205 protein-coding genes, 7 tRNA genes and 1 riboswitch (1 of these 213 cut by a window edge) are annotated in these 230686 nt (G+C 62.2%); of the genes, 144 read left to right on the top strand and 68 right to left on the bottom strand.

Annotated features, from left to right (window positions below; all coding sequences use genetic code 11):
* A protein-coding gene (gene moaA, locus SMD31_RS01060; protein WP_320500987.1) for a GTP 3',8-cyclase MoaA crosses the window boundary here: on the bottom strand, positions 1-76 show its start. The gene continues 917 nt to the left of window position 1, outside the view; only the first 76 of its 993 coding nucleotides appear in the window; its start codon is at positions 74-76; its stop codon lies off the left edge, out of view.
* Positions 77-330: 254 nt separating this feature from the next.
* Between moaA and alaS the strand changes: the two genes are divergently transcribed.
* The 7 genes from alaS (at position 331) to tenA (ending at position 7938) form a co-directional block, all read left to right on the top strand.
* Positions 331-3003 carry an alanine--tRNA ligase gene (gene alaS / locus SMD31_RS01055; protein WP_320498734.1) on the top strand — a complete coding sequence of 891 codons (2673 nt, stop codon included), beginning with the start codon at positions 331-333 and terminating at the stop codon, positions 3001-3003.
* 37 nt (positions 3004-3040) lie between these two features.
* A complete protein-coding gene (locus SMD31_RS01050; RefSeq protein WP_320498732.1) occupies positions 3041-3826 on the top strand; it encodes a PrsW family glutamic-type intramembrane protease in 786 nt (261 codons plus the stop codon).
* Complete coding sequence (locus tag SMD31_RS01045; RefSeq protein WP_320498731.1) at positions 3823-4797, top strand: PrsW family glutamic-type intramembrane protease; 975 nt, start codon at positions 3823-3825, stop codon at positions 4795-4797. Before SMD31_RS01050 ends, SMD31_RS01045 begins: the two co-directional genes overlap by 4 nt.
* Positions 4798-4843: 46 nt before the next feature.
* Positions 4844-4946: riboswitch (TPP riboswitch) on the top strand.
* A 67-nt stretch (positions 4947-5013) separates the two neighbouring features.
* On the top strand, positions 5014-5817 hold the full coding sequence (gene thiM / locus SMD31_RS01040; RefSeq protein ID WP_320498730.1) for a hydroxyethylthiazole kinase: 804 nt from the start codon (positions 5014-5016) through the stop codon (positions 5815-5817).
* A complete protein-coding gene (gene thiE, locus SMD31_RS01035) occupies positions 5814-6449 on the top strand; it encodes a thiamine phosphate synthase (RefSeq protein WP_320498728.1) in 636 nt (211 codons plus the stop codon). The genes thiM and thiE overlap by 4 nt, the downstream gene beginning before the upstream one ends.
* A complete protein-coding gene (thiD, locus tag SMD31_RS01030) occupies positions 6446-7255 on the top strand; it encodes a bifunctional hydroxymethylpyrimidine kinase/phosphomethylpyrimidine kinase (protein WP_320498727.1) in 810 nt (269 codons plus the stop codon). The genes thiE and thiD overlap by 4 nt, the downstream gene beginning before the upstream one ends.
* A gap of 5 nt (positions 7256-7260) precedes the next feature.
* Positions 7261-7938, top strand: coding sequence for a thiaminase II (gene tenA, locus SMD31_RS01025; RefSeq protein ID WP_320498725.1), 678 nt, complete (start codon positions 7261-7263; stop codon positions 7936-7938).
* 60 nt (positions 7939-7998) lie between these two features.
* On the opposite strand, the gene SMD31_RS01020 is transcribed toward tenA, so the two are convergent.
* The 3 genes from SMD31_RS01020 to SMD31_RS01010 form a co-directional block, all read right to left on the bottom strand.
* The gene (locus SMD31_RS01020; protein WP_320498723.1) at positions 7999-8538 is read right to left on the bottom strand and encodes a peptidylprolyl isomerase; all 540 of its coding nucleotides are present in this window, start codon (positions 8536-8538) and stop codon (positions 7999-8001) included.
* A gap of 6 nt (positions 8539-8544) precedes the next feature.
* The gene (locus tag SMD31_RS01015; RefSeq protein ID WP_320498721.1) at positions 8545-9759 is read right to left on the bottom strand and encodes an NADP-dependent isocitrate dehydrogenase; all 1215 of its coding nucleotides are present in this window, start codon (positions 9757-9759) and stop codon (positions 8545-8547) included.
* Positions 9760-9924: 165 nt separating this feature from the next.
* Positions 9925-10509 carry an LOG family protein gene (locus tag SMD31_RS01010; protein ID WP_320498720.1) on the bottom strand — a complete coding sequence of 195 codons (585 nt, stop codon included), beginning with the start codon at positions 10507-10509 and terminating at the stop codon, positions 9925-9927.
* A gap of 280 nt (positions 10510-10789) precedes the next feature.
* Here SMD31_RS01010 and SMD31_RS01005 point away from each other — a divergent pair, with 280 nt between their 5' ends.
* Positions 10790-11920, top strand: coding sequence for a LysM peptidoglycan-binding domain-containing protein (locus tag SMD31_RS01005; protein WP_320498719.1), 1131 nt, complete (start codon positions 10790-10792; stop codon positions 11918-11920).
* Between the two features lie 10 nt (positions 11921-11930).
* Here SMD31_RS01005 and SMD31_RS01000 read toward each other — a convergent pair whose 3' ends face one another.
* Positions 11931-12401 (bottom strand): hypothetical protein, encoded by a 471-nt coding sequence (locus tag SMD31_RS01000; RefSeq protein WP_320498718.1) that lies wholly within the window; start codon positions 12399-12401, stop codon positions 11931-11933.
* A 208-nt stretch (positions 12402-12609) separates the two neighbouring features.
* On the opposite strand from SMD31_RS01000, the gene SMD31_RS00995 reads away from it, so the two are divergent.
* The 3 genes from SMD31_RS00995 to SMD31_RS00985 are packed head-to-tail and all read left to right on the top strand — an operon-like array spanning position 12610 to position 14737.
* Positions 12610-13296, top strand: a complete 687-nt coding sequence (locus SMD31_RS00995) for a phosphatidylserine decarboxylase (protein WP_320498717.1) — start codon at positions 12610-12612, stop codon at positions 13294-13296.
* A 44-nt stretch (positions 13297-13340) separates the two neighbouring features.
* Positions 13341-14132 carry a CDP-diacylglycerol--serine O-phosphatidyltransferase gene (gene pssA, locus SMD31_RS00990; protein ID WP_320498716.1) on the top strand — a complete coding sequence of 264 codons (792 nt, stop codon included), beginning with the start codon at positions 13341-13343 and terminating at the stop codon, positions 14130-14132.
* Complete coding sequence (locus tag SMD31_RS00985) at positions 14132-14737, top strand: CDP-alcohol phosphatidyltransferase family protein (RefSeq protein WP_320498714.1); 606 nt, start codon at positions 14132-14134, stop codon at positions 14735-14737. The genes pssA and SMD31_RS00985 overlap by 1 nt, the downstream gene beginning before the upstream one ends.
* 12 nt (positions 14738-14749) lie before the next feature.
* Here the strand turns inward: SMD31_RS00985 and SMD31_RS00980 are convergent, their stop codons facing one another.
* From SMD31_RS00980 to SMD31_RS00970, 3 genes are all read right to left on the bottom strand, one after another.
* Positions 14750-15472 (bottom strand): Crp/Fnr family transcriptional regulator, encoded by a 723-nt coding sequence (locus SMD31_RS00980; RefSeq protein ID WP_320498712.1) that lies wholly within the window; start codon positions 15470-15472, stop codon positions 14750-14752.
* 106 nt (positions 15473-15578) lie between these two features.
* Positions 15579-16217 carry a DUF1109 domain-containing protein gene (locus SMD31_RS00975; protein WP_320498711.1) on the bottom strand — a complete coding sequence of 213 codons (639 nt, stop codon included), beginning with the start codon at positions 16215-16217 and terminating at the stop codon, positions 15579-15581.
* On the bottom strand, positions 16214-16765 hold the full coding sequence (locus SMD31_RS00970; protein WP_320498710.1) for a sigma-70 family RNA polymerase sigma factor: 552 nt from the start codon (positions 16763-16765) through the stop codon (positions 16214-16216). The genes SMD31_RS00975 and SMD31_RS00970 overlap by 4 nt, the downstream gene beginning before the upstream one ends.
* 189 nt (positions 16766-16954) lie before the next feature.
* Between SMD31_RS00970 and SMD31_RS00965 the strand changes: the two genes are divergently transcribed.
* The 4 genes from SMD31_RS00965 to SMD31_RS00950 are packed head-to-tail and all read left to right on the top strand — an operon-like array spanning position 16955 to position 19316.
* Positions 16955-17245, top strand: a complete 291-nt coding sequence (locus SMD31_RS00965) for a BufA1 family periplasmic bufferin-type metallophore (RefSeq protein ID WP_320498708.1) — start codon at positions 16955-16957, stop codon at positions 17243-17245.
* 4 nt (positions 17246-17249) lie between these two features.
* Positions 17250-18134 carry an MNIO family bufferin maturase gene (gene bufB / locus SMD31_RS00960; RefSeq protein ID WP_320498707.1) on the top strand — a complete coding sequence of 295 codons (885 nt, stop codon included), beginning with the start codon at positions 17250-17252 and terminating at the stop codon, positions 18132-18134.
* Positions 18121-18891 carry an HvfC/BufC N-terminal domain-containing protein gene (locus SMD31_RS00955; protein ID WP_320498705.1) on the top strand — a complete coding sequence of 257 codons (771 nt, stop codon included), beginning with the start codon at positions 18121-18123 and terminating at the stop codon, positions 18889-18891. The genes bufB and SMD31_RS00955 overlap by 14 nt, the downstream gene beginning before the upstream one ends.
* The gene (locus tag SMD31_RS00950; RefSeq protein WP_320498703.1) at positions 18873-19316 is read left to right on the top strand and encodes a DoxX family protein; all 444 of its coding nucleotides are present in this window, start codon (positions 18873-18875) and stop codon (positions 19314-19316) included. Before SMD31_RS00955 ends, SMD31_RS00950 begins: the two co-directional genes overlap by 19 nt.
* Here SMD31_RS00950 and SMD31_RS00945 read toward each other — a convergent pair.
* The 3 genes from SMD31_RS00945 to SMD31_RS00935 form a co-directional block, all read right to left on the bottom strand.
* A complete protein-coding gene (locus tag SMD31_RS00945) occupies positions 19292-20518 on the bottom strand; it encodes an MFS transporter (RefSeq protein ID WP_320498702.1) in 1227 nt (408 codons plus the stop codon). The genes SMD31_RS00950 and SMD31_RS00945 overlap by 25 nt on opposite strands.
* Complete coding sequence (locus SMD31_RS00940) at positions 20515-21411, bottom strand: DMT family transporter (RefSeq protein ID WP_320498700.1); 897 nt, start codon at positions 21409-21411, stop codon at positions 20515-20517. The genes SMD31_RS00945 and SMD31_RS00940 overlap by 4 nt, the downstream gene beginning before the upstream one ends.
* A gap of 85 nt (positions 21412-21496) precedes the next feature.
* Entirely contained in the window at positions 21497-22387 is an 891-nt protein-coding gene (locus SMD31_RS00935; protein WP_320498699.1) for a LysR substrate-binding domain-containing protein, read from the bottom strand.
* A gap of 105 nt (positions 22388-22492) precedes the next feature.
* Between SMD31_RS00935 and SMD31_RS00930 the strand changes: the two genes are divergently transcribed.
* The 6 genes from SMD31_RS00930 (at position 22493) to SMD31_RS00905 (ending at position 28249) form a co-directional block, all read left to right on the top strand.
* Entirely contained in the window at positions 22493-23251 is a 759-nt protein-coding gene (locus tag SMD31_RS00930; RefSeq protein WP_320498697.1) for a TSUP family transporter, read from the top strand.
* A gap of 72 nt (positions 23252-23323) precedes the next feature.
* On the top strand, positions 23324-24691 hold the full coding sequence (locus SMD31_RS00925; RefSeq protein WP_320498696.1) for a lytic murein transglycosylase: 1368 nt from the start codon (positions 23324-23326) through the stop codon (positions 24689-24691).
* 135 nt (positions 24692-24826) lie between these two features.
* Positions 24827-25219 carry a preprotein translocase subunit YajC gene (gene yajC / locus SMD31_RS00920; protein WP_320498695.1) on the top strand — a complete coding sequence of 131 codons (393 nt, stop codon included), beginning with the start codon at positions 24827-24829 and terminating at the stop codon, positions 25217-25219.
* A gap of 84 nt (positions 25220-25303) precedes the next feature.
* Positions 25304-26863, top strand: a complete 1560-nt coding sequence (gene secD / locus SMD31_RS00915) for a protein translocase subunit SecD (protein ID WP_320498694.1) — start codon at positions 25304-25306, stop codon at positions 26861-26863.
* Between the two features lie 15 nt (positions 26864-26878).
* Entirely contained in the window at positions 26879-27838 is a 960-nt protein-coding gene (gene secF / locus SMD31_RS00910) for a protein translocase subunit SecF (RefSeq protein ID WP_320498693.1), read from the top strand.
* 27 nt (positions 27839-27865) lie between these two features.
* Positions 27866-28249: an Mth938-like domain-containing protein gene (locus tag SMD31_RS00905; protein WP_320498692.1), complete on the top strand. Its 384-nt coding sequence runs from the start codon at positions 27866-27868 to the stop codon at positions 28247-28249.
* 157 nt (positions 28250-28406) lie between these two features.
* Here SMD31_RS00905 and sodB read toward each other — a convergent pair whose 3' ends face one another.
* On the bottom strand, positions 28407-28988 hold the full coding sequence (gene sodB / locus SMD31_RS00900) for a superoxide dismutase [Fe] (protein ID WP_320498691.1): 582 nt from the start codon (positions 28986-28988) through the stop codon (positions 28407-28409).
* Between the two features lie 201 nt (positions 28989-29189).
* Complete coding sequence (locus tag SMD31_RS00895) at positions 29190-29774, bottom strand: urate hydroxylase PuuD (RefSeq protein WP_320498690.1); 585 nt, start codon at positions 29772-29774, stop codon at positions 29190-29192.
* A 121-nt stretch (positions 29775-29895) separates the two neighbouring features.
* Here SMD31_RS00895 and SMD31_RS00890 point away from each other — a divergent pair, with 121 nt between their 5' ends.
* Together SMD31_RS00890 and SMD31_RS00885 are read left to right on the top strand one after the other, a co-directional pair.
* Complete coding sequence (locus SMD31_RS00890; RefSeq protein WP_320498689.1) at positions 29896-30720, top strand: squalene/phytoene synthase family protein; 825 nt, start codon at positions 29896-29898, stop codon at positions 30718-30720.
* Between the two features lie 25 nt (positions 30721-30745).
* Positions 30746-31576, top strand: a complete 831-nt coding sequence (locus SMD31_RS00885; protein WP_320498687.1) for a BKACE family enzyme — start codon at positions 30746-30748, stop codon at positions 31574-31576.
* 67 nt (positions 31577-31643) lie between these two features.
* On the opposite strand, the gene rpmG is transcribed toward SMD31_RS00885, so the two are convergent.
* The 5 genes from rpmG to SMD31_RS00860 all read right to left on the bottom strand — a co-directional run bounded on the left by rpmG (position 31644) and on the right by SMD31_RS00860 (position 37206).
* On the bottom strand, positions 31644-31811 hold the full coding sequence (gene rpmG / locus SMD31_RS00880; RefSeq protein ID WP_320498686.1) for a 50S ribosomal protein L33: 168 nt from the start codon (positions 31809-31811) through the stop codon (positions 31644-31646).
* A gap of 74 nt (positions 31812-31885) precedes the next feature.
* Positions 31886-32545 carry an NUDIX hydrolase gene (locus SMD31_RS00875; RefSeq protein ID WP_320498685.1) on the bottom strand — a complete coding sequence of 220 codons (660 nt, stop codon included), beginning with the start codon at positions 32543-32545 and terminating at the stop codon, positions 31886-31888.
* Positions 32542-34119, bottom strand: coding sequence for a S41 family peptidase (locus SMD31_RS00870; protein ID WP_320498684.1), 1578 nt, complete (start codon positions 34117-34119; stop codon positions 32542-32544). The genes SMD31_RS00875 and SMD31_RS00870 overlap by 4 nt, the downstream gene beginning before the upstream one ends.
* Positions 34120-34296: 177 nt before the next feature.
* Positions 34297-36756 carry a ribonuclease R gene (gene rnr, locus SMD31_RS00865; protein WP_320498682.1) on the bottom strand — a complete coding sequence of 820 codons (2460 nt, stop codon included), beginning with the start codon at positions 36754-36756 and terminating at the stop codon, positions 34297-34299.
* 138 nt (positions 36757-36894) lie between these two features.
* On the bottom strand, positions 36895-37206 hold the full coding sequence (locus tag SMD31_RS00860; RefSeq protein WP_320498680.1) for a cupin domain-containing protein: 312 nt from the start codon (positions 37204-37206) through the stop codon (positions 36895-36897).
* Between the two features lie 150 nt (positions 37207-37356).
* Here SMD31_RS00860 and SMD31_RS00855 point away from each other — a divergent pair, with 150 nt between their 5' ends.
* Together SMD31_RS00855 and SMD31_RS00850 are read left to right on the top strand one after the other, a co-directional pair.
* Positions 37357-39687, top strand: a complete 2331-nt coding sequence (locus tag SMD31_RS00855; protein WP_320498679.1) for a Tex family protein — start codon at positions 37357-37359, stop codon at positions 39685-39687.
* Between the two features lie 120 nt (positions 39688-39807).
* Positions 39808-40887 (top strand): hypothetical protein, encoded by a 1080-nt coding sequence (locus SMD31_RS00850; protein WP_320498678.1) that lies wholly within the window; start codon positions 39808-39810, stop codon positions 40885-40887.
* Here SMD31_RS00850 and SMD31_RS00845 read toward each other — a convergent pair.
* Positions 40884-41813, bottom strand: coding sequence for a LysR substrate-binding domain-containing protein (locus SMD31_RS00845; protein WP_320498677.1), 930 nt, complete (start codon positions 41811-41813; stop codon positions 40884-40886). The two genes, SMD31_RS00850 and SMD31_RS00845, sit on opposite strands and share 4 nt — an antisense overlap.
* Positions 41814-41959: 146 nt before the next feature.
* Between SMD31_RS00845 and SMD31_RS00840 the strand changes: the two genes are divergently transcribed.
* From SMD31_RS00840 to SMD31_RS00810, 7 genes are all read left to right on the top strand, one after another.
* The gene (locus SMD31_RS00840) at positions 41960-42166 is read left to right on the top strand and encodes a hypothetical protein (RefSeq protein ID WP_320498676.1); all 207 of its coding nucleotides are present in this window, start codon (positions 41960-41962) and stop codon (positions 42164-42166) included.
* Positions 42167-42426: 260 nt separating this feature from the next.
* Positions 42427-45291 (top strand): DNA gyrase subunit A, encoded by a 2865-nt coding sequence (gene gyrA, locus SMD31_RS00835; protein ID WP_320498674.1) that lies wholly within the window; start codon positions 42427-42429, stop codon positions 45289-45291.
* Complete coding sequence (coaD, locus tag SMD31_RS00830; RefSeq protein WP_320498672.1) at positions 45284-45808, top strand: pantetheine-phosphate adenylyltransferase; 525 nt, start codon at positions 45284-45286, stop codon at positions 45806-45808. The genes gyrA and coaD overlap by 8 nt, the downstream gene beginning before the upstream one ends.
* A gap of 126 nt (positions 45809-45934) precedes the next feature.
* Positions 45935-46009: transfer RNA gene (locus tag SMD31_RS00825), tRNA-Lys, on the top strand.
* Between the two features lie 112 nt (positions 46010-46121).
* Entirely contained in the window at positions 46122-46367 is a 246-nt protein-coding gene (locus SMD31_RS00820) for a hypothetical protein (RefSeq protein ID WP_320498671.1), read from the top strand.
* A 352-nt stretch (positions 46368-46719) separates the two neighbouring features.
* On the top strand, positions 46720-47658 hold the full coding sequence (locus SMD31_RS00815) for an OmpA family protein (RefSeq protein WP_320498670.1): 939 nt from the start codon (positions 46720-46722) through the stop codon (positions 47656-47658).
* A gap of 180 nt (positions 47659-47838) precedes the next feature.
* Positions 47839-48387: a biotin transporter BioY gene (locus tag SMD31_RS00810; RefSeq protein ID WP_320498669.1), complete on the top strand. Its 549-nt coding sequence runs from the start codon at positions 47839-47841 to the stop codon at positions 48385-48387.
* Positions 48388-48414: 27 nt separating this feature from the next.
* Here SMD31_RS00810 and SMD31_RS00805 read toward each other — a convergent pair.
* Positions 48415-48489 (bottom strand) — tRNA-Thr (locus SMD31_RS00805).
* Between the two features lie 310 nt (positions 48490-48799).
* Between SMD31_RS00805 and SMD31_RS00800 the strand changes: the two genes are divergently transcribed.
* Entirely contained in the window at positions 48800-49522 is a 723-nt protein-coding gene (locus tag SMD31_RS00800) for a hypothetical protein (RefSeq protein WP_320498668.1), read from the top strand.
* On the opposite strand, the gene hutC is transcribed toward SMD31_RS00800, so the two are convergent.
* A complete protein-coding gene (gene hutC / locus SMD31_RS00795) occupies positions 49523-50239 on the bottom strand; it encodes a histidine utilization repressor (protein ID WP_320498667.1) in 717 nt (238 codons plus the stop codon). It abuts the gene before it with no gap.
* 91 nt (positions 50240-50330) lie between these two features.
* Here hutC and SMD31_RS00790 point away from each other — a divergent pair, with 91 nt between their 5' ends.
* Both SMD31_RS00790 and SMD31_RS00785 read left to right on the top strand, forming a co-directional pair.
* Positions 50331-51692, top strand: coding sequence for a formimidoylglutamate deiminase (locus SMD31_RS00790; protein WP_320498666.1), 1362 nt, complete (start codon positions 50331-50333; stop codon positions 51690-51692).
* Between the two features lie 42 nt (positions 51693-51734).
* Positions 51735-53150, top strand: coding sequence for a hypothetical protein (locus tag SMD31_RS00785; protein WP_320498665.1), 1416 nt, complete (start codon positions 51735-51737; stop codon positions 53148-53150).
* Here the strand turns inward: SMD31_RS00785 and SMD31_RS00780 are convergent.
* The 6 genes from SMD31_RS00780 to hutU form a co-directional block, all read right to left on the bottom strand.
* Positions 53147-54514 carry a PepSY-associated TM helix domain-containing protein gene (locus tag SMD31_RS00780; protein WP_320498664.1) on the bottom strand — a complete coding sequence of 456 codons (1368 nt, stop codon included), beginning with the start codon at positions 54512-54514 and terminating at the stop codon, positions 53147-53149. The two genes, SMD31_RS00785 and SMD31_RS00780, sit on opposite strands and share 4 nt — an antisense overlap.
* A 70-nt stretch (positions 54515-54584) precedes the next feature.
* Entirely contained in the window at positions 54585-54878 is a 294-nt protein-coding gene (locus SMD31_RS00775) for a hypothetical protein (RefSeq protein ID WP_320498663.1), read from the bottom strand.
* A 166-nt stretch (positions 54879-55044) separates the two neighbouring features.
* Complete coding sequence (gene hutG, locus SMD31_RS00770; protein WP_320498662.1) at positions 55045-55833, bottom strand: N-formylglutamate deformylase; 789 nt, start codon at positions 55831-55833, stop codon at positions 55045-55047.
* Positions 55834-55835: 2 nt separating this feature from the next.
* Entirely contained in the window at positions 55836-56414 is a 579-nt protein-coding gene (locus SMD31_RS00765) for a HutD/Ves family protein (protein WP_320498661.1), read from the bottom strand.
* Positions 56405-57628: an imidazolonepropionase gene (gene hutI / locus SMD31_RS00760; RefSeq protein ID WP_320498659.1), complete on the bottom strand. Its 1224-nt coding sequence runs from the start codon at positions 57626-57628 to the stop codon at positions 56405-56407. Before hutI ends, SMD31_RS00765 begins: the two co-directional genes overlap by 10 nt.
* 13 nt (positions 57629-57641) lie before the next feature.
* Positions 57642-59309 (bottom strand): urocanate hydratase, encoded by a 1668-nt coding sequence (gene hutU / locus SMD31_RS00755; RefSeq protein ID WP_320498657.1) that lies wholly within the window; start codon positions 59307-59309, stop codon positions 57642-57644.
* Between the two features lie 147 nt (positions 59310-59456).
* On the opposite strand from hutU, the gene SMD31_RS00750 reads away from it, so the two are divergent.
* Together SMD31_RS00750 and SMD31_RS00745 are read left to right on the top strand one after the other, a co-directional pair.
* Positions 59457-60350, top strand: a complete 894-nt coding sequence (locus SMD31_RS00750; protein ID WP_320498656.1) for a DMT family transporter — start codon at positions 59457-59459, stop codon at positions 60348-60350.
* Positions 60351-60378: 28 nt separating this feature from the next.
* The gene (locus SMD31_RS00745; protein ID WP_320498654.1) at positions 60379-60855 is read left to right on the top strand and encodes a 2,4'-dihydroxyacetophenone dioxygenase family protein; all 477 of its coding nucleotides are present in this window, start codon (positions 60379-60381) and stop codon (positions 60853-60855) included.
* On the opposite strand, the gene SMD31_RS00740 is transcribed toward SMD31_RS00745, so the two are convergent.
* Positions 60776-63880 carry an efflux RND transporter permease subunit gene (locus SMD31_RS00740; RefSeq protein ID WP_320498652.1) on the bottom strand — a complete coding sequence of 1035 codons (3105 nt, stop codon included), beginning with the start codon at positions 63878-63880 and terminating at the stop codon, positions 60776-60778. The genes SMD31_RS00745 and SMD31_RS00740 overlap by 80 nt on opposite strands.
* Before the next feature lie 14 nt (positions 63881-63894).
* Positions 63895-65007 carry an efflux RND transporter periplasmic adaptor subunit gene (locus tag SMD31_RS00735; RefSeq protein WP_320498650.1) on the bottom strand — a complete coding sequence of 371 codons (1113 nt, stop codon included), beginning with the start codon at positions 65005-65007 and terminating at the stop codon, positions 63895-63897.
* Positions 65008-65348: 341 nt separating this feature from the next.
* On the opposite strand from SMD31_RS00735, the gene SMD31_RS00730 reads away from it, so the two are divergent.
* The 18 genes from SMD31_RS00730 to SMD31_RS00645 all read left to right on the top strand — a co-directional run bounded on the left by SMD31_RS00730 (position 65349) and on the right by SMD31_RS00645 (position 83202).
* A tRNA-Asp gene (locus SMD31_RS00730) sits at positions 65349-65425 on the top strand.
* A 281-nt stretch (positions 65426-65706) separates the two neighbouring features.
* The gene (locus tag SMD31_RS00725; protein ID WP_320498649.1) at positions 65707-66072 is read left to right on the top strand and encodes an NADH-quinone oxidoreductase subunit A; all 366 of its coding nucleotides are present in this window, start codon (positions 65707-65709) and stop codon (positions 66070-66072) included.
* 19 nt (positions 66073-66091) lie between these two features.
* Positions 66092-66640, top strand: coding sequence for a NuoB/complex I 20 kDa subunit family protein (locus SMD31_RS00720; RefSeq protein WP_320498646.1), 549 nt, complete (start codon positions 66092-66094; stop codon positions 66638-66640).
* Between the two features lie 50 nt (positions 66641-66690).
* Positions 66691-67323, top strand: coding sequence for an NADH-quinone oxidoreductase subunit C (locus tag SMD31_RS00715; protein ID WP_320498645.1), 633 nt, complete (start codon positions 66691-66693; stop codon positions 67321-67323).
* Positions 67323-68501, top strand: coding sequence for an NADH-quinone oxidoreductase subunit D (locus tag SMD31_RS00710; RefSeq protein WP_320498643.1), 1179 nt, complete (start codon positions 67323-67325; stop codon positions 68499-68501). Before SMD31_RS00715 ends, SMD31_RS00710 begins: the two co-directional genes overlap by 1 nt.
* The gene (gene nuoE / locus SMD31_RS00705; protein ID WP_320498642.1) at positions 68498-69139 is read left to right on the top strand and encodes an NADH-quinone oxidoreductase subunit NuoE; all 642 of its coding nucleotides are present in this window, start codon (positions 68498-68500) and stop codon (positions 69137-69139) included. The genes SMD31_RS00710 and nuoE overlap by 4 nt, the downstream gene beginning before the upstream one ends.
* A complete protein-coding gene (gene nuoF, locus SMD31_RS00700; RefSeq protein WP_320498641.1) occupies positions 69139-70422 on the top strand; it encodes an NADH-quinone oxidoreductase subunit NuoF in 1284 nt (427 codons plus the stop codon). Before nuoE ends, nuoF begins: the two co-directional genes overlap by 1 nt.
* A 38-nt stretch (positions 70423-70460) precedes the next feature.
* Positions 70461-72527, top strand: coding sequence for an NADH-quinone oxidoreductase subunit NuoG (gene nuoG / locus SMD31_RS00695; RefSeq protein WP_320498640.1), 2067 nt, complete (start codon positions 70461-70463; stop codon positions 72525-72527).
* The gene (gene nuoH / locus SMD31_RS00690) at positions 72520-73596 is read left to right on the top strand and encodes an NADH-quinone oxidoreductase subunit NuoH (RefSeq protein ID WP_320498639.1); all 1077 of its coding nucleotides are present in this window, start codon (positions 72520-72522) and stop codon (positions 73594-73596) included. Before nuoG ends, nuoH begins: the two co-directional genes overlap by 8 nt.
* 12 nt (positions 73597-73608) lie before the next feature.
* Positions 73609-74097 (top strand): NADH-quinone oxidoreductase subunit NuoI, encoded by a 489-nt coding sequence (nuoI, locus tag SMD31_RS00685; protein ID WP_320498637.1) that lies wholly within the window; start codon positions 73609-73611, stop codon positions 74095-74097.
* A gap of 30 nt (positions 74098-74127) precedes the next feature.
* Positions 74128-74745 carry an NADH-quinone oxidoreductase subunit J gene (locus SMD31_RS00680; protein ID WP_320498635.1) on the top strand — a complete coding sequence of 206 codons (618 nt, stop codon included), beginning with the start codon at positions 74128-74130 and terminating at the stop codon, positions 74743-74745.
* Positions 74745-75053: an NADH-quinone oxidoreductase subunit NuoK gene (nuoK, locus tag SMD31_RS00675; RefSeq protein ID WP_320500986.1), complete on the top strand. Its 309-nt coding sequence runs from the start codon at positions 74745-74747 to the stop codon at positions 75051-75053. Before SMD31_RS00680 ends, nuoK begins: the two co-directional genes overlap by 1 nt.
* 1 nt (position 75054) lies before the next feature.
* Entirely contained in the window at positions 75055-77007 is a 1953-nt protein-coding gene (nuoL, locus tag SMD31_RS00670) for an NADH-quinone oxidoreductase subunit L (RefSeq protein ID WP_320498634.1), read from the top strand.
* 8 nt (positions 77008-77015) lie between these two features.
* Complete coding sequence (locus SMD31_RS00665; RefSeq protein WP_320498632.1) at positions 77016-78548, top strand: NADH-quinone oxidoreductase subunit M; 1533 nt, start codon at positions 77016-77018, stop codon at positions 78546-78548.
* Positions 78549-78567: 19 nt separating this feature from the next.
* Positions 78568-80004 (top strand): NADH-quinone oxidoreductase subunit NuoN, encoded by a 1437-nt coding sequence (gene nuoN, locus SMD31_RS00660; protein WP_320498630.1) that lies wholly within the window; start codon positions 78568-78570, stop codon positions 80002-80004.
* A complete protein-coding gene (locus tag SMD31_RS00655; RefSeq protein WP_320498625.1) occupies positions 80001-80747 on the top strand; it encodes a biotin--[acetyl-CoA-carboxylase] ligase in 747 nt (248 codons plus the stop codon). The genes nuoN and SMD31_RS00655 overlap by 4 nt, the downstream gene beginning before the upstream one ends.
* Before the next feature lie 17 nt (positions 80748-80764).
* A complete protein-coding gene (locus tag SMD31_RS00650) occupies positions 80765-81538 on the top strand; it encodes a type III pantothenate kinase (protein ID WP_320498623.1) in 774 nt (257 codons plus the stop codon).
* Positions 81535-83202, top strand: coding sequence for a ribonuclease J (locus tag SMD31_RS00645; protein ID WP_320498622.1), 1668 nt, complete (start codon positions 81535-81537; stop codon positions 83200-83202). The genes SMD31_RS00650 and SMD31_RS00645 overlap by 4 nt, the downstream gene beginning before the upstream one ends.
* Here SMD31_RS00645 and SMD31_RS00640 read toward each other — a convergent pair.
* Positions 83189-84550, bottom strand: a complete 1362-nt coding sequence (locus SMD31_RS00640; protein WP_320498621.1) for a hypothetical protein — start codon at positions 84548-84550, stop codon at positions 83189-83191. The genes SMD31_RS00645 and SMD31_RS00640 overlap by 14 nt on opposite strands.
* A gap of 236 nt (positions 84551-84786) precedes the next feature.
* On the opposite strand from SMD31_RS00640, the gene SMD31_RS00635 reads away from it, so the two are divergent.
* The 8 genes from SMD31_RS00635 to dnaE all read left to right on the top strand — a co-directional run bounded on the left by SMD31_RS00635 (position 84787) and on the right by dnaE (position 97349).
* Positions 84787-85146 (top strand): hypothetical protein, encoded by a 360-nt coding sequence (locus SMD31_RS00635; protein WP_320498620.1) that lies wholly within the window; start codon positions 84787-84789, stop codon positions 85144-85146.
* Between the two features lie 82 nt (positions 85147-85228).
* A complete protein-coding gene (gene proS, locus SMD31_RS00630; RefSeq protein WP_320498618.1) occupies positions 85229-86545 on the top strand; it encodes a proline--tRNA ligase in 1317 nt (438 codons plus the stop codon).
* Complete coding sequence (locus SMD31_RS00625) at positions 86542-87789, top strand: lipoprotein-releasing ABC transporter permease subunit (protein WP_320498616.1); 1248 nt, start codon at positions 86542-86544, stop codon at positions 87787-87789. The genes proS and SMD31_RS00625 overlap by 4 nt, the downstream gene beginning before the upstream one ends.
* Complete coding sequence (locus SMD31_RS00620; RefSeq protein WP_320498614.1) at positions 87782-88483, top strand: ABC transporter ATP-binding protein; 702 nt, start codon at positions 87782-87784, stop codon at positions 88481-88483. Before SMD31_RS00625 ends, SMD31_RS00620 begins: the two co-directional genes overlap by 8 nt.
* A gap of 130 nt (positions 88484-88613) precedes the next feature.
* Complete coding sequence (locus tag SMD31_RS00615; RefSeq protein WP_320498613.1) at positions 88614-90569, top strand: PhoX family protein; 1956 nt, start codon at positions 88614-88616, stop codon at positions 90567-90569.
* A gap of 152 nt (positions 90570-90721) precedes the next feature.
* Complete coding sequence (locus SMD31_RS00610; RefSeq protein ID WP_320498611.1) at positions 90722-92617, top strand: PhoX family protein; 1896 nt, start codon at positions 90722-90724, stop codon at positions 92615-92617.
* 203 nt (positions 92618-92820) lie between these two features.
* Positions 92821-93531 carry a hypothetical protein gene (locus SMD31_RS00605; protein ID WP_320498610.1) on the top strand — a complete coding sequence of 237 codons (711 nt, stop codon included), beginning with the start codon at positions 92821-92823 and terminating at the stop codon, positions 93529-93531.
* Between the two features lie 383 nt (positions 93532-93914).
* Positions 93915-97349 carry a DNA polymerase III subunit alpha gene (gene dnaE / locus SMD31_RS00600; protein ID WP_320498609.1) on the top strand — a complete coding sequence of 1145 codons (3435 nt, stop codon included), beginning with the start codon at positions 93915-93917 and terminating at the stop codon, positions 97347-97349.
* 262 nt (positions 97350-97611) lie between these two features.
* Here dnaE and SMD31_RS00595 read toward each other — a convergent pair whose 3' ends face one another.
* Positions 97612-98139 carry a cytochrome P460 family protein gene (locus SMD31_RS00595; protein ID WP_320498607.1) on the bottom strand — a complete coding sequence of 176 codons (528 nt, stop codon included), beginning with the start codon at positions 98137-98139 and terminating at the stop codon, positions 97612-97614.
* Positions 98140-98479: 340 nt separating this feature from the next.
* Between SMD31_RS00595 and rpsB the strand changes: the two genes are divergently transcribed.
* The 11 genes from rpsB to fabZ all read left to right on the top strand — a co-directional run bounded on the left by rpsB (position 98480) and on the right by fabZ (position 109486).
* Positions 98480-99262, top strand: a complete 783-nt coding sequence (gene rpsB / locus SMD31_RS00590; protein ID WP_320498605.1) for a 30S ribosomal protein S2 — start codon at positions 98480-98482, stop codon at positions 99260-99262.
* A gap of 108 nt (positions 99263-99370) precedes the next feature.
* Positions 99371-100291, top strand: a complete 921-nt coding sequence (gene tsf, locus SMD31_RS00585; protein ID WP_320498603.1) for a translation elongation factor Ts — start codon at positions 99371-99373, stop codon at positions 100289-100291.
* Between the two features lie 169 nt (positions 100292-100460).
* Positions 100461-101273, top strand: a complete 813-nt coding sequence (pyrH, locus tag SMD31_RS00580) for a UMP kinase (protein ID WP_320498601.1) — start codon at positions 100461-100463, stop codon at positions 101271-101273.
* A 31-nt stretch (positions 101274-101304) separates the two neighbouring features.
* The gene (frr, locus tag SMD31_RS00575; RefSeq protein WP_320498599.1) at positions 101305-101862 is read left to right on the top strand and encodes a ribosome recycling factor; all 558 of its coding nucleotides are present in this window, start codon (positions 101305-101307) and stop codon (positions 101860-101862) included.
* 116 nt (positions 101863-101978) lie between these two features.
* Positions 101979-102650: a polyprenyl diphosphate synthase gene (gene uppS, locus SMD31_RS00570; protein ID WP_320500985.1), complete on the top strand. Its 672-nt coding sequence runs from the start codon at positions 101979-101981 to the stop codon at positions 102648-102650.
* A complete protein-coding gene (locus SMD31_RS00565; RefSeq protein WP_320498598.1) occupies positions 102634-103521 on the top strand; it encodes a phosphatidate cytidylyltransferase in 888 nt (295 codons plus the stop codon). Before uppS ends, SMD31_RS00565 begins: the two co-directional genes overlap by 17 nt.
* On the top strand, positions 103518-104723 hold the full coding sequence (locus SMD31_RS00560) for a 1-deoxy-D-xylulose-5-phosphate reductoisomerase (protein WP_456077530.1): 1206 nt from the start codon (positions 103518-103520) through the stop codon (positions 104721-104723). Before SMD31_RS00565 ends, SMD31_RS00560 begins: the two co-directional genes overlap by 4 nt.
* Before the next feature lie 101 nt (positions 104724-104824).
* Positions 104825-105961, top strand: a complete 1137-nt coding sequence (gene rseP, locus SMD31_RS00555; RefSeq protein WP_320498593.1) for an RIP metalloprotease RseP — start codon at positions 104825-104827, stop codon at positions 105959-105961.
* Positions 105962-105977: 16 nt separating this feature from the next.
* Positions 105978-108344: an outer membrane protein assembly factor BamA gene (gene bamA / locus SMD31_RS00550; protein WP_320498592.1), complete on the top strand. Its 2367-nt coding sequence runs from the start codon at positions 105978-105980 to the stop codon at positions 108342-108344.
* A 30-nt stretch (positions 108345-108374) separates the two neighbouring features.
* Complete coding sequence (locus tag SMD31_RS00545) at positions 108375-108935, top strand: OmpH family outer membrane protein (RefSeq protein ID WP_320498590.1); 561 nt, start codon at positions 108375-108377, stop codon at positions 108933-108935.
* 89 nt (positions 108936-109024) lie between these two features.
* Positions 109025-109486 carry a 3-hydroxyacyl-ACP dehydratase FabZ gene (fabZ, locus tag SMD31_RS00540; protein WP_320498588.1) on the top strand — a complete coding sequence of 154 codons (462 nt, stop codon included), beginning with the start codon at positions 109025-109027 and terminating at the stop codon, positions 109484-109486.
* A gap of 110 nt (positions 109487-109596) precedes the next feature.
* On the opposite strand, the gene SMD31_RS00535 is transcribed toward fabZ, so the two are convergent.
* The 3 genes from SMD31_RS00535 to ehuR are packed head-to-tail and all read right to left on the bottom strand — an operon-like array spanning position 109597 to position 112077.
* Complete coding sequence (locus SMD31_RS00535; protein ID WP_320498586.1) at positions 109597-109932, bottom strand: AzlD domain-containing protein; 336 nt, start codon at positions 109930-109932, stop codon at positions 109597-109599.
* Positions 109929-110675 carry an AzlC family ABC transporter permease gene (locus SMD31_RS00530; RefSeq protein ID WP_320498584.1) on the bottom strand — a complete coding sequence of 249 codons (747 nt, stop codon included), beginning with the start codon at positions 110673-110675 and terminating at the stop codon, positions 109929-109931. Before SMD31_RS00530 ends, SMD31_RS00535 begins: the two co-directional genes overlap by 4 nt.
* Before the next feature lie 4 nt (positions 110676-110679).
* On the bottom strand, positions 110680-112077 hold the full coding sequence (gene ehuR, locus SMD31_RS00525) for a MocR-like ectoine utilization transcription factor EhuR (RefSeq protein WP_320498582.1): 1398 nt from the start codon (positions 112075-112077) through the stop codon (positions 110680-110682).
* Between the two features lie 112 nt (positions 112078-112189).
* On the opposite strand from ehuR, the gene SMD31_RS00520 reads away from it, so the two are divergent.
* From SMD31_RS00520 to SMD31_RS00505, 4 genes are all read left to right on the top strand, one after another.
* On the top strand, positions 112190-112417 hold the full coding sequence (locus tag SMD31_RS00520; RefSeq protein WP_320498580.1) for a DUF1127 domain-containing protein: 228 nt from the start codon (positions 112190-112192) through the stop codon (positions 112415-112417).
* Positions 112418-112442: 25 nt separating this feature from the next.
* Positions 112443-113246 carry a PhzF family phenazine biosynthesis protein gene (locus tag SMD31_RS00515; RefSeq protein ID WP_320498578.1) on the top strand — a complete coding sequence of 268 codons (804 nt, stop codon included), beginning with the start codon at positions 112443-112445 and terminating at the stop codon, positions 113244-113246.
* Between the two features lie 173 nt (positions 113247-113419).
* Positions 113420-114559 (top strand): ATP phosphoribosyltransferase regulatory subunit, encoded by a 1140-nt coding sequence (locus tag SMD31_RS00510; RefSeq protein ID WP_320498576.1) that lies wholly within the window; start codon positions 113420-113422, stop codon positions 114557-114559.
* Between the two features lie 20 nt (positions 114560-114579).
* Positions 114580-115875 (top strand): adenylosuccinate synthase, encoded by a 1296-nt coding sequence (locus SMD31_RS00505; protein WP_320498574.1) that lies wholly within the window; start codon positions 114580-114582, stop codon positions 115873-115875.
* Positions 115876-116005: 130 nt separating this feature from the next.
* Here SMD31_RS00505 and SMD31_RS00500 read toward each other — a convergent pair whose 3' ends face one another.
* Positions 116006-117505, bottom strand: coding sequence for a PAS domain-containing sensor histidine kinase (locus SMD31_RS00500; RefSeq protein WP_320498572.1), 1500 nt, complete (start codon positions 117503-117505; stop codon positions 116006-116008).
* A gap of 373 nt (positions 117506-117878) precedes the next feature.
* Between SMD31_RS00500 and SMD31_RS00495 the strand changes: the two genes are divergently transcribed.
* Positions 117879-118562 carry a Crp/Fnr family transcriptional regulator gene (locus SMD31_RS00495; RefSeq protein ID WP_320498570.1) on the top strand — a complete coding sequence of 228 codons (684 nt, stop codon included), beginning with the start codon at positions 117879-117881 and terminating at the stop codon, positions 118560-118562.
* A gap of 19 nt (positions 118563-118581) precedes the next feature.
* Here the strand turns inward: SMD31_RS00495 and SMD31_RS00490 are convergent, their stop codons facing one another.
* From SMD31_RS00490 to SMD31_RS00480, 3 genes are read right to left on the bottom strand one after another with little or no spacing between them, the layout of a single operon-like run.
* Positions 118582-119772 (bottom strand): MFS transporter, encoded by a 1191-nt coding sequence (locus tag SMD31_RS00490; RefSeq protein WP_320498568.1) that lies wholly within the window; start codon positions 119770-119772, stop codon positions 118582-118584.
* A gap of 17 nt (positions 119773-119789) precedes the next feature.
* A complete protein-coding gene (locus tag SMD31_RS00485; RefSeq protein WP_320498567.1) occupies positions 119790-120248 on the bottom strand; it encodes a MaoC family dehydratase in 459 nt (152 codons plus the stop codon).
* The gene (locus tag SMD31_RS00480) at positions 120245-121675 is read right to left on the bottom strand and encodes an aromatic amino acid lyase (RefSeq protein WP_320498565.1); all 1431 of its coding nucleotides are present in this window, start codon (positions 121673-121675) and stop codon (positions 120245-120247) included. Before SMD31_RS00480 ends, SMD31_RS00485 begins: the two co-directional genes overlap by 4 nt.
* Before the next feature lie 178 nt (positions 121676-121853).
* Between SMD31_RS00480 and SMD31_RS00475 the strand changes: the two genes are divergently transcribed.
* From SMD31_RS00475 to SMD31_RS00465, 3 genes are all read left to right on the top strand, one after another.
* Positions 121854-122339 carry a DUF992 domain-containing protein gene (locus tag SMD31_RS00475; RefSeq protein ID WP_320498564.1) on the top strand — a complete coding sequence of 162 codons (486 nt, stop codon included), beginning with the start codon at positions 121854-121856 and terminating at the stop codon, positions 122337-122339.
* Positions 122340-122495: 156 nt separating this feature from the next.
* The gene (locus SMD31_RS00470; RefSeq protein WP_320498563.1) at positions 122496-124529 is read left to right on the top strand and encodes a protein kinase family protein; all 2034 of its coding nucleotides are present in this window, start codon (positions 122496-122498) and stop codon (positions 124527-124529) included.
* 14 nt (positions 124530-124543) lie between these two features.
* Positions 124544-125038 (top strand): hypothetical protein, encoded by a 495-nt coding sequence (locus tag SMD31_RS00465; protein ID WP_320498562.1) that lies wholly within the window; start codon positions 124544-124546, stop codon positions 125036-125038.
* Positions 125039-125217: 179 nt separating this feature from the next.
* Here the strand turns inward: SMD31_RS00465 and ilvD are convergent, their stop codons facing one another.
* The 3 genes from ilvD to SMD31_RS00450 form a co-directional block, all read right to left on the bottom strand.
* Positions 125218-127068: a dihydroxy-acid dehydratase gene (gene ilvD, locus SMD31_RS00460; RefSeq protein ID WP_320498560.1), complete on the bottom strand. Its 1851-nt coding sequence runs from the start codon at positions 127066-127068 to the stop codon at positions 125218-125220.
* A gap of 851 nt (positions 127069-127919) precedes the next feature.
* A complete protein-coding gene (locus tag SMD31_RS00455) occupies positions 127920-128387 on the bottom strand; it encodes a PIN domain-containing protein (protein ID WP_320498559.1) in 468 nt (155 codons plus the stop codon).
* 1 nt (position 128388) lies between these two features.
* Positions 128389-129531: an ImmA/IrrE family metallo-endopeptidase gene (locus SMD31_RS00450; RefSeq protein WP_320498557.1), complete on the bottom strand. Its 1143-nt coding sequence runs from the start codon at positions 129529-129531 to the stop codon at positions 128389-128391.
* 271 nt (positions 129532-129802) lie between these two features.
* Here SMD31_RS00450 and SMD31_RS00445 point away from each other — a divergent pair, with 271 nt between their 5' ends.
* The 3 genes from SMD31_RS00445 to SMD31_RS00435 all read left to right on the top strand — a co-directional run bounded on the left by SMD31_RS00445 (position 129803) and on the right by SMD31_RS00435 (position 132074).
* Positions 129803-130012: a hypothetical protein gene (locus SMD31_RS00445; RefSeq protein ID WP_320498555.1), complete on the top strand. Its 210-nt coding sequence runs from the start codon at positions 129803-129805 to the stop codon at positions 130010-130012.
* On the top strand, positions 130013-130567 hold the full coding sequence (locus SMD31_RS00440) for a pyrroline-5-carboxylate reductase family protein (RefSeq protein WP_320498553.1): 555 nt from the start codon (positions 130013-130015) through the stop codon (positions 130565-130567).
* 499 nt (positions 130568-131066) lie between these two features.
* A complete protein-coding gene (locus SMD31_RS00435; RefSeq protein WP_320498551.1) occupies positions 131067-132074 on the top strand; it encodes a cell envelope integrity protein TolA in 1008 nt (335 codons plus the stop codon).
* A 237-nt stretch (positions 132075-132311) separates the two neighbouring features.
* Here SMD31_RS00435 and rpoH read toward each other — a convergent pair whose 3' ends face one another.
* Positions 132312-133205 (bottom strand): RNA polymerase sigma factor RpoH, encoded by an 894-nt coding sequence (gene rpoH, locus SMD31_RS00430; protein ID WP_320498550.1) that lies wholly within the window; start codon positions 133203-133205, stop codon positions 132312-132314.
* A 180-nt stretch (positions 133206-133385) separates the two neighbouring features.
* Positions 133386-134357, bottom strand: a complete 972-nt coding sequence (locus tag SMD31_RS00425; protein ID WP_320498549.1) for an RluA family pseudouridine synthase — start codon at positions 134355-134357, stop codon at positions 133386-133388.
* A 43-nt stretch (positions 134358-134400) separates the two neighbouring features.
* Between SMD31_RS00425 and SMD31_RS00420 the strand changes: the two genes are divergently transcribed.
* The 4 genes from SMD31_RS00420 (at position 134401) to SMD31_RS00405 (ending at position 145462) form a co-directional block, all read left to right on the top strand.
* The gene (locus tag SMD31_RS00420; RefSeq protein WP_320498548.1) at positions 134401-134679 is read left to right on the top strand and encodes a hypothetical protein; all 279 of its coding nucleotides are present in this window, start codon (positions 134401-134403) and stop codon (positions 134677-134679) included.
* Positions 134676-135716, top strand: coding sequence for a threonine aldolase family protein (locus tag SMD31_RS00415; RefSeq protein WP_320498547.1), 1041 nt, complete (start codon positions 134676-134678; stop codon positions 135714-135716). Before SMD31_RS00420 ends, SMD31_RS00415 begins: the two co-directional genes overlap by 4 nt.
* A gap of 115 nt (positions 135717-135831) precedes the next feature.
* Positions 135832-135907, top strand: a tRNA-Glu gene (locus tag SMD31_RS00410).
* A gap of 351 nt (positions 135908-136258) precedes the next feature.
* On the top strand, positions 136259-145462 hold the full coding sequence (locus tag SMD31_RS00405; RefSeq protein WP_320498545.1) for a M10 family metallopeptidase: 9204 nt from the start codon (positions 136259-136261) through the stop codon (positions 145460-145462).
* A gap of 72 nt (positions 145463-145534) precedes the next feature.
* On the opposite strand, the gene SMD31_RS00400 is transcribed toward SMD31_RS00405, so the two are convergent.
* The 3 genes from SMD31_RS00400 to SMD31_RS00390 form a co-directional block, all read right to left on the bottom strand.
* Positions 145535-146080 carry a PAS domain-containing protein gene (locus tag SMD31_RS00400; RefSeq protein ID WP_320498543.1) on the bottom strand — a complete coding sequence of 182 codons (546 nt, stop codon included), beginning with the start codon at positions 146078-146080 and terminating at the stop codon, positions 145535-145537.
* Position 146081: 1 nt separating this feature from the next.
* On the bottom strand, positions 146082-146600 hold the full coding sequence (locus SMD31_RS00395) for a hypothetical protein (RefSeq protein ID WP_320498541.1): 519 nt from the start codon (positions 146598-146600) through the stop codon (positions 146082-146084).
* A gap of 358 nt (positions 146601-146958) precedes the next feature.
* A complete protein-coding gene (locus tag SMD31_RS00390; protein ID WP_320498539.1) occupies positions 146959-147450 on the bottom strand; it encodes a hypothetical protein in 492 nt (163 codons plus the stop codon).
* A gap of 361 nt (positions 147451-147811) precedes the next feature.
* Between SMD31_RS00390 and SMD31_RS00385 the strand changes: the two genes are divergently transcribed.
* From SMD31_RS00385 to SMD31_RS00360, 6 genes are all read left to right on the top strand, one after another.
* Positions 147812-149869 carry a TonB-dependent hemoglobin/transferrin/lactoferrin family receptor gene (locus SMD31_RS00385; protein WP_320498538.1) on the top strand — a complete coding sequence of 686 codons (2058 nt, stop codon included), beginning with the start codon at positions 147812-147814 and terminating at the stop codon, positions 149867-149869.
* 17 nt (positions 149870-149886) lie between these two features.
* Entirely contained in the window at positions 149887-150984 is a 1098-nt protein-coding gene (locus SMD31_RS00380) for a hemin-degrading factor (RefSeq protein ID WP_320498536.1), read from the top strand.
* A gap of 2 nt (positions 150985-150986) precedes the next feature.
* A complete protein-coding gene (locus SMD31_RS00375) occupies positions 150987-151892 on the top strand; it encodes a heme/hemin ABC transporter substrate-binding protein (RefSeq protein WP_320498535.1) in 906 nt (301 codons plus the stop codon).
* Complete coding sequence (locus tag SMD31_RS00370; protein ID WP_320498533.1) at positions 151889-152962, top strand: FecCD family ABC transporter permease; 1074 nt, start codon at positions 151889-151891, stop codon at positions 152960-152962. Before SMD31_RS00375 ends, SMD31_RS00370 begins: the two co-directional genes overlap by 4 nt.
* Positions 152959-153723 carry an ATP-binding cassette domain-containing protein gene (locus SMD31_RS00365; protein WP_320498531.1) on the top strand — a complete coding sequence of 255 codons (765 nt, stop codon included), beginning with the start codon at positions 152959-152961 and terminating at the stop codon, positions 153721-153723. Before SMD31_RS00370 ends, SMD31_RS00365 begins: the two co-directional genes overlap by 4 nt.
* Before the next feature lie 89 nt (positions 153724-153812).
* Positions 153813-154061: a hypothetical protein gene (locus SMD31_RS00360; protein ID WP_320498529.1), complete on the top strand. Its 249-nt coding sequence runs from the start codon at positions 153813-153815 to the stop codon at positions 154059-154061.
* 58 nt (positions 154062-154119) lie between these two features.
* On the opposite strand, the gene SMD31_RS00355 is transcribed toward SMD31_RS00360, so the two are convergent.
* Both SMD31_RS00355 and SMD31_RS00350 read right to left on the bottom strand, forming a co-directional pair.
* Entirely contained in the window at positions 154120-155448 is a 1329-nt protein-coding gene (locus SMD31_RS00355) for an Nramp family divalent metal transporter (RefSeq protein WP_320498527.1), read from the bottom strand.
* Between the two features lie 55 nt (positions 155449-155503).
* Complete coding sequence (locus tag SMD31_RS00350) at positions 155504-156202, bottom strand: pirin family protein (protein ID WP_320498525.1); 699 nt, start codon at positions 156200-156202, stop codon at positions 155504-155506.
* A gap of 197 nt (positions 156203-156399) precedes the next feature.
* Between SMD31_RS00350 and SMD31_RS00345 the strand changes: the two genes are divergently transcribed.
* The 10 genes from SMD31_RS00345 (at position 156400) to SMD31_RS00300 (ending at position 168748) form a co-directional block, all read left to right on the top strand.
* Positions 156400-158532, top strand: coding sequence for a mechanosensitive ion channel family protein (locus tag SMD31_RS00345; RefSeq protein WP_320498523.1), 2133 nt, complete (start codon positions 156400-156402; stop codon positions 158530-158532).
* Between the two features lie 149 nt (positions 158533-158681).
* Positions 158682-159452 (top strand): FadR/GntR family transcriptional regulator, encoded by a 771-nt coding sequence (locus SMD31_RS00340; protein WP_320498521.1) that lies wholly within the window; start codon positions 158682-158684, stop codon positions 159450-159452.
* A 90-nt stretch (positions 159453-159542) separates the two neighbouring features.
* Positions 159543-160556, top strand: a complete 1014-nt coding sequence (locus SMD31_RS00335; RefSeq protein WP_320498519.1) for an ABC transporter substrate-binding protein — start codon at positions 159543-159545, stop codon at positions 160554-160556.
* Positions 160557-160570: 14 nt separating this feature from the next.
* A complete protein-coding gene (locus SMD31_RS00330; protein ID WP_320498517.1) occupies positions 160571-162031 on the top strand; it encodes a sugar ABC transporter ATP-binding protein in 1461 nt (486 codons plus the stop codon).
* Between the two features lie 2 nt (positions 162032-162033).
* Positions 162034-162987, top strand: a complete 954-nt coding sequence (locus SMD31_RS00325) for an ABC transporter permease (RefSeq protein WP_320500984.1) — start codon at positions 162034-162036, stop codon at positions 162985-162987.
* Positions 162984-163943, top strand: a complete 960-nt coding sequence (locus SMD31_RS00320) for an ABC transporter permease (RefSeq protein WP_320498515.1) — start codon at positions 162984-162986, stop codon at positions 163941-163943. Before SMD31_RS00325 ends, SMD31_RS00320 begins: the two co-directional genes overlap by 4 nt.
* Before the next feature lie 32 nt (positions 163944-163975).
* Positions 163976-165160 (top strand): fumarylacetoacetate hydrolase family protein, encoded by a 1185-nt coding sequence (locus SMD31_RS00315; protein ID WP_320498512.1) that lies wholly within the window; start codon positions 163976-163978, stop codon positions 165158-165160.
* Between the two features lie 23 nt (positions 165161-165183).
* A complete protein-coding gene (locus tag SMD31_RS00310; protein WP_320498510.1) occupies positions 165184-166089 on the top strand; it encodes an NAD(P)-dependent oxidoreductase in 906 nt (301 codons plus the stop codon).
* An 11-nt stretch (positions 166090-166100) separates the two neighbouring features.
* Positions 166101-167714 carry a GMC family oxidoreductase gene (locus tag SMD31_RS00305; protein ID WP_320498508.1) on the top strand — a complete coding sequence of 538 codons (1614 nt, stop codon included), beginning with the start codon at positions 166101-166103 and terminating at the stop codon, positions 167712-167714.
* A 146-nt stretch (positions 167715-167860) separates the two neighbouring features.
* Positions 167861-168748: a ferritin-like domain-containing protein gene (locus SMD31_RS00300; protein ID WP_320498506.1), complete on the top strand. Its 888-nt coding sequence runs from the start codon at positions 167861-167863 to the stop codon at positions 168746-168748.
* Positions 168749-168758: 10 nt separating this feature from the next.
* On the opposite strand, the gene gcvA (SMD31_RS00295) is transcribed toward SMD31_RS00300, so the two are convergent.
* The 3 genes from gcvA (SMD31_RS00295) to gcvA (SMD31_RS00285) all read right to left on the bottom strand — a co-directional run bounded on the left by gcvA (SMD31_RS00295) (position 168759) and on the right by gcvA (SMD31_RS00285) (position 171413).
* Positions 168759-169685 (bottom strand): transcriptional regulator GcvA, encoded by a 927-nt coding sequence (gene gcvA, locus SMD31_RS00295; RefSeq protein WP_320498504.1) that lies wholly within the window; start codon positions 169683-169685, stop codon positions 168759-168761.
* Positions 169686-169891: 206 nt separating this feature from the next.
* Entirely contained in the window at positions 169892-170113 is a 222-nt protein-coding gene (locus SMD31_RS00290; RefSeq protein ID WP_320498502.1) for a hypothetical protein, read from the bottom strand.
* 325 nt (positions 170114-170438) lie between these two features.
* Positions 170439-171413, bottom strand: a complete 975-nt coding sequence (gene gcvA, locus SMD31_RS00285) for a transcriptional regulator GcvA (RefSeq protein WP_320498500.1) — start codon at positions 171411-171413, stop codon at positions 170439-170441.
* A 369-nt stretch (positions 171414-171782) separates the two neighbouring features.
* Here gcvA (SMD31_RS00285) and SMD31_RS00280 point away from each other — a divergent pair, with 369 nt between their 5' ends.
* From SMD31_RS00280 to SMD31_RS00270, 3 genes are all read left to right on the top strand, one after another.
* Positions 171783-173747, top strand: a complete 1965-nt coding sequence (locus SMD31_RS00280) for a methyl-accepting chemotaxis protein (protein WP_320498498.1) — start codon at positions 171783-171785, stop codon at positions 173745-173747.
* A 165-nt stretch (positions 173748-173912) separates the two neighbouring features.
* The gene (locus SMD31_RS00275; RefSeq protein ID WP_320498496.1) at positions 173913-174776 is read left to right on the top strand and encodes a choline/ethanolamine kinase family protein; all 864 of its coding nucleotides are present in this window, start codon (positions 173913-173915) and stop codon (positions 174774-174776) included.
* Positions 174777-174786: 10 nt separating this feature from the next.
* Positions 174787-177246: a GcvT family protein gene (locus tag SMD31_RS00270; protein ID WP_320498495.1), complete on the top strand. Its 2460-nt coding sequence runs from the start codon at positions 174787-174789 to the stop codon at positions 177244-177246.
* Between the two features lie 2 nt (positions 177247-177248).
* On the opposite strand, the gene SMD31_RS00265 is transcribed toward SMD31_RS00270, so the two are convergent.
* Positions 177249-179267, bottom strand: a complete 2019-nt coding sequence (locus tag SMD31_RS00265) for a molybdopterin-containing oxidoreductase family protein (RefSeq protein ID WP_320498493.1) — start codon at positions 179265-179267, stop codon at positions 177249-177251.
* A 115-nt stretch (positions 179268-179382) separates the two neighbouring features.
* Here SMD31_RS00265 and SMD31_RS00260 point away from each other — a divergent pair, with 115 nt between their 5' ends.
* Positions 179383-182784: an acyl-[ACP]--phospholipid O-acyltransferase gene (locus SMD31_RS00260; protein ID WP_320498492.1), complete on the top strand. Its 3402-nt coding sequence runs from the start codon at positions 179383-179385 to the stop codon at positions 182782-182784.
* On the opposite strand, the gene SMD31_RS00255 is transcribed toward SMD31_RS00260, so the two are convergent.
* Together SMD31_RS00255 and SMD31_RS00250 are read right to left on the bottom strand one after the other, a co-directional pair.
* On the bottom strand, positions 182764-183813 hold the full coding sequence (locus SMD31_RS00255) for an AbrB family transcriptional regulator (RefSeq protein ID WP_320498491.1): 1050 nt from the start codon (positions 183811-183813) through the stop codon (positions 182764-182766). The genes SMD31_RS00260 and SMD31_RS00255 overlap by 21 nt on opposite strands.
* Positions 183814-183820: 7 nt before the next feature.
* Positions 183821-185782: an oxidoreductase gene (locus SMD31_RS00250; RefSeq protein ID WP_320498489.1), complete on the bottom strand. Its 1962-nt coding sequence runs from the start codon at positions 185780-185782 to the stop codon at positions 183821-183823.
* A 183-nt stretch (positions 185783-185965) separates the two neighbouring features.
* Between SMD31_RS00250 and purB the strand changes: the two genes are divergently transcribed.
* Entirely contained in the window at positions 185966-187264 is a 1299-nt protein-coding gene (gene purB, locus SMD31_RS00245; RefSeq protein WP_320498487.1) for an adenylosuccinate lyase, read from the top strand.
* Positions 187265-187379: 115 nt separating this feature from the next.
* Positions 187380-188084 carry a GNAT family N-acetyltransferase gene (locus tag SMD31_RS00240; protein ID WP_320498486.1) on the top strand — a complete coding sequence of 235 codons (705 nt, stop codon included), beginning with the start codon at positions 187380-187382 and terminating at the stop codon, positions 188082-188084.
* Between the two features lie 6 nt (positions 188085-188090).
* Here the strand turns inward: SMD31_RS00240 and SMD31_RS00235 are convergent, their stop codons facing one another.
* Positions 188091-188420: a DUF1476 domain-containing protein gene (locus SMD31_RS00235; protein WP_320498485.1), complete on the bottom strand. Its 330-nt coding sequence runs from the start codon at positions 188418-188420 to the stop codon at positions 188091-188093.
* 137 nt (positions 188421-188557) lie between these two features.
* On the opposite strand from SMD31_RS00235, the gene SMD31_RS00230 reads away from it, so the two are divergent.
* The 19 genes from SMD31_RS00230 (at position 188558) to SMD31_RS00140 (ending at position 207860) form a co-directional block, all read left to right on the top strand.
* On the top strand, positions 188558-189307 hold the full coding sequence (locus SMD31_RS00230) for an NRDE family protein (RefSeq protein WP_320498483.1): 750 nt from the start codon (positions 188558-188560) through the stop codon (positions 189305-189307).
* 101 nt (positions 189308-189408) lie between these two features.
* A complete protein-coding gene (locus SMD31_RS00225) occupies positions 189409-190320 on the top strand; it encodes a metal ABC transporter solute-binding protein, Zn/Mn family (RefSeq protein ID WP_320498482.1) in 912 nt (303 codons plus the stop codon).
* Between the two features lie 36 nt (positions 190321-190356).
* Positions 190357-190647, top strand: coding sequence for a hypothetical protein (locus tag SMD31_RS00220; RefSeq protein ID WP_320498480.1), 291 nt, complete (start codon positions 190357-190359; stop codon positions 190645-190647).
* Positions 190647-191237, top strand: a complete 591-nt coding sequence (locus SMD31_RS00215; protein ID WP_320498479.1) for a DUF1007 family protein — start codon at positions 190647-190649, stop codon at positions 191235-191237. Before SMD31_RS00220 ends, SMD31_RS00215 begins: the two co-directional genes overlap by 1 nt.
* Entirely contained in the window at positions 191234-192187 is a 954-nt protein-coding gene (locus tag SMD31_RS00210) for a nickel/cobalt transporter (protein WP_320500983.1), read from the top strand. Before SMD31_RS00215 ends, SMD31_RS00210 begins: the two co-directional genes overlap by 4 nt.
* 160 nt (positions 192188-192347) lie before the next feature.
* Complete coding sequence (purC, locus tag SMD31_RS00205) at positions 192348-193112, top strand: phosphoribosylaminoimidazolesuccinocarboxamide synthase (RefSeq protein WP_320498478.1); 765 nt, start codon at positions 192348-192350, stop codon at positions 193110-193112.
* 87 nt (positions 193113-193199) lie between these two features.
* The gene (purS, locus tag SMD31_RS00200; protein WP_320498477.1) at positions 193200-193442 is read left to right on the top strand and encodes a phosphoribosylformylglycinamidine synthase subunit PurS; all 243 of its coding nucleotides are present in this window, start codon (positions 193200-193202) and stop codon (positions 193440-193442) included.
* A gap of 3 nt (positions 193443-193445) precedes the next feature.
* On the top strand, positions 193446-194135 hold the full coding sequence (gene purQ / locus SMD31_RS00195; RefSeq protein ID WP_320498476.1) for a phosphoribosylformylglycinamidine synthase subunit PurQ: 690 nt from the start codon (positions 193446-193448) through the stop codon (positions 194133-194135).
* Positions 194132-196333, top strand: a complete 2202-nt coding sequence (gene purL / locus SMD31_RS00190) for a phosphoribosylformylglycinamidine synthase subunit PurL (RefSeq protein WP_320498474.1) — start codon at positions 194132-194134, stop codon at positions 196331-196333. The genes purQ and purL overlap by 4 nt, the downstream gene beginning before the upstream one ends.
* A gap of 18 nt (positions 196334-196351) precedes the next feature.
* Complete coding sequence (locus tag SMD31_RS00185; RefSeq protein WP_320498473.1) at positions 196352-196588, top strand: BolA family protein; 237 nt, start codon at positions 196352-196354, stop codon at positions 196586-196588.
* Positions 196589-196611: 23 nt separating this feature from the next.
* Positions 196612-197538, top strand: a complete 927-nt coding sequence (rarD, locus tag SMD31_RS00180; protein WP_320498472.1) for an EamA family transporter RarD — start codon at positions 196612-196614, stop codon at positions 197536-197538.
* A gap of 54 nt (positions 197539-197592) precedes the next feature.
* On the top strand, positions 197593-197934 hold the full coding sequence (gene grxD, locus SMD31_RS00175; RefSeq protein WP_320498471.1) for a Grx4 family monothiol glutaredoxin: 342 nt from the start codon (positions 197593-197595) through the stop codon (positions 197932-197934).
* A 215-nt stretch (positions 197935-198149) separates the two neighbouring features.
* Positions 198150-199112: an ABC transporter substrate-binding protein gene (locus tag SMD31_RS00170; protein ID WP_320498470.1), complete on the top strand. Its 963-nt coding sequence runs from the start codon at positions 198150-198152 to the stop codon at positions 199110-199112.
* A gap of 107 nt (positions 199113-199219) precedes the next feature.
* Positions 199220-200287, top strand: coding sequence for a quaternary amine ABC transporter ATP-binding protein (locus tag SMD31_RS00165; protein ID WP_320498469.1), 1068 nt, complete (start codon positions 199220-199222; stop codon positions 200285-200287).
* The gene (locus SMD31_RS00160) at positions 200284-202272 is read left to right on the top strand and encodes an ABC transporter permease (RefSeq protein WP_320498468.1); all 1989 of its coding nucleotides are present in this window, start codon (positions 200284-200286) and stop codon (positions 202270-202272) included. The genes SMD31_RS00165 and SMD31_RS00160 overlap by 4 nt, the downstream gene beginning before the upstream one ends.
* A 13-nt stretch (positions 202273-202285) precedes the next feature.
* On the top strand, positions 202286-203086 hold the full coding sequence (locus tag SMD31_RS00155; RefSeq protein ID WP_320498467.1) for a DeoR/GlpR family DNA-binding transcription regulator: 801 nt from the start codon (positions 202286-202288) through the stop codon (positions 203084-203086).
* Between the two features lie 43 nt (positions 203087-203129).
* Complete coding sequence (locus SMD31_RS00150) at positions 203130-205550, top strand: GcvT family protein (RefSeq protein ID WP_320498466.1); 2421 nt, start codon at positions 203130-203132, stop codon at positions 205548-205550.
* Between the two features lie 11 nt (positions 205551-205561).
* Positions 205562-206485, top strand: coding sequence for a choline/ethanolamine kinase family protein (locus tag SMD31_RS00145; RefSeq protein WP_320498465.1), 924 nt, complete (start codon positions 205562-205564; stop codon positions 206483-206485).
* 109 nt (positions 206486-206594) lie between these two features.
* Positions 206595-207860: a type III PLP-dependent enzyme domain-containing protein gene (locus tag SMD31_RS00140; RefSeq protein ID WP_320498464.1), complete on the top strand. Its 1266-nt coding sequence runs from the start codon at positions 206595-206597 to the stop codon at positions 207858-207860.
* A 4-nt stretch (positions 207861-207864) separates the two neighbouring features.
* Here SMD31_RS00140 and SMD31_RS00135 read toward each other — a convergent pair whose 3' ends face one another.
* A complete protein-coding gene (locus SMD31_RS00135; protein WP_320498463.1) occupies positions 207865-208296 on the bottom strand; it encodes a hypothetical protein in 432 nt (143 codons plus the stop codon).
* 218 nt (positions 208297-208514) lie between these two features.
* Between SMD31_RS00135 and SMD31_RS00130 the strand changes: the two genes are divergently transcribed.
* Positions 208515-209288 (top strand): class II glutamine amidotransferase, encoded by a 774-nt coding sequence (locus SMD31_RS00130; RefSeq protein ID WP_320498462.1) that lies wholly within the window; start codon positions 208515-208517, stop codon positions 209286-209288.
* 63 nt (positions 209289-209351) lie between these two features.
* On the opposite strand, the gene SMD31_RS00125 is transcribed toward SMD31_RS00130, so the two are convergent.
* A tRNA-Asn gene (locus SMD31_RS00125) sits at positions 209352-209427 on the bottom strand.
* A 252-nt stretch (positions 209428-209679) separates the two neighbouring features.
* Between SMD31_RS00125 and SMD31_RS00120 the strand changes: the two genes are divergently transcribed.
* On the top strand, positions 209680-210405 hold the full coding sequence (locus SMD31_RS00120; RefSeq protein WP_320498461.1) for a phosphocholine cytidylyltransferase family protein: 726 nt from the start codon (positions 209680-209682) through the stop codon (positions 210403-210405).
* A gap of 118 nt (positions 210406-210523) precedes the next feature.
* Here the strand turns inward: SMD31_RS00120 and xth are convergent, their stop codons facing one another.
* Together xth and erpA are read right to left on the bottom strand one after the other, a co-directional pair.
* Positions 210524-211318 carry an exodeoxyribonuclease III gene (gene xth / locus SMD31_RS00115; RefSeq protein WP_320498459.1) on the bottom strand — a complete coding sequence of 265 codons (795 nt, stop codon included), beginning with the start codon at positions 211316-211318 and terminating at the stop codon, positions 210524-210526.
* 13 nt (positions 211319-211331) lie between these two features.
* Complete coding sequence (gene erpA, locus SMD31_RS00110; protein WP_320498457.1) at positions 211332-211682, bottom strand: iron-sulfur cluster insertion protein ErpA; 351 nt, start codon at positions 211680-211682, stop codon at positions 211332-211334.
* A gap of 174 nt (positions 211683-211856) precedes the next feature.
* On the opposite strand from erpA, the gene SMD31_RS00105 reads away from it, so the two are divergent.
* The 7 genes from SMD31_RS00105 (at position 211857) to SMD31_RS00075 (ending at position 218675) form a co-directional block, all read left to right on the top strand.
* Positions 211857-213050 (top strand): deoxyguanosinetriphosphate triphosphohydrolase, encoded by a 1194-nt coding sequence (locus SMD31_RS00105; protein ID WP_320498456.1) that lies wholly within the window; start codon positions 211857-211859, stop codon positions 213048-213050.
* A 131-nt stretch (positions 213051-213181) separates the two neighbouring features.
* The gene (locus tag SMD31_RS00100; protein ID WP_320498455.1) at positions 213182-214360 is read left to right on the top strand and encodes an SPOR domain-containing protein; all 1179 of its coding nucleotides are present in this window, start codon (positions 213182-213184) and stop codon (positions 214358-214360) included.
* Positions 214361-214394: 34 nt separating this feature from the next.
* Positions 214395-215399 (top strand): beta-N-acetylhexosaminidase, encoded by a 1005-nt coding sequence (gene nagZ, locus SMD31_RS00095; RefSeq protein WP_320498454.1) that lies wholly within the window; start codon positions 214395-214397, stop codon positions 215397-215399.
* A 63-nt stretch (positions 215400-215462) separates the two neighbouring features.
* Positions 215463-216161 (top strand): site-2 protease family protein, encoded by a 699-nt coding sequence (locus SMD31_RS00090; protein ID WP_320498453.1) that lies wholly within the window; start codon positions 215463-215465, stop codon positions 216159-216161.
* Positions 216161-217126: a segregation and condensation protein A gene (locus SMD31_RS00085; RefSeq protein ID WP_320498452.1), complete on the top strand. Its 966-nt coding sequence runs from the start codon at positions 216161-216163 to the stop codon at positions 217124-217126. Before SMD31_RS00090 ends, SMD31_RS00085 begins: the two co-directional genes overlap by 1 nt.
* On the top strand, positions 217123-218133 hold the full coding sequence (scpB, locus tag SMD31_RS21565) for an SMC-Scp complex subunit ScpB (RefSeq protein WP_407652062.1): 1011 nt from the start codon (positions 217123-217125) through the stop codon (positions 218131-218133). The genes SMD31_RS00085 and scpB overlap by 4 nt, the downstream gene beginning before the upstream one ends.
* A gap of 110 nt (positions 218134-218243) precedes the next feature.
* Positions 218244-218675, top strand: coding sequence for a CBS domain-containing protein (locus SMD31_RS00075; protein WP_320498451.1), 432 nt, complete (start codon positions 218244-218246; stop codon positions 218673-218675).
* A 35-nt stretch (positions 218676-218710) separates the two neighbouring features.
* Here SMD31_RS00075 and SMD31_RS00070 read toward each other — a convergent pair whose 3' ends face one another.
* Positions 218711-219175 carry a PAS domain-containing protein gene (locus tag SMD31_RS00070; protein ID WP_320498450.1) on the bottom strand — a complete coding sequence of 155 codons (465 nt, stop codon included), beginning with the start codon at positions 219173-219175 and terminating at the stop codon, positions 218711-218713.
* 440 nt (positions 219176-219615) lie between these two features.
* Positions 219616-221175, bottom strand: a complete 1560-nt coding sequence (locus SMD31_RS00065; protein WP_320498449.1) for a PAS domain-containing sensor histidine kinase — start codon at positions 221173-221175, stop codon at positions 219616-219618.
* A 286-nt stretch (positions 221176-221461) separates the two neighbouring features.
* On the opposite strand from SMD31_RS00065, the gene SMD31_RS00060 reads away from it, so the two are divergent.
* Positions 221462-222523 (top strand): transglycosylase SLT domain-containing protein, encoded by a 1062-nt coding sequence (locus SMD31_RS00060; RefSeq protein WP_320498448.1) that lies wholly within the window; start codon positions 221462-221464, stop codon positions 222521-222523.
* A gap of 57 nt (positions 222524-222580) precedes the next feature.
* Here the strand turns inward: SMD31_RS00060 and SMD31_RS00055 are convergent, their stop codons facing one another.
* On the bottom strand, positions 222581-222844 hold the full coding sequence (locus SMD31_RS00055; protein WP_320498447.1) for a hypothetical protein: 264 nt from the start codon (positions 222842-222844) through the stop codon (positions 222581-222583).
* A gap of 85 nt (positions 222845-222929) precedes the next feature.
* Positions 222930-225164 (bottom strand): ATP-binding protein, encoded by a 2235-nt coding sequence (locus SMD31_RS00050; protein WP_320498446.1) that lies wholly within the window; start codon positions 225162-225164, stop codon positions 222930-222932.
* Between the two features lie 219 nt (positions 225165-225383).
* On the opposite strand from SMD31_RS00050, the gene SMD31_RS00045 reads away from it, so the two are divergent.
* Positions 225384-225770: a response regulator gene (locus SMD31_RS00045; protein ID WP_320498445.1), complete on the top strand. Its 387-nt coding sequence runs from the start codon at positions 225384-225386 to the stop codon at positions 225768-225770.
* Between the two features lie 10 nt (positions 225771-225780).
* On the opposite strand, the gene SMD31_RS00040 is transcribed toward SMD31_RS00045, so the two are convergent.
* Positions 225781-226221, bottom strand: coding sequence for a CoA-binding protein (locus tag SMD31_RS00040; RefSeq protein WP_320498444.1), 441 nt, complete (start codon positions 226219-226221; stop codon positions 225781-225783).
* Between the two features lie 26 nt (positions 226222-226247).
* On the bottom strand, positions 226248-227141 hold the full coding sequence (locus SMD31_RS00035; protein ID WP_320498443.1) for a phytanoyl-CoA dioxygenase family protein: 894 nt from the start codon (positions 227139-227141) through the stop codon (positions 226248-226250).
* Between the two features lie 202 nt (positions 227142-227343).
* Here SMD31_RS00035 and SMD31_RS00030 point away from each other — a divergent pair, with 202 nt between their 5' ends.
* A complete protein-coding gene (locus tag SMD31_RS00030) occupies positions 227344-227565 on the top strand; it encodes a hypothetical protein (RefSeq protein ID WP_320498442.1) in 222 nt (73 codons plus the stop codon).
* Positions 227566-227646: 81 nt separating this feature from the next.
* Here SMD31_RS00030 and SMD31_RS00025 read toward each other — a convergent pair whose 3' ends face one another.
* From SMD31_RS00025 to rlmB, 3 genes are all read right to left on the bottom strand, one after another.
* A complete protein-coding gene (locus SMD31_RS00025; RefSeq protein ID WP_320498441.1) occupies positions 227647-228702 on the bottom strand; it encodes a Fe(3+) ABC transporter substrate-binding protein in 1056 nt (351 codons plus the stop codon).
* A gap of 130 nt (positions 228703-228832) precedes the next feature.
* On the bottom strand, positions 228833-229234 hold the full coding sequence (locus SMD31_RS00020) for an EF-hand domain-containing protein (RefSeq protein ID WP_320498440.1): 402 nt from the start codon (positions 229232-229234) through the stop codon (positions 228833-228835).
* A 17-nt stretch (positions 229235-229251) separates the two neighbouring features.
* Positions 229252-230109: a 23S rRNA (guanosine(2251)-2'-O)-methyltransferase RlmB gene (gene rlmB, locus SMD31_RS00015; protein WP_320498439.1), complete on the bottom strand. Its 858-nt coding sequence runs from the start codon at positions 230107-230109 to the stop codon at positions 229252-229254.
* 163 nt (positions 230110-230272) lie between these two features.
* Here rlmB and SMD31_RS00010 point away from each other — a divergent pair.
* Positions 230273-230358, top strand: a tRNA-Tyr gene (locus tag SMD31_RS00010).
* Positions 230359-230434: 76 nt separating this feature from the next.
* Positions 230435-230508, top strand: a tRNA-Gly gene (locus tag SMD31_RS00005).
* Positions 230509-230686 lie beyond the last annotated feature (178 nt).

Genomic DNA, 230686 nt, shown 5'->3' with positions numbered 1-230686 from the left:
AGACACAGCGGAAGTCGCAGCGATCGGTCACCGACACGCGCAAATAGCTGATGCGCCGGCCGAACGGGTCGACCATGGGCTGGGCTGGGGTGGGCGTCAGGGCGTTCATAACGGGTGAATATAAGGCGCCCTGGACCATATTTCCTCCCCAAATCCAACAGGGTTTTCGAGACAAGCCGCCGCTATGCGTCCGGCACCCGGGCAGGCTGCTCTAAAGCGGGGCGCGACGCCGTCAAATACCTTGTTTCCCTTGGAAAAACTCTAAATAATCGCCTTTCGCGCCGCAAAACGGCCCTTAAATCGACCAGGTAGAAGTTTCGGACCCAGAAGATGCAGACCGCCAACGACATTCGCCGCGTTTTCCTCGACTATTTCCGCAAGGAAGGGCACGAAATCGTGCCCTCGTCGCCGCTCGTGCCACGGAACGACCCGACCCTGATGTTCGTGAATTCGGGCATGGTCCAGTTCAAGAACGTCTTCACGGGCCAGGAAAAGCGCGACTACGTCCGGGCCTCGACCGCCCAAAAGTGCGTCCGGGCCGGTGGCAAGCACAACGATCTGGAGAATGTCGGCTATACCGCGCGGCACCATACCTTCTTTGAAATGCTGGGCAATTTCAGCTTCGGCGACTATTTCAAGGAACGCGCGATCGAACTGGCCTGGAACCTCATCACCAAGGAATACGGCTTGCCCAAGGACAAGCTGACCGTCACCGTCTATATCGACGATGACGAGGCGCACGGCCTGTGGAAGCGCATCGCCGGCCTGTCGGATTCCAAGATCATCCGCATCCCGACCTCGGATAATTTCTGGGCCATGGGTGATACCGGCCCCTGCGGTCCCTGCTCGGAAATCTTCTATGACCATGGCGACAAGATCGCTGGTGGTCCCCCCGGCTCGGCCGACGCCGATGGCGACCGCTTCATCGAGATCTGGAATCTCGTCTTCATGCAGTTCGAGCAGGTGACGAAGGCCGAGCGCGTGAACCTGCCGCGCCCATCGATCGACACCGGCATGGGCCTCGAACGCCTGGCGGCGGTCCTCCAGGGCAAGCATGACAATTACGACATCGACCTGATGCGGACGCTCATCGAGGCGTCGGCGCATGCCTCGAACACCGAGGCTGATGGGTCACACAATGTCAGCCACCGCGTCATCGCCGACCATCTGCGCTCCAGCGCATTCCTCATTGCCGACGGCGTCATGCCGTCGAATGAAGGCCGCGGCTACGTGTTGCGCCGGATCATGCGGCGCGCCATGCGGCATGCCCATCTGCTGGGCTGCAAGGACCCGTTGGTGTTCAAGCTGGTGCCGGCCCTGGTCACCGAGATGGGCCAGGCCTATCCGGAACTCGGCCGCGCTGAAGCGGCGATCACGGAAACGCTGAAGCTGGAAGAGTCGCGCTTCAAGCAGACCCTCGATACCGGCCTCAAGGAGCTCGAAGGCGCCATCAGTTCGAAGAGTGGCCTGACCAAGGATGGCAAGCTCTCCGGCAGCGTCGCTTTTGCGCTGTCAGACAGCCGCGGCTTCCCGCTCGACCTCACGCAATCGATCCTGCGTGACAAGGGAATGGAAGTCGATGTCGATGGCTTTAATGCCGAGCTTGAGAAGCAGCGCGAGCGCAGCCGCGCGGCCTGGGCAGGTTCCGGTGAGGCGGCGACAGAAGAGATCTGGTTCGAGATCCGCCAGCGCCTCGGCGCCACCGACTTCCTTGGCTATTCGACTGAAAAGGCCGAAGGCCAGGTGCTGACTATCGTCAAGGCCGGCCAGGAAATCACCGAGGCGAAGGCTGGCGACGAGGTCTCGATCGTCACTAATCAGACGCCGTTCTACGGTGAATCCGGCGGCCAGATGGGCGACGGCGGGAAGCTCGTTTCGGCCAATGGGGCCGAAATCGAGATCCACGACACGCAGAAGAAGCTCGGCGACCTCCACGTCCATATCGGTAAGGTTGTGAAGGGCAGCCTGAAGAATGGTGACGCGGTCGAGATGAAGGTCGACCATGCCCGCCGTTCGGGCCTGCGCGCGCATCATTCGGCGACCCATCTGCTGCACGAGGCCCTGCGACGGCGCCTTGGCAATCATGTGACCCAAAAGGGTTCGCTGGTGGCACCTGATCGACTGCGCTTTGACTTCTCCCACAGCAAAGGCATGTCGGCTGAGGATATGGCTTGGGTGGAGCATGAAGTGAACCGCCGCATCCGCGCCAATGCCGATGTGGCGACCAAGTTGATGACACCTGATGACGCCATCGCCGCCGGCGCCATGGCGCTCTTCGGCGAGAAATACGGCGAAGAAGTGCGCGTCGTCTCGATGGGCGGTCGCGCCGACGAGGAAGTGAAGGAATTCTCGACCGAACTGTGCGGTGGTACCCATGTTCATCGCACCGGCGATATCGGCTTCCTCAAGATCGTGTCCGAGGGTGCGGTCGGCGCCGGTTTGCGCCGCATTGAGGCGGTGACAGGTGCCGCGGCGGAAAAGTTCGTGGCCGACCAGCAGAAGCAGCTCGCCGAAGCCGCGGCGGCAATCAAGGCCCTGCCGCAGGAACTGCCCAGCCGCATCGTCAGTCTGCTGGAAGAACGCAAGAAGTTGGAACGCGAGCTTGCCGAAGCGCGCAAGGCGATTGCGACGGGCGGCAGCGGTGGCGGCAATGACGTCATTGATGTCGGCGGGGTCAAATTCTCGGGCCGCGTGCTGGACGGCGTGCCGGCCAAGGAACTCAAGAGCATGGCGGACGAATTCAAGAAAAAGCTCGGCTCCGGTGTTGTGGCACTCGTTGCCAACAGCGACGGCAAGGCCTCGATCGTCGTCGCTGTGACGGAAGATCTCACTGGCCGCTTCAGTGCCGTGGATTTGGTGAAAGCGGGCTCGATGGCGATCGGTGGGCAAGGCGGGGGTGGCCGCCCCGACATGGCCCAGGCCGGCGGACCCGATGGCGCGCGGGCGCAGGAAGCGGTCGGTGCCATCGAGGCGCTGCTGCGCGACCGCGTCAAAGCAGCCTGAAGCAGATCGATGATGGTCCAGGGGCGACGCTGATCACATGGTGAATACCGTCGCCGCCATTGCCATCGTTGCTGCAATCACGACCGGCTGGGTCGTCGTCGTGCAGTATCTGCTGCCGGTACGCACCAAATGGCGCGTCGTGGCGCTGGCGTTGGGTCTGGGGGCGTTGTCGCCGGTTCCCCTGCTGCTGTTCTTTCACCTCAAGGACAGATTGACCCTGCCGCAGGATCCGGGGCTGGGTGACGCCTTTATGATCAGCCTGACCATGGCCGGCCTGCCGGAAGAGTTTGTGAAATCGGTGGCGGTGCTCGCTGCCTTCTTCGTGCTGCGCCATTTCTCGGTCTTTCATCAGCAGATCGATCGTGCCACGGCATTTCGCCTGCCGGTTCTTTGCGGCCTGGCCTTCGCGGCGGTTGAGAATATCGGCTACAGCGTCAACTCCGCGGTCACAACCATGGTCAACAGCGAGATTGGCAACCCGCTCATCGTCCCGCTCGTGCGGTCGTTGGCAGCAAGCTTCCTGCATGCATCGCTCGGTTGCCTGATGGGCATCTTCTTCGCCCGCCTTGCTGACAGTCCCCGGTTCAACTGGCTGGCGGCCCTGGGCGGATTCCTGACCGCTGTCATTGGCCACACGGCCGTCGATTGGGGCCTGATCGTGCCGGTTCTCACCATGCTGGATCGTGGCCAGGATCTCGAACCCACTGAGATCGACCAGATGCTGCCGCATTTCGCGCTGGCGGCCGTGGCCATCCCCAGCGTCATCCTGGCAGCCATTGCCAGCGTCTTTGTCATGCGGCGCCGTCTGCGGAAAGCGGCATGACGCTGGTTCTCACGCTGTTTGCAGCGATCCTTCCACCGCTGTTCTTGGTCGCCTTCTTCCTCACGCATTTCCGGCATCGCCTGGGTATTGGCCTCGGCGTCAAGGCCGTGATCGGTGGCATGATCTCGGCGCCACTCGCCATCGGCTTCTCGGTCCTGCTCAGCCGTCTCGGCCACCCGCAGGATCCGCTCTGGGAGGCGGCGCGCGACGCCTGGCTGGGGGCGGCCATCCCCGAAGAAGTCGCGAAGTTCCTCATCGTCTGGTTCTACATCCGCCGTCATCCGCAATGCGATTCTGGCGGCGATCTTTTCTGTGGCGCAGCGCTCACCGGCCTCGGCTTCGCGCTGCTCGAAAACATCCTCTATCTGCTCAGCGCCAAGGATTGGATCGTGACCGGCCTGATGCGCGGCGCGATGGCGGTGCCCGGCCACACCATCGACGGCATGATGATGGGTGTCTTCCTGGCCTGGTGGTGGCGCAAGGATATCATGGCCCCGGCGGCCCTCGTTCTGGCCCTCGGCCTGCCGATCGTCGCCCACGGATTCTATGATTTTCCGTTGATGGCGTTTGAGGCCATGCGCAAGGGCGTCTTCGCAAATGCGGATCAATTGCGCGGCCAACTCTTTGCGCTCTACGCCGTGACGATCGGTGTGTCGGCGATGGCCGCGATCTGGGCCGGGCGCATGGAAATGATCGAAGTCTTCCTGCGGGCGCAGCCAGATATCGACCTTTACCCACCGCAGCAAGGCGGGCTCAAGGCTTGGCGCTGGGTCGGGCGCCTGCTCATTGCCGGCGCGATTATCCTCGCGCTGATCGGCGTCAATTCCGCGATGTCCGATGATGTCCTTGAAGGCGGCTGGCTGATCACGATTGCCGCTTTCCCGGCGGCCTTCGGCATCGTCATGGCGCGTAAAGTGCCGGATCAGGCCTACAAGCTGCCCCTCGCCCTGCTCCGCGCGCCACGCCGCTGACAGCGCAGTGATTTGACAGGGCGCGTCGTTTCCGTAGACTGCGATCCGTTGTAACGCGGGGTGTCTGCTCTTTTCGGAGCGGGCTGAGATTATACCCGAGGAACCTGATCTGGATCATGCCAGCGAAGGGATCGTTGCACCGCCCGGCAAGCGGCTGTTCACGTCATCTTGTCTGTTGGTGTTTCTCCCTTCGGCTTTTGAAAGGGAGAGACGTTGATGTCGCCTGCACCTGTCGAAGCCGATTTTGCCGCCGCCTTGTCGGCCATCCGCAATTCGGCTCCGCTTATTCATAACATGACGAATATTGTCGTCGCCAATCTGACGGCCAACGCGCTTCTGGCGCTTGGTGCCTCGCCAGCCATGGTCGAGAACACGGAGGAGGCAGCCGAGTTAGCGGCGATCGCCGGTGCACTGGTCGTCAATCTCGGCACGTTGTCGCCGGATTGGGCCGCGGCGATGCGGCTGGCCACCCTATCGGCCAATGCGGCCAAGCGGCCCTGGTTGCTTGATCCGGTTGCTGTCGGTGCTCTTGGCTATCGCACGCGCCTGGCTGCTGACCTGCTGCGCCATCGGCCAGCAATCATTCGCGGCAATGCCTCCGAGATCTCGGCGCTGGCCGGGTATGCAGCGGGTGGAAAGGGGGTCGACAGCACACTCGCGTCCGACGCCGCCGTCGAAGCCGCGCAACTCCTGGCGCGCAACAGTGGGGCTGTCGTCGTCGTCAGCGGTGCCGTGGATTACGTGACCGATGGCAGCCGCGTTGTCGGCATCGCCAATGGGCATGCCATCATGTCGCGTGTCACCGGCATGGGCTGCACCGCCAGCGCCATCGGTGGCGCCTATCTCGCGGTCATCAAGGACCCGTTCAGGGCGGCCGTGCTGGCAATGGTGACGATGGGCGTGGCGGGTGAGGCCGCCTTTGCCAAGGCCCAGGCGCCAGGGACTTTCCAAACCGCCTTCATCGACGCCCTCTATCAAATCCAAGCCGGCGATCTCGCCGGTGGGATGCGGCTGTCATGACGTCGCTCGACTTGTCGCTTTATTTGGTCGCCGACCAGGAATTCTGCCGTCCCGGCGGAATCGAAAGGATTGTCGCCGCCGCTATCGATGGCGGTGCCAGCATGGTGCAATTGCGCGGGACACGCACCAACCTGCGTCAATTTCTCACTGACGCCTTGGCTTTGCGCGCGCTAACCCGGCGGGCCGGTATACCGCTCATCATCAATGATCACATCGATATTGCGCTTGCAGCGGGCGCTGACGGTGTCCACGTTGGTCAGGCTGACATGCCGGCGCCGTTTGCACGGCAACTATTGGGCAAGGACAAAATCATCGGCCTCTCGGTGACTTGCACCGAGGACATCTCCGAACGCGATCTTGTCTTGGTCGACTACGTCGGCTTGGGTCCCGTCTTTCCCACCCGGTCGAAGACGGATGCTGCGCCGGCACTCGGGCTCCAGCAGTTCGCCATCCTCCGCTCCCGGATCGCTTTGCCCGTCGTAGCGATCGGCGGAATCAATTTGAGCAATGCCGGCAGTGTCATGGCGGCGGGTGCCGATGGGGTTGCCGTGGTTTCCGCCATCTGCAGTGCTCCGAATCCGCGTCAGGCGACCATGTCGCTCCGGCAATGCATCGAGGAGGCATGGCAATGATCGCCAACGTCCTTACCATTGCTGGCAGTGACCCGAGTGGCGGTGCCGGTATTCAGGCCGATCTCAAGACCTTCTCGGCGCTGGGCAGTTATGGTTGCGCCGTTCTGACGGCGCTCACTGCCCAGAATACGCGTGGCGTCGTTGGGGTCGAGGTGGTCGCCCCATCTTTCGTGCGCCAACAGATCGACGCGGTGTTCGATGATCTGCGCATTGATGCTGTGAAGATCGGCATGCTGGCAAATGCCGGCATCGTCGGGGAAGTGGCTGCCTGCCTACAGCACTGGCGCCCAAAATGGATCGTGCTTGATCCGGTCATGGTAGCCAAGAGCGGGCATCATTTGCTGGATACAGCGGCCGTGCAAAGTTTGCGGGACAGGTTGCTGCCTTTGGCAACACTCGCTACGCCGAACCTGCCGGAAGCCGCCACATTGCTGGACGAACCGGTGCCGGCGGATTGGCGCGGCATGGTGCGGCTCGCCGATCTGTGGCGTACCCGTTTCGGCACGGCGTTGCTCCTGAAGGGTGGGCATCTGACCGGCGGTGAGAGTCCCGATCTCCTGGCAACCGGTCTTGATCGGCATCGCTTCGATGCAACGCGCATCGAGACCCGAAGTACCCACGGCACCGGATGCACTCTGTCGGCGGCGATCGCCGCGCTGCTGCCGCAATCACCGGACCTGCCCGCGGCCGTCGCCGCTGCCAAGCGCTATCTGACCGGTGCCATCGCGGCCAGCGACCGGCTGGTCGTCGGACATGGGCATGGTCCGGTGCATCATTTCCATCAGCTTTGGCAAACCAAGGAATGACTTTGATGACGTCTTTTTTGACCACGGCACGCAATCAGAATGCGCGACTGCTGCAAGCGATTCACGAACTGCCCTTCAATCGCGATCTCGCCGCGGGAACGCTGCAACAGGATCGCTTTCGGCATTACCTCGTCCAGGATGGGCTCTATCTGACCGATTATGCCCGCGCGTTGGCGGCGCTGGCGGCCAAGGCACCGAATGCAGAACTGATTGCGCAATTCGCCGCCAATGCAGCCGGGGCCGTGCATTTCGAGCAGGAGATGCAGCACAGCTACCTGTCGAAATTCGGCGTCGATCGCGCGGTGGCACAGTCGACGGAGCGATCACCGACCTGCCTTGGCTACACCAGCTTCCTGCTGGCCGAAGCACAGACGGGATCATATGAGACGTTGCTTGCCGCCCTGTTGCCCTGTTTCAGCGTCTATGCCGAGGTTGGAACCGCCATTGCTCAGCAGAGCGTCCCGAACAATCCCTTTGCACTGTGGATTGAAACTTATGCGTCGGACGAATTTCAGGCTGCGGTTCGTGCCGCAGAGACGGCTGCCGACGCGGCCGCCGAAAAAGCCCATGCTGAACTGCGCCAGCGCATGCTGGCGTTGTTTCGCAAATCGGTGGAGTTCGAATGGATGTTCTGGGACGCGGCCTATCGCCTGGAGGCGTGGCCCACGGCCGCGTGGCGCTAGAAATGAAAAGGGCGATGCAAGCCTGGCCCGCATCGCCCTTTTGACCACCAGCCCGGTCGTTTACTGAACGTCGGCTGCGACCTTCACGGTCTTGATGTGGTCCGGCAGCAGGACGGTGCCGTTGTCCTCTTCCGTGCCAGCCTTGATGCGGTCGACGAATTGCATGCCGTCAACGACGCGGCCCCAGATGGTGTATTTGCCATCCAGGAAGGGGGCCGGTGCGAAGCAGATGAAGAACTGACTGTCGGCGCTGTCGAGTGATGCCGCCCGGGCCATCGACACCGTGCCGCGCTCATGCCGCAGGGTACTGAACTCGGCCTGCAGGTTCTGGCCCGAGCCACCGGTGCCGGTCCCCGTCGGGTCGCCCATCTGGGCCATGAAGCCGGGGATGACGCGGTGGATCGGCGTGCCGTCGAAGAAGCCCTGGCGCGCCAGTTCCTTCATGCGCGCGACCGTCTTCGGTGCCACCTGCGGCAGCAACTCGATGACGACGCGGCCGTTCTTGAGGTCGAGATAGAGGGTGTTTTCCGGATCAAGGGCGAGGGCCGGGGTGCTGGCGCCCACGACGAATGCCAGCACCAGGAGAATGCGCTTCAACATGATCGATCAGCCCATCTTCTTCTTGAGGTTTTCGTCGAGTTTGTCGAGGAACTGGGTCGTCGACAGCCATTTCTGATCCGGGCTGATGAGCAAAGCGAGGTCCTTGGTCATGAAGCCGCTCTCGACCGTGTCGACACACACCTTCTCCAGATCCTCGGCGAACTTCTGCAGTTCCGGCGTGCCGTCGAACTTGCCGCGATACCACAGGCCACGGGTCCAGGCGTAGATCGAGGCGATCGGGTTGGTCGAGGTTTCCTTGCCCTTCTGATGCTCGCGGTAATGGCGTGTCACCGTGCCGTGGGCCGCCTCCGCTTCAACCGTCTTGCCGTCCGGCGAGAGCAAGACCGAGGTCATGAGGCCCAGCGAGCCGAAGCCTTGCGCCACGGTGTCGGACTGCACGTCGCCGTCATAGTTCTTGCAGGCCCAGACGAAACCGCCAGACCATTTCAAGGCGGACGCCACCATGTCGTCGATCAGGCGGTGGTCATAGGTGATGCCGGCCTTGGCGAACTGGTCCTTGAATTCCGTATCGAAGACTTCCTGGAAGATGTCCTTGAACCGGCCGTCATAGGCCTTGAGGATCGTGTTCTTGGTCGAGAGATAGACCGGCCATTTCAGCGTCAGGCCATAGTTGAACGACGAGCGGGCGAAGCCCCGGATCGATTCATCGACGTTGTACATCGCCATGGCGACGCCGCCGCCTGGGAACTGGTACACTTCCTTCTCGATCGGCGCGCTGCCGTCTTCGGGTTCGAATTTGATGGTGAGCTTGCCTTTGCCGGGCACCCGGAAGTCGGTGGCGCGGTACTGGTCGCCGAACGCATGACGGCCGACGACGATCGGCTGCGTCCAGCCCGGCACCAGGCGCGGCACGTTCTTGCAGATGATCGGTTGGCGGAAAACGGTGCCGTCGAGGATGTTGCGGATCGTGCCGTTGGGCGACTTCCACATCTGCTTCAGGTTGAATTCTTTGACGCGCGCCTCATCGGGGGTGATGGTCGCGCATTTGACGCCGACGCCGTATTGCTTGATCGCGTTGGCGGATTCGATCGTGATCTTGTCGTCGGTCTTATCGCGCATCTCGACGCCAAGGTCGTAGTATTTCAGGTCGATGTCGAGATAGGGCAGGATCAGCTTGTTCTTGATGAACGACCAGATGATGCGGGTCATCTCGTCGCCATCAAGCTCGACGACCGGAGTCTTGACCTTAATCTTCGCCATGGGGGCTCAATCCTTCTTCAAACGATGCGCCGGAAAGGCGCTGGAGGGCGCGAAATCGCGCGCAGTCTAGTGGCTGGCTGGGGCGATTTGAAGGAATTTGGCGCCATACCTTAGTCCAAGGCCAGCCAAATCCCTGAAAGCTAGTGTGAAAACCAATTGCCGCTGTCAGATGCGCTCTGGATGGTCGGGTTCTTGGGTTTCAGCCGGGGCCGCCAATAAGTCGAAAAGGCGCCCGATTGAGTTCACGACCGAGAAATACTGCCGGCACGAAGCCTGGGCAAATCCGTCGTCGATGATGCCGTCGATCATGTCGACGAGCCCGTCCCAATAGCCGTCGGCATTGAGCACGATGATCGGCTTGTCGTGCATGCCGAGCTGGCGCCAAGTGACGATCTCGAAAAATTCTTCCAGCGTGCCGAGCCCGCCGGGCAGGACGATGAAGGCGTCCGAAAGCTCGAACATCATGCGCTTGCGGGTATGCATGTTGTCGACCACCTTGAGCTCGGTGAGCCCGCTGTGGCCGATCTCCCGGTCCTGCAGATGTTGCGGAATAATGCCGACAACCTCGCCGCCATGGGCCATGACGCCATCGGCGCAGGCCCCCATCAAGCCGACGCGGCCGCCGCCATAGACGAGGCGGATCTTACGCTCGGCCATTTGCTTGCCGAGATCGCGGGCGAGGGGGACAAAGGCCGGGTTAACACCGCGGGATGACCCGCAATAGACGCAAAGGGATGTAATCGGAGTCATTCCGATGGGTCGCTCCTGTGGTTTGGGGACAATGCGCGGCTGATCGCGGCGATGTCGGGGGAAAAACTGGCTCGAGCCGGATCGCCCAAGCCGAGGGCGGAAGATTGCTTATTCATTAGGCACCAATATGAACCGGCTTCCGGGACAGTTCAATGACCATTGGCGCACAGGATCGAGGCATGGCGATTGCGGCGGGGCAGACATGGGATTAGCTTGACAATAATAGGACCCGGAAAGACGCCTGAGGGGTCGGGCAACAAGGGTGCAACGGGGAAGGTAAATGTCGAGATTGGCTTTGATCGGCGTGACGGGCGCCGCCGTGGTCGTGGTTGCCGCCGGCCTGATCTATTCGATCGGCCAGCAGGAAGGCGACGATTCCGGCGATAATGATACGCCGCCGGTGGCGGAAAATGGCACGGCCACGGTGCCAGCCGCCACGTCGGAGGCAGTACCCAGCGCCGCGTCCCCCGTCGGCACCAGCGCGCAAACCGCCGGCGCCGCGGCGCCCGCGACTGGTACGGCCGTCGTCGCCAATGACGCCGCGCAAGGTGCCGCCGCCGCACCGACAGCGCCCAGCTTTGATGTCGTCCGTGTCAATCCCAACGGCGATGCCGTCATCGCCGGTCGCGCCAAGCCGGGCGCTAGCGTGACGCTGCTGGACGATGGCAAGGTGATCGGCAGCGCCAAGGCGGATGATCGCGGCGAATGGGTGCTGCTGCCCAACAGTTCCATCGCGCCGGGTGAACATAAATTCACCCTGCAGGCGCAAGGCGAGGGCGGCGCGGCGGAACCATCCGAACGCATGGTCATCGTCGTGGTGCCGGCGCCGGCCAAGGATATCGCCGGCAATGCGGTCTCGGCACCCGCCGGTGCCTTGGCCCTGTCCGTACCGCAAAGCGGCGAAGGCCCCAGCGAAATTCTCAACATGCCGAGCACCGGCAGTACCGCAGACCTGCCGAAAGGGCCGGTGCGCGAGCCGACGCTCGACGTCGTCGATTTCGACAAGGAAGGCCGCATGGCGCTGGCGGGCCGGGCGGCGGCGGACAGCAAAGTGGCGCTCTATCTCGATGACAAGCTGATGGGATCGGCAACGGTCGACCCGCAGGGCCGTTGGCGTTTCGTGCCAGCGGACAAACTCAGTATCGGGCGGCATGAACTGCGGGTCGACCAGGTCGATGCGAACAACAAGGTGACGGCCCGCATCGCGCAGCCGATCGAACAGCCGGATTTCGCGGCCCTCACGCCGGGCGATGCGCAGATCGTGGTGCAGCCCGGCAATTCGTTGTGGCGTCTGGCGCGCCGCACCTATGGCGAAGGCTTGCAATATTCGGTGATTTACGAGGCCAATAAGGACCGCGTGCGCGATCCGGATCTTATCTATCCGGGCCAGGTGCTGACGCTTCCGCAATAGTCATGGCGGATCAGATGGCTTCGGCTGCCTTGGGCCAGGTCGGCAGGACTTCGGCCAGCAATTGCAGGAACGGCTTCACTTCGAGCAATACGCTGGCCGCGGCCGAGACGAGATCGACCGGCGTGGCCGGTGTGACGAACGGTGCCTTGCCGACGCAAAGGATCGATTTATGCTTGCTGATGGCCAGGCGCGAATGCAGCAGATCCTGGCTGGCGTCGATGATCGCCATCACCGAACGGCGCATGACCAGGCCTTCGGCGGAATAGGGAAGCGGCGCGATCTCGCCCGAAATCTGGACGATCGGCCCTGACTGCACCTGGCGGGTAGTCGCCAAAAACGGCACATCCATGAATTTGAAGCCGAATTCGACTAACTGGCCGCCGCTGCCAAGTCGTACCGTACCATCGTTCTCGATGTGCATGTGATCCACACCGGGTGGCAGCGTGCTGTTTGCCAGCATCGGCAGGATCGAAATGCTCACTCTGACGAATCCCCTGTTGCGTTCGCGAATGATGCTAGGTCGTCTCGCTTAACGATCTGTAAAAGAGCACCCTGTTTGGTCAGAAAAAAGTGCGTCGCGCGTGATGTATTTTCGCACCGCGGGGGTGGACGATCCATGACAAATCATCATATTAGCCGGAGGAGCGGGCCGAACATCGCCGGCCAAGCCGTTACCAAGAGGCAGTATTTTGAAGCCGAAGTTCTTTAATCCGATCCACCGGGCCGGTTGGCCGTTCCTGGCCATTTTCGCCATCGCCACCGCCATTCTGTGGTGGCTTTGGTACCCGCTGGGCTTCGTCGGCCTTCTGCTTACCTTATGGTGTGGGTATTTTTTCCGTGATCCGGACCGCATCACCCCGACCCGCGCTGGGCTCGTCATCAGCCCGGCCGACGGCGTCGTACAGATGATCCAGCCGGCCGTCCCCCCGGCCGAGTTGGGCCTCGACCAACGCCCGCGCACCCGCATCAGCGTTTTCATGGACGTCCTCTCGGTTCACATCAACCGTTCCCCGGTCGATGCCGAGGTGATCGCCACGGCCTACCGCCCGGGCAAGTTCCTCAATGCTGCCCTCGACAAGGCCAGCGACGAGAACGAGCGCAGCTCCATGCATCTGCGCATGGCCGACGGCCAGGACATTCTGGTGGTGCAGATCGCGGGTCTCGTCGCGCGCCGAATCTTGAGCTGGACCCGCAACGGCCAAAGGCTGCGCGCGGGCGAGCGTTACGGTATGATCCGCTTCGGCAGCCGCGTCGATGTCTATCTGCCCGACGGGGTGCAGCCGCTGGTCGCGGTTGGCCAGTTGGCGGTTGCCGGTGAAACGGTTCTGGCCGATTTCCGGTCGGAAGAAGCGGCCCGCCTCGGCGAGATGCGCTAAAGCCTGCCAGTGTTCGAAGCGTCAGTGACGCGAAGGAGTATGCCATGATCCGACACCGCCGCCTGCGCGATCATTCGATCAATCGGCTGATCCCGAATATGCTGACGATCTTCGCGCTTTGCGCGGGTCTTACCGGCATCCGCTTCGCGTTGCTTGACCGCTGGGAAAACGCGGTCATCGCCATTCTGATCGCAGCCGTCTTCGACGCGCTCGACGGACGCATTGCGCGCCTGCTCGATTCCTCCAGCAAATTCGGTGCGGAGCTCGATTCTCTCAGCGATTTTGTCAGCTTTGGTGTGGCGCCGGCGATGATCATGTTCCTGTGGAGCACGCATGAGGTGAAGGGCATCGGCTGGGCGCTGACGCTGGCCTTCAGCGCCTGCATGGCGTTGCGTCTCGCGCGCTTCAACACCAAGCTCGATAACGCCGATCTACCGGCCTGGACCAGCCGCTTCTTCACCGGCGTGCCCGCACCTGCCGGTGCGGGCCTGGTGCTGATGCCGCTCATCGCCTGGCTGGAATACGGCTTCGAGTTCCTTCGCGCACCGCTCTTCGTGGGCATTTTTCTGGTCGTTGTCGCCGGCCTGCTGGTGAGCCGCCTGCCGACCTTCTCGTTCAAGCGCGTGCGCGTGACGCAGGCCTGGGTGTTGCCCACCATGATTGCAGTCGTCGCCTATGCGTCGCTGCTGGTGAGCCTGCCTTGGGCGACGCTGTTCTTCACGCTGCTCGCTTATCTCTCGACGCTGCCATTCGCCTATCGCAGCCAGCGCCGGCTGCAGGCGCAGCGCCCGATTCCGGAGGCAGCCGCGACGGAAGTCGACGCGGATCACGACTGATGTTCGATCGCGCCCTCAGGCGGCGCATCGATCCATCGCTCGAGCGGTTGGCGCGCAAGGCGCAGGCCGCTGGCCTCACCGCGGATCGCGTCACTTGGATCGGCTTTGGCCTCGGTCTTCTCGCGATCGTTGCCATCGCCAGCGGGGCAGAGTTCTGGGGGCTTGTTCTCCTTGGTGCCAACCGCCTGTGTGACGGCATCGACGGATCGCTGGCGCGACTGACCCGGCCGACAGATCGCGGCGCCTATCTCGATATCGTGCTGGATTTCATTTTCTATGCCGGCTTCGTCTTTGCCTGCGCCGTGGCGCGGCCCGAACATGCCGTGGCGGCGGCCTTCCTGATCTTCAGCTTCGTTGGCACCGGCACGACGTTTCTGGCGCATGCCATCATGGCGGCCAAACGCAATCAATCTGACGAGGTAACTGCCGGGAAAGGCATTGCGTATCTTGGTGGCTTCACGGAAGGGACTGAGACGATTGCCGTCTTCGTCCTGATGCTGCTGTTTCCAGGCGCCTTCAACTGGCTGGCCTGGCTCTTCGGCATCTTGTGCTGGTTGACCACGGCAACCCGGATTGCCGCCACGTTGCGGGCGCTGCCAGCCTGAACGGCCGGCATTCTATTTGTGCGCGTGATGCGCCTGGATGGTCTGCACCAGTTCTTCGAGCTTCACTTTATCCATCAGATAAAGGTTGCGCCCCTTGCGCTTCAGAAGCCCGCTCGGATAGAGCTGGCTGACAGCTCGGTTGACCGTCTCACGCGTCGTGCTGGTGATGCCGGCGATCTCATGCATCGGCGGCAACGGGCGCACGACCCAGAGGCCGGGCACGGCTGGTTCCGGCTGCGCCATGCGCAGCAACTCGGCATAGACGCGCTGTGCCGCCTGCAACGTCGACAGTTCCATAATGCGCAGGCCGCTCTGGCGCACCAGACGCGCCATGCGCTGCAGCAGGCGGAAGGAGACGGCGGCATTGGTGCGCACCAGATCCATGAAGACGTCGGGCGGCATGATGCACAATTCCGACTTCTCGATCGCGGTCACGCTGGCCGAACGCGGCTGATCGTCGATCGCCGCCAACTCGCCGAAGGATTCGCCGGGCTTCACGGTCGCGAGCGTTACTTCCTTGCCGGAGGGCGAGAAGGTGACAACGGCCACGGAACCTTTAAGGACGAAAAACACATCCTTCGATGTGGCGCCCTTGTCCAGAATGGTCTGGCCCTTGTCGCAATTGCGCCACCGGCAGCGCCCTTCGAGCGCTTTCAGGTCGATGTCGGGGATGCCCTCGAGCAGCGCAAAGGCGCGCAAGGTGCGTTCGGTGGTTTGTGTCTGAGTCGTTCCCATGGCCGGCAGCATAATCGAAAGGCGGCGCCCCGCCAACCGGCCGTAACGCTGGAACTCAACAGGAACGATATGCCTCGCATACCTTGGTTTAGCTATCGCCGCGGGGCTACCACCGCAGCACCCTGCGCCCGATCAGAGCCCCGAGGATCGTGACGATGACGATCGCGCCCAGGTACCAGATGGCCACATAGAACGGCGAATCATTGTCGCAGTGGACCGAGTAGATGAAGGCACCGATGCCGCCGGCGGCGAAACCGGCAGCGGCCCCGGCCATCGTCGGCGATTGCGGGGCGCCACGACGCATGGCGTAGAGCCCGGCCGCCAGCGGCGCCAGTGAGATGGCCGGCACCAGGCACAGGCAGTAAAGCGGGTAGAATCCAATCGCGCTGGCGCCCCATTGATCGGTCGGCAGCATCACCATTTCCATGGCGACCGACAGCAGCAGCGGCGCCAAGGCAAGCGGCAGCCAAAGGAAAACGCGGCGAACCGACTGTTCGGGCCGCGCCATTTCAAGCAGCAAGACCAGGCCGAACAAGGCGATGCTGCCGGCGGTCGCGAATTTGAACAGATACCGCCACGTCCCCAATGCGGTCAGAAAATCCGCCCGAATCCGCAGTTCCACGACGAACACCAGCAGCGAAACGATGAGCGCCAACGGTAGTGCGACAGCAAGAATCTGTTGGGCCCGTGCTGGTGGGCGTCCCTGGTCGGCCACGAGGCCGCTGATGAGATCGTCGGTCTTCACTGTTCGCTCCTTTGTGCCGCGCGCGAAAGGGCGGCAAGTCCCCGGTGCAGCGCCACCCGCACGGCGCCCTCGCTCAGGGTCAGTTTCTTGGCAGTCTCGCTGGGACTCAACCCGTCGATGGAAATGGCGCGGACCACTTGCGACTGGCCGGGCGGCAAAGTCGCCAGGTGCCGGTCGAGGGCCTCGGTCGACAGCGTCTCTTCGGGTTCGGGTGCCGCCAACGTCTCCATGATGTCGTCGACCGGCACCATGATGCGGCGGCCGCGCCGGCGCAGATTGTCGATCAACTTGTGCCGGGTGACCGCGCGCAGCCACGGCAGGATGGCCCGGTCAGGGTCCCAGCTCCCGCGCTTCAAATGAATGGCCAGCAATGTCTCTTGCACGATGTCCTCGGCTTCTGCGATCTCGTAGCCCTGGCGCGACAACTCCCGCCTGACCCAGCGGCGCAGCATGTCGGCAAGGGCCGCCAGCAACCGGCGATAGGCCCCGGCGTCCCCCGCCTGGGCCGCCCGCATCAGACTGGCCAGTTCGTCTTCCAAATCCGTCACACCTGCACACCCCGTGTTACGCGGCCCTGGCAACAATTGTTACACCGGCCGGGTGGCGCATCATGATTCATCGTGCTGCGTCGGTAAACTGCATGATTTTGGCCCCATCGCTGTAACACCGAACCGTTCGGACCCGAAACATGCCGCGTAGGGCAGCAAACGGCTGCTCATTTTCAGGAGGAAATGCTTATGAACCGCCGTACCGCGTCGCTGGCTTTGGCCGGCTCGTTGTTGACTGCTCTTGCGATCGCCAGCGCCCCTTCCCGGGCCGACGAGGCAAAGGAAAAGTGCTTTGGTGTGGCGCTCGCCGGCCAAAATGATTGCGCCTCGGCCGGCGGGAATTCCTGCGCCGGCCAGTCAAAGGCCGATTACGACAAGGCCGCCTGGAAACTGGTGCCCAAGGGCTCATGCGAAACCACCATGATCAAGCTGCCGGATGGCACCGAGCGCGCTGGTTCCCTGAAGCCTATCGAATCCTGAGCCTATGACGCTGCAGCCCGACATCGCGGCGGCGCGTGGCCCGGTCCCGGCGAAAGCCGGGATCGGCCTGCGTTCGGCGCATTATGCCGATCTGCTGACCGATCCCCACCGCGTCGCCTGGGTCGAGGTGCATCCCGAGAACTTTATGTGTGCCGGCGGACCGCAGCATCGCGTTCTCGGCAAGGTCCGGGATCATTGTGCGCTGTCCTTTCACGGTGTCGGCCTGTCGCTGGGCGGAACCGCGCGCCCGGACCCGGCCCATCTTGGGCGCCTCGCCGATCTCATGCGGCGCTATGAACCGGCTTGCTTTTCCGAGCATCTCGCCTGGTCCGAGCATGGCGGTCAGTTCTTGAACGACCTGCTGCCGCTCCCCTACACCCACGAGACGCTCGACCGGGTTGTGGCCCATGTCGATGAAGTGCAGGGATGTCTCGGACGCCGGCTGTTGATCGAGAATCCATCGCTCTATCTCAGCTTCGATGGCAACGATATGGCTGAGACAGATCTGCTCTCTGAACTGGTGCGTCGCACCGGCTGCGGCCTGTTGCTCGATATCAACAATGTCTTCGTTTCGGCCAATAATCTTGATTACGACCCGCGCGGGTATCTCGCAGCCTATCCGTTGCAGTGTGTGGGCGAGATCCATCTGGCCGGGTATCGCGCCGAAACGGATGCAGACGGCACCGAGGTCCTGATCGATACCCATGGCTCCCTGGTGGCCGGCCCGGTTTGGGATCTCTATCGCCATGTCGTGGCACAGACCGGCCCGCTGCCGACCTTGATCGAATGGGACCAGGATCTGCCGTCCTGGGATGTGCTGCGCGGCGAAGCCGCGCGGGCGCAAGCGATTCTGAACACCCATGCCGGAAACGCCCATGTTGCCGCGTGACCGACAGGCCGCTTTCGCCGCAGCCATTCTGGACCGGTCGATCGCGATTCCGACCGGCCTGCGGCAGCCCGGACGCTTTGCCATTTATCGGAACAATGTATTTGCCGGTTTGATCGCAACCCTGACATCGCGTTTTCCCGTGACATGCCGCCTGCTCGGTACTGACTGTTTCGAGGGGTGTGCCCTGCGCTTCATTGCTGCACAGCCGCCAACCACACCCGTCATCCATGATTATGGCGCGGGCTTTGCCGATTTCGTGGGGACCTTGTCCGATCTGTCGCAGCTTGCCTATCTGCCCGACGTCGTGCGCCTGGAATGGGCGCGGCACCTAGCCTTGCACGCAGCGGACGCACCGGTCTTGATGCCACAAGCCCTCGTGGATGTTGCGCCGGAACGCGTGGGCGATCTCGTCTTCGAGATCCATCCGGCGGCGCGTTTGCTGCACTCGGCCTATCCCATCCACACGATCTGGCAGACCAATACGTTCGACATCGAAACGGCCGCTATTGCGGCTGATGCCCCGGGCCAATCCGTTCTTGTGTCACGGCACGATGACGAGGTCGTGCTGCTGGCTTTGGCGCCGGCCGCCGCTGCATTCGCGGCGGCACTTTTCACCGGCGCATCCCTGGGCGCTGCTGCCGGCGAAATGAGCGACATGGCGCCCACGCTCGCCGCACTGCTGCAGGCGCGGGCGTTTACCGGCTATGCGTTTTCCCTTGATACGACACAGGATGCACCATGCCTTTCAACCGACTGATCGACTTCTTTTCGCGCGTCCCGATGGATTTGATCGCGCTGCTGGCGCGGCTTGGCATCGCCGTCGTCTTTCTGCGTTCCGGCCTGCTGAAGCTCGATGGCTGGGACAACGGCAATACGCTGGCGCTGTTCCAATATGAATACCAGCTGCCGCTCATCCCGCCGCAGCTCGCGGCGCCCATGGCCATGGCGATGGAACTTGCCATGCCGATGTTCCTCTTCGCGGGTCTCGGCACGCGCTTTGCTGCCTTGGCCTTGCTCTGCATGACGGCGGTGATCGAGATCTTCGTTTACCCCGGTGCTTTCGACACTCATGCCGTCTGGGCGGTGTCGCTGCTGTTCCTCATCAAGAACGGTGCCGGGCATGTCTCGCTCGACCACCTGATCGCGACGCGCACAGGTCAGCGGCCGGCGGTCGCCCGCTGAACCAGCGCATAGCGGCCGGCGGCATACCAGGTGAAAGCCAGTACCTGCAGGCACAGCAAGGTGCCAAGGGCTATGGCGTAGGCGTCGGCCTTGGGCATGCTGAGCGACAGATGGTCGAGTGCCCAGCCGATCGATGACTGGAACAGCGCCGATGCCAGAAACAGCATCAGGTTGGCAGCCGATTGTGCGCGTCCCGCGAGCTGGCGCCCGAAATGCGCGCCGAGCGTCGCATAGCCCAGATTGGCCGCCTGACCGGTGAAGCCATAGACCAGCCAGATCACGGGCAGGGCGATGGGCAGCGCAAAGATCATCGCCAGCTGCGCTGCTGCATAAAGGGCGAAAGCGGCGCCGACGATGAATTTGAGTGCGATGCCACGCCGCTGGGCGGCATCGGCGATGAAGCCTGTCGACAGCGACCCCACGGCAAAGGCCAATCCCAGGATCATCAATTGCTGGCCGGCAGCGTGCCGCTCCAGGCCAGCCACATCGACCATCCAGCGCGTCGCCCATAATGTCTGGACGGCGATGAAGGTGCCCGAGATGGCCGCCACCATCGGTGTCACGCGCCAGAAAATGCCGTCGCGGAAGATATCGGCGTAGCCTTTTAATTGGGCACGGAACGCGAGGGGATGATGGTCGTCATCGCGCTTTGGCACCAGGAAATATATCGTCGCTGTGACCGCCAGTGTGAAGCCAACAAGGATAAAGAACAGGGCGCGCCAGCCGATGAGGTCGGCCGCCAGATTGGCAGGATAGGTGCCAGCCAGGAAGCCGAGCCCACCGAAGGTCACGACCGCCGAATTCCCCAATGCCAGCCGTTCCGGCGGCAGCCACATGGCATTGGCCTTGAAGGCCGACATCAGGCAGCCGCCGAGCCCGACACCGATGAGGAGCCGCGCACCGGCAAGTTCGACGGTGTTGTTGCCCAGTGCAAATAATGCCGCGCCCAAGGCCGCCAGCAGCAGCAGCCCGGTCTGCACCAGCCGCGGACCGAAGCGGTCGAGCAGCAACCCCAACGGCAATTGGAACAGCACGAAGCCGTAGAGATACATCGACGTCATGAGGCCGAGATCGGTGTTGCTGAGCGAGAGCTCTTTCACCAGATCATCCGAGATCGCCGCATTCACGACGCGAAAGAGATAGGAGGTGAAATAGCCGGCGGCGAAGGGCCCCAGTGCGCGGGCAATGAGGGCGCCGTTCATGCGGCGTTGAGTGGCTGCCGCTGCGCGCGGCGCTGGTCATAAAGCGTGTTGCCGGCCACGGCACCCACCACCAGTATCCCGCCATAGAGGGCATAGATGCCGGGATTCTCGCCCAGGAAAACGAACACCCAGAAGGCGCCCAGCACTGTTTCCACGAGCGAGATGAGGGCCGCCTTGGCAGCGGGGATCAAGCGCGCACCGGTAGTGAAAAGGATGAGGCCGATTGCAAGTTGTACCGCGCCGAACAGGAACAGATAGAAGAGGTCGCTGCCCGTCACCTCGAACGCCAGCTCGCCTGCCAAGCTGAAGCCGATGACGCCCATGATCGCGGTGCCAAGGCACGTGGCCGGCGTCATGCGCACATGGGCAAAGCGGCGCGTGAGCACGGTGGCCACCGCAAAGCTCACCGCAATGACGCCGGAGAGCGACATGCCGAGCAAATCGGCATGGCCTTCGGCCTTGGCCACCATCAGCAGAATGCCGCCAAAGGCCACGGCCATGGCGACGATACGCGCAAGTCCCAAACGTTCGCGCATCCAAATCCAGGCGAGGAGCCCGGCAATCAGCGGTGCCGTCGACTGCACCACCAGGATCAGCGCCACGGTCGCGTGTTGCAGCGCGATGACGAAGGAGATCGACGCGGCGGCAAAGCAGATCGCCACACCGATTCCGCCCGCGCCCATATTGCGAAAATGCGTCCAGGTCCCGCGCCCATCGCGGATGAGGAGAAAGATCAGCAATGCCACGGCGGCGATGGCGCCCCGCCAGCCGACCGTCACCCAGGCCTCGGTCTGAATCTGGCGCGCGATGAGTCCACCGAGACTCCAGCAGATGGCTGCTGCTGTCACCAGCAGCGTGCCCTTGGTGCTTTGCGAAGCGGCCCCATCAGACATGCGATGTCGTTCCCCCCTGAATTGACCGCAGCATAAAGACCATGCCCGTGACGGCAAGGGCACCGCCGCTCATGGCTGTTATGCGCTAATCTTCCTTGGCTGCTTCACTGCGCTCCACTTCCGAGAGCAGCCAGTCGCGAAAGGCCACGAAGGCGGGGTCGCTGAGGGCCTCGGCCCGGTAGATGAGGTGCCAGGCACGGCCCGGATCGCTGAGGGCCAGATCGAACAGCCGCACCAGCCTGCCGGCCGCAAGATCGTCCTGCACATAGGGTGCGCGGACCAAGGCGACGCCGAGGCCATCGAGTGCCGCCTGAATCGCGTAGGTCGAATAGTCGAAGGAGAGGCGGCGGCGAAAACGCGCCGGGTCCAGTCCGCTCATCGCCAGCCAGCGCGGCCATTCCTGCGGTGCGTGTGCCACTTCCAGCAGCGTGTTGTGCTGCAGGTCGGCAAGCCGGCCGATGCCCTGTGCGACGACCGGGGCGGCCACTGGAAAGAGCGCCGCGCTGAACAGTTTCTCGGCGATGAAGCCGGGCAGAGGGGCTGTTGAAAGCCTGACTGTTGCCGCCCAATCCTGGCGCAAGGTGACGTGATCGTCGATCGCGGTGACCAGCCGCACCTCGATGCCTGGATGCTGGCGCTGAAAATGCTGCAGGCGTGGGATCAGCCAGCGCATGGCGAAGGTCGGGCCAGCCGCGACCGACAGCCCAGGCAAAGCGGTTCGCCGCACGCTGTCGACCGCTGCCTCCAGCCGCCGAAAGGCGTCGTCGAGCAATGGCGCGAGGCTCCGACCCGCCGGCGTGGGAATGAGGGAATTGGCGTGGCGCTCGAACAGGATCTGCCCGATCTGCCCCTCGACCAGTTTCACCAGCCGGCTGATGGCGGTCTGGGTGACATTGAGTTCCGCTGCCGCAGCCACGAAGCTGCCTAAGCGCAAAGCAGCCTCGACTGCTTTCAATCCTTTGAGAGACGGTGTCATCTAGCAATCTTACCCCAATAAAAACTTGGGCTAGTCTGGCATATTGTCGTTGGCGGCGAAAGTCCGGGCGGCGCATAGGGAGAGACCAATTCGGGGAACATTCGCGTGAGCTTTGCCGCCACCCTTCTTGCCGTGATCGCCGCCGTGCTCGCCACGTCGTTCCTCTCCGGCATTTTCGGCATGCTGGGCGGGCTCATCCTCCTTGGCCTGCTGCTGCTCGTTCTTCCCGTGCCCGCGGCGATGAGCCTCCATGCTGTGACACAGATGACCTCCAACGGCTGGCGCGCTTTGCTGTGGTACCGTCTCATCCTGTGGCGCGTCATGCCGGGCTATATCTTGGGCTCTGGGATCGCCTTTGCGATCTTCACCTGGATCAGTTTCCAGCCGCCCACCGCCTGGGTCTATATCGGCATGGGGGTCGTGCCGATGATCGCCGTGCTGGTGCCAGCCCATATCGCCCCTGACATCCGCCGCCCCTATGCCTCGACCGTCCTCGGCTTCGTGGTGATGAGCGTGCAGCTGATCTCGGGCGTCGCCGGTGTGCTGGTCGACATTTTCTTCTTCCGCACCGATCTCGACCGGCGCCAGATCGTCGCCACCAAGGCGTTCAGCCAGTTGGTCGGCCATGTCTACCGCCTCATCTATTTCACCCTCATCGCCACCCAGGGCGAGGTCGTTTCCGAGGTGCCGCTTTGGGTCTTTGGCGTCGCCATCGTCACCGCCATGGTGGGCGCCACGTTGGCGCGCGTCGTGCTGGACCGCCTCACCAACCGCGCCTTCCTGATGTGGACCCGGGGGCTGGGCGTGGCCATTGGGGCGGTCTACCTCGGCCACGGCATCTACCAGCTGCTCCATTCCGGCTAGTTGGCCCGGCTAAGTAGCGGTGACTTTTTAACAATTGCCCTTTATCTTCAGGTTCGTTGATTCGATAGCGAGATGGGGCAGATCATGGTTTCGGCGGCGGTTCAGGCGCATTGCAGCAGGCAGGGAAAGCGCCTTGTCTCGGCAGCCTTGCTCACCGGCCTGCTGACCGGCTGCGCCGCACAGCCGACGCAACCGCCCGTGGTGACAGCACCAACCGCGCCGGAACCCGCACCAACCCCTGCGGCACCTGCTGCATCTGCCGTCCCCGATTTCACCCAGATTACCCAGACCACCTGCCCGGCCAATGCCGCGAGTTACCAGGAATGGGTGGCGCGTTTTGGCGCCTATGCACTGCATCAGGGCGAACCGGAACCGGTCATCCGCACGGCGTTTGCGGGCGTCACCGAAAACCCGAAGATCCGCGACCGCGCTGGCAAGCAAGCCGAATTTGTGACACCGGTCTGGACCTATCTCGACCGCGCCGTGTCGGCTGAACGCGTCGCCAAGGGCCAGGCGAAACTCCCCGAGGTGCGCGCCATCGCCAGCGATGTCGAGCGCGACTACGGCGTGCCGCCGGCGATCCTCATGGGCATCTGGGGCATTGAGACGGATTTCGGCAACAATTTCGGCGATGTGAATGTCTTCGAAGCGCTCTCGAATGTGGGCTACGGCACCAGCCGCAAGGCGTTCGCCTGCACAGAGCTTCTCTCGGCCTTGAAGATCGTCGATCGCGGCCATGTACAGCCTGCCCAGATGATCGGCTCCTGGGCCGGCGCCATGGGCCACAGCCAGTTCCTGCCCTCGAACTACCTCACCGTCGCGGTTGATCGCGATGGTTCGGGCGCCCCGGATCTCTGGACGTCGATGCCCGACGTCTTTGCCTCGACCGCCAATCACCTGGTGCGCGATGGCTGGCAGCGCGGCCTCACCTGGGGCTTCGAGGTGAAATTGCCGCAAGGCTTCCCCTATCAGGAGGCGGAACTCGACATCGAGAAGCCGGCCGCCCATTGGCAGCAGCGCGGTGTCCGGACGATCGACGGCCAGCCGCTGCCGGCACTCCCCGGCAATACCTCGATCCTGGTGCTGGCGGGCTATAAGGGCCCGGCCTTCCTGGTGACGAAGAACTTCAAGACCATCCTCAAATACAACTACTCGACCTCCTACGCGCTGTCGGTCGCCTATCTCGGCCAGCGCGTCATGGGCGGTCCGGGCGTCAAGGCGACGTGGCCGGTCGATGAGCCGCTGCTGTCGCTCGACGAGCGGGAGGAACTGCAACAACGCCTGATCGATCGCGGTCTTTTGGGTGGCAGTGCCGATGGCGTCATCGGCCTGAAGACCCGCAAGGCGATCCGAGCCTTCCAACTGCAGGTCGGTCTCCCGGCCGATGGATTCGCGACCAAGGCGTTTCTCGAGGAACTGCGCCGGCGCACGTCAAGCTGATTGCCGATATCCTGCTGATCTATAAGGGAAAAGGCCGATTGCATTTCCCTGGCCGATGGTTATAGTCCCGCCTTTCGGGAAGGTTGGGGCGGTTTGCCGGACCCTGACGGCCAATATTCTTCAGGGAGAGATTCCATGTTCATTTCAGAAGCTTACGCACAGGCCGCGGGTGCCGCTCCGGGTGCCAGCGACATGATCACCAGCTTTCTGCCGCTGGTCCTCATCTTCGTTGTCTTCTGGTTCCTGATGATCCGCCCGCAGCAGAAGCGCATGAAGGAACATCGCGCGCTCGTCGCCGCGGCGAAGAAGGGTGACAAGGTTGTCACCAATGGCGGCATCCTCGGTACCATCACGAAGGCCGTCGATGGCGAGAATGATGTCGAAGTCGAGATCGCCGCTGGCGTGAAGGTGCGTGTGCTGCGCTCGGCCATCCAGGATGTGCTCAACCGCACCCTGCCGACGGGCAAAGGCGGCAAAGCCGTCGAAGCCAAGGGCGAAGCGAAGTCCGAAGGCGCCAACGACGCCTGACGAGAAGAGCAGGGCGGGGCGCCCAACAAGCGCTCCGCTCCCTCGGCCAGCTACCAGGTCAAAGCTACTAGGATACCGGGCGATATGCTGCAGTTTTCAAAGTTCAAGATAACGCTGATTTTGGCGGTGCTGCTGGTCGGTCTCTACACGGCCCTGCCCAATGTCTTCGGCGCGGCGCATATCGACAAGCTGCCGGCCTGGCTGCCGGCCCGCACCGTCAGCCTCGGCCTCGATCTGCAGGGCGGTTCGCATCTGTTGTACGAGGTCGATACGGCGGCTCTGGTGCGGGGCAAGCTGGACGCAACCGAGGATGGCATCCGCGCCGCCCTGCGTGAAAAAAAGCTCGGCTACACCGATCTCAGCGTCAAGGCTGACCGGGTGACGCTGAAGCTGCGCGATCTGGGTGCCATCGAAATCGCCCGTGAGGCGCTGGCGAAAGCCACGATCGGCATGCAACTCGATATCGCTGCCGATGGGTCGGTTGCGGCCTACTTCAATGATACTTCCCTGGCCGAGATCAAGAAGCGCGCCGTCGAACAGTCGATCGAGATCATCTCGAAGCGCATCGACCAAACGGGCACCAAAGAACCAACGATCATCCGTCAGGGTGAGGATCGCATTGTCGTACAGGTTCCTGGACTCGGTGATCCGCAGCGATTGAAGGGATTAATCGGCAAGACTGCCAAGATGGAGTTCAAGCTTGTCGACGAGGTAGCGGAATCGACTGGCAATGGTCCGCCGACGTCGATCCAGCTTCCCGTTGTCGAGAAGGATGGAACCCCGGGGCAGAAACTCTGGATCAAGAGACCGGTCATGGTCTCCGGCGAAACCCTCACCGATGCACAGCAGAGCTTTGAAGGTGGCATGCCGGTGGTTTCGTTCAAGTTTGACTCGGTCGGCGCGCGCAAATTCGGCGATGCGACCAAGGCGAATATCGGCAAGCGTTTTGCGATCATTCTCGACAATCAGATTATCAGCGCGCCAAAGATCAATGACGCCATCTTGGGTGGCGCCGGCATCATCAGCGGTAACTTCACCGTCGAAACAGCCCGTGATCTTTCCATCCTGCTGCGCGCCGGCGCCCTGCCGGCGCCCCTCACCGTGCTCGAAGAGCGGACCGTCGGTGCCGATCTGGGTGCCGATTCCATTGAGGCGGGCAAGCGCGCCTGCTTGATCGCCATCGTCTTCATCGCCGTGGCGATGGTCGTGCTCTATGGCCTGTTCGGCATCTTCGCCAATCTCGCCATGGTGCTGAACGGCGTGCTGATGCTTGGTTTCCTCTCGGCCATCGGTGCGACGCTGACCTTCCCCGGCATCGCGGGCATGGTGCTGACACTGGGCATGGCGGTCGACGCCAACGTGCTGATCCTTGAGCGCGTGCGCGAAGAAATGCGCAACGGCCGCTCGCCGGTCAATGCCATGGAAGCGGGCTACCGCGAAGCGCAGGCGACCATCTTCGACGCCAACGTCACCCACGCCATTTCCACCATGTTCCTCTTTGCCTTCGGCTCCGGGCCCATCAAGGGCTTCGCCATCACGCTGCTCATCGGCATCGTCAGCTCGGTCTTCACGGCGGTGGTTGTCACCCGCCTGATGACGTCGATCTGGCTGCGCCGCGCGCGTCCCAAGGCGCTGCCGCTTTAAAGGAGCGAGAAGAAAATGTTCAAGCCGCTTCACCTCGTTCCGCACGGTACCAAGATCAACTTCATGTGGCCGCACAAGATCACGTTCCTGATCTCGGTCCTCATGATCGTCGGTTCCTTCGTGCTGGTCTTCACCAAGGGCCTCAATTTCGGCATCGACTTTGCCGGCGGCGTCATCATGGAAGTGAAGGCACCGACCGCCCAGGCCGATCTCGGCGACATGCGCAATAAACTCGACGGCCTGGAACTGGGCGAGATTGCCCTCCAGGAATTCGGCTCGCCCGACATCGTCCTCATCCGCATCCCGCAACAGGATGCGACCGAGACGGCGACGCAGGAGCAGACGACCCAGGCTGCCGTCACCAAGGTGAAGGAAACGCTGGGCAGCGATTGGCAGTACCGCCGCACGGAAACCGTCGGTCCTAAGGTTGGCGACGAGTTGAAGTCGAGCGCCGTCTGGGCCTCGATCTTCGCCATGCTCGGTATCATGGCCTATATCTGGTTCCGCTATGAATGGCAGTTCGGCATCAACGCGGTGCTGGCGCTGTTCCATGATTGCGTCACCACGGTGGGCTTCTTCGCGCTCACCGGCATGGAGTTCAACCTCACGACCGTCGCTGCCGTGCTGACCATCGCCGGTTATTCGGTCAACGACACGGTCGTCATCTACGACCGCATCCGCTATGACCTGCGGCGCTACAAGACCATGCCCCTGGCACAACTGATCAACCAGGCGCTCAACGAGACGCTGGCGCGTACCACGGTGACGTCCGGGTTGACGCTGCTCTCGGTCCTGGCATTGGCCTTCTGGGGTGGCGAAGCGATGCACGGTTTCTCGGTCGCCATGATCTGGGGCATCGTCATCGGCACCTATTCGACCATCTGCGTCGCCTCGCCGATGCTGCTCTATATGAACCTGCGCAATATCGGTTCGGACAAGGGCAAGGCAGCGACGACGACCGTGCAGAAGGCTTGAGGCTGTCTCAAGTCCAAGGAGTTCTAGATGGATCTTACGCCGCTCATTCCGGCCGGCCGGCAGATCATCGAGAGCTATGGTGATCTGCGCTTTAAAGTGACCGGCACCGCCTATGAAGGGTCGGTTCTCGTCTTTCCGACGCGCACGATCACATGGACCGTCCGCGACATGGCATCCTTGAGCCTCGAGAGCCTCGCCCCCGTGATCGCGGGCGCCGAGGCCGGCGACATCGACTTGCTGCTGCTTGGCTGCGGCCCCCGCCTCGCCATGGTTCCGCGCGATCTGCGCGCCGCCTTACGTGCGCAGAACATTGTCGTCGAACCGATGGACACCGGTGCGGCTGCCAGAACCTTCAATGTGCTGATGGCCGAGGGCCGCCGCATTGCCGCGGCATTGATCGCGGTGGCGTGAAGCGCTTCTAACTGACTTCGTACCAACGACCTCGCTTAGAGCTCCTCCCACCTTTAGGGGGAGGCGGGGAGGGGGCTGGAAGTGACGGCTCTCTCCAAAAGACAAAGCCCTCCCGCCGCGAGGCGAGAGGGCCTGTTCAGATCAAGGGAGCCGAGACTTACGCGAAATTCTTCGCGGCGAAGTCCCAGTTCACCAGCTTCCAGAACGCGCCGAGATAATCGGGGCGCTTGTTGCGGTAGTCGATGTAATAGGCATGCTCCCACACGTCGCAGGTGAGGAGCGGCTTGTCGGCCGTGGTGAGCGGCGTCGCTGCATTGCTGGTGCTGACCAGATCGAGCGAGCCGTCGGCCTTCTTCACCAGCCAACCCCAGCCCGACCCGAAGGTGCCGACCGAGACCTTGGTGAACTCTTCCTTGAACTTCTCGAACGATCCCCACTTCGCCTTGATCGCATCGGCCAAGGCACCGGTTGGCTCGTTGCCGCCCTGGGGCGACAAGCTGTGCCAATAGAAGGTGTGGTTCCAGATCTGTGCGGCGTTGTTGAAGATGCCGCCCGACGACTTCTTCACGATGTCTTCCAGCGACTTGCCTTCGAACTCGGTGCCCTTGATCAGGTTGTTGAGGTTGGTGACATAGGTCTGATGATGCTTGCCGTAATGGAACTCGAGCGTTTCCTTCGAAATATGCGGCTGCAGGGCATCAAGGGCGTAGGGGAGCGGGGGCAGGGTAATCTCAGACATCAGGAATTCCTCATTGCTGCGAAGATCGGCAGCTTGGCGGGCCACGCGATGCGGGGAAAAGCATGTGCGGCACTGGCTGCTAGCAGGGAAAATAACCGCTTCGTTGCGTGGTGGTTCCCCTTTCGTCTGCGGCAACTTAGCGCACAAAAAAATCGGGGTCCCGAAGGACCCCGATTTCATCGGAACGATATGTGGATCGGTTTAGTTGCCGATGCCCTGCTGCTGCGCCACCATGCAATAGAGCATCGGGATCGACAGCATCGTGTTGACGCGCGAGGTCAGCATCGCGGTGCGCGCCGATTTCTTCTTGGTGTCAGCGTCGGCTTCGACCAGGCCAAGTGCACGCTGCTGGTTCGGCCAGATAACGAACCAGACGTTGAAGCCCATGATCAGCGCCAGCCACATGCCGATGCCGATGGTGCGGAAGCCGGGCTGGAAGGTCAGCGCTTCGATGATGTAGCCGTTATGCGCGGCCGTGATCAGGCCGAAGGCGATCGTGCCAAGGGCTGCGTAGCGGAAGAAGTAGAGGGCAGTCGGCGCGATGACCTTGCCGATCGCCGGCTTCTGCTCGTCGGGAATTTTCGGCATCGACGGGATCTGCACGAAGTTGAAGTAGTAAAGCAGACCGATCCACAGGATGCCGAACCAGACATGGATGAAGCGGAACAGGAAAGCGACATACGGCCCCGGGTCGAAGCCGCCCAGATTGACGATCAGAAACACGACGATGGCAAGCACGACGCCGGCGGCCAAAGTCCTGTGCAGGTTTTCGAGAATTTTGCTCATTGCTGTACCCCTCCAAAGCAAAAGCGGTGTGGCTATGGGTCGCATTCTATAGGATGGAATGAGACGGAGAAACTGATTCCCCGTAAATCCATTGGGAAATTATGGGATTGCTGTTGATACCATGAGCGAAGCCGAAACCGAGCTTCGCGTGCTGGAGGAACTGCGCCGGGCAGATCGCGACCGATTCTTGTGCGCGATCGCGGCGCCGGCAGCGCTGCGGCGGGACCTTGCGACCCTCTATGCGTTAAATGCCGAGCTTGCCGGTATCGCCGACAAGGTTTCGGAGAAGATGCTGGGTCTCATTCGCCTGCAATGGTGGCGCGACGCGCTGGACGATGTCGCGGCCGGGAGGGGCCATCGGCATCATCTGGTGCAGGAATTGGCCGATCTCATTGAACGGCGGCACCTGGATGTGGCGCTGCTGCGCTCGCTCATCGACGCGCGCGAGCGCGATGTCGAGGCGGCAACGCCCGCCGATCTTGCGGAACTCGAAGGTTATGCCGCGGCCAGCGCCGGTGCGCTCGCGGAACTGGCACTCTCAGTCTGTACGGGAGCGCCACCGGAAGCGCAGCGTCTGGCGGCACGCCAAGTCGGCACGGCCTATGGCCTTGTCGGAATCGCGCGGGCAACCGTCTATCTGGCACAGCATCGGCGCGTGATGTTGCCGGGTGTCGATCACGACAAGCTGCTCGCGTTGCAGCCTGGTGCCGACGTGGCCGTGGCGGTGGAACTGGTTTGCCACCGCGCATCGGCGCTTCTTGCTGCGGCGCGAAAGGAAAGGCTGCCACGTGCCGCCATCCCCGCGCTCTTTCCCGGACGGTTGGCGGCGGCACAGCTTGAGCGCTTGCGCCGACACGGCTACGATCCGGTCGCGGTGGGCGGCAGGGCGCCTTCCGGCCTCGATATCTGGCGGCTTGTTCTGGCGCGCGGATGGGGGCGAATCTGATCAGCGAGCAAAAAGAAACGAGACCATGAGCACGCCAGCTATCATCACCGTCGCCATCACCGGCAGCCAGCCGACTAAGGCGCAAAATCCGGCCGTTCCCACCCAGCCCGCTGAGCAAATCGAAAGCACGCATGAGGCCTTCGAGGCCGGGGCGAGCCTCGTTCATATCCATGTCCGCGACGATCAGGACAGATCCTGCTCAGACGTCGAGAAGTTCCGCCAAGTGCAGGAGGGCATCGCCAAGCATTGCCCCGGCATGATCATCCAGTTCTCGACCGGTGGGCGTGGGCGTGAAGCCTCCGAGCGCGGCGCCGCCCTGAGCCTCAAGCCCGATATGGGCTCGCTCGCCACCGGCTCGGTCAACTTCGCCACCATCATCTACGAGAACCCGCCGCAGCTCATCGACGAGCTGGCGAACGACATGATCAAGTTCGACGTGAAGCCGGAATGCGAGCTCTTCGATCTCGCCATGCTCTACAACGCCAAGGTGCTGGTCGATCGCGGCCTGCTGAAATCGCCGCCGCATGTGCAGTTTGTCCTCGGCATTCCCGGCGCACTCCCCGCACGCGAGAAGATCGTCGATTTCATGCTCGAGGAGTTGACCGAGTTGATGCCGACTGCCACCTGGACCGCCGCCGCCATCGGCCGGCTGCAGCTCGATGCCAATCACTGGGCGCTGAAGCGCGGCGGCCATGTGCGGACCGGGCTTGAGGACAACATCTATTTCGAAAAGGGGCGCTTGGCGTCGAGCAATGCCGAGCTGGTGAAGCGCGTCGCCGATCTCTGCGGCAAATACGATCGCCATCCGGCCACCGCCGCCGAGGCCCGTTCACTTCTCGGTCTCAAAGCCGCCTGAAATGCGAAAGGGGCGCTTCCCATGAGGAAGCGCCCCTTTCAAATAGGTTCGTGCTGAGTAAGCGCGATTACTTAATCTTCGCTTCCTTGAAGGGCACGTGCTTCTTCACAACCGGGTCGTACTTGTTGAATTCGAACTTCTCGGTCGTCGAGCGCGGGTTCTTCTTGGTGACGTAGTAGTAGCCCGTGTCAGCGGTGCTGACGAGCTTCACAAGGATGGTCGCTGACTTGGCCATGGCCGTCTCTCAAAAAAGTAAAAATGCGTGTCGCCGCAAAAGGATGGCGCAAAATAGCGGGGAACGGCCGAAAGTCAAGGCTTCCGCATGGTCTGCAGGGTGAGAATATCGCTTCGATAATTCAATAGCTTAGCAGGCTCTGCACCGATCGGAATGCCGCTTTCCCAGCGCCGGATCGCGGTTTTGAGCACATATTCGGTCACATCCACCAGATTAAACGCCCCCAAGTGCGGGGTAGGAATCCAGGCCAGATCCTCCAATTCACCGTTTCCGGCGAGGGTGCCCAGGGTTTTGGCGCCGTCGCCCAGGAAGAATCGGGTGTTGAACCGCCGCCGCGAGGTCACCGGCGTGATCGCCCGGCAGAGGTAATCGAGGCTGGCGTAATCCGGCGCCCATTTTTGACCATCATAGGCTCCCCCCAATGATCCGGAATGCGCCGGAACGGTGTTCGAGTCACCTCGACCGTGAAGTAAACCCGTCTCCTCAAACGTCTCGCGCAGTGCCGCGTTCATGAATGCAGCCCAGCGGGGCCCGAGCTGCGCGGCCACGGCCGGATGGGGTTGGCCAGGACCCGGCAGCGCGTCCTCGGGGTCGACCCGCCCGCCGGGGACGACATGGATACCGGGCAGAAAGTCCATCTTGGAGGGGCGCCGGCCGATCAGGATTTCAGGTGGGCCCTTCTTGGCGGCGCGGATCAGGACCAAGCCGGCCGCATCGCGGGGCTTGGCGATCACGGCACGAAGGGGAGGAGTGCCTCGGCTGCGTCATCGACCTGCGCGCCTTCCGGCGGATCGGCGAGGTTGACGGCGCTGCGATAGAGACCTGGCTGCTGCAGCAGCTTGAGGGCCAGTTCAAGATCGACTGGATCCTCGTTCTTCCGTGCCGGGCAGGTCTGGCGCAGCGCATCCAAGGCTTTGGTGTCGTCTGGCTTGGCGGCATTGCGCTGGGCGACCGGTACCTTGGGCAGTTCGCCGAGCTTCAATTCGTTGAGCAACTCGTCCGAATTGTGCTTGCCCGCCGTGCAGACGCTGGGCAGCACGCCGAGATGATGAAGGGTGTAGCCGGACGGCGCATGAAAGCGCGCCCAGGTCAGCTTGATCTCGCCCTGATTGGGCAGTGGCTTGATGTTCTGGACCGTCCCCTTGCCATAGGAGTTGGTGCCGATCAGCACGGCGCGGCCATTGTCCTGCAAGGCGGCGGCGACGATTTCGGCGGCTGAGGCCGAATTGCCATCGATCAGCACCGCCATCGGCTTGCCGTCGGTGAGATCGCCGTCGCTGGCTTCGAAGTATTGGTGGCTGTCGGGATGGCGGCCATGGATCGAGACGATGCGGCCTTCATCGAGGAAAAGGTTCGCAGTCGCCACCGATTGCGGCACATAGCCGCCGGGATTGTTCCTGAGATCGAGCACGTAGCCCTTGATCTTCTTGCCGATCTCTTCCTTGGCGTCCTTGACCTCGCGCTTCAGGCTGTTGGCAGTCTCGGAATTGAAGCTGAAGATGCGGAAATAGGCGATATCGCCTTCGCGCCGATAGCTGACGGTCTCCGGCACGACATGGGCGCGCTTGACGCTGACGTCGAACGGCTCGTCCTTGCCATCGCGCATGAGGGTCAGCACGACATGGCTGTCGACCTCGCCGCGCAGTTGATTGACGACCTGCTGCTGGGTTAGGCCCTCGACCGATTGCCCGTCGATCTTCATGATGACGTCGTCGCGCTTCAGCCCCAGGCGTTCGGCTGGGGTGTAATGCATGATCGCGGTGATGCGCACTTCGCCGTCTTCGACCGAGATGCGTACGCCGATGCCGCCAAAACCATCGCGGGACGCCTTGTCCTCGCGCGCGGCATCTGTCCCCGAATAGCGCGAGAAACCGTCCAACTTGCCGACGATGCCGGTGAAGATCGCTTCGTAGATTCTCTCATTGCCGGCGGCGGCGATCTTGGTGGACTTCGCCCGCGCTTCCTTCAGCAGCTTGGCGGCGGCCTTGCCCCATTGCTTGGCGCTGGCGTCGTCGCCATCGGCAAGTTTTTCAGCCTCAATGAGGTTCTTTTTCTGAAGCAGCTTCAGATCGTCCTTGCCGCCTTCGACCGTGATATCCGGATCGAGGGTGGACAACTGCTGCAACCCAGTGAGGGTGAGCCCGCCGATGTCCTGCTTGGTGATGTAGATCGAATCGATGTCGCCAAGGCCTGTGACCAGCATGTCCCTGTCGAGGGCCGCGGTCGCATCTTCCGGCGATCGGCTGGCGGGACTGGCACAGGCATAAAGGCCAAGCAGCAGCGGCAGAATGACGATCCGGCGTGCCACCTGACTGGCAGGCCACCCGGTCTCAGAACCCACAGGACGAAACGCACTCAAGTCAGCTGATATCCGCTACTTTTCCCAAAGCCGAAACGCTGCCCGCTCGCGCCCGCTAGGGTTACCCTCGTTGCGGGCCAATCTAGCAGAAATCCTGTCGCAGGCTAGGGCCTCGCTTATGCAGAATCAGCGACGCTTCTTCGCCTTTTTAGCGGGCTTTTTGCCATTCCCGCCGGATACCCGACCCTTATCGCCACCAAAACGTATGTTCTTCGGGCGGCCCTGCTTGGGCTTCCCGCCGGGTTTCTTGGCGTTTTGGCGGGAGCTGGTCTGGCGGAAGTCCCGATCTGACCCGCCGGTCAAGGCGCTGGTCGCCAGGGGCTCGGCGGAAAGCAGCTCCAGGGTAATGCCACCCGTCAAGGCATCGGCGCTGACCAACCGGACCGTGACGGATTGGCCCAATTGGAAGGTGCGGCCAGAACGGCGTCCGACCAGGGCATGCCGGCCCTCGTCATGGTCGTAGAAGTCATTGGGCAGGGTCGATATGGGGATGATTCCATCCGCCCCGGTTTCCTTCAGATTGATGAAGAGGCCAAAGCGGGCGACGCCCGAGATGCGGCCATCGAACTCGCCATCGATCTTGTCGGCGAGGAAGGCCGCGACATAGCGGTCGACGGCATCGCGTTCGGCGGCGGCTGCACGCCGCTCCGTGCCGGAGATGTGTACCGCCGTTTCGGCAAACTCCGCCGTCGCCGATCTGTCGAGCGCGCCTTCGCCGAAATCATAGGCACCGATCAACGCCCGATGCACGAGCAGATCGGCGTAGCGGCGGATGGGCGAAGTGAAATGTGCATAGCGCGTGAGCGCCAGACCGAAATGGCCGAGATTTTCCGGCGCATAGACTGCCTGGGCCTGAGAACGCAGGATGAGCGACGAAATCATCTCGGCAAAGGGTGTGTCTTTGGCTTTCACCAGCAGCTGCGTGAAGTGCTTGGGCCGCAAGACCTGACCCCGCGCCAGATTGAAGCCGAGTGAATCGAGGAATTCGCGCAAGGCCTCGACCCGGGTTGCATCCGGCTGGTCGTGGACGCGGTACATGCAGGGCCAGCGCTTCTTCTCCAGGGCCTCGGCCGCCGCCACATTGGCAGCGATCATGAATTCCTCAATGAGGCGGTGGCTGTCGAGGCGCGCGCGCGGCACGATCTGCTCGATCTGGCCGTCCTTGTTGATGAAGACGCGGCGTTCCGGCAAATCGAGTTCCAGGGTGCCGCGCTCCTCGCGCGCCTTGAGGAGCGCATGGAAGGCGCCGTAAAGCGGCTTGATCACCGGCTCGAGCAACGGGCCGGTGAGATCATCAGGATTCCCGTCCATCGCCGCCTGCGCCTTCTCGTAAGTGAGGCGGGCTGCCGAACGCATGAGGCCGCGCAGGAAATGATGGCGCAGCTTGCGGCCATTGGCATCGATGGTCATTTCGACTGCCATCACCGGGCGGTCTTCATGGGGACGGAGCGAGCACCAGCCGTTGGAAAGTTCCTCCGGCAGCATGGGCACGACGCGGTCCGGGAAGTAGACCGAATTGCCGCGGTCGCGCGCCACCCGGTCGAGCGCGTCGTCGGGGCGGACATACCAGGACACGTCGGCGATGGCGACCATGATGCGCCAGCCGCCGGGATTGTCGGCATTGTCGTCGGGTGCCGCCCAGACGGCATCGTCGAAATCGCGGGCGTCGTCGCCATCGATGGTGACGAGCGGAATTTTCCGAAGGTCGGTGCGATTGCCAAGTGGGGCTGCCGTCGCCGCCTCTGCTTGTTCCTGCGCGGCCACAGGGAACTGGAACGGGATGTGATGTTCGGCGATCGAGATCATGCTGACCGCCTTCGCCTCGCCAACGCGGCCGATGCGCTCGACGACGCGTGCGCGCGGCGTGCCCATGCGCTTGGCGGGCTCGACCTCGGCGATCACGATGTCGCCACCACGCGCGCCGCCAAGATCCTTGGCGTCGACGCTGAATTCGGTCTTGATGCGCTTGCTGGTCGGAACAATGCGGCCGGTACCGTGCGGGCCTTTCTCAAGGACACCCACCACGCGCTCGGCCCGCGCCTGCAGTCGGCGGATCGGCCGCGCTTCGTAGACGTCGGAATCCTTGCGCTCGAGGCGCGCCAGCACGCGGTCACCGGGGGCGAGTGGCTTATCGAGCTTCTTGTCCTCGATGACAATGATCTGCGGCTCGGCATCGTCTTCGGGGAAGTCGATCGGCCGCGCCCAGATGTCGCCATCGGCATCGGGACCGATGATCTGGATGACGGCGACTTCGGGGAGTGCCCCCGGCGCTGCGAGGCGACGTGCCTTGCCGCGATCCACCGCACCATCCTTCTCCAATTCCTTCAGGAGCGATTTGAGCGGAATGCGGTCTTGTCCGCGCAGATTGAAGGCGCGGGCGATCTCGCGCTTGCCGACCGGTACCGGCGAGGTGCGGATGAAGTCGAGAACCTGTTCCTTGGTCGGGAAGGGCACGGCTTTGCTTTTTCCGCCCTTTCCGCTCGCCTCAGCGGCAGCGTCGCGCCGTGCGCTGCGGGCATCCTTGCGTGGCCCGCGTGAGGGCTTGGGTTTGCTCGGTTTGTCGCCGGTTGGTTTTGAGTTCGTCATGATCCGCCCCTCACCCCGGCCCCCGCCCCGCTGTCGCGGGGCGAGGGAGTTTCGACCGAGTTCGCTTTAAAGCCCCTCGCCCCGCTTGCGGGGAGAGGGGTTGGGGTGAGGGGCGTCTCGCTCAAACCCCTGCCGCACTTACTGCGGTGTCTTGAATTCAATTTCGACAAAGGCGTACTCGTAATCGCTGGCGTTGATGACATTGTGCTCGACGCCCACGGGGCGATAATAGGATTTGCCGGCGCCCATCTCGACGATGCGCTGTTCCTTGCCGTCGTCGATCTGCAGCTTGCCGTCCAGGAGCGGCACCACGACGTAGTCGTAACCATGACGGTGCCAGGTCGTTTCGGCGCCCGGTGCGAAGCGCCATTCGGTCACGGTGACGCGCTCGTTGTCGACCTGGACGGTCGGCACGGCGGCGGGGCGGGTCGATTTGGCGCTGGCGGTCATGAAGTGATCTTTCCGTAGAATCAAGGAGCTGGCGCGACTAGGCAGGAGATGCGGTAACGTCAAGGCATTGAACCCTAGTCATCGCTCCGCTACAAGGCCCGCCTTTCGCCCAAATTGGGTGCCAGTATCCGAGTCGTTGAGGAGTCGCGCATGAAATCCATCGAAGCAAGAATCGCCGAAGAGCTTGGCGCACGGGATGTGCAGGTCAAAGCCGCGGTCGAATTGCTGGATGGTGGCGCCACGGTTCCCTTCATCGCCCGCTACCGCAAGGAAGTCACCGGTGGCCTCGACGATATTCAGCTGCGCAAGCTCGAAGAGCGCTTGGGCTACCTGCGCGAGCTCGAGGATCGCCGTGCTGCGATCTTCAAGAGTATCGAAGAACAAGGCAAGATGACCGACGAGCTCAGCCGCGAGATTGCCGTTGCCGATACCAAGGCGCGCCTCGAGGATCTCTATCTGCCCTTCAAGCCCAAGCGCCGGACCAAGGCGATGATTGCGCGCGAAGCAGGGCTTGAGCCCTTGGCCGATCTTCTGCTCGGCGATCCGACGAAGAAGCCGCAGGATGAAGCCGCCGCTTACGTCAACGCCGAGAAGGGCGTAGCCGATGTAAAGGCGGCGCTTGAAGGCGCGCGCGACATTCTCTCGGAACGCTTTGCCGAAGATGCCGATCTGCTGGCGCGCCTGCGTGAATTCATGTGGGACAAGGCGAAGCTCGTCTCGAAGGTCATGGACGGCAAGCAGGACAGCGGCGCCAAGTTTTCCGACTACTTCGATGCCGCCGAGCCGATCGCCAAGGTGCCGTCGCACCGGGCGCTGGCCATGTTCCGCGGCCAGAAGGAAGAAATCCTGGCACTCAATCTCGCCATCGATGAGCCGGAGGACCGCAAGGCGCTGAATGAGGCCGAGCGCGTCATCGCCGCGCAGTCCGGCGTGGCCGACCAGGGGCGCGCTGCCGATTCCTGGCTCATCGACGTGGTGCATTGGTGCTGGCGCGTGAAGCTGAAGCTCAGCTTGGAGCTCGATCTGATGGGTCGGCTGCGCCAGGCGGCGGAAGACGAGGCGGTTCGCGTCTTCGCATCGAACCTCAAGGACGTGCTGATGTCGGCCCCGGCCGGCGGCCGGCCGACATTGGGTCTCGACCCCGGCCTGCGCACGGGGTGCAAGGTCGCCGTCATCGCCGCGACCGGCAAGGTGCTGGAATTCGCCACGATCTATCCGCATGAGCCCAAGCGCCAATGGGATGAATCGATTGCGGTCCTCGCGGCCCTCTGTCATCGCCACAGTTTGGAACTGGTCGCCATCGGCAACGGCACGGCAAGCCGCGAGACCGACAAGCTCGCCGATGATCTGATGAAGCGTCACCCCGAGTTGAAGCTCACCAAGGTCATGGTGTCGGAAGCGGGTGCCTCCGTGTACTCGGCCTCGGAATATGCGTCGAAGGAATTGCCGGAACTGGACGTGACCATTCGCGGCGCGGTTTCCATCGCGCGCCGTCTGCAGGACCCGCTCGCCGAATTGGTGAAGATCGATCCGAAATCCATCGGCGTCGGCCAGTACCAGCATGATGTGGCCGAATTCCGCCTCTCCAAGGCACTCGATGCGGTGGTCGAAGATTGCGTGAACGCGGTCGGCGTCGAGGTAAACACCGCCTCGGCCAAGCTCCTGGCCCGCGTGTCCGGCCTGGGAGAGAGCCTCGCCCAAAACATCGTTGCCTTCCGCGATGCCAACGGTCCGTTCAAGTCGCGCCAGCAGCTACTCAGCGTTCCGCGCCTCGGGCCGAAGGCTTTCGAACAGGCGGCGGGCTTCCTGCGCATCCGCGAGGGTGAAGACGCGCTCGACAATTCTTCTGTCCATCCGGAGGCCTATCCGGTTGTGCGCCGCATCCTCGCCGTCACCGGCAAGGAGATGAGCGCCGTCATCGGCGACACGAAGCTGCTTAAAAGCCTGCGGCCGGAAGAATTCACGGACGAGACCTTTGGTGTGCCGACGGTCACCGACATCATCAAGGAATTGGAAAAACCAGGCCGAGATCCACGACCGGAGTTCAAGACGGCGACCTTCAAGGAAGGCGTCGAGGAAATGAAGGATCTGCAGCCGGGCATGATGCTGGAAGGCGTCGTCACCAACGTTGCGGCCTTCGGTGCGTTCGTCGATATCGGTGTGCATCAGGACGGTCTCGTCCACGTCTCAGCCTTGGCCGACCGTTTCGTGAAGGACCCGCGCGAGGTGGTGAAGCCCGGCGACGTGGTGAAGGTCCGCGTGCTGGAAGTCGACATCAAAAGAAAGCGCATTTCGCTGACCATGCGCTCCGGCGAGACGCCGCAGAACCGGCAGAACACGGAGACACCAAAGGACCGGCCGATGGCGCGCAACGAGCGCAAGTTCATGCAGGACAACAAGCCGGCCCAGAATCGCGGCGGCGGTGGCGGCGGTGACAACGCGCTGGCGGCGGCTTTTGCGAAGGCCGGGTTTAAGAAGTGATTTTACGCCGTCATGCCCGGGCTTGACCCGGGCATGACTGCCCATTTCGCGGGGTGAGGGGGTATCGCCAACGCGCGATTCCACCGTTACGCTTGTCCCGATCTTGGAATCGGGGGCCGGTTGAGCAAGCTGTTGCTGATATCGCTGGGCAAACTGGGTGGTGCGGTGCTGGAAGCGGCGGCGCGCGATGGGCGATTCCAGCACATCATTGTGGCGACGCGAAACACCGCCCATGCCCGTGCCAAGGCCAACGCCGCCAAGATCGGCGCCGCTTTGGAAGGCCAATACCCGCGCATCGATGTCGTCGCCTTTGATTTCAATGCCCCCAATGCACCGGAACTGTTGCGCAAGATCCAGCCGGATCTGATGTTCGCAGCCCCGACGATGCTGCCCTGGTGGAAGGTCGCGACGAGCGTCAATGCCGCGAAGTTCAAGAACCTGCCGTTCGGCTTTTGGCTCGCCTGCCATCTGGCGCCGATGCTCAGCCTGCGTGCCGCCTGGGAGAAGTCGGAACTGCATTGCCCGTGGGTCAGCGGCACCTACCCGGATGTGGTCAACGCCATTCTGCATATGACCGGGCAGGGACCGATCATCGGCATCGGCGATATCAGCGAATGCCTGCCCAAGATCCGCTTTCTGGCCAGTGAACAGGCCAAGGCGCCAATCCCCGAACTCGCCGTGAAATTGGTCGGCGGTCACGCCCTGGCGTCGCTGTTCTATCGCGAGGAGGCGGTGAAGGAATTTCCCCCCTTTCTTCTACAGGTGCTGTGGCACGGGCATGACATTTCGCTGGGTGTCAAAGACAAGCTGCGCAGCGTGAAGATGGCGGTCGAACAGACGGACGAGATCAACCGCATCACCGCGTCGGCGGCGCTCGATGTGTTGGCGGCATTGTTGAGCGACGAACCCTATGCACTGCATGCGCCGGCGCCCAACGGACTGGTCGGCGGCTATCCCGTCACCATCAGCCGCAAGGGCGTGGCGGTCGATCTGCCGCGCGAATGGACCCTCGAGCATGCACTCAGTACCAACGCGGCAGCGCTCACCTTCGACGGCATCACGGCGCTGGAGAAGGACGGCACGGTGATCTTCACCGAAAAGACAGCGACGGCGTTCGAAAAGCATCTCGGCGAGAAATGCACGCGGTTGAGACCGGAGGATGCCGCGGCGATGGCGGCAAAGCTGGTGGCACTGATCTAGACCTCCGTCAGCCGCGCCTCTTCCAAGATCCAATCCAGAAAGCCCTTCGCCTCCGGCCGTTTCATCACGTCTGGCGCGTGCACGACGTAATAGGCGAAGGGGGTGAGGATGCTCTTTTCAAAAGGCGCCACCAGACGGCCGTCACTCAGCGCATCTGCGACGACCGCGGTGGTGCCCAATGAGACACCCTGACCCGCCACCGCTGCCTGCAAACACAGCGCGAAATCGGTGAAGTGGATGCCGCGCGTGGTGTCGATGTCAGGGACGCCGGCGACGCGCAGCCAGGCCGGCCAATCGGGCCAGATCACGGCTTGGCCGGTCCAGTCGAGATGCAGCAGGGTGTGATGCGAGAGGTCACGCGGCTCGTTCAACGGATGCTTGGTTAGAAGCCGCGGACTGCAGACGGGGAAGACTTCATCGGCGAAAAGACGGTGGGCAGTCACGTCCTCCCAATCGCCGAGGCCAAAGCGGATGTCGAAATCGAAGGCGTCGGGCTCCATATGCGACCAGCTGGTCGCGGTCTCCAGCACCACGTCGACGCTGTCGGCACGGCTCCGATAGCGCTGCAGGCGGGTGAGGAGCCAGTTTGCGGCCAAGGCTGGATCTTCGATGCGCAAGCGCAGCGACAGGCCCTTGAGGCCCTTGCGCATCCGGTCTGAGACGCGGGCAAGGATGCGGAAGGCGGCGGTGAGGTCGTCCTTCACCTCCTGGCCCATGCGGGTAAGGACAATGCCGGTGCCCTGGCGCTGGACCAGGGCGCCGCCGATTTCGGCCTCCAACGCTTTGACCTGCTGGCTGACGGCCCCTGGGGTGACGTGGAGCTCGGCCGCCGCCTGGCGGACGCTGCCAAGCCGGGCCACCGCTTCGAAGGCGCGGAGGCCGGGCAGGGCGGCAAGTCGCCGCGGATAGGTCTGTGGATTTAGCATAACTAAACATATCCGTTACTAACTATCGCGTGTCAATTGCCTGTTTCGATCCTAGATTCAGTCCATCAAACAGATGCTGCAGAGCGGCATGAACCTCCGGGCGAGGACATGCGACAGAGTGTAGCTAAACGATTGGAGATTTCATCATGCTGACCCGTCTGTTCCTCCGTGGCCGTGTTAAGGCGATCTCGCCGAAGCTCGAGACGGTGCTGGCGGATTACGACGCCCACCTGCTGCAGGATATGGGCCTGCTGCGCGATCCAGCGAACCACCTGATGCGCGCCCCGGCCGAGTTCTACGCCTACGACACCACGAAATTCGCCCATGGTTTCGAGGGTCCCCGGGCCGCCTAAAAGCGTCCTTTCTGGCCCTTTGAAGGGCCTGCGACTCACCTGAAGCCCAGGCGTTCCAGGCCATCCCTACCGTAACATCCCTGCCTTCCGCCCGCCGCCATCTCAGGATCGCGGCGGGCCTTTGTTTTTATTGGGTTTTTTGAGCACCCAGCAGCGCTGCATTTGTTGTGGCGCTGTGGCCGATCTGCTATCTTCCGGACGCGGTTTCGGGGGATCCGGCGCTGCCCAATAAAGTATTGAAGCACAAGGCATAATTTCCAGTGACTGACACGCCCGCCACACCCGGATTCGATATCGCGCCGATCAATATCGAAGAGGAGATGAAGCGCTCCTATCTCGACTACGCGATGAGCGTGATCGTCAGCCGTGCGCTGCCTGACGTGCGCGACGGCCTGAAGCCCGTCCACCGCCGCATCCTCTATGCCATGAGCGAGGGCGGGTTCTCCTCCTCCAGCGGCTTCAAAAAGTCGGCCCGCGCGGTCGGCGACGTGATGGCCAACTACCATCCCCATGGCGACCAGGCGATCTACGACGCCCTGGTGCGCATGGCCCAGGATTTCTCGCTCCGCGTGCTGCTGGTCGACGGCCAGGGCAATTTCGGCTCGATGGACGGTGACCCGCCGGCGGCGATGCGATACACGGAATCGCGCCTCTCCAAGGCAGCCGAGGCCCTGCTCGAAGACATCGACAAGGACACGGTCAACTTCCAGGACAATTACGACGGCCGCGCCCAGGAGCCGGTGGTGCTGCCGGCACGCTTCCCGAACCTCCTGGTCAACGGTGCCGGCGGCATCGCCGTCGGCATGGCGACCAACATCCCGACCCATAATCTTTCCGAAGTCATCGACGCCTGCTGCGCCTATGTCGACGACCCGGCCATCACGATCGACGAGCTGATGCGCCTGGTGCCCGGGCCTGATTTCCCGACCGGCGGCATGATCCTCGGCCGCAATGGCATCCGTGAGGCCTATCATTTCGGCCGTGGCTCGGTCGTCATGCGCGGTCGCACCCATGTCGAGGAAATCCGCAAGGACCGTGAAGCCATCGTCATCACCGAGGTCCCGTACCAGGTGAACAAGGCCCGCATGATCGAGCGCATGGCCGAATGCGTGCGCGAGAAGATCATCGAGGGCATCGCCGATCTGCGCGACGAGAGCGACCGCGATGGCGTCCGCGTCGTCGTCGAGCTGAAGCGCGACGCCATGGCGGATGTGGTCCTCAACCAGCTGTTCCGCTTCACGCCGCTGCAGTCCTCGTTCGGCGTCAACATGCTGGCGCTCAACGGCGGCAAGCCGGAGATGCTGACGCTGAAATCGGTCATCGCTGCCTTTGTCGAGTTCCGCGAGGAAGTGATCACCCGCCGGACCATCTTCGACCTGGGCAAGGCGCGCGAGAGAGCCCATGTGTTGGTGGGCCTTGCCATCGCCGTCGCCAATATCGACGAGGTGATCCAGCTGATCCGGACGGCACCCGATCCGGTGACCGCCAAGGAACGCCTGATGGCGCGCGATTGGCCGGCGGCCGATGTGGCGCCGCTCATCCGCCTCATCGATGATCCGGAACATCCCATCAGCGCGGCCGAGACTTATCGCCTCTCTGAGGCACAGGCCAAGGCCATCCTCGATCTGCGCCTGCAGCGCCTAACGGGCCTCGAGCGCGACAAGATCGCCGAGGAATTGCAGGGTCTTTCCACCGAAATCCTCGACCACCTCGAGACGCTGGAGAGCCGGCCGAAGCGCCTCAATATCCTGCGCAATGAACTCCTCGAAATCAGGGGCCAGTTCGGGACGCCGCGCAAGACGACGATCGAGGATTCGGAATTCGAACACGACATCGAAGACCTGATCCAGCGCGAGGACATGGTCGTTACCGTGACGCATGGCGGCTATATCAAGCGCGTGCCGCTCTCCGCCTACCGGGCGCAGCGCCGCGGCGGCAAGGGCCGTTCCGGCATGTCGACCCGCGACGAGGATTTTGTCAGCCAGGTCTTCGTCACCGACACGCATACGCCGGTGCTGTTCTTCTCGACCAAGGGCATGGTCTACAAGACCAAGGTCTATCGTTTGCCGCTCGGCAACCCGCAGGCGCGCGGCAAGGCGCTGGTCAACATGCTGCCGCTGGGCGATGGCGAGACGATCTCGACCCTGATGCCGCTGCCCGAGGACGAGGCGACCTGGCGCAACAGCCACGTGATGTTCGCGACCGCCAGCGGCTATGTCCGGCGCAACGAACTCAGCGATTTCGTCGATGTGAAGGCCAATGGCAAGATTGCGATGAAGCTGGATGATGGCGACCGCCTGATCGGCGTCGCCGTGTGCACCGACGAGAACGACGTCCTGCTCGCCGCCCGCAGCGGCAAGGCGATCCGTTTCCCGGTCACCGATGTGCGCGTCTTTGCCGGCCGCGATTCGGTGGGCGTCCGCGGCATCAAGATGGAAAGCGGCGATACCGTCGTCTCCATGTCGATCCTCAACCATATCGATGTCGAGACCGAGGAGCGCGACGCCTATCTGCGCTACGCCGCCCAGAAGCGCCGCGAGGGCGCCGAGACGGAAGATGCGGGGGCCGAGACGGCGGTTGAGACCGCCAGCGAAGCCGGTGAGACGGCCGCGGGCGACGCGGTCCAACTGTCACCTGAGCGCCTGGCGGAACTTGAGGCCAAGGACGAACTGATCCTGACCATCACCGCCAAGGGCTTCGGCAAGCGTACTTCGGCCTATGAATACCGTGTTACGGGTCGTGGCGGGCAGGGCATCGCCAATATCGAGACCTCGGCCCGCAACGGCTCGGTCGCGGCGTCCTTCCCCGTGACCGAACGCGACCAGATCATGTTGGTGACCGATGGTGGGCAGCTCATCCGCTGCCCGATCCACGACATCCGTGTGGCGCGCCGCCAGACCCAGGGCGTCACGGTGTTCAAGGTGGCGGGTGACGAGCAGGTCGTGGCCGTAGCCCATCTGCCCGATATCGGCGAGGATGCCGAGGAAGCTGAGGGTGCCGAGGGGACGCCGGAGGCGGCTGCAGCCGAGGCCGCAGCGCCGGACGGCGTAAACGGCCAGGAAAGTGACGGCCCAGGTGATGAAGGCCCGATCAATGACGATGGGGGAGATGGGGGCAATGGCTGAGGCGGTCGGGGCTAAGCGGATCGGGGTCTATCCAGGTACGTTCGACCCCGTCACCAATGGTCACATGGACATCATCCGGCGGGCCTGCCTGCTGGCGGATCGGCTGATCATTGCCGTTTCGACCAATGCCGGGAAGGGGCCGCTGCTCACCATCAACGAGCGCATGTCGCTGATGAAGTCGGAGATCGCCGACCCGCGCAATGGCCTGGACCCGAACAAGATCGAGGTCCGCGCCTTCGACAATTTGCTGATGCATTTCGTCGAGCAGATGGGCGCCCATTTCATCATCCGGGGCCTGCGCGCCGTCTCGGATTTCGAATACGAGTTCCAGATGGCCGGCATGAACGCGCGCCTCGACCCGGAGGTCGAGACCGTCTTCCTCATGGCCTCGGAACGACAGCAATTCATCTCCTCGCGCTTCATCAAGGAGATCGGGCGCCTGGGCGGTCGAATCGACGAATTCGTCTCGCCCCAGGTCGATGAGTATCTGAAGAAGATTTTTAGCAACGGCCGGTAATCATCTGTTTTTAAATCATTAAATTTGGCGACGGGACTGCGCTGCGGGGTGTGCTGCGTCGCCACGAAGCGATGCTTGCTTTTTGCCCCGGATAATGGGATTTCATCGCCGCCGCAGTTGAAGGTGGGGCCGGTAGCTCAGCGGTAGAGCATCTGACTTTTAATCAGAGGGTCGCGGGTTCGAACCCCGCCCGGCTCACCAACGTTGTGGCCAACGATCCAGCCACATGATTTGTGTCCAGTTCAAGACCATCCGCTGGCCGATCCCCAACTGCCCCTCACAAGCCACTGCTTCCAAACCGCGGATAGGTTGCGTGCCCGAAATCGATCACCAGAATTTTGGTATTGCCGGGCTGTTTGGCTCGGCGGCTGTCGCATTTCTCGTCCTGTCACTGATTTACTGGATCTGGGGCCTGTTCGAGCGACCGCCTGCGGCAGAAACGGAAGACGCCGAGTCCGCGCCAAGTCCAAAATCAGTCAGCCCAGGCTGGTTTGCGTTCGGCGCTGCGTTCTGGGCGCTTATGTTCGCGTGCGGAGTGATCTTACGCAGACACCACTAAAAACGACCGCGCGAGGCCTGCACCGGCCAGTGGCGCGGTAAACACCCTGGCTGGCATCTCGCGGCTACCTCTTCATCTTGGCGAGGCAGGCCGGTCGCGCAAATCGCCGCCAGCCTGACCGCTGCATTGGAACAATTGGCGTTTTTCACCGTTATGGAAGCTGAAGCGATGCCTGGCCGTCGGCTGGTGAGCATGCGCCAACACCCATGCATGAGTGTTAGGGGTCGACCTGAGGGGTTATCCGCGAAAGCCTGGCCAACGATGAAACGGCATCTGAGCGTTCTTCCTTGAGATGCAGCCATCCTTTGTCATTCGCGGATCCCTTTGACCCCAGCCTCAGGAGGATCAACCAATGAAACATGTTATCGCCCTATCCCTGACGACGCTGTTGGCGTCGACGGGCCTCGCGACCGCCCAGGATTCCGGGCTTTCCACTGCGCAAAGTGCACAAGCGAACCCCGCTGGCGGGTTTGTTGTCTACTTCGCACTCGACAAGTCGACCTTGAATGCCGAGGCGAGGTCGGTCATCGCCCAGGCCGCCCAGGAGTTTCAGCGGTCTGGTTCAGCCCGCATCTCGGTGCGCGGACATACCGACACATCGGGGAGTTCGGGTTACAACCAGGCGCTGTCCGAACGCCGTGAACAGGCAGTCGCCAATGAACTGATGGCGCTCGGCGTGCCGCAGGCGGCAATCACGGGTGAGGCACTCGGTGAAACCGATCCGGCGGTGCCGACCGGGGACGGTGTCCCGGAAGCCGGTAACCGCCGTGTCGACATCGCCATTGAGCAGCCACCGGCCCCGGTCGCCGAGATGGCACCCGCGCCGACGCCCGCGCCGGTGACAGAGCCGGCGCCACAGCCCGTGCGTGAAAAGCAAATGCCAAAGTGGATATTCAGCGTCGGTCCCTATTACGGATACAATCTCGAAGATGAAGCGGGCCATGACAGCCAGCTCGGCGGCCTCAATTTCGCGGTCGACGTGCCGGTTACGCCTTGGCTGTCGGCGGGTGTCGAGCAGGCGGGCTTCTATCATTTCGATACGCCCAATGACGGCTTTGGTGGGCGAAGTGTCGCCAGTCTTGATTTTACCTTCGGCGACGATGCGTTCCGGGGCCATGCCGGCGGTAATTTCGGCTACCTCTACGGTTCCGGCTTCGACGATGATTTCGTGGCGGGCCCCGAGGTCGGCTTCGCTGCCGGTCGCTTCATCGGCAAGCTCGCCTACGACATCCCGTTCAACCGGGATCTCGACGAGGGCATCATCAACACGACATTTGGCGTCCGTTTCTGACCGACAGCCGCACGTTCGCGCTGAGCGCGGGCGTGCGGTATGGCGTCCCAATACCCCTTCCGATCCAAGGGTGGCATGAGGCTGGGTTTGCCGCTATAAGCGGCTGATCAAGCTGGAGATAAAGGTGCTTAGATGCCCTCTATCTCCTTGTTTAATCTTGCCAATATAGGATCTCTCGCCATGAACGCGACACTTGCCGAAACTTTCTGGTCGGGCCTTGCCGTCAGCCGCGTGCAGCAGGTGCTGGCCGTTCTGGTGGGGACGCTGGCCCTGGCGATTTCGGCGCATATTCAGGTGCCGTTCTGGCCGGTGCCGATGACGATGCAGACTTTTGTCGTGCTGATGATCGGTGCGGCGTTTGGCGCGCGCCTCGGCGCTGCCACCCTCATCACCTATCTGATCGAAGGCACGATCGGCCTGCCGGTCTTTGCCAGCGCCGCCGGCCTTGCCGGCCCGACGGCCGGCTATCTGGTCGGTTTTCTTGTGGCCGCCACACTTGTCGGGTGGCTGGCCGATCGCGGCCATGGCCGCTCGGTCGTGACCACACTTGTCGCCTTTGTGATCGGCGAGGCGGTCATGCTGGGGATGGGTGCGGGTTGGCTGGCCACCAAGGTCGGCCTGGCGCAGGCATTGAGCCTTGGCGTGGTCCCGTTCCTGCCGGCGGAAGGTGTGAAGATCGCCCTGGCTTGCGCGCTGCTGCCGACGCTCTGGCGCGTCGCCCGTCGGTAATGCCGGAAGCTCTAATTCAAGGGGAAATGGTGCCGGCAGAGGGATTTGAACCCCCGACCTTCGGTTTACAAAACCGCTGCACTACCACTGTGCTATGCCGGCCCAAGCTCTAAGGCAGGGCTTCTTTAGCCTCCGGCGGCGGTCGAGGGCAAGGGGACAATAAAGCGGGCGCCCGATGGGGATGGCACCGGACGCCCGCACTCTGAAGCGGAGATGGGGACGGTTGGGTGAACCCCGCTTCATGACCAGAATCTAGGCATGAACCGGCCGGCCGTCTGTGACTGAGGTCACAATGGGTTGGCAGTTTGTCGCGGCGGGCCCAGTAATCGCGGCTTGGCGGCGCGCGGGAATCTGGTTAGGTTCGCCGCCCAATCGAGCCGCTTAGCCGGCTTGTCGCTTCGTGGGGTTATTAGTGGCTCATAAATTCACCGCAAGGCGCTGGTGGCGCACCTTCAGGCGCTATATCGGCTGGCGCATCCGGAATCCCTTTGCACCCTATGAGGATTACTACGTCCACACGGTGATGAAGAAGATCCGTCACGGCGATGGCCATCCCGCCATCGGCTCGGCAGCGCGGCCGGTGCGTGAGCACACGGAACTCCTCGACTTTCTCCGGAAGTACGGGCTGCAACCCAATGATGTTGCGGTAGATTATGGTTGCGGATCGTTGCGGCTGGGTACCGCCGTGATGAACTTCCTGGAACCCGGCAAGTATTGGGGCGTGGACATCACCGACGAGTTCTACAAGCTGGGTCTGGACCGGCTCGACCCCGCCTGGGTTGCCGCCAAGGCGCCCAATCTCGGGGTCATCAATCCGGCAACACTTGCCAAGGTCCGCGCCGACAAGCCGCGCGTGATCGCGTCCTGGCACGTTTGCTCGAAGGTGCCGGAAGCGCGTCTTGATTCTTACATCGGCAGCATCGTCTCGTTGATGTCACCGGGCAGCACCGCCCTGGTGCATTTTCCCGAGACGGCGGAGCGGCGCCAGCTTTCCGGCCTCGCCTGGGCCAGCCCCCGATCGCTCCTGGAAACGGTCGCACTTCGCCACGCGCCCAGCGCGACGATCAGCTTCGATCCACTGACCGAGACGGAAATCGACGGCATCCGCCAGACCCTGCTGGTCATCCGGACCTGATCAGGTCTTTGGGGCGATCCGTCCAGAGAGGCGGTAGCGGCTGCCGGGATAGACCAGTCGCACATGGCTGACCGGCTTGCCTGACGACCAGGTGCGGCGGGTCAGCTGCAGGCATGGCTCGTGGGCATCGATCTTCAACAGCTTGCGCTCGCTGATGCTGGGCAGCACCGCCTCGATGATGTGCTCGGCTTCCGAGATCGGGGCGATGGCCGTGAGGTAAACGTAAGGTGTCTGACGCGTGAAATCCTGATCAAGGTAATCGCGCGCATGACGCGGATCGACATACCTATCCTCGATCTGCACGGGCAGGTCGTTCTCAAGGTGCAGCAAAACGGAGTGGAAGACGCGCTCGCCGTTCTTCAGGCCGAAGGTCCCGGCGATATCCTCGGGTGCCGGCTCCGCCTTCAGCAAGATCACCTCGGCGCGATGTAGGTGGCCCCGCTCGGCGATCTCCTCGGCGATGTTGCGAACTTCAAACAGGGCCGCCTGGGGCTTTACCGTGGCAACGAAGGTGCCGACGCCCTGGACGCGGGTCAGGACGCCCTCGATCGTCAGCTCGCGCAGGGCGCGGTTGATCGTCATGCGGCTGACGCTCAGTTCCTTCACCAGTTCGGCTTCCGATGAAATGCGGTCGCCCGCGCTCCAGGCGCCGGCCGCGATGCGGTCGGCGATCATGCGCTTGACGCGCTGGTAATGCGGCACGATCTCCTGGTTCATTCGCTTCCCGGCAAGGTCATGGCGCGGACTCGACAGAGACCGCAAAATCCAAGATATATATACATGTATAGACAGCTACAGGGAAAGACCCATGCCGAGAATCGTCTTCGCCCCCGTCGCCCTGCTGCCGAATGGCTGGGCAGAGCAGGTTGTCATCGAGTTCGACCGCACCGGCACTGTCATCCGTGTGGAGAGCGGTGCTAGCGCACCAGCGGGTGCCACGCAATGCCAAGGGCCGGTCCTGCCCGGCATGCCGAACCTGCATTCGCATGCCTTCCAGCGTGCGATGGCGGGACTGGCTGAAGTGGCGCTGAATCCCGAAGACAGCTTCTGGACCTGGCGCGACCTCATGTACCGGCTGGTCGGCAAGCTCAGCCCCGACCAGGTCGAGGACATCGCGCGCTATCTCTATATCGACATGCTGAAGGGCGGCTATACCGCCGTCGCCGAGTTTCATTATCTGCACCATGATCTGGACGGACGCAGCTATGCGGATCCTTCGGAAATGTCGCGCCGGGTCTTGCGCGCGGCGGAACGAGCGGGGATCGGCATCACCTTGTTGCCAGTGCTCTATGCCCATGGCGGCTTCGGCGGCAAGCAGCCCAGCGATGGGCAGCGGCGCTTCATCAATTCAGTCGACAGCTATCTCAAGATGCAAGAGAGCCTTGCCAAGGATTGCGCGGCGCCGGGCAAGCGTCTTGGCTTCTGCTTCCATTCCTTACGCGCAGTGACGCGGGACGAGATTCTGGCCGTCATGGGCAGCACGAAGGATGACCGGCCGGTCCATGTCCACATCGCCGAGCAACAGAAGGAAGTCGACGATTGCCTGGCCTGGAGCGGGCGGCGGCCGATACAATGGCTCTATGACAATGTCGCCGTCGACGGGCGCTGGTGCCTCATTCACGCCACCCATGCCGAAGCCGACGAAGTACAGGCGATGGCGAAGAGCCAGGCGGTGGCGGGGCTCTGCCCGACCACGGAGGCCAATCTCGGCGATGGCTTGTTCCCCGCGGTCGACTTCATCAATGCCGGCGGGCGCATCGGCATCGGTTCCGACAGCCATGTGTCGTTGAGCGTGGTTGAGGAATTACGCTGGCTGGAATATGGCCAGCGCCTGAAGCACGAGCGCCGCAACCGCTTGCATGATGCCAATAAGCACGTGGCTGGCTTCCTCTACCGCGCCAATGCGGCGGGCGGCGCACAGGCCTTGGGGCAGAAGATGGGCGCCATCGCCGTCGGCAACCGCGCCGATCTGGTGGTGCTGGATGGCAGCCACCCGCTGCTCGCCCATGTGACGGGTGATGACATTCTGGGCCGCTGGCTATTTGCCGGGCTCAACCGCATGGTGAAGGATGTCATGGTCGGCGGCGATTGGGTGGTGCAGGATGGCCGCCATGGTGACGAGATCGAGGCCGGGCGCGCCTTTGCGGCCGCGGTGAAGGCGGTGATCTGATCTACCCGCCATCTGCGGCGGGCGCATCTGGGGAGGGTGGTCATGCCGTGGGTGCTGGTCCCGATTCTGCCGCTGCTGCTGTACAATTCGCCGCAATTCAACGGCGTCTCGCTCTCGCTTCCCTATCTGTTGATCCCGCTCGGCGCATGGCTGGGCCGGCGCCATGGCGTGCCAGGATTTGTCACATTGGCATTGGGCGGGATCGCGGCGCTGGGGCCGTCTCTGGATCTGAATGGTGGCTATATCGGCGGCGGTGCTGCGCAGTATATCGTCGCACTTTGGGTCTGCCGTGCCGCGTTGTCGGAGCAACTGGTTCAGGCCCTGATAGGGAGCGGAAGTGTGCTGCGCCGGCCCTGGGTACTGGCGATCGTGCTCATCCTGCTGCCATGCAGTTTCGCGCTTGGACGCCATGACCTCGGCAATGATGTTGCCCTCGATTTTTATGTGTCGCTGCTGCCGCTGTTTTTCTTTGTGCTGTTCCTGCTGGGGGCAGCCCGATGCCAGGTCGGTCTTATCATCGGCGGATTGATGGTAGCGACGCTGGCCGGCGTCGCACTCGGCCTCCATTTCCCGGAGGCGAGAGAGATTCGGTATCGTCTGGATAATCTGGCGACGCTGGTGACGGCAGCCGGTTGGTTCCTCGCCGGGCGCTGCGTGACGGAGGGGGGAGATGCCGGCAACCCTTGGCGCTACAGCTGGGCAATGGTTGCCTTCTTCGCCCTCGTCGCTTTGTTGTGGCAATTCACCTGGGCACTGCTGCCGGATCGGCAGACTGTCCCTGAATACATCGGTCTGGGTGGCCGATATGCTGCCCTGCCTCTGGCCGCTCTCATGGCCGGATATCTGCTGGGGTATGCTGGGATCGGCTACTGCTTTTTGATCACCGTAGCGCTGATCGTACTCGGCAATCTGGCCGTGCTTCTGACAGCTCGAGGCGGCTTGGCGATTGATCTCGAGCAGCTGCTGTTTTGCCTCGCCTTCGGCTATCTGGGTTTGCGTCTCAAGGATGCACAGACGGGCCTGCGGACATCGTGGCCAAGCCGGCGCTGGCATCTCTATGGCTGGCTGGTGATCCTGTTCCTGCCGGCGCTCTTTTCCATCGACGAACTCATCAAGACTCTCTGGCCTTTCGTCGTGGCGGTTGCGGCCGCGTTGCTGGCGGCAATCATCGAATGGATCCGCCGCCGCCTTAAACTGCAGAACGTCACGCTGAACGGCGAAGGCTGGCTGAAGCTTGCCGTTGCCGTGCTGGTCGTAGCGGCCGTCGCGGGCAATTTGCCCGGCCTGCTCGACAGCCTCATTTGGGCGGCCGAAGATTACGATATCCCGGTGCAGATCGCGCTGCCGGTGATCCTGGTCCTGCTGCACCTGCCGCTTGCCTATCTGGCGCGCGTGCTGATTGCGGTCGGGCCGAAGATCACCGGCGATTTGCGCAGTATCGCGAGCCTGTGGCGCTAGGCTGCGCTTTTGACCCAATCGCGTGGCGTCATGAAATCGATCACCAGTGCCATGAGGATGGTGAGGCCGGTGAGCGGAAACAGCACGCCCATCAGCGCCAGGATCGCCACGGCACCGCGTGCCACGCGGTAATCGCGCGGATAGCGCGGGGCGCCCAGCGATCCCTTCGGGCGGCGCTGCCACCACATCACAATGGCTGAGACTGACATCAGGACAATCGAGGCGCAGACGGCCAGCAACGCGATCTGATTGAGGCGGCCGAATTGCTGGCCCATGTGGATGCTGACGCCCATCTCAATGGCCTTGCCGGCGATTCCAAGCTCCTTGAAGCCGGCATCGAACAGCACCTTGCCGCTGTATTGGTCCAGATGAATGATGCGTTCGAAATTGATGTCGTCAGGATAGACCGAGGCAGTGTAGACGCCTTCGGCACTCTGCGGCAGATCGATCGCATAGCCTTTGTGGATGCCGAGCTTGTCGAAGATTGTGACCGCCTGGTCGAGGCCGAACGCAGTCGCCCCGGTCGGCGTCGATTCAGGCATCGGCGCGTTTTCCATGGTCCAGTTGACTTGGGTCATGGCGTCCTTCATCGGCACTTTTGAAACCGGCACGTTGTCCCAATAGCCGGTCGGATAGCCAAGTCCCGCCTCGTTGGCATAGGTATTGACCTTGTCACCCCAGAATCCCGACCAGGGTAACCCGCTGAGCGCCAGGAAGAAGATGAACCCGCCGGCATAAAGGCCGGTGACGGCGTGGAGGTCGCGCCAGTAGGGGCGCCGCTTGGCACCGCTTCGAATCTTGAAGGTGCCGAGATTGCGACCGCGCGGCCACCACAGATAAATGCCGGTAACGACCAGTATCATGGCCCAGCCGGCGACGATCTCGATGACGCGGTTGGCGATCCAGCCGAAATAGTCGAGGCTGTGGATCTTGCGGATCGTCAGCATGAAAGGCGTTACCCCAGCACCACTGTCATCGAGCTTGCCGAGGACCTTGCCGTCGTAAGGATTGACGTAGACGCGCTGCTTTCCAGCATCGGTCTTGATTGTAACTGTGGCGCTCGACGTCGTGCTGGGCGCCGGGATGTAGGCGGTGACGGTCCCCGGCAGATATTCGGTGGCGTTGGCTACAAGTGTCGACGCAGGTAAGACCGGCGACGACTGTTCCGTGACGCTGAGATAGTCCTTGTAGAAGACGGCGTTGAGTTCATCCTTCAGCAGATAGAGGCCGCCGGTGACGGCGAGGAGGATCATGAAGGGCAGCACCAGCAGGCCGGCATAGAAATGCCAGCGCCAGACGGCACGATAGAGATAGGAAGGCGCAGCCGCGATCTCGCGCGGCGGCGCTGCATGGTTCAGAGTCATAATGACAGCCTTTTGCATTCGGCCGGCAGCAATGCCGCCGGCGTTCAAACCTGATCGAGTTGAGTGATCTTCAGATCAGGGCAGCAGGCGGGGCCCGCGAGGCGAGGTCAGATTTATAGCGTGCCTGGGATGACGCGGTATCGTCAGTGGCAAGCGGCAGTGCCTGCCATGGGATGGTGGAGGCAACATAGATCGCCGCGGCTTCCGGCGCTGGCAGGGCGGCGACACCGAAGCTGGCCGTGCAGGCGATCTTGCAAGCAAAGCAATCGCCGTCCGGCACCTGTTTCTGCGGCGCCGGTGCATTGGGTGTATTGCTGCCATCGGCGCAGAGGGCCGTGAGGCCCAGGGCCTCGTGCTGCGCCATTGAAAACGCGTGCGCGCCCGCGACTGCCGGACCCAGAATGGACTGGATCAACAGGGCATAAGCCAACACCAAGACCGGCCACAAATGCTTCCGGCGGGGTTGGAGACGGGGTGGGCGCTTGCGCATCCGGCCTATCTACGCGGTGAAGGTGCCTTTCGGCAAGGGGTCAAAGCGGGCGCCACGTCGCCAGCGTTTCGACGAACCGGGCGAGCACGGCCTGCACCCGGGCGGCGGGGCCGGGCTGGTAATCGAAGGGCGGCGCCTCGCGCATATAAGTGCGCTGGGCGAGTTCGAGCTGAACGGCGTGCACATGGTCGTGCGGGTTGCCATAGTGCCGCGTGATGTAGCCACCCTTGAAGCGGCCGTTCACCACATGGGTATAGCCGGGCGCATCGCATGTTTCGGCAAGGCGCGCGGTAAGGCTGGCGTCGCAGCTCTTGCCGTCATTGGTGCCGATGTTGAAGTCGGGCAACTCACCGTCGAAGAGACGCGGCACGAAGCCTTTGATGGAATGCGCGTCGAACAGGACCGCATGGCCGTGTTCGGCCTTGAGACGTTCGAGTTCGGCGGCGAGACGGTTGTGATAGGGCTCCCAGATTTCGCCGAGTGCCAGATCCCGGGTCTCCACGCTGGGTGCCTTGCCGGGGGCAAACAGCGGCTGGCCGTCGAACAATACGTCCGGGTACAGCCCCGTCGTCGCCGTCGCGTAGAGCGGCTTGTCGTCCGAGGGGCGGTTGAGGTCGATGTTGAAGCGCGACCAGCGGGCGATCACCAGCGTAGCGCCGATGCCGCGCGCAAAATCATAGAGGGTCGGCAGGTGCCAGTCGGTGTCGCACAGGCCTTTGGCGGGTTCGGCAAGGCCGGCCTCGATCTCGGGCAACAATTCGGTGCCGACATGCGGCATGGAAATCAGCAAGGGGGAAGTGCCGGGCACGAAGTCGTAGGCATGCAGCATGGTCAGTGCGCCTTCAAGGAAACGACGATCAAGCGGGCATTCGGACTTTGCGGCTGAACGGTGACAAGCTCAGGCGCGGTGCTGTCCAGGCGCAGGGTATCGCCGTCACGCATGTTGGTGCCGGCTGCGTCGACGACACCGCTCAACAGATGGAGAATGACGAGTGGGGCCACTGCAAGCGTAAAGCGCTGGTCCTTCACCAGATCGAAGCCGTTGACGGCGGCGCTGCCCCAGGTACGGCGCACCATGACGTTGAAATCCTGGATGACGCCGTCGATCAGGCGGCAATCGGTCGCCCATTCGCCCTTGAAGCCATGGGGTTTGAGCGGTTTGGAAAGAACGACCGGCGGGGCTTCCTGGCCGAAGCTCAAGACCATGCCATTGCCGTTGACCAGCATGATCTGGCGATCGATACCCTCGAATGTCGAGAAGGGGCCAGCCGATGCCACATCGGCGATGGAGAGGCGCCAGTTGAAGCCACCTGCGGGGAGCGCGTCCTGCAGCAATTCGAGCGTCGAGCCACCGCCATTCTTCCACGGCATGCGTTTGTAGTCGGCGGGGCCGAGGGCGGTTACGCGCATTTTTTTACCCAGGCACCGTTCTGGATGATGCCGCCGCAAGGATTACCGCCGAACCAATAGCTGAGCTCCGCCGGCCGGTCGATGGACCAGATGGCGATATCTGCGTTCATGCCCGTCTGCAATTGGCCATGTGACTTCTGCAAGCCCAGCGCCTTGGCTGCATGTCGCGTGGCGCCGGCCAACACTTCCTCCGGCGTCAGGCGGAAGAACGTGGTCGCCATGCTGAGCATCAGCAGCAGTGAGAGAGTGGGCGAGGTGCCAGGATTATGGTCGGTGGAAATGGCGATGGGCACGCCGGCGCGGCGGAAGGCATCGATCGGCGGCAGCTTGGTTTCTCGCAAGGCATAAAAAGCGCCGGGCAGCAGGACGGCGACCGCGCCTGACTTGGCCATGGCGGTGATACCGGCATCGCTCACATATTCCAGATGGTCGCAGGAGAGCGCGCCGAATTCGCTGGCCAGCTGCGTCCCACCCTGATCGGACAATTGTTCGGCATGGAGCTTCACCGGCAGGCCGAGGCGCCTGGCGGTCTCGAATACTTTCCGCGTCTGCGCTGTCGTGAACGCAATCTTCTCGCAGAAGGCATCGACGGCATCGGCGAGTTTCTCGTGCGCGATCGCGGGCAGGATCTCGGTGCAGACCTTGTCGATATAGCCGTCGCTGTTGCCGGCAAATTCCGGCGGCAGGGCATGGGCCGCAAGGCAGGTGGTGCGGATGGTGACCGGATGCATCTCGCCCAACCGTCGGGCTGCCGCCAGCTGCTTGCGTTCGTTTTCGAGATCGAGGCCATAGCCCGATTTGATCTCGATCGTCGTCACACCTTCCGCAGCGATCTCGGTGAGGCGCTTTGCGGCACTCGCCGCCAGGCTGTCGATGCCGGCCGCACGTGTCGCCTTCACGGTCGAGGCGATGCCGCCGCCGGCCTTGGCGATCTCCTCATAGGTCGCCCCTTTGAGGCGCAGTTCGAATTCCGCCGCCCGGTCGCCGCCATAGACGAGATGGGTGTGGCAATCGATGAGGCCGGGGCTGACCCAACGCCCGCCAAGACGCGCGGTATCCTTGGCGTCACCGGCAGGGAGGTCAGCCCGTGCGCCAACCCAGGCGATCCTGCCGTCCTTGAGTGCCACCGCGGCGTCCTCGATCGCGCCATAGGGCTTGCCGGTCTCCGCCATGGTGGCGGCGCGGCAATCGGTCAGCAGGATATCCCAGGTCATGAACGCAGCCGTTTTACTTGTTCAGCATCGGAAGATTTAGCCCTTGCTCGCGCGCACATTCAATGGCCGTTTCATAGCCCGCATCGGCATGGCGCATGACGCCGGTGCCGGGATCGTTGGTCAGCACATTGCGTAGCCGTTTATCCGCGTCGGCCGACCCATCGCACAACACGACCATGCCGGAATGCTGCGAGAAACCCATACCCACGCCACCACCATGATGGAGGCTGACCCAGGTGGCACCCGAGGCGGTGTTGAGGAGGGCATTGAGCAGCGGCCAATCGGAAACGGCATCCGATCCGTCGCGCATGCCTTCGGTTTCACGGTTTGGGCTAGAGACGGAGCCGGAATCGAGATGGTCGCGGCCGATGACGATGGGCGCCTTCAATTCGCCCTTGCGCACCATCTCGTTGAAGGCAAGTCCTAAGCGCATGCGTTGCCCGAGGCCCACCCAGCAGATGCGGGCGGGGAGACCCTGGAACTTGATGCGGCTGCCGGCCATGTCGAGCCAGTTGTGAAGGTGTTTATCGTCGGGGATCAGTTCCTTCACCTTGGCATCAGTCTTGTAGATGTCTTCCGGATCGCCCGAGAGCGCTACCCAGCGGAACGGACCGACGCCGCGGCAGAAGAGGGGGCGGATATAGGCCGGCACGAAGCCTGGGAAGTCGAAGGCGTTGGCGACACCCACTTCCTTCGCCATTTGGCGGATGTTGTTGCCGTAATCGAAAGTGGGGACACCCATCTTTTGAAAATCGAGCATGGCTCGGACCTGGATCGCCATCGACTCTTTGGCGGCCTTCACGACCGCGGCGGGGTCCTTCTGGCGCATTTCGGCGGCTTTGGCGAGGCTCCAGCCGGCTGGGAGATAGCCGTTCAGCGGGTCATGGGCGCTGGTCTGGTCGGTCACCATGTCGGGACGAATGCCGCGCTTCACAAGTTCGGGGAAGATCTCGGCGGCGTTGCCGAGGAGGCCGATGGAGATCGCCTTGCCGTCCTTCTTCGCCTTCTCGAGAATGGCGAGCGCTTCGTCGAGCGAGTTCGCCTTGACGTCGACATAGCGCGTCTCAAGACGCTTCTCGATGCGCGAGGGTTCGCATTCGACGGCGATCATCGAGGCACCGGCCATGGTGGCGGCCAGCGTCTGCGCACCGCCCATGCCACCCAAGCCCCCGGTCAGGATCCAACGGCCCTTGAGGTCGCCGCCGTAATGCTGGCGCCCGGCCTCGACGAAGGTTTCGTAAGTGCCCTGAACGATGCCCTGGCTGCCGATATAGATCCAGGAACCGGCCGTCATCTGGCCGTACATCATCAGCCCCTTGGCATCCAATTCGCGAAAATGCTCCCAGGTCGCCCAATGCGGCACGAGGTTGGAGTTGGCGAGGAGCACGCGCGGCGCATTCTCATGGGTGCGGAAGACGCCGACCGGCTTGCCAGACTGGATGAGGAGGGTTTCGTCCTGCTCCATCTTCTTCAGCGTCTCGACGATCTTGTCGAAGCAGGCCCAGTTGCGCGCGGCTTTGCCGATGCCGCCATAGACCACCAACTCGCCGGGGTTCTCCGCCACCTCGGGGTCGAGATTGTTCATGAGCATGCGCAACGGCGCTTCGGTCGCCCAGGATTTGGCGTTGAGTTCGGTCCCGCGCGGGGCGCGGATGACGCGCTGGTTGGTGGTGGCAGTCATGATCGGCACCTCATGGCGTTAACTTGTATATACATGTATGGACAATAGCATGCTGCTCTGAGGTCGACAACATCCTTAACGCGGGCGCTGGCGTGCAACCCAAAGCCTCTATAAGCTCAATTGTTAACGGGGACGCGCGGGGGCGAAATGTCTAACGAAATGAAGGGCGTGCTGCTGGCCATCGGCGCCACAGTGGGCTGGAGTCTGAGCGGCGTCTTCATTCGTTTCATCCCTGAGATCGATGCCTGGACCTTCAATGCCTATCGCGGCGCGAGCATGAGCATCGCCCTGCTTTTGTGGATGCTCCTGCGCTATCGCGGCGAGACGATCGGTCATTTCCGGCAGGCGACGCTGGTTCCCCTCATCGCCACCGCCGGCTTCTTCGGCATTGGATCCTCGCTCTATATCCTCGCCATGCAGAAGGCGAGTGTGGCGGCCGTTTCCTGCGTCGCCGCCACATCGCCGCTCTTTGCGGCACTCCTCGCCTGGGTGTGGCTGGGCGAGAAGACGCGGCTGATGGTGTTCATGGCCATTCTGGTGGCCCTTGGCGGCGTCGGCATCGTTGCCTTCGGCGAGAAGGACGCCTCACTGACGGGGTTGGAGGGATCGCTCATCGCCCTTCTGGTGGCCCTGTGCTTTGCCGGGCAAAGCGTCACGCTGCGTCGCTACAACAAGGTCGAGATGGCGCCATCGCTGATCGTCGGCGGTTTCGGCATCTTCATCGTCGTGGCGCTGACCCAGGGACTGGCGCCGATCAGCCTCAACGACTTTCTGGTGCTGGCGACGATGGGCGCGGTGCAACTGGCGTTGCCCCTGGTGCTCTATATGCGCGGTGCGCGCTATGTGCCGGCGGTGCAGATGGTGCTGATCTCGCTCGCCGATGCCTTTCTCAACCCGTTCTGGGTGTGGCTGGTGCATGGCGAAGTGCCAAGTTCCAGCGTGTTCCTGGGCGGCGTGCTGATCCTGGGTGCCATTGCCGTCGTCACCGTCCGCAAGGCGCCGTCCCCGCGCGCCGCGGACATCCCGCCCGTCTTCGACTAGAATGCTTCAAGCCAAGCGAGAGCCAGCCATGAAATTCGCCAGCGTCAATGTCATGTCCGAGATCGTCCAGCATGTGTCGGAGGACGACCCGCTATGGGTGCAACTGACCGATCAGGTGCGCCTGCGGCCCTTGATGTTCGATTGCACCAACGGCGCTTGGTCGAATCTGCTCCGGGTGACGCCGGGCGGCAGCTTGGCCTGCCACTACCACACGGCGCCGGTGCATGCCTTCGTCATCGACGGCGCCTGGCGCTATCTGGAACACGATTGGGTGGCCGAGACCGGCAGCTTCATCTATGAGCCGCCGGGAGAGGTGCATACCCTGGTCGCCGACGAAAAGCGCGGCATGACGACTTTCTTCGTCACACGCGGATCGCTGGTCTACACCGATTCAGATGGGCGACAGATCGGTTTCGAGGATGTGTTCACTCGGCTGGAGCGCTTCCGTGCGCACCTGTCGGAGTCGGGTCTTGATCAGACAATTGCCGATCAATTGATTCGCTGAACTTCGCAGCGATCAGCGTATAGGCGACCGGCACCACGAACAGGGTGAAGAAGCTGCCGAAGGTGAGGCCGCCGACGATCACCCAGCCGATCGCCTGGCGCGCTTCCGCACCGGCACCGGAGGCAAGCGCCAGCGGAATGGTGCCCAGCACCATGGCGCCGGTCGTCATCAGGATCGGCCGCAGGCGCAACACTGCTGCGCCGATCACCGCATCCTTGAGGCTGAGGCCCGCAGCGCGGCGCTGGTTGGCGAATTCGACGATCAGGATGCCGTGCTTGGTGATAAGGCCGATCAAGGTCACCAGGCCGATCTGGCTATAGACGTTGAGCGTGCCGCCGGTGAGCTGCATGGCCAGCAACGCGCCGGTCATGGCGAGCGGCACGGTCAGCATGATGATGAAGGGGTCGCGGAAGCTTTCGAACTGAGCCGAGAGCACGAGATAAATGAAGGCCAGCGCCAGGATGAAGACGGTGACACCGCTCTGGCTCGAGGCGCGCAACTCGCGCGACTGGCCGGCGTAGTCGAGCTGCATCGTCGCCGGCATCAGTTTGGTGGCAATCTCCTGCAGCGCGTTGATGGCGTCACCGGACGTATAGCCGGGTGCCGCATTGGCCGAGATCGTGGCCGCGCGCAGCTGGTTCCAGCGGTTGAGATCCTTGGGCGACACGGTCTCGCGCAGGCTGACCAGATTGGAAAGCGGAATCATGGCGCCGCCCGCCGCGCGCACATAGATGAGTTTTGCCTGGTCGGGGGTGGAGCGGGCGCGGTCGTCGACCTTGACCACCACGTCATACTGCCGCCCGTCGCGCTTGAAGCGGGTGACATCGCGGCCGGCGAGGAGCGATTCGATCGTCGTGCCGATGCGCTCGACCTCAATGCCGAGATCGGCCGCCTTGTCGCGATCGACCGTGAGGCGGATTTCGGGCTTCGACAGCTTCAAGTCGGAATCCGGGTTGAGCAGCCGCGGGTCGTCGCGCGCGGTGTCGAGGATCGCCTGCACGACCTCGTCCAGTTCTTCATAGGTGCCGGTGCTGAGCACCACCAATTCGGCCGCCTTGGTGTTGGGGCTCTGTCCCAGCGACGGCGGCACATTGGCAAAGACATTGACCCCGGGAAGATTTCCAAGGGGCTTGCGCAACGCCGCCGAGATCTCCTTCGACGAGCGCTGCCGTTCTTCCCAGGGCTTGAGGCGCAACGGCGCCATCGCCTGCGATGGGCTCTGATTGCCGGTCACAGTAAAATAGGTACTGAGTTCCGGCACCTTGGCAAAGATCTCCTCCATGCGCCGCACGTAATTTGATGTGTATTCGAGCGTCGCCCCTTCGGGACCGCTGACCGAGGCAAAGAGAATGCCGCGATCCTCGACCGGGGTCAGTTCCTGCTTCAGCCCCAGGAACAGCCAATAGGCGGCGCCGGCAACCACCAGGACCAGCACGACAACCAGCCAACGCACGGCCATGCAGAAGCGCAAGGCGGCCTCGTAACCGTCGTTGAGCTTGTTTAGGAAGAACTCGATGACGCGGTAGATCGGCCCGTGCTTTTCATGTTCCCGGTCGGGCAGGAATTTGCTGCACATCATCGGCGACAAGGTGAGGGCCACGAACCCGGAGACGAGCACGGCACCGGCGAGCGTCAGCGCGAATTCGGTAAAGAGCTTGCCCGTGCGGCCGCTCTGCAAGGCGACCGGCACGTAGACGGCGGCCAAGGTGATGGTCATGGCAAGGACGGCAAAGGCAATCTCGCGGCTGCCGACCAGCGCTGCTCGCAAGGGGCTGGCGCCTTCCTCGATATGGCGGTGGATGTTCTCCAGCATGACGATGGCGTCATCCACCACCAGGCCGATCGCCAGCACGAAGGACAGCATGGTGAGGGTGTTGAGGCTGAAGCCCAGCGCATACATGAGCGCACAGGCGCCGACCAGCGACAACGGGATCGTGACGAGGGGAATGAGCGTCGCCCGCAGCGAACGCAGGAAAAAAATGATGACCAGCAGCACCAGCACCACGGCCTCGAAGATGGCGTGATAGACGTTGTCGATCGAGGTGCGGATGAAGGTCGAGGAATCATAGGCGATGGCGAGATTCATGCCGCTGGGCAGGCTCGCTTGGATGGTCGGCAAGGCCGCACGGATTTCGTCCGAGACGTCGAGCGGGTTGGCGGTCGACTGCTTGATGATGCCGAGCGAGACGCCCGTCTTGCCATCGACGCGCGTCCGCACTGTGTCGTCATAGGCGCCAAGCTCGACATCGGCGACATCGCCGAGGCGCACCAAGGTCTGGCTCGACTTCTTGACGATGATGGCGGCGAATTCCTCGGGGCTCGAAATGCCGGTATCCGACAGAACCGAGAACTCGCGCGCCTGGCTTTCAATGGTGCCCGCCGGCATCTCGACATTCTGCGCCCGCAGCGCGTCCTCGATATCCTGGACCGTCAAGCGATAGGCGGCGAGCCGTTCTGGCTTCAGCCAGATGCGCATCGCCGGCTTGCGTTCGCCGAAGATGCGCACTTCGGAAATGCCGGACAATGTCTGCAGCTTGTTCTTCACGAAGCGGTCGACATAGTCGGAAATCTGCAGCGATGAATCGACCTCGCTGGTGAAGGCCATCCAGATGATGGGCTGGGCGTCAGCCTCGACCTTGGCGATGACGGGCTCCTCGACATCGTCCGGCAGCTTGCCGCGGGCGCGGGAGACACGGTCGCGGACATCGGCCGCCGCCGAATCGATATCGCGGCTGGGGCGGAAGGTGATGCTGATGCGGGACGATTCGGCGCGGCTCGCCGATTTGATGAAGTCGATACCCTCGATGCCGGAGAGGCTTTCCTCCAGCTCCTGCGTTACCTGCAGTTCCATGATCTCGGCCGAGGCGCCGCGGAAGGTGGTCGAGACGCTGACCACCGGCTCGTCGATATCCGGATATTCGCGTACCGTGAGGCGCTGATAGGCGATGATGCCGATCAGCAGGACGACCAGGTTGATGACGGTGGCAAAGACCGGGCGACGGATGCAAAGCTCGGGAAGGCGCATGGAACGTGCCTCCCTTACGGCTGGCCAATGGTGACGTCTGCGCCAGGGCGCAGCTTGATCTGCCCGTCGGTCACGACCGTTTCGCCGATGGAAAGCCCTTCGACGATCTGGACCTTGCCGGCCTGCCGCAACCCGGTCTTCACCGGCTTCATCACCGCCTTGTTGTCTTCGATGGCATAGACAAAGACGCGGTCGCCACGCGCGACCAGCGCCTGCTCGGGGATGACGACGGCATTCTCGATGGTGCCGGCATTGATCTCGACCTCGATGAAGAGGCCGGGTTTCAGCCGCCCATCGGCATTGGCGATTTCGGCGCGAACGGAGACGGCGCGTGCTGCGGCGTCGAGCTTGGGGTCGATCGCCAGGATCTTGCCGCCGAATTGTTCGCCGGGAAACGCGTCGGTATTGATGGCGACGGGCGTGCCTTCGCGCAGAACCGCGAGTTCCGTCTGCGGCACCGAGAAGTCCACATAGAGCGGGTCGATGCGCGACAGCGTGAAAATCGCCTGCCCGGGCGTCAGATATTCGCCGACCGACACCATGCGCAAGCCCAGCGTGCCACCGAAGGGCGCGGTGATGCGGGCTTTGGCGAGATTGGCCTGCGCGAGATTGAGCGCGGCCTCGGCGATGCCGAGTTCCGAGGCGGCTTCGTCGACCGCCTTGGGTGTGCCGGCGCCTTTGGCCATCAGATTGTTGGCGCGTTCGGCATTGGCCTTCCACAGCTTCCGTTTGGCGTCGGCCTCGGCAACCTGGGCCTGATAGATGGTGGTATCGAGTTGCGCCAGCACGTCGCCGCGCGCCACCTCGCCACCCTGGGCGTCGGAGATCGACACAATTCGGCCGGCGATTTCGGGGCTGATGGTGACCGTGTCGGAGGCGGTGAGGCTGCCCACCGACCGCGACTGGCGGACCAGCGTCTCGGCTTCAGCCTTGGCGGCATAGACGGTGACCGGTGGTGCCTTGGCTGCGCCTGGGATGGGTGCGGCGGCCGAGGAGGGCAGGAGGCTTGCCGGCATCAAACCCGCCGGCAGATGGTCACGCCCCCAATACACACCACCCGCCAGCACGATGACAGCAATGAGCGCCAGAATGCGCGGGGTATGGGATCTTTTATGGGGTCTGTTCATAGGGGGCGTCGGTCATCCGAATCGGTTGGCTGGCGTAACGGCGCGAAACGGCGGCGGACAAGGCCGAATTTGCCGCGCGACATCGAGCCTTACACGCTTGCTGCGCCAAAATCCTGCGCAAGGCCCCAGCATAGCCGGAAATGATGTCAGGACCGAACGGCAAAGTGCTGCGTTGCATCATGCCCAGTGCCGCAAATCGCCGGCCTGCCGGGGTGATTTGGGGGTTTCTGGCCGCGCGGACAGAATTTGCTGCCATCTGTGTTGACAGCCCATGCGGGGTTGCAGTACATGCTGCCCCGCCGAACAGACGAGGCCGCCAGCCGGTCCCGATCCTGTCATGCGCGGGTGTAGCTCAGTTGGTTAGAGCGCCGGCCTGTCACGCCGGAGGCCGCGGGTTCAAGTCCCGTCACTCGCGCCACTTCTCTTTCAGAAATCACGAAAAATACAAAGTGTTAACAAGCCCTTAAGGGCTAATTCACGCTGTCTTTGGGTGGTTTTTGCCCTTTCTTGGCCGCATTAACGTCTTTATAGTGAGCCCGGCCCGGAGTCGTAACTTTGTTCGCGATCAGGGTCTTTTGCGCTGCGAAAAAATGGCGTAAAGGACCGCGGCAATCCGGGGTGAATTGCGCTCTCAATCTTCGGCCGCCCGGCCGCGCTGTTGAGGGCTTGTTGGGGTGAAGCGTAGGAAAGCATCACGGGATGGACGACCTACTCAAAGAATACCTGCCGATCCTGATCTTCCTGATCATCGCATCGGCGCTGACCTTGGTGATGGTCACGGCGTCCCTGATCGCCGGCAAGCAGAATCCCGATTCCGAGAAGCTTTCGCCCTATGAATGCGGTTTCGAGGCGTTCGACGACGCCCGCCGGCAGTTCGACGTTCGCTTCTATCTCGTCTCGATCCTTTTCATCATCTTCGACCTTGAAGTGGCGTTCCTGTTTCCCTGGGCGGTTTCGCTGGGCAACATCGGCGTGTTCGGCTTCTGGTCGATGATCATCTTCCTTGGCGTCCTCACCGTAGGGTTCATCTACGAGTGGAAAAAGGGCGCCCTTGAGTGGGAATAAGGGGAGTGGGAGTACGTAAATGAGCCAGCCCCAAACGGTGCCAGCCAGTGGAATTTTGCGACCGGGTCCGGCGCAGGACCAGGTTTTGACGCAAGTCACCGACGAATTGCAGGACAAGGGCTTCGTCATCGCGCAGATGGACAAGCTGGTGAACTGGGCGCGTACCGGGTCGCTGTGGCCGATGACCTTTGGTCTGGCCTGCTGTGCCGTCGAAATGATGCATGCCTACATGGCCCGCTATGATCTCGACCGGTTCGGCGTCGTGCCGCGCGGGAGCCCCCGCCAATCCGACGTCATGATCGTGGCCGGCACGCTCACCAACAAGATGGCGCCCGCCTTGCGCAAGGTCTATGACCAGATGGCCGAGCCGCGCTGGGTCATCTCGATGGGCTCCTGCGCCAATGGCGGCGGCTATTATCACTATTCCTATTCCGTGGTTCGCGGCTGCGACCGCATCGTGCCGGTCGATGTCTACGTCCCGGGCTGCCCGCCGACGGCTGAGGCGCTGGTCTATGGCATCCTGCAACTGCAGAAGAAGATCCGACGTACCTCGACGATCGCGCGCTAAGTCAGCGCCGGTCCAAAAGCGTGCTAGGGAAGGGTAGGGGTAACACCACCATGACGGACGTCTATCGCGAGCTCGGCGACTATATCGCTGCCGCCCTCGGCGACGCGGTGCTGCGCACCGAAATCGCCCTCGGTGAACTGATGATCTATGTGCCGGCGGGTCGCATCGAGCGGGTTCTGGGTTTCCTGCGCGACGATGCCAATTGCCAGTTCAAGATGCTGATCGACCTGTGCGGTGTCGATTACCCGGAGCGCGAAGATCGCTTCGACGTCGTCTACAATCTGCTCAGCATCAGCCTCAATCGCCGCTGCCGCGTGAAAGTGGCGCTGGCCGAGGACGACGCGATCCCCAGCGTGGTCGACATTCATCCGAGTGCCGCCTGGTTCGAGCGCGAAGCCTATGACCTTTACGGCATCTTCTTCGATGGCAACCCGGATCTGCGTCGCCTGCTGACCGATTACGGCTTCGAAGGGCACCCGTTCCGCAAGGATTTCCCGCTCACCGGCTATGTCGAGGTTCGTTACGACGAAACGCAAAAGCGCGTCGTCTATGAACCGGTGAAGCTGACGCAGGAATTCCGATCGTTCGATTTCCTGTCACCGTGGGAAGGCATGCTGCAGCCACGGCCCGTTCTGCCGGGTGACGAGAAAGCCGGGGAAGCCCCGGCTGGGAAGACAAACTGATGGCCGAAACACATATCAAACCGATGACCATGAACTTTGGGCCGCAGCATCCCGCGGCCCACGGTGTGTTGCGCATGGTCATGGAAATGGACGGCGAAATTGTGCGCCGCGTCGATCCGCATGTCGGCCTGCTGCATCGCGGCACCGAGAAGCTGATCGAATACAAGACCTATACCCAGGCCATTCCCTATTTCGACCGCCTCGATTACGTGAGCCCGATGTGCCAGGAGCATGCTTTCGTGCTCGCCGTCGAGAAGCTCCTGGGGTTGGAAGTGCCGATCCGCGGCCAGTACATCCGCGTCATGTTCGATGAAGTGACGCGCATCCTCAATCACCTCCTCAACATCCCGGCCTATGCCATGGATGTGGGCGCCGTGACGCCGTTCCTGTGGGTGTTCGAGCAGCGCGAATTGCTGATGGAATTCTATGAGCGCGTGTCCGGGGCGCGCCTCCATGCCGCCTATTATCGACCGGGTGGCGTGCATCAGGATCTTCCGGCTGGCCTCCTCGAAGACCTCTGGGCGTGGAGCGAGAAGTTCCCCAAGGTCGTCGACGACATGGAAGGCCTGCTTACCAACAACCGCATCTTCAAGCAGCGCCTGGTCGATGTCTGCCCGGTGACGGCGGAAGACGCCATCGCCTGGGGCTTTACCGGCCCCGTGCTGCGCGCCTCCGGCGTGCCGTGGGATTTGCGTAAGTCGCAGCCCTATCTCGTCTACGACAAGATGGATTTCGACATTCCGGTCGGCAAGCACGGCGATTGTTATGATCGCTATCTCGTGCGTGTCGCGGAAATGCGCGAAAGCCTCAAGATCGTGCGCCAGTGCATCAAGGAAATGCCGGGTGGTCCCGCGACATCGGTCGACCACAAGGTGACGCCGCCCAAGCGCGGCGAGATGAAGCATTCGATGGAAGCGCTGATCCATCACTTCAAGCTTTATACCGAGGGCTATCACGTGCCCGCTGGCGAGACCTATACCGCCGTCGAAGCGCCCAAGGGCGAGTTCGGCGTCTATCTGGTTTCGGACGGCACCAACAAGCCGCATCGCTGCAAGATCCGGGCGCCCGGTTTCCCGCATCTCGCCGCCATGGATTTCCTCTGCAAGGGCTACATGCTGGCGGATTCGGTGGCGATCCTCGGCTCCCTCGACATTGTGTTCGGTGAGATCGACAGATGAGTGCAAACGCAAACACCGACGTGGTCCAACCGACCAGCTTCGCCTTCAGCGCGGAGAATCTGGAGAAGGCCCGGAAGATCATCGCGCGCTATCCGGAAGGCCGTCAGCCCTCGGCGGTGATGCCGCTCCTTGATTTGGCGCAGCGCCAGGAAGGCTGGATTTCGCGCGTCGCGATGGATGTCATCGCCGGCATGCTCGATATGGCGCCGATCCGCGTCTACGAGGTCGCAACCTTCTACACCATGTACAATCTGCAGCCGGTCGGTAAGCACCTGATCCAGATCTGCCGCACGACGCCGTGCTGGCTGCGCGGTTCGGACGGCCTCACCGATTACCTGAAGAAGCGGCTCGGCGTCGGCATGAAGGAAGTGACCAAGGACGGTCTCTTCTCGATGATGGAAGTCGAATGCCTGGGCGCCTGCTGCAATGCGCCGATGGTGCAGATCAATGACGACTTCTACGAAGACCTGACGCCGGAAACGCTCGGCAAGGTGCTCGACGAACTGGCTGCCGGGCGCAAGCCCAAAACCGGCCCGCAAAACGGCCGCCGCGGTTCGATGGCCGAGGGCGGCCCGACCACGCTGCAGGAGATTCCCATCTCCTACGACATGTCGCCCGATTTGGCGGGAGGTAAGTGATGCTCCAGGACAAGGACCGCATCTTCAAGAACGTCTACTGCCAGGACGATTGGCGCCTTGCCGGCGCCCGTCGGCGCGGCATCTGGGACAACACCAAGGCGCTGCTGGAAGTGGGCCCCGACAAGATCGTCGACGAGATCAAGGCGTCGGAGCTGCGTGGCCGCGGCGGCGCCGGTTTCCCGACCGGCATGAAGTGGTCCTTCATGCCCAAGCAGTCGGATGGCCGTCCGTCCTATCTCGTCGTCAATGCCGACGAGTCCGAACCCGGCACCTGCAAGGACCGCGAGATTCTGCGCTTTGATCCGCACATGCTGATCGAAGGCTGCCTCATCGCCGGCTTCGCCATGCGCTGCAAGGCTGCCTATATCTACATCCGTGGTGAGTTCTACCAGGAGGCGATGCACGTCCAGGCGGCGATCGACGAAGCCTATGACGCCGGCCTCATCGGCAAGAACGCGTCCGGCTCTGGCTACGATTTCGACGTCTATCTGCATCGCGGTGCCGGCGCCTATATCTGCGGCGAAGAATCCGCCCTCATCGAAAGCCTCGAAGGCAAGAAGGGCCAGCCACGCCTCAAGCCCCCGTTCCCGGCTGCTTGCGGCCTCTATGGCTGCCCGACCACGGTCAACAATGTCGAGACGATCGCCGTGACGCCGACCATCCTGCGTCGCGGCGCGTCGTGGTTCGCGGGTCTAGGCCGGCCGAAGAATGTCGGCACCAAGCTCTTCTGCGTCTCGGGCCATGTGAACAAGCCCTGCAATGTCGAAGAAGAGATGGGCATTCCGCTGCGGGAACTCATCGAAAAGCATTGCGGCGGCGTGCGCGGCGGCTGGGACAATCTGTTGGCGGTCATTCCCGGCGGCTCGTCGGTGCCGATGCTGCCCAAGCATATCTGCGACGACGTCCTCATGGATTTCGACAGCCTGCGTGCGGTCCAGTCGGGCCTCGGCACGGCGGCCGTCATCGTCATGGACAAGTCGACCGACCTCATCGAGGCGATCACGCGCTTTGCGCATTTCTACATGCACGAAAGCTGCGGCCAGTGCACGCCGTGCCGCGAAGGCACCGGCTGGATGTTCCGCATCATGACGCGCTTCGTGAAGGGCGATGCCGATCCTTCCGAGATCGACATGCTGCTGGAGATCTCCAAGCAGATCGAAGGTCACACCATCTGCGCGCTGGGCGACGCGGCGGCGTGGCCCATCCAGGGTCTGATGCGTCATTTCCGTCCGGTGGTCGAGCAGCGCATGCGCGACTTCCGTGGCCGCCAAGCTGCTGAATAAGAGACTGCCGGGTAGGGCAGGGGAATAGGGATTAGATCATGCCGAAGATGACAATCGACGGGGTTGAGATCGAGGTGCCGGCGGGGATTACCGTCCTGCAGGCCTGCGAGCTCGCCGGCAAGGAAATCCCGCGCTTCTGCTATCACGAACGCCTCTCCGTCGCCGGCAATTGCCGCATGTGCCTGGTCGAGCAGGAAAAGGCACCCAAACCGGTCGCCTCCTGCGCGATGCCGGTTGCCGAAGGCATGGTGATCAAGACCGACAGCCCGCTGGTGCAGAAGGCCCGCAAGGGCGTCATGGAATTCCTGCTGATCAACCACCCGCTCGATTGTCCGATTTGTGACCAGGGCGGCGAATGCGACCTGCAGGACCAGGCGATGGCGTTCGGCAAAAGCTTCTCGCGTTATCACGAGGAAAAGCGCGCCGTCACCGACAAGGATTTCGGCCCCCTGGTGAAGACCGAGATGACGCGCTGCATCCAATGCACCCGCTGCATCCGTTTTGCGACCGAAGTGGCCGGCGTCGAAGTGCTGGGCGCCGTCTCGCGCGGCGAACATATGGAAGTCACCACCTATGTCGAGAAGGGCATTGCCTCGGAACTCTCCGGCAATCTCATCGACCTCTGCCCGGTCGGCGCACTGACGTCGAAGCCCTATGCCTTCACGGCGCGCCCCTGGGAACTCGCCAAGACTGAATCGGTCGACGTCGCGGACGCCGTTGGCGTCAATATCCGCATCGACAGCCGTGGCCGCGAAGTCTTGCGCGTGCTGCCGCGCCTCAATGAAGACGTGAACGAGGAATGGCTCGCCGATAAGGGCCGCTTCTGGGTCGACGGCCTGAAGCGCCAGCGCCTCGATCGTCCGTTCATCCGCGAGAACGGCAAGCTGCGCGCGGCTACCTGGAACGAGGCCTTCGGCGCCATCGCCGCAAAGCTCAAAGGCATCGACGGCAAGCGTGTCGCCGCCATCGCCGGCGACCAATGCGATGCCGAAAGCATGTTCGCGCTCAAGGAACTTATGGCGGCGTTGGGTTCCTCGAACCTCGATTGCCGCCAGGACGGTTCGACGGCGGACGCCAATGTCCGCGCCTCTTATCTCTTCAACAGCACCATCGCTGGCATCGACAAGGCCGACGTCATCCTGCTGATCGGCACCAATCCGCGCTGGGAAGCCCCGGTCCTCAATGCCCGTATCCGCAAGCGGCACCTGAAAGGTGGCTTGAAGGTCGCGAGCGTCGGCGGCGTTGGTGAGCTGACCTATCCGGTCGAGATGCTGGGCGCCGGCGGCGAAACGCTGAGCCAACTCGTGAACGGTGGGCACTCCTTCGCCGAAACGCTGAAGAACGCCAAGGCGCCGATGATCATCGTCGGCAATGGCGTGCTGGCCCGCCCCGATGGGTCGGCGGTGCTGGGGCTCGCCAAAAAACTGGCCGATGCGGCCAATGTGGTCCGCGATGGCTGGAACGGCTTCAACGTGCTGCAGACGGCGGCCTCGCGCGTCGCCGGTCTCGAACTCGGTTTCGTGCCGCAATCCGGTGGCCGCGACGTCGCCGGCATCCTCGATGGCGCGCAGAAGGGCGAGATCGAGGTGGTCTATCTGCTGGCGGCCGACGAGATCGACACCAACCGTCTCGGCAAGGCCTTCGTGATCTATCAGGGCCACCATGGCGATCGTGGCGCGCATCGCGCCGACGTGATCTTGCCCGGCGCCGCCTATACCGAAAAAGACGGCACCTATATGAACATTGAGGGGCGCGCCCAGCTCGGCCGTCTCGCCGTGTTCCCGCCGGGCGATGCCAAGGCGGATTGGAGCATCCTGCGCGCGCTCTCCGAAGTGGTCGGCAAGAAGCTCGGCTATGACAGTCTCGAGCAGCTGCGCCGCAAGCTCTATCAGGCGAACCCGCGCTTCCAGCGCTTAGGGGCGATCGAACCCGCGGCCTGGACCGCCTTCGGCGGCCAGGGCGAGATCGGCCGCGATCACTTCCGGTCTGCCATCAGCAATTACTACATGACCGACCCGATCAGCCGTGCCTCGGCGACGATGGCGCAATGCACGGAACGCTTCGTGCCGACGGCTGCCGGCGGAAAGACGGGCACCCATGGCTGAGTTCTTCACAACGACCTTCGGTCCCTATCTTGGCACCACGATCTTCACGGTACTGATGATCCTTGCGATCATCGTGCCGTTGCTGCTGGCCGTTGCCTATCTCACCTTGGCCGAACGCAAGATCATGGCGGCGATGCAGATCCGCCGTGGCCCGAACGTCGTCGGCCCCTTCGGCCTGCTGCAGCCGATCGCCGACGGTGTCAAACTGCTGTTCAAGGAAACGATCATCCCGTCGGGCGCCAACCGTGTCGCCTTCGTCGTGGCACCGATGATCACCTTCATCCTCTCGCTTATCTCCTGGGCGGTCATTCCGTTCGATGACGGGGTGGTACTGGCCGACCTCAATGTCGGCATCCTCTATCTCTTCGCGATCTCGTCGCTGGGCGTCTATGGCATCGTCCTCGCCGGCTGGGCGTCGAACTCGAAATATCCGTTCCTGGGCGCCCTCCGCTCCGCTGCACAGATGGTGTCCTACGAAGTCTCGATCGGCTTCGTGCTGGTGACGGTGCTGCTCTGCGTCGGTTCGCTCAATCTCAACGACATCGTAAAGGCGCAGGCCAATGTCTGGTTCTGCATCCCGCTGCTGCCGATGTTCGTGGTCTTCTATATCTCCGGCCTTGCCGAAACCAACCGTCCGCCTTTCGATCTGCCGGAAGCGGAATCTGAACTGGTCGCCGGCTACTTCTCGGAATATTCGGCCTTCACCTTCGCGCTCTTCTTCCTCGGCGAATACGCCAATATCTGGATGATGAGCGCCATGACCTCGATCCTGTTCCTCGGTGGCTGGCAGGCGCCGTTCAACGTGGCACCCTTTACCTGGGTCCCGGGTTTCGTCTGGTTCGCCCTCAAGGCCAGCTTCATTGCCGCAAGCTTCGTCTGGGTCCGCGCCACCTTCCCGCGCTATCGCTATGACCAGCTGATGCGCCTCGGCTGGAAGGTCTTTTTGCCGCTCTCGTTGATCATGGTGATCCTGACCGCCGGCGTGCTCATCGTCACCGACAGCCTGCCGAAAAAGGGTCACGTCATGCCAGCCCCCGTGGTGGAAGACACCGCGCCGGTCAGCAATTGAGGAATTGGTAACATGTCAGCCATCAGCCGCACGCTTAACAGCTTCCTCCTCAAGGAACTGGTCTCGGGCATGGCGCTCACCTTCTCCTATCTCTTCAAGGAAAAGGTGACGATCAACTATCCTTATGAGAAGGGCCCCATCAGCCCGCGCTTCCGTGGTGAGCATGCGCTGCGCCGATATGCCAATGGCGAGGAACGCTGCATCGCCTGCAAGCTCTGTGAAGCGATCTGCCCGGCCCAGGCCATCACCATCGAGGCCGAGCCGCGTGATGACGGCAGCAGGCGCACGACGCGCTACGATATCGACATGACGAAGTGCATCTATTGCGGCTTCTGCCAGGAAGCCTGCCCAGTGGATGCCATCGTCGAGGGACCGAATTTCGAGTTTGCCACCGAAACCCGCGAGGAGCTGTTCTACAACAAGGACAAGCTGCTGCGGAACGGCGAGCGCTGGGAAGCCGAGATTGCCGGCAATATCGCCGCCGACGCGCCCTATCGTTGATACCGGATAGGGTGGGGGAGAAACTTTAAGATGATCGTCCAGACCATCGCATTTTATGTCTTTGCCGCCGTGGCCGTGGTCGCCGCGCTGCTGGTCGTCGGCAACCGCAATCCGGTCTATTCGGTGCTGTTCCTGATCCTGACCTTCTTCAACGTCGCAGCGCTCTTTGTGCTGATCGGTGCCGAATTCCTGGCGATGATGCTGGTCGTCGTCTATGTCGGCGCCGTCGCCGTGCTGTTCCTCTTCGTCGTCATGATGCTCGACATCAACTTCGTCGAATTGCGCCAGGGCTTCGTGCGCTATCTGCCGATTGGCGCGGTGGTTGGCGTCATCCTGGCGGCCGAACTGATCTTTGTCATGGTTGGCACGGGTCTCGGCACCGCGACGGCCGGGTCGCCGACGCCGCCGATCGACCAGGTGAGCAACACCGAAGCACTCGGCAACATAATGTACACGCAGTATTTCTACCTCTTCCAGGTTGCCGGCCTCGTGCTGCTGGTCGCCATGATGGGCGCCATCGTGCTGACCCATCGCGAACGTGAAGGTGTCCGTCGCCAGCGCATCGCGGCGCAGGTCGACCGGACCAGCGCCTCGGTGCAGCTCACCAAGGTCAAGTCGGGCCAAGGTGCGACTGGAGGTGTCAAATGATGACCATCGGTCTCGAACACTACCTGACGCTGTCGGCGATCCTTTTTACCATCGGTATCTTCGGCATCTTCCTCAACCGCAAGAACGTCATCATCATCCTGATGTCGGTCGAGTTGATGCTGCTCTCGGTCAACGTCAACATGGTCGCCTTCTCGCATTACCTCAACGACATGGTCGGTCAGGTCTTTGCGATGCTGATCCTCACCGTCGCCGCTGCTGAAGCGGCGATCGGTCTTGCCATCCTGGTGGTCTTCTTCCGGACTCGCGGCTCCATCGCCGTCGAGGACGTCAACGTGATGAAGGGCTGACATGAATCTCGACGTCGCCATCGTTGCCCTTCCGCTGCTGGGCGCCCTCATTGCCGGCATCGGCAATCGCCGGATCGGCGATCATGCCGCGCAATACATCACAGCCGGCCTGATGCTGGTCGTCATGGTGATCTCCTGGATCACCTTCTTCGACGTCACCGGCAACGGCAATGTCCGCACCACGGAACTCTTCACCTGGTTCGAGACCGGTGACTTCCGCGCCGCCTGGGCGCTGCGCATCGACCAGCTTTCCGCGGTCATGCTGATCGTCGTCAACACGGTCTCGGCCATGGTGCATGTCTATTCCATCGGCTACATGCATCACGACAAATCGGTCCCTCGCTTTATGGCCTATCTGTCGTTGTTCACCTTCTGCATGCTGATGCTGATCACGGCGGACAATTTCATCCAGATGTTCTTCGGCTGGGAAGGGGTGGGCCTCAGCTCCTACCTCCTCATCGGCTTCTGGTTCGACCGCCCGACGGCCAACGCCGCCGCCATCAAGGCCTTCCTCGTCAACCGCGTCGGCGATTTCGGCTTCGCCCTTGGCATCATGGGCTGCTTCCTGGTCTTCCACACGGTCGAGTTCAAGCCGATCTTCGAGGCTGTCATCGCCGGCCAGACGCCGCCGACCTTCAATTTCCTAGGCTATGAGCTCGACACGCTGACCACCCTCTGCCTGCTGCTGTTCATCGGCGCCATGGGCAAGTCGGCGCAGCTCTTCCTCCACACCTGGCTGCCGGACGCCATGGAAGGTCCGACCCCGGTCTCGGCCCTCATCCATGCCGCGACCATGGTCACCGCCGGCGTGTTCATGGTTTGCCGCCTGTCACCGATGTTCGAATACGCGCCCTATGCCAAGGAAGTCGTGACAGTTGTCGGCGCCTCGACTGCCTTCTTCGCAGCGACCGTGGGCCTGACACAGAACGACATCAAGCGCGTCATCGCCTATTCGACCTGTTCGCAGCTCGGCTACATGTTCTTTGCGGCCGGTGTCGGCGCCTATGGCGCCGCCATGTTCCACCTCTTCACGCACGCTTTCTTCAAGGCGCTGCTGTTCCTTTGCGCCGGTTCGGTCATCCACGCCATGTCGGGTGAACAGGACATGCGCAAGATGGGCGGAATCTACAAGCTGATCCCCACCACCTACACCTTGATGTGGATCGGCAATATCGCCCTCGCCGGTGTTGGTATTCCGGGCGTGTTCGGCTTCGCGGGCTTCTATTCGAAGGACAGCATCCTCGAATCCGCCTTCGCGGCGCATTCGGGCGTTGGCATGTATGCCTTCTGGCTCGGCATCATCGGTGCCGTCATGACCGCCTTCTATTCCTGGCGCCTCATTTACATGACCTTCCACAACGAGCCACGTGCCTCCCATGACGTGATGCACCACGTCCATGAAAGCCCGAAGGTGATGCTGGTGCCGCTCTTCGTGCTGGCGGCGGGCGCGATCTTCGCCGGCTTCATCTGGCATGAAGGCTTCGTCGGTGCCGAGATGGAGCATTTCTGGGGCGAGGCGATTCATTTCGCTGCGACCAACGAAGTGCCGCATCACGCTCACGAGGTTCCGCTCTGGGTGAAGCTGCTGCCGCTGGCTGCCGGCCTCTTCGGCATCGCCTTTGCCAGCTACGCCTATCTCGTGCAGCGTGGCCTGCCTGGCTTCTTTGCCAGCGCGTTCCGGCCGCTCTATTTGATGTCCTACAACAAGTGGTATTTCGACGAGCTCTATGACGCCATCTTCGTCAACCCGGTGAAGGCCCTCGGTCGCTTCCTGTGGAAGAAGGGCGATGGCGCCGTGGTCGACGGTGCGGTCGACGGCTTCGCCTGGCTGACCGGCACCTGGGCGGCCAAGCGCGCCAGCGCGCTCCAATCGGGCTATGTCTACCACTATGCTTTCGTCATGCTGATCGGCATTGTCGCCATGGTCAGCTGGTACATTTTCGCCTTTAAGTGAGAGACGTGATGAGTGCCAGCATGCCCATCCTCAGCCTGACAACGTTCCTGCCGCTCGTGGGCGCGGCGCTCATTCTCATCCTTAGGGGTGAGGAGAAGGCAGTCGCGCGCAACGCCCGCTATATCGCGCTGTGGACCTCGCTCATCGTCTTCGCCATCTCGCTGGTGATCTGGTTCGATTTCGACCGCTCGGTCGTCGGCTTTCAGTTCGAGGAAAAGGCCGATTGGTTGCCGGCGCTCGGCATCAACTATCACATGGGCATCGACGGCATCTCGATGACCTTCGTGCTGCTCTCGACCCTGCTGACGCCGATCTGCATCCTGGCCAGCTGGGAAGCGATCGAAAAGCGCGTCAAGGAATACATGATCGCCTTCCTTGGCCTCGAGACGCTGATGGTCGGCACCTTCTGCGCCCTCGACTTCATCACCTTCTACATCTTCTTCGAAGGCGTCCTTATCCCGATGTACCTCATCATCGGTATCTGGGGCGGCCCGCGCCGCGTCTATGCCTCGATCAAGTTCTTCCTCTTCACGCTCGCCGGTTCGGTCTTGATGCTGCTGGCGATCCTCGCCATGTACAACCTCGCCGGCACGTCCGACATCCCGACGCTGATGACCTTTGGCTTCGATCTCGATGTGCAGAAATGGCTATGGCTGGCGCTCTTTGCCTCCTTCGCCGTGAAGGTGCCGATGTGGCCGGTCCATACCTGGTTGCCGGACGCCCACGTCGAAGCGCCGACCGCGGGTTCGGTCATCCTGGCCGGCGTGCTCTTGAAGATGGGCGCCTACGGTTTCCTGCGCTTCTCGATTCCGATGCTGCCCGAGGCCTCGGCCTTCTTCACGCCGCTGGTCTATTTCATGAGCGTCGTCGCCGTGATCTACACCTCGCTGATCGCGCTGGCGCAGGAGGACATGAAGAAGCTCATCGCTTATTCATCGGTGGCGCATATGGGCTTTGTCACGGCCGGTATCTTCTCGATGACCCAGCAGGGTCTCGAAGGTGCGTTGTTCCAGATGCTCTCGCACGGTGTCGTCTCCGGCGCGCTCTTCCTGTGCGTCGGTGTCATCTACGACCGCCTGCACACCCGCGAGATCGCGCGTTACGGCGGTCTTGTGCACCGCATGCCGAAATATGCCGTCGTGTTCATGATCTTCACCATGGCATCGGTCGGCCTGCCCGGCACCAGCGGCTTCATCGGCGAATTCCTGGTCATGGTCGGCGTCTTCCAGTCCAGCACCTGGGTGGCGCTGCTGATCGCGACCGGCGTTATCCTCGGCGCCGCCTATATGCTGTGGCTCTATCGCCGCATCATCTTCGGCGAATTGGTGAAGGAAGATCTGAAGACCATGCTGGATCTGTCGCTGCGCGAGAAGGTCATCTTCGCGCCGCTCCTGGTCCTGGTTTTCTGGATGGGCATCTACCCCATCAGCTTCACCTCGATCTTCGGCCCGACGGTCACCGATTTCATCCAGGATTACGCGCCGCGCATGGAGGCCCAGATGGCCCCGGCGGCAGCCGCTCCTGCTGAAGCAACGCAGTAAAGGCGAGGGCAGTCCCGTCATGACGTTCACCGACCTCAATCTTGGTCTCGCCACGCCGGAAATCTTCCTGGCCGCCGCCAGCCTCGTGCTCCTCGTCATCGGCGTCTCGCTGGGCGACAAGCACATGCGTCTCATCGCCTGGGCCAGTGCCGCGGCGCTTGCCGTGGCGATCTGCCTGACCATCACCAGCGCCGATAGCGGCCTTGCATTCCAGGGTCTGTTCGTCGCGGACGGTTTCGCGCGCTTTGCCAAGGTGCTGTCCTTCGGTGCCGCGGCGGTCGCCATCATCATGTCGCTGGACTATGCCGAACGCGAGAACATGGCGCGCTTCGAGTTGCCACTCCTCATGCTGCTCGCAAGCCTTGGCATGGCCCTGATGATCTCGGCCAATGACCTCATCTCGCTCTATGTCGGCCTGGAACTGCAGTCGCTGGCCCTCTATGTCGTTGCCGCCATCCGCCGCGACACGGTGAAGTCGACCGAAGCCGGCCTCAAATACTTCGTCCTCGGCGCACTGTCCTCGGGCATGCTGCTCTATGGCTCGTCGCTGATCTATGGGTTTACCGGCTCGACCAATTTCTCGGTTCTCGCCAGCGCGCTCTCGGGCGAGGCGGGCCTCGGACTCATCGTTGGCATCGTCTTCCTGTGTGCGGGGCTTGCCTTCAAGGTCTCGGCCGTACCGTTCCACATGTGGACGCCGGACGTCTACGAAGGGGCACCCACACCGATCACAGCCTTCTTCGCCGCCGCCCCGAAGGTCGCGGCCATCACGCTCTTCACCCGCGTCCTGGTCGGTCCGTTCGGCGATATGGCGGGCCAGTGGCAGCAGATCATCATCCTCATTTCCATCGCCTCGATGGTGTTGGGTGCCATCGCCGCGATCTATCAGACCAACATCAAACGCCTGATGGCCTATTCGTCGATCGGCAATGTCGGCTACGCCCTGGTCGGCCTCGCGACGGGCACGCAGGAGGGCGTCTCTGGCCTCCTCACCTACATGGCGATCTACATCGTCATGACGATCGGTGCCTTTGCGGTCATCCTCGCCATGCGCCGCAAGGGTCGGGCTGTTGAGGAGATCAGCGACCTCGCCGGGCTCTCGCGCTCGCAGCCAGGCCTCGCCTATGCGCTGGCCATCTTCATGTTTTCGATGGCCGGCATTCCGCCCTTCGCCGGCTTCTTCGGCAAGCTCTTCGTCTTCATGGCGGCGATCCAGGCAGGGCTCAATGTCACGGCGGTCATCGGCGTGCTGGCCAGCGTGGTGTCGGCCTTCTATTACATCCGCATCATCAAGGTGATGTTCTTCGACCAGCCGACCGAGGGCTTCGACCGGGTGACGCCGACCTTGCGCGTGGTGCTCGCGGTCACGGTCTTGATCATCACCTTCGGCTTCCTGGCCGGGTCGCCCTTCTTCGACATGACGGCTGATGCGGCGAGTGTGCTCTTCGCCGAATGAGTTTGATCTTCCGCGTCGAGACCTTAGCGGAAATCGACAGCACCAATGACGCGCTGAAGGCGCGGGCCATGCTTGGCGCCGAGGAAGGCATCGTGCTGCGCGCCGACGTACAGACGGCGGGGAAGGGCAGGCGGGGTCGCTTCTGGGTGTCCGAAGCCGGCAATCTCTATACCTCGCTGCTGCTGCGGCCGACGAAGACCCCGGCCGAGGCGGCTACGCTGGGCTTCGTCATGGCCATCGCGCTCGGCCGTCTGCTGCGGGCAGTGCTCAATGTGCCGGTTGAACACAAATGGCCCAACGATGTCCTGGTGGATGGTGCCAAGATCTCCGGCATTCTGCTCGAATCCGGCGGCATCACCGGTGGCAAGGTCGACTGGCTGGTGCTGGGGATTGGCGTCAATCTGCGCCATCACCCGGCCGAAACGCTTTACCCGACAACCGATCTGCTGGCCTCTGGCGGCCCGCCGCTGACGCCAGACCAGGCGCTCGATCTGCTGTTGGCCGAATTCCGTCCGCTTTACGCGGCATGGGTGGCTGGTGGTTTTGCCGCCCTGCGGGCCGATTGGCTGGCGCATTGCCGGGGTCTTGGCGATCCGATCATGGCACGCCTGGAACGGGGGGAGGTTTCCGGCCGTTTCGAGGATATCGATGCCGATGGTACGCTGCTATTAAGGATGGATGACGGCGCGCTGAAGCGCATCGCGGCCGGGGACATCTTCCTGGTGGCGCGGCCAGCTGCCTGACCAGAGGAAATGAGAAGATGCTTCTCGCGATCAATGCCAACAACACCAATGTGAAGTTCGCGCTCTATGACGGCGACAAGGCCGTTGGTGACTGGCGCATCAAGACCGAGGCCGGCCGCACCGCCGATCAATATGTCGTCTGGCTCAACCAGCTTCTCGCCATGAAGGGGCTGACGCTCAAGGCCATCGATGCCGCCATTATTGCGACGGTCGTGCCGCAATCGCTGTTCCACCTCAACCTCCTGTGCGAGAACCATCTTGGCACCAAGCCGATGGTGGTGGGCGATCCGGCGGTAAAGCTCGGCATCGAGGTGAAGATGGACATTCCCATGTCCACGGTCGGCGCCGATCGCCTCGCCAATGCGGTGGGCGGGCATCTCACCTACAAGCGGCCGCTCATCGTGGTCGATTTCGGCACGGCCACCACATTCGATGTCGTCGACCAGGGCGGCAATTACATCGGTGGCGCAATCGCTCCCGGCATCGTCCTCTCGGTCGAGATCCTGCACAGTGCCACCGCCATGCTGCCGCGTATCGTCGTGGAACGCCCTGGCCGCGTCATCGGCAAGAGCACAACCGAGGCAATGCAGTCCGGCATCTTCTGGGGCTATGTCGGCCTGGTCGAAGGCATGGTGAAGCGCATCGCCGAGGAATTCGGTGGCCCGCTCGATGTCGTGGCAACCGGTGGCCTGGCGCCGCTCTTCCACGGCAACACCCCTGTCATCACGCATCTTGATCCCGACATCACCATGCGCGGCCTCGTTGAAATCTATCGCCGTAACCGTTCATGACCGATCCCTTCAAACCCGGCAAAGACGAGTTGCTGTTCCTGCCCTTGGGCGGGTCCGGCGAAATCGGCATGAACCTCAATCTCTACGGCCATGACGGCAAATGGCTGATGCTCGATCTCGGCATCACTTTTGGCGATGACAGCACGCCAAGCATCGACGTCGTCATGCCGAACCCTGAATTCATCGCCGAGCGCGCAGCCGATCTGGTCGGCATCGTCCTCACCCACGCGCATGAAGATCACATCGGTGCCGTGCCTTATCTGTGGGACCGTTTCCGCTGCCCGCTTTATGCGACACCCTTTACCGCCTCGGTCCTGCGCCGCAAGCTGGCGGAAGTGGGTCTCGAAAAAGAGGCCAAGATCACGATTATCCCGATGTCGGGCAGCCGCCAGATCGGCCCCTTCACGGTCGAACTGATCACGCTGACGCATTCGATCCCCGAGCCCAACGCGGTGGTCATACGCACGCGGCACGGCGCCGTACTTCATACCGGTGATTGGAAGCTTGACCCCGAGCCGCTGGTTGGTGAAACGACCGATCTCGCCGCCTTGCGTAAGCTGGGCGACGAAGGCGTCCTCGCCATGGTCTGCGATTCCACCAACGTCTTTGTCTCCGGCACATCCGGCTCAGAGGCCGATGTCCGCGATTCCCTGATGGATGTGGTGGGGCGCCTCAAGAACCGCGTCGCCATCGGCTGTTTCGCCAGCAACCTCGCGCGCGTCGAGACGATTGCCCGTGTGGCGGAAGCACATGGCCGGCATTGCGCACTGGTCGGCCGGTCGCTGTGGCGGATGCTGGAGGCGGCACAGGAAAACGGCTACCTCACTGACCTGCCCAAATTCATCACGGAACATGACGTCGGCTATTTCCCGCGTGAGAACATCGTCATGATCTGCACCGGCAGCCAGGGCGAGCCGCGTTCAGCGCTGACGCGCATCGCCAGGGGCGAGCATCCGCAGGTGTCGCTCGAACCCGGCGACGCCGCCATCTTCTCCTCGCGCGTCATTCCCGGCAACGAGATGTCGATCGGCCGCCTCTTCAATGATCTCACCAGGCGCGGTGTCGAGATCATCACCGACCGTGATGAGAACGTGCATGTCTCCGGCCACCCGGCGCGCGACGAATTGGCCGAGATGTACCAGATGGTGCGACCGCGCATTGCCCTGCCGGTGCATGGCGAGGCGCGGCACATCCAGGAACATGTGGCCTTTGCGCGCGCCTGCCAGGTGCCCGAGGCCCTGGCGCCGGAAAACGGCACGCTCATTCGCTTGGCCCCCGGACCTGCCGAGATCATCGCCCGTGTGCCTGCCGGTCGCCTCGCCCTTGATGGCAAGATGCTGGTATCGGCCGACAGCGAGGCGATCCGCCACCGCCATCGCTTGGGCTTCAACGGTGTCATCATCGCCTCGGTCGTTGCCGATAAATCGGGCAAGCTGCTGGCACCGCCGCAGGTGTCGCTGGAAGGCCTGCTGGATGGCGACGCGGCCACGGCGGCGATTGCCGACATCGGTGCCGCCATTGTCAGTGCCCTGGGCGAACTGCCCAAGGCCAAGCGCGCCGACGACGCCGAGTTTTCGGAAGCAGCACGCCTTGCCGCCCGCCGCTGGTTCAACAAGACCTACGATAAGAAGCCGATCACCAAGATCCACGTCATCCGCGTGTGAAGGACGTGCTGCGACCAAAGAGGTAGACGATCGGCCCAGCCGGCAGCAGCGCCAGCATCTCGGCCAGCAGGAACGGCATGGCAAGCCAGCCGGATGCTGCCAGGAAGCGCAGGGCGGGGCCTTGCGCGAGGCCCGTCACCAGCACCAAAACGTCGATGGCCACCATCGCCACCAGCAGCGTCAGCACGGCGTATTTGCGCACGTCATTGGCGCCGCGCTGAAAGCCGAGGGCCGTCAGCATCAAGGTGGCGATGACGATGACATGGCTGCCCACCAGCACCGCAGTCCGCCCCTCCTGCCACAGCGTGATGGGGAAGGGCGGGCGGAACGGGATCGCGCCGTCCAGCATCGCCCAGTGGCCGGCGAAGGTCTCAGTGCCAGCCCAAATGACCAGCGAAGCGCCCGCCATGATCTGGAAAAAGCGTGCCCGTGCACCGTAATGGCGATAGATCCAGGCCAGCAACACGACCGCCCAGGTCAGGCCCATGGCGCTGTCGAGTGCCGAGAGAACCAACAACAGCGCCAGGGCGAAACCCCAGATCACCAGTTCGGGTGCCGGCGGCTCGGCGCTGGCATCCGCTGCCAATACGAACAGCGGCGCGATGCCGAGCGACAGCACGGCTGCGGCCAGCAGCATCGTGCCATTGGTCAGTCCACTCGGCCCGAAGCCGAGCGAGGGCAGGGTGACGGCGAAGAACAATGCCCCGAGCAATGCCACGATCGAGGTCGTGCTGTGCTCCCGCAAGGTCCTGCCGATCAGCGTGCCAGCCATGGCGAGGCTACCCACCAGGAAGGGAAGGGCCGTCACCAGCAGGATGATGCGCGGGTCGCTCTCGAAACCCGGGCCGTGCAGCGTGCCGACCCACAGGCCAAAGGTATGTTCCATCTCCGGGGGCGCGGCGAAGAGGGCAATGGCGATGCCGGCCAGCGCGATCACCGGCACCCACAGCCACAACAGGTCGATGCCATAGCGGTCGATGCAGGCGACGACATGGTCAACCAGTGCCACAGCCGTCGCGACGGCTGCGATGCCGACGCCGACCCAGCCCAATAATGTCAGCAGCGGGAAGGTGATCAGCGCCCCGATGACGGCTGGCCCAACGAGCAGGTCGCGGCGCGCAATCGCTTTCAATGCCGGCAGTCGGTCGATGATGGTTGCTGGCACCAGCACGGGAAAGGCGAGCGCGAGCCAGGCGATCGCCACGGGCCAGGGCTGGGGACCCAATTCAGGACGAAAAATGGGCAGGCAATCGGCGATCATCACGCCAAGGGCGACCGTCGCCAGGCCGATCTGGCGCAGCCGTGTCATCGTGTCAGCCGCTGGCTCCTCTGAAAAGGCCCCTGCCATCCAGCTATCTCCAGCTTCCCCTGCACCAGCACCCAATCCGCACGTGATCCCGTGCGGCAAGGCCTTCAAATCTACGCATCACCACGGCGTTATTCGCGATCCGGTCCGCAAACTGCTAAACTGAGGCCATGCTAACCATTTTTCAGCCCCGGGCTGATCCCATCCCTGTGATCGCCCAACGCCGAGTCGCGGTTGTTAACGCGCTGTTGGTCATTCTTACCTACTTCGGGGGTGTATTGCCAGCACATGCGGATGTAAGTGTCTCCCGGCGCGATTGCGACCGGCTGGTCAAATACCAGCAGGCACCCGGGGTCGAATATCAGGCGGGTGTCGATGCCCATGGCCGCCCGGTGGCGCCGGCGGATCTTGGCGGCGGCTACAATATCAAACCGCCGGAAACCATCATCATTCCGATCGAAGTCCTGATTCAGGACCGCTTCCACATTCCCAGCAATTCCGCCTTGTGGAACGCCAAGGCACAGGTGGGTGTGGTCACGGTAAAGGGCGACCAAGTTTATTACGAAGGCCAGCTTCTTGGGGAGCAGGAGACCGCGGCCCTCGAACAGCTTTGCCGCGAGCAAATGCCGGCGCAGTAAAGCGGCGCCTGTGGACAGCCACAGGCCCTTTGCCTAAAGTCCCCCGCCAATCAATGACCCTTCCAAGCCAAGGCCTTATCCCATGCGTTCCAGCCAGTTCTTCATGCCGACCCTCCGCGAAAACCCCTCGGAAGCCCAGATCGTCTCGCACCGCCTGATGCTGCGCGCCGGCATGGTACGCCAGGCCAGCGCAGGTATTTATTCCTGGTTGCCGCTCGGCTTCAAGGTGCTGAAGAATATCGAGCGCATCGTTCGCGAGGAGCAGGACCGGGCCGGCTGCCAGGAAGTCCTGATGCCGACCATCCAGTCCGCCGATCTGTGGCGCGAAAGCGGCCGCTATGACGATTACGGCAAGGAGATGCTGCGCATCACCGACCGTCACGACCGCGAGATGCTCTACGGCCCGACCAATGAAGAGCAGATCACCGAGATCTTCCGCAACGCCGCCAAGAGCTACCGCGACGTGCCGAAAATGCTCTATCACATCCAGTGGAAGTTCCGCGACGAGGTGCGTCCCCGTTTCGGCGTGATGCGCGGCCGCGAATTCCTGATGAAGGACGCCTACAGCTTCGATCTCGATCAGGCCGGCGCCAAGCGTGCCTATAACAAGATGTTCGTCTCGTACCTGCGCACCTTCGCACGGATGGGCCTGCGCGCCATCCCGATGGCGGCGGATACCGGGCCGATCGGCGGCGACCTCAGCCACGAATTCATCATTCTCGCCGACACCGGCGAGAGTGCGGTTTTCTGCGACAAGAGCTTCATCGAGCGTGACGTACTGTCGCTCGACATCGATTACGACAGCGATCTCGAGCCGTTGGTGAAGCAATGGACCACCGATTACGCGGCGACCGATGAGAAGCACGACACGGCCAAGTTCGGCGCCTTGCCGAAGGATCGCCAGGTCGAAGCCCGCGGCATCGAAGTCGGCCATATCTTCTATTTCGGCACCAAGTATTCGGAACCACTGCGCGCCCAGGTGCAGAACCCGGAAGGCCAGACCGTTCCGGTCCATATGGGGTCCTACGGCATCGGTGTCTCGCGCCTCGTGGGTGGCATCATCGAGGCCAGCCATGACGACAAGGGCATCATCTGGCCGGAGAGTGTCGCGCCGTTCAAGGTCGGCCTCATCAATCTCAAAGCCGGCGACGCGGTGACCACGCCGATGGCGGACGAACTCTATGCCAAGCTGCGCCGTGCCGGTATCGAGGTCCTCTATGACGACCGCGATGTCCGTGCCGGCGAGAAATTCGCGCAGATGGATCTGATCGGCCTGCCGTACCAGGTTGTGGTGGGTCCGCGCGGTGCCGCGAAAGGCGAGGTCGAGTTCAAACTGCGCAAGACCGGTGCGGTCGAGGAAATCTCTGCCGACGCGGCACTGAAGAAGCTCGGCGCATGATCTTTTCCGCCTTCGAGCGCCTGGTGGCGATGCGCTATTTGCGCGCCCGCCGCCAGGAGAGCTTCGTTTCCGTCATCGCCTTGTTCTCGCTGCTTGGCATTGGACTTGGTGTGGCGACGCTCATCGTCGTCATGTCGGTGATGAACGGATTCCGGGCGGAGCTGCTCGATCGCATCCTTGGCTTCAACGCCCATCTCTCCATCAGCGCCAATGGCGGCCCGCTGGCGGATTACGACAAGATCACCAATATCCTGCGCGCACTTCCCGATGTCGCTTCGGCGACGCCGATCGTCGAAGGCCAAGTCTTTCTGACCGGCACCGACGGCGGCGTCGGTGCCATTTTGCGTGGTGTGCGGCTGGATGACCTCAAGGCCAAGGCCCTGATTGCTGATAGCCTGGTCGCTGGCACCATCGACGGACTGCGCGACCGCGACGGGATCATCATCGGTCAAGCGATGGCCCGGGCCTTGCGCGCCGGTATCGGCGCCGAGGTGACCGCGATCTCGCCCGACATCAATGTCACCATCGGCGGCGCCATACCGCGCATGAAGACGTTCAAGGTGGTCGGCATCTTCAATGTCGGCATGTACCAGTATGACAACACGATTGCTTTCGCGAATCTTGAAATGGCGCAGATCTATTTCAAGGTCAAGCAAGGCGCCACGAACATCGAAGTGATGGCCAAGAACATCAATCGCGTGCCCCAAGTGAAAGATCAGGTCGTGAACGCGATCGGACCTGGCTATCACATCGGCGACTGGCAGGAAGCGAACCGCGACTTCTTCACCGCCGTCGAGGTCGAACGCAACGTCATGTTCCTGATCCTGACCCTCATCATCGTCGTCGCCGCCTTCAACATCATCAGCGGGCAGATCATGATGGTGAAGGACAAGGCGCGGAACATCGCCATCATGCGCACCATGGGGGCGACTCAGGGCATGATTCTGCGCATCTTCCTGCTCTCGGGTGCCAGCATCGGCATCGTCGGCACGGTTTTCGGTTGCCTGCTGGGTGTGGCTTTCGCGGCCAATATCGAAACCATCCGTCGCGGGCTAGAAAGCATTACCGGTACGGATCTCTTCAACGAGACGATCTATTTCCTTTCCAAGCTGCCGGCGATCGTCGATCCACTTGAAGTGGCGCTGATCTCCGCCATGTCGCTGGTCCTTACCTTGCTGGCCTCGATCTATCCCGCCTGGCGCGCGGCCCGTCTCGATCCGGTGGAGGCCCTCCGCTATGAGTAAGGGTCACGCCAACAATGGCGATGTCGTCCTGGAGCTGAAAGGCATCCAGCAGAGCTTCGCCCAAGCCGAAGGTCGGCTTGAGGTCATCCGCCGTGCCGATCTTACTTTGCATCGTGGCGAGATGGTGGCCCTTATCGGCCCGTCAGGTTCCGGCAAGTCGACGCTCCTCCACATCACGGGCATGCTGGAAAAGGCCGTGGCCGGCGAGATCGCCATCGCGGGCAAGACCATGACCGCACTGGGCGACGATGCCAAGACGGCGGCACGGCGCCAGACCATGGGCTTCGTCTACCAGCATCACCATCTGCTGCCCGAGTTCTCGGCCCTCGAGAACGTCATCATCCCGCAGATGATCGCCGGGAAGTCGCGCAAAGAAGCTACGCCGCGTGCGGTCGATCTGCTGACGCGGGTGGGACTTGGGAAGCGCCTCGACCATCGCCCGGGCAAGCTTTCGGGCGGCGAGCAGCAGCGCGTCGCCATCGCGCGTGCCCTGGCAAATGACCCGAAAATTCTTCTGGCGGATGAGCCGACGGGCAATCTCGATCACCACACGTCGGAAGAAGTCTTCGGCATGTTGCGCCATCTGGTGCATGATTTTGGCGTCGCGGCGCTCATTGCCACGCACAATCTGGAAATCGCCCAGCGCATGGACCGCATCGTCACGCTGCGTGACGGAGAATTGGTCGCGGCCTAAGACTTTGGTCGTGGCAGGCTTGTCGTCATGGGGTCGTCATATGACCGACCCTATAATGTCATGCGCCGCCTTTATAGCGCCGTAGTCATTTTTGACATCGGATCGCTTTAGAGATCAGGAGGCTCCCGCGATGACTGACAGTCATTACCGCATGCCGGTAACCATCAATAACGAAGACGACAACAACCCTTCCAATCCCAGCGCCGGTCCGGTGATGACGGACCTGATCGTGCAGCGCATGTCGCGCCGCACGGCCTTGAAAGGTCTGTTGGCGAGTGCTGCGGTGAGCGCTATCGGTGTGGGCACCGGCTTCATCGCTCGCCCGGCAAGTGCGGCGATGAGCCTCTCCTTCGGCGAAATTCCCCACGCCCTTGACGAGAATCTCCACATTCCCGCCGGCTATACCGGCAAGGCGATCCTGCGTTGGGGCGATCCGATCGTCGCCGGCGCGCCGGATTTCGATGCCGAGACGCGCGATGCGGCGGCGCAGGCCCAGCAGTTCGGCTACAACAACGACTTCATCCATTTCTGTCCGCTGCCGGAAGGCTCAGCCGCCAGCGATCACGGCCTGCTCGTGGTCAATCACGAATACACCGATACGCATATGATCTTCCCGGGCTTCAAGGACGCCAAGGAAGCGCTGGCCGGTGCCACGGCCGAGATGGCGGCCTACGAACAGGCAGCGCACGGCCTCTCGGTCGTCGAGATCAAGAAAGAGGGCAACAGCTGGGCCATGGTCCCGGGCTCGAAATACAATCGCCGCATCACGCTGGCGACTGAAATGGAAATCGTTGGTCCGGCTGCGGGTCACGATCGCCTCAAGACTTCGGCCGATGCCAGCGGCAAGAAAGTCTTCGGTACGATGAACAACTGCGCCGGCGGCTGGACGCCCTGGGGCACCATTCTGTCGGCGGAAGAGAACATCCACCAGTATTTCGGTGGCGATCCGGCCGGCACCGCGGAAGCGGCCAATGCCAAGCGCATCGGCATCAAGGGCGAGCCGTCCTATGCGTGGGGCAAGTTCGACGCCCGCTTCGACGTCACCAAGGAGCCCAACGAGCCCAACCGCTTCGGCTGGATCATCGAGGTCGATCCTTATAATCCGGACGCAAAGCCGGTGAAGCACACGGCCCTCGGCCGCTTCAAGCACGAAGCCGCCACCACCGTCATCAACAGCGACGGCCGCCTCGTCGTCTATACCGGCGATGATGAGCGTTTCGAATATGTCTACAAATACGTCAGCAACGGCACTTTCGATCCCGGCAAGGGCCGCAGCAATTCCGATCTGCTCAATGACGGCACGCTCCATGTCGCCAAGTTCGATGCCGAAGGCAACGTCACCTGGATGCCGCTGGTGCACGGGCAAGGCGAGCTCACCGAGGCCAATGGTTTCAAAAGCCAAGCTGACGTGCTGATCGAAGCGCGCCGCGCCGGCGATCTGCTGGGCGCTACCAAGATGGATCGTCCCGAGGATATCGAAACCAGCGACAAGACCGGCAAGGTCTATGTCGTTCTCACCAAGAACGACAAGCGCAAGGCCGACGATCTCAACCCCGTGAATGACCGCGCCGAAAACAAATGGGGCCACATCATCGAGATGGTGCCGCCGATGACCGACGGCAAAGCCGATCACGCCGCCACCACCTTCACCTGGAGCGCCTTCATTAAGGCCGGCAATCCGGGCGATGCGGCGGAAGGTGCCGCCTATGGTGGCCAGGTGACCGATGCCGGCTGGTTCGCCAATCCGGACAACGTCGCCTTCGACGCGTCGGGTCGCTTGTGGATCGCCACCGACGGTTTCCCGGATTTCGGTGTCCATGACGGCCTCTGGGTGACCGAAACGGAAGGTGAGAACCGTGCCGTTACGCGCCACTTCCTCGGTTGCCCGCGCGGTGCCGAGCTGTGCGGCCCGGCCTTCACGCCGGATGGAAAGACGCTCTTCGTCTCCATCCAGCATCCGGGCGAGGAGAAGGGCGCCAATTTCGCCAACCCCTCGACTCGCTGGCCGGATTTCAAGGACGGCGTGCCGGCGCGTCCGTCGGTCGTGGCGGTGACCAAGGATGACGGCGGCGAAATCGGCGCCTGATCTCCTGACCGATTGCGTAAAAGAGAAGCCCGGCCGGGCACTTCCGGCCGGGCTTTTTGCTGTCACATATCCTTCATGATTCGGGCGCGTTATCCGTCATTTGCGAGGTCTACGCAGGGCGCCTTCCCACGCAAAAGGATCAGGAGGCACCGATGGCGGATCATCCGCAGAACGCATCGACACCCACTTACGCGCAATTGGTTTCCGCGCGCTTTTCACGCCGCTCCATGCTTCTGGGCGCGGCCGGCGCCGCGGCCGTTTCGGCCATGTCTTTCCGGCTGCCGGGCGCACAAGCGGCGGCCAGCGCCTCGACGCTGACCTTCCCGGAGCTCACCAAGATCTACGACCAGACCCATCACGTCGCCGAAGGCTATGACGCCGACATTCTGGTGCGCTGGGGCGAGGCGATCTTGCCCGGCGGCACCGAGCTTGATGCGGCCGGCCAAAGCGCTGACGCGCAGGCGAAACAGTTCGGCTACAACTGCGATTTCATCGGCTATCTGCCGCTGCCGCTGGGCTCGACCAACAGCGAGCATGGCCTCCTTTGCGTCAACAACGAATATCCCGATCCGCACATCATGTTCCCTGGCCTTACCGAAGACGATGCCGGCAAGATGATGACGCCGGAACAGATCAAGACGGTGCAGCAGGCCTGGGGCCACTCCATCGTCGAGATCAAGAAAGAGAACGGCAAATGGCAGGTGGTGAAGGACAGCAAGTATAACCGCCGCATCACCGGCACGACCGAAATCGCGATCTCCGGCCCCGCCGCCGGCCACAAGCTGCTGCAGACGGCGGCCGATCCGACGGGCACCCGCGTGTTCGGCACCGGCTACAATTGCTCGGGCGGTGTCACCCCCTGGGGCACGATCCTCACCTGCGAGGAAGGCCTTTCGGATACCTTCGGCGGCGATCCCGCCAAGGGCGGCGATCCGAAGCTGCTTGAGCGCTATCTCTATGACGGCACCGACCTCTACGGCTTCTCGCGCATCGACGACCGCTTCATTCTCGAGAAGACGCCCAACGAGCCAAACCGCTTCGACTGGGTGGTCGAGATCGATCCCTACGCCCCGGACGAACTGCCGGTGAAACGCACGGCCTTGGGCCGCATGGGCCACGAGGCCGCGACGTCGATCGTCAACAAGGACGGCCGTGTCGTCGTCTATACCGGTGACGACGATTACTTCGAACATATCTATCGCTTCGTCAGCGCCGGGAAATTCAACCCGGACGACCGCGCCGCCAACAAGAAGCTGCTCGACGAGGGCACGCTGTCGGCAGCGAAGTTCAACGACGATGGCACACTGACCTGGATCCCGCTGATCCACGGGACAAATGGCCTGACGCCCGAAAACGGCTTTGCCGACCAGGCGGAAGTCTTCATCAAGGCGCGCCTTGCCGGCGACCAGGTGGGCGCCACGAAGATGGACCGACCGGAAGACATGGAGCCCAATCCGGTGACCGGCCGCGTCTATGCTGTCATGACCAAGAACAAGAAGCGCAAGGCCGATGAGATCGACGCCGCCAACCCGCGCGCCGAGAATCTCTATGGTCACATCCTCGAAATGCTGCCGCCGGGCGAGGGCAAGGATGCCGACCACGCCGCCGACAGCTACAAATGGGACGTGTTCCTCCTCGCCGGCAATCCCGCCAAGCCGGAGGAGGGGGCGAAATACAATCCCGGCATCAGCCCCAACGGTTGGTTTGCAGCACCCGACAACATCGCCTTCGACCCCAAGGGCCGCATCTGGATCGCCAGCGACGGTGCCACCGATTTCGACATCGCCGACGGCCTCTATGGTGCCGACACGCTGGGTGACGGCCGCGCCTTGCCGCGCTTCTTCTTCGCCTGCCCGACGGGTGCGGAAATGTGCGGCCCGGCCTTCACGCCGGATGGAAAGACGCTCTTCGTCTCGGTCCAGCATCCGGCGGAGGATTCGGAGAACACCGACAAGCTGACCACGCGCTGGCCCGATTTCGGTGACAGCCTGCCGCGTCCCAGCGTCGTTGCCATCACCAAGCAGGATGGCGGCGAAATCGGCGGCTGATCGGTTTATCGCCTGCTGAACGACCTGACGCCCGGCGGCATCCACCGCCGGGCGTCATTCTTTTGTCATCTCGTTGCAAGAGGCCAGCAATCAGAATCGGCCAGTATCCCTCCCAGAGAGGGTGCCTAGCCCCGGCAAGAGATCTCTGTTGGAGATGTCTTGCCGGGGCCAGGGCATCGCAGGACCCAAAGTGAGGTGCCGCCATGACCGTCCATTCCAGCATCGTCGGTATCGACAGCAAATCGGCCTCTCCTGCCATCGGTCTTTCGCCTGACCTTGCCGAAATCGTTGCCTTGCGCCGCGACCGTTGGCTTGACGGCCCGGACGGAGATGCGCAAATCGGCGTCGATCTTCAGCGCAATTGGACCGAACGCGATACCGACCTCGCCTGGGAGCGCCTGGCGCGCCAGCGCCTGGGCATCGGTACCGCCCTGGTCGACGTCGCCAATGGCCTCGCTTATGCCGTCGATGTCGGCAGCGAGATTTTCCTCTACCGCGTTCTGTCATCGCGCGCCTTGGATCGGCAGCTGAGCTTGGCCGTCTTGATCGAGAGTGGCGAGGTTGCCGCCGCGCGTTTCGTCGCCAATGGCATTCTCGAATGGATCCCCATCGCCGCCGCCCGTGACGTGATCCATGTGCGTGAGACGGCGCTGCGCCTGGGCGCCACGCCTTTACGCCGCATCTTCGCACTCTCGCCGCTCAATACCGTGGGTGGCCTGCGCATGATTTCGGCTGGTGGCGCCGAGCCGCTGACCCTCGATCTGACGCCGCCCAATATCGGCCAGCATCGCTATCCGCAGGCCCGTCGTTTCGCCTGGACCGAGCAGGACGCACCGATGAGCTATGGCTTTGGCGCGCCCGCCGCCGAACAGATGCCGACGGGTCTCGCAGCACTCTTTTCGCAACCCTGGTAAATCCGCGCTTTAGTTCTAAGTCCTCTTTGCCCTTTCCCGTCCCGGCTCACTTTGCCCGGGTCAAGCCGAGATCGTCCCCCGAACGATGGATCTCGGCCTCACTAGAGCCCTCCGTCCTGTCCACGGAGGGCTTTTTCTTTTTCCGTTTGGCGTTGAATGTTCCGAGAGAGCAGTGCGCTTAGCCCCCCCCAACCCCTCCCCCTGAAGGGAGAGGGGCTCATCGCCGGGCTCGCACCGATACCTCGCTCTAAAACCCTCTCCCTTCAGGGGGAGGGTAGGGTGGGGGGCGCAAGTGACAGGTTTCCGCGGACTTGCGATCCTTCCATCGCCCGCCAAATCCCACTAGACTCCGCCATCCCCGCGACTCACAGCCTGATATCCCCATGGCGCATGCCGATTTTGTCCATTTGCGTGTTCATTCCGCCTATTCCCTCTCGGAAGGGGCGATCAAGAACAAGCAACTGGTCGATCTGTGCAAACGCAATTCGATGCCGGCCGTGGCCGTCACCGATACCGGCAATCTCTTCGGCGCCATGGAGTTTTCCGGCCTCGCCAAGGATGCCGGCGTGCAGCCGATCATCGGCTGCCAGCTGGGTCTGGCGCGTGAACGCGACCCGCATCAGATGCAGATCCCGGCACCGGATCAGATCGTCTTGCTGGTGCAGAACGACGCCGGCTATGCCAACCTTACCAAGCTCTCCAGCGACGCCTATCTGCTGGGCGAACCCGGCACTCCGCCGCAGGTCTCGTTGGAGGCGCTCAAAGACCACCACGAGGGGCTGATCGCGCTGACCGGCGGGCCAAAGGGGCTCGTCGGCCGTCTGCTGCTGGAAGGCCAGGACGCCGCCGCCGAAGCCGCGCTGAAGCGCCTCGCCGAGATTTTCCCGGGGCGCCTCTATATCGAACTCATGCGCCACGGTGTGGAGGAGGAGACGCGCATCGAGGAAAGCCTGATCAATCTTGCCTACGCCCTCGACCTGCCGCTGGTCGCCACCAACGACGTCTATTTCAGTGACGAGGGCATGTACCTCGCCCATGACGCGCTGCTCTGCATCGCTGGCGGCACCTATGTCGCCGAAGGCAACCGCCGCAAGGTGACGCGCGAGCATCGGTTCAAATCCGGTGCCGAGATGGCGCAGCTCTTCGCCGATATACCCGAAGCCATCCGGAACACGCTGATCATCGCCCAACGCTGCGCCTACATGCCGCCGGCCCGGAAGCCCATCCTGCCGGCTTTCTCCGATGGCAAGAGCGAAGACGAGGCGCTGAAGGAGATGGCACATGCCGGCCTCGCGCGGCGCTTCGAGACCGATAAGATTGCCGAGGATGCGCGCCAGGCCTATCGCGACCGCCTCGAATTCGAGCTCGGCGTCATCATCCAAATGGGTTTTCCCGGCTACTTCCTCATCGTTGCCGAATTCATCCAATGGGCGAAGAAGGAGAGCATTCCGGTGGGGCCCGGCCGCGGCTCCGGCGCCGGCTCGGTCGTCGCCTGGGCGCTCACCATCACCGATCTCGATCCCCTGCGCTGGGGCCTGCTGTTCGAGCGCTTCCTCAATCCAGAACGCGTCTCGATGCCCGACTTCGACATCGATTTCTGCCAGGACCGGCGCGAAGAAGTGATCCGCCATGTGCAGGAACGCTATGGCCGCGACAAGGTGGGGCAGATCATCACCTTCGGTAAGCTGCAGGCGCGCGCGGCCGTGCGCGATGTCGGCCGCGTGCTGCAGATGCCCTATGGCCAGATCGACCGGCTCTCGAAACTCATCCCCAACAATCCGGCCAATCCCATCACCTTGAAAGAGGCGATCGAGGGCGAGCGGCAACTGCGCGACGCGATGGACGAGGATCCCAGCGTCAAGCGCCTGATGGAAGTCGCGCAGAAACTCGAAGGCCTCTACCGGCACGCCTCGACCCATGCCGCCGGCGTCGTCATCGGCGACCGGCCGCTCGATCAATTGGTGCCCATGTACCGAGACCCGCGCTCGGACATGCCGGTCACCCAGTTCAACATGAAGGACGTCGAAAAAGCTGGTCTGGTGAAGTTCGACTTCCTGGGTTTGAAGACGCTTTCGGTTCTGCGCACAGCCGACAAGCTGCTCCGGAAGCGCGGCATTGAGCTCGACATCGACCATTTGCCGTTGGATGACGAGAACACGTTCACCATGCTGGGCAAGGGCGATGCGACCGGCGTGTTCCAGCTGGAAAGTTCCGGCATGCGTGATGTTCTGCGCAAGCTGAAGCCCGACCGCTTCGAAGACATCATCGCCGTCGTGGCGCTCTATCGCCCCGGCCCGATGGACAACATCCCGAAATACATCAACTGCAAGCACGGCCGCGAGGAGCCTGACTATCTCCACCCCTCGCTAGAAGGAATCCTGAAGGAAACCTTTGGCATCATGATCTATCAGGAACAGGTCATGCAGATTGCCCAGGTGCTGTCAGGCTACAGCCTCGGTGGCGCCGATCTCTTGCGCCGCGCCATGGGCAAGAAGATCAAGGAGGAGATGGAAGCCCAGCGCAAGCTGTTCGTCGACGGCGCCGTTGAGCGCAAGGTGAAAGCCGACAAGGCCGCCGAGATCTTCGACCAGGTCAACAAATTCGCCGGCTACGGTTTCAACAAGAGCCATGCCGCCGCCTATGCCTTCGTCTCCTACCAGACCGCCTGGCTGAAGGCGAATTATCCGGTCGAATTCTTCGCCGCCTCGATGACCTACGACATGGGCAACACCGACAAGCTCAATGTCTTCCGCCAGGAACTGAACCGCATCGGCATCAAGCTGCTGCAGCCCGACGTCAACAAATCGGAACCCACCTTCTCGGTGGAACAGCAAGCCGATGGCACGCTCGCTGTCCGCTATGCGCTGGGGGCGGTGAAGAATGTCGGCATGGGCCCGGTCGAGGCCATCGTCCGCGCGCGTGAGCAAGGTGGGCCGTTCAAGAGCCTCGAGGATTTCTCCGAGCGCGTCGACCCCAAGGGCCTCAACAAGCGCCAGATGGAAAACCTGGTCCTCGCTGGCGCCTTCGACAGCCTCAACAACAATCGCCGCCAGGTCCACGATGCGGTGGAGCAGATGCTGCGCCAGGCGCAGGCGGCACATGAGGCGCGGGGCAGCAACCAGTCCAGCATGTTTGCCGAAACGACCCAGGTGCGCCTCACCTTGTCGCCGTTGCCAGACTGGCTGCCAATGGAGCGGCTGCAGCAGGAATTCGGTGCCATCGGCTTCTACCTCTCGGCGCACCCGCTGGATTCCTACGGCGCCAGCCTGAAGCGCCTCGACGTGGTGGCCTTTGCCGATCTGCCGCAGTGGTTGAAGGCCAAAGGGGCGAGCCGCGCCCGCGTGGCCGGCCTCGTCGTCGGCAAGCAGGAGCGGACCTCGCAGAAGGGCAACCGCTTTGCCTTCATCCAGCTGACCGATGCCAGCGGCATGTATGAAGCGACGATCTTCTCCGAACGCCTCACGGCCGCGCGGGAAATGCTGGAGCCCGGCCGCGCCCTGCTGCTCAATGTCGATTGCCGGCAAGAGGAGGAGGGCGGCCTGCGCCTCATGGTGAACGAGGTCTCGAGTCTCGACCAGGCGGCCGCGGCAACAGCCGCAGGCCTCAAGATATTCCTGAAAGACGCCAGCCCCGTCGAGACGATCAAGCAGATCCTTGGCAAGGCGGGCAGGGGCAAGGGCCGCATCGAACTCGTCGTCGATCTTCCCGAACAAAAACGCGAAGTCGACATCGTGCTGCGCGACCACTTCGCCGTGACCCCAGCCGTCCGCGGCGCCATCCGCGCCATGCAGGGCGTGAACGAGGTGTTGGATACGTAGCGGTTCTCGTCAGTGGCGGCCCCCCTCCCAACCCTCCCCCCTGAAGGTGGGAGGGCTTTTACTCAAACCAGTCGACCAACCTCGCTTTAGAACCTCCCACCTTCAGGGGGGGAGGCAGGAGGGGGGCGCCAAGTGACGGCTCCATCTACCTCAACACGCACGTCAGCAGTGCCGCACCCTCGGCGAACGCCGTCACGGCCAGGACCAATCCCACCAACATGACGCCCGACAGTTTCAGGCCTCTACTCATGGCAATCTCCTCTCACGGCGCATAACGCGTGAAAACGAAGTCGCGCGACGCCGCCGCTTGATGGCACGCAAAGCAGGTTTCGTGAATCTTGGCGTCTGCCGGCTTGCCGTCGTTGAAATGAGCAAAGCCCCAGCCGCCGGTGGCGGCGTATTTCTTCGAATCCTTCACCATGAACTGCACGCCGTTCTTCGGATGCACGGCGACGTAGGATTGCGCCTGGCCGAAGGCGGCCTTGCTCTCGGGCAATGGTTCGTAATCCCAGGCGAGCCGCGCGATGATCGTGCCATCGGGATAAGACTCTTTGCCGGCACGGAAAGCTTCGATCGCCGTGTCGTTACCAAGAATGGCCCTGAGGTCGTTGAGCTTCCCCTCCTCATGCGCCACGGAGATCAATCGCCAGTCGCGATAGCCCTCGGGGATGCTGATGCCAAATATCGGCGCTGCGGCCGCATCCTCGGCCTCACTGAAGGCGGGCGAGAAACAAGCGAGCATTGCTGCGGCAAGACCGAGAACGGCCACCAACCCGACAACCCGTTTCATTGCTGGCTCCTGAATGAATATCGTATCCGCTACAATCGTAAGCGATATATATGGGTGTGCTCGCTCTGGCGTCAAGCCCGGTCAGCGTTTAGCGGCGTGGCTCCCGGCGGAAGGTTAAAAAGCACCGTTAAAACAAGAAACTGGGCTATTCTCCGCGCCGCGCTGGGGAGGGGTCCTTGCCAATCGGGTAAGAACCTAGTATTCCACCGCCGCTAACAAACCGCATGCGGGTTCGCGCGCTGCTCGGGGAGACATCCCGGCAGACTTCGCTCCGGTGTCCTAAGTCATTGATTTGGGACGCAAAATCCGCAGAGGCTTAACCGGAAAAGGACTTAAGATAATGGCGCTGCCAGAATTCAGCATGCGCCAGCTCTTGGAAGCTGGCGTTCACTTTGGTCACCACACCCGTCGTTGGAACCCGCAGATGGCCCCCTATCTGTTCGGCGTGCGCAACGGCGTGCATATCATCAATCTCGAATACACCGCCCCGATGCTCGAGCAGGCGATCAAGACCGTGCGCGACATCGCCGCGGCCGGCGGTCGTGTCCTGTTCGTCGGCACCAAGCGCGCTGCCGCCGACAAGGTCGCGGAAGCTGCCAAGCGTTGCGGCCAGTATTACGTCAACCATCGTTGGCTGGGCGGCATGCTCTCCAACTGGAAGACCATTTCGCAGTCGATTAAGCGCCTCCGGGAAATCGAAGAGAAGCTCTCGACCAACACGGTGGGTCTCACCAAGAAAGAGCTCCTCATGATGACCCGCGACCGCGACAAGCTCGAGCGCGCGCTGGGCGGCATCAAGGACATGGGCGGCCAGCCCGACATCCTCGTCATCATCGACACCAACAAGGAATCGCTGGCAGTCAAGGAAGCCAACAAGCTTGGCATTCCGATCGTCGCCATCCTTGATTCGAACTCCTCGCCGGAAGGCATCAATTTCCCGGTTCCGGGCAATGACGATGCGATCCGCGCCATCTCGCTCTATTGCGATCTCTTCTCGGGCGCCGTGCTCGACGGTCTGCAGCAGGAAGCGATCTCCTCGGGCGCCGATATCGGCGAATCCGAAGAACTGCCGGCTGAACAGCTCCCGGTCGCCGACGGCGCCGAGAACACGGCTTCGGCGTAAAGTCGTTCTGGCATCAAATGGGGTTCGGGGCGGCTTGATTGCCCCGAACCCCATTGCCACATCTAAGCACCCGATTACGTTACCGAATTAAGACGGAAGGATAGAACCATGGCCGAGATTACTGCTGCGCTCGTGAAGGAGCTGCGCGAAACCTCTGGCGCCGGCATGATGGATTGCAAGAAGGCGCTTGCTGAGAACAACGGCAACATCGAACAGGCGGTTGACTGGCTGCGCAAGAAGGGCCTCGCCGCCGCCGCCAAGAAGGCCGGCCGCGTCGCTGCCGAAGGCCTCGTCGGCGCTGCCGCCGAAGGCAAGGTCGGCGCCCTCGTCGAAGTAAATTCCGAAACCGACTTCGTCGCCCGCAACGAGCAGTTCCAGGGCCTCGTCTCGGCGGTGTCGCGTCTGGCGCTCAATCACGACACGGTCGAAGCGCTTGCCAACGCCAAGCACCCGGAAGGCGGAACCGTTGCCGAGAAGGTCACCAATCTGGTGGCAACCATCGGCGAAAACATGAATCTGCGCCGCTCGAAGCGCCTCTCGGTCGAGAACGGCGTGGTGGCGTCCTACGTTCACAATGCCGCCGCCCCGGGCATGGGCAAGATCGGCGTGCTGGTGGCTCTTGAGTCCACCGGCGACGTCGCAAAGCTCCAGGCGCTGGGCAAGCAGATCGCCATGCATGTGGCCGCTGCCAACCCCCAATCGCTCGACATCAGCAGCGTCGACCCGGCCGCCCTTGAGCGCGAGCGCGCGGTTTTGACCGAGCAGGCCCGCGCCTCCGGCAAGCCGGAAGAGATCATCGGCAAGATGGTCGAAGGCCGCGTCCGCAAGTTCTACGAGGAAGTCGTCCTCCTCGAGCAGGTCTACGTCATCGACGGCGAAAGCCGCGTGAAGCAGGTGGTGGAAAAGGCCGCCAAGGAAATCGGCGCCCCGGTGAAGCTGGTTGGCTTTGCCCGCATGGCCTTGGGCGAGGGCATCGAGAAGGAAGAAAAGGACTTCGCGTCCGAAGTCGCGGCTCAGCTCCGCGCCTAAAAGTCGCGCTTCGGCGGGTGCTTCCTGCGCCGCCGAATCGGGGTATAGTTCGGCGGGCAACGGTCGGAAATCGGCCGTTGCCCGCCAGCCGCCCGAAACCCTGGCGGCTCACCTGGTTGCCACCCCGAACCGGGTCCAAGAACGAGAAATGACGCAGGGAGATATGCGTATGTCCAAGGCTGGTGCATCGTCGACGGTCGCTGACGACGAAGATACGACTGTCGCCCATGCCCCATCCGCACCGCCGCCCGGTCTGCTTTACAAGCGGGTGCTGCTGAAAATCTCTGGCGAGGCCCTCATGGGCCAGCGCGATTACGGCCTGGAGCCGGCGACGGTCAACCGCGTCGCCAAGGAAGTCAAAACCGTCCACGAACTCGGCGTCGAATGCTGCCTCGTCATCGGCGGCGGCAACATCTTCCGCGGCATCGCCGGTGCCTCGGAAGGGATGCAGCGCGCCTCGGCCGATTACATGGGCATGCTGGCGACCGTGATGAACGCGCTCGCCATGCAGAACGCGCTGGAGCAGCTCGGTGTCGATACCCGCGTGCTTTCCGCCATCCCGATGCAGACGGTGTGCGAACCCTATATTCGCCGCCGCGCCGTGCGGCATCTGGAGAAGGGCCGCGTCGTGATCTTCGCTGCCGGCACCGGCAACCCGTATTTCACCACCGATACCGCGGCCGCCTTGCGTGCCTCGGAAATGGGCTGCGAAGCGCTCCTCAAGGGGACCAAGGTCGACGGCGTCTACAGTGCCGACCCCAAGGTGCATAAGGATGCCGAGCGCTACCAACAGCTCAGCCACCAGGATGTCCTGGCGCGCGACCTCAAGGTCATGGACGCGACGGCGATTGCCCTGGCCCGCGACAACGCCATTCCGATCATCGTCTTTTCGGTCCACACCCCCGGCATGATGGCCGAGGTGCTGCAGGATCGCGGCCGTTTCACGGTCATTGGTCATCGCAAAGAACAAGTTGCCAGCTGAATTTCAGAGCTGAAGTTTAGGAGAGGACTCCATGAGCGATCCGCGTCTCGAAGACTACAAGCGCCGTATGGACGGCGCCCTCGATGCCCTGCGCAAGGAATTTGCCGGTCTCAGAACGGGCCGCGCGTCAGCCAACCTGCTCGATCCCGTCCAGGTCAGTGCCTATGGCAACAACATGCCCTTGAACCAGGTCGGCACGGTCAGCGTGCCGGAGCCGCGCATGATCACAGTCCAGGTCTGGGACAAAAGCATGGTGGGCGCCGTCGAGAAGGCCATTCGCGATGCCGGCCTCGGCCTTAACCCGGCCAGCGACGGTACCACCGTCCGCGTGCCGCTCCCGGAACTCTCGCAGGAACGCCGCCAGGAACTGACCAAGGTCGCGCATAAATATGCCGAGCAGGGGCGCGTTGCGGTTCGTAACGTCCGTCGCGACGGCATGGATTTCCTGAAGAAGCAGGAAAAGGACCACAAGATCACCGAGGACGAGCACAAGAAGCTCGCCGATCTGATGCAGAAGCTCACAGACGAGCATGTGAAAAAGGTCGACGAAGTCCTGGCGCTGAAGGAAAAGGAAATTCTCCAGGTTTGACGCCTAAAGGTCTTGCCGTGAACCAGCCGCGCCTCATTGCCGAAAAGGTTGCCGCGTCGGATGACAATCCGGCGCTGGGCGGTGCCGTGCAGCCGCCGCGCCATGTGGCCATCATCATGGATGGCAACGGGCGCTGGGCGCGGGCGCGCGGGCTGCCGCGCACGGTCGGGCATAACAGTGGCGCCGAAGCCGTCCGCCAGGCGGTCAAGGGGGCCGTTGCCTGCGGCGTCGAGTATCTGACCCTGTTCGGTTTCTCGTCGGAGAACTGGAAGCGCCCCACGGCCGAGATCGACGATCTCATGGGCCTCCTGAAGCTCTATCTCCGCCGCGAGATCGACGAATTGCACCAGAACGGCGTCCGCATGCAGGTGATCGGCGACCGTTCGCGCCTCGGGCCCGACGTGGTGAAGCTGATCGAAGCGGCCGAGGCAAAGACCGCCGCCAACAAGAAGCTCACCCTCACCATCGCCCTCTCCTATGGGTCTCGGGCCGAGATCGTGCTGGCGGCCAAGCGCCTGGCGGAAGCCGTGCAGCGCGGCGAACTGGCGCCGGATGAGGTCGACGAGGCGAGCTTCGAGCGCTTCCTCTTCACCGCCGACATGCCCGACCCCGATCTCCTCATCCGCACCAGCGGCGAGAAGCGCATCAGCAACTTCCTGCTGTGGCAATGCGCCTATGCCGAGTTCGTCTTCCTCGACAAGCACTGGCCGGATTTTGGTCAGGAGGATCTCCGGGCGGCGATCGCTGAATATTCCAGCCGGAACCGGCGCTATGGCGCCTCCGAATAAAAAGCCCAGCAACCTCACCGTACGCATTGCGTCGGCGCTGGTGCTGATCCCGGTCGTCGTGGCGGCCGCCTATGTCGGCCGCCCCTGGTTCGATGCCCTGGTCATCCTCTTTGCCGCCATCATGGCCTGGGAGTGGGCCCGCATTGCCGGTAGGCGGCGCAACCCAGCAGACCCCAGCCCGGCCGCACGGCTAGCGGCGGGCAATTGGACGCCGGCTGGCCTGCTGACGATCTTGATCGTCCTCGCGGCGCTGCTGTTCGATCGCTTTCCCGACTACATTCCGCTCGGCATTCCAAGCTGGGTTCTGATCGCAGCCGGCACCGTCGTCGCCATCTTGGTCACTTGGCCGCGGCATCGTCACCGCTCGCTTTGGTTCGGCCTCGGCATCCTCTATGTGGCGGTCCCCGCCATGGCCATCCTCTGGGTGCGCGATGATCCGGTAACGGGGCAGGGGATCGAGCTCTTGGCCTGGATCCTAGCCCTCGTCATCGCCACCGATACCGGCGCCTATGCCGCCGGCCGCTCTATCGGCGGGCCCAAGCTCGCCCCCCGCATCTCGCCCAACAAGACCTGGGCGGGGCTCTTGGGTGGCGTTGTCGCGGCGGCCATTGTCGGGCTTATTGCCGGGCTGGTCCTGGATCTCCCAAATACTTGGAAATTAATGATTTTGAGCGGCGGATTGGCTGTGATAGAGCAGATCGGCGATTTGGCTGAATCGGCTTTCAAACGGCGCTTTGGAATGAAGGACAGCAGCCATATAATCCCGGGCCATGGGGGCGTCCTGGACCGGGTGGATGGGCTGCTGGCGGTATCCGTCGCGGTCGCGGCGTTGGACTATTTTGGCGAAGGTAGCGTGCTCTCATGGTTATGACCGGATCGGTGACGGAGCTTCGGGCTCCCGCTGCAGAACCGCGTAGCGTCACGGTCCTGGGCTCGACCGGTTCGGTCGGGGCCAACACCATCGACATGATCGACCGCAATCCCGGCGCCTACCGGGTCGAGGCGCTGACCGCCCATGGCAATGTCGATCTCCTCATCGAGCAATCGCTCCGCCTCAAACCCCGCCTTGCCGTCACCGGCAAGGCCGAGAACTACGACAAGCTCAAAGCCGGCCTCGCCGGGACCGGCATCGAAGTGGCTGCTGGCCGCAAGGCGGTGATAGAAGCGGCCGAGCGTCCGGCCGATTGGGTCATGGCATCGATCGTCGGTGCCGCCGGTCTCGAACCCACCTTGGCCGCCGTCCGCCGTGGCGCCTTGATCGGCCTTGCCAACAAGGAAACGCTGGTCTGCGCTGGGTCGCTGATGATGAAGGAGGTGGCCAAGCACAAGGCCACCATGCTCCCCGTCGATTCCGAGCATTCCGCCATTTTCCAGGTGTTCGATTTCGAGCGTGTCGCGGCGATCGAGAAGATCATCCTCACGGCCTCGGGCGGCCCATTCCGCACCAAGACCTTTGCCGAAATGACCGAGATGACGCCGGCCCAGGCAGTGGCCCATCCCAACTGGTCGATGGGCGCCAAGATTTCGGTCGATTCAGCTTCCATGATGAACAAGGGCCTCGAACTCATCGAGGCGCATCACCTCTTCGGCCTGCCCGAAGACCAGATCGAGATCCTGGTGCATCCGCAATCGGTGATCCATTCCATGGTCGCCTATCGCGACGGCTCGGTGCTGGCGCAGCTCGGTACCCCAGACATGCGCACGCCGATCGCCTTTGCGCTTGGCTGGCCCAACCGCATCGAGGCGCCATCGGCCAAGCTCGACTTCGCCAAGATTGCACAGTTCACCTTCGAAGCGCCTGATCCTGAAAGATTTCCGGCGTTGCGCCTGGCGCGCGAGGCCTTGAAGGCGGGTGGTCGGGCGCCGACCATCCTCAACGCCGCCAACGAGATCGCTGTGGCAGCGTTCCTCGGCAACGAGATCCGCTTCACGGATATCGCCGCCGTGGTGGAAAGCGTGCTCTCGAAGCTGCCTGTGGGCAGGCTCGACAGCATCGACGATGTGCTGGCAACCGATGGCGAGGCCCGTGATGTGGCCAGGGCCGAGGTGGCGGCACGGCGTAAAAACAGCTAAGCCCCAGCCGTCAGGTTGCGTGGCTAAAGCCAATGTCCCGACAGGTGCTTGTCAGAAAGCTGTCGGATAACGGGTTAGGGTAACGAGGGAGCAAGGCTGGTATGGACATCGTCGCGGAAATCGCGCGCAACGGCTTCTGGTTCCTTGTTCTTTTGACCCCCCTGGTCTTCGTTCATGAACTCGGCCACTTCCTGGTCGCCCGCTGGTGCGGCGTGCGGGTCGAGGTTTTTTCGATCGGCTTCGGCCGCGAGCTGTTCGGCTTCACCGACAAGCACGGCACCCGCTGGAAGTTCAGTCTGCTGCCCTTGGGCGGCTATGTCCGCATGTTCGGCCAGGCACCCAATGAACTGGAAGGTGGCGAAAAGCCGGTCGCTATGTCGCCTGCCGACAAGGCCGTCTCCTTCATGCACAAGAATGTCGGCCGCCGCGCCGCCATCGTTGCAGCGGGTCCGGCGGCCAATTTCCTCTTTGCGATCATTGTCTTGGCGATCCTGTTTGCGGCCTTCGGCAAGGTTTTCACCTCGACGGTCATCGACGAGGTGAAGGTGGGCTCGGCCGCTGCCGAGGCCGGCTTGCTGCCAGGCGACAAGATCGTGGCCCTCAACGGGCGCGCCATCTCGACCTTCGAGGAAGTGGCCGAATTCATCCCGCTCAACCTCGACCAGCCGCTGCAGCTCACCGTCGAGCGCGGCGCCCAGCAATTGACCGTGACAGCGGTCCCCAAGATCGTGGTGCGCAAGGATATTCTGGGCAAGGACGTGCGTTCGGCCCTGCTCGGTGTGGGCAGCAACCACCGCGGCCCGGTCCAGCGCCTGGGCCCGATCGAGGCGGTGGGTGAGGCGACGAGCTATACCTATCTCAAGGCAGCGGACATGCTCAAAGGCCTGTGGCAGATGGTGTCTGGCGTGCGTCCGGCCAGCGAAATCGGCGGCGTGCTGCGGATCGCCAGCGTCTCCGGCGCGGTCGCGGGCATCGGCTTTTACGAGCTGACCATGCTGGCCGTGCTGCTGTCGATCAATCTTGGCCTCATCAATCTCTTCCCCGTCCCCATGCTGGACGGCGGCCATCTGGCCTATTATGCGCTCGAGGCGGCGCGGGGGCGGCCCTTGAGCGAGGGCGCCCAGGAGTGGGGGCTAAAAATCGGCCTCGCCATGGTACTTAGCCTCATGTTATTTGCCACTTGGAATGACTTGGTTTATCTGAAAGTCGTTGATTATTTCCGTTGGCTTTTCACCTGATCGGATGATGCGTAAAATGGCTTTTTTGCGTACGCTGCTTTGCGCCTCCGGGGGGAGGGCCTCAACAGCTAGGGCTTCTGGCAGCCTTTTTCGCGTCTTCCTGGTTGGCCTTCTGCTGGTCGCCGAACTCGGCGGCTTGCCGCGCATCGCCCTGGCGCAGTCGATCAGCGCCGGCGATCCGATTCAGGAGATTCGCATCGAGGGCAGCCAGCGTATCGAGCCCGATACCGTGCGCAGCTATATGGCGATCAATCCCGGCGACCCGTTCGACGCCAAGGCGATCGACAGGGCGTTGAAGAACCTGTTCGCGACCGGGCTCTTTGCCGACGTCAATTTCCGCCGCGAGGGCGGTTCGCTGATCGTCCAGGTGACGGAAAACCCGATCATCAACCGCATCGCCTTCGAGGGTAACGACAAGCTCGACGATGACCAGTTGCAGACCGAAATCCAGCTGCGCCCGCGCGTCGTCTACACCCAGCAGCGCGTCCAGTCGGATGTGAAGCGCCTCCTCGACCTCTACCGCCGCAACGGCCGTTTCGCCGCCACCGTCGACCCCAAGGTCATCAAGCTCGACCAGAACCGCGTCGACCTGGTGTTCGAGATCAACGAGGGCGACACCACCGACATCGAGCGCATTGATTTTGTCGGCAACAAGGTGTTCGACGACGACGATCTGCGCGATGTGGTTATTACGCGCGAAAGCGCGTGGTTCCGCTTCCTCAGCAATTCCGACACCTACGATCCCGACCGCCTGACGGTCGACAAGGAAAACCTCCGCAAGTTCTATCTCGAAGAGGGCTACGCCGATTTCCGCGTGGTCTCGGCCGTCGCCGAATTGTCGCCGGATCAGGAAGCCTTCTTCATCACCTTCACGGTCGATGAGGGTGAGCGCTACAAGCTCGGCAAGGTCGAAATCAAATCGACCCTCAAGGACCTCGACCCGAACTCGCTGTGGAGCGAAGTCCAGACCGCAGATGGCGACTGGTACAACGCGACGCTGGTCGACAAAACGGTCCAGGCGATCGCCAATCGGGTCGGTTCCCTCGGCTACGCCTTCGTCGACGTGCGCCCGCGTATCAAGCGCGACGCCAAGAACCATGTCCTCGACCTGACCTACGATATCCAGGAAGGTCCCAAGGTCTATGTCGAACGTATCGACATTACCGGCAACATCCGCACCCAGGACAAGGTGATCCGCCGCGAGTTCCGCCTGGCCGAAGGCGACGCCTTCTCGACCACCAAGATGAAGCGCACCGAGCAGCGCCTGCGCAATCTCGGCTTCTTCGAAGCGGTCGATATCCAGACGACGCCAGGGAGCGCGCCGGATAAGACCATCATCAAGGTGAAGGTGGCCGAACAATCGACCGGCGAATTCACCTTCGGCGCCGGCTTCTCGACCGCCGACGGCCCCTTGGGCAATGTCGGCATCCGCGAGCGCAACCTCCTTGGCAAGGGCCAGGATCTGCGCGCCAACTTCACTCTGTCAGGCAAGCGCTCGACGCTCGATGTCAGCTTCACCGATCCCTATTTCCTCGACAAGGATCTCTCCGCCGGCGTCGATCTGTTCCATCGCCGTTACAATGACGTGCGCGGGGACAATTACGATCTGTCGCAAACCGGCTTTGGCCTGCGCATGGGCTACGAGTTGACCGAGTTCACGCGCCAGACCCTGGGCTTCCGCGTCAGCGGCGACAAGATTTCGGATGTCGATAAAGATCTGTCGCAGGCGATCAAGGATGAGAAGGGCTGGACACTGCGCACGACGTTCAGCTCGGATATCATCTATGACAAGCGCGACAATGCGAACGATCCGCGCGATGGCTACTTCCTGTCGCTGTCGAACGACCTGATCTCGATCCGCCCCGATTTCACCGACGAGGATTTCAACCTGCAGACCTTGGTCAAGGGCGGCTATTTCTATCCGGTGACCGACGATATCTCGATCGGCCTATCGGCCGAGGCGGGTTATATCCAGGCCCTGGGTGGCGGCCATGTCCGCGTCACCGACGCCTTTACGCTGGGTGGTCAGAACCTGCGCGGTTTTGAAACCTCGGGCGTTGGGCCGCGCGATGCCGACACCAATGACTCGCTGGGCGGCCAGTTTCTGTTTGACGGCACCCTGCAGGCCAGCTTCCCGGTCGGCTTGCCGGAAGAATTCAATGTCCGCGGTCGTGCCTTTACCGATTTTGGTACGCTGACGGGCACGGATCTCGAGAGTGACATCGACATTGATGATGATGCCAGCCTGCGTGTGACGGCTGGACTCGGCCTGACCTGGGTGTCGCCTTTCGGACCGATTGCTATTGACGTGGCTTACCCGTTGATGAAGGAAAGCTACGACAACACGGAATGGTTCCGCTTCAGTGTCGGCACCTCGTTTTAAAAGTTAACAGTTCTCTGTGGAGTTACGCGCGTGTTCAAATTCCGAATGATGACGAAGGCCGCCATGGCCCTCGCCGCGGCGCTGATCGTGATGCCGCTGGTTCCGTCCGCGATGGCACAGGATGCCACAGCGACCGCAGCCATCCCCGTCGCGATCGGCATCGTGAATGTCCAGGACGTGGTGAAGAAATCCAGCGCCGGCCAGTCGCTGAAGAAGCAGGCCGATGCCCGCCGCAAACAGAACCAGGCCGAGCTCCTGGCTGAAGAAAAGAAATTGCGGGCCGAGAACGACGCACTCAACGCCCAGCGCAACGCGCCGGATTTTGCCACCAAGCAGCAGGCGTTCCAGCAGAAGCTGGCAGCCTGGCGCCAGGGTGCCGAGCAGAAGTCGAAGGCCTTCGAAGTCGCCTACGGCACGGCGCAGAAGCAGATTTTCGAAACGCTTCAGAAGGTCATCGGTGACATCGCGGTGCAGAAGCGCCTGACCTTGGTTCTTAACAAATCCGTCGTCATCGTAAGCGCCCAGGCCTGGGATATCAGTGACTCGGCCCTGGCGCAGCTCAACAAGGTCCTGCCCGCCGTTAAGATGTAGCGGCGGCTTAGAGGGCCAGCGGTATCGCGCGCCGTCGACCAGCGACGGCGCGCTCGGTTTTCGGGGAAGACGGGGAAAAGGGTTTTTGGATGGCGGATCAGGCAGCCACCGGTGGGATCATCGATATCGCGTCGATCATGCGTATGATCCCGCATCGCTATCCGTTCCTGCTCATCGACCGTGTCATCGATGTCGTCTCCGGCGACAGCGCCACCGGCATCAAGAATGTGACGGTGAACGAACCGTTCTTCCCGGGCCACTTTCCGGGTGCACCGGTCATGCCGGGTGTCCTCATCGTCGAAGCGATGGCGCAGACGGCGGCTGTCATCGCCGTGCATGCCCTGGGATCTGAAGCCGAGGGCAAGATCGTGCTGTTCATGAGCATCGATGACTGCAAGTTCCGCAGGCCCGTCACACCGGGCGATCAGCTGCGCCTGGAAGTGAAGAAGGACCGCGCCCGCGGCCCCGTCTGGCGCTTCATCGGCACCGCCAAGGTCGATGGCCAGGTCGTGGCCGAAGCCACCTTCGCCGCCATGATCCGCGACCGTTAAGGTCGCTCATATACCGTCATGCCCGGGCTTGACCCGGGCATCCACTCTCGAAAACGGCACCAGTGGATCCCCGGGTCTTCGCCCGGGGATGACGCAAGAAATACAGTGAGCTAAACCCCCACCATCCACCGCGTCACGAAGAACACGGCCATGCCGATGAGGATCGTCGGCATCAGCTTCTTCCATTTCCAGCTCACCACCGCGGCCACCACGGCACCCACCAGATAGGGGTTCATGTAACTGAGCTGGATGCCCTTGTCGGCATCGGGATAGAGCGTTGCCGGCACGATGATGGCGGTCAGCACCGCGACCGGTACGAAGGCCAGGGCACGCTCGACCAGCGGTGGAAAACGCACGTGATCGGCAAAGAGATAGACCGGCCAGCGGATGGCGAGGTTGATGAGCGCCATGCCGGCGATCATCAGGACGATCTCGATACCGCTCATGACGCCACCTGTTCGCCGCGCGCCTTGCGCCGGCGCCATTCCTGTACCAGGAGCCCGGCAACGATGCCGGCCAAGGCACCCAGCATCAACCCCAGTTTATAGGGGAGGGCATTGCCAAGGGTTGCCACCACACCGGCGACAATCGCTGCCAGCCAGAAGGGGCCGGAGCGCAAGGCCGGCATGACAATGCCGGTAAAGGTCACGATCATCGCGAATTCCAGGCCCCAATTCTTCACTTCAGGGAATTCGGTGCCCAGAACGATGCCGATATAGGTCCAGAACTGCCAGTTGAGATACATGCCAAGGCACGAGGCGAGATAGTACCAATGCGCGTTAGGTCCGCCGCCTTCCTCGCGGTAGCGGCGCTCCATCACCGCGAAGGTTTCGTCGGTCAAGGTGGCCGCAAGACCAAAGCGCCAAGTCTGGCTCAAATGGCGCACATGATCGACCAGCGTTGCTGCATAGAGCAGGTGTCGCAGGTTGAGAATGAGCGTTGCCAGCCAGATGACGCCAAGCGCCGAACCCGTGCCCAGCAGCAGGATGGCAATGAACTGTGCCGAGCCGGAGAAGACGAAGATGGACATGCTCATGACGGCCAGCGGCGACAGTCCGGCATTGGTGGCGAGCGTGCCGAAGATCACGCCGAAGGGGATGGCCGAGACCATCAGCGGAAAGGTGGCAGCAAGCCCGCGGGTGAATTCCGACCCGGCCGAGGTCGGCGCGGTGCCGATTGTGTCGCTCATGATGTCAGACGATTCCGTAGGCGCCGCCGGGCTGCGTGCGCAGCAATTCGGCAATGCGTTGCAGCGCCATTTCAAGGACGCGTCGGTCGGCCGGCGCGCACAGGCACAGGCGGACGCCATTGGGGGCGTTGCGGGTCAGCGAGAAGATCGTCGCCGGCGATACGCCGACGCCCTTCAGCCGCGCCTGCAGCGCAAAGCCGTCCGACGTCCAATGCTCCGGCAGTTTCAGCCAGATATGATAGCTCGATTCATCGCCGCAGATGGAAAGGTCGCTCAAGATCCGCCGCGCCATGCGCTGGCGAGCGATGGCCTCGATCCGGTGCGCCTCGGCAAGGTCCATGCCGGTGCCGTCTTCGACCCAATCCGCGGCGATTTCGGCGGTCAGCGGCGCCGCCATCCAGGTCGTGGAGCGGACCACTTGCGCAAATGAATCGAGCGCGCCTTCGGGAATGGCCAGATAGCCGACCCGCAGGCCCGGTGCCATCGATTTGGAGACGCTTGTGAAATAATGGCCGAGCTCAGGCGCATGTGCCGAAAGGGGCTCGATGGTGCGCGTTCCCAGCAGGAAGCCATAGACATCGTCCTCGACGATCTTCACGCCGTGGCGGCGCGCGATCTCGGCCAGTGCCCGGCGCCGCTCGAGCGAGACGACGATGCCGGTCGGGTTATGCATGTTGACCACGCAATAGAACGCCTTGGGTCGCAAATTGATGCAGGCCTGCTCGAACGCTTCCGGGTCGACCCCATCGGCATCCATCTGCACGCCATGCAGGCGAATGCGCAGGAAGTCGGCCAGGCGCCGCAAACCCGGATAGGTGACGCATTCGGTCACGACCACATCGCCGGGTTCCGTGATGGCGCCGAGGGCTGCCGTCATGGCGTGTTGGCCACCGGCCGTCACGATCACGCGCTCGGCCGAAACCGGATAGCGCTGCTCGGCAAGCCATTGTGCGCCGGCGGCGCGGTGGCGGGGCAGGCCGACATGGTGATGGTAATCGAGCAGCGTATGGATGCCCGGTCGCGCTGCGACACGCTGCAGCGCTGTCGAGAGCAGCGCATCATTGGCGCGCGGCGTCGGGAAGTTGATGGAGAGATCGATGAAGCCACCGGAATCGATTTCCGTTTCGCGGTCGATCGGCATCTCAGGCCGTCGGCGGACATCGGGCCGCACGAAGGTGCCGCGGCCGACCTCGCCGCCGATGAGGCCGCGGCGCTCGGCCTCGGCATAGGCGCGGGTGACGGTCCCCACGGTGACGCCGAGGCGGAAGGCGAGCTCACGATGCGTGGGCAATCTTGTGCCCGGCGCCATGCGCTGGTGGCGGATGTCTTCGGACAGCGCGTCAGCGATCGCGAGATAGCGCGGTCCGGGGAAGGCGGAAAGGTCGGGCTGCCAGTTTGTCATGGTGACAATGTATCGATTGACTTCATTCTCTGTCAAAACAATTATCCGCTCACGGGTACAATCCGATCGATTGTCTCGCGTGTACTTAAATATGTCAGCATAGGAGAACAAAATGTCTCGATACAAGTCACCGACGATCGGTCGGTCACCCATATTCGGCCGATCTAGGTCATTGGAACGGCTGTCCTTCGGCCGTCGCCTAATCGCTTTCCTCTTCGATTGCATCGATATCTATCGTCAGCGCCGGGCGCTCGAAGCCTTGGACGACCGCATGCTCAAGGATATCGGCCTCACCCGTTGCGATGTCGAAGCGGAAGTTTCGCGCCCCGTCTGGCGATGATGTAGGCGGGACTGGAGAACTGATCATGAAGTACCCGATTTACCAGGTAGATGCCTTCACCGACCGCGCCTTCGCCGGCAATCCGGCCGGGGTGATGCCGCTCCAAACCTGGCTGCCCGATCAAGTCCTCCAATCCATCGCCGCCGAGATGAATCTGGCCGAAACTGCCTTCTTCGTGCCTGTGGCCGGGGGCTATCATCTGCGCTGGTTCACGCCGACGGTCGAGATCAAGTTGTGCGGTCACGCCACCTTGGCCTCGGCCTTCGTGCTGAACCGCTTCATCGATTCCAGCATCCGCGCGATGCGCTTCGACAGCCTGTCCGGGCCGCTTTTCGTGACGCTCGAGGGCGACCGCTTCGTCCTCGATTTTCCGCTCTATACCTTCGAGGCCAACCAGGATGCGGGCGTTCCGGCGCGCATTGCCCAGGCCATCGGCCAGCAACCGGTCGACGTCGTGGTCAGTCCCGGCTACGAATCCTTCGTCGCCCGTCTCAAGGACGTGGCCGCCGTGCGCGCGGCGGTACCCAATTTTCCGGCGCTCGAAGCACTCGGGCTCGATCTCATCATCACGGCGGATGGGCAAGGGGAGGGCGTCGACTTCGTCAGCCGCTTCTTCGCCCCGCTTCATGGCATCCCTGAAGATCCGGTCACCGGCTCCTCGCATTGTGTGCTCGCGCCCTATTGGCAGGGTCTCACCGGAAAGACACGATTCCACGCCCGTCAGGTTTCGAAGCGCGGTGGTGATTTGTGGCTGGAACGTCACGGCGACCGGCTCAAGATCGCTGGCCATGCGGTCTGCGTCCTCACTGGAGAAATCGAAGTAAATTAACCAGTTAAGTTGATGGGGCGGAGGTTCGCCAGCACCCTGCGACCCCTCCCACTCTTGCACCGCCGAAGGCTTTGCGCTAATAGCCCTTGCCCAAGCGGTCAGGGGATGAAGCGCCTGCTTCAAGCCCCCCTGTTCGGGCTCAGTTTCAGACCTTGCTCGAGCCCGACCCATTCATGACCAGCGCATCCAGCAACAACGCCGGTGAAAAGTTCCTGCTGCCCGCGGGGCTGGGCGATGGCTTGCCGCCGGAAGCCGGGTTCGAAGCGGCGATCGTCGAGCGCCTGGTGGCCTCCTTCGCGCGCTGGGGCTATGAGCGCGTCAAGCCACCGTTGATCGAATTCGAAGATTCGCTCCTCGCCGGACCCGGCGAGGCGATGGCTGCCCACACCTTCCGCCTGATGGACCCGATCTCGCAGCGCATGATGGGCCTGCGCGCTGATATGACGCCGCAGGTTGGCCGCATCGCCGCAAGCCGCCTCCAGAACATGCCGCGACCCTTGCGCCTTTCCTATGCGGGGCAGGTCCTGCGGGTGAAGGGCGAGCAGATGCGCCCCGAGCGGCAGCTGGGTCAGGTCGGCGTCGAACTGATCGGCGCCGAGGGCGAGGCGGCCGATGCCGAAGTCGTCCTCCTTGCCGTTGAAGCCCTGACCAGTCTCGGTGTCCGCGATCTCGCGGTCGATCTCAACGTGCCGCGTCTTGCCCCCAATATCCTCGTCGAGGTGCATCGCCGCGAGCTGATCGCCGCACTCGACCGCAAGGATACGGCCAAGGTCACCGAGCTGGCCGGCGATCAGGCGCCAATGCTCCTCGGCCTGCTGCGTGCGGTGGGGCCGGTCGAAACCGCGTTGCCGGTCCTGGAAAGCCTGCGCCTGCCGCCGCCCGGCGCCGAGGTGCGCGCCAATCTCGCCGCCATCATCGCGCTCATCCGCAAGGCGGCACCCGATCTCACACTCACCATCGATCCGACCGACCATCGCGGCTTCGAATACCACAGCGGCATCGCCTTCACCCTGCTGGGGCGGGGCGTGCGTGGCGAATTCGGCCGTGGCGGCCGCTATGTCAATCACGCTGGCGAAGCGGCGACGGGCTTCTCGCTCTATCTCGACACGCTGCTCGGCACGCTGCCGACGCCCGAGGGTCTCAAGCGCGTCTTCGTGCCCTTCGGCAGCGATGCGCAGGCGGCGCTGAAACTGCGCGCCGAGGGCTGGGTCACGGTGCAGGGCTTGAGCGCCGGCGATACCCGCGCCGAGGCCAAGCGTCTCAACTGTTCGCATTATCTCGAGGGCGGCCATGCGCTGGCTCTCAAAGACTGATCTCTCTCTAGAGGAACATCATGGCTAATGTCGCGGTAATCGGCTCGCAATGGGGCGACGAGGGCAAGGGCAAGATCGTCGACTGGCTCTCTGAGCGCGCCGACGTCGTCGTGCGCTTCCAGGGTGGCCACAATGCCGGCCATACGCTGGTCATTGGCGGCAAGGTCTTCAAGCTGTCGCTGCTGCCCTCAGGGATCGTGCGTCCCGGCAAGCTGTCGGTGATCGGCAATGGCGTCGTGGTCGATCCCTGGCATCTCATCAAGGAGATGGAAGGGTTGCGTGGCCAGGGTGTGACGATCAATCCGGACAATCTCGTGGTTGCCGAAAACGCGGCACTCATCCTGCCCCTCCACAGCGAGCTTGATAAGCTGCGTGAAGGCGCTGCCGAAGGTGGCGCCAAGATCGGAACCACCGGGCGCGGCATCGGCCCGGCCTATGAGGACAAGGTGGCTCGCCGCGCCATCCGCGTCTGCGATCTGGCCGACAGCAAGGGCCTCGATGCCAAGGTCGAGAATCTCCTGCGCCATCACAACGCGCTCCTGAAGGGCATGGGGGCACCCGTCGTCGACGGCGCCGACTTGCTGGCAAAGCTCCGCGCCATCGCGCCGCAGATCGCGCCTTTCGTGCGCCCGGTCTGGGAAATGCTGGATACGGCAAGGAAGCGCGGCGACCGCATCCTCTTCGAAGGCGCCCAAGGCGTCATGCTCGACATCGATCACGGCACCTATCCTTACGTCACCTCGTCGAACACGGTGACGGGGCAGGCGGCGACCGGTTCCGGCCTCGGCCCCTCCGCCATCGGCTATGTGCTCGGCATCACCAAGGCCTACACCACCCGCGTCGGCTCTGGCCCGTTCCCCAGCGAGCTCACCGACGAGATCGGCGAATTGCTGGGCGCGCGCGGCAAGGAATTCGGCGTGGTCACGGGGCGCAAGCGCCGCTGCGGCTGGTTCGATGCCGCGCTGGTGCGCCGTGCCGCCAAGGTTGCCGGCATCAGCGGCATCGCCTTCACCAAGCTCGACGTTCTTGATGGCATGAAGGAGCTGAAGATCTGCACCGGCTACGAGATCGACGGCAAGCCCTACGCCTATCTGCCGGCCGCCTCTGACCTGCAGGCCCGCGCCAAGCCCGTCTATGAAACGCTGGAAGGCTGGCAGGAATCGACCCAGGGTGCCCGCTCCTGGGCACAGCTCCCGGCAACCGCGATCAAATATGTCCGCCGCGTCGAGGAACTGATCGAAGTGCCGGTGGCGCTTCTCTCCACCAGCCCCGAGCGCGACGACACGATCCTGGTGAAGGATCCCTTCGCGGATTGAGGCACTCTCGCGTCGTCATCCCCGGCAAACGCGTGGTGGGCCCGCCTCAAGCGGGCCATGACGGGCGAGAGTTCGCCTCAACCTCGCTTCACCTGTTCTGAAAGAACCGTCCCGATCTTCCGGCGCAGCATCACGGCGTGCTGGCGCGCGCCTGCTTTATCGATGGCTGGATGGTGACGAGGCGATCAGACCCAAACACGAGACGCGCGGTGGTGCCCTGGGCCGGCGTGCTCTCCAACTGCAGCGCGCCACCTTGCAGTTCCACCATGTTGCGTACCAGATGCAGTCCCAGGCCTGTACCGCCGAACTTGCGATTGAATGTGCTGTCGATCTGCCCGAAGGCCTGCATGGCCTTTGGGATATCCGCCGCCGCTATGCCAATGCCGGTATCTTTGACCTCAATCAGCAGCTCGCCGGTGGCGGCCCGCCGCGCGACGACGGTGATGCCACCGTGCGGTGTGAACTTGACCGCGTTCGACAACAGGTTGAGCAACATCTGCTTCAGCAGGCGTTCGTCGGCATGAAGGGGCGGCAGATCCGGCGCCACGTCGACCACCAGATAGAGTCCGGCGTCGTTGGCGCGCTGGCGCACCATCTGCACACAGGCAAGGATCACGCCCCTGACATCGACATCATCGTCATGGGCGAGCAGCCGGCCGGCTTCGATCTTCGCCACATCGAGAACATCGTTGATGACGCTGAGGAGATGCGTTCCGGCATGGTGAATATCGGCGCAATAGGTCCGGTAGCGTGCCGAGCCGAGGGGCCCGAAGGTCTCGCGCTGCATCACCTCGGCAAAGCCGATGATGGCATTGAGCGGCGTCCGCAACTCGTGGCTCATATTGGCGAGGAACTCTGACTTGGCGCGGTTGGCGAGTTCGGCATGGCGTTTGGCCTCACGCATGGCGCTTTCGGCACGCGCGCGCTCACTGACGTCGCGCAGGATCGCCGTGAGGATGGTCGAGCCATCGGCGGTGAAATGCATGATCGAGGCATCGACGGGAAAGGTCTCGCCGGATTTGCGGCGGGCCAGAACCTCGGCGCGTTGCCCCATGCGCCGCGTCTGCCCCTTGCTGGCCACAAAATCTGCCATGTGCCGCGCGTGCGGTGCGCGGAGGTTGATGGGCAGCAGCATATCCAGCTTGTGGCCGACCACCTCGGCGGCGGCATAGCCGAACATGCGCTCGGCGCCCTGGCTGAAGATCTTGATGGTGCCGTCGGTGGTCACCGAAACGATGCCGTCATCGCTGAGTTCGACGATCTTGGCCAGGTAGTCTCGCGTCGCGCGCAGTTGCTGGCGCATGCGCCGCGCTGGGGCGGCATCGTCGAGCGAGACGGCGATGAAAGACTTTCGCTCGAGCCGGATCACCCGGCAGGCGATACGCAGATCGAGGGCTCGGCCATTCCTGGCGCGCCCGGCAATCTGGCGCCAGCGCAGCGCGCGGTCGCTCTTGGCCGGCAGTTGCTCCAGCAACTGACCGATCTGCGGCAGGATCTCGTCGATGCCGCGACCGATCAACTCTTCCGGGCGGTACCTGAAGAGCCGCGCCGCGTCGTCGTTGGGCAGCACGATGCGGCCACTGGGGCGAATCAGGATGGTGGCGCCGGCGGCACCGCCGACAATGAGCATGCCCTCCCGGAAGGTCTCGCCCGATCTTTGGCTATCCTGCCGCAGGCGGGGCGTGCCGCTCGACCGGTGAGGAGATCGCCTTTGCGGCATGCGGCTTCTCGCTAGCTCGGCTTCACGAACGATGATCGGAAAATTCTCCAATCATGCTCGTGTTTTGTGATCCATAAATTCTAATGGGAATTGATCTGGATCATAGAGAGATCAGCGCAATCTGGATAACGTACACATGTACGCAAACGCCCAATGGACTTGTCGCGTCGTCGCGTCAACAGTGGCGCGCCGCATGATACCCATCCGCTCGAGCGACGGAGCGGATGGCCGACCGTATGCGTGAAGAGCTGTGTGAGTGACCGTTATGACCATGATGCCTGCCATGCCGATATCGTGTGCGCAATGCCCCCGTCTCAAGACAGCGTTCTACCGCAGCGAGCATGAGACACTGGTCGAAATGGAGGCCCTGCGGGCCGGCCATCGCCATTTCCCGGCCAAGCGCACGATCTATCGCGAAGGCGAGATCGCTGCCGATATGCTGATGATCTTCGACGGCTGGGCGTTTCGCTACAAACTACTGCCGGGCGGGCGGCGCCAGATCCTCTCCTTCCTGCTGCCGGGCGATCCGATCTGCCTGCAGCTGCTTGCTGTCGATCGCTTGGCATTCTCGGTGCAGTCACTGACATCGATCACGGCTTGCAGTTTCGATCGGCGCTGCTTTGCCGATTTCGTGGCCGACCATCGGCAGATCGCCCGTCAGGCGGATGTTTTCTGCGTCAACGCGCAGGTCTCGGCGGATGAAAGGCTCATTGATGTCGGCCGTCGCTCGGCCTATGACCGCGTGGGCCGGCTCATACTGGAACTGGTTACCCGCATGGAAGCAAAAGGGCTGCCGACAAGCAATCCGATGTTCTTTCCGCTGGGCCAAACGCACATCGCCGACGCACTGGGCCTGACCTCGATCCATGCCGGGCGCGTGCTGCGCCGCTTCCGCCGCGATGGCGTCTTGTCGCTGCATCGCGGGCGGCTGGAACTCTTCGATCGCGCGGCCCTGCGCCGCCTCTAGGCCAAGGCGCCGATACCCGTCAGCGCCGGCGGGCCAGCACTGTGCCGGCGAGCGACACGGCCGCCAAGGCCATGACCGAGCCGCCATAGAGATAGCTCGCCCGCGGCAGGCCAATCTGCGGTGCCAGCATGCCGATCAGAATGACCGGAAGGCTGAACGCCAGGTAGCTCTCGACATAGAAGGCCGCCAGCAACCCGGCGCGCTGATGCGTCTCGGCCAGCGGCATGATGCTGCGCGAAGCGGCGAAGAAGGCCGTTCCCATGCCAGCACCTGCGATGACGGTGCCAAGGGCGAGGATCGGCGCCGAGGCGAGATAGACGCCGCTGAGTGTCACTAGGACGCCGGGAATCACGGTGAGCGCGCCGCCCATCAACACCAGCCGCGGCGGCCGATGGCGCACCAGCAGAACGGCGGCGGCGCTGCTGAGCGTCAGCGAGGCGACGACACTGCCGCCGAGGAGGGGCGAGGTGAGGCCGGTGGCGACCCGGAACAGCGACGGCATCAGCGACAGATAGAATCCACCCAGCGCCCAGGCGGCAATGTTGATGGGCGAGATGAGCAGCAAGGTGCGCCGTGCCTGGGGCGGCACGGCGACATGGGGCTTCAGCGACGCCCACGCGCCGGGAACCGGACTGGCCGTCTCGCCAAGGAACCAGACCGCCATGGCAAGGACGAGAAAAAGCCCCAGCAGGATGACGTAGACCAATTGCATCGGCGCTGGCGCAAATGTCACCAGCGCGCTGGAGACCAGCGCACCGGCCGCCATGCCGAAGAACGGCGTCAGGCTGTTGAGCATGGGCCCGCGCTCGCGGTTGGTGTCGAGGATGGTGGCGCTCAAGGTACTGGTGAGCGCGCCCGTCGCCAGGCCCTGGACGGCGCGCGCGGCAATGAGCCAGCCGGCGGAACTGGCCTCGATGAACAGGCCCATCGAAACAGCGCTCAACAGGAGCCCTGCCGAAATCACCGGGCGCCGGCCGACATAGTCCGACAAGGATCCGACCGTCAGCAGCGACAGCAGCAGCATGATGGCATAGATCGCGAAGATCAGCGTCAGGGTCAGGGGCGAGAGTGACCAGCTTTCCTGATAGAGCCGGTAGAGCGGCGTCGGCGCGCTGGAGCCGGCGAGAATTGCGGCAAGGCTCAGTCCGGCGAAGAAGGTCATCGGGCGCTGGCTGGTGGCAAGGCTGGCGGCGTTTTCGGCGCAGGACATGCAGGGATCTGGCTTTCTCAAATCGCTTCGGGGCGGCGCTTGGGCACGATGAGGCGCGAGGTCAGAATCTGCAGGACCTCGCCGCGCTGGTTTTTCGTCTCGCTGCGCATCACCGCCATGCCGCGTTCCGGTTTGCTGCGCGAGGGCTTCACTTCCAGAATCTCGCTCGTGACCTGCAGCACGTCATCAGGCCTTGTCGGCTGCGGCCAGGCGATCTCTCCGCCGGCACCGATGAGACCACCGGCTATGCCGGGCTTGGTGGAGGCCAGCAGCTTCATGGTGATGGCCGCCGTGTGCCAGCCGCTTGCCGCCAGGCCGCCGAAGAACGTGGCCTTTGCCGCCGCCTCGTCGGTGTGGAAGGGCTGCGGATCGAACTGGCTGGCGAAGGCCTTGATCTGGGCGGCATCGAGTGCATGCATGGGGCTGGTGAATTTTTGCCCCACCACCAGGTCTTCGAGATAGAGAAGGTCGCTCATGCGGCACCTCGATAGATGTCGGCCCGGAAGGCATCGGCCAGGGATTTGAGATCAGGCCCGAACACGCGCGAGGCCGTCATCGGCGGGAAGTGTCGGCGGATCGTGGCCAGCGTTTCGCGCAGGGCCGGCGGTGCATCGCGATCGGTCATGGCCAAGGCCTGCGAGGCGACGGCGCCCAGCATGGCAAGGCTCGCTTCCAGGCAGCGTCCGGCTTCTTCCTGTGCCTTCCAGGCAAGGCCCGTCATCGGGGCAACGTCGTTCTGGCCGAAGCCGCCGGCTTCGCTGCCTGGCAGGAAGGTGCGCTGGGCGGCGCGCTTGGCTTCCTCGACATAGCCGACATGGGTAAAGCCCATGATGCCGATATAGGCTTCCTCCGCCGCCTGCAATTGATCGGGCAGCAGTGAATAGCGACCGTCGAGCAGCTTGGTGTTCTGCCGCTCGGCCAGGATACAGAGATCGGCCGCCGCCGCCGCAAGATTGTCGAGCGCCGGATAGGCGCGGGCGTTGTGGTAACCGCCGTTGCTGTAGACGCGCGCTGTCGGGTGCTCGGCATCCGGCATCAGGAAGACCGGGTTGTCGGTCACGGATTTGAGCGAGCCTTCGGCGATCTCCTCGGCCTGTGCCACGGCGCGGCGCATCTGGCCCAGCACGCGTGGCAGGATGCGATAGGAAACCGGCGCCTGATAGGGCCGGCGTGGGCTCACGCCCCCCTGCAGCAAGGCGCGCAGCCGCTGCAGGGTCTGCGTTTCGTAAGGATCGCCCCAAAGATCCTCGAACGCGGCGTCATAGGCTTCGAGCGGCGCCTTGATCGCCTCGGCTGACAGTGCAAAGACGCGCTCAGCAAGGTCCAATCGCCGGCGCATGGCGATCGCCGCATCGGCAATGAGCGCACTGGCGGCCGGCGAGCCGTTGATGAGCGAGAGGGCATCCTTCTCCCCCAGCGGGAAATTCTCGGCCAGGTCGACGATCAGCGGGGCCAGCCACAGAATCTCGCCGGCGCCGCCCTGACCGCTGATCGAGACCGCCGGGAGCTTGCCGTCGAGGAGCGCCGCCACGGCATCGGCCAAAGCCGGTGTCACTGCCGCATGGCCCTCGATGAAATTGGCGAGGCGCGCAAAGATAATGCCGCGCGCCACGCGTTCGGGCGCCGCCTCGCCGAACGCAACCGCTGGACTGCGCGGTGGGCGCTGCGCATGAGCGCGTCGCGCCGCGCCGGTATAGCGCTTGTTGGCGTGCTGGCCATAGCCGCTGGTGACGCCATAAATGGTGATATCGGGGTCGGTATCCAGAAGATGGATGAAGGCCGCGCGCGACTTGGCCATGGCGTCTTGCGCCGCGCTGCCCAACCGGACGCCTTCACCCTCCCAGGCGACCTGTTGGTAATGGCCGAGGCTGAGATCGGCGCGGCGGTTGAGTTCCAGCGGCATGAAGGGGGCCCTTTTCCCGGATGATCCGGCAAAGTCTTAAGCGATTCCTGGGCGGCGCAGGAGGGCCCAAAACGCCGGGCAGGGTTACCGGAACTTTCTCCGACTGAAGCTGTTGGACCAGGCAAACCCAGGGTAGACTGTCAAAGGACGGGAAGACCCGCCGATTCGGAGAAAGTCCATGTTCGCCAAACTCGCGCCATATGCCGCCGCCCTCGGCCTTGCCGCGGCACTCAGCCTGCCGGCAAGTCACGCCGTGGGGGCAGGGACGGGCGTCAATATCGGCGTGCTCGATTGCACCGTTGGCGAAGGGGTCGGCTACATCATCGGCTCGAATCGCACCGTGGCCTGCGAGTTCAAGCGCAATGACGGCACGGTCGAGACCTATCATGGCGAGATCCGCCGCTGGGGTCTCGATATCGGCTTCAGCCGGGAATCGCGCATGTTCTGGGGTGTCGTCGCCCCCGGCCATGTGGAGAAGGGCGCCCTCGAAGGAACCTATGGCGGGGCCGGCGCCGATGTGGCGGCGGGCCTGGGCGTTGGCGCCAACGCGCTCTTCGGCGGCAGTTCCCGCCAGATCGCGCTGCAGCCGGTGACCGTCAGCGGCAATGTCGGCGTCGCGGTGGCAGCGGGTGTCGCCAAGCTGACGCTCTATACCGGCAAATAGCCCCTCAGCAAGGCAAGGCCAGATCCATCTGATGGAGTGGCGGGAAGGCTTTCCTAAACCCGTTGTTAACCACTCCGGCATCAAAACTGCATCACAATCTTTGACCCGCCCGGAATCCCTTCGCGGCGGGGCAGAATTTGCCTGCGGGATGGAACGATGGCAGCACCGGGCGTCATGGAGGCGGTAGAACTGGGCGATCGTTACGAGATCGTGCCCAGCAAACGCCTCTCGGCCTTCGACAGCGGCATGGCAGAAGCCTATGCGGCGACCGACCGGGTGGATTCCTCGCGCAAGGTCTTTGCCCTGATCGCGCCGGGGCATCTTGCCAATCGGGGGCTCGGCATCGCGCCGACCCGCAATGCCGCTGGCAATTACCTCATGTGGCCAGTTGCCAGCGGGATCGTCGACTGGCCGGTCGGCGTCGAGGGCAGCGAGGTGCTGTGGGGCCGGCGCCCGGTCTTCATCTATGGCATTCCGGCCGGCGAGAAGGTGGTCGGCGCCAACAACCAACTGCCGACCCTCAACGAATCCCAATTGCTGAAGAACTACCTGCAGCCCGCGGTCCAGATGCTGCGCGACCTGGTGCTGATCGGCTTGCCGCACCGTGCGATCCGGCCGCAGAATCTGTACTACCAGAGCGGCAATGGCGGCGACATCATGTTCGGCGATTGCCTTGCCTCGCCACCGGGCAGCCATCAATCGGCGGCGCTCGAGACGATCGATGCCGCCATGGCCGATCCAATCGGGCGCGGTGGCGGGTCCGCCGCGGAGGACATCTATGCGATGGGTGTCACGGGGCTGATGCTCTATCTGGGCCGCGATCCCGTGGCGAACTTCACCGACGAGCAGATCATCAACGCCAAGATCAATTCCGGTTCGTTCTCGACGCTGGCCGGCGGCGAGAAGCTGGCACCGAGCCTGGCTGAATTCTTTCGCGGCGTGCTGTGCGACAAGGTTTCCGATCGCTGGACCATCAAGCAGCTGGAAGGCTGGATGACCGGCGCGCATTTCAACCCGACCCTGCCCAGCGTGCCGCAGCGCGCGTCGCGTCCGCTGAAATTCTGCGGCGTCGACTATCTCAACAAGCCGGCGCTCGCCCACGGCATGTCGCGGCATTGGAACGAAGCGATCGCCCTTCTGACCAGCAGCGATTTTGACAATTGGTACAAGCGCGGCTTCGGCGACGAGAAGGCGCCGGACAAGATGATGCGCATCCACGGCCTTGCCGCCGCCTATGGCCCGCAATCGGGCATACGCGACCGCGCGGTTTCCCGCTTCATCATCCATATGGGCGGTCATCTGCCGCTTTGCTACAAGGAAATCCGCACCAGCCTGACGGGTCTTGGCGCGATGCTGTCGCATTACTATGAGCGCAAGGAGAAGGTGCAGCAGATCGCCGAAGCGATGCGCGCCCGCCTGCCGCACAACTGGTTCGAGGAGCAGCCCAACCTGCGCCCCGAGGAAATGCAGCTGAGACGCTCGCTGGAGACGGTCGACAAGGTGATCGACCGCCAGGGGCCGGGCTACGGCATTGAGCGCGTGCTCTATGAGCTTGATCGCGGGACGCCGTGCAAATCGCCGCTGGTCGCTGATTATTATGTGGTCGAGATGGCCGATCTGCTGCCGGCGATGGATGCCGCCATTCCGGGGGCACCGCACGGGACCCTGCCGATGGACCGGCATATTGCGGCCTTCATCGCCACCAACATGAAGCGGCTGATGGACAACGAGATGATCGCGCTGGCCAACCGCAATGACGAAATCCTCTATCGCACTGCGATCCTGCGGCTGCTCGCCATCGTGCAGCGCGTGCACCAGCAATACAGCCTGCCGCGCCTGGGCCAGGTCGTGGCAGAGATGCTGGAGCCGGTGATTGCCGCCTTCCACAATACCGGCATGCGCGATCACATCCGCAGCGAGATCGACAAGCACGCCAAGGAGTGCCGCTTCGACGAGATGCTGCTGCTGCTCGACGGCGAGGGATCGCTGAAGAAGGCTGACAATGACGGCTTTGCCGCAGCGATCCAGGAATACGCCAATCTGGAGCGGGGGCGACTGTGGCTGACGGGTGGTGGCCTTACCGATACGGCACGCGTGCGCGGCATCGCGCACAAGGTGGCGGCAACCACATCGGCGCTGGCCTGCTCGGCGAGCCTTGCGGCCTATGGCGTCTTTACAATGCTGTTCTAGGGTGATGATGCCGCATGTCCGATAACAGCGCCAACGCCGCCAGCCAGATCGGCATCAAGACCTGGATGATCATCGTTCCGATCGTGCTGATCGCCCTCATCTTCATGCCGAGTGCGGTGGTGGTGGGGGCCGGCATGATCCCGACCGTGGTGGCGCGGGTCGTGGACACCTCGCCCGGCAAGCGCCTCTCCATCACCGTGGGCGGTTTCAACCTGATCGGCTGTCTCTATTTCCTGCATCTTATCTGGGCCGCGGGCCATGGGATGGGCGACATCCGCCCGACACTCGGCGACAGCTACGGCTGGCTCTGCGCACTGGTCGGCGCCGGCGTCGGCTGGGTCGTCTTCGGCTTCATGCCGGCGGTCGTCGGCAAAATCGCCGATACACAGACCGCCTTGCGCCTGCGCTCCCTGACCAAGGACCAGGACCGCCTGGTCGAGGAATGGGGCGAGGCCGTCCGCGGCGCCTATGGCGTGCAGGAAGTCCCGAAGGTCGAGGACGAGGACTGAGCCTAGCGCCGGCCCCCTCTTTTTTCTTCCGTCATCCCCGGGCCCCGGCGGCGCATGCCGACACGCGTCGGCGGGGACCCGGGGATCCACAATTCGCCTGGAGAGAGTGGATGCCCGGGTCCCCGCCGATGCATGTCGGCATGCGCCGACAGGGCCCGGGCATGACGACTTAAAAAAGTTCAGCGCACCTGATCGACATCGCGCACGGCGCCCTTGGCGGCGCTGGTGGCGAAATGGGCGTAGGCCCTCAGGGCCGGCGTCACATTGCGCTTGCGGGTGTAAGAGGGCTTCCAGCCATCCTTGCCCTTGGCTTCCATCGCCTTCCTCCGCTCGGCCAGCACATTGTCCGGCACGGCCAATTTGATGCTGCGGTTGGGAATGTCGATCTCGATCCGGTCGCCGTTTTCAACGAGCGCGATCAAGCCGCCCTCGGCCGCTTCCGGCGAGACATGGCCGATGGAGAGGCCCGAGGTGCCGCCCGAGAAGCGCCCATCGGTGATGAGCGCGCATTCCTTCCCCAAGCCCTTCGACTTCAGATAGGAGGTCGGATAGAGCATCTCCTGCATGCCGGGGCCGCCGCGCGGGCCTTCGTAGCGGATGACGACGACATCGCCCGCTTTCACTTCGCCCAGCAGAATGCCGGAGACGGCGTCGTCCTGCGCCTCGTAGACGCGGGCGGGGCCGGAGAAGACATGGATGCTTTCATCGACGCCGGCGGTCTTCACGATGCAGCCGTCGATGGCGAGGTTGCCAGAGAGGACCGCGAGGCCGCCATCCTTTGAGAAAGCATGCGGGGCGTCGCGGATGACGCCTTTCTCGCGGTCGAGGTCGAGGCCTTCCCAGCGCTTATCCTGGCTGAAGGCGGTCTGGGTCGGCACGCCACCGGGGGCCGCCAGGAAGAATTTCTGCACCGTCTCGCTGTTGGTCTGCTTGATGTCCCAGCGGCGCAGGGCATCGCGGATGGTCTTCGAATGCACGGTTGGCTCATCCGGATTGAGGAGGCCGGCGCGGTCGAGCTCACCCAGGATCGCCATGATGCCGCCGGCGCGGTGCACGTCTTCCATATGCACATCCGATTTCGCGGGGGCCACTTTGCACAGGCACGGGACCTTGCGCGACAGGCGGTCGATGTCTTCCATGGTGAAGGGGACGCCCGCCTCATGCGCCGCCGCCAGCAAATGCAGCACGGTGTTGGTCGAACCGCCCATGGCGATGTCGAGGCTCATGGCATTCTCGAACGCCTTGAAATTGGCGATGTTGCGCGGCAGCACGTTGGCGTCGTTCTCTTCGTAATAGCGGCGCGTGATATCAACGATCAAACGCCCGGCTTCGAGGAAGAGGTTCTTGCGATCGGCATGGGTGGCAAGCGTCGAGCCGTTGCCCGGCAGCGACAGCCCCAAGGCCTCGGTGAGGCAGTTCATCGAATTGGCGGTGAACATGCCCGAGCAGGACCCGCAGGTGGGGCAGGCCGAGCGTTCGATGCTGGCCACTTCCGCATCGGTGTACTTGTCGTCGGCCGCGGCCACCATGGCATCGACCAGGTCGAGCGCCACGGTCTTGTCCTTCAACACGACCTTGCCGGCTTCCATCGGGCCGCCGGAGACGAAGACCACGGGGATGTTGATGCGCAAGGCCGCCATCAGCATGCCCGGCGTGATCTTGTCGCAATTGCTGATGCAGACCATGGCATCGGCGCAATGGGCGTTGACCATGTATTCCACGCTGTCGGCGATGAGCTCGCGCGAGGGCAGGGAATAGAGCATGCCGTCATGGCCCATGGCGATGCCGTCATCGACCGCGATGGTGTTGAATTCCTTGGCGACACCGCCTGCCGCCTCGATCTCGCGCGCCACCATCTGCCCGAGGTCCTTCAAATGCACATGGCCCGGCACGAACTGGGTGAAGGAGTTGACGACGGCGATGATGGGCTTGCCGAAATCGCCGTCCTTCATGCCGGTGGCGCGCCACAGGCCGCGGGCGCCGGCCATGTTGCGGCCATGGGTGGTCGTGCGGGAACGATAGGCAGGCATCGCGCGGTCTCCTTCAGGCGGCTGGCCCACGGCGACGGATATGCCTGGGCTGGCGGCCGGTATTAAAGTGTCAATATGCGCTGGTCGGCGCGTCACAAAATGTCATATGGCAGCCTGCGCGAGGGGTCAAGGAAACGAGCCCCGCGCCGCGCGCAGACGCTTATGAGGCATCGTTGCTACCCTTTCGTTCGTGCTGTCGTCTCGGGCGGGCCGATCGATGGTACGCCGATCAGCGATGGGCCGGTCAGTGATGGGCCAGTCAGTGATACGTCGGTCAGTGATACGATCGGGGGCAATCGCTCGAACAGTAGGCGGTGGGACGACGCATGACCGCCGGCTCGCGTCGATCGGTTGACCTGCCGATCACAGGGACCGCATCACCCAGCGAATCATGAGGGACGTCGCTTGATCCAGCGCGAACGTGCGGAAGGCCGATTGACCCGGGCGGCCCGCAGGGAAGCCGCGTGACCTGCATGCGGCTCAACAGGAGATGGGATTTGCGCATCCATCCAGGCGGGAACGACGGTTATCCCCCGCTTGCGGACAAGCGGGGCCGTTCCAGGCTGCCGCTGTATCGCCACGGCCTGACGTGGGGCCCAGGCATGCCGCAACCGTCGCGGAACACCGGGTAGTTCCCCACCGACCTGCGCCCCCTCTACCCGCGGCGTGACCCCACGGAAGAGCTGAAGCCTGTGCCGGCGAACAGTCGAACGATTGCCCATGACCGGCGGGCCGGTCGAACTCGTAATCAAATGCGCGCAGTTTGAATAGTAACAGATTCCTAGAGTAGAATCAAGAACAAAATGGGAACTTTGAGATTGATCACCGGGGCTATCTCTTTGGCTAGAAATTTAGAAAGTCCAACCTTCCTCTTCCATAAACCTCTCCAAATCGAAGCACGGCACCCCGAAGTGTTGGCAGATGTTAGGAATCTTGGCTGAGTTATCTTTGAACTTCTCGACAGTAACTACGGTGAAACCATTTGCTGCAGCCTTAGCGACGACGAATGGGTCTGCTAGCTTCCCCCCTTTGAGAAGTTTCTGCTGCTCGATGTTCTGCTGAAACTGCGGGACAGCGAATATCTTTCCGACGAATGCTCCCTCGTCAGCGCCAGGGATTGTGAAAACGGCTTGGTTGCCGACCGCCCAAAGTCGCGCTGCTTCGATCGGACCGTCCGCGATCTCTCGACCGACTTCGCGGGTTGAAACGATGCGCCCATCGATCACCATTTCATCGAATAGCTTCCAAAGCGATGGAAAGCGCGAGCGATAGTAGTTTTTGAAGAGGGTCGAAAACGGCGACGTGTCGAATACGTACATTTCACGCGCCTGCTCTCAGATAGTACTCCTCAAGAACCGCAACGTGTTTGGGCTTCGCCAGCAAGTATTCGGCAAGCTTTGTCTCGTCGATGCGGTTTTGGTGATACTCTCTAAGTGCTAGAGAAATATACTCGCGACCGAGATACGACAGTTTAGTCCAATATGAATTGCCGCCGTCTCCTTCACCCCTGCGACGTTGCGCCAGCCAAACTCGGGCTGCGTCGAGATACTCTGCTTGCTGTATTAGGTTTCGGTCCAGGAACCTGCGATAGATCGTCTCTCGGCTAACGTTATATTTCGCAGAAATTCGCTCTGCGAGCGCACGGTCGGCACGTTGACTATTCAACTCTGCGCTTAACGCTTCCTCTGGAAGCAACGCTACGGCTGCGAACTTATTACAGAGAATTTCAATGCGCTGCGCATCACCACTAAGATTGTCGACGTAGCTATCGTTGAACTTGTCTATTCCGCTCGTGTGAAACAACAAATGCGCTAGTTCATGGAACAGGCTGAAGATTTGCCTCGTTTTGGCCGTGCTGTTGTTGACGTAGATAATCGGGAAATTATCTTCATATAGGCAGAAGCCAGAGAAATCCTCGTCCTTGAAGGCGTCTTTGAAAACGAAGACGCCTACACCAGTGAACACGTCACGCCACTTCTTTAGCGCCGTGTCCGCGTCAGGCCACGTGACCTGCTCTTGTATAGATACGCCCAGATAATCACGCACTGATCGCGCCATGTCAGCGATCGAAACTTCTGGAGCAAAGCTAAGATCATTAGTGATGATACGCTTCGCGGGATTTTGGCCGCTGGTCATCTCGATGAGGTTGAGTTGCAGCGCCTTCGCTTTCCTCAGCAGCATGCGAATAGTCTTTGGAAGCTGTTCGACGTCTGCCTCAGGCAGAGTCCGGAAAGTCTCTTCGATTCTGGGTACAGGGGGCGGATCCGGAAAAAAGAACACCGCAACGGGGATCTTTAAGGCGTCGGATAACAGCTCCAGTTGTGGATAAGTAGGTGATGAAGTGCCTTCTTCCCATTCTTGAATGCGTCTGAATTTGGTCCTCGCATCATCAAGCGAAAGCCCAGCGCGCTTGCGAGCCCACGTCACGATCTCAGGATTGATTGGCAGTCCCTCATTAGCCACGACAGCATCCTACGATAACTCAAGAAAGTATTCGGTCTAACTGATCCAGCAAGATCAGAAGCTTTCTCGCGAACGATCGCTCCTATAGTGCCATCAATACGAAGGAAGGTTAGAGTCTTAAGTTTGTGGAGGCAAGAGGTTCCGCGACTTTGCTCCCGGAAGTTGTAAGCAGAGTTGGTGCTTTCGAGTCGGCGATCTCAATGGAACCTTTAAACGGTCCGTCGCCCCTAGATCGCTTGAGTCCGGGCCAAAGGTTTAGACAGGAGTGAACATGCACATCACCAAACATGTCGGCATCATCGGCGGCAATGGTTGGCTGGGGAATGCGATGGCGGCGGCTGTGGCGCGCGGGCTTGTTGCGCCGGAAATGCTGACGCTCTCCTGCCGGTCGGGTGAGCGTGGCAAGGACCCGATCGCGGGCGCGTATTGGACGCGGGACAATGCGGAACTCGCCGCGCGGTCGGAGATCATCGTGCTGTAGGTGCGGCCGCAGCAGTTTCCCGAAATCGAGATCGATGCGCGCGGCAAGCTCGTTGTCTCGGTGATGGCGGGGGTTTCCGTGGCGACGATTGCTTCGCGCACCGGTGCCGGCGATATCGTGCGGGCGATGCCGAATGCGGCGATGGAAATTGGGAAGTCGTTCACGCCCTGGTATGCGACGCCGACGGTTTCGCCCGAGGACAAGGCGATCGTGCAGGCGCTGTTCGATGCCTGCGGCGAGGGGGCCGAGGTTTCATCAGAGCATCATGTTGATTACTGCGCGGGTCTCACCGGTTCGGGTGCTGCCTTTCCGGCGCTGCTCGCGCAGGCCATGATGGCGCATGCAATAGGGCAGGGCCTGTCACCGGAATTTGCCGCGCGCGCGGCGAAGAGTGTCGTCGCGGAGGCCGCTCAACTGTTGGGCGGCGTGCAAGGCGATGTCGCGGGCATGATCGCGGCGATGATCGGTTATCAAGGCACGACAGCCGCGGCGCTGGAGACGATGATCGCGCGGGGCTTCTTGGACGCCGTCGGGGGGGCTCGACGCGGCGCTTGAGAAGGGACGCAAGATGGTGGGGGCGGCGGCTTGAGGGTTGCATAGACCCGTCACTTGCGGCCCCCTCTCCCTGACCCTCCCCCACGTTGGGGGTAGGGGATGCGGGCCGCTGGTGGGAGTCTTCAGTCGCTCACCCCCCTCTCTAACTCTCCCCCACGCCGACGGATGTCGGCATGCGTCGACTGCGGGGGAGAGGATTAGGGCGTGGCAGTCTCAGCAGCGCGATCTGAAATATGTCTCCCGCCAGTATGCCGCTTCCTTAAGTCCGGTCCACTAACTGTATCTGCCTAGCGCCCGCGCTCTTTAGGCATTCGCCGCGTGCGCACACGGCGGGACGCAATTGCTTGTGACATTCGCGTACACGCCGCCAAGCGCCGCTGATCGGGCGTGACGGCGGCTTGCCATGGATGCTTGGATTTTCGCGCAAAGAGACGCTGCCCATCACATTCCGCGTCCATCGTCCCGGTCCATCGCACGTGGCAACAAGGAGGATACGCTCATGGCAACCCAGAAACGGCAGGTGAAGAAACGGCAGATCAAGGAACTGCAGGCCAAGAAGCCGCAGATCAAGCAACCGCAGGGGAAGGAACGCGCGCGGTTGAAGAAAGTGATCGCGCGCCTCGACAAGGCCGACCGCGCGGACGATGTCTGGCGCGCGAAACGGACGGCGACGCGCAGATCGGTCGCCGGGGTGCTGGGCGCGCAGGCCGGCATGAAGGGCGCGAAGCGGGAGTTTGATGCGCTCACCGCCAAGGCCAATGCGCAGGCCGAGAAGCTCGCCGCCCAGCAACACAAGGCGGCCATCGCCGCCTCACGCAAACGCGCGGCGCAACACAAGAACATGGCGAGCGGGCTCATCAAGGGCCATCTCGCCGTCGGCGGCCTCAACAACCTCACCGACAATACGCCGCGCTTTCTGCTGCAGACGCCGTTCGAGATTTCGCTGGTCGGCGCCGATCTCACCGAGCACCGCATCCTGGAAGGCAATTCCTTCGCGCGCTTCAACTTCGTCTTCGGCAAGAACCGCAACAGCGCGGTGCGGGCGCATTTCTCCTATGTCTGGGTGAACCCGACCGACAAGTTCGTGCTGATCAACGCCCATGGCTACATCATCTTCGACGGTTTCATCGAAGTGGGCGTGCCGAGTGCCTTCTGGCCGGGCGACCGTGCCGCCAGCGTGGCGGTGCAGGGATATATGGGCGTCCATGATTTTGGGCCGGAACCGCTCTTGCCCTCGGCCTACAGCCCGACAGAGACGGCGGCGGCTTTGAGTGAATCCGATGGCGGCTTCGGGGCGGTGGGTGCCATCGCCAACAAGGATGTCTTCCGCGGCTTCAGCCTCGATACCTCGCTCTATATCGTGAAGCCGCGCGGCACGGTGGGCTTCGTGCTGGCCGCCAACTTCCCCTACAGCACCGGCGAGGATGGCGGCCGCGTCACCGGCGATTTCAGCGAAGGCGGTCACCGGGTGACGAGTCCTGGGGTTCTCGTCCAGATTGTGAGCTAGGGCGACAGGACTGAGGGTGGGGGAGTCTTCAGTTGCGGCCCCCCACCCAACCCTCCCCCCTGAAGGTGGGAGGGCCTTGGACTGAAGCTGATCGATCAACCTCGCTCTAAACGCCTCCCACCTTCAGGGGGGAGGTCGGGAGGGGGGCGGTTCAGTCTCGAACTCATGCCCACGGGCCAAAAACAAAAAGGCGAGCCGTTGCGGGCTCGCCTTTTCTTGTCGTCTCGGTGGTAGGCGTTACGCCATTTCGCCGATCAGGTTCTGGTCGATCGCTTGTTTGCGGATCGAGCGTTGCAGTTTGTCGAAGGCGCGCACCTCGATCTGGCGGACGCGTTCGCGGCTGATGCCGAATTCGGTCGAGAGGTCCTCGAGCGTGGTCGGCTCATCCTTCAGGCGGCGTTCCACCAGGATCTTGCGCTCGCGCGGCGTCAGGCTGAGCATCGCCTTGTCGAGCAGCTTCTTGCGCATGCCGAATTCCTGCTCGTCGGCGACGCGGGTTTCCTGGCTGTCGCTCTCATCGACCAGCCAATCCTGCCACTCGCCTTCGCCGTCGATGCGCAAGGGGGCGTTCAAGCTGTGATCCGGCGCCATCAGGCGGCGGTTCATGTTGACCACTTCCTCTTCCGAGACGTTGAGGCGTGTCGCCACCTCCTTGACGTTCTCGGGCGTCATGTCGCCTTCCTCCAGCGCCTTGATCTGGCCTTTGACGCGGCGGAGGTTGAAGAACAGCTTCTTCTGGCTGGCGGTCGTGCCGATCTTCACCAGCGACCAGCTGTGCAGGATGTATTCCTGGATGGCGGCGCGGATCCACCACATCGCATATGTGGCGAGGCGGAAGCCCTTATCCGGGTCGAAGCGCTTGACGGCCTGCATCAGCCCGACATTGCCTTCGGAAATGACTTCGGACATGGGCAGGCCATAGCCGCGATAGCCCATGGCGATCTTGGCCACGAGACGCAGATGGCTGGTCACCATGCGGTGCGCCGCCTGCGAATCCTGATGCTCCTGCCAGCGCTTGGCGAGCATGAATTCCTCGCCCGGCTCCAGCATCGGAAACTTGCGGATTTCCGAGAGGTAGCGACCGAGGCTGTTCTCGCCGACAAGGGCGGGAAGGGTATTCGTGGTTGCCATCTTGTCCCCAACCTTTCTGTCGATGCACCGATCTTCCCTGCCGATCGTGACCACTTTAAGGCAATGGCGCCGCTAAAGCCTGTCCCAAACCTGACCGGGAAAGTCGGTTATCGATTTAATTAAGATAGGTTAACATTTTAGTTCTTCAAGTCCCGCCAAAACCTATAACAGATCAAGGACTTACTTCGTTCCAAGGGTCAGCGCCAAGGCCTGCATATCGGCGGGAATTTCCGACTCCCACTCCATATACGCACCACTGCGCGGATGGGTTACACCCAGCAGGGCGGCATGGAGCGCCTGGCGCGGGAAGGCCTTCGCGGCCTCCCGGGCGGTGTCCGACAATTGGGCGCGCCGGGCGATGGTCGCCCGGCCATAGACCGGGTCGCCGATGAGCGGATGGCCGATATGGGTCATGTGGACGCGGATCTGGTGGGTGCGCCCCGTCTCCAGCCGGCATTCGACCAGCGACGCGCCAAGCCCGAAGACCTGTTCGACCTGGTAATGCGTGATCGCCTCTTTGCCGTTCCGGGTGACCACGGCCATTTTCTGGCGATGCGTCGGGTGGCGGCCGATCAGCGTTTCGATCGTGCCGGCCTTGGGGCTGGGCAGGCCCCAGACCAGGCATTTATAGGCGCGCTCGATGCTGTGATCGGCGAAGGCCTTGGAGAGGGCGTGGTGCGCGGTGTCGTTCTTGGCGGCGATGATGAGGCCGCTGGTGTCCTTGTCGATGCGATGGACGATGCCTGGGCGCTTCACGCCGCCGATCCCTGAGAGGCTGTCGCCGCAATGGGCGATGAGGGCATTGACCAGGGTATTGTCCGGGTTGCCGGGGGCGGGGTGGACCACCATGCCGGCCGGCTTGTCGACGACGATGATGTCGTCATCCTCATAGGCGATGTCGAGGGCGATATGCTGGCCCAGTGGCACGGGCGGGGCGGCATCTGGGACGACGAGGCGGTAGATTTGCCCCGGTTTGACCCTGAGCGAGGGCTCGTTTATCGTCGCGCCGGTTTCCGCTAATGTCAGATTTCCGGCCTCGATCAAGGCCTTGAGGCGGGAACGGGACATTTCCGGCAGAAGCGCGGCAAGCGCCCGGTCAAGGCGCTCGCCATTGGCGTCGTCGGGAATGTTGAGGTCGAGAATGGGGGTCATTGGGTGCCGCATGAATGAGTTGAACAGGGAAGTACCCCGGGAGATGCGGTTTCTCAAGGCATTGGTGATGTTCTTTGCCGTCCTGCTGGTCGCCGCCGCCCTGTTCCTGGTCTATGCCGGCACGACGCGGATGGGGAAATCCGGCTTCGATCTCGCCACCTTGCCGGTGCCGGAATACTGCGACGTGGCTCAGACCACGGTCGACGAGGATCGCCTGATTTTGACGATCACCGGGATTGCACCCGATTGCCGCCGGGTGCTGATCGCGGATATGAAGACAGGCAGGCTGATCGGCCAATTCGAGTTGAAGGGTGCACCATGAACTTCTGCAGCGACAATGTGGCGGGCATCGCCCCGGAAATCCTCGAGGCGATCGCGCGCGCCAATGCCGGCACCATGCCATCCTATGGCGGCGACGAGATCACGGCGCGGGTCGAGAAGCGGCTGGGCGAAATCTTCGAGCGCGAGGTCTGGGCCTTTCCGGTGACGACCGGGACCGCGGCCAACGCGCTGGCGCTCTCGACGCTGACGCCGCCCTATGGCGCGGTCTATTGCCATCCGGAAGCGCATATCATGGTCGACGAATGCGGCGCGCCGGAACTCTATACCGGCGGCGCCAAGCTGGTGCCGATCGCGGGGGCGGGCGGGAAGATCAGCGCCAGGGATGTGGCCGAGACACTGGACAATGCGCGCGCTGGCGACGTGCATCACGTGCAGCCGGCGGCGGTGAGCCTCACGCAAGCCAGCGAATGCGGCACCGCCTATACGGTGGCGGAAGTGGGTGCCATCGCGGCCGTCACGAAGAAGCATGGCGTGAAGCTGCACATGGACGGCGCGCGCTTTGCCAATGCGGTGGCGCATCTCAATGTGACGCCCGCCGACATCACCTGGAAGGCCGGCGTCGACGTGCTCTCCTTCGGCGCCACCAAGAACGGCGCACTGGCTGCCGAAGCGGTGGTGTTCTTCGACAAGGAACTGGCGGCAAGCTTCGGCTTCCGCCGCAAGCGGGCGGGGCATCTCATCTCGAAGATGCGCTTCATCTCGGCCCAACTCGATGCCTATCTCACCAACGATCTGTGGCTGAGACTCGCGCGCCATGCCAATGCCATGGCGCAGAAGCTGGTGGGCGGGTTGCAGTCGGTCCCCGGCGTGCATCTTCTCTATCCGGTCGAGGCCAACGAGATCTTCATCCGCCTGCCGCTGCAGACCCTGGCGGGGCTGAGGCAGGCCGGCTTCCAGTTTTATGACTGGCCGGGGGCGGCCCCCGGCACCATTCGCCTCGTTACCAGCTTTGCCACCAGTGCCGCGGATGTCGACGCCTTCATCGCCAAGGCGAACACGCTGGCCAAGGCGGCCTGATCCGGGAGGGGGATAGGGCCCCCGGCGCAAGCTGCCAGATGAGACTTGATCGGCGTGCGGCGATCCTCTAAGAGTTCGCCCGCGCCGCAGCCATTCAGCGCCCGCGGCAGCCAGGGTCCCCATCGTCTAGTGGCCTAGGACACCAGCCTCTCACGTTGGTAACACGGGTTCAAATCCCGTTGGGGACGCCACCTTTTTTTCAACAGTTTCGGGTTTGAAAAATCCTGCCCTGGCACGGGGTCGGGCGGCATTTCTGCGTGCCTAGATAGGTCCTGGGGGCAGGTTTCGGGCTGCGGCCCTCCCATGGACCGGGCGGAGGATGGTCATCTGGCTGCCGGCGCAATCGTCACAGAGGTCGCGCTAGAGTTGCAGCGCCTGAGGGCAAGTTATCGGCAATGAATCCTACGCGGCGCGCAAGAGGCCGTTTGCTGTAAGAATTTATTAACCATATCTAAGATTATAAACACACTTTGACGGTCGGGTTTTTAATTATTACTGTTAACTTCTAATTTTAATCGAATTCGATCAAGGGGGAGGCCGCCTTGCCGACACCAACCACGGCCAGCCAGACGTCCTTCGTTCCCCCTGCCGGCACCAACTATATAGACGCTTTGCTCGCTGGGTCGCGCTGGGGCGGCTCGGTCGGGACGCCGGCCACCATCAGCTACAGTTTTCCGACCGCGAGCTCCGTCTGGGACACCAGCTATTGGGCTTATCCCCCGGGCCAGAACTTTCCTGTCGAGCCCTACGACCCTGACTACCGCGGCTTCACCGCGCAGGAACAAGCCGTTTTCCGTGACGTCCTCACGGCCTATTCGAACGTCGCCAATATCACCTTCCAGGAAATCACCGAAACATCCAATTCGGTCGGCGATATCCGCATCGCCTATTCTGGCATGGTCGGTAACGACGGCGCGGCGGCTTATGCCATCTACCCGGATCCTTCTGATCCCTGGGCACCGTCGATCGGCGGCGATATCTGGGTCAATCCCAATTACGACCCCAATTTGGAGCTGGCGCCAGGCGAGTGGGGCTATTCGACCTGGATGCATGAGCTTGGGCACGCCTTGGGCCTGCAGCACCCCTTCTCGGACGGCGGGGGCAGTTCCGAAGTCGTTCTGACCGGCAACCAGCAGACGCAGATGTATTCGATCATGGGCTATGACCGCAGCCCTTATGCGATGATCGAAGCCTATCAGCTGATGCTCTATGACATCGCGGCGATCCAGTACATCTACGGCGCCAACATGTCGTACCAGGCGGGCGACAACAACTACATGTTCAGCAACACGACCGAGGAGCTGCGCACCCTTTGGGATGCGGGGGGCGACGACACGATCGACGCCTCGAACCAGAACCGAACTGCGACAATCGATCTTCATGACGGTGCCTTCAGTTCCATCGGCATGAAGAACAGTGGCGCCAATGCCCAATTCAACATCGCGATCGCCTTCAACGCCGTGATCGAGAATGCGATTGGCGGTTCCAAGGGCGACACGCTCATCGGCAATGAGATCGCCAACAAGCTGGACGGGCGCGCTGGTGCCGACACGCTGCGCGGCGATGCCGGCGACGATCTCTACTTCATCGATGTCGTGGCGAACGGCACCGGCGCCAGGATCGAAGACACGGTCACGGAACTTGCCAATCAGGGTGATGACACGATTGAGCTGCGCGGCAGCGTCGCCAATGCGGTCGCCGGCACCATTCTGATGGCGGCCAATGTCGAAAGGCTGGATGCGAGCGGGACGGGGGCGACCCGGCTCAATATCACCGGCAATGCATCTAACAACATCATAACCGGCAATGATGCCGATAACATTCTGGACGGGGGCGCAGGGGTGGACAATCTGGTTGGGGGCAATGGCAACGATACTTTCAAGGTCGACGAGTTCGACACGGTCACCGAAGCGCTGAATGGCGGGATCGATACGGTCGAGATGACGGCGACAGCTGCCGACCTTACATTCGATATGCCCGCCACCTACGAGAACGTCGAAAACTTCAAGCTGATGGGAACGAAGGCCGGCGACGTCATCGGCAGTGATGCGGACAACCAGATCACCGGCAACGATGCCATCAACACATTGTCCGGCGCCGGCGGCAATGACACGCTGAAGGGCATGGGCGGCAACGATACGCTGGATGGCGGCGACGACAACGACAGCCTCGATGGCGGCACCGGCAATGACACGATGTCGGGCGGCAATGGCAACGACACCTATTTCGTCGACAACGCCAATGACGTGGTCGATGAAAGTGCCACGGACGGTTATGACATCGTGAAGTCGACCGTCACCTACACGATCTCCGATGGGGTCGAGGAATTCCAATTGCTGGGGACCGCAGCGATCAATGCGACCGGCAGTAACGACGACAACAAGCTGGTCGGCAATGACGGGGCCAACATCCTTGATGGCGCCGGCGGCAATGACGAGATGATCGGCGGCAAGGGCGATGACACATATATCGTCGATTCCCTAGACGACGTCGTCACGGAAACGCTCGGTGCCGGTGGTGGCATCGATACGGTGCGCAGTGCCATCGATTACACCCTCGGCAGCAATGTCGAGAATCTGACGCTGACCGATGACGGGGTTGAGATCAACGGTGTCGGAAATGACCTGGCGAATGTCATCATCGGCAATAGCAGTGACAACAAGCTGACCGGCGTTGGCGGTATCGATACGCTGAAGGGCGGCGACGGCAATGATTATTACAATGTCAATCTCGTCCTGTCCGGTACTGCAGCCAAGATCGAGGACACAGTAATCGAACTCGCCAATCAAGGCGATTACGACACCATCAAGCTGGTGGGCCCGACGCTGAGCAATCTGGTCACGACTTTGACCGTCGGCACCAATATCGAAAACCTCGATGCTAGCGACACGGGTTCGACCAAGCTCAACCTCACCGGCAACGCACTGAGCAACGAACTGACCGGCAACGATGCCGACAACGTACTTGATGGTGGTGCTGGCGATGACACGCTGATCGGCGGTGCCGGCAATGACACATACAAGGTCAGCGAGAAGGACGGATTTGTCGACTTTGTGATCGAGGGAGTCGGTAAGGGTATCGATACTGTGGAGATGACGACCTCGTCGCCCAGCACAATCGACGCCCCGCTCGAATTCCAGATGGCTGCCGATTTCGAGAATGTCGAAAAATTCAAGCTGCTGGGCACGGCCATTGCCAATGTCTATGGCAATGACGAAGACAATGTCATCACCGGCAACGGGGCGGTCAACCAGCTCTTCGGCGAGATCGGCAACGACACGCTCTATGGCGGCGGCGGCAATGACATCCTGGATGGTGGCGCCGACGACGACACGCTCGACGGCGGCATCGGCGCCGACCAGATGTCGGGTGGTGACGGCAACGACACCTATTACGTCGACAATGTGAATGACGCGATCGACGATGTCGACGGCACAGACGACACGGTCTATGCCAGCATCAGCTATTCGATCGAAACTGCCGTCAGTATCGAAAACCTGGTGCTGACCGGGACCGCCGCCAACGGTACGGGCAACATCGAGAACAACAAGATCACCGGCAATGCCGTCGCCAATATCCTCGACGGCGGCGAGGGTGAAGACACGCTGATCGGCGGTGCCGGCAACGACACCTATTTCATCGACGACGACAACGACGTCGTGACCGAACAGGCCAATGAAGGTACCGATACCGTCAAGGGCCGCATCACCATCGACTTCGGCACTGGAAAATTCCTCAACGTCGAGAATATCACCCTGCTCGATGACGCGCAGGATATCGACATCGATGCCACGGGCGACAGTGGCAAGAACGTCATCATTGGCAATATCGGGAACAATGATCTCGATGGTGCCGGCGGCGACGATACGATTGACGGCGGTGCCGGCAGCGACAAGCTGACCGGTGGCGCAGGTATCGACACATTGAAGGGCGGCGCCGGGGACGACGACTATATTGTCAATCTCGTCTTGGCGTCTGGTGCGGTAAAGCTGGAGGACACGGTCACAGAACTTGTCAATGAAGGCGATGAGGATACGATCGAACTGGCGTCCACATCCACGCTTGCGTTGACGAAGGCGACGACGCTGACGATCGGGGCCAATATCGAAGGCTTCGATGCCAGCCAGACGGACAAGACCTGGATCAACATCACCGGCAATGGGCAGAACAACTCGATCATCGGCAATTTGGCAGCCAATATCCTGGATGGCGCGGCCGGCAATGACACGCTCTATGGCGGCGATGGCAACGACACGCTGATTGGCGGCCTCGGCAATGACGAACTCGAGGGCGGCAAGGGCGACGACCTCTATCAGATCGATGAGTCCGATGAGCTCCTCGAAGCGGATGGCGAAGGCATCGATTCCATCGAGCTGACGACCAAGGCGGCCGGCTACACGCTGCAGATGGATGCGTTCTTCGAGAATGCCAAGGTGCTGGGCACGCTGGCGACCAACGTCGCGGGCAATGACGAGAACAACGTCATTACCGGCAATGCCGCAGCCAACACCCTGTCGGGCGGTATCGGCGACGACACGCTGGATGGCGGCGCCGGTAACGATATTCTCCTGGGCGGTATCGGTGACGACACCTATGTCATCGACAGCCTAAAGGACAGCGTCGATGAGACGGGTGGCGATGGCATCGACACGGTCAAGGCCAGCGTGACGCTGACCCAGGGGTTCGATGATGTGGAGAACTATACCTATACCGGCACGGCGGCTTGGACCTTCACCGGCACTGACGACGATAACCGCCTGGAAGGTGGCACCGGCATCGATAAGCTGACGGGCGGCATCGGCATCGACACGCTGATCGGCAATGCCGGCGATGACATCCTGGATGGCGGCGAAGGCGAAGATACGATGACCGGCGGTGCCGGCAACGATACCTATTTCGTCGACGATAGCGCGGATGAGGTCAATGAACTTGCCAATGGCGGCATCGATACCATCAAGAGCCTGGTGGATATCGACCTCGCCAGCGGCAAATACGACAATGTCGAGAACATCACACTGCTGGACGAAACTCCCGGTGTTGGCAGCAATCTCAAAGGGGAAGGCACCGGCAGCGCCAATATCATCATCGGCAATAGCGGCGACAATCTGCTGAGCGGCGGTAGCGGCAACGATACGCTGGAGGGGCGGGCTGGTGAAGATGTACTGGTCGGCGGTGAGGGTGTGGACATCCTCAAAGGCGGCGCCGGTGACGACACCTATGAGGTGCTGCTGGTCCAATCCGGCACGGCGGCAAAGCTTGAAGACACGATCAGCGAAGAGGCCAATGTCGATACCGGCGACAAGCTGGTTCTGAAAGGCACTGTCGCCGCGACGACCGCCACCACTATTGTCCTGGCGGCGGGATTTGAAAACCTTGACGCCAGCGATGCGAATGTCGCCAAGCTCAACCTCACCGGAAACGCGGCCAGCAATTTCATCACCGGTAACCTGTTCGACAACACCATCGACGGCGGCGCCGGCGATGACACGCTGCAAGGCGGTATCGGCAACGACATCCTGATCGGCGGTGCCGGTCTTGACGCGCTGGAAGGCGGCGATGGCGACGATATCTATCGCGTCGACGAGAATGATTCGACGACTGAGCTGGCTGGCGAGGGCACCGATACCGTCGAGATGACGGCGACCAAGGCGGGGCTCTCTTTTTTCGTCGCGGACGACGTCGAGAACTTCAAGCTGCTCGGCACCTTGGCGGGGAATGTCGAGGGTAATGGGCTCGACAACATCATCACCGGGAACAGTGCCGTCAACACGCTGAAAGGCGGCATCGGCGACGACACGCTGGATGGCGGCGCCGGCAACGATATTCTCCTGGGCGGTGCCGGTGACGATATTTACGTCATCGACAGCCTCAAGGACAGCGTCGATGAGACGGGTGGCGATGGCGTCGACACGGTGAAGTCCAGTGTCTTGCTGACGACGACGCTGCAGGGCATCGAAAACTACACCTATACCGGCACGTCCGCCTGGGCCTTCACCGGCACCGACGGGGTAAATCGCCTGGAAGGCGGCTCGGGCGCCGACACGCTGAATGGCGGCATCGGCAACGATACGCTGGTCGGGAATGCCGGCAACGACATCCTGGATGGCGGCCTCGGCAATGACACGATGAAGGGTGGTGCCGGCAACGACACTTATTTTGTCGATGACGCGGCTGATGTGGTGACCGAACTTACCAATGAAGGCGTGGATACGATCAAGAGCCTGGTCTCGGTCGTTCTTGGCAATTATCTCAACGTCGAAAACCTGACGCTGATGGATTACGGGGTCGGGACCGGAGACAACCTCAGCGGCGAAGGCAGCGACGGCGCCAACCTCATCATCGGCAATAGCGGTGACAATGCGCTGAACGGCGGCATTGGCAATGATACGCTGGAGGGCTGGGCCGGTAACGACACGCTGACCGGCGGTGCAGGAATCGACATCCTGAAAGGTGGTGCCGGCAGCGACGCTTATGAGGTCAATTTGGTCCTGTCTGGGACGTCGGCAAAGCTCGAAGATACCGTGACAGAAGATGCCAATCAGGGAACGGCGGACAAGCTGGTGCTGACGGGCACTGTCGCCACGACGACGGTGACCAGCATCGTCCTCGCGGCGACGCTCGAGGATCTGGATGCGAGCCAGGCGAGTGTCGACAAGCTTAACCTCACCGGCAACACCTCTAACAACGTCATCACCGGTAACCAGCTCGATAACATCATCGATGGCGCCGCCGGGAACGATACGCTGCAGGGCGGTGACGGTAACGATGTCCTGATCGGTGGCATCGGTACCGATACGCTGGAGGGCGGCGACGGTAACGACACCTACCGGATCGACGAGAGCGACAAGGTCACCGAAGTGATCGGGAAGGGCATCGATACGGTCGAGATCACCTTGACGACGAAGAACAACGCCGGTGTTGACGATTACCTCAGTATCGAGAACCTCACGGTGCTCGGGACCCGCGCTGCCGATATCTATGGCAATAATGCCGACAACAAGCTGATCGGCAATGCGGCCGCCAATTCCTTGTATGGCGAGGGTGGCGACGACTGGCTGGATGGGGGCCTCGGCAACGACACCTATACCGGCGGTGCTGGCAATGATGTGTTCGTCTTCGACAATGTCAATGACAAGATCGCGGTGGGCGACGGCGAGGCGGGGGATACCGTCATGCGCGCGTTCGTGTCGAACCAATTTGTCGGCGCGATCGAGAATTACGGCTATACCGGCGCGTCCGCCTGGACGTTCACCGGGTCGGGGAATGCCAACGTGCTGACCGGCGGTACCGGCATCAACACGCTCAATGGTGGCGGCGGCAACGACACGCTGACCGGCAACAAGGCCAACGACATCCTGGATGGCGGCATCGGCAATGACGCGCTGAAAGGCGGTGCCGGCAACGACACCTATTTCATCGACGCTGCGGCCGATACGGTGACCGAACTTTCCGACGAGGGCGTGGATACGATCAAGAGCCTGGTGTCGGTCGTGCTTGCCAATTATCAGAATGTCGAGAACGTGACGCTGCTGGATACGGGGGTTGGGACCGGGGCCGATCTCACAGGCGAAGGCAGTGGTGTCGCCAATGTCATCATCGGCAACAGCGGCAACAATGTGCTGAGTGGCGGCGACGGCAATGATACGCTGGAGGGCTGGGCCGGCAACGATAAGCTGACGGGCGGTGCGGGGATCGACATCCTCAAAGGCGGTGCCGGCAACGATACCTATGTGGTGGATCTGGTCCTGTCCGGGACGGCGGCGAAGCTGGAAGACACCGTGATCGAAGACGCCAATCAGGGAACGGCGGACAAGCTGGTGCTGACGGGAACCCTCGCCACGACGACGGCCACCAGCATCGTCCTTGCAGCGACGATCGAGGATCTCGACGCGAGCCTTGCGCTTGTTGCCAAGCTCAACCTGACGGGCAACAACTCGAACAATGTCATCAGCGGTGGCGTTCCAGACAACATCATCGACGGCGGTGCCGGCAACGACACCCTGAAAGGCGGGGGCGGCAATGACATCCTGATCGGCGGCATCGGTGCCGATTCGCTGGAGGGCGAGCAGGGCGACGATACCTACCGGATGGACGAGAGTGACACGATGTTCGAAGAGGTCGGCGAGGGCATCGACACAGTCGAGATTACCTTGACGACGAAGAACAGCGTCGTGCTCGACGACTATTTCAATGTCGAGAACCTGACGGTGCTTGGTACCCGCGCTGCCGAGATTCATGGCAATATCGTCGACAACAAGCTGATCGGCAATGCGGCTGCCAATTCCCTTTATGGCGAAGGTGGCAACGACTGGCTTGACGGCGGTCTCGGTAACGACACCTTTACCGGCGGCGATGGCAACGATGTTTTCGTGCTCGACAATGCCAAGGACACCATCACGGACGCCGAACTGGGGGACACGGTCATTCGGACGTTCGTGTCGACCCAATTTGTGGGCGCGATCGAGAATTACGGCTATACCGGCGCGTCTGCCTGGACGTTCACCGGATCCGGGAATGCCAATGTGCTGAGCGGCGGCACCGGCATCAACACGCTCAATGGCGGCGGCGGCGACGACACGCTGACCGGCAACAAAGCCAATGACGTGCTTGATGGTGGGACCGGCAATGATCTCATGACCGGCGGCGCCGGCAACGACACCTATCATGTCGACAGCGCGGATGACGACATTGTCGAGGATGATGCCGTCGGGTCCGGCATCGACACGATCCTGGCATCGGTCGATATCGACCTCGCCGATTATGCCAATGTCGAGAATGTCACTTACAAGGCGTTCGACGCCGAGGCTGAACTGAAGGGTAATTCGCTCAACAACATCCTGAATGCCGCGGCGGTGAACTTCGCCCAGACTCTGGATGTCCTGACCATCGATGGCGGGGACGGCAACGATACGATCACCGGCAGCAAGTTCGACGACAACCTCATCGGCGGCAAGGGGATTGATACCTTGATCGGTGGCGATGGCCACGATGAACTGACCGGCGGTATTGGCAACGACATTCTGCAGGGTGGGGCGGGTAACGACCACTATCATGTCGAACTGGCGCAGAATGGAACCGGTGCGACGGCCACGGCTGTGCTCGAAGACACCGTGACGGAACTGACGGGGGCCGGGACCTATGACACCATCGAACTGCACAATGCCAATGCGGTGGTGCTGACCAAGGCGACGACGCTGACAGTCAATGCCAATGTCGAGAACTTCGACATCCACGACACCGGCACACTGCTGCTGAACGTGACCGGCAACACGCTCGACAACGAAATCACCGGCAACAACGCTGCCAATGCCCTAGATGGCGGTGCCGGCAATGACTGGCTGTTTGCCGGCGGCGGCAACGATACGCTGATCGGCGGCGCCGGCAATGACTGGCTGATCGGCGATGACGGCAACGATACGCTGACCGGCGGCGCCGGCAACGATACGTTCACCTTCTATGACCCCACCATCAGTGAAGGCAACGATATCATCACAGATTTCAACAAGGTGCAGGACTTTCTGGCCTTCCATGAAGTGATCGATCTCAACGGCAATCACAACGGCAGCATCATTGATGAGATCGATGATGCAATCTTGAGCATTCAGGATCTCGGTGTGGGAAAGGATGTCATCATTACGTTTGATGACAATCACACGCTGACCTTCCAGAAGTTCGGCACAGGCGCCACGGGACTGACGTCGATTACGGATATCTTGAATGAATCCCATATAGTGATGGCGACTTGATCGACTGAACCGGACGGAACGACGCCCTCCCCATGACGGCGGGGAGGGTGTTGTCATTTCAGAGCGTCGGCTTCAGGTGTTGGCGACTTCGATATAGACAATGACCTTGTCGACCTTGGTGCCGTCGCTCGACAGCGGCAACAGGAGGGTTTCGCTGTCTTTGAGCAATCCGCTGCCGGAGGGCTTCTGCTCGGCGTCGTAGACGACGCGATGTTCGTCGATCACCAGGCGATAGTTTTCCAGCACATCGCCCAGCGACGTGCCATGATAGGCCTCGACGACGGTCTTGCCGGTAACGTCGGCTTGGCGCAGGGCGACGGAGCGGGAGCCGACCAGGCGGTAGACCAGGCGGCGCGGGTTTTCGAGCACGTCGACGATGATGATGCCGGGCAGCCAGCGCTTCATGTCGATCGGATCGAGATCGGCGCGCGACGGCATGGGACGATTGCCGCGCTTTTCGTTCCAATAATTGTAGAAGCCGGCCAGCAACGGGGAACAGGTCGTGAGGAACCCAAGCGAGGTCGAGCGGCGATAGTGACCCGATGCGGATTCTTCGCCTAAGGATGATTTCTGGTCCGGCCGGGCGATATCAAAGATGGTGGGATCCAATTGCTGCACGTCAGGCATCCATGGCAGCTGAATGCTCCAGGGCGCCGGTCAGTTGTCCGAGGCCCGTCTCCAGCTCATCCAGCATGATACCGAGCACGCGGTTCTCCACCTCGGCGATCCGGCATTGGCCGGTGACGGTCGCTTGATCGTGTCGTGGCGGGCGATGGCGGCGCGCCGGCAGATAGACGACATTGGGTGCGGTCCGACGAATGGCGCTTTGGCTGATCATTTCCAGCCGGCAGACAGCCTGGGCCGGTAGATCGGTCAGGCCATGCGCCGCGTCGGCGGCAACAAGCAGGGCCGCGGCAGCCTTGATCAGTCGTTCATCCGCATCGAGAATTGTGTCGCTGATCAGTGTCATGTCACGCTGCACGACTTCCTGCATGTCACTGGAGAGCGACGGCAGGAGCGGGCGCAGCCTGTCGTTGAGGCGCGGCCATTCCAGCGCATAGGCTGCCTGAATCTCGCGCAGACGGCGAAAGTTCGCCAGAACCTCCATCGCGGTCTCATGCAACGTCTGATCGTTCAACTTCGCCTCGCCGAATGCCAAGAGCCGACGGATGCGTCGCTCGCATGTCCGAGCATCGGTCAGGAAACAGAATAATCCTTTAACGCCGCACCGATTCGGCCGGAGAAATCGCCGTCGGCACACACGCGAGGTGCCGTTTCGCGACCAATTTCTGCCGGAACGTCTGATTATTGCCACTGACACCGGGTGTCCGTTAATCGCGCGGTGACGGGCCGGCTTGGTAAATGAAATGTTAGTGCCCGCTGCCGGTAGCGTCTGCTGCGATCGACGCCGTGGCGATTAGGCATGTGTTGTTGAGAAGAGGCCGACCGGCGGGCGCCGGTCGGCTGAGGTCACAGACAGAGGTCGTTCTGGAGTATCAGTGGGCGTGCTCGCAAGAGACGTCCGGATTCATGTCGGCGAAGACACCTTTCGGGTTCTTCTTCCAGGCCCAGACATGAAGCTCGTAAAATGCCGGCAGGCCATAGCGATTGGGCGTGTTGGTGAAGCTGAACAACTGGCCACCGAGATTGGCCGGGCCTTTGGTGGCGATGTATTCAACGGCGACCAGCTTCATTCTGCCGTCCTTCATCGGCTCGTACATCACGGCTTCGGGCTTATCGAGTTCGACCGTGTCGTTGATGAGGTTGGCGTTGACGTAGTGGACGCCCATGGCGCCGCCTTCAATGCCGCTGGTGCAGGGAATGGGGGCGTAGCCTTCCTTCACCGCGACCTTCATGTCTTCGAAGCGGGAGTTGGCCTTGCGGACCTGGTCCGGCAGGTTGCCGCCGTCGGCAGCGAGGGCGCAGGCGGCGCTGGTGAAGAACAGGGCGGATGCGGCGAGCCGCGCGATCGTCGTGTGTTTGCTCAACTTCAAATCTCCCGATGTTGTTCCTGGATGGTGAGCCGGGAAGCTAGGCGCGGCCGCATCAAGGGACATCGGGATACTTCCCCATTTTTTCTGAGGCCGCTCATGGGTCGGATTGCGCGACGAGAAGACAGTTGCAGGCGTGTCGGAGAATCGGTAAAACAATCGCAAATGCGAATCATTCGCATAATAGCGATGCCCGGATGGGGGCGCCGCTATCATTCATGTAGCGAGCCTGCACCGCCCGTCGGTTCCAGCAGGGCCAGCCAAGAGCACTCTTTCTTGATGGCGCCCTGGGGGACATATGTTGACGCGAACGGTATCGATTGTTGCGACCTTGATTTGCGGGCTGGCAGGGCCTGCATTGGCTGAACAACCCGCCGGATCCGGCGCCAATTCACAGGTGGCGCAGGATGGCGGCGCGACACCGCCCACGGAAGATCCGGCAGCCGCGCCGGCGGAAGAGCCGATCTTTCTGGAGCCGCTGACGGTCACCGGCACGAAGCTACCGACGCCGCGCAATGAGGTGCCGGCGACAATCGACGTGATCAGCGCCGAGGACCTGGAGCGCAGCCAGCCATCGACGCTTGGCGACATCCTGAACGATCTGCCTGGCGTGGAAGTGGAGGGCGGTCCCAAGGGATCGCAATCGCAGCCCAATATCCGCGGCTTCGGCGGTACCGGCTGGGGTTCGAACCGCGTCGTCACCACGATCGACGGCGCGCGGCAGAATACCGGCGCCGCCCATGGCGGCAGCATGTTCATCGATCCGGACGTGCTGAAGCAGGTTGAGGTGCTGAAGGGCACTGGCTCGACACTTTACGGCAGCGGGGCGATCGGTGGCGTGCTGGCGCTCACCACAAAGGATGCCGAGGATTTCCTGGATGATGGCGATACCTTCGGCTTCAAGGTGAAGGGGGGCTTCCATTCCGTGAATGACGAATGGCTGAGCAGCACGACGCTTGCGTACAAACCGGTCGAGCAGGTCGATTTCCTCGGCAATTTCACCTATCGCAATGGCGACGATTATGAAGGCGGCTCGGGCCGGAACATTGAGCACAGCTCGACCGATATCCAGAACGGCCTGGTGAAGCTTGGCATCAATCCCGCCGAAGGGCACCGCCTGGAACTGTCGGGGCTGATCTTCTCGGATGACGAAGACATCTTAGGCACGGATGTCGACAACGCCAATTTCGAGTACAGCGCCGATCACGAGATACGCAAGAGCACGGCGACAGCACACTACAGCTTTGACAGCCCCGATACCGATCTGGTCAATCTGCAGGCGACGCTCTATCGCGATGACACCGACATCAGGGATGACGGGAAGGATTACGACCGGGTCACGAAAACCGACCTCACGACCACCGGCTTAGACCTCTTCAACACGGCCGAGTTCGACACCGATTGGGCGCAACACGCCTTCACGCTGGGCACCGAGTATTATCATGATGCCGGCGAAGGTCGCGTCAATGGTGAAAAGCAGGGGCAGAATCCGGACGCGACGCAGGACGTCGTCGGCATCTATGCCCAGTATTCGATGAAGCTGTTTGATCAGCTCACCATCACGCCGGGCCTGCGCTGGGACTATTACCAGACCAATCCGGAAGGCAGCGACTTCGACGACCGCAATGATGACCGTCTGTCACCCAAGGTCGGGATCAACTGGCAGCCGCTCGAATGGGCGTCGCTCTATGGCAGCTATAGCCAGGGGTATCGCGCGCCATCGATCCGCGAAATGTACATCAGCGGTACTCATTTCGCGATCTTCGGGCCGTTCAACAACGTGTTTGTGCCGAACCCCAATTTGAAGCCGGAATCGACCGAAACCTGGGAGGGTGGCATTCGTCTGGATTTCGAAGACGTCCTCATGGCCCATGACTCGCTGCGCTTCAATGCGGCCTACTACAATACCGACGCCAAGAACTTCATCGATGGCGATGTGACGATGGATTTCGGTACCTTTACCTTCACGACGACGCCGGTCAACGTGCCGCGGGCGGAGATCGAAGGTGCCGAGATCAGCCTCGCCTATGATTCCGACTATGTGTTCTTTGGCGGCAGCTATGCGCGCATCCGCGGTGACAACAAGACGGATGACGAACCGCTGACCTCGATCCCGGCGGACAAGCTGATGCTGACCATCGGCGGCAAGATCCCGGCACTCGACCTCAGTGCCGGCATCACCAACGAGATCGCCTGGGCGCAGGACCGCGTCGCGGATGAGACTCTCGCGGTCGATGGGTATCACGTCGTCGGTTTGTTCGCGAGTTGGGTCCCCGATGAGGGGCCGCTGGCCGGGTTCCGGGTCGATGCCGGTATCGAAAACCTGTTTGACAATTCCTATGAGCGCTATCTCGCCCTCGAAGAGGCGCCAGGGCGCGATTACCGGGTCGCCGTCAGTTATTCGGCATCATTCTAAACAAGGGAGCAGGGCCTATGTCCGCCACCGAACCAACCAACTCGTCGCCGAACCCGGACTTGCGGAACGACATCGCGCGGCGTTGGGCGGCATCAAAAGCGACGACTCCGCATTTGCGGGCGCGCGAAGCCGCTGAGCAGCTGGGTATCAGCGAGGCGCAATTGGTGGACAGCCAGGTCGGCCAAGGAACGCTGCGATTGAAGACGGATTGGCCGGCCTTCTTCGCGGCCCTGCCGGGTCTCGGTCGGGTCATGGCGCTGACGCGCAATGAGGAAGCGGTCCACGAGCGCCGCGGCACCTTTGAACCGGCAAGCTTCGAAGGGCATGTCGGCCTGGTCCTGGGGCCGGATATCGATTTGCGCATCTTCCTCAGCCATTGGCGCTTTGCTTTCGCCGTCGAGGAGAGCGGGCCAAAGGGTGTGCGTCGCAGCCTGCAGGTCTTCGACGCGGAAGGTGTCGCGGTTCATAAGATCTATGCCGAAGAAACCACGGACATCGCGGCTTGGCAGGCATTAGTTGCCAACCTGGCGATGGAGCTTAGCGTGGCGCCGCTGGTCGTCGAACCCAAGGCGCCGGAGAAGCCCAAGGTCAACGCCGAGGTCGATCGTGACGCGTTCCTTGCCGAATGGGCGGCGATGCAGGATACACATGAGTTCTTCGGTTTCCTGCGGCGACATAAGATCGAGCCGACAGACGCCTTCCGTCTGGCTGAGGGCCGCTTCACGACGCGCTTGTCGACACAGGGGACAAATGACTTGCTGGTAGGGGCCTCAAGCGGCGGCGTGCCGATCATGGTCTTTGTCGGCAATCCTGGCCTGATCCAGATCCATACTGGTCCGGTGAAGCGGATTGAGCGCATGGGGCCGTGGCTCAATGTGCTGGACCCGGAATTCAATCTGCATCTGCGCGAGGATCGCATCGCCGAGACCTGGCTGGTGCGCAAGCCGACGGTTGACGGCGTCGTGACATCGGTCGAGGTCTTCAATGCTGAAGGTGGCCGTATCGGCACCTTCTTTGGCAAGCGCAAGCCGGGCGAGCCGGAACTTGAAGCCTGGCGCAAACTTGCCGAAGGCTTGGCGACGAATCCCGGTGCACCCCTGGCCGGGGCTGCCTGAACATGGGGACTTTCAAAATCGGCCGGCGCGCATTTCTGATCGGTGCAGGTCTCGTGGCGGCAATGCCGACGGGCCGTGCGCGGGCGGCGGCCAAACGGATTGTTTGCGCGGGCGGGGCGATGACCGAGATTGTCTTCGCCCTGGGCCATGGCGACAGCGTGGTAGCGGTCGATACGACGAGCTGGTTCCCCTATGAACGGGTGAGCAAGCTGCCGAAGATCGGCTATCTGCGCATGCTGGCGGCGGAAGGGGTGCTGTCGACGCAGCCCGATCTGATCCTGGCCGATCATGATGCCGGGCCCCCGGACGTCATGCGGCAATTGCAGAGCATGAAGATCAACCTGCATCAGTTCGATGAGAAGTCGACGGCGGAAACGGTCGGCGCCAAGATCAATTTCGTCGGCGATGCACTAGGCGAGACCGACAAAGCGCGTGAGGTTTCGACGGCTTATGAATCGGATTTGCAGACCCTGCAGGTTGCGGTCGGCAAACTGACGGCCAGGCCGAGTGTGCTGTTCTTGCTCAACGCAGCCTCCAACGGTTTGCGCGGGGCGGGTGCCGGTACCGGCGCCGACGACATCATTCGCCTGGCCGGTGGCAGCAATGCCTTTGCTGCGGCCAGGGGCTATCAGTCGGTGTCGCCGGAATCGGCACTGACGGCCGATCCAGCCTTTATCCTGCTGATGCAGGAGACGCTGGACGAGATGGGGGGCATTGAGCAGGTGAAGGCCTTGCCTGCCTTGGCCCATCTCAAGGCCGTTGCTGAGGGCCGGATTATCGCCCTGCATGGCAGTTATCTGTTGGGCTTCGGCCCGCGCACGGCGCATGCGGCCTGGGAATTGGCTGCGCAACTGCATCCGAATGAGGCCCTGCCGGCCCTGCCGAAGCGGCCATGGCTCGGCACATGACGGCTTGGGTGCTGGCCCGGGCCGGATCCGCCGCTGGGCGAGGGTCGGTGGTGCCGCTGCTGCTTTCCCTTGCCGTTCTGGGCAGTCTCGTGCTCGCCCTTCTGATCGGCCCCACCATGATCGTCCCTGGCGACGTGTGGGACAGCCTGGCGACTGCCCTTGGATCGAAGGCGGCGATGGTCGATGAAATGACGGCGCGCGTGGTCCTGGATCTGCGATTGCCCCGCGCGCTGATGGCGGTCATGGTGGGTGCCGTGTTGGCTGGTGGTGGCGCCATCACGCAGGGGCTGTTTCGCAATCCGCTGGCGGACCCTGGCTTGATCGGCGTTTCGGGCGGCGCGGCGTTGGCAGCGGCAAGCTACATTGTCTTTGGTGCAGCTTTGCTGGGGCAGAGCGGGGCAGCGCATTATCTTGCGATGCCGATCATCTCGTTCTGCGGTGGGTTGGCAACGGTTGCCATCATCCGGCGCCTGTCGATCCAGGACGGGCGCACCGATGTGGCGACGATGTTGCTGGCCGGCACGGCGATCAATGCCGTTGTCTTTGCCGGTATCGGCTTGCTGACCGTCATCAGCGATGATGCGCAATTGCGTTCGATCACCTTCTGGACATTGGGCAGCCTTAGCGGGGGCGGATGGAGTTCGCTCGCCATAGTGATGCCGGTCGGACTGGCGACGGTCGCCGCCGGTTTTCTCGCCGCACGCGTGCTTGACGGCATGATGTTGGGAGAGGCCGAGGCCTATTGCCTGGGCTTTCGCGTCGAGACGGCCAAGCGGTTGCTGATCTTCTTCGTCGCGGCAGGCGTCGGCGCCTGCGTGTCCTTCACCGGGTTGATCGGCTTTGTCGGCATCATCGCCCCCCATATGGCGCGCGTGCTGCTGGGGCCGATGCACCGGGGCCTTATTGTGGCTTCGGCACTGATGGGCGGCCTGCTGCTGGTTCTTGCCGACACATTGTGCCGGACATTGATCGCGCCGGCCGAGCTGCCGATCGGTGTCATTACCAGCCTGATCGGCGCGCCGGTTTTTCTCGCCCTGCTGCTCAGCCGGCGGCGGATGGGACGGCTATGATCGTTGCGGATCGGATATTTCGCCGGGCCGGCGGCTTGCGGGACCTCTCCTTTGCGCTGGGGAGCGGTGGCGTAACGGCGATCATCGGCGCCAACGGTGCCGGCAAATCGACATTGCTCGAGATTCTCGCCGGGCGGAAAAAGGCCGATGCCGGCCGGGTGATCTTTGCCGATCGCGAGATCGGCGATTGGGATGTGCGGATGCTGGCGCGCCAGCGCGCGTTCCTGCCGCAATCGGCTGATGTCGCCTTTGATGTCGCGGTCGACGATCTGGTGGCGCTGGGGCGGGCACCCTATCCGGAAGAGGGTGCCGCCGCTGAGGCTGAAGCGGTTGAGGCGTCCCTTATATCGGCGCAGGCTGGGCATCTCAGTGGGCGTCGTTACCACCGGCTGTCGGGCGGCGAGCGCCAACGCGTGCAACTGGCGCGGGCGCTTGCGCAGGTCTGGCGGCGAAACGAGGGAGAGCCGCGCCTGCTCATACTCGACGAGCCCACGGCAAGCCTCGATCCCGGACATCGGTTGTCGATCATGCGCATGCTGCGCGGGCTGTCGGCCAGTGGGGTGACCGTGCTGCTGGCGCTGCATGACCTCAATGACGCCGCGCGCTTTGCCGATCATGTGCTTTTGTTGCACGAAGGACGCCTGCTGGCATCCGGCCGGCCGTATGAGGTGCTGACGCCCGATTTGCTTGCAGAAGCTTATGGCGCGGAGGTCGACATGATGACAGCCGCAGATGGGGCGGCGGTCATTCTTTTTCGCTGACGGATACGGGGTTATTGCTGCGCGGGGCCGGGAACTTTGGCTTGTCGCGTCTGTTTTAGACCGGTGCCAGAGTGAGAGGAGCCGACAACATGAGCATTCGCGAGATCGACTTGAGCCGCAAGCATATCGCCGTCTTGCGCGGCTTGATCCTAAATCCCGCCCATGCGCCGATTGACGGCATGTGCCTTGATGAATTGCGAATGATGGCGCTGATCCAGCCCGTTGGCGGTGGCTATGCCCTCACGGCCGCAGGACACGAGAAATTGCAAGCTGAGTTGATGGCCGCCGACATGCGCGAGCAAACGTGGAGTGCTGGCGCGGCTGTGGCAGCAGAATAAGCGTTCTTCTGGGTTGCGTCAGGCGGCACGTGAAAGCGGTGCCGCCTTTTTCATGCCCTTAACCCAGGAAGAGCTGCAGCAGCAGCCAAAAATTGGCGGCGACGATGACGACGAAAAGGCTCCAGGCAATCGCCTGCAGCAAGAGCGGGCTGGCAAATGGGCCCATGGTCTGGCGGCTGCTTGTGAGGCGGATCAGCGGATAGATCGCGAAGGGCAGCTGCAGGCTGAGGACGACCTGGCTCATCACCAGGAGACGACCGACGGAATCTTCCCCCAGCCACAGCACACCGGCCAGCGCCGGAATGAGGGCAAGGCCCCGGGTGATCAGGCGGCGCTGGTAGCAGGGGATCTTGAGATCGAGAAAACCTTCCATGATGACCTGGCCGGCGACCGTGCCGGTGAAGGTGGAACTCTGCCCCGATGCCAGCAAAGCAACACCGAAGAGGATGCTGGCCGCAGCCGTCCCGGCGATGGGTTCCAGCAGCCTATAGGCGTCCTCGATCTCGGCCACCTCGGTGGCGCCGGTGGCATGAAAGGCGGCGGCGGCCAGGACCAGGATGGCGGCATTGATGAAGAAGGCGAGTGCCAGCGAGAGAGCGACGTCGAGCGTTGCGAAGTTGATTGCCGATTTCTTGGCCGCCTGCGAATTGCCGCTGACGCGGGTCTGCACCACCGAGGAATGCAGATAGAGGTTATGCGGCATTACCGTCGCCCCCAGGATGCCGATGGCGAGGTAGAGCGCATTGGTATCGGTAACGACGATGGGGCTGGGGATGAGCCCTTTGGCGATTTCGATGAAATCCGGGCCGACCAGGACCAGTTCCACCAGGAAACAGATGGCGATGGTGGCGATGAGGCCGAGGACGATGGCCTCCAATCGCCTGAAGCCGCGGCCCTGAAGCCCCAGAACGATGATCGTATCCAGCCCGGTAATGACGATGCCCCAGGCAAGCGGCAGGCCGAACAACAGCTTCAACGCCAGTGCGCAGCCCAAAACTTCAGCGACATCGCAGGCGATGATGGCGATTTCGGCGCAGAGCCACATGAACTTCGCCGTCGCGGGCTTGTAGGCATCGCGGCTGGCACGGGCAAGGTCCTTGCCGGTGACGATGCCGAGCCGCAGGCTCAATGTCTGGAGGACAATCGCGGCGAGGCTTGAGAGCAGGACGACGAAGAGGAGATCATAGCCGAAGCGGGAACCCGCCTCGATATCAGTCGCCCAATTGCCGGGGTCCATGTAGCCCACGGAAATCAGCAGACCCGGACCGGCGAATTTGAGCAGGCGGCGCCAGACGGGGAGCGCCGGATCGATGAAGACGGAACCGCGGACTTCGGACGGGCAGAAGGGGGCGGTGGCGCGGGTGGGGAGTTTGAACATCGCCGCCATCTGGCCTGACCTCCGTCCGGAGATCAAGCCAGTGCGACGGTCGGGGCGACGTGTTTTAGATGGAATCGACCATCACCAATTCGGTGTCTTCAAGGGCCGTCACGCGGATGACCGCTTCGTCCTTGATGGCCAGGCCGTCACGGGCCTCCGCCTTGACACCATTCACCTCGATCCTGCCCGTGGCCGGGACGAGATAGGCGTGGCGCCCGTTACCCAGGGCATATTCGGTCGTATGGCCCGCCTTCAACGTGGCGCCGAGGACACGGGCCTCGGTGCGGATCGGCAGGGCTTCGACATCCGTCTCGTAGCCGCTGGCAAGCGTCACGAAACGGCCGGCGCGATCACCTTTCGGGAAGGGCTTGGCGCCCCAGCTGGGTGCCGTGCCGCGCCCCGAGGGCAGTATCCAGATCTGGAAGATGCGCGTCGTCTCGTCTTCCAGGTTGTATTCGGCATGGCGGATGCCGGTGCCGGCACTCATGACCTGAACATCGCCGGCGACCGTGCGGCCCTTATTGCCTTCGCTGTCTTGATGGCTGATCGCCCCTTCGCGGACATAGGTGATGATCTCCATATCGGCATGGCCATGGGGCGGGAAGCCGCTCTTGGGCGCGATCGTGTCATCGTTCCAGACGCGGAGGGCGCCCCACGCCATGCGGTCGGGATCATAGTAATCGGCGAAGGAGAAATGGTGCTTGGCGTCGAGCCAGCCGTGATGGGCGCCGCCGAGGGAGTTGAAGGGACGTAAGTTGATCATGGCTTTGCTTCCTTGTTCTCGCCGGCTGCTTCGGTTGCGCCGGCTTCGTTCATGGCAACAAGATGGGGCCAATCAATTGTTTCTGAAATAGGCAATGTAGAAACGAGTTGTTGCGTATGGTGCAACAATGGGACTTGCTCTGGGCAGCGCCCGAAAAAACAGGCAGCATGTGCCAAGGGATTGAATCGGGGGCATTTATGTTCAGGCATTGGCTGGGGCTGCTGGGTTTGCTGGCGATGCTGGGGACGAGCGGGTCGGCCCAGGCGCAGACCACGGATGGGCCGGCCGGCCCGCCACCCAAGGTGCAGGAACTGCTGCAACTGCTGGACGACCCGACGGTGCGCGATTGGGTGGCGCAGCAAAAGGCGCCGGACACTGCCCAGGCCGCAGCACCCGCCGCTTCGGGCGATATGATGGCACCCAGCAGCTATATGGACCGGCGCCTAGTCGAGATCCGCCAGCATATCGGCAATCTGGTCATGACCGTGCCGAACATGCCGGCCGAGTTTACGCGGGCGCGCGATATCCTGATGGTCGAGTTCGAGGATCGCGGGATCGTCCAGATTGTGTCGCTGATCGTCGGGTTCCTGGCGCTGGGCTTTCTGGCCGAATGGCTGTTCCGGTACGCGACGCGGGGCCTGCAGCGCTGGATCGTCACCGTGCCGCTGGGGACCGTGGGCGAGCGATTGCGCGCCGCCGGCATCCGCATGTCTTTCGGCCTGGGCCTGGTGATCGCCTTTGCCATCGGCAGCGTGGGCGCTTTTCTGGCGTTCACCTGGCCACCCTTGCTGCGCGAGATCGTGCTGGGTTACCTCAGCGCCTGCCTGGTGCTGCGGATTGCACTGGTCGTCGGGCGTTTCCTCCTGGCGCCAGGCGGTGAACGCTTCCGCCTGGTGCCTATCAATACGGTGGCCGCATGGTTCTGGTATCGGCGCATTACCTTGGCCGTCGGCTGGCTGGCGATCGGCTGGGTGACTGTCGGCCTGCTCGGCACGCTGGGCCTTTCCTTCAGCTCGCGCGTGCTGATCGCCTACATCTTGGGGTTGATGCTGCTGGCGATCGGCATCGAATCGACCTGGCGGCGACCGCCGGCGGCGCTGCACCCTGAGGAACCGCCGGCGCATGACCATGGCCGGCTGACCAACTGGCTGATCACGGCCTATTTCTCTGTGCTGTGGCTGCTTTGGGTCGCTTCCGCCATGCCGACCTTCTGGCTGGGTGTGGCGGTCGTGGGGCTGCCGGCGGCCTTGCGCGGCATGCGCCACGCCGTCAACCACATCCTGCGCCCTGCCGGTGCCGCGAGTGCGCAGGGAAATGTCCGCGGCGTGCCCGAAGTGGCGCTGGAACGGGGCCTCCGCGCCTTGCTGATCATCGCGGCGGCGCTGTTGCTGGCCAAGGCGTGGCATGTCGATCTCATCGCCATGACGATGCAGGATACCTTGGGGACACGCCTGACGCGCGGCCTGTTGAGCGCCATCGTGATTGCCCTGGTGGCCGAGTTCCTGTGGCACTTCGCGCGCGCCGTCATCGATGCAAAATTGTCAGGCACGCAAGCCAACAGCCATATCGACAATGAGGAGGTTCGCCGGCAGGCGCGCCTGCGTACCTTGCTGCCGATCCTGCGCAACGTCCTTTTCGTCATCATCCTGGTCATTGCCCTGCTGATGATCCTGTCATCGATGGGCATCGAGATCGCACCGCTGATCGCCGGTGCCGGTGTCGTCGGCGTCGCGGTGGGCTTTGGTGCGCAGACGCTGGTCAAGGACATCATCAGCGGCATGTTCTTCCTGCTCGACGATGCGTTCCGCGTCGGCGAGTACATCCAGAGCGGCAGCTATAAGGGCACGGTCGAATCCTTCAGTCTGCGTTCGGTGAAACTGCGGCATCATCGCGGCCCGCTCTACACGGTACCGTTCGGCGAACTGGGGGCGGTGCAGAACATGAGCCGTGACTGGGTCATCGACAAGCTGACGATCGGCGTCACCTATGACACGGATCTCGAGAAAGCGCGCAAGCTGATTAAGGAAGTGGGCAAGGAACTCGCGGCCAATCCCGAATACGCGCCGCATATCATCGAGCCGCTGAAGATGCAGGGCGTCGAGGAATTCGGCGATTATGCGATTCAGATTCGCATGAAGATGATGACGAAGCCTGGCGAGCAATTCGTCATTCGCCGCAAGGCTCTGGCGGCCATCCGCACGGCCTTTAACGAGAACGGCATCAACTTTGCGCAGCCAACGGTGCAGGTCGCGGGCGGGGCTGAGCATATAAGTTCGGCGGCCGCCAAGCAGGTACTGGATCTCGCGGCACCAGCAGCCGGTGACGGCTGACCGCTGCCCTTGACTTCCCCAGTCCGACTGGGGCAATAAGACATATTGTATGACAAAAAATGTGCGGGATCAGGCGACGGCTCAGCACAAAGAAAAAACAATGTCGCAACCGGCTGCAACGGCCGGAAGAATGCCGGGAGGATAAAGCGGTGCTCATCAAGCGCGAGGCCGGACGGCCATTTTTGCGGCGCAGCATTCACAGCCAGATACTGAATGAAGTGGGCGAGCGAATCGTTGGTGGCGTGTTCATGCCCGGCGACGTCCTGCCCAGCGAAAATGCCCTGTCGGATGAATTCAAGGTCAGCCGGCCGGTCATGCGCGAGGCGATCAAGGTGCTGGCAGCCAAGGGCCTGGTCGATCCGCGACCCAAGATTGGGACCCGTGTGCGCGGTCGCGAACAATGGAACATGCTGGACCCCGATATCCTCAATTGGAGCTTCGCCTCGCGCGAGGCAGAGCAATACGCGATCCATCTTTCCGAATTGCGGCGCGTTCTTGAGCCCGAGGCGGCGGCGCTTGCTGCCGAACGGGCGACGCCGGCGCAGATTGAAAAGATCGCTGAAGCCTATGCCGGCATGGAACGGTGTCCGGAGGATACCCCCGAACACATTGTCCATGATCTTGCTTTCCATCAGGGGATCCTGGAGGCAACGAACAATCCTTTCGTCAGTTCGACCGGCCATGTCATCGAATCCGCGCTGCTTTTCAGCTTCAAGCTGTCGAGCCAGATCGAAGGTGCGCGTGCGGAAGCTGTGCCGCTGCATGGCGATGTCTTGAGGGCGATCCAGCGCAAGGACGCAGCCGCCGCCCGGAAAATGATGGCGCAACTCATCGACGACGCCTGGGCCGATATTGTCGGGCACATGGCCAAGCGCGATGCCAATCGGCGGGCGCGCACGGAGCGCCAGGGCGGGGAATAGGGCTTTTTTTTGAGAGGATCGTCGGCGTCATCACGACGATCGAAATTTTGCGCACCAATAGATGACCAACGAAAGATATGGAGGAACGACATGAGCTTTCGCGTGAAACTGCTGTCCTTGGCAGCGATCGGCCTGTGCATGAATGCGGGTGTGGCACTCGCTGATACGGCTTCGGCCAAGATTGCGCTTTCCAACAACTACGCTGGCAATTCCTGGCGCCAGGCGATGCTGAAGAGCTGGGAGAAGGTGACCGGCCAGGCGGTGAAGGACGGCGTGGTGGCGGAAGCCTCCGCCTTCACAACCTCGGAAAACCAGGTGACCGAGCAGGCCGCACAGATTCAGAACCTGATCCTGCAGGGCTACAACGCCATCGTCATCAATGCCGCGTCACCGGACGCCCTCAACGGTGCCGTGAAGCAGGCCTGCGATGCCGGCATCATCGTGGTTTCCTTCGATGGCATCGTGACCGAGCCCTGTGCCTGGCGCATCGCGGTCGATTTCAAGCAGATGGGCGCCATTCAGGTCGACTACCTTAACGAACGCATCCCCGATGGCGGCAACGTGCTGGAAATCCGCGGCCTCGCTGGCGTCTTCGTCGACGATGCGATCCATTCCGGTATCGAAGCGGGCGTTGCCAAGCACAGCAAGTTCAAGATCGTAGGTTCAGTCCACGGCGATTGGGCGCAGGAAGTGGCGCAGAAGGCCGTTGCCGGCATTCTCCCCTCGCTTCCCGAGGTAAAGGCTGTGGTGACACAGGGTGGCGACGGTTATGGCGCAGCGCAGGCCTTCAAGGCTGCCGGCCGACCGACGCCACTCATCATCATGGGCAACCGCCAGGATGAACTGGCCTGGTGGAAGGAACAGAAGGACGCCAATGGCTATGAGACCATGTCGGTCTCGATCGCCCCGGGCGTCTCGACGCTGGCCTTCTGGGTGGCGCAGCAGATCCTCGATGGCAAGGACGTGCCGAAGGATCTGACCGTCCCGTTCCTGCAGATCAACCAGGCGGATCTGGAAAAGAGCCTTGAGACCACCGAGAAGGGCGGCGTCGCCAATGTCGAGTATTCGCTCGACGACGCCCAGAAAGTGATCGCAGGCAAGTAATGATGACGGGCGCCGTGAGTGAGACTGTCCATCTGGCGGGTGTTGCCAAAAGCTATGGCGCGGTGCGCGCCTTGGCGGGGGTCGATCTCACGGTATCGCCTGGCGAATGCTTAGGATTGGTCGGACATAACGGTGCCGGCAAGTCGACCCTGATGGGTGCGCTTGCCGGCACGTTGGTTCCCGATAGCGGCAGCATCTCGGTGGGCGGAACGGACATTTCTGCGCATTACAACGTTGCCGCGGCCCATCAGCACGGTATTCGCTGCGTGTTTCAGGAACTATCGCTCTGCCCCAATCTGACGGTCGCGGAGAATGCGCGCATTTTCCACCGCACATTGACGGGGTGGGGGTGGCGTAAGCGGGCTTCGCAGTTGATCGGTGCCAAGCTCGACGAGATTTTCCCGGGCCACGATATCGCGCCTGGTGACATCGTCGGAGACCTCCCGATCGGCCGGCGCCAGATGGTGGAGATTGCCCGTGCCTTCACCGTGACGGATGCGCCGCTGCGGTTGGTCATCCTGGACGAGCCGACCTCGTCGCTCGATGCAGTGACGGCGGAACAGCTGCTGACATTCGTGCGCAGGCAAGTGGCGCAGGGGCTCAGCATCATCCTCATCTCCCATATGCTGGGTGAAATTCTCGGCAGTTCCAGCCGGATCGTGGTGATGAAGGACGGTGCGGTCGTTGCCGCGCGTGAGGCCGGCACTTTCACGCGCGACTCACTGGTCGCGGCAATGGGCACTGTCGCCGAACAGAAACCGGCTCAAGCCACTCCCGGGACCGGATTCCGTCGGGCGGCCGATGCGGTTGTCGATGCCAGACCTGCAGCCCAGCTCGATGATCGGAAGCTGATGGCGCATAAGGGCGAGATTGTGGGGCTTGCCGGCTTGGCAGGGCACGGCCAGACCCGCATGCTGCTGCAGATATTCGCCAATGCCAAGAAACGTTACACCGAGACCAAGGTGGCCGCACCCGTGGCGCTGATCGCCGGCGATCGGCAGAGCGATGGGATCTTTCCGCTTTGGTCGATCGCGGAGAATGTCACGATCGGGTCGCTGGGAAGTATGGTCAAACGGGCATTAATCGACCAGACGGCGACCGAGACGATGGCTGCCGCGTGGCATCGGAAATTGCGGATCAAAACCCCGGATATGAATCATAACATCCTCTCGCTCTCTGGCGGCAACCAGCAGAAGGCTCTCTTTGCGCGTGCACTCGGGTCGAATGCCCAGATCGTCTTGATGGACGACCCGATGCGCGGCGTCGATGTCGGCACCAAGCTCGAAGTCTATGATCTTATCAAGGAAGAGGCGCGCGGGGGTCGGACGTTCCTTTGGTATACGACCGAGATCGACGAGCTTGGCAATTGCGATCATGTCTATGTCTTCCGCAACGGGCAGATTGTCGATGATATTCCCCGGGTCGAATTGACCGAGGATCGGGTCTTGCGCGCTTCGTTCCACGAGGTGGCGTGACGATGCTGCCGGTGACGATTCTGCGTGGGACGTTGAATGCGCGCCTGTTGCGCAATGCACTGCCGGCCTTGTCGCTGGGGGCCGTCCTTACCGCGATTTTTATTATTCAGCCGAACGCGATGAGCTATTTCGGCCTCAACCTGATGCTGCAGTACGCCGTGCCGATCGCACTTGCCACCATTGCCCAGATGTTCGTCATCACGGTCAATGATCTCGACCTGTCGATCGGCGCGTTCGTCGGCCTCGTTGCCTGTATCGGCGCCACTTATCTGCATGAGACGCCTACGCTTGGCCTGTTGATGCTGCTGGGCTGTATCGCGGTCTATGCGGCGATGGGCGCCCTCATCCATTTGCGCGATCTACCGTCGATCGTGGTGACACTCGGCATGTCCTTCGTGTGGTTGGGCATAGCGGTGCTGATCCTGCCAACGCCGGGCGGCAAGTCGCCGGAATTCATCAAGGCGCTGATGGGCGTCAAGGTTCCCGGCATCCCGTTTCCGATCATTGCGGCAGCGGCCATCGCCCTGGTCGTGCATTTGATGCTGATGAATTCGTCCTATGGCGCGGTCCTGCGCGGGGCCGGTGGCAATCCCAAGGCGTTGGCCCGGGCCGGGTGGTCGATGCTGGGCATCAAAATGACGATGTTTGCCATGGCGGGAGTCTTTGGCGTGCTTTCCGGCCTGTCGCTGGTCGGCCTCACGACCTCTGGCGACGCCCACATAGCCGACCGCTATACGCTCTATTCGATTGCCGGCGCGATCCTGGGCGGCGCTGAATTCGTCGGTGGACGCATCTCGCCAATCGGCGCCGTGCTCGGCGCATTGACCCTGACCTTGACCGGCTCGTTCCTCATTTTCCTGCGCATATCGCCGGACTGGCAGATCGGTGCGCAAGGGGCGATCCTCATCATCGTTCTCGCCTTGCGCGCGTTGATCAGCCGGGGAGAACGGCGATGATATCGATCGGCAGCGTCATCTATTTCCTGCGGACGCGAGACTGGATCTGGTCCTTTGTGGCGACCGCCGCCGTCTGGCTGGCGACCATTCTGTTCACCGGCGGGCAGGGCGGCGGCGAGATGCTGACCGCAGCACTTTCCTTTGCCACCTTCACCATCATCGTCGGCATCGGCCAGATGTTCGTCATCACGACGGGACCGGGCAATGTCGATCTCTCCATTCCGGCGACGATGGCGCTGTCCGGGGCGATCACGACCAAGATCATGGATACCCAGGACGGCATGATCCTGACCGGCTTTGCCGTCGCGATCGGTGTCGGCCTGGCGGTCGGATTGTTCAATTACGGTCTCATCCGCCTGCTGCGGATTCCGCCGATCATTGCGACGCTGTCGGCAAGTTTCCTGGTGCAATCGACGGCCATCGCCTATGGCCGGGGACTGCGCATCAAGCCGCCGCCCGCCTTGGCCGATTTTACCACCGCTGAGGTCGCCGGTATTCCCATCCTGGCCATTTGCGGGATCATTTTTACGGCGATCATGGGTGTTGTTCTGGCGCGAACCTATTACGGCCGTTCGGTCCTGGCGGTCGGGCAGAACATGCGGGCGGCGTGGCTTGCCGGTATTCCGGTCGAGCGGACGCGGCTTGCGACCTATGTGCTGAGCGCGGTGTTGGCGGCATTGAGCGGATTGCTGCTGTCGGGCTTTTCCGGGGGTTCCTCGCTCAACATGGGCGAAGAGTATCTTTTGGCCTCGATTGCGGTCGTCGTCATCGGCGGCACATCCGTGGCCGGTGGCCGCGCCAATGTGCCGGGCATATGGGGTGCCGCGCTCTTCATGTATCTTTTGGTGACGATGCTGAACACCTATGGCGCCAGCGCCGGTTTGCGTCTCATCATGACAGGCTTGATCATCATCGGCGTGATAACGCTGGCCGGGAGCGGCGCGCAGAAGCGCTGACCTTGGCTGGCCGTTTTTGACAGGAAGACATCATGGATATTTCACTGACACCGGCCAATGTGTTGCCCAACGACGGTACGGCCGGCACTTTGATCGGCCGCGCCTGGGTGCCCGGCAACCCGGCTGGCCCGAGCGTCGTGCTGGTGAGCGGCACCGAGTTGAAGGACCTTTCCAAATCCTTCGCGACCATGGCGGCCGTGCTGGCTGAAAAAGATCCGACTGCGGCGGTGCAGGCCGCCGCGGCGTCAGCGCCATCGCTGGGCAGCCTTGAAGCCTGCCTTGCCAATACGCCGAGCGGTAAACGCGACCCCCACAAACCCTATCTTTTGGCGCCGACCGATCTGCAGGCCATCAAGGCCTGCGGCGTGACATTCGCCGCCAGCATGCTGGAGCGCGTCATTGAAGAACGCGCCAAGGGCGATCCGACGGCGGCCGAAGGCATTCGCCAAGTCATCGCCAAGGAAATCGGTGGCGATCTGCGGCGCATCAAGCCGGGCTCGGCCGAGGCCGAGACGCTGAAGCAGGCCCTCATCGAGCGGGGCATGTGGTCGCAATATCTTGAAGTCGGCATCGGGCCGTATGCCGAGGTCTTCACCAAGTCGCAGCCGATGTCGGCCGTGGGAACGGGTGCGGATATCGGCATTCATCCGGAATCGAGCTGGAACAATCCTGAACCGGAAATCGTGCTGGTGATTGACCCGACCGGCCGGATCGTCGGCGCAACCTTGGGCAATGATGTCAATTTGCGCGATTTCGAAGGCCGTTCGGCCCTGCTTCTGGGGCGCGCCAAGGACAACAATGCGTCGGCTGCCTTGGGGCCGTTCATCCGCCTGTTCGACGCAACCTTCACCATCGATGACCTGCGCCAGGCGGAACTGTCGGTCAAGGTGACCGGCCTCGATCAGTTCATCCTCGATGACAAATCGTCGATGAACCAGATCAGCCGCGACGTCACGGATCTTGCCAAACAGACGTTGAGCCGCAATCACCAATACCCGGATGGGCTGGTCCTCTATGTCGGCACCATGTTCGCGCCGATCAAAGATCGCGGCGCGCCTGGCATGGGCTTCACCCACAAGATCGACGATGTCGTCACCATCGCGACGCCCAAGCTCGGCGCGCTCGTCAATCGCGTGCGCCTGACGACCGAGGTCGAACCGTGGACCTTCGGCACCGGCGCACTGATGAAAAATCTGGCGCAGCGCGGGTTGCTCTGACACTGATTGCAAGGGAGGAAAGCATGACCATTCAACATGTCGGTCTCATCGGTGCCGGGCTCATGGGCCACGGCATCGGCAAGAATATTCTGGCCAAGGGCTTCAAGCTCTCCGTCCTTGCGCATCGCAATCGCAAGCCGGTCGAGGACTTACTGGCCAAGGGCGCCAAGGAGGCGAAGAGCCCGGCGGAATTGGCGGCCGCTTGCGACATGGTGATCACGGTCGTCGGCAATTCCACCCAAATGGAAGACATCGTGCGGCGCCCGGATGGATTGCTCGCTGGATTGAAGTCCGGCGGCATCGTCGCCGATTGCACGACCGCCCAGCCGGATTCGACCGTGACGCTCGCGGCGGAAGTTGCTGCCAAAGGCGGTCGCTTTGTCGATATCCCGATGACAAGAACGCCCAAGGAAGCGGAGGCCGGGAAGCTTGGCCTGATGACGGGGGGCGATCCGGCGACGCTGCAGGAAATCCGGCCGGTCCTTGATTGCTTTGCCGACACGGTGGTCTATTGCGGCGCTGTTGGTGCTGCGCATAAGGCCAAACTCATCAACAACATGCTGTCCCTGGGTTATGCGGCGGTGACGGCCGAGGCCCTGACCGCGGCCAAGAAATCCGGCGTCGATCTCAACGCCCTGCGCCAGATCGTGACGGCGGGCGGCGCCAACAGTGTCATGTTCCAGCGCCTTGCCGCCTATCAGATCGACGGCGACAACACGCAGCTGCAATTCGCCATCGCCAATGCCCAGAAGGATGTGCGCTACTTCCTGCAGATGGCGGAAAACCTGCCGGTATCGACCTTCGTTGCTTCGGCCATCCACCAGCTCTATGCCATGTCGAATGCTGCCGGCATGGGGCAGAACTATGTTCCGGAAGTGATCGACGTGCTGACGTCGCTCAGCGACAAGGCGCTGGCAAAGGGGCGGTGATCGCGGGTGCAATGACGGAGCGCCGCTCTCTCGGAGAATGGGATTACATCGTCGTCGGAGCCGGTTCGGCAGGATGTGTCCTTGCCAATCGGTTGTCTGCCGATCCGGCGAACCGCGTCTTGCTGCTCGAAGCCGGCGGCAAGGATGATTACATCTGGATCCATATCCCGGTCGGCTATCTCTATTGCATGAACAACCCCCGCACGGATTGGGGGTTCAAGACCGTGCCGCAGGCCGGCCTCAATGGCCGTGCCTTGAACTATCCGCGCGGCAAGGTGCTGGGTGGCTGCTCGTCGATCAACGGAATGATCTATATGCGCGGTCAGGCGCAGGACTATGACGGCTGGCGGCAGCTCGGCAATCCGGGCTGGGCGTGGGACGATGTGCTGCCATACTTCGTTCGATCCGAGCGCCATTTCGCGCCGGAAGAAGGCATGCATGGCGGGGCGGGGGAATGGCGCGTTGAAGAACCGCGCATCCACTGGCCGATCCTGGATGCCGTGCGGGACGCCGCGGCAGAAATTGGCATTCCCAAAGTCGACGATTTCAATCGCGGCGACAATGAAGGCTCGTCCTATTTCCAGGTCAATCAGCGCAAGGGCGTTCGCTGGAACACCGCCAAGGCGTTTCTGCGACCGATCCTGTCGCGCCCGAATCTGACGGTCATGACCGGCGCGCTGGTCGAACGGTTGACGATCGTGGACCGGCGCGTCGACGGCCTTGAATTTCGCTTGGGCCGCGAAGCGGTGTCGGCGCACGCGCGCCAAGAGACCATCCTCGCGGCCGGCGCCATCGGCTCGCCGCATATCCTGCAATTGTCCGGCATCGGGCCCGGCGCCGTTCTGCAATCGGCAGGCATCGATGTGGTGCATGAATTGCCCGGCGTCGGCGCCAATCTGCAGGATCATCTGCAGATCAGGACGGTCTTCAAGATCACCGGCGCCCGCACGCTCAACCAGATGGCGGGCAATCTTTGGGGCAAGGCACGGATCGCCGCGGATTATGCGCTGCGGCGCCGTGGCCCGATGACGATGGCGCCGAGCCAGCTTGGCATCTTTGCGAAATCCGACCCCAGCTTTGCAACGGCGAACATCGAATATCACGTGCAGCCCTTATCGCTCGACGCCTTTGGCGAGCCATTGCATCGGTTCCCGGCCATCACCATGTCGGTCTGCAATTTGCGACCGCGCAGTCGCGGCACCGTTCAGATCGTTTCGCCCGACCCGGCCATGGCGGCGGCGATCGACCCCCATTATTTGTCGGATCCCGTTGATCGCAAAGTTGCGGCGGATTCGATCCGCCACGCGCGCCGCCTGATGGCGACACGGGCGATGGCGCCGTTTGCACCGGCTGAATTCAAGCCGGGGGTCGAATTCCAGGATGACGTGGCTTTAGCGCGGCTTGCCGGCGACATTGGGACGACGATTTTTCACCCCGTCGGTACCGCGCGTATGGGCACCGATCCGGGTGCTGTGGTGGATGCGCGATTGCGGGTTCGCGGTCTCGACCGGCTGCGCGTGGTGGATGCCTCGATCATGCCGACGATCACCTCCGGCAACACCAATTCGCCGGTGATCATGATTGCGGAGAAAGGGGCCGACATGATCCTGGCGGACCGGAACTGACCCGCCGCGCCCATATGTCGCAGCGCTGACCGCCCGAAAACGCGTGAGCGCGCTTACGCGACACCACCGCCGCTCCTTGTCCGGGCGGGGCCGCCCGTGGCATAAGTCTGTCAGTATTCTGTAAGGTTCGCCGAATGGAAGCCCCTATGCTCGATATGACCCAATACGATCCAACCCCTTATTATAATTGGTCCTATCCGAATAAGGGCGGGCTCGTTCCCGGGAGCAAGGCGCATCGCGATGCCTTTTGTCGCCTGCTGACGGACACCTATAACCCGTACAAACCGGCCGTGATCGCCTGGCCCAAACTGTCGGACGAGGAATTGGCGCGCCTTTCAAGCCTGCCGTTCTGGGATACGGCGGTCGCCATCGAAGGGCGCGCCTCGCTGCGCATGGAGTGGCAGGCGAACGTCATCAAGGATCCGCAGATTGCGGCGGCCCTCAACCTTAACGCGGCCGAAGAGCGGCGGCATAAGGAAGTGCTGCACAACATGCTGACCTTCTACCGGATCGAGCTCGGTCCGGAACCGGTTTATCTGCCGCCGCGCGACCCGGAGTTCGGATTTTTGCGCACGGGCTTTGGCGAATGCATCAACTCGTTCTTCGCCTTCGGGCTGTTTGATCTGGCGCGCAGCTCGGGCTTTTTCCCGCCGGCCCTGGTCGAGACTTTCGAGCCGGTGATCCAGGAAGAGGCGCGGCATATCATGTTCTTCGTGAACTATGTCGCTTATCGCCGCGCCGAATTGAATTTCGTCCAGCGTTGCTGGTTCGATCTCAAATGTCTGGTGGCGATCGGCGAGCAATTCGCCTCGCGTGTTTCGATGGCGATGGAAACGCGTCGTCGGCGCAAGGGGCCGAAATCGAACTTCCTGACGGCGGGTGCCACCACGGTGGCGCGCGGCTTTACCAAGCGCACCTTCTTTGAACTGTGTCTCAAGGAGAATGATCGCCGCATGCAGGGCTACGACCCGCGCCTGTTGCGGCCGATGATGATGCCCCGCTTGTTGAAGCTGGCGCTGAAGATGATGGGCTGACCCGCCGGGTTCAGCGCGACTGGCCGTCGGGCGCGCCTTTGGCTTCGGCCATGATCCATTCGCGAAACGCAGCGCATTTCTGCCATTGGCGGCGTTCAGCCGGATAGACCAGGTAATAGGCGAATTCGATCGGCTGATCGATTTCGGCGAGTTTCACCAGTCTGCCGGCGGCAAGGTCGGCTGCGGCCAGCGTTGCTTTCGCCAGCGCAATGCCACGCCCCGCGACAGCGGCTTCGAGAACAAGGCTCGACTGGTTGAAGCGCGGGCCACGGCGCCAATCGACGCCGCTGACACGGGCGGCACGCAGCCACATGCGCCAATCCGGGCAGGTCTTGTCCTGATCCGGGCTGTCGTCATGCAGCAGCGGATGACTGCGCAGCAGATCCAGTGGATGTGCCACGTTCTCCAGCAGCTGCGGTGCGCAGACCGGAAAGACGCGTTCCGCCAGCAGATGCTCGGACGTGACGCCGGGATAGACGCCGCTGCCATAGCGAATGGCGATGTCGACCTCGTCGACGGCAAAATCCACGAGTTGATCGGTGGCCAGAATGCGAACGTCGATCTGCGGATGGGCTTGCGCAAATGCGTCAAGGCGCGGCGACAGCCATTTCGATGCGAAAGAGGGGGCCACGGACAGCGTCAGCACATTCTCGTCGCTCTTTGGGCCGAGCAACGACAACGCCATGCGCAGCTGGTCGAAGCCTTCGAGGATACCCGGAAGAATCGCCTTGCCCTCGTTGGTCAGCTGCAGGCCGCGTCCGGTGCGAATGAAGACCGGAAGCCCCAGGTGATCTTCCAACTGGCGAATCTGCAGACTGACGGCAGACGGCGTCACATGCAGGTCCTCGGCCGCCGCGGCAAGGCTGAGGCGCTCGGCAGCTGCCGCGAAGGCGCGCAGCGAATTCAACGGTGGCAAACGACGGGTCTTCTCAGACATCGACATCTCTCGGGGAAATCGCTGGGGACATCAGTTTAAACTATCTACCCTATCAATTTAGTTAGGTATAGATCGTGACGTCAAGCCGGATCATCGCTCCAGCCGACCGGCCTGCAAAAAATAAAAGTTATTTCAATATATTAACAGGTAGAGGCGCGTGCCGCTGCGGCACGCGCCTCCAACAGAACGAAGATCCCTCCGACCGATCAGACGCCGGTGGCGCGCGCCAGATTGCGGGCCGCTTCTTCGACCTGGGCAAGGCGTCGGAAGCGGCTGCCGTCGAGCAGGCGGAACCGCGGATCGGCGGCAAAGAAGCTGAAGCCACCGCGCTCGCGCAGGGCGAGGCCGGCCGAGATGCCGGCGACCTCGATGGCGAAGGCCGGGATGTTTTCATTGGCCGCTGCGCGGCTGATGGAAATGTTGGACACGTGAACTCCTCCTCACCGGCTTCTGGCGTTGTTCTAAGCCGGGTCGATGACAGCAGAATGAAGCGAATGCTTCGAATGCGTTGAACGACGATTTCAACAACAGGTTCCGCCGCAACAGAGCGCGGTGATGAGGATGCGGATTTCTCGGTCAGTATTCATTTCGGGCACTCCTTCAAGAAGGGGAACCCACGACTTCTGTCGTGGCGCTTTAGCTTTGGTGTCGCGGTGCAAGCTGCTCCCGTCAAATGCCGCGGACTCGAAGGTCGTCTTTCAAGTCATCATGTGTTGCAAAGATAGCGGGCGATCCGTCGCTGCCCAAACGAGATTAACTCTGTGTTGCGAGCAGGATTCCTTGATGGTGGGCCGTGGGCTGCTTCAGTGCGCCGCGATGGGCGTCGATCTCGCCCTGAATCCAGTTGCGGAACGCGTTGATGGCGGATCTTTTGCCCCGTTCCGGCGGATAGACCAGGAAATAGGCGAACTCGATCGGCACGTCGTCATGGCCGAGGCGCACAAGGCGCCGGGTGGCAAGATCCTGCTGCACCAGCGATGATTTGGCGAGCGCCACGCCGAGTCCGCTGGCCGCCGCTTCCAAGGCGAAGATCGATTGATTGAAGCGGGATCCGCGTTGTGCATCGATGTCGCGAAGGCCGGCAGCCTTCAGCCAGCTCTTCCAATCCGGGCAGGTCTCGTCTTGATCGGGGCTGTCGTCGTGAAGGAGCGGCAGCGCACGCAGCAACTGCGCCACATCGGCATCGGCATGCGTTTCGACAAGGCGCGGCGCGCAAACCGGGAAGACCGATTCACGCATCAACAATTCGCTGGCCAAACCCGTATAGCCGCCGCGCCCGTACCGAATCGCCAGATCGACATTCTCCTTGGCAAAGTCGGTGAGATCATGCGTGGCGATCACGCGCACGTCGAAGTCGGGGTAGCGCTGGCAGAAGCTGTCGAGGCGCGGCAGCAGCCACTTGGTGGCGAAAGACGGTGCGACGGAAAGCGTGAGGATCTGTTGGTCGCTGCCCGGCTGCTCATCGATCAGCGTCGCCTGCAGGCGCGCGAACGCGTCGCTGACACCGGGCAGGATCGCCGCACCATCGGCCGTCAGCGACAGGCCACGCGGCGTCCGATCGAACAGTTTCTGGCCGAGCTCGTCCTCCAACTGACGCACCTGCAGGCTGACGGCGGAAGCGGTGACATGTAGTTCTTCGGCCGCAGCAACGAAGCTGCCGTGACGTGCGGCGGCCCAGAAAGCGCGCAGGGCATTCAAGGACGGCAGGCGGCGGATGGGTCTCGACATATCACTTCTCCCTCTCACAAAACGCGACATTTCGGGGCGTCGTCGGATCCCCTTGAAAAAGTCGTGTCGGCGAAAGGAGATTAAATCTCGATCTAGTCGATAGACAATTTAGGGTATCTTAGGCGTGAAGCGAGGATAGCTTAGTCCTAGGCTAACAATCTTAGTATTATCAATGCATTAGGATGTAATTCGTATTGATTGGCCGTTCAAATTAACGGGTCAGAAGTACTTTGCTGCCATTAATGGCGCCACTCATCCCCGGCGAATTGGCGCGCGGATGTCAGATGGTCTGATGCGATCCCGATATGGGATAGCGCCACGTCCAAGTGTTGGACTCGCCTGCGATTGCGTAACTCGACGGAGGTTTGCGTGGCAAACGTGTTCAAGACATTCAAAGTCTCGTGGCAGATCCAGTTGGTGAGCTTGGTGGCGCTCGCGGGCTTCCTCGGGATACTTGCCTACTACCTCGTCGCGGACGGGCAACGAGCGTCCGAGCAGGGGATAGCCAACCAGGCGACGGAGGTCTATGTCATCGCGCAGGATCTCCGATACGAGTTTCTCAACGCGCGCCGGCGCGAGAAGGACTTCCTGCTGCGGCTCGACGACAAATACGTCCAGCAGCATGCCGAGGTGATGCAATCCATCGACCAGTTGCTGACGAAACTGGAATCGGAAGATAGTGAGGGGGCCTATCGGGACGCGATCGCTGGAATTCGCGCTGGTGTCGCTGAGTACAGCGATGCCTTCAAGGCCACGACGGTCGAATGGGTCAAGATCGGCCTCAATGACGAATTGGGGCTGCGGGGTGAGTTGCGCAAATCAGTCCATGAGGTCGAAGACAAGCTGAAGACATTGTCATTGGACAAGATGACAATCACGATGCTGATGCTGCGCCGCGCCGAGAAAGATTTTCTGCTGCGCCTCGACCCCAAATATGTCGACGCACATGCCAAGGCCACAACGGGATTTCTCACCGATATCGATGCGGCACCTGTGGCTGCCGCCGACCGCGATCTCATCAAGAAGCTGATACAGGAATACGCGACGGATTTTCAATCGGTTGCAGCGACAAGGCTTAGCATCATCGCCGACGAGAAGAAGCTCTCCGACGCCTTTGCCAAAGTTGACCCGTTGGTCACGGAAATGATCGGCCGCATCAACACGGAGTTCACCGTTGCCAATGAACACGCAATGCAGCTCAGCGAAAAGGCGCGCCTTTGGATCACGATAGCCATCGCCGTGGTGGCTCTCATTTCCATCGTGGTTGCGGGGCTGATCGGTCGCAAGGTCGTGGGGCCGATTGCCGCGATGACCAAGGCGATGCTGGCTTTGTCCGGTGGGCGCCAGGATGTGACCATTCCGGCGACAGACTTCACCAATGAAATCGGCCAGATGGCGCAGAGTGTCGAAGTTTTCAAGAACTCGATGCTGGAGTCGCAGCGTTTGGCGAAGGAGCAGGCGGAAGCGCAACGTCAGCAGCTTGAGCGCGCCGAGCGCATGCAGGCATTGACGCGCGCATTCGACCAGGAGGTGGCGGCAGCTTTGGGTACCGTCAATAGCGCGGTCGAGGAGATGGAGCGCACGGCGGCCTCGATGGCCAATTCGGCGAAGTCCGTCAGCAGCGGTGCGGAGGCTGTTTCGGCCGGCGCCATCGAAGCGTCCTCGAACGTGCAGACGGTTGCTGCAGCGACGGAAGAACTCAACGCGTCGATTGGCGAGATCGGCAATCAGGTGACGATGTCGACCAAGGTCGCCGAGGATGCCGTGGCGGAAGCCGAGCGGACCAGCAATGTCGTGACAGGCCTTGCCGATGCGACGCAGCGGATCGGACAGGTGGTGACGCTCATTCAGGACATCGCCAACCAGACCAATTTGCTGGCGCTCAATGCGACGATCGAAGCGGCGCGCGCTGGCGAAGCGGGCAAGGGTTTTGCCGTGGTGGCGTCCGAGGTGAAGAACCTAGCCAACCAGACGGCAAAGGCCACGGAGGAGATCGGGCAACAGATTGGTGACGTGCAGGGTTCGACCACGACGGCCGTCAGCGCCATTCAACAGATCTCCGAGACCATCAAGCGGAGCCACGAAATCTCGGCCACGATCGCTGCGGCGGTCGAGGAGCAGACTGCGGCAACGCGCGAAATCGCGCGCAATGTCGAGGAAGCGGCGAAGGGGACCGAGGAGGTCACGCAAAACATCTCGCTGGTCAATGACGCAGCCCGCGCCAGCAACGAAGCGGCATCGACCGTCCGCGTTTCTGCGGGCGAGTTGGCGCGCCAGTCGGCGCAGCTCGACAAGCTGGTGAAGGGCTTCCTGGGTGATGTGCGCGCCTTGTGATTTAAGGCATTGATATAAATAGATAAAGAAAGCGTTGGTTGATCTTGCTCGCGGCATAACAACATCGAATCAACATTCGATGTGCCTTCATTGTTGACTTTTTGGCCGATCGATGGCGAATGATGGGCAAAAGAGTATGTCGCGAGGCGGACAATGCGGGAGGCGATGGCGCGGGTGGAGGCCCTGACCTGTTGGTCCGGGAAGATCCAGCCTGAGATCATCAAGGGCGGTATCACCAACGCCAATTTCCGGGTCGAGGATGCCGGTCGACGATACTTCGTCCGCATCGGCGACGATATCCCCGTTCATGGCGTCATGCGCTTCAATGAACTGGCGGCAAGCCGTGCGGCTGCCGAATGCGGCCTGTCGCCCCAGGTCGTGCATGCGGCACCGGGTGCATTGGTCTTCGAGTTTGTCGATGGCAAGACCCTCGCTGCCGAGGATGTAAGGCAGCCGGCGATGCTGGCGCGCATCCTGCCCTTGGTGCGCAAGTGTCACCGCGAAATGCCGCTGCATGTTGCCGGACCGGCTCTGATCTTCTGGGTCTTTCATGTGTTGCGCGATTACGGCCATTCGCTGAAGGCCGGCAATAGCCGACACCTCCCAACCTTGCCGCGCCTGCTCGATATCGCTGCGGAACTGGAGAAGGCTGTCGGCCCGGTCGAAATCGTTTATGGGCATAACGATTTGCTGCCGAGCAATTTCATCGATGGCGGCGATCGGCTGTGGCTGATCGACTGGGACTATGCCGGCTTCAACTCACCGCTCTTCGATCTTGCCAATCTGTGCTCGAACAACGAAGTGCCGGTGGCCGATGAGACCCGTCTGCTGGAGGCCTATTTCGAACGCAAGGCCGATGCCGCTCTGTTGCGCCGCTACCACGCCATGAAATGCGCCTCGCTGCTGCGCGAGACGATGTGGAGCATGATTTCCGAAATCCACTCGACGCTGGATTTCGACTATGCCGCCTATACCGCCGAGAATCTGGCGCGCTTTGAGCGCGCGCTCGGCGACTTCCGGAATATGTGAGGAGCAGATTATGAGTGATTTTCCGACCTCGGCACGCGCCGTCATCATCGGCGGCGGCATCATCGGCTGCTCGACGGCCTATCACCTGGCCAAGCTCGGCTGGAAGGATGTGGTGCTGATCGAGCGCCACAAGCTGACCAGCGGTTCGACCTGGCATGCTGCCGGCCTCGTCGGCCAGTTGCGCACGTCAGCCAATATCACGCAGCTCCTCAAATACTCCGTCGAGCTTTACAACAAGCTCGAAGCCGAAACGGGCCTTGCCACCGGCTGGAAGATGAATGGCGGGCTGCGCCTTGCCTGCAACCAGGCACGCATGACCGAAATCAAGCGCCAGGCGACGACGGCGCATTCCTTCGGCCTCGAGATGCATCTGCTCAGCCCAAAGGAAGCGCAGGATCTGTGGCCGATCATGGACATCGGCGATCTGGTGGGCGCTGCCTTTCTGCCGACCGATGGCCAGGCCAATCCGGCCGATATCGCGCAGTCGCTGGCAAAGGGTGCACGCCTGGGCGGTGTGAAGATCATCGAGGAAACGGCCGTCACCGGGATTGAGGTGGTGAAGGGGAGGGCGGTTGCGGTCCAAACCGACAAGGGGCGCATTGCGGCAGATGTCATCGTCAATTGCGGCGGCCAATGGGCGCGCGAGATCGGTGCGCTGGCCGGCGTCAACGTGCCGCTGCAATCGGTGCAGCATCAGTACATCGTGACCGAAGCGATGGCCGGTGTGCCGAAGAACCTGCCGACCCTGCGCGACCCCGACCGGCTCATCTATTTCAAGGAGGAAGTCGGCGGGCTAGTGATGGGTGGTTACGAGCACAACCCGATTCCCTGGCTGCCGGGCAAGGATCGCTATGCGTTGCCGGGAAATTTTGCTTTCCAGCTGCTTGAAAACGACTGGGACCATTTCGGCCAGTTGATGGAGCAGGCCCTGGCGCGCGTGCCGGCGCTGGAGAAGGCCGGCGTCAAGCAGATGATCAACGGGCCGGAGAGCTTCACGCCGGATGGAAACTTCATCCTGGGTGAAGCGCCGGAGGTGCGGAACTTCTTCGTCGGTGCCGGCTTCAACGCCTTCGGCATTGCCTCGGGTGGCGGTGCCGGCCGGGCGCTTGCCGAATGGGTCGCTGGTGGCGAGCCGCCGATGGATCTGTGGCCGGTCGACATTCGCCGCTTTGGTCAGGTGCATCGCGACAAGAACTGGGTCCTCAGCCGCACACTCGAAGCCTATGCCCATCACTATTCGATGGCCTGGCCGCATGAGGAACTGGAAAGCGTGCGGCCGGTGCGTGTTTCACCACTCTATGCCAAGCTCAAGGAACAGGGCGCGGTCTTTGGCTGGAAACTCGGTTGGGAACGGCCCAACTGGTTTGCGCCCAAGGGTGTCGAGCCGAAGGATGCTTATTCCTATGAGCGCCAGAACTGGTTCGACCATGTCGGCAGCGAGCACAAGGCGGCGCGCGAGCGCGTGGTGCTCATCGACCAGACCTCGTTTGCCAAGTTCATGCTGGTGGGGCGCGATGCCGAGGCGGCACTCACCTGGATCGCCAGCAATGACTTGGCGAAGAAGCCGGGCAGCATCATCTATACCCAGATGCTCAACCAGCGCGGCGGCATCGAATGCGATCTCACGGTCACGCGCGTGGCGGAGGATGCCTATTACATCGTCACCGGCACGGGTTATGCCACGCACGATTTCCACTGGATCTCGTCGCACATACCGGCGGGGCTCGATGCGCGCCTCATTGACGTCACCTCGGCCTATGGCGTGCTCTCTCTGATGGGGCCGAAGGCACGCGATGTGCTGGCCGCGGTAACCCCGGCGGATGTGTCGAACAATGCGTTTCCGTTCGGCACCGCGCAGGAGTTTTCGATTGCGGGCGCCATCGTACGCGCCCTGCGGGTGACCTATGTCGGCGAGTTGGGCTGGGAACTGCACATTCCGGTCGAAGCCATGGTCGCAGTCTATGAGGCGCTGTGGGCGGCCGGTGCCCAGCACGGCATCGCCAATGCCGGCTACCGGGCCATCGAAAGCCTGCGCCTGGAGAAGTTCTATCGTGCCTGGTCCTCCGACATCACGCCGGACCACTCGCCGCTCGAAGCCGGCATGGGCTGGGCGGTGAAGCTGAAGAAGAACGTGCCCTTCCTGGGGCGCGAGGCCTTGACCGCCTTGTCGCAGAAGAAGCTGCCCAAGCTGCTGGCCTGCTTCACGGTCGACGACCAGAGCGTCGTCCTCCTGGGACGCGAGACGATCTTCCGCAACGGGAAGCAGGTCGGCTGGCTGGCTTCGGGTGGTTATGGCTATACGCTCGGTACCAATATCGGCATCGGCTATGTTCGCGATCCGCAGAATGGCGTCAGTGCCGAGGACGTGCTGAGCGGCACCTATGAACTGGAGATCGCCTGCCAGCGCTATCCCGCCAAGGTCAGCCTGCAGCCGCTTTATGACCCGAAGATGGATCGAGTGAAGGCCTGATATCAGGCCGCCGTTACCTCGACTTCGATCCCGTGCACGCTGGAGCTTTCGGCCATATCGCTCTTGGTGCCGGGATTGAGGGCGTTGACGCTGAGGCCACCCGGGATGAGCTTGGGCCAGCGGCTCTTGGCGGCAAGTGCGACGCCACGGGGCAGCATGGGGGCGACCTCGACGATCATCTCAATGGCAGCCGTGGCATTGCTGACCATCACCTTGGCGCCGGCCTGTAGGCCACGTGCGGCCGCATCATCCGGGTGCAGCGTGATGTGTTCGGGGCCGAGCTTGGCCGCGATCTTCGGATCGTTATGGTAGGAACTGTTCATCAGCCAACGGGATGCGGGCGAGAGCAGGCGCAGCTTGCTGCCCGCCGGCCGCGCGTCAACCGACGGCAGCGGTACGCGCGGATGGCCGTCGGCCGCAGCCGCAGCACTGGCGAACTCGATCTTTGTCGACGGCGTCGAGAATTTGAGATCCGGGAACTGCAAGACCGGCTCCGACCAGCGCTGCACGGTACCGGCGCGCTTCAGGGTCGCGAAATCCCGCTGGCCAAGCTGGCGCGCGAGGGTATCGAGAATGGTGCCGTCGTCCTCGAACAGGTCAGGCTCTTTGAGGCCCATCGCCCGGGCGAGGCGACGGAAGATTTCCTGATTGGGCAGAGCCGCGCCCATCGGTGCCGTCGCTGCGACTTGAGCCGACACGGTGAGGTCGAAATAGGACATGACCAGATCGTCGAATTCCAGGAACGAGGCGGCGGGCAGGATGATGTCGGCGTGATCCACGGTATCGGTTGCGAACAGATCGATGGCGACGTGGAACAGCTCATCGCTGTTCAGCGCATCGCGCAATGCGGCCTGGCGCGGGTTGGAGGCCGCAATGTTGATGTTCCAGGTGACAAGCGCCTGGGCACGCGCGCGATCGCGCAGCAGGTCGACCAGATCCATATGGCTGACGGTCTGGCGCTCATTGCGGCGCAGATGCGGTGCCTCCAGGTAATCGCCATCGATGCCGCGTCGCGCGCCGCCGTTAAGATAGAGCAGGCCCGCACCTGGCTTGGCGAAATTGCCTGTGGCGGCCGGGAGGAGCCCGACAGCGCGGAACACATTGCCACCCGTCGGCTGGCGCTGCAGGCCCTGGCCCAGCCACAGCAGGGCCGGGCCGCTGCCATACATTGTGGCGGCGGCAATGATGTCGGCGGCGGCGACGCCGGTCTTTGCCTCGGTGGTCAACGGGTCGGCGGCGGCGATAAGGGGCTGCAGCTCATTCCAGCCCAGTGTATGGGCGTCGATGAAGCGCTGGTCGATCAGCTTCTCTCGGACCAGGACGTGCAGGAGGCCGTAGGCGAGGGCCGCGTCACTGCCAGGATAGGGTTGCAGATGCAGGTCGGCTTGGTCAGCCGTGTCATGGCGAACCGGATCAACGACGATGATCTTGGCCCCGGTTTCCTTGAGCCAGAATTTGTGACGATGTGGTGCCGATGCGGATGGATTGGCGCCCCAGACCAGGATGCAGGCCGCGTCCTTGGCCATGCGCGGATCGAAACCGTCGGTCGAGGTGCCATAGAGATAATTGAGGGCGGCGTGGCCGGCAGCGTTGCAGATGCTGTCCGGATCGACCTCACTGGCGCCGAGACGGTGGAAGAAGCGCTGCGGGAAGCCACCGGCGAGGGCCGAGCAGGTGCCGGTGTAGTGCGTGTGCCAGATCGCTTCCGGTCCGCTCTTGCCGATAATCTCCTTAAAGCCATCGGCGATGATGGCAATGGCTTCATCCCAGCCGATGGGCTTGTATTGCCGGCTGCCTTTGGGGCCAGTGCGCAGAAGCGGCTGCGTCAGGCGCGCCTTGGGGTCGAGATAGGCGCCATTATAGGCAATGGCACATTTGCCGCAAAGCGCGCCCCGACTGACATTGTGGTCCGGGTCGCCAAGGACCTTGACGCGGCCATCGGCCGATTTGACGACGGCGATGCCGCAGGAGTCGTAGCAATCGCGGGGACAAGTCGTTTTGATGATCGTTTTGTCTGTCATGATGCGGGAAGTCTAGCCTGCCAGCGGTCGAATGTGAACGGGACTCGCGTTCCATAACTTGACTTTGGCCGGCCCAAGCCCCGATTTTGTAGGAGAAATTGGGGAAGGCTCAGACATGAACGACCGCTCCTACATGCGCTTGATTACCGATCCGGGATTTGGCTGGATGCTGGTAACGCAGTTCCTCGGCGCATTGAACGACAATCTCTATCGCTATGTCGTCACGTTCTTCGCGATCGATCTTGCCACGCGCCAGCCCGACGGGTGGATGGCCAACACCTATGTGACCATCATCGGCGTGCTGTTCGTCCTGCCTTTTCTGGCCTTCTCCGGGCATGCCGGCCAGTTGGCGGACATCTTCTCAAAGCGATCTGTGTTGATCGTCACCAAATCCGTCGAAATCGCCGCCATGCTGCTGGGGCTCTGGGCGTTCCAGGCGCAGGACCTCAACATGATGCTGGGGGTGCTGTTTCTCATCGCCACGCACTCTACCTTCTTTAGCCCGGCGAAATATGGCTGCCTGCCGGAATTGCTGCCGCAATCCGACCTCTCGCGCGGCAATGCGTTGATCGAGATGAGCACGTTCCTTGCCATCATCATCGGCACCTGGGCGGGTGGTGCCCTCTATCAGACCGTCAGCCACGATCCGTTGGTCATGGGTATCGTCCCGCTCGTCATCGCCATTGTGGGTACCCTGGCGGCCTTTGGGATCGGCCGCACGCCGGTGCCGACGGCACCGCGGCGCTTCAGTTTCAACCCGCTGGCCGGTATCAGCACGGGCATGCGTGAATTGATGGCGGATCGCCGCCTGATGCTCACCGTGCTCGGCAATTCGTGGTTCTGGTTTTTAGCCGCCCTGGTGCAGATCTCGATCCCACTCTATGGCACCCATGAACTGGGTCTCACCGAGAGCGAAACCGGGGGCTTATGGGCCTCGGTCGCAATTGGCATCGGCGTCGGCAGCATGGTTGCCGGCCGCCTTTCCGGCTACAAGATCGAGTTCGGCTTGGTGCCGATCGGCTCTGTCGGCATGGGTATCATGGCGATGCTGCTGGTGACGGTGGACGGTACCTGGTCGGCAGTCGTGTGTCTCGGGCTGCTTGGTTTCTTTGCCGGTTTCTATACCGTGCCGCTCAATGCGATGTTGCAGCAGAAATCGGTGCTGGAAGCACGTGGCCGCATCATCGGTGCCAACAATTTTCTCAACTTCCTGGCGATCGCGATCGCCTTCGGCAGCAATCTTCTGCTCGGCAGCTTCCTTGGCCTGCAGCCGGACCAGGTAATCATGGTGGGCGGCCTGCTGAGCTTCCTGATCACCGGCTACATCTTCTATCTGCTGCCTGATTTCTTCATTCGCTTCGTCTTGTGGCTGCTGACGCATTCCATTTATCGCATCCGCATCGTCGGCGCCCAGAATGTGCCTCTCAATGGGCCGGCATTGCTGGTCTGCAATCATCTTTCCTTCGTCGACGGATTGCTGGTCGGGTCCTGCGTGCAGCGGTTCGTGCGCTTCATGGTCTATGCGCCGTTTTTCGGCATTCCGGGCCTTGGCGCCTTCTTGAAGACGATGCGGGCAATCCCGACCGGCGGCGGCAAGGTGTTGGAGCCCATCAAACGAGCGCGTGCCGAGCTCCAAGACGGCCATGTCGTCTGCATTTTCGCCGAAGGTTCCATCAGCCGCACCGGCAACATGCTGCCGTTCAAACGCGGATTCGAGCGCATCATCGACGGCATCGACGTGCCGATCATCCCGGTTCATCTGGACCAGGTATGGGGCTCGATCTTCAGCTTCAAGGACGGCAAGTTCTTCTGGAAATGGCCGCGCCGTCTATTTTATCCGGTCACGATCACCTTCGGAAAGCCGCTGCCTTCCAGTGCCAAGGCGCGTGATGTGCGCCAGAGCCTGCTGGAGATGGGGGGGGACGCCTTCCGTCATCGCCGTCAACCCGATGACCTCGTTGCAAAGCGTTTCATTCGGACCGCCAAAAGGTACTGGTTCCGCATGGCCATGGCGGATTCACTGGGACGGGAACTCAATTTCGGCCAGGCGCTGGCCGGATCGCGGCTTCTGGCGCGCTGGTTCACGCGCGAACGGGGTGCCGATAAAATGGTCGGCGTTCTGCTGCCGGGTTCTGTGGCCGCCGCCCTGGTCAATATGGGGTTGATGCTGGCGGGCAAGGTGCCGGTCAATCTCAACTTCACGATTGGTGCAGACGCCATGGAATCGGCGATCCAGCAATGCGGCATCAAGACCATCGTGACGGCGCGCGCTTTCCTGTCGAAGGTCAAGCTGGCCGAACGACCGGACATGGTCTTTGTCGAGGAGCTGCTGGCCAAGCAGAGCAAGCTGGCGCAACTGCTCATGTACATCGCCAGCATGTTGACGCCGACCACCCTGTTGCTGCGCCGCGCCGTGCCGAAGGGGCAATCGATCGACGATCTTTGCACGGTCATGTTCAGTTCCGGCTCGACCGGCGAACCCAAGGGCGTGATGTTGTCGCAGCACAACGTCATCTCGAACCTGGAGGCGATCGCGCAGATCCTGTGGCTGACCAAGGCCGACAAGTTCGTGGGCGTGCTACCGTTCTTCCATTCCTTCGGCTTTACCGGCACGCTGTGCCTGCCGCTGGTGATCGGCAATGGCGCCGTCTATCACGCCAACCCGCTTGATGCGAAGACCATAGGAGGCCTGGTGAAGAAATACCGGGCCACCATCCTGATCTCCACCCCGACCTTCTGCCAGTCCTACCTGCGCAGTATTCCGGCCGAGGATTTCAAGAGCCTGCGCCATGTCGTCGTCGGCGCCGAGCGGCTGCGGCCGGACCTTGCCGCAGCGTTCAAGGACAAGTTCGGCATCGACATGCTTGAAGGCTATGGCGCCACGGAAATGGGGCCGGTCGTCTCGGTCAACGTCCCCAATGTGATGGGGGTGGGCGAAAACCAGACGGGTCACAAGCCGGGTACCGTCGGGCATCCCGTGCCGGGCGTCGCCGCCCGGATCGTCGATCCCGACACGTTCGAAGATCGCAACGAAGGCGAGGAAGGCCTGCTGCTGCTCAAAGGGCCCGGCCGCATGGTGGGTTATCTCAACAACCCGGCCAAGACCGACGAGGTCATCAGGAACGGCTGGTATGTCACCGGCGATATTGCCGTGTTGGACGAGGACGGCTTCATCCGCATCACGGACCGATTGTCGCGCTTCTCGAAGATCGGCGGCGAGATGGTGCCGCATCTCAAGGTCGAGGAGGCCATGCTGCGCATCCCCGGGGTCAATGGCGCCAATGTGACTGCCGTGCCGGATGCGGCCAAGGGCGAGCGGTTGGTGGGCTTTTACCTGGCCGATGAAAGCATGGGGGCGGAGTTGGTGTGGCAGGGGCTCAATGATGCCGGCCTGCCAAAGATCTGGGTTCCGAAGGTTGCCGATCTGCATCGCCTGGATGAACTGCCGGTGCTGGGCACCGGCAAGACCGATCTCAAGCGATTGAAGTCGATGGCGCTAACCCTTGTGGCGCAATAGGCGAAAGACCAGCGGTGCCGCGACCACGATCATGAAGATGCGGACCACATGGTGGCTGGAGACATAGGCAGCATCGACGCCGAGGGCGAGGGCGATCAGGCTCATTTCCGCCAGCCCGCCGGGCGAGAAGGCGAGCAGGGCCGAGCCAAAGGGGACGCCGGCCGTGGCATCGACCGCAAAGCCGAACCCGGCCGCAACGATCAGCAGAACGGCGGTCGCCCCGACAGCCAATAGAATGCCGCGCAGGACCAGGCGCAAGGGCAGGCCCGTGAACCGCGCGCCGATCATGGAACCGACGACGATCTGCGCTATGGCGACCAGTTCGGCCGGCGGCCGCGAAGCCGTCACGCCAACGACATGCAGGAGCGCGCTGACGATCATGGGACCGACCAGGGCATAGGCCGGCATGCGCAATTTCCTGGCGCCAAAGAATCCGAGCACGCCTGCGCCGCCCAGCCAGAGCAGATCGACGATGTCGAGGGGCAGGCTGGCGGCAGCGGCGCTGGCACCAGTTGGCGTATAGCCGCCAAGCCAGCGATAACCGAAGGAGAGCACGAACACCGCGACAAGAATTCGGGCGCCATGCGCCAAGGAAATGCGTGCCTCATCGCCGCCAAAGGCACTGCCGGCAAGGATCATCTCCGACAGGCCGCCGGGGGCGGCGGCAAAATAAGCTGTGACGGCATCGTAGCCGGCAAAATGGATGTAATAGAGGCGCACGAGATAGGTCGTGACGACGACATAAAGTGCCAGCCACAGGAGGCTGATGGCCCAGTTCTGCAGATGATCCAGCATCTGGGGGGAAAAGGCACTGCCCAGCATGATGCCGAGGATGGCGACGAAGACCATGCGGACGCGCGGCATCATCGCAATCCGGACACCTGAGACGGCCGCCAGGGTGGTAAGGGTCATTGCCCCCATCATCCAGGGCAGCGGCAAGTGCAGCAGGTAGAAGACGCCACCCCCCAATGCCCCCAGCACCAAGCACAAAATCCTGGCGCGGATGGGGGGCGAGAAGGGCAGGGGCATCAGTGGATCAGATCTCTGCTGTTGCTTTCAGGCCTTCGAGCACGGCTTCCTCCGCCGTGCGCGGTGTCAGGCAATCGCCGATCACATACATTTCGCCGCCCCAATCGGCAAGCTCGTCTTCAAGCTCGCTTTGCCGCTCGTGCCCCAGCGACGTCACCAGCGTATCGATCCCCTCGAAAATGATCGGCTCGGCGCTGGTCGCATGCTGGAAATATGCCGTATCGCCGTCAATGCCATAAAGGCGCGCATAGGGGATGATCTCCACATTGAGCTTGTGCAACTCGCCCACCCAATGATCACGGACATATTGGTGGATGCGCTGGCCCGCCATATAGCCGTCGACGCACAGCCGCACATGGCAGCCGGCACGCGCGAGCTTCTCGGCCAGGCCCATGCCGATCCAGTCGCAGCGCCAATCCGCAATCACGACCGAGTGGCCGATATTGGCTTGGTCGCGGATGACATCCCACGCCGTGACGACATGACCGCCATCGACGCCCTCGATGCCGGCGCCGGCCGCCGATCGCGGCTTGGCACCGGTCGCGATGATGACGGCGTCGGGCTTTTCAGCCTCGATCAGCACGCGAGTGACTTTCGTTCGCGTGCGAATCTCAGCACCGCCCAACTGAACTTCGCGGGTGAGGTTGGTGATGATGCCGCCGAATTCAGCGCGGCTTGGCAGCATCTGGGCGAGCAATGCCTGGCCGCCGAGACGCTCACCTGCCTCGCACAAGATGACCTCATGGCCGCGTTCGGAGGCGACGGCCGCCGCCTTCAAGCCACCTGGGCCGCCACCGGCGATCAGGATCTTCTTCTTCCGAACGATCGGCTTGCGCGTCCCATAGGTGAGTTCGCGGCCAGTCTCGGGATGCTGAATGCAGGAGATCGGATAGCCCAGATGAAAATGCCCGATACAGGCCTGGTTGCAGGCGATGCATGCCCGCACATCCTCCAGCTTCCCGGCCTCGGCCTTTCGCGGCATGTCCGGGTCGCAGATCATGGCGCGGGTCATGCCGATGAGGTCGGCCGAACCGCTGGCCAGGATCTTCTCGGCGTCTTGGGGCTGGTTGATGCGACCAGCGACAAGGACCGCCGCCTTGACCTTGGCCTTCACGGCGGCCGCGAAAGGCGCCACATAGCCGTTGGCGATTGCCATCGGCGGGGCAATGTGCACGGCGCCCCCGAAACTCGCCGACGATCCGGCGATCACATTGAAATAGTCCATGACATCGTCGAGTGCCTGGATTGCCAGGAGGCTTTCGCTCTCCTGCAGGCCGTCATGGTCCTTGTCGTCGCCGCTGATGCGCAGGCCGATGACCAGGTCGGGGCCGACCTTGGCGCGAATGGCCTGGGCCACCTCGCGAATGAAGCGCAGGCGATTCTCGAAACTGCCGCCATATTCGTCGGTGCGCAAATTGGTACGTTCGTTGAGGAATTGCGCCGGCAGATAGCCGTGGCTCGCTACAATCTCGACGCCATCGAGCCCGCCTTTTTGCAGGCGCAGCGCCGCATCGGCATAACCGGCGGTGATTTCCTTGATCATGCCCCGCGACATCGGCCGCGGCATGACGTGGAAGCGTTCATTGGGTACCGCCGAGGGAGCGTAGGCGACCGGTGCCGTCCCGTCCTGGCTTTCCATGATCTCGCGGCCGGGGTGGAAAAGCTGGCCGAAAATCTTGGTGCCATAAGGTTTGCAGGCAGCGACGACATCCTGGTAGCCGGGAATGCAATCATCGGTCGTTGCCATGATGAGGTGCGAGGTATAGCGCGCTGTCTCATGGACGCCAGCCACCTGCATGATGATGAGGCCGGCGCCGCCTTCCGCCCGTGCCTTGTGATAGGCGGCCAGCCGCTTGTTCGGGGTTCCGTCCGTCGGCATCGTCGTATCGTGCCCCGTCGAGAAAATACGGTTCTTGATCTGACAGTTGCGAATGGTGAAGGGCTGGAACAGGTGGCTGAAGGCGGTCATATTCTGGCTCGTTCAGGTGAGCAGGCTGGAACTGCCCGGGAACCTATCCCGGCTCAGCCCGGCTTTGAAGGGCGATCTTGCGTCGCTTTAGCGCTAAAACGGCAAAAACGGTTGACTCCTTGGCGCTTTGCCGCTGATTTGGCGCCAATCAAGCGACCTGTCCGCCATTCGAATGAGGCTTTCATGATTCCGCGCTATTCCCGTCCCGAAATGACCAAGATCTGGGACCCGGAAAACCGCTTTCGCATCTGGTTCGAAATCGAAGCCCATGCCTGCGACGCGTTGGCCGAACTGGGCGTTATCCCGAAGGAAGCGGCAGCTGAAATCTGGGCCAAGGGCAAATGGGAGGTTGACCGCATCGATGAAATCGAGCGCGAAACCAAGCACGACGTCATCGCCTTCCTGACCAATCTTGCCGAACATGTCGGCCCCTCGGCGCGCTTCGTGCACCAGGGCATGACATCCTCGGACGTGCTGGACACTTGCCTCGCCGTGCAGTTGAAGCAGGCGGCCGATCTGTTGCTGGAAGATCTCGACCGGCTGCTGAAGGCCCTGGAAAAGCGCGCCTTCGAACACAAGTTGACGCCGACCATCGGCCGCAGCCATGGCATCCATGCGGAACCCACCACTTTCGGCCTGAAGCTCGCGTCGCATTACGCGGCCTTCGCCCGCGCCAAGCAGCGTCTGGTGGCGGCGCGTGACGATGTTGCGACTTGTGCCATTTCCGGCGCCGTCGGCACCTTTGCCAATATCGATCCGCGCGTCGAAGCGCATGTCGCACGCAAGATGGAGCTGAAGGTCGAGCCGGTCTCGACCCAGGTCATCCCGCGCGACCGGCACGCCATGTTCTTTGCCGTGCTGGGGGTGATCGCGGGTTCGATCGAGAATCTGTCGATCGAAGTGCGCCATCTGCAGCGCTCGGAAGTGCGCGAGGCGGAGGAATTCTTCTCGCCCGGGCAAAAGGGCTCCAGCGCCATGCCGCACAAGCGCAATCCGGTTCTCTCCGAGAATCTGACCGGCCTCGCGCGTGTCGTCCGGGCGTCGGTCAATCCGGCGCTGGAGAATGTGGCGCTGTGGCACGAGCGCGACATCAGTCATTCCTCGGTCGAGCGCGTGTTCGGGCCGGATGCCACGATCGCGCTGGATTTTGCACTCAATCGCCTGGTCGGCCTGGTCGAAAAATGGATCATCTATCCCGAGAACATGCAGGCCAATCTCGACCGCTATAGCGGGCTGGTGCATTCGCAGCGTGTGTTGTTGGCGCTGACCCAGGCGGGCATGAGCCGCGAGGATTCCTATCAGGCCGTTCAGCGCAACGCGATGAAGGTCTGGCTCGAGGGCAAGGACTTCATGACCGAGCTCAAGGCCGACGGCGAGGTGACGAAGCGTCTGTCGACGCAGCAGATCGAGGAATGCTTCAACCTTGACTACCACTTCAAGCACGTCGACGACATCTTCCAGCGGGTCTTTGGTCACTCTTGATACGCTGATTGGCTTTTGCGCGGCGCATCCGGTCCCTGAGACAGATGCGCCGCGTATTTTGGCGCGCTTGAATTCCGGACCGGCAGCCATCATCGACTGGCGCGAGCGCGGCGTGGTGGCGGTCATCCTCGATACGATCATCGGTGTGAACGGTGTTGTGCCCTTCGAAGTGGTGGGGCTGGCCGACGGCAGGATGAATGGTTCGCTGGCGACCGATTTGCTAGCCGAACTCGCCGCACGCGCCACCAAACTGGGGGCGAGGTCGAACGAATTGGCGATGACGCCTATCTGGCAACCACACCGGGCGGCCATCGAGGCCGCGGGTTACCGCCATTACTACAGCGATTACGATATGAGTTGCCGGAATCCGGCATGGGGGCCGGATCTGCCGTTGCCGCCCGGTGCTGCCTGGCATGATGCCTGGCCCGACTGGGCCGATGTTTATATCGATGTGTTGACGACAGGTTTTGCCGACGTGCCTGGTGCCTTTGTCCCCAAGCCCGAGGAGATTCGTCGTTACCTGCAGCAGTCAGGGATAAAGGCGCGGATCCTGATCGAGAACGGCAAAGGGATCGGCTTGCTGCGCTATACCGAGCCGAACACCTATATCAACGCCGTGGTGCGCGCCGGAGACCAGAAGGGCCGTCGCATCGGCCAGATGGTGATGGACGAGGCGCGGCGCTGCCTGGTGAGGCAAGCCGAAAACGACGCGCCGATGACGCTCACGGTCGTCGATAAAAATACAGCGGCGATAGAGCTCTATCGCCGCTGCAATTTCGACATCGATCGGGAAGTGGCCGTGTTGATCCGCCACTTCTGAGAGCAATCAGATCTTCACTTCCGTCATGATCTGCTGCTTGGCAGTCGCCAGCAATTCGTCCATTTGCTTCCTGAGGCGATGCTCGCTGATATCGACGTTCTTGGCCTGGAAGTCGGCAAGGACCTTCTTCAGGACGTCATGGTCACCAGCCTCGACGAAATCCGACGCGACGACTTCCTTGGCATAAGTCTCCGCTTCGACGCCATCGAAGCCGAGGAGCTTGGCCGCCCAAAGACCCAGCAGCTTGTTACGGCGGCTGTTCACTTTGAACTCCAACTCCTTGTCATGCTTGAACTTGTTCTCGAAGGCGGATTCGCGCTCGTCGAAAGTGGTCATAACCTTGCAATCCTTTGACTGGTTCAGAAAGCAGCTTAGCTTGGTGGAAAAATGGTTGGCCGCCGCGCTTCCGTCAAGTCTAATAGGGGCAGTTTAGGTCTTCTATAACTTTCAAGCTTTTCAGCCGGTTGGGACATATGTGCAGCGTTATCATTCTCTCCCGACCGGACCATGACTGGCCGATCCTCATTGCCAGCAACCGTGATGAAATGCATGAGCGTCCTTGGGCGCCACCAGCGCGCCATTGGTCCGACCGGCCGGAAGTGGTTGCCGGCAAAGACGTCCTTGCCGGCGGTTCCTGGCTCGGCATCAACGATTTCGGCGTCGTGGCTGGTATCCTCAACCGCCGGGACACGCTGGGGCCGCAGGCCGGCAAGCGCTCGCGTGGCGAATTGGTGCTGGATGCACTCGATTTTGCCGATGCGGAAGCGGCGGTCGCGATGTTGCAGGAGCTTGATGCTGCCGCCTATCGCCCGTTCAACATGGTCGTTGCCGATAACACGCATGCCTATTGGCTGCGCAATCTGGGGCAGGAGATTGAGGCCATTGCCCTGTTGCCTGGCCTGTCGATGATAACGGCGATGGACCTCAATGACATGAGCAGTGCCCGGACGCGCCATTTTCTGCCGCGCTGGCGTGAGGCCGCGTTACCGGATCCGGGCTCCGGTGATTGGGATGCGTGGACCAAGGTATTGCAGTCCCGCGAATACGAGCCGAGCGGGGACGTGTTCGATGCCATGTATGTCGTTTCGAACACGGGCTTCGGGACGGTGTCTTCGTCCCTGATCGCTTTGCCGTCGGTCAATCATTCGGACCGGGCGCCGGTCTGGCGGTTCCTCGGCGGGCGGCCGGAAAGCCAGGGCTGGGTCGACATCGATTTACGTTGAAGCAGAGGATTTAGCGCTTGCGCACGACTGCGGCTCAATCTAGAGATGTTATAGTATAACGTATCATTTGGAGTTGGTTCATGTGGCATCGGCTTTTGCGAATGACAGGTTTGGCGGCTGGACTGTTGTTGTCGGTTCCAGCCATCGCCGAAGCCGACGGCAAGTTGCCGGTCGTTGCCACCTTCAGCATCCTTGGCGATCTCACGCAGCATATTGGCGGCGATGCCATTGCCTTGACCACCTTGGTCGGACCGGATTCCGATGCGCACGCCTTTGAGCCGACGGCCGAAAGCCAACGCGCCGTGGCAGGCGCCAGAGTGCTCGTCGCCAATGGGTTGGGGCTGGAGCCCTGGCTCGACCGCCTGATCGATGCCTCGACCTTCAAGGGCGAACTCGTCGAGGCGACGACCGGTATCGAGCCTCTGGCGTCGACCGAGGCGGAAGAGCCTGCGGCGGAAGGCGAGGGCGCGCATGATCACGATCATGGCGGGCCGGATCCGCATGCCTTTCAGGACCCGAAGCTGGTCCTGACCTATATCGACAACATTGCAGCGGGCCTCGCCAAGGCGGCCCCCGAATCGGCCGGCGCGTTCAGAAAGAACGCTGAGGATTTGAAGGCCCGTTTCCGGGCGTTGGATACGGAACTCTCGGCGTCGTTGGGCAGCTTGCCGTCGGAAAACAAACGCATCCTGACCTCCCACGATGCCTTCCAATATTTCGGTCGCGCCTATGGCATCGACTTCGTCGCCGTCCAGGGCATGTCCACCGAAGCCGAGCCTTCGGCGCAGGATCTCAAGAACATCGTCGAGCAGATCAAAGGCGGCGATATCAAGGCGATCTTCATCGAGAATATGAATGATCCGCGCTTCGTGGAAAGCCTGGCCGCCGATACAGGGGCTGTTGTGGGCGGCGACCTTCATTCCGACGCACTCTCGGCGCCTGGCGGGCCGGCCGCCGATCTGCTGTCGCTTTATCGCTATAATGCGGCTGAATTGTTGAAGGTTCTCAAGTAAAGTCCGTCCGGTTATCACTGCGCTGCGGAGTCGGGTATGCCATCAAGGCGTAAGGTTCTATTGGGGGCCGGGGCGATGGTCTCTGTTGCCGGGTTAGGCGTTGTGCGCGCCTGGGCTCTGTCCACCGAGCCTTTGGCGCCTGTCGATCTTGAGGCGCTGTCGCTGGCCTGTGGCGGTCAATCGGCACATACGCAGCTGCTGGCCGATGCCCGGCTGCTGCTCGATGACGCGATCAAGCGCGGTGTGAAGCCGGCCGATGCGACCGAGACGGTTGTTTGCCCGTTGTGCCATTGCGCTTTTCAGGTGGCGCCCGATATCAGCTTCTGATGCGGTGGCGTTCGGTATCACTGCTGGCGAGCGTCGTGCTGTTGCTCATTCGGCCCGACGCCGCCCTAGCGCACCCGCATGTCTTCATCGACAACCGCCTCGCCTTTTCCTTTGTCGACGGCAAAGTGACGTCGTTGCAAACTGAATGGCGTTTCGATGACATTTTTACCGAAGACCTGCTTGGGCAGTTCGACGCCGATGGCGACAAGCAGTTCAGTGCCGCCGAGAGTGAGCAGGTGAAGGAAGGTACTTTGCCGAACCTCGCAGCCTTTCGCTATTTCACCTATATCTATCTGGACGGCAAGGACCTGGGAAAAATGGCGCCATCCGGTTTCGTGGCTGACGTCGTCGACGGGGCCGTCCGGTTTCGGCTGACCTATCAGCTGCCACATCCCGTCGATCCCCGGCAGGAAAAGCTCGCCGTCTCGATCTATGACCAGGAATATTACGTCGAGGTGCTGCTGGCCGAGAAGGCGCCGGTGGCGATCGACGGGGATGCCGCTTGCCAGGCGCATGTGGCCGACGATCCGGCACACGCCTATTTCGGCGGCTTTGTTGTCCCGCAAATTGTCACAATCGGTTGCCCATGAAGACCTGTGCTTTTCTGCTGTTCCTCATCGCCACGTTGCTGGCAGCGCCATTGGCGCGGGCAGAAGAGGGCGCGTCGCCTTTCACTTCGGCGCAGCCGCGTGCAGCGGCCGCTGGGGTTTCGACTGGGTTGGTAACGACGATCGGGCGGACGTTTGTTGGTTGGCAGCGCGATGTCAATCGCGCGATCAATGATCGGCTGATGGCAATCAAGAAAGGCGACGACAAAGGCGCACTCTGGAGCGGCTTGGTCATTGCTTTCCTTTACGGCGTCTTTCACGCCTTGGGTCCAGGTCACGGCAAGACAGTTGTGATCGGCTATTTCCTGGGGCGGCAGGCCCAACCCTGGCGCGGCGTGGGCATGGCAAGCTGGATCGCCCTCAGCCATGTCGTGGGGGCGATCGTCATCGTCGGTGTTGCCCATCTGATCCTGTCACGCAGCCTTGTTTCCCCCACCAACGAGTTCTTCTGGCTGCGCCTCATTAGTTATGGGGCGATCATTGCGATCGGCCTTCTGATGCTGCGCGAATGGGCGCGCGGTGGACATATGCATCATCATCCTCACGGCGGGGCGCATGACCATGGGGCAGGGCATGCGTGCTGCTCGGGTCACGCGGCGCAAATGGACCGGAACGCGACCTGGCAGCGGAACCTGCTGGCGCTGGCGGCTGGGTTTGTCCCGTGCTCAGGGGCCATCCTGATCCTGCTGTTCACGATGGCAAATGGGCTGATTTTTGCAGGGATAGCCATGGCGACGGCGATTGCCCTGGGAATGGGTTTGACCCTGGCGGGGCTGGGTGTTGCCAGCATTCTGTTGCGGCACCAGGTCGTTATCCGGCTGCCTGAGGGAGGGCAAACGGGGCGCTGGCTGGCCCTTTCCGGACCGGTTTTGGTGATCGCCATCGGCACCATTCTGCTGGCTGCCCATCTCATAGCGCAGGTCTCTGCGTAATTAATTGTAATATATGTATTTTCTGCTGCCTTGGACGACGCTATCGCGGCGGCTCCAATGATTGTATTAGCCGGCCCATGCTGCTAGAAGATGGCCGAATCTCGGCAGCGCGGCGGACATGAGTCTTTCTGGCGTCGTCGAGCAGAATTGGAGATACCCCATGTCGCGCCGGCGCCGTATTTACGAAGGCAAGGCCAAGGTTCTGTTCGAAGGACCCGAGCCGGGCACGCTGGTACAGTATTTCAAGGACGACGCGACCGCCTTCAATAACCAGAAGAAGGGCACCATCACCGGTAAGGGGGTGCTCAACAATCGTATCTCCGAATACCTGATGCTGCGCCTGGGCGAGATTGGGATCCCGACCCATTTCGTGCGCCGACTCAACATGCGCGAGCAGTTGGTGCGCGAGGTCGAGATCATCCCGCTCGAGGTCGTGGTGCGCAATGTGGCTGCCGGCTCCATGGCCAAGCGCCTCGGCATCCCCGAAGGGACGCCGCTGCCGCGCTCGATCATCGAGTACTACTATAAATCGGACGAACTCGGCGACCCGATGGTGTCGGAAGAACATATCACCGCCTTCAATTGGGCCCTGCCGCAGGATCTCGACGAGATGCTGGCGCTGGCCCTGCGGGTGAATGACTTCCTGTCGGGCCTGATGCTGGGCGTCGGCTTGCGCCTGGTTGATTTCAAGCTGGAATTCGGCCGGCTCTATGAAAACGATGAAATGCGCATTGTTCTGGCCGATGAGATCAGCCCCGACAATTGCCGCCTGTGGGACGTGAAGACCGGCGAGAAGCTGGACAAGGACCGTTTCCGCCGCGATCTCGGCAATGTCGAGGAAGCCTATCAGGAAGTCGCGCGCCGACTGGGTATTTTGCCCGAGGGCGGACCGCGCGACATGAAGGGACCGAGTACGATGCAATAGGGGCGGTTTCGCCCGGAGTTTCGGGGCGCCTTTTGGGCGCCCCTCTCGTTTCAGTTAGTTTGACTTTCTTTCGATAAAGGGAGCGTTATGAAGGCCCGCATTCACATCACCCTCAAATCAGGTGTCCTTGATCCGCAGGGGCGCGCTATCGCGAATGCGCTGCACGCACTGGGCTTCGACAGCGTCGATGATGTCCGCCAGGGCAAATACATCGAAGTCGATCTCAAGGAGAGCGACAAGGCGAAGGCGAAGGCCGCGGTTGATCAGATGTGCGGCAAGTTGCTCGCCAACACCGTCATCGAGAATTACACCATCGATCTGGTGGACTGAGCCATGAAGGCAGCGATCGTCGTATTCCCCGGCTCCAATCGCGAGAATGACGCCAAGGCGGCGCTGACCCAGGCCATCGGGCGCGAGCCGATCATGGTCTGGCATCGCGACACCTCACTCCCCAAGGTCGATCTGGTGCTCGTGCCTGGCGGCTTCTCCTATGGCGACTATCTGCGCTGCGGCGCCATTGCCGCCAATTCGCCGGTCCTGCGCGAAGTGAAGGCGCGGTCCGAGCAGGGCATGGCCGTCATCGGCATCTGCAACGGATTCCAGATCATCACCGAGGCCGGCCTGCTGCCCGGTGTCCTGCTGCGCAACGCGAATTTGAAGTTCGTCTGTCGCAATGTGGGCCTGCGCGTCGAGACGTCGAACTCGCGCTTCACCGCCGGTTACAAGAAGGGCCAAGTGCTGTCCGTGCCGGTTGCCCATCACGACGGCAATTACTTCGCCGATCCGAAGACGCTGGATGAGCTGGAGGCCGAAGATCGCATCGCTTTCCGCTATTGCGGTCCGGAAGGGCGTCTCGATGCCAACTACAATCCCAACGGGTCGACCCGCCACATCGCGGGCATCCTCAATAAACAACGCAACGTGCTGGGGCTGATGCCACATCCTGAGAACGCGATCGAGCCGATCCACGGGTCGACCGACGGCAAGGCTTTGTTCCACAGCCTGGTGGAGGCCGTGTCGTGAGTGCGCCGAAGATTACCCCCGAAATCGTCGCCGAGCACGGCCTCAGCGCCGACGAATACAAGCTGGTTCTGGAGATCATGGGGCGCGAGCCCAGCATGACCGAACTCGGCATCTTCTCGGTCATGTGGTCAGAGCACTGCTCCTACAAGTCTTCGCGCGTGCATCTCAAGAAACTGCCGACCAAGGCGCCGTGGGTCATCCAGGGGCCGGGCGAGAATGCCGGCGTCATCGATATCGGCGACGGCCAGGCCGCCATCTTCAAGATGGAAAGCCATAACCATCCCAGTTTCATCGAGCCCTATCAGGGTGCTGCGACGGGTGTGGGCGGCATCATGCGCGACGTGTTCACCATGGGCGCGCGGCCGATCGCCAATTTGAACGCACTGCGCTTCGGCGAGCCGAACGATCCGAAGACCAAGCATCTCATCAGCGGTGTGGTTGCCGGTATCGGCGGCTATGGCAATTGCATGGGCGTGCCGACGGTGGGTGGCGAGGTCAATTTCCATGCCAGCTATAACGGCAACATCCTGGTCAACGCGATGACTGTGGGCCTTGCCGACACCGACAAGATTTTCTATTCGGCGGCCGCCGGCGTCGGCAACCCGGTCATCTATGTCGGTGCCAAGACCGGGCGCGACGGCATCCACGGCGCCACGATGGCGTCGACCGAATTCACCGAGGATTCGGAAGAGAAGCGCCCGACCGTGCAGGTGGGCGATCCGTTCACCGAAAAGCTTCTGCTCGAAGCCTGCCTTGAACTGATGGCGACCGACGCGATCGTGGCCATCCAGGACATGGGTGCCGCGGGCCTCACCTCGTCATCGGTCGAAATGTCGTCGAAGGGCGGCCTCGGTATCGAACTCGACCTCGACAAGGTGCCGGTGCGAGAAACCAAGATGACCGCCTATGAGATCATGCTGTCGGAAAGCCAGGAGCGCATGCTCATGGTGCTGAAGCCGGCGGCGATGGAAAAGGCGCGGGCGATCTTCGACAAGTGGGAACTCGATTTTGCCGTCATTGGCACGCTCACCAATACCGGCCATTTGGTTCTCAAGAAGGACGGCCAGGTGCAGGCGGATATGCCGGTGGCACCACTGGTCGACAAGGCGCCGGTCTATGAGCGCCCCTGGATCCCGACACCCGCACAGCCGGTCATCAATGCCAAGGACGTCCCGGCACCGAACGACCTGCTGGGTGCCTTGAAGACGCTGATCGGCTCGCCCGATCTCGCCAGCCGTCGCTGGGTGTGGGAACAATATGACCACCTCGTCATGGGCCAGACGGCGCAGCGGCCGGGTGGCGATGCCGCCGTCGTGCGGGTTCCCGGCGTCCCGGGGAAGGCGCTGGCCATGAGCTCGGACTGCACGCCGCGCTATGTGTTTGCCGACCCGAAGCAGGGCGGTGCGCAGGCGGTGGCGGAAAGCTGGCGCAACATCACGGCGGTCGGCGCCTTGCCGCTCGCCATCACCGACAACATGAATTTCGGCAACCCGCAGCGACCCGAGATCATGGGGCAGTTTGCCTTGTCGATCGAAGGCATGGCGGATGCCTGCCGCGCACTCGACTATCCGGTCATTTCCGGCAATGTCTCGCTCTATAACGAGACGAACGGCAAGGGCATTCTGCCCACCCCGACCATTGGCGGTGTGGGCCTGATGAAGAATGTCGACCGCATGGCGACGGTGGCCTTCAAGGCTGACGATGAAGCCGTGCTGGTTCTGGGTGAGAGCAAGGGCTGGCTTGGCCAGTCGATCTACCTGCGCGAAACGCAGGGCCGGGAAGAGGGCGCGCCGCCGCCCGTCGATCTGGCGGCCGAGCGTCGCAATGGCGATTTCGTTCGCGGTCTGATCGTTGCCGGCGAAGTCGTGACCTGCCACGATGTCTCTGATGGCGGTCTGCTGGTGGCTGTGGCCGATATGGCTCTGGCCGGTGGTGTCGGTGTCACGCTGACCACGCCGCAGAGCGACGTCCCGTCACACGGCTATTGGTTCGGCGAAGATCAGGCGCGTTACGTCATCGCCGTTCCCACGTCGGCTGCAGCCGGCATCGAAGCGAAAGCCATGGCTGCCGGCGTGCCGGTCGAGCGCATCGGCACCACGGGCGCCGCCGATGTGGTCCTCGACGGTCGTAAGATGTCTATCCGGGATCTCAAGCAATCGCATGAGGCCTTCCTGCCGACCCTGATGGGCGCAGCCTAAAGAACGGAGTGCACTGCCATGGCGATGGAAGCCAGCGAAATTGCCCGCCTCATCAAGGAAGCCTTGCCCGATGCGGAAGTGAATATCGAGGATCTGCGCGGCGACGGCGATCACTACGCCGCGCAGGTCGTCTCTTCCGCCTTTGTCGGCAAGTCTCGCGTTCAGCAGCATCAGATCGTCTACGCCGCTTTGCGTGGCAAGATGGGTGACGAGTTGCACGCGCTTGCATTGCAGACCTCGGCCCCTGCAGCCTAAAGACAGACGAACGGCCGCGGATCATGTCGCGTCATCCCGCCTATCGCGCGGGGCTCGGCTTTGCTGCGGCCGCTTATCTCAGCTGGGGGTTGATGTCCCTCTACTTCCATGCGACGGCCTTCATGTCGCCGCCGGAAGTGCTGGATCACCGGATTATCTGGTCGCTGGTGCTGACGGCGTTTGGCACAGCGTTTCTGGTGCGGCGTAGCGAGATATCCTTGTTGTTCCGAAACCGGCGCAAGCTGGCGGGCCTCTTCATTTCGTCACTGTTCCTGGCGGCGAACTGGCTCATCTTCATTTGGGCGGTGGCAAGCGGTCAGGCGCTGGAAGCAGGCCTTGGCTACTTCATCTGCCCGCTGCTCAGCGTGACGCTGGGTGTCCTGGTCTTCAAGGAGCGCATGACGCGCATCCAGTTTGGCGGGCTGATCATCGTTGCGATCGGTGTGGCGATGACGACATTCGCCTTCGGCCGCCTGCCATGGATCGCCTTGTCTCTGGCTGGGACCTTTGCCATCTATGGTCTGTGCCGAAAGATGCTGCGCCTCCCGGCCATGCTTGCCCTGTTCACCGAGACCGCGTTGCTGGTCCCCTTTGCCCTCGCCCACGCCCTGTGGCTTGAGAAGACCGGGCAGGGGCATTTCCTCATGGGCTCCAGGCACGACCAAAGTCTCATCATTGGGCTAGGGGTCATAACCACAATTCCCCTGTTGTTTTTTGCCGGTGCGGCCAATCGCCTCGACCTCACCTCGCTGGGTCTCATGCAGTATCTCAACCCCACGGTGCAGGTGAGCCTGGCAGTTTTGGCCTATGGCGAGCCGTTTACCTTGATTCACGGCCTGACCTTTGCAGCAATTTGGGTCGGCCTTGCGGTCTTCTCGCTGGCGCCTTGGCTGCGTCGGCGGCAGAATGCCCATCGAACGGCCGAACCTGTGCTCGGTCTCGACAATTGACTTTCCAACTGACAGCCGCCATATCGCGGGCATAGGCAGAAAGGATTTGACGCCATGAGTGACAACCCCGTTTTCGACCGTATCCGCGACGACATCGGCAGCAACGATGTGGTGCTCTACATGAAGGGCACACCTGTTTTCCCGCAGTGCGGCTTCTCGGCTGCGGTCGTCCAGGTGCTGAGCCATCTTGGTGTGAAGTTCAAAGGCATCGACATTCTGCAGGACCCGAGCTTGCGTCAGGGCGTGAAGGAATTCACCAACTGGCCGACCATTCCGCAGCTCTATGTGAAGGGCGAGTTCGTCGGCGGTTGCGACATCATTCGCGAGATGTACGAGTCCGGCGAGTTGCAGCAGCTTTTGAAGGATAAGGGCGTCGCCTCCAGCCAGGCTGCCTGACGTCTGCTTCGACATCTACGCGCGTTGAAAGGCCGGTCCGCTGTGAAGCGAGCCGGCTTTTTCTTTGCCGTTTGGACCGTGCGGTCAAATCAACATCGTTTCCACGAATTTCGCACAATTGACTTGCGAACCATTTGGGGCTGTGGCTAGATTTTCATACTAATACACAGCGCTCCGACGAACGGAGCCGATTGAGGCAAATCGGGAGACGTGGAATGACGATGACCTTCCGCCGCAAGGCGATGGGTGCCGCCATGGCTTTGGCCCTCGGCGCCGGCTTTTCGATGCCCGCCGCGGCGGAACCGGAAAGCACCGATCCGATCAAGATCGCCCTCTTTGACTGGACCAGCGTCAATCTGAACGCGACCATCCTGTCGAAGATCCTGAAATCATACGGCTACAACACCGAACTGGTGACGTCGGATTACCTTGCCAGCATCCAAACGGGTCTGCGCACCGGCGATCTCACCATCGGCATGGAGTATTGGGACACGACCGCGCGCGAAGCGATGGCAGACGCTGATGCCAGTGGCGAGACCGAAAACCTCGGTCCCATCGGTCCCAAGGCCAAGGAAGAATGGTGGTTTCCGGAATACATGAAGGAGAAGTGCCCGGGCCTTCCCAATTGGGAGGCGCTGAAAGGCTGCGCCGAAGCTTTCTCGACGCCGGAAACCGCGCCGAAGGGGCGCTATCTCGGTGGCCCGGTGACCTGGGGCGGCTTTGACGACGAGCGTGTCGAAGCGCTCGACCTGCCCTTCGAAGTGGTCCATGCCGGCACCGACGCCGCGATGTTCGCCGAGCTTGAATCCGCCTATCAGCGCAAGGCGCCGATCATTCTGTGGATCTACACCCCGCATTGGGCACCGGCGAAGTATAAGGGCGAGTGGGTGCAGTTCCCGGAATGGACGCCCGAATGCTACAACGACCCGGCCTGGGGTTCGAACCCCGACAAGGCCTATGACTGCGGCAAGCCGCATGGCGAGATCTACAAGTATTCTTGGAAGGGTTTCGCCGACAAGTGGCCGGTGGCGCATAAGATCGCCAAGAACATGAAATTCACCGATGATGAGATGAACACGCTGATTGGCGAGGTCGACCTCGACAAGAAGTCGCTCGACGACGTGGCGGATGCCTGGATTGCTGCCAACCAGGAGAAGATCAAGCAGTGGGCTGAGTAGCGCCTGCTTCCCTAACTGGCCGGGCCGTCATGGACTGGCGGCCCGGCCATTTATTTATCAAGGGTATGTCTCCTCAAAGGTCTTAAATGGGGCAGGGTGACGCGCCAATGGATGCGCCCAGCGTCGCGCAAGATTTGAACGAAGCACGGCTTGGCGGCGTAAAGCTCTCCTGCCGCAACGTGTGGAAGCTGTTCGGTGCCGATACCGAGCGAAGGTTCGACGCCGCCCAGCTCGCCGACCTCGGTGCCGCCGAACTCGCTGCCCGCGGACAGATGGCCGCCGTCCGCGATGTCACGCTTGATGTGCGCGCGGGCGAGATTTTCGTCCTCATGGGTCTCTCTGGTTCCGGCAAATCCACCTTGCTTCGCTGCCTGTCGCGCCTCATCGAGCCCAGTGCCGGCGTGGTTATGTTCGAGGATCAGAACCTCCTCGACGCCAGCCCCGCGCAGATGATCGAGATCCGCCGGCACAAGATGGGCATGGTGTTCCAGCATTTCGCCTTGCTGCCGCACCTCACCGTCATCGACAATGTCGCCTTCCCGCTGTCGCTGCAGAAGGTCGGCAAGGCCGAGCGCCAGCAGCGCGCCCGCGACGTTCTGGAACTTGTCGGCCTCAAGGGCAAGGAACTGAGTTTCCCGCGCCAGTTGTCCGGTGGCCAGCAACAGCGTGTCGGCATTGCCAGGTCGCTGGCGGCCAATCCCGAACTGTGGTTCCTTGACGAACCGTTTTCCGCGCTCGATCCGCTCATCCGCCGGGAAATGCAGGCAGAGCTGCAGCGCCTGCAAAATGTGCTCAAGAAGACCATCGTCTTCGTGACACATGATTTCGACGAGGCCATTCGCCTTGCCGATCGTATCGCCATCATGAAAGACGGTGCCGTGGTCCAGCTCGGCACACCTGAGGACCTGGTGCTCAATCCCGCGACCGATTACGTCGCCGAATTCACGGGTGACGTCGACCGCGCCAAGGTCGTGAGCGCCGGCCGCATCATGCGCCCATGGAGTGGGGTGGCGGTCGCTGGCGAGGTGAACGCCCGCGACAAGATCGTCGACATCGCGCCAAGGGTCATCGGCGCCGGTCAGCCGTTCGCCGTGCGTGTCGATGGCGCCGTGGTGGGCGAGATCGACCCGGAAATGGTCCTGGCGATTCTGCTCGCGCGTGGATCGAAGCCATGAGTGTCGAGACGGCAGCATTTGAGGGAGACGATCGGCGGACGCCCTGGCCGCTGATCTGGCTCGGCTTCCTCATCGCCGTCGTCGCGCTGTGGCTCTTGAAAGACAGTCTGGCCCCGCTGGTCAAGTATCCAGATAAGCTCGAGGTCAACTTTGCCAAATGGATCGGCCTTGCAGCGAAATGGCTGGTGGCAAACATCCAGTTCCTGACGCGTGGGCTGGCGGCGGTTCTCGACGTGCCGCTCGATAGCATGATCGCTATTCTCGCCAAGGGTATCCTGGCGCCCAATGATGCTGTCATTGTGCCGCGCCTGTCCTGGGTGGGGATCATCGGTGCCGTGACGCTCCTTGGCTACGCCTATGGCGGCATGCGAACGGCGCTCACGGTCTTCGTGTGCTTCATCTACATCGCCCTATTCGGGCAATGGAAGGGTGCCATGCTGACGCTGGCCTCGGTCATTGTCTGCGTGCCCATCGCTGTCGTCCTGGGTCTCCTCTTCGGCATCCTGGCGTTTCGCCATGAACGGCTGGCCGTCTGGGTGGTGCAGCCATCGCTCGACCTCATGCAGACGATGCCGTCCTTTGCCTATCTGGTGCCGGTCCTGCTGCTGTTCGGGTCGGGGCCGGTCCCGGCGCTGGTCGCCACCGTCATCTTTGCCGTGCCGCCGATGGTACGGGCGACGGTGTTGGCCTTGCGATCGGTGCCGGAAGAAGTCATGGATTTCGGCAACATGGCCGGATGTTCGCCGCGCCAGAAGATGTGGCGCATTATGATCCCCAGTTCCCGGTCGCTGCTGATGGTCGGTGTCAACCAGGTCATCATGATGACACTCAACATGGTCATCATCGCCTCGATGATCGGGGCAGGTGGATTGGGTTACGACGTCCTGCTGGCGCTGCGGCAGGGCGATATCGGTCGTGGTACGGTTGCCGGCATGGCGATCGTCGCGATTGCCATAAGCCTCGACCGTATCAGCCAGGCAGCCGCGCAGCGGCAGGCCAGCCCAGTTTCGTCCGGCAGCACCTTCCTGGCGCGCCACCCATATTTGGCGGGCGGCGTCGCCTGGCTGCTCGTGACGACTGTGCTCGGCACGTTCATTTCCGCCTTCTCGGAAGTGCCCAAGGCGCTGGTGTTGACATTGGGTGATTCCCTCAACGAGATCGTCAAGTGGATCAACATCAACTTCTTCGATTCTATCGAAGCTGTCCGGACCTGGCTGTTGCTGAACGTTATGAACCCGGTGAAGCAGGGCCTCCTGGCCGCCCCTTGGATTGCCATCCTTGCTGGCCTGGTTCTTGCCGGCTATCAGCTCGGCGGTCGCAAGCTGGCCGTTCTGGTTGGTGTGCTCATTGCTTTCATCCTGGTTGCCGGCCAGTGGGAAAAGGCCATGATCTCGGTCTACCTTTGCGCCATTTCCGCGATCATCGCGGCAATGATCGGCATTCCGATCGGTGCCTGGGCGTCGCGCAGCGACTGGGGTAACCGCGTCGCCACCATTGCCGTCGACACGCTGCAGACACTGCCGACCTTCGTCTACCTGATTCCGGTGGTGATGCTGTTCCGCGTGGGCGATGTGACCGCCATGATCGCGATCGTGTTTTTCGCGGTGACGCCCGCCATCCGCTATACCGCCCATGGCCTGCGCAACGTCTCCCCGCAAGTGATCGAGGCGGCCCGTGCAATGGGCTCGACACCGCGGCAGATTCTCTGGCGTGTGCAGATGCCGCTCGCTTTGCCCGAGATCATGCTGGGTATCAATCAGGTCATCCTGCTGTCGCTCAGCATGTTGGTCATCACCGCCCTGGTGGGGACGCGCGACCTGGGGCAGGAAGTCTATATCGCCCTAACCAAAGCCGATCCGGGACGTGGGATTGTCGCCGGCTTGTGCGTTGCTTTTCTCGGCATCGTCCTCGATCGGCTCGCCGCCGCCGGGGCCAGGCGCGCCCGCGCCCGGCTCGGCCTTCTCGATATCAACGCCCAACATTAGGGGCAGGTGCATCATGGCAAAAGATCTCGAAGTTCTCTCCGATCTCCGGCTCAACAGCCGGCAGGCACGCATCATGGAAGTGTTGCGGCGCGACCAATTGCTGGCGGTGACGCAGCTTGCCGAGGCGCTGGATGTCTCCGGTGAGACGATCCGGCGCGACCTCCGCCTGCTGTCGGCCAAGGGTCTGGTCGAGAAGAGCCACGGCAATGTGCGCTGGCGCGATCGCAGCGAAGATCAGCCGCTGCAGCGGCGCATGCTTGACAACATGGCCGCCAAACAGGCGATCGCCGCGGCCATCGCCAATGAGATCAGCGACGGGGAATCGGTCTTTCTCGACACCGGCTCGACCAACACATATGTGGCGCAGGCCCTGAAGGGGCGGCGCAATCTGACGGTGGTGACGAATTCCGCGTCGATCGCGCAGCATCTCAGCACGGGGCAGGGGAACAAGGTCTATCTGGCCGGCGGCGAATTGCGTGCCGATGACAGCGCCGCCTTCGGCCCGGCCGCCATTCTCTTCCTGCAGCAATTCATGGTGAAGACGGCGATCATCAGCGCCTCCGGCCTCGATATCAGTCTCGGCGTCATGGACGACCATCTCTGTGAGGCGGAGGTCTCGCGCTCACTGGTCGGCCATGCCGAGCGCATGATCGTCGGCGCCGATCACAGCAAATTCGGGCGTCGGTGCCTGGTAGCGGCACTTGGCTTCGATGCCGTCGACCTCCTGGTGACGGACCAGCGGCCGACCGGGCCGCTCGCCGAGGCGCTGGAGCGGAACGACGTTGAAATCCTGGTCGTCGATCCGGCGGCCTGACTTCCACACTCCTTTCCATGTCATCACGGAGCCTTGAGAGACGATGAGCGGGCGTCAACACGCGGAAATTCTGATCATCGGTGCCGGCATCATCGGTTGCTCGATCGCCTACCACCTGACCCGCATGGGCAAGACGGATGTGGTGATCCTGGAAAAGAGCGGGATCACCCATGGCGCGACGTGGCATGCAGCCGGCCTGGTCGGGCAGCTGCGCTCGTCGCGCAATGTGACGCGCATGCTGCGGCATTCGGTCGAACTCTATGACAAGCTCGAAGCCGAGACGGGCATGGCGATCGACTGGAAGAAATATGGCAGCCTGCGTCTTGCCTGTTCGACCGAGCGCGAGATGGAGAACAAGCGCTCGCTGACCATGGCGAAAAGCTTCGGCTTGGAAATGAACGAACTGTCGCCCAAGGAGGCGCAGGACCTGTTCCCGATCATGAGCACGGAGGACGTTCGCTCGGCGGTCTACATTCCCTCCGACGGCTATATCGACCCGGCCGGCGTCTGCCAGGCATTGGCCAAGGGTGCCAAGGACAAGGGTGCTCGTATCATCATTGGCGAGCGCGTCACGGGCATGACGGTCGAGAACCGGCGCGTCAGCGTGGTGAAGACGGACAAGGGCGAATGGACCTGCGATATCGTCGTCAATTGCGCCGGCATGTGGGGCCATGAAGTGGGCGACCTTGCCGGGGTGCGCATCCCCAGCTTTGCCGTCGAGCATCAGTATCTCATCACCGATCCGTTGCCGGATGTGCCCAAGAAGATGCCGACCATGCGTGATCCGGACCATCTGGTCTATTACAAGCCGGAAGTGCGCGGCCTGGTGATCGGTGGCTACGAGCCGGATACGCTGCCCTTTGCCCCCGGGGGCATTCCACGGCATTTCGCACAAGAACTGCTGCCGGGTAATTTCGAGCGCTTTGAAATGCTCGCCAAGCTCGGTGGCAAGCGGACACCCATCATCAACACCGTCGGCGTGCGCGAATTGATCAACGGCCCGATCCCCTATTCGGCGGATTCCGATTTCGTGATGGGCAAGGCGCCGGAGCTCGACAACTTTTTCGTCTCGGCCGGCTTCCTCTATGGGATCGCTGCCGGCGGTGGCGCCGGCCGGATGATGGCGGAGTGGATCGCGGAAGGGTCGCCCAGCCTCAACCTGTGGCCGCTCGATGTGCGGCGCTTCAATTTTCACCACAACACGCGCCACTTCATGTATCCGCGGGCGGTGGAGCTTTACGGCCATCACTACAAGCTGCATCGCCCGGGCGACGAGCATGAGACGATGCGCGGCATCCGCCGCTCACCGCTCTATGAAACGCTGAAAAGCCGCGGCGCCGTCTTCGGCTCGCGCGGTGGCTGGGAACGGCCCAACTGGTTTGCCCCGGCTGGCGTGAAAGCCATCGATGAGCCGGCCTTCGACCGAGCCAAGACCAATTGGTTCGCCCATGTCGGTGCCGAGCATAAGAAGGTGCGCGGTGGCGTAGCGTTGATCGACCAGACATCTTTCGCGAAATACGAGGTCATCGGGTCCGGCGCGCTGGCGGCGCTGCAGAATCTCGCCGTGTCCGACATGAACAAGCCGGTGGGCAGCACGGTCTATACCCAGCTGTGCAACCCGAAGGGCGGCATAGAATGCGATCTCACTTTTTCGCGTGTCGCGGAGGACCGCTTCTATTTCGTCACCGGCAGTGCCTTTGGCCTGCATGACAAGCAATGGATCGAAAGCCATCTGCCACGCGATGGGTCGGTGCAGATAGTCGATATGACCTCGGCCCGCGCCGTGATCAATATCTGCGGGCCGAAATCCCGCGACGTGCTGGCAGCCGTGGCCGAAGAAGATATCTCCAACGCCGCCTTCCCGTTTTCGACCTGCCGTCGCCTCACGGTTGGCGCGGCGCCCGTCCTCGCGATCCGCATTGGCTATGTGGGTGAACTGGGCTGGGAGTTGCACGCGCCGACCGAGTACGCCGCCCATGTCTATGACGTTCTGCGCGAGGCGGGCGAGAAGCATGGCATCGCCGATGTCGGCTATCGCGCGATCGATTCCCTACGCATGGAAAAGGGTTATCTCTATTGGTCGTCGGATATCACGCCGGACTATTCGCCCTATGAAGCCGGCCTTGGCTTCCGCGTCAATCTGAAGAAAGGCAACTTCATTGGCCGCGATGTCTTGGCAAAGCAAAAAGAGGCTGGTGTTAAACAGAAGCTCTGTACCTTCGTCCTGGAGAAGCCGCTGCCGCTCTATGGTGGCGAGGCGGTGATACATGACGGCAAGGTGGTTGGTGTCACGACCAGTGGCAATTTCAGCTACACGTTGGGCAGATCGGTCGCCTATGCCTATTTACCCGTTGAACTCGCCATTGCGCAGAACTTCACGGTTGAATCGTTCACGGAACAATCGCCGGCGACGCGGCATGATGGTCCGCTCTATGATCCCAAGAACGAGCGGCTGAAGGCGTAAGGGGGCGGAAGATGCAAGACGAGAAGATCATCCATGACGCCATGCGGCGGATTCCGCTTTTGGCAGGTCTTGGCGTCAGCGAGGTCAATGCCGAACGTCTGGGTGGCCTTACCAACCGAAACTATCTACTGCGCACGCCCAAGGGTAAATTCGTCCTGCGCATTCCAGGTGAGGGGACCAGCGAGTACATTTCGCGCAGGAACGAGGCGCATGCAGCGCGCGTCACCTCGGATATTGGCGTCAATGCGCCGCTGATCTTCTTTGATGAGACCGACGGCGTGCAACTGGCGGGCTTTATCGATGGCGCTGCCACGTTGAATGTGGAGCGCTTCAAGGATCTCGGCTCCGTGCGGCGCTCGGCCGAGGCTTTGCGCAAGGTGCATGACAGCGGCCGGCCCTTCCTCAACCGCTTCGAACTCTTCCAGATGATCGATGAGTATCTCGGCATCCTGGAAAAGAAAGCAGCACCTCTGCCCGACGGCTACCATGATGTGAAGCGGGAGGCGGAGAGCGTACGCGTGGCCCTTGGCAAGCGGTCGTTGCCGAATGTGCCCTGTCACTGCGATCCACTGGCGGAAAACTTCCTCGACACGGGGAAGGTCGTACATGTGATCGACTGGGAATATGCCGGCAACAACGATCCCATGTGGGACCTGGGAGATGTATCGGTCGAGGCGGCGTTCGGTGCGGAACAGGACGAGATCCTGTTGGAAGCTTATTTCGGCGGCAAGGTGCTGCCGGCGGATCGCGGCCGCATGGTGCTCTATAAGGCGATGTGCGACCTGCTCTGGACGCTCTGGGGCATCATCCAGCACGTCAACCAGAACCCGGCGGATGATTTCTGGGCCTATGCCGTCAACCGCTTCGAGCGCTGCAAGAAACTGATGGGGCAGGCCGATTTCGGCAAGCATCTGCAGGCGGTGGTTGACGGTTAGCTCAGGCATGCCGGCACTGCAGGGCTGAAATTACGTCAATAGTCTTGCCTTTCCTCTCTCGTTGCCGTCTCTATGACGCCCTGTGTTTGCGCTTTCAGGGATAGCTGGGATGGACGATACCATTTCACCGCGCAAGGCCGCGATCGCGGCACGCGCCTTTCAAGATGGTCTGCTGGTCGAGGATGCGCCGCTGATTGGCGTTATCGACACCGACGCGCTCTATGCGACCATCAACGATCTGCGCTCCAGCTTCCCCAATTTCTTTACCCATGCGTTTGCCGCCAAGGCCAATACGATGCCGACGGTCCTGGACCTCGTGCGCAAATGGGGCATGGCTTGCGAGGTGGCGAGCCCCGGCGAATATCAGGCGGCGGTCAAGGCCGGCTTTGTCGCCGGCGAGATCGTCTTCGACAGTCCGGCAAAGACCAACTGGGAAATCGACGCAGCACTCTCTCACGGCGCCACGCTCAACATCGACAATTTCCAAGAACTGGCCCGCGTCGATGCGTGGCTGGGCAAGAAGACCTCGGCCTCGATCATCGGCCTGCGCATCAACCCGCAGGTGGGCGGCGGTTCCATCGCCGCGATGAGCACGGCGACACAGAGTTCGAAATTCGGCATTGGCCTTGAGGATGGCGATAATCGCCAGCGCGTGTTCGATGCCTATGAGACCCGGCCCTGGCTGACGGCGCTGCACACGCATGTCGGCTCGCAGGGTTGCCCGCTGGATCTCATTGCCGCCGGTATCGCCAAGACCTTCAATCTGGCACGCGAAATCAATCAGCGCCTGGGCCGCAAGCAGATCGCGACGCTCGATATCGGTGGCGGCTTGCCGGTCAACTTCGAGAGCGAGGCCGTGACGCCGAGCTTTGGTGATTACGTCGCGGCCTTGCGCAAGGAGGTGCCCGATCTGTTCGCCGGCGAGTTTCGCGTCATCACCGAGTTCGGCCGCTCGGTTCTGGCCAAGGCCGGATTCATCCTGGCGCGCGTCGAATACACCAAGGAACAGGGCGGTCGCCCCATCGCCATTACCCATGCCGGTGCGCAGGTAGCGACACGCACCGTGTTCATGCCGGACATGTGGAAGATCCGTGTATCGGCCTTGGATGCGCAGGCGCGGCCCAAATCGGGGTTGAAGGTCGTTCAGGATGTCGCCGGCCCTTGCTGCTTTGCCGGCGACGTGGTGGCGCATGGCCGGCCGCTACCGCTGTTGGAGCCCGGCGATTTCGTGATGCTGCACGACACCGCCGCCTATTATTTCTCGACACCGTTCGTCTACAACAGCCTGCCGGCTATCCCGGTCTATGGCATTTCCGGTCCCGATGACGTGCTCGACGTGACGGTCATGCAGGAAGGTGGCGTGTTGTCGTTCTGACGTCTTACGAGGCGGGTTGGCTTGGCGCAGCCGGGTTGGCGGCCGTCGTCGGTACGCAGGCCTTGATGGCAGCATCGGCGCGATGCCAGTTGTCGCGCGCCATGTCGGGAAACACGCCGCTGACCTGATGGGTCGGCCAATAGAGATCGCCGTTATAGAACTTCACCAGCGACTTGTTGTTGGGATGCGGCTCAACCGTCACGAAGGCGATGAGGCCGCCGCGCGGCGAATAAACGCTGATCTCGGCCTTGGGCCCGAAGAAGAGCAGATCTGGCGAAGCGCCACGAAATTCGTTGGCGAGCGCCTGGGCCATGCAATTGGCCATGACCTCAGGCGCCTGGTCCACGCGGGCCGTAATATCGGGCTTGGCCAGATTCTCGGTCGAGGTGCAGGCTGCAAGACCGAGGAAGAGCAGGGACAGCAGGAGGGGGCGCATGATTGGCATCCGGAATGTGACCATCTTCACTGCCAGGCAAGCATGGCTTGTGCCATCTTGGACAGATTGCCGGGATGGCCGCTATCCCTTTGATATCTCGTTAACTATTTCGCAGATAGGCTGACAAGGTTCGGGTGTGATGGCTGCGATGACGTGGAAGCGGGTCATTTTTGCCCGGTCTGGACCCGGCAGAGACTGGGTGAAGAAGGGCTGAAATCATGTGCCGATGGCTGACCTATTGTGGCGAGCCGATCTATCTCGACAGTGTCATCTTCGAGAAAGAGAATTCGCTGATCCAGCAGAGTATCAATGCCCGGCGCAGCCATGTGACGACCAATGGCGACGGATTCGGCATCGGCTGGTATGCCGAGCGGCCGGTCCCCGGCACCTATCGCGACATCCTGCCGGCCTGGAACGACGCCAATCTGCGCTCGATTGCGCATCAGATCCGATCCGGTCTTTTCATGGCCCATGTGCGCGCCTCGACCGGAACCGCCACCTCGCGCGCCAATTGCCATCCGTTCGCTCACGGCAAGTGGCTCTTTATGCATAACGGCCAGATTGGCGGTTACGACCGTATTCGGCGCAAGATCGAAGCCTTGGTGGACGATCCCTTTTACGTCCATCGCTTAGGCACGACCGACAGCGAGCTGATCTTTTATCTGATGCTCTCGATGGGGCTGGACAAGGATCCGATGTCCGCGGTGCAAAAGTCCCTTGCAGCAGTGGTTGAACTGATGCGGCAAGCCGAGATCAAGGAGGCGCTGCGCTTTACCTCGGTCTTCACCAACGGCACACATATCTTCGCGGTGCGATACGCGACCGACGAGGCGCCGCCCTCATTGTTCTGGCGCTATGAAAACGACCAGTTGCTGATCGTCTCCGAACCGCTCGATGACGACCAGCGCTGCTGGCACGAAGTGCCGGCGGGGCAGATCATCGTCACGGAGCGCAACACACGGGTCGACATGGTGCCGTTTCTGGCAGCGTGAGCTGGGAAATGAGCGCAGAAAGAAAAACGGGTCGGAAGCTTGTCGCTTCCGACCCGTCTAATCTGGCTCCTCGAGCTGGACTCGAACCAGCGACCTGCGGATTAACAGTCCGACGCTCTACCAACTGAGCTATCGAGGAATAACCGCAGCCTAGAGCCATACGGCCCGGCGCGGTGGGGCAGCATATAGCAGAAGCTTTGCGCGGATGCCAACACCTTTCTTCATCTTTTGCCCGGGAGCCAACAGGCTGATTTCAATGCGAATTTTGCAGCAGCCATTTGCCGCACCCAGGGCTTGCAGGGGTTGACAGCCGGGCACTCTTCCAAGATTCTCCGGCGCCAAATCCTTTGTCGGAGCCGCAGGTTCCGGGACATCAGCCATCGGAGTTTCCATGAAGGCCGTCATCTTGAGCGCGGGCCAGGGTTCGCGATTGTTGCCTCTGACCGAGGGGCGGCCGAAATGCCTGCTGCAACTCGGCGACAAGACGCTGATCGAATGGCAGATCTGGGCGCTGACGCAGGGCGGTGTTGACGACATCGCGGTCGTGGTCGGCTATCACGCACAGGATGTCGTGGCCCTGCTGAAGAAGCTGGAAAGCCCGAAGCTCAAGATCCGCACGATCTACAATCCGTTCTACAAGCTCGCCGACAATCTCGCTTCCTGCTGGATGGCGCGTCACGAGATGAAGGACGACTTCGTCATCCTCAATGGCGACACTGTCATCGAACCGAAGATCTTCCAGAAGCTGATGGCAAGCCCGTCGGCTCCCATCACCGTCACCATCGACAAGAAGGAGTCCTATGACTCCGACGACATGAAGGTGCACCTCAAAGGCACGCGCCTCTTGGAGATCGGCAAGACGCTGGCACCGGAGCGCACCAACGGCGAATCCATTGGCATGTTGCTGTTCCGCGGCGATGGCCCGAAGCTCTTCACCGACACGCTCGAAAATCTGATGTACACGCCGGAAGGCGTGAAGTGGTGGTATCTGCGCGCGATTGGCCAGATCGCTGAACATCACCAGGTCGAGACCTGCAGCATTGAAGGCAGTCTCTGGGGCGAAGTCGACTTCCCGGCTGACCACGCCCGCGTCTCGCAGCTGGTGACGGAGTTCTGATCCTTCGCTTTATCTCGTCATGGTCCGCGCAGGCGGACCATCCACGAGTTCCTGGGCCACTGAAGGAAGTAACTCGTGGATCCCCCGCCTGCGCGGAGGATGACGAGATGAGGTGTTCCTAAACCCTGAGCTCGACCCAGATCGGTGTGTGATCGCTGGGCTTTTCCTTGCCGCGCGGGGTGCGATCGATCTCGCATTTTTCAAGGCAGTCGGCGGCTTGCGGTGACAACAGCAGATGGTCGATGCGCAGGCCATTGTCGCGCTGCCAGGCCCCGGCCTGATAGTCCCAGAATGTATAGCGATGGCCTTCTGGATGCAGATGCTGGAATGCGTCCGTATAGCCGAGATGCAGGATCTCGCGGAACTTGGCGCGTGTCTGCGGGCGTGCCAGCGCGTCCTCGGCCCAGGCCACCGGATCGTAGACATCGGCATCGGTCGGGATGACGTTGTAATCGCCGCCCAGCACCACCGGCTCCTCGGTCTTCAGCAGATCTGCCGCACGGCGCTTGAGATGCTCCATCCAGGCAAGCTTGTAGGGATACTTTTCGGTTTCGACCGGATTACCGTTGGGCAGATAGATCGTGGCAACGCGGATGTGCGGGCGTTGTGATCCTTCCGGCGTCTCGACCGCGGCTTCCAGGTAACGCGCCTGTTCGTCGGCATCGTTGCCGGGCAGGGCGGGGTGCTCGACCGTGAACTTCGTCTTCGACAGGATGGCGACGCCGTTATAGCTCTTCTGCCCGACCGCCTCGACCTGATAGCCAAGCGCCTCGAATTCCATGCGCGGGAATTCAGCGGTGGTGCATTTGATTTCCTGGAAGAGGGCGACGTCCGGCGATTCAGACTTCAACCACTCCAGCACGTTTGCCAGCCGCGCCCGCAGCGAATTGACGTTGAAGGTCGCGATCTTCACGAGGGTGTTCGGGTCAGACGGAGAATGAGTTGCCGCAGCCGCAGCTCGACGACGCGTTCGGATTCTTGATCTGGAACGAGGCGCCGACCAGATCCTCAACGAAATCGATTTCCGCGCCGGAGAGAAGATCGAGCGAAGTGTCGTCGATGACGACCCTGACGCCATTGCGCTCGAAAGTGTGGTCGTCCTGCTGCGTCGACTTGTCGAACGAGAAGCCGTATTGAAAGCCGGAACAGCCGCCGCCCGAAACGGACAGGCGCAGCATCAAATCGTCATCGCCTTCCATGGCCTTCAGCTGCGCGATCCGCTTGGCAGCGTTTTCGCTGACGGTCACTTGGCGCTGGGCGTCGGTGGAATCGGGCATTGCAGTCACTTCGGGCTGGTTCATCATTCGTTGCAGTATTTAGGAACTCAGGTGAGAAAGTCAAACGCCCACCCTGCATACCTCCCATCTATGCCCTTACTTTGCCTACGTTTTTTGGAGGCGATGCCGATTTCTGTAATAGTCATGCGCAGATACCCCTGTTAGGGTCCGATCATGTCGTCCGCACCCTTTGCCTGCCATCCGGAGGAAACGCGCGGCCGGCGCATGCCCGAGGCTGAAAGCCCCATGCGTTCGGTCTATCAGCGCGATCGCGACCGGGTGGTCCATTCGGCGGCCTTCCGGCGCCTCAAGCACAAAACGCAGGTCTTCGTTTATCACGAAGGCGATCACTACCGGACACGCCTGACCCATAGCCTCGAAGTGGCGCAGATCGCACGCACCATTGCCCGCGTCCTTGGCCTCAATGAGGATCTGGCCGAGGCCCTGGCCCTCGCGCATGACCTTGGCCATCCACCTTTTGGGCATGCGGGGGAGGATGCGCTCAATGCCTGCATGGCGGATCTTGGCGGTTTCGATCACAACGAGCAGACCTTCCGCGTCCTTACCTCGCTTGAGCGGCGATATGCCGGTTTCGACGGTCTCAACCTGACCTGGGAGATGCTGGAGGGGATCGTCAAGCATAACGGCCCCTTGCGCGGTCCCCATGCCGGTGCCCGCAATCTTGCCCATGGCGTGCCGGCGACAATCGCGGCATTTGATCGTGATTGGTCGCTGGAACTCGACGGCTTCGCCAGCGCCGAGGCCCAGGTCGCGGCCCTTTCCGACGATATCGCCTATAACAACCACGATATCGATGACGGCTTGCGTGCGGGCCTGTTCGCCATCGAGGATCTCAATGATGTCCCGCTGGCGGGGCCGGTCTTTGCCGAGGTGGCGGCACTCTATCCGGGCCTTGAGCCGACGCGGCTGATCCATGAAGCGGTCCGGCGCATGATCAACGTGATGGTCAGCGACGTCATCACCGAAAGCCAAAAACGCCTGGCCGCCGCCGCACCCAAGAGCGTTGCTGACATTCGCAGTCGCACCGAGCCGGTCATCGCCTTTTCGGCCGCCGTGCGGGAGCACGATGTCGGCTTGAAGCGCTTCCTCTTCCAGCGCATGTACCGGCACGAGCGTATCAATCGAACCATGACCCAGGCAAAGCGGGTCGTCACGGACCTCTTCGCGTGCCATCTGGAACAGCCGTACCTGCTGCCATCGGAATGGTCGCGGGAGGCTGCCGTGGCCGATCGCCGGGGCCGCGGGCGGGTGGTCGCCGACTATATCGCCGGCATGACCGACAAGTTCGCCCTGGAATGCCACGACAGACTGTTCGGTACATCCGCGCTTGTTGCGGAAAAATCCTAAGCGAATCTGGAAGTTACGCCAGATGATCACCGCTCGGTGACTTGACCGACTCGACGCCAAACTGGTTTGATTCAAAGACTTGGCCGCGCCTTTGCGCCGGCTCCCGACTTTGGCGTCAAGGATAGCGTTAAATGACGACGGAACCGCCCCGCCCAGACCAGATCCAGGCCAATGTCGCTGCGGCTTTGAGCCGCCTGCGCGGCGAGCTGGCCCCGACACCGCCGGTCGCTGCCGGTGGGTCCGAGCCCGACGCAGGCCGCGCCGGCGATACCGACAGCGAGCCACAGCTCGATGTCGGCCCGACACTCTCTGCGCCCGATCCCAGCATGGCCTTGGGCGCCCCCAAGCCACACGCGCCGAGTGACCCGCTCGATACGCCCTTCGCCCGGATGACGGGCCTGAAGCCCACCGACCAACCCGATCTGCTCAGCGGTATCGGCGCGCCGCCGCCGCTTGCCGACATTGCCGACGCTGAGGCCGAGGCCGCCCATCGTCGCAGGCGCCTCCGTAATCGCCTGCTGGCGGGCGGCGTTCTCGTCCTCGCCCTGGCTGGTTTCTGGTATTGGAGCAGCAGCGGCGAGGGCGGCAGCGAAGCCGTGCCCGTGATCGCCGCCGACGGCACACCGGAGAAGGTGAAGCCGGCCGATGAAGGCGGGCTCGAAGTCCCGAACCAGGATGTCGCCATCCTGAACGGCGAAAATTCAGCCGCGCCGAGCCAGGGTGAAACCGTCCTGCCGGCACCTGAGCAACCCGCGACCCCGCCCGCACCGCCGGCCGAACCGGCGGCACCTTCCGACGCCGCTCCGGCGGCCACGGCCGATGCCGCCCCGGCGGCCTCTGATGCCGTGCCGAGTGTGGCGGCGCCCGCCGTCGATGCGATTCCAAGCGTGCCAGCGCCAACCGAACCAGGTGTGGCGACCAGCGGCGCGACCCCGCCAGCGGCGCCAGCCACCTCCGAAGCGGCCCCCGTGCCGGCTGAGGAGCCGACCCAAACCGCGGCGGCCGAAGCTGCCCCTGTTGAGGCGGCACCGGCCGCTGAAGCAGCGCCGGCACCGGCGACGAGCGGCTCGGCCCGCATCCAGCTGGCAGCCGTGAAGAGCGAGGCTGCGGCGCAAAAGGAATGGACGCGCCTTCAAAAGGCCAATCCAGACCTCCTGGGCGGTCTGTCGCTGCATGTCGAGCGCTTCAACAAGAGCGCGAGCGAAGTTTATTATCGCATCCAGGCTGGCCCGCTCGCCGACAAGGCTGCGGCAAAGCAACTTTGCGCACAATTAAAGCAAAAAAATCAAGCCTGTCTGGTTGCTAATTAAAGCAAATTGGCAGGTCGATCTGGGGGAGTACAGCATGCCGTTGGCCGCGATCCTGGGCTGCGCCGGACCGGAACTTAGCGATGCGGAGCGCAGGTTCTTCAGCGCCGCCGATCCACTTGGCTTCATCGTCTTTGCCCGAAACCTGGTCGAGCCCGACCAGGTCCGACGGTTGACGGCGGATTTGCGCGCCAGCATCGGACGTCCCGATGCGCCCATATTGGTTGACCAGGAAGGTGGCCGGGTTGCCCGGCTGAAGGCGCCGCATTGGCGCCACCCGCCAGCCGCAGACAAGTTCGGCGCCATCGGCGCGTCCGACCGCGCCCGGGCAGCAAGCGCGGTGCGCGTCAACCATGAGCTGATGGCGACCGAATTGCGGGCGCTCGGCCTCACTGTCGATTGTGCCCCGCTGATCGACGTGCGGTTGGACGGCGCCCATGACATCATCGGCGACCGGGCCTACGGCACGGACCCCTATCTGGTGGCCGATCTGGGGCGGGCCGCCGCCGAGGGTCTAATGGCTGGCGGTGTCATGCCAATCATCAAGCATATCCCCGGCCATGGCCGGTCCATGGTCGACAGCCATTTCGACCTGCCGCGGGTCGATACCGATTTCGACACCCTGGCCGAGACCGATTTCGTTCCCTTCCGGGCGCTCCACGACATTCCCTGGGCGATGACGGCCCATATCGTCTATACCGCCATCGATGCCGCTCAGCCGGCGACATTGAGCCGGACTGTTATCTCGGAGGTCATTCGCGGCGAGATCGGTTTTTCCGGCCTGCTGCTATCAGACGACCTCTCGATGAAGGCCCTGAAGGGCGGGCTTGATGAACTGGCGCAGGGCAGTCTTGAGGCGGGGTGCGACGTCGTACTCCACTGCAACGGCGACATGGCCGAGATGGAGAAGGTGGTCAAAGGCGCCAAGCCCTTGTCTTCCGCTGGACTTGCCCGATATGAACAAGGCCAGCGGCGCCTCAATGCGGATCCGGATTTCGATCAGGCGGACCTCAAGGATGAACTTTCGGCTTTAATGGCCTGAATTTTCAGTAAAAAATGCGGGGAGAGTGCGGCCGGTCTGGGGAGCGCACTCTAGGAGCCAGTTTTGGAAACACTCGATTTCGGCCATTTGGCACAGCTCGCCACGACCTGGGCGTTGCCTGTGTTGATCGCCATTACCCTGCATGAGGCATCCCACGCCTATGTCGCTTGGCGCCTGGGCGACGACACGGCCTATCTGCAAGGACGTGTCACCTTCAACCCGCTGAAACATGTCGATCCCTTCGGCACGGTGATTCTGCCGGCACTGCTGCTGATGACGGGCAGCGGTTTCCTCTTCGGCTACGCCAAGCCGGTGCCGGTCAATTTCCGCCGCCTGAAGCACTTTCGCCGCGATTCCGCCCTGGTGGCGATTGCCGGCCCGGGCAGCAACATGATCCTCGCGGTCGTTTCGGCCTTGTTGCTTCATGTGGCGGTTCTGGCACCCAGTTGGTTCGCTGAATGGTCGGTGCAGACGCTGATAAATTCCATGCGGCTCAACATCATGCTGGCGCTTTTTAACATGCTGCCTTTACTGCCGCTGGATGGTGGCCGGGTGCTGGCTGGGATCCTGCCGCCAAGCTTGGCGCGGCCGTTCTTCCGCACCGAGCGTTATGGCATGTTCGTCCTGCTCGCCCTCATCTTCCTGCTGCCGCTGATCGGTGGCCAGTTGGGGATGAATCTCAATATTTTGGGCTGGATTTTGGGTCCGGCTTCCGACTATCTCCTGCATCTTGTTGTAACCCTCACGGGGCTGACAGGCTGATGGCGCCTTGGACCGCGGATGACGAAACGGAAGTGCCGGCGACACAAGGTGTCGCCGACGACACGCCTGCCGACGCCGACGCGCTGACCCCCGATGAGGCTGCGCCGGACGAGCCGATACCGGACGAACCGGTCGCCCAAGCGGCACCGGAGCCGGCGGCAGCACCCTCCGACGATGCTCCCTTGATCGCCGCCAATGACGACGGCGAACTGCGCCTCGACCTCGACGGTTACGAAGGGCCGATCGATATCCTCCTGACGCTCGCCCGCGAGCAGAAGGTCGATCTCAAGAAGATCTCGATCCTGGAACTGGCTGACCAGTACCTGTCCTTCATCAACCATGCCCGCAAGCTGCGGCTCGAACTGGCCGCCGACTATCTGGTGATGGCCGCCTGGCTTGCCTATCTGAAGTCGCGCCTGCTGCTGCCCGAACCGCCGGCGGACGGCGAACCGACCGGTGTCGAGCTGGCGGCGGCCCTGGCGTTCCAGTTGCAGCGCCTTGAGGCGATGCAGAAGGCTGGGCAGGCGATGCTGAACCTGGCGCAGTTGGGTCGCGACGTCTTCACGCGTGGTGCGCCGGAGCCACTGAAGGTCGTCGATGTCCCGGTATTCGAGCTCAGCCTCTACGAGCTTCTCAAGGCCTACGGCACGCATCCGGGCCGCCGCCGCGACGGCATTCTGCAAATCACGCCGCTCAACCTGTTCTCGATGGACGATGCGCTGAAGCGGATCGGCGACATCATCGGCCATACCCTGGACTGGACGATCCTGCAGAAATTTCTGCCGGATGACCTGAAACAGCCGTTGCAACGCCGCGCGGCCGTGGCCGCCACTTTTGCGGCCTCTTTGGAACTGGCGCGCTCGGGCATCATCAACCTGCGCCAGGAAGGGCTCTTCGGCCCCATCTATATGAAGCGGGCGGAACCTGCCGCCCCAGCATCACCCAGTGAAGTGACGTCATCATGAGTGAAGATAGATTCGAGACCCTGCGCTTCCTGGAAGCCGTCCTGTTTGCCGCCGCAGAGCCGCTGACCGAAAAGGTCATGGCGCAGCGCCTGCCCGAGGATGCCGACGTCAAAGGGTTGTTGGAAGAGCTGAAGGGCCATTACGCCAACCGTGGCGTGAACCTCATGCAGTTCGACGGGCGCTGGGCTTTCCGCACCGCGCCGGATCTCTCCCACCGCATGTCGATCGAGCGCAAGGTCGTGCGGAAGTTGACCCGTGCCGCCATCGAAACCTTGGCGATCATCGCCTATCACCAGCCGGTAACCCGGGCCGAAATCGAAGAGATCCGTGGCGTCGCCATCTCGAAAGGGACGCTCGACTCCCTCCTTGAAGCCGATTGGATCAAGCCGGCCGGCCGGCGCGAGACGCCGGGGCGTCCCGTCACCTGGGCGACCACGACCGGTTTCCTCGAGCACTTTAACCTCGAAAGCTGTGCGGCACTTCCGGGCATCGAGGAATTGCGGGCGGCCGGCTTGCTCGACGCGCGGTCCGCGGTCTCGACTCTGGGCACCCAGGGCAACACGGTTCTGCCCCCCGAAGGTGCTCAGGAGCGGGCCGAGGAAGAAGCCGCTGCCATCGAATTGCGCGGCGAGCCTGAGGCCGTGGTCGCAAGTGAGGCGGAAGAAGGTGACGCGGCCGAAGATCGGGCGGCCGATGACGCTTACGAGGCGGAACTGTTGGCCCGTACCGAAGAAGAAGAGGCGAGCGGCGCCTTCGCACCTGCGGAAGAGCACGAAGAGGCGATCGACGTTGTCGGCGACGACAGCGACGATGATGCCGATGACGAAGATGACGACGACGACGACGAAGAAGAAGACGACGACGACGAGGACGAGGGTGACGACGAGTCCGATGAGGACGAAGACGGCATCGACGACGACGCCCTCGATGATGACGAAGACGACGACGAGTCCGATCCGGACGACCAGTCCGGCGACGAAGATGAGAAGAAATCCGGGCATGGCTGACCGCCGCCCGACCTGATTCTACCGCATAGCAAAAATATTGCGTTATCGGGAAAGCACGCTACGCTCTCAAGTACCGGCTGAGTTTTCAGCCTGAAAGAGAGGTGGCTGCGATGACCGTTGCGAGCATCCTCAAGCAAAAGCCCGACCGGCTCATTTCCGTGTCCGAGACTGCCAGCATTGCCGATGTCGCGGCGACTTTGACCCGCGAGAACATTGGCGCCGTCCCCGTCCTCGATACCAAGGGCGAGATGATCGGCATTTTTTCCGAACGTGACGTCGTTCGCCAGATCGCTCGTGAGGGCGTGGCCGTTTTGACCCGCGCCGTTGCCACCATGATGACGCGCAACGTCATATGCTGTGCCCCGGAGGATACGGTCGAGAGCACCATGGCGCTGATGACCGCGCGGCGCTTCCGCCATCTGCCGGTGCGCAGCGATGGCCGCATCATTGGCATGATCTCGATTGGCGATGTGGTGAAAAAGCGTGTCGAAGACGCCGAGCGGGAGGCTGCGTCCCTGCGCGAATACATCGTGCGCGGGTAACCCCGGGCCCTGGCCTTGCGTCTGGCCCAACGGCGTCAGTTCAACTCGGATCCGTCGGTCGACCGGAAGTAGATGCCGACCAGCACCATGTCGACCCGCTCCTTATCTGCCGACAGCGGCAGGATGAGTTTGGCTTGGCGCGAATAAACACCGTCGCTGTTGGTGAAGTCCGCTTCGTAATAGGCCGGCCGCTTGCCGCTGAGGACGGCGCTGTACTGGTCCATAAGCAAGCGTCGCTCTTCCTCGTTCGTCAGCTTCTCAACACCGAAGCCGGTGCGGCGCGTGCCGTAATAATGCTCGAGGTTGGTGCCGTCGAGACGGATCTGATAATCGGACACGCCGCTATGGAACTCGATCAGCATCAGGTTGCCGAGCCATTGCTTCATCTCAAGCGGATCGATATCGGCGCGCGCCGGCAGGTCGTGCCCGTGCATCTTGCTGTGCCAATAATCATACAGTGACCGCAGCCGCGGTTCCGGAATGTCGAACGGTGGCTCCATGCAACTCTCGACGCAATGCTCAAATATTATGCCCACCGGCGGATGGCGCCTTGCCCCCAAGCTTGGATGCGCACCACACATCCAACGCGCTCGCCGGATAACAAACCTAGTTAATTTAGCATGCTACGCGATCTATTTCATCCAGATCGCAACTTTCGCAGATGCGGCGTGTTTGGCTGGGGTCATTGGCAATTACTGGCGCGGTGCTGCCGATCGATTTTGACCCGACATGTTGCCTGCACTGGAGATTAAGATGAAATGGCGTTCACAACTTATCCTTGCCGTTGGATTGCTGTTGCTGACGGCGTGTGCCGAAAGCCGCATTTTCGATACGAATTGCAGCGGAAATGGTTGGATCAGCAACCCCGACTATTGCACCAATAACCTGCATCCATATGCCGGCCCGTGGAGCACCCGATAATCTCTTAAAAATTGCTTCATCAACTCCCGGCCGGATCGGCCGCCGCTTGGCGTACCACCGGCCGGGAGGAGTCATCTGCAGGGGCCACCCTGCTCGCCGGCAGCAGGACTCGAACATGGGTTCCCTGGCCTGGCTGGCTGGTGATCTCGATTCGCCCCTGGTGCAATTCGACCAGGCTGCGGCAGATGGCAAGGCCCAGGCCGGTTCCTTCCTGTTGGTGGAAGGCCGACCGGTTCACCTGGACGAATGGTTCGAAGATGCGTTCGACATCCCTGGCCGAAATGCCGATCCCGGTATCAGCGACCCCAAAGATCAACCCGCCACCGGGTTCACGCGCCGCGCTGACAGATACCTGTCCGCCGGCGGGGGTGAATTTGACGGCATTCGTCAGCAGGTTCAGCACGATCTGCAGCAGCCGGCGCTGGTCACCGCGCACCCGCGGCAGATCGGGGGGCAGGGACAGGTGCAGGCGAATGTCGCCCTTGGCCGCACGGGCCGACAGCATGGTGACGCATTGCTGCATGATCTCGGCCAGGTCGACGATGCCCTCGTCGATCGTGGCCTTCCCGGATTCCAGTTTGGAGTAATCGAGAATCTCCTCGATCAGCCGGAACAGGATGCGTGCGCTCGCATGGATGTCACCTGCATATTCATGCACCCGCGTCTCTTGTGCATCGGCGCGTGTCATCATGGCGATCAGTTCGGAAAAGCCCATGATCGCGTTGAGCGGCGTGCGCAATTCGTGGCTCATGCTGGCCAGGAACTCGGTCTTGGCGCGGTTCGAGCTTTCGGCATCGCGCCGCGCCAGCATCAGCTGGCGTTCGAAGTTCTTGCGCTCGGTGACGTCGACTACCGTGCCTTCGAAATGCGACGGCGTACCGTTGGGGTTGCGCACCAGACGTGCCGTCTCGGCAATCCAGATGCGTTCGCGCGTCTTGTGCCGGTAGATCTCGGATTCGAAGTTGCGCACGAAGCCGTCACGTTCGGCCAGTGCTACAAATTCGCTGCGCCGCTTGGGGTCGACGTACCATTCGACAGCGATGTTGTTGACTGCCGTGATCAGCTCGTCAGGGGTCTCGTAACCGTTGATGCGCGCCAGCGCCTGATTGGCACTGATCATCTTTCCATCAAGGCTTGAGATGAACGTGCCGTCGACGGCATTCTCGAACAGCCCGCGATAGCGCTCTTCTGCAGTGCGTAGGGCCTGCTGCGAGGCGACCAGTTCGGTTATGTCGATGACCGTGCCGATCAGAACCGCATTGTCGGTGCCCATGCCGTGCATCGACGCCGATTCCGAGATCCACACGCGCCCCCCGTCCCGGCGGTTGATCTCGCTCACCTCGTTGGTCAGGTGCCCGCTCGCCCTAATCTTCTTCAACAATCGACCCCGCCGGGTGGGGTCGCAATAGAGTGTCCCTGGATTGGCGGCCGTTTCGGCAAGGAGGGTGGCTGCGGACTCAAATCCCATCATCCTGGCAAAAGCTTCGTTGACCGACATCAACACGCCGCTGAGCGCGGTCATGTAGATGCCGATGTCCGCGCTCTCAAAGACGATGCGATGGAAGTCTTCCGGTTTCACGGGCGCTCTACTCGCAATGGGACGTTGCCGCTTGATCGTACCTCTGCCACTTAAAGTCGGACAAGGCGCCAGGGCTACACATCGATGAAGTCGGACCAAAACAACCGGGCTCACTCCTTTGGCACGCGGTTTGCTAATACACCGGCGAGAACGTCTCTTTTGGCTGCAAAAGCGGTAGAGAAATGGGTGCAACGACGCATATGGGGAGCATGAGCCCGGCAAGAAATGCCGCGCATCCGGCATGCGCTGCTGTGCCTGTTGCGTTGCAGCAAGTGGGTTCCGGGTCATGACGCCGATGGCAACATTGGTCAATGTCACAGGACAGGACGTATCGATCCGCTCCGATGTCCTCGCCGGAATCCGCGAAGCCAGCGCGTCGACCGGGGTCGATTTCGCCTATTTGATGGCCCAGGCCAACCGCGAGAGCAGCTTCGACCCGTCCGCCCAGGCGAAATCGTCATCCGCCGCCGGTCTCTATCAATTCGTCGAACAGACCTGGTTGGGGGTCGTGAAGAATCATGGCGCTGAATATGGGCAGGGTGATCTGGCCCAAAAGATCACGCGCCGGTCCGACGGGCATTTTGTGGTTGCCGATGCCGCCGCGCGCAAGGAGATCCTGGAACTCCGCCGCGACCCCAGCTTTGCCTCGGCGATGGCTGCCGAGCATGCTGCCGACAACCAAGCCAAGCTGGAGGAAAAGCTGGGCCGCGACGTCAACGGCACCGACCTCTACATGGCACATTTCCTTGGCATCAGCGGTGCCCTCAAATTTCTCCGCACCATGGAGGACAGCCCCGAGCGCACCGGCGCCAGCCTGTTCCCCAAGGCGGCTGCCGCCAATCGCAACGTGTTCTATACCGAAGACGGCCGCGCTCGCACGGTGTCCGAGATCTACAATCGCTTCGACACGTCAATGGACGCCGACATGGCGGCCTACGCAGCTCTCGATGAACATGGCAGCGAGGTGGCGGTGGCCGATGCCGGCAGCGGCGACACGGTCGTCGGCAGCATTCCGGGCACCTCGCTGGTGGCTGGACTCTCTTTGCCGGCAGCGCCCAATGCCGCGTTCTTTGGCGGCCTGCGCACGACCCGCAGCCCGGATTCGCGCCCAGATGGTACGGCCATGGCCGACGCGGGCTCCAGCAGCCTCAGCCGGGTCGGCAGCCTGCTTTCGCCGCTCATGCTGGTGACCCTCGCGGCCCTGCCGGTCTCAGGCGAGGACGACGGCTCCAGGAACGATCCCGCGGACCGGGAGGCCCCGGCCGCGAATGCCGCAGGCGGCAGCCTGTTCAACAGCCTCGATGATCCATTGCATCTCGACCTGCTGCGGACCGCATCGGCCATCTAAAAGCCAAGGCCCGCGCGCCGCAGGGCACACGGGCCAGGATGCCAGTCTTATTGGATTTCAGTGATTCTTGGATTCGACGGCACGGCGGCCGGCGTCGGTCAGCTTGCAGACCAGCCAGTCGGGCTTCAGCGGGTTGGTAAACCAGGGTTCCGCCCAGCCATGATCGATGCAGGCGCGGATCGTCCGTTCATTGACCTTCTGGCCCCATTCGTCGAACAGCGGCAGCTTGCCGCCCGGTTGCCTCAGGCCCTTGGTCAGCCACGACAGCTCGATATCGCTCGGCCGTTCCGCAGCGCTGGCGGTACTTGTTACCCGCGTCATTGATACCCCTTAAATATACGCAAAACCTGATCTCGCTTTACCATAACGCAAAGCGCCCCCTGCGCCAAGATGAGCAGCGCTGCCGTCACAGCCGGCTGGCCTCCAGCACCTGACGCAGTTTCGTCGCCAGTTCATGCCGTCGATACGGCTTGGCGATGAAGTGGGGCGCCTGTTTCCCTTGCAGCTGCACTTCCTTTTCCGAATAGCCGGAGGTGAACAGAATCGGCAGCGCCGGGTTGCGCGCACGAATGGCTTCTGCCAATTGCACGCCGTTCATGTCACCTGGCATGACGACATCGGTGAAGACCAAGTCGAAATCATCTTGCGCCGCCAGGGCCGCCAGCGCCTCCCGCGCGCCAGCAGTTGCAAGGACGCGGTAGCCCAGTTCCAGCAGCAGGTTCGCCACGAAGGACCGCACGTTCTCGTCGTCCTCGACCAGCAGGATGCGCTCGCTGCCGCGCGGCAGGCTGCCCGATGGTTCGGCCGGCGCGGCGATCTCGCCGGCGGTAAGGGCACGCGGCAGATAGAGGCGCACCACCGTGCCGCGTCCCGGCTCGGAATAGAGCTGCACATGGCCCTTCGATTGCTTGACGAAGCCATACACCATGCTGAGCCCCAGACCGCTGCCGCGGCCTACTTCCTTGGTGGTGAAGAACGGCTCGAAGGCGCGTTCCAGTGTCGCCCGGTCCATGCCGATGCCGGTATCCGTCACGGCCACCGTGACATAGTCGCCGGGGGCAAGGTCGCCATGCTGCCCGCCATCTTCCGCCGCGATGGAAAGATTACCGGCCTCCAGCGTGATGCGGCCGCCATCTGCCATGGCATCGCGCGCATTGATGCACAGATTGAGAATGGCATTCTCCAATTCATGTGGGTCGATCAGCGCCGGCCAAAGATCGTCGGCGACGGCCGACCGGAGCGCGACCTGCCCACCCAGACTCCGGCGCAGCAGGCCCTCCATGCCGTCAAGGAGCTGCGCGATATCGACGGCCTTGGGATTGAGCGGCTGCCGTCGCGCAAAAGCCAGCAGCTGCTTGGTCAGTTCGGCGCCGCGAGCGGCAGCCTTGCCGGACATGTCGGCCAGCGCTTTGAGCCCCGGTTTGTCGGCGAGCTGATCTGCCAGCGTCTCGGCGTTGCCGATGACGACGGTCAGTAGGTTGTTGAAGTCATGTGCGACACCCCCGGTCAGATGGCCGATTGCTTCCATCTTCTGCGACTGGCGCAGCTTGCGGTGCAGATCCTCGATCTCGTTGCGCTGTTGCTCCAGCGATTGCGCGGTTTCATTGAGGAGCGCCATCAGCTTGCCGAGATCGCCCTTGGGATAGGGGGCAGGAATGCGCGCAGCGAGGTCGCCCTGGCCCAGCTTGCCCATCATGCCGGCGATCTGCACGATCTGCCGCCGGATGCTGAATTCGGCGAAGGCCCAAACACCCGCGAACAGTAGCACCAGCACGCCCACCAGCATCGCTGTGTCCTCGAGCAGGCCTTGATTGGCATCGGCGAAGAGCTCGCTCTTGGGGCGTCCGACCAGAATGTGCAGGCCCGCCTCGCGGGTGACGGCGCTGTCGGCCACCGCCCACACCATCGCGCCTTCCTGGAAGACGGTGGCACCCGGCCCGCCGCCGGCGGGACTTGAGGCGAGCGTACCAAGATGCTGGAACAGCCCTGTGTCCTTGATCGACGTGCCGGCTTTGGTTGCGGCCTTGTCGTTCGGCTGCCAAGCCAGCACCATGCCGTCATTCTTGACCAGCAGGATCTGCGCACGTTCCAACTGGTCGCCGAAGCCCTCGACGAATTTCTGCAGATTGAACGAGGCTAGCAGCACAAAATCGACCGCGCCGCTTGGCGTGCGTGCCGGCTCGGCGATCTGCAGCACGGCGAGGCCGGTCAGCCGGCCGAACACCGCCTCCAGCGTGACGCCGTCGCCAAGGCTGAGCGCGCGCTGGAAATAGTTGCGATCGCTAAGATTGAGTTTCCGCCCGGAGCGCAACGAGTCACAGAACAACTCGCCATCGGGCTGGATGGTGAGGATGCCGGTGTATTGCGGGTTCTGCTCGCGCACGTTCGACAGGAAGGCCGAGCACAGATCCTTCTCATCCGTGGCGACGTCGCGCGCCCGCGCCAAGCCATACAGCAATTGCGACGTGCCCCGGACTTTGGCGTCAAGATCACGCAGGACCAGGTTGGCGACCTCCGACAGGCTTTCGCCCGCCGCGCCGATGCTGGTGGCGCGATCCTCAAGAAATCGCAGGCCGACCAGCACGGCCGGTATCAAGGTCGCCAGCGTGACCAGGATCAGAAGGCGCGATCGGATGCTCACGGTCTCGATCCCGCATGTCGCCCCATCGCCGCTCCCGCGTGACCGGACATCACACCTTCTCCCATCCTTGTGATTTCTTTCCTGAATATTCAGTTGTGTAGTTTGAGCGATTTTTCTTAACGTCGTAATAATTTTTACTGAATAGGTTCCACTTCGCCGATGAAGCCGATATGCAGGCTAAGAATAGATATCTCATCGGAATAGGCGACGTCTGGGGCTATGAACGCGATGGTGCGGGTACTGCTGATCGATGACGATGAGCTGGTGCGGGATTCCGTGGCCATTGGCTTGAAGCTCGCCGGCTATGATGTCGTCACCGCCCGGCACGGTCGTGAGGGACTGGCGCTGTTCACCGAGCAGCGGCCCGATATTGTCGTGACCGATATCATCATGCCCGAGCAGGAAGGGATCGAAACCATCCTCGCCATGCGCAAGATCGATCGGATGATGCCCATCATCGCGATCAGCGGTGGTTCCAGCATGGGTGCGGTCAACTTCCTCGATGCGGCACAATCCTTCGGCGCGACCCGCGCCCTGCGCAAGCCGTTCGGCCCCAAGGAATTGGTCCGCCTGATCGAGGAATGCCTGGAAAAACCGGTCGCCTGACGGCGGGGAGCTACTTTTTCGCGGCGATACCCAGTCGCGGAATCTCGATGGCTGGGCAGTGATCCATCACCACATCGAGGCCAGCCTGCCGCGCCTCGCCGGCCGCGGCCTCATTGATGACGCCGAGCTGCATCCAGACCGTTTTGGCACCGATCGTGATCGCCTCACGCGTCGGCTCCAGCGCCGCATCCGCATTGCGGAAGATATCGACCATGTCGATATGCCCGGTTTTGGCCTCGGGAATGTCGGCCAGGCGCGCATAGACCCGTTCGCCGTTGAGAATCTGCCCGTCCAGACCGGGATTGACCGGGATCACGCGGTAGCCCTGGCGTTGCAGGAAGCGCATCACGCCGTGGCTGGGCCTCTCCGGCTTGGGGCTGGCGCCCACCAGCGCAATTATTTGCGTCTGTTCCAGAATGCGGCGCAGGGTGGTGTCGTCGGTATGCTGCATGACGGGTCTCAGTTTTTTTGTTGGTGTCAGCCGTCGTAGCTGGCTGCCTGCTGGGCGAAGAACGAGGCTTGGCTCGGCAATTGCGGCAAACGCAATTCGTTCCCGACGCAGCGCACGCGCCCCGTGCGTTCGCCTTGCACGATGCGCCCTTCATGGGTCGAGGGCAGGGGATTGGGCGACAGCGGAATGGCATCTTCTGCCGAATAGACGCAGATGAACAGCGTGCGCGGCCGGGCCGAGCGGTTGGGCGCCGATCCATGCAGCAGCCGGGTGTGCATGAAGCAGACGCTCCCCGCCGGTCCCTGCGCCTGCTTGGCACCGGCGCGCATCTCGGCTTCTAGCTTCGGATCGACCGCCCCGGTAAAGCGGCCATCATGCCACAAGGTATGCAGCGGGCCTTTATGCGAACCGGGCAGGACCTCCAGCGGTCCGTTCTCCGCCGTCACCTCGTCTACGAAGATCAGGGCTGTCACCAGATCGTCATTGCTGTGCGGCGTGAAGGGGAAGTCCTGGTGCCATTTCACCAGAGTGGCTGCGCCGGGCAGTTTCGAGTTGATCTTGGCATGGTGGAATTTGACGTTGGGGCCGATGAGGTCGGCGACCAGCAGTGGGACGCGGCTCTGCGACATCACACGGTCATAATTGTCCGAGATCTCCGTCGGGGAGTTCACGCGGCGCAAGGCGGGCTTTTCCGCCGTGTGTCCGGGCTCCAGATCGAAGCGCGGCCGGCCGTCGGCGATGGTGCCCCAGGGCTTGTCATGCTGGCGGCTATCCGTGACCCAGCCGTCGAACTCGCGCTGCAGCGCGCCGAGTTCGATGGCCGACAGCGCGTTCTCGACCACCAGATAGCCGTCCCGCCAGAAGGTCTCGCATTCGGTGGTCGAGAGGTGACGGGGTGCAGATGATGTTGTGAGCGTCATGGTTTTATTCCCGGACTTTGGTCACAAGCCGCCTGATACCCCGTGAGATTATCCCGCGATATCAGCCGGGTCGAGGGATCTGACAGCGCGCTGGCAATAAAATTACTTAAAACTCTCCTAAATTCGTAGGCGATAGTGCTTGCGCTTCCGCCATTGAACGCCAATCTTCAAGGCAACGTTCAACGGAGCAGGAGCCTGGGCGATGTCCATCAGCCAGGTAGGCGCCGTAGCCGCTGGTGTTGAAGCGGCCCGGTTTGCCGGTGTTCAACAGAGTTCGCAATCGGCCGGCACCAACGCGGTGCAGCGCCAGAATAACCGCGTCGCCGAAGAAGCTGACCTCAAGAAGACCGAAGTGGTCGAGGAAAGCTCGGAGCGCACCGGCGTCAGCAGCACCAGCGATAGGCGCCTCGACATCACCGTCTAAAGTTTCGCGCCTTACCCAGCGCAAACAAAAACGCCGCCGGTTTTTGCCGGCGGCGTTTTCGTTCGTGACGACCTCGTGGTGTCAGCGCCAGCCCGCGCGGTCCATGATCATCACGGCTTCGGCGTTATTACGGCCCAAGGCTGCGACATTGACTTCGTCACGCTTGAAATCGCCCCAGTTGGCGACGACGTCGGAGACCTTGGAACCGGCAACGACCGGGTACTCGAAATTGGCACCGGAGAAGATTTCCTGCGCCTCGGGCTTGGCCATGAATTCCAGATAGGCAATGGCGTTGGCCTTGTTGGGTGCGTAAGCAGCGACCCCGGCGCCCGAGACATTTACATGCGTCCCGCGATCGGCTTGGTTCGGGAAAAATACGGCGAGGTTCTCAAGGCCCTTGCGCGCCTCCGTGTCTTTGTCCGACAGCATGCGGGCGAAGTAATAGGTGTTGCTGATGGCGATGTCGCCTTCGCCGGCAACCAGCGCCTTGATCTGGTCGATGTCGCCACCCTTGGGCGGGCGGGCGAAATTGGCAACCAGGCCCTTGGCCCAACCTTCCGCCTTTTCATCACCGTCATGCTCGATGATCGAGGCGAGCAGCGACTGGTTGTAGATGTTGTTCGATGAGCGCACGAGGAGGCGACCCTTCCAGGCGGGATCCGCCAATTGCTCGTAGGTCGACAGATCGGCGGGCTTCACCTTGCGAATGTCATAGACGACGACGCGGGCCCGGGTGGAGAAACCAAACCAATGGCCATCGGGCTCGTGGTAGTGCTTCGGGATCTTTTCGTCGAGCAGCGCCGATTTGGTCGGCTGGAACACACCGGCCTCCTGCGCACGCCACAGATTGCCGGCATCGACGGTGACGAAGACATCGGCGGGCGAGCTCTCACCCTCCAGCTTCACCCGCTCCATCAGTTCTTCAGCTGTGCCCTGGATGACGTTGATCCTGATCCCGGTCTCTTTGGTGAAGAGGCCATAGAGCGTCTCGTCGGCGGGGTAGTGGCGGGCGCTGTAGATGTTGACCTCGCCGGCATCGGCCAGAGCGCCGCGGGAGATAAAAGGGGCGGCGAGGGTGCCAAGGGCGAGGGCGGAGAAACGGCGGCGCGACAGGGCGGGGGCGGTGGGCTTGCGCATTGGTGCCTTCAGTCGAATGCAAGGGTGCGAGTAAGAATAACTCGCAAGACCTATTTATAAGGGGCGATTCCGGCACGTTTCAAGGGGCGGCGTGCCCTTTGGGCACCGCTGGGCTGTCGCAATCGCGACGCTACTGTGCCACTGCCGTCAGGAACTCGTCCCGCGTCACGATGCCGTCCTTGTTGCTGTCGGCGAGGTTGACCAAGTCGACGCAATAGGCCTGATCCTCGGTGAAGTCGACCTTGCCGTCGCCATTGTAATCCGAGCGCTTGAACCGGGCGGTGAAGAAGTCGATTGCATCCTGCCGGCTCGAGGGGATTCCAAAAGTGTATTCGTCGAGCGACAGGCCACCATCCTTATTGTCATCTATCCGCTTGAATTCCTTGGCGGAAATCCGTTGCAGATCCTGCAGGGTGAAGCCGCCCGTCTTGCGCTGGTCCAACCGGTTGAAATAGGCGACCCGGAAATCCGGCGTTTGGGCCAGGGCTTCCACGGGCAGCAGGATGGCGATCAGGACCAGAAGGAAACGCATGAAAAATCCTTGAGAAATCAGCGCGCCAATTCATAGAGCGAAATGGCGGCGGCGTTCGACACATTGAGGTGATCGATCGGCCCGGCGGTCGGCAACCGCACCAGTAGATCACAGTTCTCGCGGGTCAGGCGGCGCAGCCCGGCACCTTCGGCACCCAGGCACAAAGCCACTTTACCCCCTGATTTTATGGAAGAAAGTGTCTGCTTGGCGTCGGAAGCCAGGCCAATGCACCAGAAGCCCGCCTCCTTCAATTCCTCCATGGCACGGGCGAGGTTTGTAACGCGGACCAGGGGCACATGTTCCAGGGCGCCTGAGGCGGATTTGGCAAGGATCCCGCTCTCCGGCGCCGCATGGCGCTCGGTGAGGACGATGGCCATCGCCCCGAAGGCTGCGGCCGATCGTAGAATGGCACCGACATTGTGCGGATCCGTCACCTGGTCGAGGATGACGATGACGGCATTTTCCCGCCCACGCGCCTGGTCGCAAATCTCGTAGATGTCGACTTCGGGAAGGGGCGAGACGCGGGCAGCAATACCCTGGTGGACCACGTCGCGCCCCACCAGTTTGTCGATGAAATCACGGTCGACGGCTTCCGCCTCGATGCCGCGACCCAGTGACGCAGGCGTCTCCCCCGAGACGACAACCCGGTGAATCTGGCGGCGGGGGTTCCTAAGTGCTTCTTCCACAGCATGATGGCCGAACAGCCAATAGCCGCCCGGGCCGCCGGCCTGGGGTGGGGAAGGTGATTTTGTTTCAGAACGTTGGGGGCCGGCATCGCGATTGCGAGTCGGATTTCCTGCCGGAGCGCGCGATGGACGTTCGTCAGGCCTTTCCCGGTTGCGGTGTGGGGGCTTTGACGGCTTGCGCGGGGACATGGCGGACTCTATGATTGTGCTGACAGACGGAGCTTTACCCTAACTCCCTTCGGGCCGGAATCGAAATCGGCGCGGACGGGAGTTTTTGCTGTGATTTCAAGTTGACACCAGCGGTTAAATGCTCATAAGTCCGCGTCTCCGCTACGGCGGAGTCGAGCGCGATGGAAGGGTGCCCGAGTGGCTAAAGGGGACGGGCTGTAAACCCGTTGGCTTCGGCCTACGTAGGTTCGAATCCTACCCCTTCCACCAAGCTCCCCTTCGAGCATTTGGCCCATGTGGTCGGTGCGTTAGAAGGTGGCTAGGCGAGCGGAGACGAGGTGATCGGGCGGGTGTAGCTCAATGGTAGAGCTCCAGCCTTCCAAGCTGGCTACGCGGGTTCGATTCCCGTCACCCGCTCCAACAGTTTCGCCGCGGTTCGGTTGCTTCTGACCGGCCCGGGGCAGAGTTAAAGAGTTAAGAAGAAACGAATTTCAATCTGGTTCTCGTAGGATTGTACGGACATGGCGAAGGCTAAATTCGAGCGTAACAAGCCGCACTGCAACGTTGGCACGATCGGCCACGTTGACCACGGCAAGAC

Origin of the sequence: Dongia rigui (assembly GCF_034044635.1) — a bacterium.
Taxonomy (GTDB): domain Bacteria; phylum Pseudomonadota; class Alphaproteobacteria; order Dongiales; family Dongiaceae; genus Dongia; species Dongia rigui.
The sequence above is the reverse complement of the archived record's forward strand: the minus strand, read 5'-3'. Positions and strand labels throughout refer to the sequence as shown.

Bases quoted from the DNA above. Each gene is read 5' to 3' on its own strand.
- alaS (WP_320498734.1), top strand. From the start codon at position 331: ATGCAGACCGCCAACGACATTCGCCGCGTTTTCCTCGACTATTTCCGC.
- SMD31_RS01050 (WP_320498732.1), top strand. From the start codon at position 3,041: ATGGTGAATACCGTCGCCGCCATTGCCATCGTTGCTGCAATCACGACC.
- SMD31_RS01045 (WP_320498731.1), top strand. From the start codon at position 3,823: ATGACGCTGGTTCTCACGCTGTTTGCAGCGATCCTTCCACCGCTGTTC.
- thiM (WP_320498730.1), top strand. From the start codon at position 5,014: ATGTCGCCTGCACCTGTCGAAGCCGATTTTGCCGCCGCCTTGTCGGCC.
- thiE (WP_320498728.1), top strand. From the start codon at position 5,814: ATGACGTCGCTCGACTTGTCGCTTTATTTGGTCGCCGACCAGGAATTC.
- thiD (WP_320498727.1), top strand. From the start codon at position 6,446: ATGATCGCCAACGTCCTTACCATTGCTGGCAGTGACCCGAGTGGCGGT.
- tenA (WP_320498725.1), top strand. From the start codon at position 7,261: ATGACGTCTTTTTTGACCACGGCACGCAATCAGAATGCGCGACTGCTG.
- SMD31_RS01020 (WP_320498723.1), bottom strand. From the start codon at position 8,538: ATGTTGAAGCGCATTCTCCTGGTGCTGGCATTCGTCGTGGGCGCCAGC.
- SMD31_RS01015 (WP_320498721.1), bottom strand. From the start codon at position 9,759: ATGGCGAAGATTAAGGTCAAGACTCCGGTCGTCGAGCTTGATGGCGAC.
- SMD31_RS01010 (WP_320498720.1), bottom strand. From the start codon at position 10,509: ATGACTCCGATTACATCCCTTTGCGTCTATTGCGGGTCATCCCGCGGT.
- SMD31_RS01005 (WP_320498719.1), top strand. From the start codon at position 10,790: ATGTCGAGATTGGCTTTGATCGGCGTGACGGGCGCCGCCGTGGTCGTG.
- pssA (WP_320498716.1), top strand. From the start codon at position 13,341: ATGATCCGACACCGCCGCCTGCGCGATCATTCGATCAATCGGCTGATC.
- SMD31_RS00985 (WP_320498714.1), top strand. From the start codon at position 14,132: ATGTTCGATCGCGCCCTCAGGCGGCGCATCGATCCATCGCTCGAGCGG.
- SMD31_RS00980 (WP_320498712.1), bottom strand. From the start codon at position 15,472: ATGGGAACGACTCAGACACAAACCACCGAACGCACCTTGCGCGCCTTT.
- SMD31_RS00965 (WP_320498708.1), top strand. From the start codon at position 16,955: ATGAACCGCCGTACCGCGTCGCTGGCTTTGGCCGGCTCGTTGTTGACT.
- bufB (WP_320498707.1), top strand. From the start codon at position 17,250: ATGACGCTGCAGCCCGACATCGCGGCGGCGCGTGGCCCGGTCCCGGCG.
- SMD31_RS00955 (WP_320498705.1), top strand. From the start codon at position 18,121: ATGTTGCCGCGTGACCGACAGGCCGCTTTCGCCGCAGCCATTCTGGAC.
- SMD31_RS00950 (WP_320498703.1), top strand. From the start codon at position 18,873: ATGCCTTTCAACCGACTGATCGACTTCTTTTCGCGCGTCCCGATGGAT.
- SMD31_RS00945 (WP_320498702.1), bottom strand. From the start codon at position 20,518: ATGAACGGCGCCCTCATTGCCCGCGCACTGGGGCCCTTCGCCGCCGGC.
- SMD31_RS00940 (WP_320498700.1), bottom strand. From the start codon at position 21,411: ATGTCTGATGGGGCCGCTTCGCAAAGCACCAAGGGCACGCTGCTGGTG.
- SMD31_RS00935 (WP_320498699.1), bottom strand. From the start codon at position 22,387: ATGACACCGTCTCTCAAAGGATTGAAAGCAGTCGAGGCTGCTTTGCGC.
- SMD31_RS00925 (WP_320498696.1), top strand. From the start codon at position 23,324: ATGGGGCAGATCATGGTTTCGGCGGCGGTTCAGGCGCATTGCAGCAGG.
- yajC (WP_320498695.1), top strand. From the start codon at position 24,827: ATGTTCATTTCAGAAGCTTACGCACAGGCCGCGGGTGCCGCTCCGGGT.
- secD (WP_320498694.1), top strand. From the start codon at position 25,304: ATGCTGCAGTTTTCAAAGTTCAAGATAACGCTGATTTTGGCGGTGCTG.
- secF (WP_320498693.1), top strand. From the start codon at position 26,879: ATGTTCAAGCCGCTTCACCTCGTTCCGCACGGTACCAAGATCAACTTC.
- SMD31_RS00905 (WP_320498692.1), top strand. From the start codon at position 27,866: ATGGATCTTACGCCGCTCATTCCGGCCGGCCGGCAGATCATCGAGAGC.
- sodB (WP_320498691.1), bottom strand. From the start codon at position 28,988: ATGTCTGAGATTACCCTGCCCCCGCTCCCCTACGCCCTTGATGCCCTG.
- SMD31_RS00895 (WP_320498690.1), bottom strand. From the start codon at position 29,774: ATGAGCAAAATTCTCGAAAACCTGCACAGGACTTTGGCCGCCGGCGTC.
- SMD31_RS00890 (WP_320498689.1), top strand. From the start codon at position 29,896: ATGAGCGAAGCCGAAACCGAGCTTCGCGTGCTGGAGGAACTGCGCCGG.
- SMD31_RS00885 (WP_320498687.1), top strand. From the start codon at position 30,746: ATGAGCACGCCAGCTATCATCACCGTCGCCATCACCGGCAGCCAGCCG.
- rpmG (WP_320498686.1), bottom strand. From the start codon at position 31,811: ATGGCCAAGTCAGCGACCATCCTTGTGAAGCTCGTCAGCACCGCTGAC.
- rnr (WP_320498682.1), bottom strand. From the start codon at position 36,756: ATGACGAACTCAAAACCAACCGGCGACAAACCGAGCAAACCCAAGCCC.
- SMD31_RS00860 (WP_320498680.1), bottom strand. From the start codon at position 37,206: ATGACCGCCAGCGCCAAATCGACCCGCCCCGCCGCCGTGCCGACCGTC.
- SMD31_RS00855 (WP_320498679.1), top strand. From the start codon at position 37,357: ATGAAATCCATCGAAGCAAGAATCGCCGAAGAGCTTGGCGCACGGGAT.
- SMD31_RS00845 (WP_320498677.1), bottom strand. From the start codon at position 41,813: ATGCTAAATCCACAGACCTATCCGCGGCGACTTGCCGCCCTGCCCGGC.
- SMD31_RS00840 (WP_320498676.1), top strand. From the start codon at position 41,960: ATGCTGACCCGTCTGTTCCTCCGTGGCCGTGTTAAGGCGATCTCGCCG.
- coaD (WP_320498672.1), top strand. From the start codon at position 45,284: ATGGCTGAGGCGGTCGGGGCTAAGCGGATCGGGGTCTATCCAGGTACG.
- SMD31_RS00815 (WP_320498670.1), top strand. From the start codon at position 46,720: ATGAAACATGTTATCGCCCTATCCCTGACGACGCTGTTGGCGTCGACG.
- SMD31_RS00810 (WP_320498669.1), top strand. From the start codon at position 47,839: ATGAACGCGACACTTGCCGAAACTTTCTGGTCGGGCCTTGCCGTCAGC.
- hutC (WP_320498667.1), bottom strand. From the start codon at position 50,239: ATGAACCAGGAGATCGTGCCGCATTACCAGCGCGTCAAGCGCATGATC.
- SMD31_RS00790 (WP_320498666.1), top strand. From the start codon at position 50,331: ATGCCGAGAATCGTCTTCGCCCCCGTCGCCCTGCTGCCGAATGGCTGG.
- SMD31_RS00785 (WP_320498665.1), top strand. From the start codon at position 51,735: ATGCCGTGGGTGCTGGTCCCGATTCTGCCGCTGCTGCTGTACAATTCG.
- SMD31_RS00780 (WP_320498664.1), bottom strand. From the start codon at position 54,514: ATGACTCTGAACCATGCAGCGCCGCCGCGCGAGATCGCGGCTGCGCCT.
- SMD31_RS00775 (WP_320498663.1), bottom strand. From the start codon at position 54,878: ATGGCGCAGCACGAGGCCCTGGGCCTCACGGCCCTCTGCGCCGATGGC.
- hutG (WP_320498662.1), bottom strand. From the start codon at position 55,833: ATGCTGCATGCCTACGACTTCGTGCCCGGCACTTCCCCCTTGCTGATT.
- SMD31_RS00765 (WP_320498661.1), bottom strand. From the start codon at position 56,414: ATGCGCGTAACCGCCCTCGGCCCCGCCGACTACAAACGCATGCCGTGG.
- hutI (WP_320498659.1), bottom strand. From the start codon at position 57,628: ATGACCTGGGATATCCTGCTGACCGATTGCCGCGCCGCCACCATGGCG.
- hutU (WP_320498657.1), bottom strand. From the start codon at position 59,309: ATGACTGCCACCACCAACCAGCGCGTCATCCGCGCCCCGCGCGGGACC.
- SMD31_RS00750 (WP_320498656.1), top strand. From the start codon at position 59,457: ATGTCTAACGAAATGAAGGGCGTGCTGCTGGCCATCGGCGCCACAGTG.
- SMD31_RS00745 (WP_320498654.1), top strand. From the start codon at position 60,379: ATGAAATTCGCCAGCGTCAATGTCATGTCCGAGATCGTCCAGCATGTG.
- SMD31_RS00740 (WP_320498652.1), bottom strand. From the start codon at position 63,880: ATGCGCCTTCCCGAGCTTTGCATCCGTCGCCCGGTCTTTGCCACCGTC.
- SMD31_RS00735 (WP_320498650.1), bottom strand. From the start codon at position 65,007: ATGAACAGACCCCATAAAAGATCCCATACCCCGCGCATTCTGGCGCTC.
- SMD31_RS00725 (WP_320498649.1), top strand. From the start codon at position 65,707: ATGGACGACCTACTCAAAGAATACCTGCCGATCCTGATCTTCCTGATC.
- SMD31_RS00720 (WP_320498646.1), top strand. From the start codon at position 66,092: ATGAGCCAGCCCCAAACGGTGCCAGCCAGTGGAATTTTGCGACCGGGT.
- SMD31_RS00715 (WP_320498645.1), top strand. From the start codon at position 66,691: ATGACGGACGTCTATCGCGAGCTCGGCGACTATATCGCTGCCGCCCTC.
- SMD31_RS00710 (WP_320498643.1), top strand. From the start codon at position 67,323: ATGGCCGAAACACATATCAAACCGATGACCATGAACTTTGGGCCGCAG.
- nuoE (WP_320498642.1), top strand. From the start codon at position 68,498: ATGAGTGCAAACGCAAACACCGACGTGGTCCAACCGACCAGCTTCGCC.
- nuoF (WP_320498641.1), top strand. From the start codon at position 69,139: ATGCTCCAGGACAAGGACCGCATCTTCAAGAACGTCTACTGCCAGGAC.
- nuoG (WP_320498640.1), top strand. From the start codon at position 70,461: ATGCCGAAGATGACAATCGACGGGGTTGAGATCGAGGTGCCGGCGGGG.
- nuoH (WP_320498639.1), top strand. From the start codon at position 72,520: ATGGCTGAGTTCTTCACAACGACCTTCGGTCCCTATCTTGGCACCACG.
- nuoI (WP_320498637.1), top strand. From the start codon at position 73,609: ATGTCAGCCATCAGCCGCACGCTTAACAGCTTCCTCCTCAAGGAACTG.
- SMD31_RS00680 (WP_320498635.1), top strand. From the start codon at position 74,128: ATGATCGTCCAGACCATCGCATTTTATGTCTTTGCCGCCGTGGCCGTG.
- nuoK (WP_320500986.1), top strand. From the start codon at position 74,745: ATGACCATCGGTCTCGAACACTACCTGACGCTGTCGGCGATCCTTTTT.
- nuoL (WP_320498634.1), top strand. From the start codon at position 75,055: ATGAATCTCGACGTCGCCATCGTTGCCCTTCCGCTGCTGGGCGCCCTC.
- SMD31_RS00665 (WP_320498632.1), top strand. From the start codon at position 77,016: ATGAGTGCCAGCATGCCCATCCTCAGCCTGACAACGTTCCTGCCGCTC.
- nuoN (WP_320498630.1), top strand. From the start codon at position 78,568: ATGACGTTCACCGACCTCAATCTTGGTCTCGCCACGCCGGAAATCTTC.
- SMD31_RS00655 (WP_320498625.1), top strand. From the start codon at position 80,001: ATGAGTTTGATCTTCCGCGTCGAGACCTTAGCGGAAATCGACAGCACC.
- SMD31_RS00650 (WP_320498623.1), top strand. From the start codon at position 80,765: ATGCTTCTCGCGATCAATGCCAACAACACCAATGTGAAGTTCGCGCTC.
- SMD31_RS00645 (WP_320498622.1), top strand. From the start codon at position 81,535: ATGACCGATCCCTTCAAACCCGGCAAAGACGAGTTGCTGTTCCTGCCC.
- SMD31_RS00640 (WP_320498621.1), bottom strand. From the start codon at position 84,550: ATGGCAGGGGCCTTTTCAGAGGAGCCAGCGGCTGACACGATGACACGG.
- proS (WP_320498618.1), top strand. From the start codon at position 85,229: ATGCGTTCCAGCCAGTTCTTCATGCCGACCCTCCGCGAAAACCCCTCG.
- SMD31_RS00625 (WP_320498616.1), top strand. From the start codon at position 86,542: ATGATCTTTTCCGCCTTCGAGCGCCTGGTGGCGATGCGCTATTTGCGC.
- SMD31_RS00620 (WP_320498614.1), top strand. From the start codon at position 87,782: ATGAGTAAGGGTCACGCCAACAATGGCGATGTCGTCCTGGAGCTGAAA.
- SMD31_RS00615 (WP_320498613.1), top strand. From the start codon at position 88,614: ATGACTGACAGTCATTACCGCATGCCGGTAACCATCAATAACGAAGAC.
- SMD31_RS00610 (WP_320498611.1), top strand. From the start codon at position 90,722: ATGGCGGATCATCCGCAGAACGCATCGACACCCACTTACGCGCAATTG.
- SMD31_RS00605 (WP_320498610.1), top strand. From the start codon at position 92,821: ATGACCGTCCATTCCAGCATCGTCGGTATCGACAGCAAATCGGCCTCT.
- dnaE (WP_320498609.1), top strand. From the start codon at position 93,915: ATGGCGCATGCCGATTTTGTCCATTTGCGTGTTCATTCCGCCTATTCC.
- SMD31_RS00595 (WP_320498607.1), bottom strand. From the start codon at position 98,139: ATGAAACGGGTTGTCGGGTTGGTGGCCGTTCTCGGTCTTGCCGCAGCA.
- rpsB (WP_320498605.1), top strand. From the start codon at position 98,480: ATGGCGCTGCCAGAATTCAGCATGCGCCAGCTCTTGGAAGCTGGCGTT.
- tsf (WP_320498603.1), top strand. From the start codon at position 99,371: ATGGCCGAGATTACTGCTGCGCTCGTGAAGGAGCTGCGCGAAACCTCT.
- pyrH (WP_320498601.1), top strand. From the start codon at position 100,461: ATGTCCAAGGCTGGTGCATCGTCGACGGTCGCTGACGACGAAGATACG.
- frr (WP_320498599.1), top strand. From the start codon at position 101,305: ATGAGCGATCCGCGTCTCGAAGACTACAAGCGCCGTATGGACGGCGCC.
- uppS (WP_320500985.1), top strand. From the start codon at position 101,979: ATGGATGGCAACGGGCGCTGGGCGCGGGCGCGCGGGCTGCCGCGCACG.
- SMD31_RS00565 (WP_320498598.1), top strand. From the start codon at position 102,634: ATGGCGCCTCCGAATAAAAAGCCCAGCAACCTCACCGTACGCATTGCG.
- SMD31_RS00560 (WP_456077530.1), top strand. From the start codon at position 103,518: ATGACCGGATCGGTGACGGAGCTTCGGGCTCCCGCTGCAGAACCGCGT.
- rseP (WP_320498593.1), top strand. From the start codon at position 104,825: ATGGACATCGTCGCGGAAATCGCGCGCAACGGCTTCTGGTTCCTTGTT.
- bamA (WP_320498592.1), top strand. From the start codon at position 105,978: ATGGCTTTTTTGCGTACGCTGCTTTGCGCCTCCGGGGGGAGGGCCTCA.
- fabZ (WP_320498588.1), top strand. From the start codon at position 109,025: ATGGCGGATCAGGCAGCCACCGGTGGGATCATCGATATCGCGTCGATC.
- SMD31_RS00535 (WP_320498586.1), bottom strand. From the start codon at position 109,932: ATGAGCGGTATCGAGATCGTCCTGATGATCGCCGGCATGGCGCTCATC.
- SMD31_RS00530 (WP_320498584.1), bottom strand. From the start codon at position 110,675: ATGAGCGACACAATCGGCACCGCGCCGACCTCGGCCGGGTCGGAATTC.
- ehuR (WP_320498582.1), bottom strand. From the start codon at position 112,077: ATGACAAACTGGCAGCCCGACCTTTCCGCCTTCCCCGGACCGCGCTAT.
- SMD31_RS00520 (WP_320498580.1), top strand. From the start codon at position 112,190: ATGTCTCGATACAAGTCACCGACGATCGGTCGGTCACCCATATTCGGC.
- SMD31_RS00515 (WP_320498578.1), top strand. From the start codon at position 112,443: ATGAAGTACCCGATTTACCAGGTAGATGCCTTCACCGACCGCGCCTTC.
- SMD31_RS00510 (WP_320498576.1), top strand. From the start codon at position 113,420: ATGACCAGCGCATCCAGCAACAACGCCGGTGAAAAGTTCCTGCTGCCC.
- SMD31_RS00505 (WP_320498574.1), top strand. From the start codon at position 114,580: ATGGCTAATGTCGCGGTAATCGGCTCGCAATGGGGCGACGAGGGCAAG.
- SMD31_RS00500 (WP_320498572.1), bottom strand. From the start codon at position 117,505: ATGCTCATTGTCGGCGGTGCCGCCGGCGCCACCATCCTGATTCGCCCC.
- SMD31_RS00495 (WP_320498570.1), top strand. From the start codon at position 117,879: ATGCCGATATCGTGTGCGCAATGCCCCCGTCTCAAGACAGCGTTCTAC.
- SMD31_RS00490 (WP_320498568.1), bottom strand. From the start codon at position 119,772: ATGTCCTGCGCCGAAAACGCCGCCAGCCTTGCCACCAGCCAGCGCCCG.
- SMD31_RS00485 (WP_320498567.1), bottom strand. From the start codon at position 120,248: ATGAGCGACCTTCTCTATCTCGAAGACCTGGTGGTGGGGCAAAAATTC.
- SMD31_RS00480 (WP_320498565.1), bottom strand. From the start codon at position 121,675: ATGCCGCTGGAACTCAACCGCCGCGCCGATCTCAGCCTCGGCCATTAC.
- SMD31_RS00475 (WP_320498564.1), top strand. From the start codon at position 121,854: ATGTTCGCCAAACTCGCGCCATATGCCGCCGCCCTCGGCCTTGCCGCG.
- SMD31_RS00470 (WP_320498563.1), top strand. From the start codon at position 122,496: ATGGCAGCACCGGGCGTCATGGAGGCGGTAGAACTGGGCGATCGTTAC.
- SMD31_RS00465 (WP_320498562.1), top strand. From the start codon at position 124,544: ATGTCCGATAACAGCGCCAACGCCGCCAGCCAGATCGGCATCAAGACC.
- ilvD (WP_320498560.1), bottom strand. From the start codon at position 127,068: ATGCCTGCCTATCGTTCCCGCACGACCACCCATGGCCGCAACATGGCC.
- SMD31_RS00455 (WP_320498559.1), bottom strand. From the start codon at position 128,387: ATGTACGTATTCGACACGTCGCCGTTTTCGACCCTCTTCAAAAACTAC.
- SMD31_RS00445 (WP_320498555.1), top strand. From the start codon at position 129,803: ATGCACATCACCAAACATGTCGGCATCATCGGCGGCAATGGTTGGCTG.
- SMD31_RS00435 (WP_320498551.1), top strand. From the start codon at position 131,067: ATGGCAACCCAGAAACGGCAGGTGAAGAAACGGCAGATCAAGGAACTG.
- rpoH (WP_320498550.1), bottom strand. From the start codon at position 133,205: ATGGCAACCACGAATACCCTTCCCGCCCTTGTCGGCGAGAACAGCCTC.
- SMD31_RS00425 (WP_320498549.1), bottom strand. From the start codon at position 134,357: ATGACCCCCATTCTCGACCTCAACATTCCCGACGACGCCAATGGCGAG.
- SMD31_RS00420 (WP_320498548.1), top strand. From the start codon at position 134,401: ATGCGGTTTCTCAAGGCATTGGTGATGTTCTTTGCCGTCCTGCTGGTC.
- SMD31_RS00415 (WP_320498547.1), top strand. From the start codon at position 134,676: ATGAACTTCTGCAGCGACAATGTGGCGGGCATCGCCCCGGAAATCCTC.
- SMD31_RS00380 (WP_320498536.1), top strand. From the start codon at position 149,887: ATGTCCGCCACCGAACCAACCAACTCGTCGCCGAACCCGGACTTGCGG.
- SMD31_RS00375 (WP_320498535.1), top strand. From the start codon at position 150,987: ATGGGGACTTTCAAAATCGGCCGGCGCGCATTTCTGATCGGTGCAGGT.
- SMD31_RS00370 (WP_320498533.1), top strand. From the start codon at position 151,889: ATGACGGCTTGGGTGCTGGCCCGGGCCGGATCCGCCGCTGGGCGAGGG.
- SMD31_RS00365 (WP_320498531.1), top strand. From the start codon at position 152,959: ATGATCGTTGCGGATCGGATATTTCGCCGGGCCGGCGGCTTGCGGGAC.
- SMD31_RS00360 (WP_320498529.1), top strand. From the start codon at position 153,813: ATGAGCATTCGCGAGATCGACTTGAGCCGCAAGCATATCGCCGTCTTG.
- SMD31_RS00355 (WP_320498527.1), bottom strand. From the start codon at position 155,448: ATGGCGGCGATGTTCAAACTCCCCACCCGCGCCACCGCCCCCTTCTGC.
- SMD31_RS00350 (WP_320498525.1), bottom strand. From the start codon at position 156,202: ATGATCAACTTACGTCCCTTCAACTCCCTCGGCGGCGCCCATCACGGC.
- SMD31_RS00345 (WP_320498523.1), top strand. From the start codon at position 156,400: ATGTTCAGGCATTGGCTGGGGCTGCTGGGTTTGCTGGCGATGCTGGGG.
- SMD31_RS00335 (WP_320498519.1), top strand. From the start codon at position 159,543: ATGAGCTTTCGCGTGAAACTGCTGTCCTTGGCAGCGATCGGCCTGTGC.
- SMD31_RS00325 (WP_320500984.1), top strand. From the start codon at position 162,034: ATGCTGCCGGTGACGATTCTGCGTGGGACGTTGAATGCGCGCCTGTTG.
- SMD31_RS00320 (WP_320498515.1), top strand. From the start codon at position 162,984: ATGATATCGATCGGCAGCGTCATCTATTTCCTGCGGACGCGAGACTGG.
- SMD31_RS00315 (WP_320498512.1), top strand. From the start codon at position 163,976: ATGGATATTTCACTGACACCGGCCAATGTGTTGCCCAACGACGGTACG.
- SMD31_RS00310 (WP_320498510.1), top strand. From the start codon at position 165,184: ATGACCATTCAACATGTCGGTCTCATCGGTGCCGGGCTCATGGGCCAC.
- SMD31_RS00305 (WP_320498508.1), top strand. From the start codon at position 166,101: ATGACGGAGCGCCGCTCTCTCGGAGAATGGGATTACATCGTCGTCGGA.
- SMD31_RS00300 (WP_320498506.1), top strand. From the start codon at position 167,861: ATGCTCGATATGACCCAATACGATCCAACCCCTTATTATAATTGGTCC.
- gcvA (WP_320498504.1), bottom strand. From the start codon at position 169,685: ATGTCTGAGAAGACCCGTCGTTTGCCACCGTTGAATTCGCTGCGCGCC.
- gcvA (WP_320498500.1), bottom strand. From the start codon at position 171,413: ATGTCGAGACCCATCCGCCGCCTGCCGTCCTTGAATGCCCTGCGCGCT.
- SMD31_RS00275 (WP_320498496.1), top strand. From the start codon at position 173,913: ATGGCGCGGGTGGAGGCCCTGACCTGTTGGTCCGGGAAGATCCAGCCT.
- SMD31_RS00270 (WP_320498495.1), top strand. From the start codon at position 174,787: ATGAGTGATTTTCCGACCTCGGCACGCGCCGTCATCATCGGCGGCGGC.
- SMD31_RS00265 (WP_320498493.1), bottom strand. From the start codon at position 179,267: ATGACAGACAAAACGATCATCAAAACGACTTGTCCCCGCGATTGCTAC.
- SMD31_RS00260 (WP_320498492.1), top strand. From the start codon at position 179,383: ATGAACGACCGCTCCTACATGCGCTTGATTACCGATCCGGGATTTGGC.
- SMD31_RS00255 (WP_320498491.1), bottom strand. From the start codon at position 183,813: ATGCCCCTGCCCTTCTCGCCCCCCATCCGCGCCAGGATTTTGTGCTTG.
- SMD31_RS00250 (WP_320498489.1), bottom strand. From the start codon at position 185,782: ATGACCGCCTTCAGCCACCTGTTCCAGCCCTTCACCATTCGCAACTGT.
- purB (WP_320498487.1), top strand. From the start codon at position 185,966: ATGATTCCGCGCTATTCCCGTCCCGAAATGACCAAGATCTGGGACCCG.
- SMD31_RS00235 (WP_320498485.1), bottom strand. From the start codon at position 188,420: ATGACCACTTTCGACGAGCGCGAATCCGCCTTCGAGAACAAGTTCAAG.
- SMD31_RS00230 (WP_320498483.1), top strand. From the start codon at position 188,558: ATGTGCAGCGTTATCATTCTCTCCCGACCGGACCATGACTGGCCGATC.
- SMD31_RS00225 (WP_320498482.1), top strand. From the start codon at position 189,409: ATGACAGGTTTGGCGGCTGGACTGTTGTTGTCGGTTCCAGCCATCGCC.
- SMD31_RS00220 (WP_320498480.1), top strand. From the start codon at position 190,357: ATGCCATCAAGGCGTAAGGTTCTATTGGGGGCCGGGGCGATGGTCTCT.
- SMD31_RS00215 (WP_320498479.1), top strand. From the start codon at position 190,647: ATGCGGTGGCGTTCGGTATCACTGCTGGCGAGCGTCGTGCTGTTGCTC.
- SMD31_RS00210 (WP_320500983.1), top strand. From the start codon at position 191,234: ATGAAGACCTGTGCTTTTCTGCTGTTCCTCATCGCCACGTTGCTGGCA.
- purC (WP_320498478.1), top strand. From the start codon at position 192,348: ATGTCGCGCCGGCGCCGTATTTACGAAGGCAAGGCCAAGGTTCTGTTC.
- purS (WP_320498477.1), top strand. From the start codon at position 193,200: ATGAAGGCCCGCATTCACATCACCCTCAAATCAGGTGTCCTTGATCCG.
- purQ (WP_320498476.1), top strand. From the start codon at position 193,446: ATGAAGGCAGCGATCGTCGTATTCCCCGGCTCCAATCGCGAGAATGAC.
- SMD31_RS00185 (WP_320498473.1), top strand. From the start codon at position 196,352: ATGGCGATGGAAGCCAGCGAAATTGCCCGCCTCATCAAGGAAGCCTTG.
- rarD (WP_320498472.1), top strand. From the start codon at position 196,612: ATGTCGCGTCATCCCGCCTATCGCGCGGGGCTCGGCTTTGCTGCGGCC.
- grxD (WP_320498471.1), top strand. From the start codon at position 197,593: ATGAGTGACAACCCCGTTTTCGACCGTATCCGCGACGACATCGGCAGC.
- SMD31_RS00170 (WP_320498470.1), top strand. From the start codon at position 198,150: ATGACGATGACCTTCCGCCGCAAGGCGATGGGTGCCGCCATGGCTTTG.
- SMD31_RS00165 (WP_320498469.1), top strand. From the start codon at position 199,220: ATGGATGCGCCCAGCGTCGCGCAAGATTTGAACGAAGCACGGCTTGGC.
- SMD31_RS00160 (WP_320498468.1), top strand. From the start codon at position 200,284: ATGAGTGTCGAGACGGCAGCATTTGAGGGAGACGATCGGCGGACGCCC.
- SMD31_RS00155 (WP_320498467.1), top strand. From the start codon at position 202,286: ATGGCAAAAGATCTCGAAGTTCTCTCCGATCTCCGGCTCAACAGCCGG.
- SMD31_RS00150 (WP_320498466.1), top strand. From the start codon at position 203,130: ATGAGCGGGCGTCAACACGCGGAAATTCTGATCATCGGTGCCGGCATC.
- SMD31_RS00145 (WP_320498465.1), top strand. From the start codon at position 205,562: ATGCAAGACGAGAAGATCATCCATGACGCCATGCGGCGGATTCCGCTT.
- SMD31_RS00140 (WP_320498464.1), top strand. From the start codon at position 206,595: ATGGACGATACCATTTCACCGCGCAAGGCCGCGATCGCGGCACGCGCC.
- SMD31_RS00135 (WP_320498463.1), bottom strand. From the start codon at position 208,296: ATGCGCCCCCTCCTGCTGTCCCTGCTCTTCCTCGGTCTTGCAGCCTGC.
- SMD31_RS00130 (WP_320498462.1), top strand. From the start codon at position 208,515: ATGTGCCGATGGCTGACCTATTGTGGCGAGCCGATCTATCTCGACAGT.
- SMD31_RS00120 (WP_320498461.1), top strand. From the start codon at position 209,680: ATGAAGGCCGTCATCTTGAGCGCGGGCCAGGGTTCGCGATTGTTGCCT.
- erpA (WP_320498457.1), bottom strand. From the start codon at position 211,682: ATGCCCGATTCCACCGACGCCCAGCGCCAAGTGACCGTCAGCGAAAAC.
- SMD31_RS00105 (WP_320498456.1), top strand. From the start codon at position 211,857: ATGTCGTCCGCACCCTTTGCCTGCCATCCGGAGGAAACGCGCGGCCGG.
- SMD31_RS00100 (WP_320498455.1), top strand. From the start codon at position 213,182: ATGACGACGGAACCGCCCCGCCCAGACCAGATCCAGGCCAATGTCGCT.
- nagZ (WP_320498454.1), top strand. From the start codon at position 214,395: ATGCCGTTGGCCGCGATCCTGGGCTGCGCCGGACCGGAACTTAGCGAT.
- SMD31_RS00085 (WP_320498452.1), top strand. From the start codon at position 216,161: ATGGCGCCTTGGACCGCGGATGACGAAACGGAAGTGCCGGCGACACAA.
- scpB (WP_407652062.1), top strand. From the start codon at position 217,123: ATGAGTGAAGATAGATTCGAGACCCTGCGCTTCCTGGAAGCCGTCCTG.
- SMD31_RS00075 (WP_320498451.1), top strand. From the start codon at position 218,244: ATGACCGTTGCGAGCATCCTCAAGCAAAAGCCCGACCGGCTCATTTCC.
- SMD31_RS00070 (WP_320498450.1), bottom strand. From the start codon at position 219,175: ATGGAGCCACCGTTCGACATTCCGGAACCGCGGCTGCGGTCACTGTAT.
- SMD31_RS00060 (WP_320498448.1), top strand. From the start codon at position 221,462: ATGACGCCGATGGCAACATTGGTCAATGTCACAGGACAGGACGTATCG.
- SMD31_RS00055 (WP_320498447.1), bottom strand. From the start codon at position 222,844: ATGACGCGGGTAACAAGTACCGCCAGCGCTGCGGAACGGCCGAGCGAT.
- SMD31_RS00045 (WP_320498445.1), top strand. From the start codon at position 225,384: ATGAACGCGATGGTGCGGGTACTGCTGATCGATGACGATGAGCTGGTG.
- SMD31_RS00040 (WP_320498444.1), bottom strand. From the start codon at position 226,221: ATGCAGCATACCGACGACACCACCCTGCGCCGCATTCTGGAACAGACG.
- SMD31_RS00035 (WP_320498443.1), bottom strand. From the start codon at position 227,141: ATGACGCTCACAACATCATCTGCACCCCGTCACCTCTCGACCACCGAA.
- SMD31_RS00030 (WP_320498442.1), top strand. From the start codon at position 227,344: ATGTCCATCAGCCAGGTAGGCGCCGTAGCCGCTGGTGTTGAAGCGGCC.
- SMD31_RS00025 (WP_320498441.1), bottom strand. From the start codon at position 228,702: ATGCGCAAGCCCACCGCCCCCGCCCTGTCGCGCCGCCGTTTCTCCGCC.
- SMD31_RS00020 (WP_320498440.1), bottom strand. From the start codon at position 229,234: ATGCGTTTCCTTCTGGTCCTGATCGCCATCCTGCTGCCCGTGGAAGCC.
- rlmB (WP_320498439.1), bottom strand. From the start codon at position 230,109: ATGTCCCCGCGCAAGCCGTCAAAGCCCCCACACCGCAACCGGGAAAGG.